The sequence below is a fragment of the Streptomyces sp. NPDC059743 genome (assembly GCF_042732975.1).
Lineage (GTDB): Bacteria > Actinomycetota > Actinomycetes > Streptomycetales > Streptomycetaceae > Streptomyces.
In genome coordinates, this window is sequence record NZ_JBHWGS010000005.1 from 57,672 (window position 1) to 287,818 (window position 230,147).

Annotated in this window: 201 protein-coding genes, 1 tRNA gene, 1 other RNA gene, 4 pseudogenes and 1 riboswitch (2 of these 208 cut by a window edge); of the genes and pseudogenes, 111 read left to right on the forward strand and 96 right to left on the reverse strand. The window is 69.3% G+C overall.

The genetic code is table 11. The features are described 5' to 3' along the window. Positions 1–136: the 5' portion of a hypothetical protein gene (locus ACFV6H_RS10770; protein ID WP_384987149.1), read on the reverse strand. It extends 176 nt beyond the left edge of the window; the window shows 136 of its 312 coding nt (coding positions 1–136); the start codon lies at positions 134–136; its stop codon lies off the left edge, out of view. 52 nt (positions 137–188) lie between these two features. On the opposite strand from ACFV6H_RS10770, the gene ACFV6H_RS10775 reads away from it, so the two are divergent. Beyond that, positions 189–893 carry a TetR/AcrR family transcriptional regulator gene (locus ACFV6H_RS10775; protein WP_384987147.1) on the forward strand — a complete coding sequence of 235 codons (705 nt, stop codon included), beginning with the start codon at positions 189–191 and terminating at the stop codon, positions 891–893. 24 nt (positions 894–917) lie between these two features. Here ACFV6H_RS10775 and ACFV6H_RS10780 read toward each other — a convergent pair whose 3' ends face one another. The 8 genes from ACFV6H_RS10780 to ACFV6H_RS10815 form a co-directional block, all read right to left on the reverse strand. Continuing rightward, complete coding sequence (locus ACFV6H_RS10780) at positions 918–1,589, reverse strand: DUF4230 domain-containing protein (RefSeq protein ID WP_385540505.1); 672 nt, start codon at positions 1,587–1,589, stop codon at positions 918–920. Positions 1,590–1,701: 112 nt separating this feature from the next. Beyond that, positions 1,702–7,092, reverse strand: a complete 5,391-nt coding sequence (gene pulA / locus ACFV6H_RS10785) for a pullulanase-type alpha-1,6-glucosidase (RefSeq protein ID WP_385540507.1) — start codon at positions 7,090–7,092, stop codon at positions 1,702–1,704. Positions 7,093–7,195: 103 nt separating this feature from the next. Further along, positions 7,196–8,905 (reverse strand): carbohydrate-binding module family 20 domain-containing protein, encoded by a 1,710-nt coding sequence (locus ACFV6H_RS10790; protein ID WP_385540509.1) that lies wholly within the window; start codon positions 8,903–8,905, stop codon positions 7,196–7,198. A 117-nt stretch (positions 8,906–9,022) separates the two neighbouring features. After that, the gene (locus ACFV6H_RS10795) at positions 9,023–10,339 is read right to left on the reverse strand and encodes a LacI family DNA-binding transcriptional regulator (RefSeq protein WP_385540511.1); all 1,317 of its coding nucleotides are present in this window, start codon (positions 10,337–10,339) and stop codon (positions 9,023–9,025) included. Beyond that, positions 10,327–12,003, reverse strand: coding sequence for an alpha-amylase family glycosyl hydrolase (locus ACFV6H_RS10800; RefSeq protein ID WP_384787597.1), 1,677 nt, complete (start codon positions 12,001–12,003; stop codon positions 10,327–10,329). Before ACFV6H_RS10800 ends, ACFV6H_RS10795 begins: the two co-directional genes overlap by 13 nt. Before the next feature lie 118 nt (positions 12,004–12,121). Next, positions 12,122–13,024, reverse strand: a complete 903-nt coding sequence (locus ACFV6H_RS10805; RefSeq protein ID WP_385540513.1) for a sugar ABC transporter permease — start codon at positions 13,022–13,024, stop codon at positions 12,122–12,124. After that, positions 13,021–14,034, reverse strand: coding sequence for a carbohydrate ABC transporter permease (locus ACFV6H_RS10810; RefSeq protein WP_384787591.1), 1,014 nt, complete (start codon positions 14,032–14,034; stop codon positions 13,021–13,023). The genes ACFV6H_RS10805 and ACFV6H_RS10810 overlap by 4 nt, the downstream gene beginning before the upstream one ends. Positions 14,035–14,219: 185 nt before the next feature. Then, positions 14,220–15,494, reverse strand: coding sequence for an extracellular solute-binding protein (locus ACFV6H_RS10815; protein ID WP_385540516.1), 1,275 nt, complete (start codon positions 15,492–15,494; stop codon positions 14,220–14,222). Positions 15,495–15,821: 327 nt separating this feature from the next. On the opposite strand from ACFV6H_RS10815, the gene ACFV6H_RS10820 reads away from it, so the two are divergent. Together ACFV6H_RS10820 and ACFV6H_RS10825 are read left to right on the forward strand one after the other, a co-directional pair. After that, on the forward strand, positions 15,822–16,877 hold the full coding sequence (locus ACFV6H_RS10820; RefSeq protein WP_385540518.1) for a LacI family DNA-binding transcriptional regulator: 1,056 nt from the start codon (positions 15,822–15,824) through the stop codon (positions 16,875–16,877). A gap of 153 nt (positions 16,878–17,030) precedes the next feature. After that, on the forward strand, positions 17,031–18,209 hold the full coding sequence (locus ACFV6H_RS10825) for a phosphatase PAP2 family protein (protein WP_385540520.1): 1,179 nt from the start codon (positions 17,031–17,033) through the stop codon (positions 18,207–18,209). Positions 18,210–18,227: 18 nt separating this feature from the next. Here ACFV6H_RS10825 and ACFV6H_RS10830 read toward each other — a convergent pair whose 3' ends face one another. The 4 genes from ACFV6H_RS10830 to ACFV6H_RS10845 all read right to left on the reverse strand — a co-directional run bounded on the left by ACFV6H_RS10830 (position 18,228) and on the right by ACFV6H_RS10845 (position 25,827). After that, a complete protein-coding gene (locus ACFV6H_RS10830; RefSeq protein WP_385540522.1) occupies positions 18,228–21,230 on the reverse strand; it encodes a bifunctional [glutamine synthetase] adenylyltransferase/[glutamine synthetase]-adenylyl-L-tyrosine phosphorylase in 3,003 nt (1,000 codons plus the stop codon). Positions 21,231–21,454: 224 nt separating this feature from the next. Continuing rightward, positions 21,455–23,122: a LamG domain-containing protein gene (locus ACFV6H_RS10835; protein ID WP_385540524.1), complete on the reverse strand. Its 1,668-nt coding sequence runs from the start codon at positions 23,120–23,122 to the stop codon at positions 21,455–21,457. Positions 23,123–23,614: 492 nt separating this feature from the next. Next, positions 23,615–24,976, reverse strand: coding sequence for a type I glutamate--ammonia ligase (gene glnA / locus ACFV6H_RS10840; protein ID WP_384987117.1), 1,362 nt, complete (start codon positions 24,974–24,976; stop codon positions 23,615–23,617). Positions 24,977–25,197: 221 nt separating this feature from the next. Beyond that, the gene (locus ACFV6H_RS10845) at positions 25,198–25,827 is read right to left on the reverse strand and encodes a MarR family winged helix-turn-helix transcriptional regulator (RefSeq protein WP_385540526.1); all 630 of its coding nucleotides are present in this window, start codon (positions 25,825–25,827) and stop codon (positions 25,198–25,200) included. A gap of 186 nt (positions 25,828–26,013) precedes the next feature. Between ACFV6H_RS10845 and ACFV6H_RS10850 the strand changes: the two genes are divergently transcribed. The 5 genes from ACFV6H_RS10850 to ACFV6H_RS10870 all read left to right on the forward strand — a co-directional run bounded on the left by ACFV6H_RS10850 (position 26,014) and on the right by ACFV6H_RS10870 (position 30,568). After that, positions 26,014–26,385 carry a hypothetical protein gene (locus ACFV6H_RS10850; protein WP_385540528.1) on the forward strand — a complete coding sequence of 124 codons (372 nt, stop codon included), beginning with the start codon at positions 26,014–26,016 and terminating at the stop codon, positions 26,383–26,385. A 136-nt stretch (positions 26,386–26,521) separates the two neighbouring features. Further along, entirely contained in the window at positions 26,522–27,169 is a 648-nt protein-coding gene (locus ACFV6H_RS10855) for a DUF3105 domain-containing protein (RefSeq protein ID WP_384787560.1), read from the forward strand. 5 nt (positions 27,170–27,174) lie between these two features. Then, the gene (locus ACFV6H_RS10860; protein ID WP_385541017.1) at positions 27,175–27,909 is read left to right on the forward strand and encodes a DUF305 domain-containing protein; all 735 of its coding nucleotides are present in this window, start codon (positions 27,175–27,177) and stop codon (positions 27,907–27,909) included. Positions 27,910–28,109: 200 nt separating this feature from the next. Next, positions 28,110–28,571 (forward strand): CBS domain-containing protein, encoded by a 462-nt coding sequence (locus ACFV6H_RS10865; RefSeq protein ID WP_093589312.1) that lies wholly within the window; start codon positions 28,110–28,112, stop codon positions 28,569–28,571. Between the two features lie 233 nt (positions 28,572–28,804). Then, entirely contained in the window at positions 28,805–30,568 is a 1,764-nt protein-coding gene (locus ACFV6H_RS10870; RefSeq protein ID WP_385540531.1) for an NAD+ synthase, read from the forward strand. Between the two features lie 30 nt (positions 30,569–30,598). On the opposite strand, the gene ACFV6H_RS10875 is transcribed toward ACFV6H_RS10870, so the two are convergent. From ACFV6H_RS10875 to ACFV6H_RS10890, 4 genes are all read right to left on the reverse strand, one after another. After that, positions 30,599–31,828, reverse strand: coding sequence for an MFS transporter (locus ACFV6H_RS10875; RefSeq protein WP_385540533.1), 1,230 nt, complete (start codon positions 31,826–31,828; stop codon positions 30,599–30,601). A gap of 154 nt (positions 31,829–31,982) precedes the next feature. After that, positions 31,983–33,008, reverse strand: a complete 1,026-nt coding sequence (locus ACFV6H_RS10880) for an endonuclease/exonuclease/phosphatase family protein (protein ID WP_384787547.1) — start codon at positions 33,006–33,008, stop codon at positions 31,983–31,985. 299 nt (positions 33,009–33,307) lie between these two features. Next, positions 33,308–33,946, reverse strand: coding sequence for a TetR/AcrR family transcriptional regulator (locus ACFV6H_RS10885; RefSeq protein WP_385540535.1), 639 nt, complete (start codon positions 33,944–33,946; stop codon positions 33,308–33,310). 213 nt (positions 33,947–34,159) lie between these two features. Further along, complete coding sequence (locus ACFV6H_RS10890; protein WP_385540537.1) at positions 34,160–35,776, reverse strand: MFS transporter; 1,617 nt, start codon at positions 35,774–35,776, stop codon at positions 34,160–34,162. A 249-nt stretch (positions 35,777–36,025) separates the two neighbouring features. On the opposite strand from ACFV6H_RS10890, the gene panB reads away from it, so the two are divergent. The 3 genes from panB to ACFV6H_RS10905 all read left to right on the forward strand — a co-directional run bounded on the left by panB (position 36,026) and on the right by ACFV6H_RS10905 (position 39,167). After that, a complete protein-coding gene (gene panB, locus ACFV6H_RS10895; protein WP_384987101.1) occupies positions 36,026–36,913 on the forward strand; it encodes a 3-methyl-2-oxobutanoate hydroxymethyltransferase in 888 nt (295 codons plus the stop codon). 377 nt (positions 36,914–37,290) lie between these two features. Next, a complete protein-coding gene (locus ACFV6H_RS10900) occupies positions 37,291–38,316 on the forward strand; it encodes an ATP-binding cassette domain-containing protein (RefSeq protein WP_384787493.1) in 1,026 nt (341 codons plus the stop codon). Continuing rightward, entirely contained in the window at positions 38,313–39,167 is an 855-nt protein-coding gene (locus ACFV6H_RS10905) for an ABC transporter permease (RefSeq protein ID WP_093589291.1), read from the forward strand. Before ACFV6H_RS10900 ends, ACFV6H_RS10905 begins: the two co-directional genes overlap by 4 nt. 46 nt (positions 39,168–39,213) lie before the next feature. Here ACFV6H_RS10905 and ACFV6H_RS10910 read toward each other — a convergent pair whose 3' ends face one another. Further along, a complete protein-coding gene (locus tag ACFV6H_RS10910) occupies positions 39,214–42,687 on the reverse strand; it encodes a BTAD domain-containing putative transcriptional regulator (protein ID WP_385541019.1) in 3,474 nt (1,157 codons plus the stop codon). A 224-nt stretch (positions 42,688–42,911) separates the two neighbouring features. Here ACFV6H_RS10910 and ACFV6H_RS10915 point away from each other — a divergent pair, with 224 nt between their 5' ends. Continuing rightward, a complete protein-coding gene (locus tag ACFV6H_RS10915; RefSeq protein WP_385540540.1) occupies positions 42,912–43,718 on the forward strand; it encodes a site-2 protease family protein in 807 nt (268 codons plus the stop codon). 37 nt (positions 43,719–43,755) lie between these two features. Here the strand turns inward: ACFV6H_RS10915 and ACFV6H_RS10920 are convergent, their stop codons facing one another. Both ACFV6H_RS10920 and npdG read right to left on the reverse strand, forming a co-directional pair. Beyond that, positions 43,756–44,010, reverse strand: a complete 255-nt coding sequence (locus ACFV6H_RS10920) for a hypothetical protein (protein ID WP_385540542.1) — start codon at positions 44,008–44,010, stop codon at positions 43,756–43,758. 24 nt (positions 44,011–44,034) lie between these two features. Continuing rightward, positions 44,035–44,793, reverse strand: a complete 759-nt coding sequence (gene npdG, locus ACFV6H_RS10925) for an NADPH-dependent F420 reductase (protein WP_385540544.1) — start codon at positions 44,791–44,793, stop codon at positions 44,035–44,037. 94 nt (positions 44,794–44,887) lie between these two features. On the opposite strand from npdG, the gene ACFV6H_RS10930 reads away from it, so the two are divergent. Together ACFV6H_RS10930 and ACFV6H_RS10935 are read left to right on the forward strand one after the other, a co-directional pair. Further along, on the forward strand, positions 44,888–45,499 hold the full coding sequence (locus ACFV6H_RS10930) for a hypothetical protein (RefSeq protein WP_385540546.1): 612 nt from the start codon (positions 44,888–44,890) through the stop codon (positions 45,497–45,499). A 61-nt stretch (positions 45,500–45,560) separates the two neighbouring features. Next, positions 45,561–46,877 (forward strand): MFS transporter, encoded by a 1,317-nt coding sequence (locus ACFV6H_RS10935; protein WP_385540548.1) that lies wholly within the window; start codon positions 45,561–45,563, stop codon positions 46,875–46,877. Positions 46,878–46,947: 70 nt separating this feature from the next. Here ACFV6H_RS10935 and ACFV6H_RS10940 read toward each other — a convergent pair whose 3' ends face one another. Both ACFV6H_RS10940 and ACFV6H_RS10945 read right to left on the reverse strand, forming a co-directional pair. Beyond that, positions 46,948–47,175, reverse strand: coding sequence for a hypothetical protein (locus ACFV6H_RS10940; RefSeq protein WP_093602886.1), 228 nt, complete (start codon positions 47,173–47,175; stop codon positions 46,948–46,950). 98 nt (positions 47,176–47,273) lie between these two features. After that, entirely contained in the window at positions 47,274–48,431 is a 1,158-nt protein-coding gene (locus ACFV6H_RS10945) for an RNA-guided endonuclease InsQ/TnpB family protein (RefSeq protein ID WP_385540551.1), read from the reverse strand. A gap of 51 nt (positions 48,432–48,482) precedes the next feature. On the opposite strand from ACFV6H_RS10945, the pseudogene ACFV6H_RS10950 reads away from it, so the two are divergent. The 3 genes and pseudogenes from ACFV6H_RS10950 to ACFV6H_RS10960 all read left to right on the forward strand — a co-directional run. Continuing rightward, positions 48,483–48,587: pseudogene (locus tag ACFV6H_RS10950) on the forward strand (IS200/IS605 family transposase); the annotation flags it as partial. 78 nt (positions 48,588–48,665) lie between these two features. Beyond that, on the forward strand, positions 48,666–49,523 hold the full coding sequence (gene map, locus ACFV6H_RS10955) for a type I methionyl aminopeptidase (RefSeq protein WP_093602884.1): 858 nt from the start codon (positions 48,666–48,668) through the stop codon (positions 49,521–49,523). A 160-nt stretch (positions 49,524–49,683) separates the two neighbouring features. Continuing rightward, positions 49,684–50,349, forward strand: a complete 666-nt coding sequence (locus ACFV6H_RS10960) for a heme oxygenase (biliverdin-producing) (RefSeq protein ID WP_385540553.1) — start codon at positions 49,684–49,686, stop codon at positions 50,347–50,349. A gap of 26 nt (positions 50,350–50,375) precedes the next feature. Here the strand turns inward: ACFV6H_RS10960 and ACFV6H_RS10965 are convergent, their stop codons facing one another. The 3 genes from ACFV6H_RS10965 to ACFV6H_RS10975 all read right to left on the reverse strand — a co-directional run bounded on the left by ACFV6H_RS10965 (position 50,376) and on the right by ACFV6H_RS10975 (position 54,299). Further along, positions 50,376–51,029 carry a PhzF family phenazine biosynthesis protein gene (locus ACFV6H_RS10965; protein ID WP_385540555.1) on the reverse strand — a complete coding sequence of 218 codons (654 nt, stop codon included), beginning with the start codon at positions 51,027–51,029 and terminating at the stop codon, positions 50,376–50,378. 86 nt (positions 51,030–51,115) lie between these two features. Further along, positions 51,116–52,723: an HtaA domain-containing protein gene (locus tag ACFV6H_RS10970; RefSeq protein WP_385540557.1), complete on the reverse strand. Its 1,608-nt coding sequence runs from the start codon at positions 52,721–52,723 to the stop codon at positions 51,116–51,118. A gap of 100 nt (positions 52,724–52,823) precedes the next feature. Next, positions 52,824–54,299 (reverse strand): HtaA domain-containing protein, encoded by a 1,476-nt coding sequence (locus ACFV6H_RS10975; RefSeq protein ID WP_385540559.1) that lies wholly within the window; start codon positions 54,297–54,299, stop codon positions 52,824–52,826. Positions 54,300–54,477: 178 nt separating this feature from the next. Here ACFV6H_RS10975 and ACFV6H_RS10980 point away from each other — a divergent pair, with 178 nt between their 5' ends. The 7 genes from ACFV6H_RS10980 to ACFV6H_RS11010 all read left to right on the forward strand — a co-directional run bounded on the left by ACFV6H_RS10980 (position 54,478) and on the right by ACFV6H_RS11010 (position 62,047). Further along, on the forward strand, positions 54,478–55,503 hold the full coding sequence (locus ACFV6H_RS10980) for a hemin ABC transporter substrate-binding protein (protein ID WP_385540561.1): 1,026 nt from the start codon (positions 54,478–54,480) through the stop codon (positions 55,501–55,503). 70 nt (positions 55,504–55,573) lie between these two features. Then, positions 55,574–56,620, forward strand: coding sequence for a FecCD family ABC transporter permease (locus ACFV6H_RS10985; protein WP_385540563.1), 1,047 nt, complete (start codon positions 55,574–55,576; stop codon positions 56,618–56,620). Continuing rightward, entirely contained in the window at positions 56,617–57,498 is an 882-nt protein-coding gene (locus ACFV6H_RS10990; RefSeq protein WP_385540565.1) for a heme ABC transporter ATP-binding protein, read from the forward strand. The genes ACFV6H_RS10985 and ACFV6H_RS10990 overlap by 4 nt, the downstream gene beginning before the upstream one ends. 203 nt (positions 57,499–57,701) lie before the next feature. Beyond that, positions 57,702–58,847 (forward strand): iron uptake system protein EfeO, encoded by a 1,146-nt coding sequence (gene efeO / locus ACFV6H_RS10995; protein ID WP_385540566.1) that lies wholly within the window; start codon positions 57,702–57,704, stop codon positions 58,845–58,847. A 10-nt stretch (positions 58,848–58,857) separates the two neighbouring features. Next, entirely contained in the window at positions 58,858–60,186 is a 1,329-nt protein-coding gene (efeB, locus tag ACFV6H_RS11000) for an iron uptake transporter deferrochelatase/peroxidase subunit (protein ID WP_385540568.1), read from the forward strand. Positions 60,187–60,207: 21 nt separating this feature from the next. Beyond that, positions 60,208–61,182 (forward strand): iron uptake transporter permease EfeU, encoded by a 975-nt coding sequence (efeU, locus tag ACFV6H_RS11005; RefSeq protein ID WP_384787439.1) that lies wholly within the window; start codon positions 60,208–60,210, stop codon positions 61,180–61,182. Next, entirely contained in the window at positions 61,103–62,047 is a 945-nt protein-coding gene (locus tag ACFV6H_RS11010; RefSeq protein ID WP_385541021.1) for a hypothetical protein, read from the forward strand. The genes efeU and ACFV6H_RS11010 overlap by 80 nt, the downstream gene beginning before the upstream one ends. A 79-nt stretch (positions 62,048–62,126) precedes the next feature. On the opposite strand, the gene ACFV6H_RS11015 is transcribed toward ACFV6H_RS11010, so the two are convergent. Continuing rightward, positions 62,127–62,882 carry a bifunctional DNA primase/polymerase gene (locus ACFV6H_RS11015; protein ID WP_385540570.1) on the reverse strand — a complete coding sequence of 252 codons (756 nt, stop codon included), beginning with the start codon at positions 62,880–62,882 and terminating at the stop codon, positions 62,127–62,129. Positions 62,883–63,321: 439 nt separating this feature from the next. On the opposite strand from ACFV6H_RS11015, the gene ddaH reads away from it, so the two are divergent. Further along, entirely contained in the window at positions 63,322–64,137 is an 816-nt protein-coding gene (ddaH, locus tag ACFV6H_RS11020) for a dimethylargininase (RefSeq protein WP_385541023.1), read from the forward strand. On the opposite strand, the gene ACFV6H_RS11025 is transcribed toward ddaH, so the two are convergent. Continuing rightward, positions 64,126–65,262 carry a small ribosomal subunit Rsm22 family protein gene (locus ACFV6H_RS11025; RefSeq protein WP_385540572.1) on the reverse strand — a complete coding sequence of 379 codons (1,137 nt, stop codon included), beginning with the start codon at positions 65,260–65,262 and terminating at the stop codon, positions 64,126–64,128. The two genes, ddaH and ACFV6H_RS11025, sit on opposite strands and share 12 nt — an antisense overlap. A 194-nt stretch (positions 65,263–65,456) precedes the next feature. Here ACFV6H_RS11025 and ACFV6H_RS11030 point away from each other — a divergent pair, with 194 nt between their 5' ends. After that, the gene (locus ACFV6H_RS11030; RefSeq protein ID WP_385540574.1) at positions 65,457–66,773 is read left to right on the forward strand and encodes a hypothetical protein; all 1,317 of its coding nucleotides are present in this window, start codon (positions 65,457–65,459) and stop codon (positions 66,771–66,773) included. Between the two features lie 26 nt (positions 66,774–66,799). Here ACFV6H_RS11030 and ACFV6H_RS11035 read toward each other — a convergent pair whose 3' ends face one another. Continuing rightward, the gene (locus ACFV6H_RS11035) at positions 66,800–68,173 is read right to left on the reverse strand and encodes a Bcr/CflA family multidrug efflux MFS transporter (protein WP_385540576.1); all 1,374 of its coding nucleotides are present in this window, start codon (positions 68,171–68,173) and stop codon (positions 66,800–66,802) included. A gap of 154 nt (positions 68,174–68,327) precedes the next feature. Between ACFV6H_RS11035 and ACFV6H_RS11040 the strand changes: the two genes are divergently transcribed. Further along, positions 68,328–69,314, forward strand: a complete 987-nt coding sequence (locus ACFV6H_RS11040; RefSeq protein WP_385540578.1) for a Gfo/Idh/MocA family protein — start codon at positions 68,328–68,330, stop codon at positions 69,312–69,314. Between the two features lie 79 nt (positions 69,315–69,393). Here the strand turns inward: ACFV6H_RS11040 and ACFV6H_RS11045 are convergent, their stop codons facing one another. The 4 genes from ACFV6H_RS11045 to ACFV6H_RS11060 all read right to left on the reverse strand — a co-directional run bounded on the left by ACFV6H_RS11045 (position 69,394) and on the right by ACFV6H_RS11060 (position 73,457). After that, complete coding sequence (locus tag ACFV6H_RS11045; protein ID WP_385540580.1) at positions 69,394–70,191, reverse strand: SDR family NAD(P)-dependent oxidoreductase; 798 nt, start codon at positions 70,189–70,191, stop codon at positions 69,394–69,396. Between the two features lie 143 nt (positions 70,192–70,334). Then, complete coding sequence (locus ACFV6H_RS11050; protein ID WP_385540582.1) at positions 70,335–71,477, reverse strand: hypothetical protein; 1,143 nt, start codon at positions 71,475–71,477, stop codon at positions 70,335–70,337. 9 nt (positions 71,478–71,486) lie between these two features. Next, positions 71,487–71,897, reverse strand: coding sequence for a hypothetical protein (locus tag ACFV6H_RS11055; protein ID WP_385540584.1), 411 nt, complete (start codon positions 71,895–71,897; stop codon positions 71,487–71,489). Positions 71,898–72,173: 276 nt separating this feature from the next. Further along, complete coding sequence (locus tag ACFV6H_RS11060; protein WP_385540586.1) at positions 72,174–73,457, reverse strand: phosphotransferase; 1,284 nt, start codon at positions 73,455–73,457, stop codon at positions 72,174–72,176. A gap of 270 nt (positions 73,458–73,727) precedes the next feature. Here ACFV6H_RS11060 and ACFV6H_RS11065 point away from each other — a divergent pair, with 270 nt between their 5' ends. The 7 genes from ACFV6H_RS11065 (at position 73,728) to ACFV6H_RS11095 (ending at position 81,378) form a co-directional block, all read left to right on the forward strand. Beyond that, positions 73,728–75,059, forward strand: coding sequence for a hypothetical protein (locus ACFV6H_RS11065; RefSeq protein ID WP_385540588.1), 1,332 nt, complete (start codon positions 73,728–73,730; stop codon positions 75,057–75,059). A 23-nt stretch (positions 75,060–75,082) separates the two neighbouring features. Next, positions 75,083–75,634: a GNAT family N-acetyltransferase gene (locus ACFV6H_RS11070; RefSeq protein WP_385540590.1), complete on the forward strand. Its 552-nt coding sequence runs from the start codon at positions 75,083–75,085 to the stop codon at positions 75,632–75,634. Between the two features lie 89 nt (positions 75,635–75,723). Then, a complete protein-coding gene (locus tag ACFV6H_RS11075; protein WP_385540593.1) occupies positions 75,724–76,404 on the forward strand; it encodes a peptidase dimerization domain-containing protein in 681 nt (226 codons plus the stop codon). A gap of 165 nt (positions 76,405–76,569) precedes the next feature. Next, entirely contained in the window at positions 76,570–76,719 is a 150-nt protein-coding gene (locus tag ACFV6H_RS11080) for a hypothetical protein (protein WP_385540595.1), read from the forward strand. 176 nt (positions 76,720–76,895) lie between these two features. Next, complete coding sequence (locus tag ACFV6H_RS11085; protein WP_385541025.1) at positions 76,896–79,139, forward strand: MMPL family transporter; 2,244 nt, start codon at positions 76,896–76,898, stop codon at positions 79,137–79,139. Positions 79,140–79,501: 362 nt separating this feature from the next. Next, complete coding sequence (locus tag ACFV6H_RS11090; RefSeq protein ID WP_385540597.1) at positions 79,502–80,701, forward strand: sensor histidine kinase; 1,200 nt, start codon at positions 79,502–79,504, stop codon at positions 80,699–80,701. Next, complete coding sequence (locus tag ACFV6H_RS11095) at positions 80,698–81,378, forward strand: response regulator (RefSeq protein ID WP_385540599.1); 681 nt, start codon at positions 80,698–80,700, stop codon at positions 81,376–81,378. The genes ACFV6H_RS11090 and ACFV6H_RS11095 overlap by 4 nt, the downstream gene beginning before the upstream one ends. Positions 81,379–81,531: 153 nt before the next feature. Here ACFV6H_RS11095 and ACFV6H_RS11100 read toward each other — a convergent pair whose 3' ends face one another. Continuing rightward, entirely contained in the window at positions 81,532–83,292 is a 1,761-nt protein-coding gene (locus ACFV6H_RS11100; protein WP_385540601.1) for an alkaline phosphatase D family protein, read from the reverse strand. A gap of 150 nt (positions 83,293–83,442) precedes the next feature. On the opposite strand from ACFV6H_RS11100, the gene ACFV6H_RS11105 reads away from it, so the two are divergent. From ACFV6H_RS11105 to ACFV6H_RS11130, 6 genes and pseudogenes are all read left to right on the forward strand, one after another. Beyond that, the gene (locus ACFV6H_RS11105) at positions 83,443–84,282 is read left to right on the forward strand and encodes an SDR family oxidoreductase (RefSeq protein WP_385540604.1); all 840 of its coding nucleotides are present in this window, start codon (positions 83,443–83,445) and stop codon (positions 84,280–84,282) included. Positions 84,283–84,415: 133 nt separating this feature from the next. Further along, a pseudogene (locus ACFV6H_RS11110) lies at positions 84,416–85,334 on the forward strand (PhzF family phenazine biosynthesis protein). 185 nt (positions 85,335–85,519) lie between these two features. After that, positions 85,520–86,371 carry a helix-turn-helix domain-containing protein gene (locus tag ACFV6H_RS11115; RefSeq protein ID WP_385540606.1) on the forward strand — a complete coding sequence of 284 codons (852 nt, stop codon included), beginning with the start codon at positions 85,520–85,522 and terminating at the stop codon, positions 86,369–86,371. After that, the gene (locus ACFV6H_RS11120; RefSeq protein ID WP_385540608.1) at positions 86,331–86,687 is read left to right on the forward strand and encodes a DUF397 domain-containing protein; all 357 of its coding nucleotides are present in this window, start codon (positions 86,331–86,333) and stop codon (positions 86,685–86,687) included. Before ACFV6H_RS11115 ends, ACFV6H_RS11120 begins: the two co-directional genes overlap by 41 nt. Before the next feature lie 199 nt (positions 86,688–86,886). Next, a complete protein-coding gene (locus ACFV6H_RS11125; protein ID WP_385540610.1) occupies positions 86,887–87,474 on the forward strand; it encodes a protein kinase in 588 nt (195 codons plus the stop codon). Between the two features lie 115 nt (positions 87,475–87,589). Then, positions 87,590–88,204 (forward strand): dihydrofolate reductase family protein, encoded by a 615-nt coding sequence (locus ACFV6H_RS11130; RefSeq protein ID WP_385540612.1) that lies wholly within the window; start codon positions 87,590–87,592, stop codon positions 88,202–88,204. A gap of 109 nt (positions 88,205–88,313) precedes the next feature. Here ACFV6H_RS11130 and ACFV6H_RS11135 read toward each other — a convergent pair whose 3' ends face one another. Beyond that, positions 88,314–89,069, reverse strand: a complete 756-nt coding sequence (locus ACFV6H_RS11135) for a hypothetical protein (RefSeq protein ID WP_385540614.1) — start codon at positions 89,067–89,069, stop codon at positions 88,314–88,316. Between the two features lie 65 nt (positions 89,070–89,134). On the opposite strand from ACFV6H_RS11135, the gene ACFV6H_RS11140 reads away from it, so the two are divergent. The 3 genes from ACFV6H_RS11140 to ACFV6H_RS11150 are packed head-to-tail and all read left to right on the forward strand — an operon-like array spanning position 89,135 to position 90,681. Beyond that, positions 89,135–89,494 carry an ArsR/SmtB family transcription factor gene (locus ACFV6H_RS11140; protein ID WP_384980864.1) on the forward strand — a complete coding sequence of 120 codons (360 nt, stop codon included), beginning with the start codon at positions 89,135–89,137 and terminating at the stop codon, positions 89,492–89,494. Between the two features lie 3 nt (positions 89,495–89,497). Continuing rightward, complete coding sequence (locus ACFV6H_RS11145; RefSeq protein WP_385540616.1) at positions 89,498–90,013, forward strand: SRPBCC family protein; 516 nt, start codon at positions 89,498–89,500, stop codon at positions 90,011–90,013. Beyond that, positions 90,013–90,681 (forward strand): dihydrofolate reductase family protein, encoded by a 669-nt coding sequence (locus ACFV6H_RS11150; protein ID WP_385540618.1) that lies wholly within the window; start codon positions 90,013–90,015, stop codon positions 90,679–90,681. Before ACFV6H_RS11145 ends, ACFV6H_RS11150 begins: the two co-directional genes overlap by 1 nt. Before the next feature lie 83 nt (positions 90,682–90,764). On the opposite strand, the gene ACFV6H_RS11155 is transcribed toward ACFV6H_RS11150, so the two are convergent. Next, entirely contained in the window at positions 90,765–91,361 is a 597-nt protein-coding gene (locus ACFV6H_RS11155) for a TetR/AcrR family transcriptional regulator (RefSeq protein ID WP_384980855.1), read from the reverse strand. A 160-nt stretch (positions 91,362–91,521) separates the two neighbouring features. Here ACFV6H_RS11155 and ACFV6H_RS11160 point away from each other — a divergent pair, with 160 nt between their 5' ends. Together ACFV6H_RS11160 and ACFV6H_RS11165 are read left to right on the forward strand one after the other, a co-directional pair. Then, positions 91,522–92,541, forward strand: a complete 1,020-nt coding sequence (locus tag ACFV6H_RS11160; protein WP_385540621.1) for an aldo/keto reductase — start codon at positions 91,522–91,524, stop codon at positions 92,539–92,541. A 70-nt stretch (positions 92,542–92,611) separates the two neighbouring features. Next, complete coding sequence (locus ACFV6H_RS11165) at positions 92,612–93,016, forward strand: hypothetical protein (RefSeq protein WP_385540623.1); 405 nt, start codon at positions 92,612–92,614, stop codon at positions 93,014–93,016. Positions 93,017–93,223: 207 nt separating this feature from the next. On the opposite strand, the gene ACFV6H_RS11170 is transcribed toward ACFV6H_RS11165, so the two are convergent. Next, positions 93,224–93,802, reverse strand: coding sequence for a GNAT family N-acetyltransferase (locus ACFV6H_RS11170; protein ID WP_385540625.1), 579 nt, complete (start codon positions 93,800–93,802; stop codon positions 93,224–93,226). Between the two features lie 47 nt (positions 93,803–93,849). Between ACFV6H_RS11170 and ACFV6H_RS11175 the strand changes: the two are divergent. Next, a pseudogene (locus tag ACFV6H_RS11175) lies at positions 93,850–94,678 on the forward strand (IS5 family transposase). A 508-nt stretch (positions 94,679–95,186) separates the two neighbouring features. On the opposite strand, the gene ACFV6H_RS11180 reads toward ACFV6H_RS11175, so the two are convergent. The 6 genes from ACFV6H_RS11180 to ACFV6H_RS11205 form a co-directional block, all read right to left on the reverse strand. After that, positions 95,187–95,630, reverse strand: coding sequence for a hypothetical protein (locus ACFV6H_RS11180; RefSeq protein ID WP_385540627.1), 444 nt, complete (start codon positions 95,628–95,630; stop codon positions 95,187–95,189). 5 nt (positions 95,631–95,635) lie between these two features. After that, a complete protein-coding gene (locus ACFV6H_RS11185) occupies positions 95,636–96,067 on the reverse strand; it encodes a hypothetical protein (protein WP_385540629.1) in 432 nt (143 codons plus the stop codon). A gap of 423 nt (positions 96,068–96,490) precedes the next feature. Continuing rightward, a complete protein-coding gene (locus tag ACFV6H_RS11190) occupies positions 96,491–96,991 on the reverse strand; it encodes an Imm1 family immunity protein (protein WP_385540631.1) in 501 nt (166 codons plus the stop codon). Between the two features lie 114 nt (positions 96,992–97,105). After that, positions 97,106–97,597 carry an Imm1 family immunity protein gene (locus tag ACFV6H_RS11195; protein WP_385540633.1) on the reverse strand — a complete coding sequence of 164 codons (492 nt, stop codon included), beginning with the start codon at positions 97,595–97,597 and terminating at the stop codon, positions 97,106–97,108. Positions 97,598–97,721: 124 nt separating this feature from the next. Continuing rightward, positions 97,722–98,048 carry a DddA-like double-stranded DNA deaminase toxin gene (locus tag ACFV6H_RS11200; protein ID WP_385540635.1) on the reverse strand — a complete coding sequence of 109 codons (327 nt, stop codon included), beginning with the start codon at positions 98,046–98,048 and terminating at the stop codon, positions 97,722–97,724. A 568-nt stretch (positions 98,049–98,616) separates the two neighbouring features. Continuing rightward, positions 98,617–99,621, reverse strand: a complete 1,005-nt coding sequence (locus ACFV6H_RS11205; protein ID WP_385540637.1) for an aldo/keto reductase — start codon at positions 99,619–99,621, stop codon at positions 98,617–98,619. A gap of 209 nt (positions 99,622–99,830) precedes the next feature. Between ACFV6H_RS11205 and ACFV6H_RS11210 the strand changes: the two genes are divergently transcribed. Continuing rightward, positions 99,831–101,687: a lysyl oxidase family protein gene (locus ACFV6H_RS11210; protein WP_385540639.1), complete on the forward strand. Its 1,857-nt coding sequence runs from the start codon at positions 99,831–99,833 to the stop codon at positions 101,685–101,687. A 107-nt stretch (positions 101,688–101,794) separates the two neighbouring features. Here ACFV6H_RS11210 and ACFV6H_RS11215 read toward each other — a convergent pair whose 3' ends face one another. Both ACFV6H_RS11215 and ACFV6H_RS11220 read right to left on the reverse strand, forming a co-directional pair. After that, entirely contained in the window at positions 101,795–102,241 is a 447-nt protein-coding gene (locus ACFV6H_RS11215) for an SRPBCC family protein (RefSeq protein WP_385540641.1), read from the reverse strand. Positions 102,242–102,391: 150 nt separating this feature from the next. Continuing rightward, on the reverse strand, positions 102,392–103,159 hold the full coding sequence (locus tag ACFV6H_RS11220; RefSeq protein WP_385540643.1) for a DeoR/GlpR family DNA-binding transcription regulator: 768 nt from the start codon (positions 103,157–103,159) through the stop codon (positions 102,392–102,394). Between the two features lie 82 nt (positions 103,160–103,241). Here ACFV6H_RS11220 and ACFV6H_RS11225 point away from each other — a divergent pair, with 82 nt between their 5' ends. Beyond that, positions 103,242–104,483 carry an MFS transporter gene (locus ACFV6H_RS11225; RefSeq protein WP_385540645.1) on the forward strand — a complete coding sequence of 414 codons (1,242 nt, stop codon included), beginning with the start codon at positions 103,242–103,244 and terminating at the stop codon, positions 104,481–104,483. Between the two features lie 31 nt (positions 104,484–104,514). Here the strand turns inward: ACFV6H_RS11225 and ACFV6H_RS11230 are convergent, their stop codons facing one another. After that, positions 104,515–104,829, reverse strand: coding sequence for an ArsR/SmtB family transcription factor (locus ACFV6H_RS11230; RefSeq protein WP_384793747.1), 315 nt, complete (start codon positions 104,827–104,829; stop codon positions 104,515–104,517). A 185-nt stretch (positions 104,830–105,014) separates the two neighbouring features. Beyond that, positions 105,015–105,668: a nitroreductase family protein gene (locus ACFV6H_RS11235; RefSeq protein ID WP_093594370.1), complete on the reverse strand. Its 654-nt coding sequence runs from the start codon at positions 105,666–105,668 to the stop codon at positions 105,015–105,017. Between the two features lie 149 nt (positions 105,669–105,817). Here ACFV6H_RS11235 and ACFV6H_RS11240 point away from each other — a divergent pair, with 149 nt between their 5' ends. From ACFV6H_RS11240 to ACFV6H_RS11260, 5 genes are all read left to right on the forward strand, one after another. Continuing rightward, positions 105,818–107,053: a serine hydrolase domain-containing protein gene (locus ACFV6H_RS11240; RefSeq protein ID WP_385540647.1), complete on the forward strand. Its 1,236-nt coding sequence runs from the start codon at positions 105,818–105,820 to the stop codon at positions 107,051–107,053. A gap of 14 nt (positions 107,054–107,067) precedes the next feature. Next, on the forward strand, positions 107,068–107,931 hold the full coding sequence (locus tag ACFV6H_RS11245; RefSeq protein WP_385540649.1) for a cyclase family protein: 864 nt from the start codon (positions 107,068–107,070) through the stop codon (positions 107,929–107,931). Between the two features lie 77 nt (positions 107,932–108,008). Beyond that, positions 108,009–108,863, forward strand: a complete 855-nt coding sequence (locus ACFV6H_RS11250; protein ID WP_385540651.1) for a class I SAM-dependent methyltransferase — start codon at positions 108,009–108,011, stop codon at positions 108,861–108,863. Between the two features lie 231 nt (positions 108,864–109,094). Beyond that, positions 109,095–110,585 carry an MFS transporter gene (locus ACFV6H_RS11255; protein ID WP_385540653.1) on the forward strand — a complete coding sequence of 497 codons (1,491 nt, stop codon included), beginning with the start codon at positions 109,095–109,097 and terminating at the stop codon, positions 110,583–110,585. Positions 110,586–110,587: 2 nt separating this feature from the next. Further along, entirely contained in the window at positions 110,588–111,658 is a 1,071-nt protein-coding gene (locus ACFV6H_RS11260) for an SGNH/GDSL hydrolase family protein (protein WP_385541027.1), read from the forward strand. 137 nt (positions 111,659–111,795) lie between these two features. Here ACFV6H_RS11260 and ACFV6H_RS11265 read toward each other — a convergent pair whose 3' ends face one another. Beyond that, positions 111,796–112,206, reverse strand: coding sequence for a hypothetical protein (locus ACFV6H_RS11265; protein ID WP_385540655.1), 411 nt, complete (start codon positions 112,204–112,206; stop codon positions 111,796–111,798). A 42-nt stretch (positions 112,207–112,248) separates the two neighbouring features. On the opposite strand from ACFV6H_RS11265, the gene ACFV6H_RS11270 reads away from it, so the two are divergent. Both ACFV6H_RS11270 and ACFV6H_RS11275 read left to right on the forward strand, forming a co-directional pair. Further along, on the forward strand, positions 112,249–112,806 hold the full coding sequence (locus ACFV6H_RS11270; protein WP_385540656.1) for a shikimate kinase: 558 nt from the start codon (positions 112,249–112,251) through the stop codon (positions 112,804–112,806). Then, entirely contained in the window at positions 112,803–113,672 is an 870-nt protein-coding gene (locus ACFV6H_RS11275) for an alpha/beta fold hydrolase (RefSeq protein WP_385540658.1), read from the forward strand. The genes ACFV6H_RS11270 and ACFV6H_RS11275 overlap by 4 nt, the downstream gene beginning before the upstream one ends. On the opposite strand, the gene ACFV6H_RS11280 is transcribed toward ACFV6H_RS11275, so the two are convergent. Genes ACFV6H_RS11280 through ACFV6H_RS11320 form a run of 9 tightly spaced genes read right to left on the reverse strand, consistent with a single transcriptional unit; the run spans position 113,629 to position 122,430 of the window. Then, entirely contained in the window at positions 113,629–114,612 is a 984-nt protein-coding gene (locus tag ACFV6H_RS11280) for a methyltransferase domain-containing protein (RefSeq protein ID WP_385540660.1), read from the reverse strand. The two genes, ACFV6H_RS11275 and ACFV6H_RS11280, sit on opposite strands and share 44 nt — an antisense overlap. 2 nt (positions 114,613–114,614) lie before the next feature. Next, positions 114,615–115,418 (reverse strand): alpha/beta fold hydrolase, encoded by an 804-nt coding sequence (locus ACFV6H_RS11285; RefSeq protein ID WP_385540662.1) that lies wholly within the window; start codon positions 115,416–115,418, stop codon positions 114,615–114,617. Then, entirely contained in the window at positions 115,415–116,074 is a 660-nt protein-coding gene (locus ACFV6H_RS11290; RefSeq protein WP_385540664.1) for a LysR substrate-binding domain-containing protein, read from the reverse strand. Before ACFV6H_RS11290 ends, ACFV6H_RS11285 begins: the two co-directional genes overlap by 4 nt. Before the next feature lies 1 nt (position 116,075). Further along, the gene (locus tag ACFV6H_RS11295; RefSeq protein WP_385540666.1) at positions 116,076–116,864 is read right to left on the reverse strand and encodes a DUF6182 family protein; all 789 of its coding nucleotides are present in this window, start codon (positions 116,862–116,864) and stop codon (positions 116,076–116,078) included. After that, positions 116,861–118,075 (reverse strand): hypothetical protein, encoded by a 1,215-nt coding sequence (locus tag ACFV6H_RS11300; protein WP_385540668.1) that lies wholly within the window; start codon positions 118,073–118,075, stop codon positions 116,861–116,863. The genes ACFV6H_RS11295 and ACFV6H_RS11300 overlap by 4 nt, the downstream gene beginning before the upstream one ends. Beyond that, a complete protein-coding gene (locus ACFV6H_RS11305) occupies positions 118,072–119,580 on the reverse strand; it encodes an NAD(P)/FAD-dependent oxidoreductase (protein WP_385540670.1) in 1,509 nt (502 codons plus the stop codon). Before ACFV6H_RS11305 ends, ACFV6H_RS11300 begins: the two co-directional genes overlap by 4 nt. Beyond that, positions 119,577–120,443 (reverse strand): class I SAM-dependent methyltransferase, encoded by an 867-nt coding sequence (locus ACFV6H_RS11310; protein WP_385540672.1) that lies wholly within the window; start codon positions 120,441–120,443, stop codon positions 119,577–119,579. The genes ACFV6H_RS11305 and ACFV6H_RS11310 overlap by 4 nt, the downstream gene beginning before the upstream one ends. Beyond that, on the reverse strand, positions 120,440–122,197 hold the full coding sequence (locus ACFV6H_RS11315; RefSeq protein WP_385540674.1) for a GH3 auxin-responsive promoter family protein: 1,758 nt from the start codon (positions 122,195–122,197) through the stop codon (positions 120,440–120,442). The genes ACFV6H_RS11310 and ACFV6H_RS11315 overlap by 4 nt, the downstream gene beginning before the upstream one ends. After that, positions 122,194–122,430, reverse strand: a complete 237-nt coding sequence (locus ACFV6H_RS11320; RefSeq protein WP_385540676.1) for a hypothetical protein — start codon at positions 122,428–122,430, stop codon at positions 122,194–122,196. The genes ACFV6H_RS11315 and ACFV6H_RS11320 overlap by 4 nt, the downstream gene beginning before the upstream one ends. Before the next feature lie 42 nt (positions 122,431–122,472). Here ACFV6H_RS11320 and ACFV6H_RS11325 point away from each other — a divergent pair, with 42 nt between their 5' ends. After that, entirely contained in the window at positions 122,473–123,507 is a 1,035-nt protein-coding gene (locus ACFV6H_RS11325; RefSeq protein WP_385540678.1) for a cytochrome P450, read from the forward strand. Between the two features lie 267 nt (positions 123,508–123,774). Beyond that, positions 123,775–124,269 (forward strand): MarR family winged helix-turn-helix transcriptional regulator, encoded by a 495-nt coding sequence (locus ACFV6H_RS11330; protein WP_385540680.1) that lies wholly within the window; start codon positions 123,775–123,777, stop codon positions 124,267–124,269. A gap of 49 nt (positions 124,270–124,318) precedes the next feature. Here ACFV6H_RS11330 and ACFV6H_RS11335 read toward each other — a convergent pair whose 3' ends face one another. Together ACFV6H_RS11335 and rnpB are read right to left on the reverse strand one after the other, a co-directional pair. Continuing rightward, complete coding sequence (locus tag ACFV6H_RS11335; RefSeq protein WP_385540682.1) at positions 124,319–125,299, reverse strand: LLM class F420-dependent oxidoreductase; 981 nt, start codon at positions 125,297–125,299, stop codon at positions 124,319–124,321. A 263-nt stretch (positions 125,300–125,562) separates the two neighbouring features. Continuing rightward, positions 125,563–125,966, reverse strand: an RNA gene (gene rnpB, locus ACFV6H_RS11340) — RNase P RNA component class A. Between the two features lie 132 nt (positions 125,967–126,098). Here rnpB and yaaA point away from each other — a divergent pair. Together yaaA and eda are read left to right on the forward strand one after the other, a co-directional pair. Next, entirely contained in the window at positions 126,099–126,905 is an 807-nt protein-coding gene (gene yaaA / locus ACFV6H_RS11345) for a peroxide stress protein YaaA (protein ID WP_385540684.1), read from the forward strand. 55 nt (positions 126,906–126,960) lie between these two features. Beyond that, positions 126,961–127,611 (forward strand): bifunctional 4-hydroxy-2-oxoglutarate aldolase/2-dehydro-3-deoxy-phosphogluconate aldolase, encoded by a 651-nt coding sequence (gene eda, locus ACFV6H_RS11350; RefSeq protein WP_385540685.1) that lies wholly within the window; start codon positions 126,961–126,963, stop codon positions 127,609–127,611. 48 nt (positions 127,612–127,659) lie between these two features. Here eda and ACFV6H_RS11355 read toward each other — a convergent pair whose 3' ends face one another. From ACFV6H_RS11355 to ACFV6H_RS11370, 4 genes are all read right to left on the reverse strand, one after another. Further along, positions 127,660–129,054: a bifunctional RNase H/acid phosphatase gene (locus tag ACFV6H_RS11355; RefSeq protein ID WP_385540687.1), complete on the reverse strand. Its 1,395-nt coding sequence runs from the start codon at positions 129,052–129,054 to the stop codon at positions 127,660–127,662. After that, entirely contained in the window at positions 129,054–129,797 is a 744-nt protein-coding gene (locus tag ACFV6H_RS11360; protein WP_385541029.1) for a zinc ribbon domain-containing protein, read from the reverse strand. The genes ACFV6H_RS11355 and ACFV6H_RS11360 overlap by 1 nt, the downstream gene beginning before the upstream one ends. Then, a complete protein-coding gene (locus tag ACFV6H_RS11365; RefSeq protein ID WP_385541031.1) occupies positions 129,794–130,732 on the reverse strand; it encodes a Nif3-like dinuclear metal center hexameric protein in 939 nt (312 codons plus the stop codon). The genes ACFV6H_RS11360 and ACFV6H_RS11365 overlap by 4 nt, the downstream gene beginning before the upstream one ends. 164 nt (positions 130,733–130,896) lie before the next feature. Next, positions 130,897–131,934 carry an ABC transporter substrate-binding protein gene (locus tag ACFV6H_RS11370; RefSeq protein ID WP_385540689.1) on the reverse strand — a complete coding sequence of 346 codons (1,038 nt, stop codon included), beginning with the start codon at positions 131,932–131,934 and terminating at the stop codon, positions 130,897–130,899. 330 nt (positions 131,935–132,264) lie between these two features. Here ACFV6H_RS11370 and ACFV6H_RS11375 point away from each other — a divergent pair, with 330 nt between their 5' ends. From ACFV6H_RS11375 to ACFV6H_RS11390, 4 genes are all read left to right on the forward strand, one after another. Next, complete coding sequence (locus tag ACFV6H_RS11375; protein WP_385540691.1) at positions 132,265–133,698, forward strand: hypothetical protein; 1,434 nt, start codon at positions 132,265–132,267, stop codon at positions 133,696–133,698. Between the two features lie 149 nt (positions 133,699–133,847). Further along, a complete protein-coding gene (locus ACFV6H_RS11380; protein ID WP_093597625.1) occupies positions 133,848–134,027 on the forward strand; it encodes a hypothetical protein in 180 nt (59 codons plus the stop codon). Positions 134,028–134,395: 368 nt separating this feature from the next. Beyond that, entirely contained in the window at positions 134,396–135,610 is a 1,215-nt protein-coding gene (locus tag ACFV6H_RS11385; RefSeq protein ID WP_385540693.1) for a sensor histidine kinase, read from the forward strand. 108 nt (positions 135,611–135,718) lie between these two features. Further along, positions 135,719–136,090 (forward strand): hypothetical protein, encoded by a 372-nt coding sequence (locus tag ACFV6H_RS11390; RefSeq protein WP_385540695.1) that lies wholly within the window; start codon positions 135,719–135,721, stop codon positions 136,088–136,090. Between the two features lie 67 nt (positions 136,091–136,157). Here the strand turns inward: ACFV6H_RS11390 and ACFV6H_RS11395 are convergent, their stop codons facing one another. The 3 genes from ACFV6H_RS11395 to ACFV6H_RS11405 form a co-directional block, all read right to left on the reverse strand. Further along, positions 136,158–136,895, reverse strand: a complete 738-nt coding sequence (locus ACFV6H_RS11395; protein WP_385540697.1) for a 5-formyltetrahydrofolate cyclo-ligase — start codon at positions 136,893–136,895, stop codon at positions 136,158–136,160. Positions 136,896–136,935: 40 nt separating this feature from the next. Continuing rightward, positions 136,936–137,166 (reverse strand): hypothetical protein, encoded by a 231-nt coding sequence (locus tag ACFV6H_RS11400; RefSeq protein ID WP_385540699.1) that lies wholly within the window; start codon positions 137,164–137,166, stop codon positions 136,936–136,938. A gap of 184 nt (positions 137,167–137,350) precedes the next feature. After that, entirely contained in the window at positions 137,351–137,998 is a 648-nt protein-coding gene (locus tag ACFV6H_RS11405; protein ID WP_385540701.1) for a hypothetical protein, read from the reverse strand. A 184-nt stretch (positions 137,999–138,182) separates the two neighbouring features. Between ACFV6H_RS11405 and tgmA the strand changes: the two genes are divergently transcribed. The 4 genes from tgmA (at position 138,183) to ACFV6H_RS11425 (ending at position 140,987) form a co-directional block, all read left to right on the forward strand. After that, entirely contained in the window at positions 138,183–138,476 is a 294-nt protein-coding gene (tgmA, locus tag ACFV6H_RS11410; protein WP_385540703.1) for a putative ATP-grasp-modified RiPP, read from the forward strand. A gap of 23 nt (positions 138,477–138,499) precedes the next feature. Next, positions 138,500–139,117 (forward strand): MvdC/MvdD family ATP grasp protein, encoded by a 618-nt coding sequence (locus ACFV6H_RS11415; protein ID WP_385540705.1) that lies wholly within the window; start codon positions 138,500–138,502, stop codon positions 139,115–139,117. Beyond that, a complete protein-coding gene (locus ACFV6H_RS11420) occupies positions 139,114–140,262 on the forward strand; it encodes a methyltransferase domain-containing protein (protein WP_385540707.1) in 1,149 nt (382 codons plus the stop codon). The genes ACFV6H_RS11415 and ACFV6H_RS11420 overlap by 4 nt, the downstream gene beginning before the upstream one ends. A 92-nt stretch (positions 140,263–140,354) precedes the next feature. Next, complete coding sequence (locus ACFV6H_RS11425; RefSeq protein WP_385541033.1) at positions 140,355–140,987, forward strand: response regulator; 633 nt, start codon at positions 140,355–140,357, stop codon at positions 140,985–140,987. A gap of 50 nt (positions 140,988–141,037) precedes the next feature. Here the strand turns inward: ACFV6H_RS11425 and ACFV6H_RS11430 are convergent, their stop codons facing one another. After that, positions 141,038–142,519, reverse strand: a complete 1,482-nt coding sequence (locus tag ACFV6H_RS11430; RefSeq protein WP_385541035.1) for an MFS transporter — start codon at positions 142,517–142,519, stop codon at positions 141,038–141,040. Between the two features lie 199 nt (positions 142,520–142,718). Between ACFV6H_RS11430 and ACFV6H_RS11435 the strand changes: the two genes are divergently transcribed. The 4 genes from ACFV6H_RS11435 (at position 142,719) to ACFV6H_RS11450 (ending at position 147,556) form a co-directional block, all read left to right on the forward strand. Continuing rightward, the gene (locus ACFV6H_RS11435) at positions 142,719–144,602 is read left to right on the forward strand and encodes an MFS transporter (RefSeq protein WP_385540709.1); all 1,884 of its coding nucleotides are present in this window, start codon (positions 142,719–142,721) and stop codon (positions 144,600–144,602) included. A gap of 116 nt (positions 144,603–144,718) precedes the next feature. Beyond that, positions 144,719–145,369 (forward strand): class I SAM-dependent methyltransferase, encoded by a 651-nt coding sequence (locus ACFV6H_RS11440; RefSeq protein WP_385540711.1) that lies wholly within the window; start codon positions 144,719–144,721, stop codon positions 145,367–145,369. Positions 145,370–145,391: 22 nt separating this feature from the next. Then, the gene (locus ACFV6H_RS11445) at positions 145,392–146,402 is read left to right on the forward strand and encodes an N-acetylmuramoyl-L-alanine amidase (protein ID WP_385540713.1); all 1,011 of its coding nucleotides are present in this window, start codon (positions 145,392–145,394) and stop codon (positions 146,400–146,402) included. 281 nt (positions 146,403–146,683) lie between these two features. Beyond that, on the forward strand, positions 146,684–147,556 hold the full coding sequence (locus tag ACFV6H_RS11450) for a hypothetical protein (RefSeq protein WP_384980714.1): 873 nt from the start codon (positions 146,684–146,686) through the stop codon (positions 147,554–147,556). Between the two features lie 282 nt (positions 147,557–147,838). Here ACFV6H_RS11450 and ACFV6H_RS11455 read toward each other — a convergent pair whose 3' ends face one another. The 4 genes from ACFV6H_RS11455 to ACFV6H_RS11470 all read right to left on the reverse strand — a co-directional run bounded on the left by ACFV6H_RS11455 (position 147,839) and on the right by ACFV6H_RS11470 (position 151,984). Then, positions 147,839–148,420, reverse strand: a complete 582-nt coding sequence (locus ACFV6H_RS11455; RefSeq protein ID WP_385540715.1) for a hypothetical protein — start codon at positions 148,418–148,420, stop codon at positions 147,839–147,841. 101 nt (positions 148,421–148,521) lie between these two features. Beyond that, positions 148,522–149,676 (reverse strand): prenyltransferase, encoded by a 1,155-nt coding sequence (locus ACFV6H_RS11460; protein ID WP_385541037.1) that lies wholly within the window; start codon positions 149,674–149,676, stop codon positions 148,522–148,524. Between the two features lie 2 nt (positions 149,677–149,678). Next, complete coding sequence (locus ACFV6H_RS11465; protein ID WP_385540717.1) at positions 149,679–150,497, reverse strand: class I SAM-dependent methyltransferase; 819 nt, start codon at positions 150,495–150,497, stop codon at positions 149,679–149,681. A gap of 92 nt (positions 150,498–150,589) precedes the next feature. After that, the gene (locus ACFV6H_RS11470; protein WP_385541039.1) at positions 150,590–151,984 is read right to left on the reverse strand and encodes a glycosyltransferase family 4 protein; all 1,395 of its coding nucleotides are present in this window, start codon (positions 151,982–151,984) and stop codon (positions 150,590–150,592) included. A 232-nt stretch (positions 151,985–152,216) separates the two neighbouring features. Here ACFV6H_RS11470 and ACFV6H_RS11475 point away from each other — a divergent pair, with 232 nt between their 5' ends. After that, positions 152,217–152,840, forward strand: a complete 624-nt coding sequence (locus tag ACFV6H_RS11475; RefSeq protein ID WP_385540719.1) for a TetR family transcriptional regulator — start codon at positions 152,217–152,219, stop codon at positions 152,838–152,840. 16 nt (positions 152,841–152,856) lie between these two features. Here ACFV6H_RS11475 and ACFV6H_RS11480 read toward each other — a convergent pair whose 3' ends face one another. Beyond that, on the reverse strand, positions 152,857–153,486 hold the full coding sequence (locus ACFV6H_RS11480) for a DUF308 domain-containing protein (protein WP_385540721.1): 630 nt from the start codon (positions 153,484–153,486) through the stop codon (positions 152,857–152,859). A gap of 184 nt (positions 153,487–153,670) precedes the next feature. On the opposite strand from ACFV6H_RS11480, the gene ACFV6H_RS11485 reads away from it, so the two are divergent. Both ACFV6H_RS11485 and ACFV6H_RS11490 read left to right on the forward strand, forming a co-directional pair. Beyond that, positions 153,671–154,900: a sensor histidine kinase gene (locus ACFV6H_RS11485; protein ID WP_385540723.1), complete on the forward strand. Its 1,230-nt coding sequence runs from the start codon at positions 153,671–153,673 to the stop codon at positions 154,898–154,900. Then, entirely contained in the window at positions 154,897–155,556 is a 660-nt protein-coding gene (locus tag ACFV6H_RS11490) for a response regulator (RefSeq protein ID WP_385540725.1), read from the forward strand. The genes ACFV6H_RS11485 and ACFV6H_RS11490 overlap by 4 nt, the downstream gene beginning before the upstream one ends. Positions 155,557–155,688: 132 nt before the next feature. Here the strand turns inward: ACFV6H_RS11490 and ACFV6H_RS11495 are convergent, their stop codons facing one another. Next, positions 155,689–158,145: an endonuclease/exonuclease/phosphatase family protein gene (locus tag ACFV6H_RS11495; protein ID WP_385540727.1), complete on the reverse strand. Its 2,457-nt coding sequence runs from the start codon at positions 158,143–158,145 to the stop codon at positions 155,689–155,691. 398 nt (positions 158,146–158,543) lie between these two features. Continuing rightward, positions 158,544–158,606: riboswitch (cobalamin riboswitch) on the forward strand. Between the two features lie 193 nt (positions 158,607–158,799). Here ACFV6H_RS11495 and ACFV6H_RS11500 point away from each other — a divergent pair. The 5 genes from ACFV6H_RS11500 to ACFV6H_RS11520 are packed head-to-tail and all read left to right on the forward strand — an operon-like array spanning position 158,800 to position 164,791. Continuing rightward, entirely contained in the window at positions 158,800–160,206 is a 1,407-nt protein-coding gene (locus ACFV6H_RS11500; protein ID WP_385540729.1) for a prenyltransferase/squalene oxidase repeat-containing protein, read from the forward strand. Further along, on the forward strand, positions 160,206–160,907 hold the full coding sequence (locus ACFV6H_RS11505) for an SCO2322 family protein (protein WP_385540730.1): 702 nt from the start codon (positions 160,206–160,208) through the stop codon (positions 160,905–160,907). The genes ACFV6H_RS11500 and ACFV6H_RS11505 overlap by 1 nt, the downstream gene beginning before the upstream one ends. Positions 160,908–160,917: 10 nt before the next feature. Then, positions 160,918–162,138: an energy-coupling factor transporter transmembrane component T gene (locus tag ACFV6H_RS11510; RefSeq protein ID WP_385540732.1), complete on the forward strand. Its 1,221-nt coding sequence runs from the start codon at positions 160,918–160,920 to the stop codon at positions 162,136–162,138. Beyond that, positions 162,135–163,943, forward strand: a complete 1,809-nt coding sequence (locus tag ACFV6H_RS11515) for an ABC transporter ATP-binding protein (protein WP_385540734.1) — start codon at positions 162,135–162,137, stop codon at positions 163,941–163,943. Before ACFV6H_RS11510 ends, ACFV6H_RS11515 begins: the two co-directional genes overlap by 4 nt. Next, positions 163,940–164,791: an ECF transporter S component gene (locus ACFV6H_RS11520; protein WP_385540736.1), complete on the forward strand. Its 852-nt coding sequence runs from the start codon at positions 163,940–163,942 to the stop codon at positions 164,789–164,791. The genes ACFV6H_RS11515 and ACFV6H_RS11520 overlap by 4 nt, the downstream gene beginning before the upstream one ends. On the opposite strand, the gene ACFV6H_RS11525 is transcribed toward ACFV6H_RS11520, so the two are convergent. Further along, the gene (locus tag ACFV6H_RS11525) at positions 164,792–166,891 is read right to left on the reverse strand and encodes a bifunctional glycosyltransferase 87/phosphatase PAP2 family protein (protein WP_385540738.1); all 2,100 of its coding nucleotides are present in this window, start codon (positions 166,889–166,891) and stop codon (positions 164,792–164,794) included. It lies immediately after the preceding gene. A gap of 307 nt (positions 166,892–167,198) precedes the next feature. On the opposite strand from ACFV6H_RS11525, the gene ACFV6H_RS11530 reads away from it, so the two are divergent. Together ACFV6H_RS11530 and ACFV6H_RS11535 are read left to right on the forward strand one after the other, a co-directional pair. Further along, entirely contained in the window at positions 167,199–167,867 is a 669-nt protein-coding gene (locus tag ACFV6H_RS11530; protein ID WP_385540740.1) for an O-methyltransferase, read from the forward strand. Between the two features lie 133 nt (positions 167,868–168,000). After that, complete coding sequence (locus ACFV6H_RS11535; RefSeq protein WP_384781583.1) at positions 168,001–168,522, forward strand: GNAT family N-acetyltransferase; 522 nt, start codon at positions 168,001–168,003, stop codon at positions 168,520–168,522. A 67-nt stretch (positions 168,523–168,589) separates the two neighbouring features. Here ACFV6H_RS11535 and ACFV6H_RS11540 read toward each other — a convergent pair whose 3' ends face one another. Beyond that, positions 168,590–170,638, reverse strand: a complete 2,049-nt coding sequence (locus ACFV6H_RS11540; RefSeq protein ID WP_385540742.1) for a DHA2 family efflux MFS transporter permease subunit — start codon at positions 170,636–170,638, stop codon at positions 168,590–168,592. A 171-nt stretch (positions 170,639–170,809) separates the two neighbouring features. Between ACFV6H_RS11540 and ACFV6H_RS11545 the strand changes: the two genes are divergently transcribed. Both ACFV6H_RS11545 and ACFV6H_RS11550 read left to right on the forward strand, forming a co-directional pair. Then, positions 170,810–172,018, forward strand: coding sequence for a peptidoglycan-binding protein (locus ACFV6H_RS11545; protein WP_385540744.1), 1,209 nt, complete (start codon positions 170,810–170,812; stop codon positions 172,016–172,018). A 158-nt stretch (positions 172,019–172,176) separates the two neighbouring features. After that, a complete protein-coding gene (locus ACFV6H_RS11550) occupies positions 172,177–172,860 on the forward strand; it encodes an HAD-IA family hydrolase (protein WP_384980670.1) in 684 nt (227 codons plus the stop codon). A 150-nt stretch (positions 172,861–173,010) separates the two neighbouring features. Here ACFV6H_RS11550 and ACFV6H_RS11555 read toward each other — a convergent pair whose 3' ends face one another. Continuing rightward, positions 173,011–173,748 (reverse strand): ABC transporter permease, encoded by a 738-nt coding sequence (locus ACFV6H_RS11555; RefSeq protein WP_384980668.1) that lies wholly within the window; start codon positions 173,746–173,748, stop codon positions 173,011–173,013. Positions 173,749–174,213: 465 nt separating this feature from the next. Between ACFV6H_RS11555 and ACFV6H_RS11560 the strand changes: the two genes are divergently transcribed. Beyond that, positions 174,214–174,867: an HNH endonuclease family protein gene (locus tag ACFV6H_RS11560; protein WP_385540747.1), complete on the forward strand. Its 654-nt coding sequence runs from the start codon at positions 174,214–174,216 to the stop codon at positions 174,865–174,867. A 251-nt stretch (positions 174,868–175,118) separates the two neighbouring features. Then, the gene (locus ACFV6H_RS11565) at positions 175,119–176,876 is read left to right on the forward strand and encodes an alkaline phosphatase D family protein (protein ID WP_385540749.1); all 1,758 of its coding nucleotides are present in this window, start codon (positions 175,119–175,121) and stop codon (positions 176,874–176,876) included. A gap of 54 nt (positions 176,877–176,930) precedes the next feature. Here the strand turns inward: ACFV6H_RS11565 and ACFV6H_RS11570 are convergent, their stop codons facing one another. Continuing rightward, positions 176,931–177,308: a VOC family protein gene (locus ACFV6H_RS11570; RefSeq protein ID WP_385540751.1), complete on the reverse strand. Its 378-nt coding sequence runs from the start codon at positions 177,306–177,308 to the stop codon at positions 176,931–176,933. A 145-nt stretch (positions 177,309–177,453) separates the two neighbouring features. Next, positions 177,454–178,464 carry an NADP-dependent oxidoreductase gene (locus tag ACFV6H_RS11575; protein WP_385540753.1) on the reverse strand — a complete coding sequence of 337 codons (1,011 nt, stop codon included), beginning with the start codon at positions 178,462–178,464 and terminating at the stop codon, positions 177,454–177,456. Positions 178,465–178,591: 127 nt separating this feature from the next. On the opposite strand from ACFV6H_RS11575, the gene ACFV6H_RS11580 reads away from it, so the two are divergent. Beyond that, positions 178,592–179,155 carry a TetR/AcrR family transcriptional regulator gene (locus ACFV6H_RS11580; RefSeq protein WP_385540755.1) on the forward strand — a complete coding sequence of 188 codons (564 nt, stop codon included), beginning with the start codon at positions 178,592–178,594 and terminating at the stop codon, positions 179,153–179,155. Between the two features lie 243 nt (positions 179,156–179,398). Here ACFV6H_RS11580 and ACFV6H_RS11585 read toward each other — a convergent pair whose 3' ends face one another. After that, on the reverse strand, positions 179,399–180,133 hold the full coding sequence (locus tag ACFV6H_RS11585; protein ID WP_385540757.1) for a TetR/AcrR family transcriptional regulator: 735 nt from the start codon (positions 180,131–180,133) through the stop codon (positions 179,399–179,401). Between the two features lie 78 nt (positions 180,134–180,211). Between ACFV6H_RS11585 and ACFV6H_RS11590 the strand changes: the two genes are divergently transcribed. Further along, positions 180,212–180,526: a DUF1330 domain-containing protein gene (locus tag ACFV6H_RS11590; protein WP_385540759.1), complete on the forward strand. Its 315-nt coding sequence runs from the start codon at positions 180,212–180,214 to the stop codon at positions 180,524–180,526. 39 nt (positions 180,527–180,565) lie between these two features. Further along, a complete protein-coding gene (locus tag ACFV6H_RS11595) occupies positions 180,566–180,943 on the forward strand; it encodes a hypothetical protein (RefSeq protein WP_385540761.1) in 378 nt (125 codons plus the stop codon). A 9-nt stretch (positions 180,944–180,952) separates the two neighbouring features. Here ACFV6H_RS11595 and ACFV6H_RS11600 read toward each other — a convergent pair. Next, positions 180,953–181,417: pseudogene (locus ACFV6H_RS11600) on the reverse strand (IS5 family transposase); the annotation flags it as partial. A 441-nt stretch (positions 181,418–181,858) separates the two neighbouring features. On the opposite strand from ACFV6H_RS11600, the gene ACFV6H_RS11605 reads away from it, so the two are divergent. Both ACFV6H_RS11605 and ACFV6H_RS11610 read left to right on the forward strand, forming a co-directional pair. Continuing rightward, positions 181,859–182,968 (forward strand): helix-turn-helix domain-containing protein, encoded by a 1,110-nt coding sequence (locus ACFV6H_RS11605; RefSeq protein ID WP_385540763.1) that lies wholly within the window; start codon positions 181,859–181,861, stop codon positions 182,966–182,968. A gap of 1,044 nt (positions 182,969–184,012) precedes the next feature. Beyond that, a complete protein-coding gene (locus tag ACFV6H_RS11610) occupies positions 184,013–185,347 on the forward strand; it encodes a tol-pal system YbgF family protein (RefSeq protein ID WP_385540765.1) in 1,335 nt (444 codons plus the stop codon). A gap of 57 nt (positions 185,348–185,404) precedes the next feature. Here the strand turns inward: ACFV6H_RS11610 and ACFV6H_RS11615 are convergent, their stop codons facing one another. Continuing rightward, a complete protein-coding gene (locus ACFV6H_RS11615) occupies positions 185,405–185,812 on the reverse strand; it encodes a nuclear transport factor 2 family protein (RefSeq protein ID WP_385540767.1) in 408 nt (135 codons plus the stop codon). Positions 185,813–186,206: 394 nt separating this feature from the next. Here ACFV6H_RS11615 and ACFV6H_RS11620 point away from each other — a divergent pair, with 394 nt between their 5' ends. From ACFV6H_RS11620 to ACFV6H_RS11630, 3 genes are all read left to right on the forward strand, one after another. Next, positions 186,207–188,294: an FAD/NAD(P)-binding protein gene (locus ACFV6H_RS11620; protein WP_385540769.1), complete on the forward strand. Its 2,088-nt coding sequence runs from the start codon at positions 186,207–186,209 to the stop codon at positions 188,292–188,294. A gap of 66 nt (positions 188,295–188,360) precedes the next feature. Then, a complete protein-coding gene (locus tag ACFV6H_RS11625; RefSeq protein WP_385540771.1) occupies positions 188,361–188,816 on the forward strand; it encodes a DoxX family protein in 456 nt (151 codons plus the stop codon). Between the two features lie 207 nt (positions 188,817–189,023). Further along, the gene (locus ACFV6H_RS11630) at positions 189,024–189,680 is read left to right on the forward strand and encodes a DedA family protein (protein WP_093591992.1); all 657 of its coding nucleotides are present in this window, start codon (positions 189,024–189,026) and stop codon (positions 189,678–189,680) included. Positions 189,681–189,735: 55 nt separating this feature from the next. On the opposite strand, the gene ACFV6H_RS11635 is transcribed toward ACFV6H_RS11630, so the two are convergent. Next, entirely contained in the window at positions 189,736–190,026 is a 291-nt protein-coding gene (locus tag ACFV6H_RS11635) for a DUF2277 domain-containing protein (protein WP_385540773.1), read from the reverse strand. 65 nt (positions 190,027–190,091) lie between these two features. Continuing rightward, entirely contained in the window at positions 190,092–191,123 is a 1,032-nt protein-coding gene (locus ACFV6H_RS11640) for a LacI family DNA-binding transcriptional regulator (protein WP_385540775.1), read from the reverse strand. Between the two features lie 159 nt (positions 191,124–191,282). Here ACFV6H_RS11640 and ACFV6H_RS11645 point away from each other — a divergent pair, with 159 nt between their 5' ends. From ACFV6H_RS11645 to ACFV6H_RS11665, 5 genes are all read left to right on the forward strand, one after another. Then, a complete protein-coding gene (locus ACFV6H_RS11645) occupies positions 191,283–192,626 on the forward strand; it encodes an ABC transporter substrate-binding protein (protein WP_385540777.1) in 1,344 nt (447 codons plus the stop codon). Positions 192,627–192,647: 21 nt separating this feature from the next. Continuing rightward, positions 192,648–193,619, forward strand: coding sequence for a carbohydrate ABC transporter permease (locus ACFV6H_RS11650; RefSeq protein ID WP_385540779.1), 972 nt, complete (start codon positions 192,648–192,650; stop codon positions 193,617–193,619). A gap of 17 nt (positions 193,620–193,636) precedes the next feature. Next, positions 193,637–194,512 (forward strand): carbohydrate ABC transporter permease, encoded by an 876-nt coding sequence (locus ACFV6H_RS11655; RefSeq protein WP_385541041.1) that lies wholly within the window; start codon positions 193,637–193,639, stop codon positions 194,510–194,512. Positions 194,513–194,706: 194 nt separating this feature from the next. Next, positions 194,707–197,091, forward strand: a complete 2,385-nt coding sequence (locus tag ACFV6H_RS11660) for a beta-glucosidase (protein ID WP_385541043.1) — start codon at positions 194,707–194,709, stop codon at positions 197,089–197,091. A 299-nt stretch (positions 197,092–197,390) separates the two neighbouring features. Beyond that, the gene (locus ACFV6H_RS11665; RefSeq protein ID WP_385540781.1) at positions 197,391–200,003 is read left to right on the forward strand and encodes a SpoIIE family protein phosphatase; all 2,613 of its coding nucleotides are present in this window, start codon (positions 197,391–197,393) and stop codon (positions 200,001–200,003) included. Between the two features lie 45 nt (positions 200,004–200,048). On the opposite strand, the gene ACFV6H_RS11670 is transcribed toward ACFV6H_RS11665, so the two are convergent. Further along, positions 200,049–201,005 carry a phosphotransferase family protein gene (locus ACFV6H_RS11670; RefSeq protein ID WP_385540783.1) on the reverse strand — a complete coding sequence of 319 codons (957 nt, stop codon included), beginning with the start codon at positions 201,003–201,005 and terminating at the stop codon, positions 200,049–200,051. Positions 201,006–201,058: 53 nt separating this feature from the next. Next, positions 201,059–201,130 (reverse strand) — tRNA-Val (locus ACFV6H_RS11675). 211 nt (positions 201,131–201,341) lie between these two features. Here ACFV6H_RS11675 and ACFV6H_RS11680 point away from each other — a divergent pair. From ACFV6H_RS11680 to ACFV6H_RS11695, 4 genes are all read left to right on the forward strand, one after another. Further along, the gene (locus ACFV6H_RS11680) at positions 201,342–202,115 is read left to right on the forward strand and encodes a DUF4097 family beta strand repeat-containing protein (RefSeq protein ID WP_385540785.1); all 774 of its coding nucleotides are present in this window, start codon (positions 201,342–201,344) and stop codon (positions 202,113–202,115) included. A 127-nt stretch (positions 202,116–202,242) separates the two neighbouring features. Then, on the forward strand, positions 202,243–203,628 hold the full coding sequence (locus ACFV6H_RS11685; RefSeq protein WP_385540787.1) for a hypothetical protein: 1,386 nt from the start codon (positions 202,243–202,245) through the stop codon (positions 203,626–203,628). Between the two features lie 80 nt (positions 203,629–203,708). Then, positions 203,709–204,380, forward strand: coding sequence for a DUF4383 domain-containing protein (locus ACFV6H_RS11690; RefSeq protein ID WP_385540789.1), 672 nt, complete (start codon positions 203,709–203,711; stop codon positions 204,378–204,380). A gap of 53 nt (positions 204,381–204,433) precedes the next feature. Beyond that, positions 204,434–204,661 (forward strand): zinc ribbon domain-containing protein, encoded by a 228-nt coding sequence (locus tag ACFV6H_RS11695; protein WP_384781532.1) that lies wholly within the window; start codon positions 204,434–204,436, stop codon positions 204,659–204,661. 70 nt (positions 204,662–204,731) lie between these two features. Here ACFV6H_RS11695 and ACFV6H_RS11700 read toward each other — a convergent pair whose 3' ends face one another. The 3 genes from ACFV6H_RS11700 to ACFV6H_RS11710 form a co-directional block, all read right to left on the reverse strand. Then, positions 204,732–205,592 carry an HAD family hydrolase gene (locus ACFV6H_RS11700; RefSeq protein ID WP_385540791.1) on the reverse strand — a complete coding sequence of 287 codons (861 nt, stop codon included), beginning with the start codon at positions 205,590–205,592 and terminating at the stop codon, positions 204,732–204,734. After that, positions 205,589–208,135: a phosphoribosyltransferase gene (locus ACFV6H_RS11705; protein ID WP_385540793.1), complete on the reverse strand. Its 2,547-nt coding sequence runs from the start codon at positions 208,133–208,135 to the stop codon at positions 205,589–205,591. Before ACFV6H_RS11705 ends, ACFV6H_RS11700 begins: the two co-directional genes overlap by 4 nt. A gap of 86 nt (positions 208,136–208,221) precedes the next feature. Further along, positions 208,222–209,385 carry an HpcH/HpaI aldolase/citrate lyase family protein gene (locus ACFV6H_RS11710; protein WP_384781528.1) on the reverse strand — a complete coding sequence of 388 codons (1,164 nt, stop codon included), beginning with the start codon at positions 209,383–209,385 and terminating at the stop codon, positions 208,222–208,224. Positions 209,386–209,572: 187 nt separating this feature from the next. Here ACFV6H_RS11710 and ACFV6H_RS11715 point away from each other — a divergent pair, with 187 nt between their 5' ends. Next, positions 209,573–210,436, forward strand: a complete 864-nt coding sequence (locus ACFV6H_RS11715; protein WP_385540795.1) for a TerD family protein — start codon at positions 209,573–209,575, stop codon at positions 210,434–210,436. A 16-nt stretch (positions 210,437–210,452) separates the two neighbouring features. On the opposite strand, the gene ACFV6H_RS11720 is transcribed toward ACFV6H_RS11715, so the two are convergent. The 6 genes from ACFV6H_RS11720 to ACFV6H_RS11745 form a co-directional block, all read right to left on the reverse strand. After that, positions 210,453–211,190 (reverse strand): Tellurium resistance, encoded by a 738-nt coding sequence (locus ACFV6H_RS11720; protein ID WP_385540797.1) that lies wholly within the window; start codon positions 211,188–211,190, stop codon positions 210,453–210,455. Between the two features lie 194 nt (positions 211,191–211,384). Continuing rightward, positions 211,385–212,524: a DUF475 domain-containing protein gene (locus ACFV6H_RS11725; RefSeq protein WP_093594040.1), complete on the reverse strand. Its 1,140-nt coding sequence runs from the start codon at positions 212,522–212,524 to the stop codon at positions 211,385–211,387. Positions 212,525–212,575: 51 nt separating this feature from the next. Next, the gene (locus ACFV6H_RS11730; RefSeq protein WP_385540799.1) at positions 212,576–213,151 is read right to left on the reverse strand and encodes a TerD family protein; all 576 of its coding nucleotides are present in this window, start codon (positions 213,149–213,151) and stop codon (positions 212,576–212,578) included. 203 nt (positions 213,152–213,354) lie between these two features. Continuing rightward, complete coding sequence (locus tag ACFV6H_RS11735) at positions 213,355–213,930, reverse strand: TerD family protein (RefSeq protein ID WP_066944470.1); 576 nt, start codon at positions 213,928–213,930, stop codon at positions 213,355–213,357. A gap of 128 nt (positions 213,931–214,058) precedes the next feature. Then, positions 214,059–214,559 carry a peroxiredoxin gene (locus tag ACFV6H_RS11740; protein WP_385540801.1) on the reverse strand — a complete coding sequence of 167 codons (501 nt, stop codon included), beginning with the start codon at positions 214,557–214,559 and terminating at the stop codon, positions 214,059–214,061. 184 nt (positions 214,560–214,743) lie between these two features. Next, complete coding sequence (locus tag ACFV6H_RS11745; RefSeq protein ID WP_066944466.1) at positions 214,744–215,181, reverse strand: DUF3052 domain-containing protein; 438 nt, start codon at positions 215,179–215,181, stop codon at positions 214,744–214,746. Between the two features lie 540 nt (positions 215,182–215,721). On the opposite strand from ACFV6H_RS11745, the gene aceE reads away from it, so the two are divergent. Then, positions 215,722–218,454, forward strand: a complete 2,733-nt coding sequence (aceE, locus tag ACFV6H_RS11750; protein WP_385540804.1) for a pyruvate dehydrogenase (acetyl-transferring), homodimeric type — start codon at positions 215,722–215,724, stop codon at positions 218,452–218,454. 296 nt (positions 218,455–218,750) lie between these two features. On the opposite strand, the gene ACFV6H_RS11755 is transcribed toward aceE, so the two are convergent. Then, positions 218,751–219,134 (reverse strand): peptidase inhibitor family I36 protein, encoded by a 384-nt coding sequence (locus tag ACFV6H_RS11755; RefSeq protein ID WP_093594049.1) that lies wholly within the window; start codon positions 219,132–219,134, stop codon positions 218,751–218,753. A 173-nt stretch (positions 219,135–219,307) separates the two neighbouring features. Then, the gene (locus ACFV6H_RS11760; protein ID WP_385540807.1) at positions 219,308–220,915 is read right to left on the reverse strand and encodes an MFS transporter; all 1,608 of its coding nucleotides are present in this window, start codon (positions 220,913–220,915) and stop codon (positions 219,308–219,310) included. 148 nt (positions 220,916–221,063) lie between these two features. Here ACFV6H_RS11760 and ACFV6H_RS11765 point away from each other — a divergent pair, with 148 nt between their 5' ends. The 7 genes from ACFV6H_RS11765 (at position 221,064) to ACFV6H_RS11795 (ending at position 229,301) form a co-directional block, all read left to right on the forward strand. Further along, entirely contained in the window at positions 221,064–221,795 is a 732-nt protein-coding gene (locus ACFV6H_RS11765; RefSeq protein ID WP_385540809.1) for a TetR/AcrR family transcriptional regulator, read from the forward strand. Positions 221,796–222,062: 267 nt separating this feature from the next. Further along, positions 222,063–223,289, forward strand: a complete 1,227-nt coding sequence (locus ACFV6H_RS11770; protein ID WP_385540811.1) for an alpha/beta hydrolase — start codon at positions 222,063–222,065, stop codon at positions 223,287–223,289. A 165-nt stretch (positions 223,290–223,454) separates the two neighbouring features. After that, positions 223,455–224,342, forward strand: coding sequence for a DUF4429 domain-containing protein (locus tag ACFV6H_RS11775; protein WP_385540813.1), 888 nt, complete (start codon positions 223,455–223,457; stop codon positions 224,340–224,342). Positions 224,343–224,625: 283 nt separating this feature from the next. Continuing rightward, positions 224,626–226,017, forward strand: coding sequence for a sensor histidine kinase (locus tag ACFV6H_RS11780; RefSeq protein ID WP_385540815.1), 1,392 nt, complete (start codon positions 224,626–224,628; stop codon positions 226,015–226,017). Continuing rightward, positions 226,014–226,697, forward strand: a complete 684-nt coding sequence (locus tag ACFV6H_RS11785; RefSeq protein ID WP_384980571.1) for a response regulator — start codon at positions 226,014–226,016, stop codon at positions 226,695–226,697. Before ACFV6H_RS11780 ends, ACFV6H_RS11785 begins: the two co-directional genes overlap by 4 nt. A gap of 202 nt (positions 226,698–226,899) precedes the next feature. Next, positions 226,900–228,078 (forward strand): alpha/beta hydrolase, encoded by a 1,179-nt coding sequence (locus ACFV6H_RS11790; RefSeq protein WP_385540818.1) that lies wholly within the window; start codon positions 226,900–226,902, stop codon positions 228,076–228,078. Continuing rightward, the gene (locus ACFV6H_RS11795; protein WP_385540820.1) at positions 228,075–229,301 is read left to right on the forward strand and encodes an acyltransferase; all 1,227 of its coding nucleotides are present in this window, start codon (positions 228,075–228,077) and stop codon (positions 229,299–229,301) included. The genes ACFV6H_RS11790 and ACFV6H_RS11795 overlap by 4 nt, the downstream gene beginning before the upstream one ends. A 102-nt stretch (positions 229,302–229,403) precedes the next feature. Here ACFV6H_RS11795 and ACFV6H_RS11800 read toward each other — a convergent pair whose 3' ends face one another. Further along, positions 229,404–230,147, reverse strand: partial view of an aldo/keto reductase gene (locus ACFV6H_RS11800; protein ID WP_385540822.1) — the 3' portion only. The gene runs 273 nt beyond the window's last position; only the last 744 of its 1,017 coding nucleotides appear in the window; its start codon lies beyond the right edge, outside the window; its stop codon occupies positions 229,404–229,406.

A 230,147-nucleotide genomic window follows, 5' to 3' on the forward strand; every position in this document is an offset into this window, starting at 1 on the left:
GCAGTACCGCCAGCGCCGCGAGCAGGAATGAGGCCAGGGCGATTCCGGTGCGCCTTGCCTGACGAGGTGTCAGGCCGTCGCGCTCGGGCTCCGGCATCGGCGTGTGCACGGCCTCGTCCTGGTCAGATGCGCTCATGGACCGCGAGCGTAACGGACATCCCAGAAGGTCCGCCCGTTAGGCTGTTCATATGACGACCGTAGCGCGCCGCAGGATGGGCGTCGAAGAGCGGAAGCAACAGCTCATCGGCGTGGCGCTGGAGCTGTTCAGCCACCGCTCCCCCGACGACGTCTCGATCGACGAGATCGCGGCGGCGGCCGGTATCTCACGGCCGCTCGTCTACCACTACTTTCCCGGCAAGCAGAGCCTGTACGAGGCCGCCCTGCGCCGTGCCGCCGACGATCTGGCGGACCGGTTCGTGGAGCCGCGCGAAGGGCCGCTCGGAGCGCGGCTGCTCCGGGTGATGGGACGTTTCTTCGACTTCGTCGAGCAGCACGGCCCCGGTTTCTCCGCGCTGATGCGCGGCGGTCCCGCCATCGGCTCGTCCACCGCGACCGCGATGGTCAGCGAGGTACGGCAGGCCGCCTACGAGCAGATCGTGGCCCATCTCGGCGTCGGCCGCCCGCCCGCGCGGCTGGAGCTGGTCGTACGGTCCTGGGTGTCGCTGGCCGAGACGACGGCGCTGCTCTGGCTGGACGGCCGGCGCATTCCGCGCGCCGAGCTGGAGTTGCAGCTCGTGCACGACTTCGCCGCGCTGGCCGCGGTCAGCGCCGCGTACGACGAGGAGATGGCCGCGATCCTGCTCCGTATCGTCGCGGACGAGCCGGCCGACGGCGCCTTCGGCGATCTCGTCGGCCGGCTCACCCGGCTGGGCGGCGTCCAGCCTCAGCCGTAGACCACCGTCACCGGTGGCCCGCCGTCAGCCGTAGACCACCGTCACCTCGGTGAAGCCCAGCGAGCGCAGCAGGCCCTTGAGCATGCTGGTGGTGTTCTTCTCGGCTCGCTCGGTCAGTTCGCTCTCCTTGGCCGCGTCCGAGATATGCCGGGCCGCCAGCCGGTTCACGGCCCGCTCGTCGGCCGGGTTGTCGGAGAAGAGGTCTCCGAGCCGGTCGAGCAGTCCGCGCTGTTTGGACACGGCGTACGAACGGTCCGGGTCCAGGGCCGCTTCGCCCAGGCGTGCGTGCGGCAGCCGGATCGTCGCGGAGGTGCGCGCCTCGTCCGTCGTGACACTGCCCGCGCCGAGGCCGCCGAAGTCGACGTACGAACTGACTGTGCCGGCGCCCACATAGAGCGTCCGGGTGCCGCGGATCGCGTCCGGCAGATACTTGGCGTCCTTCTCCAGATCCACCACGACCTGGAAATTGCCAGAAGCCGCCTCGTAGCGGTCAAGGTCTTGAATGGATTCGAGCAGAGTCGGTCCCGTACGGTCGTGAGTCTCCTCGCCGAACAGATTGCCGAATCCGGGCAGCAGATCGAGCCGGCTGCCGAGGAAGAGCAGCGCGGCCACGACGACCAGAGTGAGCGGGATCCTGCTCCAGCGCGGCGGCCGGGCGGTGCGCGGCTTCGCGTCTTTCACGTCGGTGGACGTCATACCTAACGGATGTCCCGCGCGAGCCGGTTCACACGGCGCTCACGCACCGGGTTCCAGAAGCGTCCTGTGCGGTCGGTCCGGCCCGCGGCGGGACGGACCGACCGCACAGTCCTTAGCGAACCGCCTCCCCCGCCCTGAACACCGCGACCGTCCGCGCCGGCACCATGAACGTGCCCGAGCTCACCTCGTACGCGGCCTCCCTCACCGTACGGTCCGCTCCTTCGGCCTGCACCGGGTGCAGGGCGTACGGCCGTCCGGCCAGGGCCGCCACCCGCTCGCTCCGCGCCCTCGGTGTCGCGTTGAAGACCACCACGAGATCGCCGAGGCGCATGGTGATCGTTCCCGGTGTCTCGTCCGGTCCGGAGAGCGGGAAGGACAGCGCGGAGCGGACCGCGTCCGTGGACGCCAAGCTGAAGACCGGCTCCGTGGTGCGGATGCGCAGCAGGTCCCGGTACGCGGCCGAGGCGCCGTCGATCTCCGGACAGCCCTGCGTGAGCGCCGGATTGACCAACAAGGGCTTGGCATAAGGCCACTTGGCCTCGTTGTCGGCCGCCGGCGGCAGCCCTCGCCCGAAGCCGTTGCCATTGCCGTTGCCGTCCCCGCAGTCCCAGTGGATCGCGTTGAACCAGTCCCCGCTGTCGTACGAGTTGCGGTCCAGCGACTTGGAGCGCAGCAGATCCGTACCGGCCTGGGAGAGGGCCGGGCCCTGCGAGAGCGCGGCGGTCGCCAGGGCCAACACCTGCATACGGGCGCGGTCCGCCGCCGAAGTCGCCGCGGGCAGTTTGAAGGCCAGGGCGTCGTACAGCGACTCGTTGTCATGCGCGTCCGCGTAGGCGAGCGCGTCGCCCGGAGCCTGCGCGTAACCGGCCGGCGCTCCGTTGTAGTCGACCTGCGCGCCCGTGACCGTACGTCCCGAGGTGTCGGTGAAGGAGTATCCGGCGAGGTTGCCGGTCAGCCCCACCTTGATCAGATCCTGGTAGTGCAGCAGCCGGGCCTTCTGCTCGGCCGAAGTGCCGTTGGCAGCCGAGGAGTTGGGATCGGTGTAGAGGCCGGAGGCGAAGCCCTGGATCCCGGGATCCTCGTCGAAGGGTCCTCCGCCGCGCACCGCGTCCCGCGCCCGGTCGGAGAAGGTCGCGACACCGGTCCCGGCCATGTGCTTCTGCGTGGCCTGGACGAAGCGCGCGTCGTCGGCGATCTCGCCGAAGTTCCAGCCCTCGCCGTAGAGGACGATCCGCTTGCCGTCGACACCGTCCTTCGCCACGGTCAGCGCGTCCAGCGCCTCCCGTACGGCGAGGATATTGGCCTTCGGATGATGGCCCATCAGATCGAAGCGGAAGCCGTCGACCTTGTACTCCTTCGCCCAGGTGACGACCGAGTCGACCACGAGCTTGCCCATCATGGCGTTCTCGGGCGCGGTGTTGGCACAGCAGGTGGAGGTGGCGACAGTGCCGTCGGCCAGCAGCCGCTGGTAGTAGCCGGGCACGATCCTGTCGAGGATCGACTTGTCGTCCTGGCCGCTCGCCACGGTGTGGTTGTAGACGACGTCCATGACCGTGCGCAGTCCGGCGCCGTTGAGCGACTGGACCATCCGCCGGAACTCGACCGTACGCGCCGGCCCTTCCGGATCGGAGGCGTACGAGCCCTCGGGCACGGTGTAGTGCAGCGGATCGTAGCCCCAGTTGTACGCGTCCTTCGCGGCGCTCGCCGCGACACAGGCCTGCTGCTCGGCCGAGTCGGGCGCATACACCTTCAAGTCGCAGGCTGGAGTGGTCTGTTCGGAGGCGCGCTCCGGGATGGTGCCGATGTCGAAGGCCGGCAGGAGATGGATGTACGACGTGCCGGACGCGGCCAGCGCGCGCAAGTGCCTCATCCCGTCCGAGCCGCTGTCCGTGAAGGCCAGATACCGGCCCGGGTGCTTCGACGTACGGTCCGCGACCGAGAAGTCACGGATGTGCAGCTCCTGGATCTGCGCGTCCCGCAGCGGAACGGCCGCGGGCTTACGGAGAGTTGACCAGCCCTGCGGCGCGAGCGCCGGATCGGCCAGATCCACGACCAGACTGCGGGCCGAGTCGGTGGTGAGCGCGGTCGAGTAGGGATCGGTGACCTTGTTGGTGACGACCTTCTGGACACTCGGCGCCCAGACCCGTACGGCATAGCGGTACGGCTTGCCCGCCCAGCTCTTCTCACCGGCCGCCGACCAGACGCCGGAGGCCGCATCGCGCCTCATCGGGACGGTACGGCCGTCGAGTTCGAGATCGACACGCTGGGCGGTCGGCGCCCAGAGCGAGAGAGTCGGCCGCCCGTGGTGGAACACCGGACCGAGGGCGGCTCCGACCGCGCGGGCGCTGTACAGATCGTCGAGAATGCCCTGTGTCTGTACGCCGGTCGCCGCGAGCAGCGCGCCGTTCGCGGCCCGCTGGGTGGCGATGAGCTGCCCGGACAGCGACTCGCGGACCCTGTCCCGGTCGCGGCGGTCCACCGTGAAGGCCGGCAGGTCCTTGAGATGCGGGAAGGCGGCCCGCTGCGAGTCGGTCAGGGCCGACGGAGTGAGCCGGAGCCACTGTCCCTCGTCGGAGAGCGCGCCGTCCTCGACCGTGATCCCGCCGTCACGCGCGTATACGAGCTGCTGACTGGTGGCGGCGGTCGCCTTCACATCCCAGACGACGGTGTCCGCGTCGATCCACTGCGCCTCGGCCTTGGTGAGGTCCAGGCTCGGACCGGATCCGATCTGCGGCAGGAGATACGCGGGCTGCCCGGCCAGCAGCCACACCTCATGGCCGTAGGTCGCGAGATCGAGCGACTGGTCGGACGGGAGGTCCTTCTCGTCGCCCTTGTGGAGGATATAGCTGAGCGAGGTGGCGCCCTCGGCGAGCGGGACCTCGAAGGTCACGCCGTACGCGTCGCTCCGCACCGGCTGGAGCGGCTTCGACCAGTCGGTGGGCGTCGCGGCGCCGGTCCAGGTGTGCAGTCCCCAGCCGTCGTACGCGCCGTCCGCGCGCTGGTAGTGGAGGATCGCCTTCGTCCTGTCCTGCGGCGGACGGGCGCCGTCGGGCGGTGTTTCGGACTGGCCGTCCTCGCCCTGCGCGATCCACACCTCACCGGTACGGGCGAGCTCGACGGTGCGCTGCGGGCCGTCGGCCGGGCCGCCGCCCTGCTTCTCGACGGTGTACGGGACGCTCGATGCGCCCTCGGGCACCTTGATCCAGGCGAAGGCGCCGTACGCGTCCCGGCCGGTGAACGCGGCCGACGCGTCGCCGTCGCCGGAGGTGAGCCGCCAGCCGTCGTAGTCGCCCGCGGGCCGCTTGTAGTGGACGATCGCGTAGTCGCGCTCGACGGCCGACGGCTTGTCGGGCGCAGGCGCCTGCCCGGCGGCCGACGCGGCGGTCGCGCTCGCGGTGCGGCCCGCGCTGTCGACGGCAACCGCCTTGTAGCGCAAGGGCGTTCCTGCGGCGGTGTCCGCGCCGATGTGCTGCCTGACCTTGTACGGTGCGTGGTCGGCGGTGCCGAGCGTCCGCCACGTGCCGTTACCGGTCTGGGCGGCGAAGACGACACGGTTGAGCCCGCCGCCCGTGACCTGCGCGGACAGCTCGACGGTGCCGGTGGCGCCGGGCGCCGGGGCCTTCAGGGCGATCGTGGGCCGCTCGGCGGGCGCGGGCAGCGGCTCGGTCGCCTTCAGCACCAGGGAGGACAGCGCGGGCACGGTCACGGTGAGGCTGCCGCCGGCTGCGGCACGTACCGTACCCGTGCCAGTAGCCGTACCCGTACCTGAACCGCCGTACAGCGTACGGAAAGTGGTGCCCGCAGCCGAGCCGACAGGGATCTCGACGGCCCGGTCACCGGTGGCGTTGTTCACGGCGACGAGATATTCGGTGCGGGCGCTGACGTCCGTGCGGGAGAAGGCGTACACCGAGTCCTTCGCGTGCCGCTCCGTCTGCACACCGTCCCGCAGCGCCGGATGCTCCTTGGTGAGCTTCGCGAGGGCGGCGATCGAGCGGTACAGCGGATGCACGGGATCGTACGCGTCGGAGGCGTGCGTACGGTCCGTGCCGAGCTGGTCGTCGTCCAGATAGTCGGCGGTCTTCGAGGCGAAGAGCGTCTGCCGGGCGTCCTTGTCGCCGCCCGCGCCGGTGAAGCCCTGCTCGTCGCCGTAGTAGACCACCGGATTGCCCCGGGACAGGAACATCAGCTCATTGGCGAGCCTGGCCCGTCCCAGCAGCTCGCTCTCACCGGCCTGCGGATTGTCCTGCCGCAGGAAGGTGCCGATCCGGCCCATGTCGTGGTTGCCGAGGAAGGTCACCTGCTCATAGGCGTTGGCCTTGTCGGTGGTGTACCGGTAGTCGTCGGCGAAGACCTGGGCGAGCCGGTCGGCGGACGCACCCTGCGAGGCGTACGCGCGTGCCGCGTCCTGGAACGGGAAGTCGAGCGTCGCGTCGAGCCGCCCTTGTGTCACATAGGGCGAGGTGATCGCCGTGTCCGCCGAGTAGACCTCGCCGAACATGAAGAAGTCGTCCCGGCCCCGCTTCGCCGCGTACGCGTCGAGCGCCGTCGCCCACTGCGTCCAGAAGTCCAGGTCGACATGTTTGACGGTGTCGACACGGAAGCCGTCGATGTCGAAGTCGCGGACCCACTTCTCGTAGATCTTCTCCATGCCGGCGACGACCTCGGGACGCTCGGTCCACAGATCGTCCAGACCGGAGAAGTCGCCGTACTCGCTGCTCTCGCCCGCGAAGGTGGAGTCGCCGCGATTGTGGTACATGGCCGGGTCGTTGAGCCAGCCCGGGACCTTCCGCTCGCCGGTGCGTACGACCGGTGTGTACGGGAAGGAGTCGGCGTCGGCCCTCGCTGCTTTCAGGTCGGAGGTCCGGTCGTCGAAGGGACGGCCGTCCTTGTCGAGATACGGATAGGCGCCCTTGGGCCGGTAGCCGTAGGCCTTCTCCGCATAGTCGACGGTGTCGGCGGTGTGATTGGTGATGACGTCGAAGAAGACCTTCATGCCCTTGTCATGGGCCTTGTCGATCAGTGTCGCCAGCTCGGCGTTGGTGCCGAAGTGCGGATCGACCTGGGTGAAGTCCGTGATCCAGTAGCCGTGGTAGCCGGCCGAGGCGTCCTTGCCCTCGCCCTGCACCGGCTTGTTCCTGAAGATCGGCGCGAGCCAGATCGCGGTGGTGCCGAGTCCCTTGATGTAGTCGAGCTTGCCGGTCAGGCCCTTGAGATCGCCACCCTGGTAGAAGCCCTTGTCGGTCGGGTCATAACCGGTCTCCAGCCGTGAACCGGTCAGCCCGCCACGGTCGTTGGCCGGATCGCCGTTGGCGAAGCGGTCGGGCAGGACGAAGTAGAACTGCTCACGGGTCAGATCGTGGCGTACGGGCTCGGCGGCGAGCCGGGCGTCCGACGGCGGCGCGGGCGGCCTTGCGGCGGCGGCCGGCAGCGCGGGCACCAGCGCCGCGCAGAGGGCGGCGGCGAGAACGGCGGGCACCGTTCTTCGCAGAGGCGGGCGTGTCACTCGGGATCTCCTCGGAGGTACGGGTGCGGGATTGGTCTCCGGTAGCCGGACGGGCAAAAACCAGCCCGTCCGGCGATTGAGGACAAAACAGCGGCGGCAAAAGCTAGTTGCGCCAGGTGTCGTTCAGCGTGACCTTGCCGGACGCGGGCACCGTCGCCGTCCGATTGGCGCCGCTCTCCCAGGTCACCGCGCCGGCCGCGTCCTTGCGGAGGTACTTGTACTCGAAGGACGTACCGGCCGGCAGCGCCACATCGAGCTTCCACACCGGATAACTCGCCGGATCGAGCTTCAGCGCGCTGCCGGTGTTCCAGTTGCCCAGCGCCGCCTGGTTGCCGATGACATAGATGTTCTGGCCGAGCTGAGTCGTCGCGTTGACACCGAAGGACGCGCCCGACGTACCGGGCCCCGGATCCGTACCACCGCCACCGCCCGTGCAGGTACGGGCGCCGGTGTGCAGGGCGACCGCCGTGTTCGGGCCGAGCGTCGCCGTGAACTGTCCCGAGCCGTTGACCGTGACCGCCCTGCCGCTCTGCACATCGCAGTACGTGCCGCCCGCCAGCGAGGTCTGGAACGTACGGGTCAGCGAGGAGCCCTCATGGTTGATCGCGACATAGCCCGCGGAGCCCCGGCCGAAGGCGATCTGGTCGCCTCCGTTGTCCCACCAGTTGGTGACGGCCTGCCCGCGCGTGGTGTTGCGGAAGCCGACCATGGACGAGATCTCGCGCCACGCGTGCTGGCACTTCCATCCGTCGCTGTAACAGGCGTTGACCGTACCGCCGTTGGGCGGGCCCGCGTCATTGCTGCCGAACTCGTATCCGGAGTGCACATCGGGCGAGCCGTACGGCCAGGCCAGCATGAACACATTGGCCAGCGTGTAGTTCGCGCCGTCCTTGTAGCTGAGTGTGTCGCCGCCGCGCTCGGTGTCGTGGTTGTCCACGAAGACCGCCGACCGGCCGGACTCCATATAGCCCCAGCCCTCGCCGTAGTTCTTCAGATAGGCGAGGTTCTCGTTGTTGAAGACCTGCTTGAGACCGCGCGCGTACCGGAACTCCTGCACATCGCCGTTGCCGAGGTACTCGCTCGGCGAGACCGCCTCGCCCGCGCCGTAGATGGCCTCCTGCTTCCAGTAGACGCCCGGATTGCTCAGCCTGCTCTTGATGTTGGCGAGATCGGCGGCGGGCATGTGCTTGGCCGCGTCGATCCGGAAGCCGTCGACGCCGAGCGAGAGCAGATCGTTCATGTACGACGCGATCCGGCCGCGTACGTAGTCCTCACCGGTGTCCAGATCGGCCAGGCCGACGAGTTCGCAGTTCTGTACGTTGCCGCGGTCGCCGTAGTTGTTGATCTGCGACCGGCAGTCGTCCATGTCGGCGCCCGAGTAGATGCCCGGGTAGTTGTACTTGGTGTACGAGGAGCCACCGGTGCCGGTGCCGTCGCCGGCCGCCATATGGTTGATGACGGTGTCGGCGACGACCTTGACGCCCGCCGCGTGACAGGTGTTCACCATGTTCGAGAAGGCGGCGCGGTCACCGAGCCGTCCGGCGATCTTGTAACTCACGGGCTGGTACGAGGTCCACCACTGGCCGCCCTGGATGTGCTCCTGCGGCGGTGAGACCTGGACATAGCCGTAGCCGGCCGGGCCGAGGCTGTCCGTGCACGCCCTGGCTATGGAGTCGAACTTCCACTCGAACAGTACGGCGGTGACGTCCTTGGTGCCCGGCGGTGCCGCCTGGGCGGTCCCGGCCGGGACCGCGAGAGCGGCTGCGGCGCCGGCCACGAGGGCGAGCGCGGCGGCCAGGGATCTGCGAGCCATGGTTCCTCCTGCACTGGTGAAGGGAGGTGCGGGTGACGGGAGGTGCGGGTATCGAGAGGTGCGGGTAACGGTGACGGTTGGTGCGTACGGCCTCGTGCGGCGACGCGCTCGTGCCCCTCAAGGCCCTGTGCGGATGGTGCCGGTGGTACGGCTGGAGCGGTCGGTACGGATGGCTCCGACGGGACGGTCCCGGTGGCGGCCGGTACGCACCGCGGCGGTGGAGCCGCGTACGACCAGCTCGGGCTGGAAGACATACTCGATGCGCTGTACGGCACCGCCGCCGATCTCCTCCAGCAGCGCGCCGACCGCGGCGGCGGCCATGGCGTGCACGGGCTGGCGGACCGTGGTCAGCGGAGGATCGGTGAAGGCGATCAGCCGCGAGTCGTCATATCCCACGACCGAGAGATCGCCCGGTACGTCGAGTCCGCGCTCCCTGGCCGCCCGTACGACTCCGAGCGCCATCAGATCGCTGCCGCAGACGATGCCCGTACAGCCGAGGCCGAGCAGCGCGCCGGCCGCGACCTGGCCGCCCTCGACTCCGTACAGCGTGGTGCACACCAGCTCCTCCGCCTCGCGCCAGGCCAGCCCGAGCAGCCCGACCGCCGCGTCGAGGAAGCCCTCGCGCTTGCGCCGGGAGGGCACATACCGCTGCGGTCCGGTGGCCAGTCCGATCCGCCGGTGGCCCAGCTCGGCGAGATGGCCGACGGCCATCCGTACGGCGGCGTGGTCGTCGGCCGAGACGAAGGGCGCGCTGACGCGTTCGTTGTAGCCGTTGATCAGGACGTACGGCACACCGCGCGCGGCGAGCGCGGCGTAGCGGGCGGGATCGGTGGAGGTGTCGGCGTGCAGTCCGGAGAGGAAGACGATGCCGTCGACCTCGCGCTCCACGAGCTGCTCGACCAGTTCGTCCTCGGTCGCGCCGCCCGGTAACTGGGTGCAGAGGAGCGGTGTGTAGCCGTGTCCGGCGAGGAGTTGCTCAACGGCCTGGGCGAAGGCCGGGAAGACGGGATTGGTGAGTTCGGGTGTCACCAGCCCGATCAGTCCGGGAGGCCGCGCGGGCGGGATCTGCCGGGCGGATTCCGCCGGAGCGCCGCTCGGCGGGACAGGTCCATGAGACGCGGTGGGTCCATGAGGCGCGGGCGGATCATGGGACCGGCCGGAACGTTCCTGCCCGAGGACGCCCAGCGCCGCGATCACACGCTCGCGTGTGCTGTCCGCGACACCGGGCCGGCCGTTCAGCACCCGGCTGACGGTGGCCTCGCTGACCCGGGCCCGGCCGGCGATGTCCACCAGCCGGAGCCCGTCGGTGCCTCGTGCCGCCGCTGACGGTCTTGTCGCGACCGGTCCCGGCCGCCCGCCCGCCGCAGGGCCCGGTGCGGCGCCGCCAGGCCGCCGTGCCGTGCCCCGCGGCGGGAGTTGGCTCACACCGTCCACCACCCCGTCGTGTTCGCGGGCAGCTCGGTCTCGGGACCGTCCGCCGAAATCGGGTGGCTGGACAGCAGCAGGCTGCCGCGGACCGGGATCCGTACCGCCCTGTCCGTCGTGTTGACCGTGCACAGGAAGCCGGGCCGGGCGAAGACCAGGACGCCCTCGGGCGCGTCCAGCCACTCCACCGACGCGCCGGCGCCCAGGCCCGGGTGTTCCTTGCGCACCGCCAGCGCCGAGCGGTACAGCTCCAGCGTGGAGTCCGGATCGCCGGTCTGGGCCTCGATGCTCAGCGGGCCCCAGTCGTCCGGCTGCGGCAGCCAGCTCCCGCCCGCGCCGAAACCGTACGAACTGCCCTCCCGCGTCCAGGGAATGGGCACCCGGCATCCGTCACGGAAGCCGTCCTGACCGTCCGCGCGGAAGTACGAGGGATCCTGTCGCGCCTCGTCGGGCAGATCGGTGACATCGGGCAGCCCGAGCTCCTCGCCCTGGTAGATGTACGCGGAGCCGGGCAGCGCCAGCATCAGCAGCGTCGCCGCGCGGGCCCGGCGCAGTCCGAGCGTACGGTCGCCCGCCTCCCTGGTCTGCGTACCGCCGCCGGGCGGGCCCGCGAACCTGGTGGCGTGCCGGGTCACATCGTGGTTGGAGAGCACCCAGGTGGCGGGCGCGCCCACCGGCCGCATCGCCGCCAGCGAGACATCGATGACCTCGCGCAGCGCGGGCCCGTCCCACGAGGTGCTCAGATACTGGAAGTTGAACGCCTGGTGCAGCTCGTCGGGACGTACATAGTTCGCGGTGCGTTCGACCGTGGGCGTCCAGGCCTCCGCGACGGCGATCCGGTCGCCGGGATACTCGTCCAGGATCCTGCGCCACTGCCGGTAGATCTCGTGCACTCCGTCCTGGTCGAAGAACGGCATGACGTCGTTGCCGAGCAGCCTGAGCTGGCCCGAGCCGCCGATGTCCGGCAGTCCGTCGGCCTTCACCAGTCCATGGGCGACATCGACGCGGAAGCCGTCGACGCCCATGTCCAGCCAGAACCGCAGGATCGAGCGGAACTCGTCGGCGACCGCCGGATGGTCCCAGTTGAAGTCGGGCTGCTCCGGCGCGAAGAGGTGCAGATACCAGTCGCCGGGAGTGCCGTCCGGATCGGTCGTCCTGGTCCAGGCGGGCCCGCCGAAGATGGACTCCCAGTCGTTGGGCGGGAGTTCGCCGCTCGCGCCCTTGCCGGGACGGAAGTGGTAGCGCTCGCGCAGCGCCGAGCCCGGCCCTTCCCGCAGCGCCCGCTTGAACCAGTCGTGCTCCTGCGAGGAGTGGTTGGGCACAAGGTCTACGACGACGCGCAGGTGGAGCTCATGGGCGTCACGAATCAGCGCGTCCGCGTCCAGCAGCGTGCCGAACATCGGGTCGATGGCGCGGTAGTCGGCGACGTCATAGCCCGCGTCGGCCTGCGGCGACGCGTAGAAGGGACTGAGCCAGACGGCGTCGACGCCCAGCTCCCTGAGATACGGCAGCCGGCGGCGTACCCCGTCGAGATCGCCCATGCCGTCGCCGTTGCCGTCGGCGAAACTGCGTGGGTAGACCTGGTAGATCACCGCGTCCTGCCACCAGCCGTGGCGGTGGCCCGGGGCGTCGTCGGACGTGCCGGTCAGAGGGGCAGCGAGGTGCTGGGTCATGTCATCCCTGGAGTGTCTGGGGGGAAGGGAGCGGCACGCCGGGCCTGGCCGGCCGCGCGCCGCCGTCGTCGTACGAACACGGTGGTGCGGGCAGAACACGGTGTACGGCCAAGGGAGTTCAGCCCTTGACGGCACCGGCGGACATACCTGTGACGAGATGGCGCTGGGCGAAGAGGAAGACGAGCGCGGCGGGAACGGCGATGAGCACGGAAGCGGCGGTCATCGGGCCCCACTGGGCGCCGTACTGGTTGACGAACTTCTGGAGGCCGCCGGCGAGCGTGAGATTCTCGTCGCCGACCATGAAGGCGGAGGCGTACGCCACTTCGCCCCAGGCGGTGATGAAGGAGTAGAACGCGGTCACCGCGAGCCCGGGCTTGGCGAGCGGCAGCACCAGCCGGAAGAACGTACCGAACGGAGTCAGTCCGTCGACCTGGCCGGATTCGTCGATCTCCCGGGGAATGGTGTCGAAGAAGCCCTTCATCATCCAGGCGCAAAACGGCACGGCGATGGTGAGATAGGTGATCACCAGACCTGCCGACCGGTTGAGCAGTCCCAGTCCCGACATGATGTTGTAGATCGGCACGATGAGGACGGCGACCGGGAACATCTGGGTGATCAGCAGTGTCCACATCAGCCCGCGCTTGCCGGGAAAGCGGAAGCGGCTGACGGCGTAGCCGGTGGTGGCGGCGGTGAAGACACCGAGCACCGTGGTGAATCCGGCGACGAGCAGCGAGTTGCCGAACCAGGTGAGGAACGGAGTATCGCGCAGCAGGTTGGTGTAGTTCTCGAACGTCGTCTCTTTGAAGAAGTCCGTGGTGGTCGCGTAGCTCGCGGGCTTGAGCGAGGTCAGCAGGACCCAGAGCACCGGAAAGACGGCGATCACGGACGCCACGATCAGGGTGGTGTGCAGGGCGACGGAGGCCAGCGGTGAACGCCTGCCCCGGCGCGGTGTGTTGGCGCCGGCCGTGGTGGTGGACGGCGCGTCGGCCGGAGTGGTCCTGGGGACGGCTGCGGTGGTCACCACGTATCTCCCTGCGTACGGAGGACTCGCCGGTAGACCGCGGCGAAGGCCATCAGGAGGACGAGGATCAGCACGCCCCAGGTGGAGGACTGCGCGAAGTCGCGCGGGCTGATCTCGAAGGAGAACTTGAACGCCTGCGTGACCAGGATCTGTGTCGCCTCGCCGGGACCGCCGCGGGTCAGCAGGAAGATCACCGGGAACATGTTGAACGTCCAGATGGTGGAGAGCAGGATCACGGTCGTACTGACCGAGCGCAGCCCCGGCATGGTGATGTGACGGAAACGCTGCCAGGCATTGGCGCCGTCCATCTCGGCCGCCTCGTACATCTCGCCGGGGATGGACTGGAGTCCGCCGAGCAGCGCGACCATCATGAAGGGCACTCCGAGCCAGATGTTCACGGCGATGACCGAGAACTTGGCCCAGGTCGGATCGTTGAGCCAGGGCACAGCGTCGATACCGCCGCCCGCCAGCAGCTTGTTGAGGAAGCCGCGGTCCTCGTTGTAGAGGAAGCGCCAGGCGAAGACGGAGACGAAGCCGGGCACGGCCCAGGGCAGGATCAGCAGCATCCGGTAGAAGGAGCGGCCCGCGATCCGGCGGTTGAGGATGTTCGCCAGGGCCAGCCCGAGACCGAAGGTGACAGTGACGCAGGAGACCGTCCACACCAGCGTCCAGCCGAGTGTGGACAGGAACTGATCGCCCGTCAGCGCATCGGCGTAGTTGTCGAGTCCGACGAACTCATAGGTGGCGGGCAGATGGTTGACGCCGATGCTGCGCTCGACATTGCGCTCGTTGGCGTCGGTGAGCGACAGATAGACGCCGCGGACCAGCGGATAGCCAATGATCACGCCGATCACGGCCACCACCGGCGCGACCATGGCCCAGGCGTACCAGTGGGTCGCGAGGCCACGCCTGAGCCTCACCGGAGCCGGGAGCCCGCCGGAGCGCCGGAGCCCGCCGGGCGGTGTGCCGCCCGCGGCCTTCGGCACCGACTGGCTGGTGTGGAGAGCCATCCGGCCCGCCTTTCCTTTTCCTTCGGTCTGCTTCTTTGCTACGGCCCACCGGCCGGGACCGGTCAGGACCGGTGTGGACCGACCGGGGCCGACCGGCACCGGCCGGGACCAACCGGGACCGACCGGCCGGTCGGCCCGCTTCCGGCTTCTTAGGCCCGCTTCCCGCCGCTTCCTGTCGCTTCGGGCTACTTCCAGCCCTTGAGCAGCTCGCGATAGGCGTCACCGGTGGTGCCGACGCCCTTCTCCGGTGTGGTCTGCCCGGTGAGGACCTTGGTGTACTCGGTCACCAGCGGCGCGAACAGGCTGCCGGTCTCCGGGATCCACGGGCGCTCGACGGCCTTGTCCACGACGGGCTTGAAGAATCCGACGATCTCGTTGTCCGCGACGCCCGGCATCGCGTAGGCCGACGTACGCGTCGGGAGCAGGCTCAGCTCCTCGGCGACCTTGGCCTGGCTCTCGGCGGAGGTCATGTACTCGGTGAAGGCGTAGGAGGCGTCCAGGTTCTTGGAGCCCGCGTACACCGCGAGGTTGTGGCCGCCCTGCGGAGAGCCCTGCGCGACGGAGCCCGCCGGTACGGGCGCGATGCCCAGATTGGCCTTGTCCTTGAACTCGGCGCCGCCGTAGGTGTCGGTGACGGCCCAGGGACCATTGATCATCATCGCGACCTTGCCGTCCTTGAAGGACGCCTGCATGTTCTCCCAGCCGTCGGTGGCGTCGGTCTTGGCCGCTCCCGAGTCCACGAGATCCTTGACGACGGTCATGGCCTTGACGCCGGCCGCGTTGTCGACGGTGACGGTCTTGGACTCGGCGTCGACCAGATTGCCGCCCTCGCCGTACAGGAACGACAGGAACCAGTAGGCGTCGTCACCGCGCAGATACAGCCCGGTCTTCCCGGTCTTGTCCTTGACGGTCTTGGACACGGTCTTCAACTCGGCGATGGTCGTGGGCACTTCGACACCCGCGTCCTTGAAGATCTTCTTGTTGTAGAAGATGCCCATGGAGTCGATGACCTGCGGCACGGCATACGTCTTGTCGTTGTACTCGGTGGAGGCGGCGGCCTGCGCCAGGAAGTCCGTCTCATTCTTGAGCGCCGGAGTGCCGTCCAGCGGCGCGAGATAGCCGAGATCGGCGAACTCGGGAGTCCACGCGACCTCGGAACGGATCACATCGGGCGCGCCGGAGCCGGACTGCGCCGCGTTCTTGAACTTGTTCTGGGCCTCGCCGAAGGGCACGTTCACATACTTGACGTCGACCTTCGGGTGCTTCTTCTCGAAGTCCTCGGCGAGCTGCTTGAAGACCTTGTCCTCGCTGCCGACGGTGGAGGTGTCCCACCAGGTCACCGTGCCCGAAAGCTCGCCGCCCGCGCTCTTGCCGCTCGCCGGCTCGTCGTCGCTCCCGCAGGCGGTCGCCGCGAGGGCCAGGGTCGCGGCCAGGGCGGTGGCCGTTATGCCACGTCGCATCCGAACTCCTTCAACTGCCGTACCGCTCCGTCGCGGCGCCGGGTCGGACGTGAAGGTAACAGCGATGCAAGAAGGCCGAAAGACCTTGCGGAAGATTTCTGCAAGGACCGTTGATCGTTACTGCGGCGTGTCCCGCCGATTGCGGCCGTACCTCTTGACGCGGGCCCTGGAGGCCTGACAGGGACGGATCGCGCAGGTCCACGGCGTATGCCCGGGATGGCAGCACTGCCGCAGGAAGGTTTCGCAAGATCTTGCAAGGGCGGGCCGGGATGGCCGGTTCCCGCGTGCGGTGGGCAATCCGACAGACGCCCGGTACAGTCCACTCACATGACCGCACGGCTTGCCGATATCGCAACTCAGGCGGGGGTCAGCGAAGCGACGGTCAGCCGCGTACTGAACGGCAAACCCGGGGTTGCCGCGGCCACCCGCGAATCCGTACTCGCCGCGCTCGACGTCCTCGGCTACGAACGTCCGGTGCGGCTGCGCCGCCGCAGCGCGGGACTCGTCGGCCTGATCACACCCGAGCTGGAGAATCCGATCTTCCCGGCCCTGGCGCAGGTCATCGGCCAGGCGCTGACCAGGCAGGGCTACACACCGGTGCTCGCGACCCAGACTCCCGGCGGATCCACCGAGGACGAGCTGACGGAGATGCTGGTCGAACGGGACGTCTCCGGCATCATCTTCGTCTCCGGACTGCACGCCGACACCTCCGCCGACATGCGGCGGTACGAGAAGCTGCGCGCCCAGGGCGTGCCCTTCGTCCTTGTCGACGGTTTCTCGCCGAAGGTCCAGGCGCCGTTCATCTCTCCCGACGACCGGGCGGCGATGCGGCTGGCGGTGACGCATCTCGTCTCGCTCGGCCATCAGCGCATCGGTCTGGCCGTCGGCCCGCGCCGCTTCGTGCCCGTACTGCGCAAGATCGAGGGCTTCCGCGCCACGGTCCAGGAGTTGCTGGGACTCTCCTCGGACGAGACGGACGAGCTGATCCAGCAGTCGCTGTTCACGCTGGAGGGCGGTCAGGCCGCGGCCTCCGCACTGATAGACCGCGGCTGTACGGCGGTGGTGTGCGCGAGCGACATGATGGCGCTGGGCGCGATCCGCGCGGCGCGGCGGCTCGGCCTCGATGTGCCGCGCGATCTGTCGGTGGTCGGTTTTGACGATTCGCCGCTCATAGCCTTCACCGATCCGCCACTGACGACGATCCGCAAGCCGGTGCCGTCCATGGGCCAGGCGGCGGTCCGTACGCTCCTGGAGGAGATCGGCGGCACTCCCGCGCCGCACAGCGAGTTCGTCTTCATGCCCGAGCTGGTGGTTCGCGGTTCAACCGCTTCCGGACCGGCTCCGGGAGCGCAGGGAATGCCGGGGTCGCGGACGCGTCCGTAGTCCCGTCCATAGTTCCGTGCGTAGTCCCGTCCGTCCCGTCCGTAATGAGGAGAAGCCTGCGGGCGGAGTCGTCCCACGGTAGTAGCGCATGCGAGGCGAACCCGACCGGGGGATGATCGGTCGGAGGACGAGAATCTGGCAGACTCTCTCGCTATGGGTGAACCAACAGTGAAGACAGAGGAAGGCCGAGGGGTCAGCCCGTCACCCATCACACACGAGGAGGCGGACGCGAATCACGTGGCGACCGGCGCGAAACGCGACGCGACCGCACAGCCGGTGGACACCATGGATCCGGTGCTCGACGGCGCGTCGTCAAAACCGGCGGACGACCGCACGCTGCCGCGGCGCGACCACCTGTGGCTGCGGCGCGCGAGATCTCCTCGCCGTCCTCGTCTCTGGTTCGAAATCCTCCTGATCGCGGTGAGTTACTGGACGTACTCACTGATCCGTAACGCGGTTCCGGAGCGTCGGGCGAAGGCTCTGGAGAACGCGAACTGGATCTGGGACACCGAACAGCATCTTGGCATCGCCGTGGAGCGGTCAATCAACCACGCGGTGAATTCTGTGACGTGGCTGATCGTAGGAATGAACTACTACTACGCGACTCTCCACTTCATCGTCACGATAGGTGTGCTGGTCTGGCTCTTCCGCCGCCATCCCGGCCGTTACGCGGCCGGTCGGCTGGTGCTCTTCGCGACCACGGCCGTGGCCCTGCTCGGCTATTACCTGTATCCGCTGGCACCGCCGCGGCTGATGGCCGGGAACAGCTTCATCGACACGGTCGTGCACCATGAGACCTGGGGCTCGATGGCCTCGGGCAATCTCAAGAACATGTCGAACCAGTACGCGGCCATGCCGTCGATGCATATCGGCTGGTCGCTCTGGTGCGGTCTGACGATCTTCGCGCTGGCCAGGGCGCCCTGGACCAAGATTCTCGGTCTGCTCTATCCCACGCTGACGCTGGTGGTCATCGTCGCCACCGCGAACCACTTCTGGCTGGACGCGGTGGGCGGCATGATCTGTCTGTCCTTCGGCTTCGCGGTCTCGTACCTCTGGTACGGCTCGCTTCCCGCCCGGCTCCCGCGCGATGTGGACGAGGGCGCGGAGGACGCGGCGGGCGGTCCGGTGCGGCGGCTGCGTATGTTCAGGCCGTTGGCGCGTACGGTACGTACGGCTCGTACGACCCGTACGGCGGCTGCGCCGACGGCGCGAGGCGCTTCGACGGCGCAGGGCGGTACGGCGGCGGTACGGAACGGCACGGCGGTACGGGACACCTCGGCCGGTGGCAGGCCGGAGGCCGCCTCCTCGCGCGGCGCTCACACCGCGTCGTAGTGCACACCGCGTTGTGGCTCACACCGCGTCGTAGAACAGCCGCTCGACCACCGCGCGCGCCCGGCGCGTAATCCGGCGGTAGTCGTCCAGCATGTCTCCCACATGGCCCGGCCCGTACCCGAGGTAACGACCCATCGCCGCCAGTTCCCGGCCGTCCGACGGGAAGGTGTCGCCCGGCCTGCCTCGGACCAGCATCACGCCGTTGCGCACCCGGGAGGCCAGCACCCACGCGTCGTCCAGGATCTGCGCGTCCTCCGTCGAGAGCAGTCCGGCCGCCTGGGCCGCCGCGAGTGCCTCGCGCGTACGGGTCGTCCGCAGTCCCGGTTCCGCCCAGCCGTGCCGTAGCTGGAGAAGCTGGACCGTCCACTCGACATCCGAGAGCCCGCCACGGCCCAGCTTGGTGTGGAGCGTCGGATCGGCGGCCCTGGGCAGCCGTTCCCGCTCCATCCGTGCCTTGAGGCGGCGGATCTCCCGTACCGCGTCCTCGCCGAGCCCTTCCGCCGGATACCGCAGTGTGTCGATCAGCTCGATGAAGCGGCTGCCCAGACCGGCGTCGCCCGCCATCGGCTCCGCGCGCAGCAGCGCCTGGCTCTCCCAGACCAGCGACCAGCGCCGGTAGTAGGCCGCGTAGGAGGCGAGCGTACGGACCATCGGGCCGCTCTTGCCCTCCGGGCGCAGATCCGCGTCGATCAGCAACGGCGGGTCCGCGGTCGGGACCTGGAGCAGCCGACGCATCTCGGTGACCACCGCGTTCGCGGCGCGGCCCGCCTCCTGCTCGTCCACGCCCTCGCGCGGCTCGTGCACGAAGAGCACATCGGCGTCCGAGCCGTAGCTCAGCTCGTGGCCGCCGAATCTGCCCATGCCGATGACCGCGAATCTGGTCGGCAGCGTGTCGCCCCACTCCGCGCGCACGGCGGCGCGCAGGGCGCCCGCGAGCGTCGCCGCGTTGAGGTCGGTGACCGCGCTCCCGACGCGGTCCACCAGCGCTCCGGGATCCTCCTCGGCCGGGCTCTCCTCCGTACCGTACGAGCCGATCAGATCCGCCGCGGCCGTACGGAACAGCTCCCGTCTGCGCACTCCGCGCGCGGAGGCGACGGCGCCCTCCGCGGTGTCCGCGCGCCCGACCGCCGCCAGGATCTCCTGTTCGAGATGGTCACGGCCGCGCGGTGCCAGGCCCTCCGGATCGCCGAGGATCGCGACCGCCTCGGGCGCGCGCAGCAGCAGATCCGGCGCGAGCCGGCCGGCCGAGAGCACGCGCGCCAGATTCTCCGCCGCGGCTCCTTCGTCCCGCAGCAGCCGCAGATACCACGGCGTCTTGCCGAGCGCGTCGGACACCTTACGGAAGCCGAGCAGCCCGGCGTCGGGATCGGCCGAGTCCGCGAACCAGCCCAGCAGTACCGGCAGCAGCGTCCGCTGGATCGCCGCCTTGCGGCTCACTCCGGACGACAGCGCCTCCAGATGGCGCAGCGCGGAGCCCGGATCGGCGTATCCGAGCGCTTCGAGCCGCTGGCGCGCGGCCTTCGGACTGAGCCTGGTCTCGCCGGGCGTGAGCTGGGCGACCGCGTCGAGCAGCGGCCGGTAGAAGAGCTTCTCGTGCAGCCGCCGGACCACCGCGGCATGGCGTTTCCACGCCTTGTTCAGCTCGGCGACCGGATCGCCGCGCATCCCGAGCGAGCGCCCGAGCCGACGCAGATCGGCCTCTCCGTCCGGTACGAGATGCGTACGGCGCAGCCGGTAGAGCTGGATGTGGTGCTCCATGGCGCGCAGGAGGCGGTACGCCTCGTCGAGCTGCCGCGCGTCCGTACGGCCCACATAGCCGCCTGCCGCCAGCGCGCCCAGCGCTTCGAGGGTGGAGCTGCTGCGCAGCGAGGCGTCGCTGCGGCCGTGGACCAGTTGGAGGAGCTGTACGGCGAACTCGACGTCCCGCAGCCCGCCGGGCCCGAGCTTCAGCTCGCGCTCGGCCTGTCCCGCGGGCAGGTTCTCGATGACGCGGCGGCGCATCTTCTGCACGTCGGAGACGAAGTGCTCGCGCTCGGCGGCCTGCCAGACCAGCGGCGAGACGCCGTCGATGTACTCCGCGCCGAGCAGCGGATCGCCGGCCACCACCCGGGCCTTGAGCAGCGCCTGGAACTCCCAGGTCTTGGCCCAGCGCTGGTAGTACGCGAGATGGCTGCTCAGCGTCCGTACGAGCGGCCCGTTGCGGCCCTCGGGCCGCAGATTGGCGTCGACGGGCCAGATGGTCCCTTCGATGTTCGACTCGGAGCAGATCCGCATGAGATGGGAGGCCAGCCGGGTCGCGGCCCGGATCGCGGCGCCCTCGTCGGCCTCGCCGTCGGCGCCTTCCGGCAGTGCTCCGACGAAGATCACATCCACATCGGAGACATAGTTCAGCTCATGGCCGCCGCACTTGCCCATCGCGATGACGGCGAGCCGGCACGCGGCGGCGTCCTCGGGCGCGGCGGCCCGGGCGATCGCGAGGGCCGCGCGCAGCGTCGCGGTGGCCAGATCGGCCAGTTCGGCGGCGGTCTCGGCGACATCCGTCGTACCGCAGACGTCCCTGGCGGCGATGGCCAGCAGACAGCGGCGGTAGGCGATCCGCAGCGACACCGGATCGTCGGCACCGGCGAGACCGAGTTCGAACTCCTCGACGCCGGGATGCAGATCGGCCAGTTCATAGGTGACCAGCGCATGCCAGTCGCCCGGGTGTCTGGCGAGATGATCACCGAGCGCCTCGGACGCGCCGAGCACGCCGAGCAGCCGGTCGCGCAGCGGCTTGGCCGTCACCAGCGTGTCCAGCAGCATCGCCCGCACGTCGGGCTTCTGCGCCTCGGCCAGCCGGACGAAGCCACGCAGCGCGAGATCGGGATCAGCGGTCGCGCCGAACGCGTCGAGCAGCAGCGGATCGGACCGTACGATCGCCATCTCGGGCTCGTCGAGCAGCCGCTCGGCGGCGGAGGGATCGATAAAGCCGTGCCGCAGCAGGCGGATGAACGTACTGCTCCTGCGACCCGGCACTGTCATACGCCGTCTCCTGTCCGCGACCCTGTCCAACCGGCTCTGCCCGACAGACTCTGCCCGACCGACCCCAGGATTCGAGCCTAGGCCCTGACCGCCGAGAGGGCGGCGCGCGGGAGGGATGAGTCCCTGGCCGGTCGAGGCCCGGGAGCGTAAGAGACCGGGCCCTGTGATGGGCGGCGCGGGTGGGCGCCGCCCATCACTGTGGCCGGGGAGCCGGTGAACGGCGGTTACGGTGTGGTCGCCGGCAGCACTTGGTGAAGGACCTGATTGGCAGTCATGGCACCCACCCATACCCGCAGTTGCTGAAGATCGCCCGGGAAGTAGTGACCGGTCGTGCCGCCCGTGGCTCCTCGCCCGATGCCGAGTTCACCGCTGCCCTGCTGCACAGCGCCGAATCCCGCGCGGGGGCCGGAAAGCACCTCGGATACTCCGATGAACAGATGCAGTTTGCCGATGCCCTGTTCGGTCTGTGCCGGATCCAGAGGGTCAATCTGCTTCCAGGCCTCCTGGGCGTCGAACACGCCTGTCACATCGACCCATGTGTCGACCTCGGCGAGATCACCGGCAGGGGAGATTGCGGCGTTGCGCGTCACGTTGCCGGCCGCATCGGTCGCGGTGCGGGTGAACTGCCAGGTGTAGAGGCCGTCCGCCCACTTGACGACCCACAGCGCCCACGACGACTCAAGGCCGCTGCTCTGCCCGGCCACCTGGCCCCGGTAGCCGACCGGCTTCCCCGCCAGTGCCTGCCCGTTCAACCGCACCCGCGCCGAGACGGTGAAGGAGCCGGACTCGTCCACGACCGGGCCCTGTGCGGCGGCGTATCCGGAGGTGCCGTCAAGGATCAGGCCATTGCCGGCGTCATCGAGCACCGCGCCCGTGGCCGACAGCTTCATGGCCGGGACCGGGTAGGGCGTGCCCTGAGCGATCTCCGTGCCCGTGGCGGTGGTCGCGTCCCACTGCGCCACGAGTTCATTGGCCGGCGCGTCATCCTGCGCCAGCTGGACCTCACCCCGGATTTCCCCCGGCGTGAGGGATCGCTGCCACACCGCGCTCTCGTCAATCAGGCCCCGGAAGTACTGGCCGCCTTCGCCCTGGATGACGGACCGTCCGAACTGAAGACCGCCGGTGGCCGTCCAGGGCTGGTACGTGGCGTTCTGGGACGCGGCCGAAGCGGCGAGCTTCACCGGCGTGCCCTGGGGACGGCCGTTGACATAGAGCTGAATGGTGTCGTTGGCCGTATCGGTGTCACCGTGGGTGTCGAAAGCGGCGGCGAGGTGGGTCCAGACGTTGAGCGTCGGATCCGTCCCTTCCGCCTCCGACCTGACGACCGCCGCCGTAGCGGAGTCGTCAACGGCGTGGCTGAACACCCAGCGCCTGTCGGCAGCGGAGTAGTACAGGGCGAACGCCTGCGCCTGGCTGCCCGGGATGGACAGCACCGTACGGCTGGACGACGCATCGGTCAGATTCACCCAGGTGGACAGAGTGAACGAGTCCTTGGTGTTGAGTACCGGCTCGCCGGTCGCGGCGTAAGCCGTCTGCTCGGCGGGAGTGGCACCGTCCAGCCACAAGGACCGGTCCTCCTCTCCTCGCCGCGCCATCGCCGACCAGTCGGCTCCGGCCGTGTACAGAGTGGCGTCGTGGCGGATCCCCTCGGTGGCCGTGTCCTTCGCCACCGTGACTCCGGAGCCGGGCGCACCGTCGTCGAAGCGCCAGCGCCCAGTGGCCCCTTGGGGCGGCGTGACCTTGAAGGTGAACTCCGCCGGAGGGCCCAGCCGTCCGCGGTCGTCCCTGGCCTCAACCACCAGTACCTGGGTTCCCGCCTGCGACGGAATCACATGGTGCTCCGTGTACGGAGAACCGTCGACCACATGGGTTTCCGCGGCGGACGACGTCACCAGCCTCCACCGGAAGCCCGTGATGTCTCCATCGGCGGGATTCGGCTTGAAAGTGAACGAACCCGGCACGCCCGGACCACCCGCTCCCTCGCACGCGTCGGCCACGCACTCCGTGTACGGGCCATTCGCCGTGATCTGCGGGGCTCCGGGTACCGCCGAGCCGATCCGCTTACCGCCGGCAGCCGCAGCGGCCGAGGTCGGCAGGATGAAAGCGGGAATTCCGCCCAGAACCGCCAACGCCACAACACCCGACACCACACGACGTGTACGTGTACGTCTTCGACTCGCACGACCCATAATCCCCACCCCACACTCACGAAATCACCACTGACCCGGCCGACCTTAAACGATCAGTGTTGGCCTTCAAGGTCATTTAACTGAGGCCATCGAAGAGGTGAATTCGAAGCTAACGTGAAAAGAGTGCGGGCCGACGGTGAGAAACCGTCGGCCCGTGGCGGGAAAGGGAGAAGGGAAAGGGAATACAGAAGCGGATCAGAGCACCGGGAGGTTTTTGCGGAGTTCGAAGGCCGTGACCTCGCTGCGGTATTCCTCCCATTCCTGCTTCTTGTTGCGGAGGAAGAAGTCGAAAACATGCTCGCCCAGGGTCTGGGCGACCAGTTCGCTGCGTTCCATCAGGGAGATCGCCTCGCCGAGGTTCTGCGGGAGAGGTTCGATGCCCATGGCGCGGCGTTCGGCGTCGGAGAGGGCCCAGACGTCGTCGTCGGCGCCCGCCGGGAGTTCGTAGCCCTCTTCGATGCCCTTGAGGCCGGCGGCGAGGAGGACTGCGTAGGTGAGGTACGGATTGGCGCCGGAGTCGATCGAGCGGACCTCGACCCGGGCTGAGCCCGTTTTGCCGGGCTTGTACATCGGGACGCGGATCAGCGCCGAGCGGTTGTTGTGGCCCCAGCAGATGTACGAGGGAGCCTCGCCGCCCGAGCCCGCGGTGCGGCTGGAGCCGCCCCAGATGCGCTTGTACGAGTTGACCCACTGGTTGGTGACCGCCGAGATCTCCGCCGCGTGCTTCAGCAGACCGGCGATGAAGGAGCGGCCGACCTTGGAGAGCTGATATTCGGCGCCCGACTCGTAGAACGCGTTCCGGTCTCCCTCGAACAGGGAGAGATGCGTGTGCATGCCCGAGCCCGGATACTCCGAGAACGGCTTCGGCATGAACGTCGCCTGTACGCCCTGCTCCAGCGCGACCTGCTTCATCACCAGGCGGAACGTCATGATGTTGTCGGCCGTCGACAGCGCGTCCGCGTACCGCAGATCGATCTCCTGCTGGCCGGGCGCGCCCTCGTGGTGGCTGAACTCCACCGAGATGCCCATCGACTCCAGCATCGTGATCGCCTGGCGCCGGAAGTCCATACCGACATTCTGCGGAGTGTGGTCGAAATAGCCCGAGCTGTCGGCCGGAGTGGGCCGGGTGCCGTCGTCCGGCTTCTCCTTCAGGAGAAAGAACTCGATCTCCGGGTGCGTGTAGAAGGTGAATCCCAGATCCGAGGTCCTGGCGAGCATCCGCTTGAGCACGAAACGCGGGTCTGCGAAGGACGGCGAGCCGTCGGGCATCAGGATGTCGCAGAACATACGGGCGGTGCCGGGGGCCTCGGCGCGCCAGGGCAGGATCTGGAAAGTGCCCGGATCGGGCTTGGCGATCATGTCGGATTCGTACACACGAGCGAAGCCCTCGATCGCAGAGCCGTCGAATCCCATGCCCTCGTCGAAGGCCTGCTCCAGCTCGGCGGGCGCGACGGCGACCGACTTCAGAAAGCCGAGCACATCGGTGAACCACAGGCGTACGAAGCGGATGTCGCGCTCCTCGAGCGTGCGGAGCACGAATTCCTGCTGCTTGTCCATATTAGCTGTCCTACCCATCCTTGCTGGTCAGGCCACCTGCTCCCATGCCGCGGGGCACGTTGGGGCACACGAGCATCCCACCACACGATTTCGGGCACGTTGCGAACCCCCGTCCAACGCCCTACATCGCGCGCGTGTACGGACACCCTGCCCATAGTGCCTGTACGAGTGCTGCCCAGGTAATAGGTGTCCGCAACTTATGGTGCTGAAGTGCCGAAGGTTCAGTGCCGGGCGTGGGTGTCCGACCAGCCCAGTGGGTACGGCTCCGAATCGTCGCCCGGGACCGCCGGCTCTCCGCCCGCCCGGATGAACGCGGTCAGCGCGCCGACCAGGGCGGTGCGCTGCCCGGGAGTCAGCCGCTCCACGATCGCCGAGATCTCGCGGTGCCGCGCGTCCATGACCTGCTCGACCAGTCTGCGGCCTTCCGGGGTCAGCCGCAGCATCGTCTGACGGCGGTTGTCCGGGTTGCTCTGCCGGGTCGCCAGACCGACGGCGATGAGGCGGTCGAGCATCCGCATGGCGGTCGAGGGATTCACTCCGAGCCGCTCGGCCACCTCGACCAGTTTCGCGTCGCCGTGCGTCGCGAGGACCGCGAGGAGGCGGTACTGAGGCAGAGTGACGCGTTCGACCTGTTCCGCCACGGTGGCCAGGGAGCGGGCGGACACGGTGACCAGCAGCCGGGACGCGGCCAGCACGGCGTGGGTCACGGCGTCGACGTCAGCGTCGACGCCGGCCTCGACATCGACGCCGGCCTCGACATCGACGTCCGCCTCGGCATCGACGTCCACGTCGGCTCCCACGCCGGCGTCCGTCCCGTCCACGTCGGCGTTCATCTCCCGGTGGTCGGCCATAAACCCTTTGTATCGCGGTATCGCACCTGATGGCCGATTCGGAACGGATCGCGCCACCGCCGGGCCGCCCTCGGGCCGCCCTCAGGCCGCCGAAGGGCTCCTCACTGCTGCTGACCGGTGACGTACGCACTACGATCTGCGCCCATGGGGGGACCGCGGCGCAGCCACATACGCAGCACGCGTCCCATGGCACTGGCGAGTGCCATGGCGACGCTGTTCGCCGCGCTCTTCATATGTCTGGGCCCTGAATCCGCGACCGGTTCCGGCTCCGGTTCCGATTTCGGCGCCGGGCCCGGCGACAGACACGCAGGGAACCGTTCTTTCACCACCGTGAGCCAGGCCGAGGCCCGCTTCAGCTGTCCGTACGACAACGGCGACTGCGGGCTCTTCACACATCTCAGCCCGGCCGTGCTCACCGTACCGCCGCCGGCCGCGCCACTCGCCGCCGACGTACAGCTTCCGCACCGCGAACCGCCGTACCCCACCGGCCAGGTGCCCCGCTCCGGCGCGCTCGCCCGCGCGCCGGACCTCCACGTCCTTCAAGTACTGCGGACGTAGGGCCTCTCGTTCGGACCTAGCCGGGCCCGCACCCCGCACCGGGATCCCGATCCTCTCCATCCGCCCGTATTCCGCGGTCATCGCCCGTAATCCGGAGCTGTCCGCGTTCCGTAGTCATCTCAGAAGGACATACATCATGGCTTCCAAGTCCCAGTCCGCCGAGCGCAAGGCCCGAATAGAGGAGATGCGCCGCGCCGAGCGTGCCCGCGAGCGGCGCAGTCGCATCATCACGATCACGGCGAGCGCCGTCGTGGTCGCCGCCCTTGTCGCTTTCGGCGCCTACATCCTCAACAAGGAGTCCGACAAGAAGGAGGAGCAGCAGGCGGCGGCCAAGGCGCCCATCAAGGACGAGAAGTCCTGGGATGCCAAGAAGCTCGGGCGCAACCATGTCACCGAGGCGGTCAAGTACCCGATGACGCCGCCGGTGGGCGGTGACCACAATCAGGTGTGGATGAACTGCCAGGGTGACGTCTACAAGGAGCCGATCGCGGACGTCAACGCCGTTCACTCGCTGGAGCACGGCGCGGTCTGGGTCACCTACAACGACAAGGCCTCCGAGGCCGATGTGAAGACGCTCGGCGAGAAGGTCGAGAAGACTCCGTACTCGATGATGAGCCCGCTGAAGGAACAGGCCGGCGCGATCATGCTGAGCGCCTGGGGCAAGCAGGTCACGGTGGACAGCGCGAGCGACCCGCGCGTGGACCAGTTCTTCACCAAGTACGTACAGGGCTCGCAGACGCCCGAGCCGGGCGCGGCCTGCACGGGCGGAATGGGCGCGCAGTGAGCGCGGTGAGCTCCGCCGCCCGCTCGGTCACCCGCACCCAGTGGGCGGCGATCACGGCGGTCGTCCTGGCGCTGCTCTTCGCCGGTACGGCGACGGTGGCGTCCGCCGGGCGTGACAGCGGTACGGGTACGGAGTCGGCTCCCGCGCCGTCGGCCGACTCCGCGGACGCGGGCTTCGCCCGTGACATGGCCGTCCACCATCAGCAGGCGGTGGAGATGTCCTTCATCGTGCGGGACAGCACGGACGACGAAGAGGTGCGCCGGCTGGCGTACGACATCGCCAACACCCAGGCGAACCAGCGCGGGATGCTGCTGGGCTGGCTGGACCTGTGGGGACTGCCGAAGGTGCAGTCGGGCCAGGAGCCGATGGCCTGGATGGAGAAGTCCGGCTCCGGCGATCACAGCGATATGGGCAATATGGGCGACATGAGCGGGATGGATCACGGGAGCGGGAGCTCGGGACACGAGGCCCATGACGGCTCGCTGATGCCCGGCATGGCCACGAAGACCGAGCTGGACCAGCTCCGCCAGGCGCGCGGCAAGCAGGCCGAGATCCTCTATCTCCAGCTCATGACCGACCACCACATGGGCGGTGTGTCCATGGCGCAGGGCTGTGTCGAGCTGTGCGAGGTCGGTACGGAGAAGGACCTCGCCGCAGGGATGGTCGCGGCCCAGCAGTCGGAGATGGGCCTGATGGCGGACCTGCTCAAGGCCCGCGGCGCGAAGCCCCGTACCGGCTGACGAGGGCGGACGGGTTTACGGGGTTTACGCGCACAGGGGCGCCGGTTCGAGCGGAACCGGCGCCCCTGACGCGTTCAGCGGTCGCGGCGCCCGAACGGCTGCAAGATGATGGATTTGACTCGGGATGGACGGGATGGAACGGAACGTCCCCATCCGTGTCCCCACGCAGGCCGTATCCCCACGCAGGAGGCATGATTCCCATGACCACCGCCAAAGACATCATGCACCCGGGAGCCCAGTGGATCCCGGCCCACGAGACCCTTGACCGCGCCGCACAGCTGATGCGTCAGCTCAATGTGGGCGCACTCCCCATAGCCGACGAGAACGAACGGCTGGCAGGCATACTCACGGACCGTGACATCGTCGTCGGCTGTGTGGCCATGGGCCATGACCCGGCACAGACCACGGCCGGCGAGATGGCGCACGGCACACCGCGCTGGATCGATTCGAGCGCGGATGTGGACGATGTGCTGTTCGAGATGCAGGGCCACCAGATCCGCCGGCTTCCGGTGATCGAGAACAAGCGTCTGGTCGGGATGATCAGTGAGGCCGATCTGGCCCAGCACCTCAGCGGCGAGCAGATCGGCCAGTGGTGCGAGCAGGTCTACGCGACCACCAGCGGCTCGGGCAGCTCAGGCCGCTCAAGCAGTTCAATGCGCTGAAGGAGCTGAGGCAGCACTCAAGGAGCTGAGACGGCTCAAGGAGCTCACCGGAGCTCAAGGGCTCAAGCGGCTGAGGCCGGCCTCACCGGCCTGGCCCAGCCCGTACCCGTCCGGCCCAGCCCGTACTCGTACCCGCAGGCCCCCCGCCCGGCCGTCCCGGCTCCCGTGCGAGTGGGACGGCCCACACCTCGCACCCCGGGACATCGCGTCAGACAGACGATTACACTGGGCCCGTGCCTCAACTACGCCTCGCTCTGAATCAGATCGACTCGACCGTCGGCGATCTCGCCGCGAACGCCGAGGCGATCGTGCACTGGACCCGGCACTCCGCCGAGCAGGGCGCGCATGTCGTCGCCTTCCCCGAGATGATGCTGACCGGCTATCCCGTCGAGGACCTCGCCCTCCGTTCGTCCTTCGTGGAGGCCTCCCGCGCCGCCCTGCGCGCGCTCGCGGTCCGGCTGGACGAGGAGGGCTTCGGCGAGCTGCCGGTCATCGTCGGCTATCTCGACCGTTCCGAGAAGGCCCAGCCGCGGTACGGCCAGCCCGCGGGCGCCCCGCAGAACGCCGGCGCCGTGCTGCACCGCGGCGCGGTCGTGCTGACCTTCGCCAAGCACCATCTGCCCAACTACGGCGTCTTCGACGAGTTCCGCTACTTCGTACCGGGCGACACCATGCCCGTCGTCCGGGTCCATGGCATCGACATCGCGCTCGCGATCTGCGAGGACCTCTGGCAGGACGGCGGCCGGGTGCCGGCCGCCCGGTCCGCCGAGGCCGGGCTGCTGGTCTCCATCAACGCCTCGCCGTACGAGCGCGAGAAGGACGACACCCGTCTTGAGCTGGTGCGCAAGCGCGCCCAGGAGGCCGGCTGCACCACCGCGTATCTCGCCATGATCGGCGGCCAGGACGAGCTGGTCTTCGACGGTGACTCGATCGTGGTCGACAAGGACGGCGAAGTCGTGGCGCGCGCGCCGCAGTTCGCCGAGGGCTGTGTGGTCCTGGACCTCGATCTGCCGGCCGCCTCGCCCGAACCGCCCACGGGTGTGGCGGACGACGAGCTGCGGATCGACCGGGTGATCCTCTCCGAGGAGCCTCTCCCGGCCTACGAACCCGAGCTGTCCGGAGGCTACGCCGACCGGCTGGAGGACGACGAGGAGGTGTACTCGGCACTGGTCGTGGGCCTGCGCGCGTACGTCGCCAAGAACGGCTTCCGTTCCGTGCTGATCGGGCTCTCCGGCGGTATCGACTCCGCGCTCGTCGCCGCCCTCGCGTGCGACGCGGTGGGCGCGCAGAACGTGTACGGGGTGGCCATGCCGTCCAAGTACTCCTCGGACCACTCCAAGGGCGACGCGGCCGAGCTGGCCCGCCGTACCGGGCTCAACTTCCGTACGATCCCGATCGAGCCGATGTTCGACGCGTACATGGGCTCGCTCGCGCTCACCGGACTCGCGGAGGAGAACCTCCAGTCGCGGCTGCGCGGCACGATGCTGATGGCCCTCTCCAACCAGGAGGGCCAGATCGTGCTCGCACCGGGCAACAAGTCCGAGCTGGCGGTGGGCTACTCGACGCTGTACGGCGACTCCGTCGGCGCGTACGGCCCGATCAAGGACGTCTACAAGACATCCGTCTTCCGGCTCGCCCGCTGGCGCAACCGCGCCGCCGAGGAGCGCGGCCAGACGCCGCCGATCCCGGAGAACTCGATCTCCAAGCCGCCGAGCGCCGAGCTGCGTCCCGGCCAGGTAGACACGGACTCGCTGCCGGACTACGACGTACTGGACCGGATCCTGGAGCTGTACGTCGACCGCGACCAGGGCAAGGACGCGATCGTCACGGCCGGTTTCGACGCCGAACTGGTCGCGCGGACGCTGCGGATGGTGGACACGGCGGAGTACAAGCGGCGCCAGTACCCGCCGGGCACCAAGATCTCGGCGAAGGGCTTCGGCAAGGACCGCCGCCTCCCGATCACCAACCGCTGGCGGGAGTCGCCCCACCAGGGCTAGAGAGGTCTGACAGGTCAGTCACCAGACACGTCAGTCACCGGACGGGCTCAGAATCGTCGTCGTCGCCTCGGTCGGGACGCTGCCCGAGGCGACGATCCGGGACTCGCTGCGTGTCCTGTCCGTACGGTCCAGCAGGCCGGCCGTGACCGCGATCGCCAGGCCTACCACCGCGAGTGCCGCGCCGACCAGGGTCGGGGACATCCAGCCCCAGCCCGCCGCGATCGCCGCGCCGCCGGCCCAGGCGCCGCCCGCGTTGGCGAGGTTGAAGGCCGAGTGGTTCGAGGCGGAGGCGAGCGTCGGGGCGTCCTTGGCCTTGTTCATGACGAGTATCTGGAGCGGTGTGGTCGTCAGGAAGCCGATCCCGCCCAGCAGCACGACCGTCACCAGCGCCGCCCACTGCACATGCACCGTGAAGCGGAAGGCCACCAGCACCAGCGCGAGCGCGGCAAGCGACACATAGAGCGTGGGCCGCAGCGCCCGGTCGGTCAGCGGCCCCGCCGCCAGCGCGCCCAGCGTCATACCGATACCGAACAGCGCGAGGACGAGTGTGACGGACGACTCGCCGAGGCCCATGACCTCGGTCGTCATCGAGGCGAGATACGAGTAGACGGCGAAGACTCCGGCGAAACCGAGGACCGCGGTGGCGAGTCCGAGCAGCACCTGACGGTTGCCGAGAGCACGCACCTCCCGGCCCAGGCTCTGGTGCGCGTCGACCGGTACGTACGGTACGAGCCGGGCCAGCGCCACCAGCGAGAGCAGACCGATCACGGTGACCACCAGGAAGGTGGCCCGCCAGCCGAGATGCTGGCCGAGCAGAGTGGCGGCGGGAACGCCGACGATATTGGCGACGGTCAGTCCGAGGAACATCGTCGCCACGGCCCGCGCCTGCCGTCCCTCACGCACCATCCGGGCGGCGACGACCGCGCCCACTCCGAAGAACGCGCCGTGCGGCAGTCCGGCGAGCACCCGGCCCGCGAGCAGCCAGCCGAAGCCCGGCGCGAGCGCGGAGGCGAGATTGCCGACGACAAAGAGCGCCATCAGCAGCAGGAGCATCCGCTTGCGCGGGATACGGGAGCCGACGGCGGTGAGCAGCGGCGCGCCTATGACGACGCCGAGCGCGTAGGCCGAGACCAGGTAACCGGCGGTGGGCACGGACGTTCCCAGATCGTCCGCGACATTGGGCAGCAGGCCCATCATCACAAACTCGGTGGTACCGATGCCGAAGGCGCTCACAGCGAGGGCGAGCAGGGCCAGGGGCATGAAAAACGACCTCTCCGTAGTAAGTACCTCTACGGAACAAAGCCTCTCAGCCCGTTTGTTCCGGCAAGTGAACACCGGATTGCGCCGGGCGTCCTGCCGAAGCGAAAGGCAACCGGTCCCGGGCCGCGACCGGCCTGTCAGGACAGCCGGCCCGTCAGGACAGCTGCACCCGGGCCGCGATCGGCAGATGGTCGCTGTCGGTCCTGGGAAGAGTCCATGACGAGGTCGGCTCGACGCCCTTCACCATGATCTGGTCGATCCGGGCCAGCGGGAACGACGCCGGCCAGCTGAAGCCGTAACCGTCGCCCGCCGCGCCCTGGGTGGAGCGCATCTGGGACGTGACGGCGTTGAGGGAACGGTCGTTCATCGTGCCGTTGAGGTCACCGAGCAGAATCACCCGGCCGATCTGTTCCGCCGCGATGGCCTCGCCCAGCGCGTCCGCGCTGTTGTCCCGCTGGTTGGCGGTGAAGCCCGCGTGCAGTTTGACCCGTACGGACGGCAGATGGGCCACATAGACGGCGACCGGGCCGTGCGGTGTGGTGACCGTCGAGCGCATCGCGCGGACCCAGCCGAGCCGGATGTCGACGGGCTCGGTGCCGGTCAGCGGGTACTTGCTCCACAGCCCGACCGTGCCCTGCACGGAGTGGTACTTGTACGTGCCGGCCAGCGCCTTCTCGTACGCCGGTACATCACTGGCCTGCAACTCCTCCAGCGCGATGACATCCGCGCCCGACTCCGCGAGGCTGCTCGCGGTGCCCTCCGGATCCGGGTTTCCCGCGTTGACGTTGTGCGTGGCGACGGTGAGATCGCCGCCGACGCCCGACTTCCCGACGAGAAGTCCGCCGAAGAGGTTGAGCCAGATCACGGCGGGAAGCAGCAGGGCGATCAGCGCGGTGGCCGAGCGGCGCACCAGGGCCAGTACGAGAAGCACCGGAACGGTCAGCCCGAGCCAGGGCAGGAAGGTCTCGGTGAGACTGCCCAGATTGCCGATCCGGTTGGGGATCTGCGCGTGAAAGATCATCAGAAGAGCGACCAGCACGGCGATGATCGCGAGAATGATGCCGCGCCGCCAGACGCCGGAATCCCGGCGCCAGCGGCCCAGCAGGGTTCTGACGCGGGATCCGGTGCGGGGCTCGTGCCCGTCCGCCGTCACCGAGTGCGCTGTGTACTCCTGCGTCATGTCCGCTGCCCTCACTGCCTTGCCTGTGCACGCCCGCCTCTGACCCTAGGGGATGTACGGGCGCTTCTCCGCCGTCTGTGGACGGCCGTACTGTCACGGAGACGATGGCCGCGGGGCGGCGGGTTCCGATCAAGGACGGATAGCCGACGGCTGTGACGGAACACGCACGGGACGCGTCCGGCCGGTGCCGTCCGGAATCTCCCCGTACGGTACGGGGAATCGGCCTCCGGCGCTCCCCAGGCCAAGCGCCTTCGGAGGTGCACCTCCGGCACCTCCGCAGTAAGGCACGCGGCGTGCGGTCAGACAGGCGGCGTACGGTCAGGCGCAGGCGGCGTGCGCCGGCTCAGGCCCTGGAGCGCCGTGCAGACGATCCGCTCGGCGAGATCCTCGTCCAGCGGCGCGCCGGGCCGGTGCAGCGTACGGACCAGCATGGGTCCGAGGAACATGTCGTGCAGCAGATCGACGTCGATGTCGTCACGCAGCTCGCCCGAGGCGACTCCGCGCTCGATCACGGCCAGCGTGATCCGCCGCCGTGGTTCCACCACCGTCCTGTAGTACTCCTCCCACAGCCGGGGCTGGCTCTTCATCTGTACGACGACGTTGTGCAGCAGCGCCGAGGAGCGCTGGGCCAGCCCGCGTCTGCGGATCGACTCCAGCATGACGCGGAGATCGTCGAGGGCGGAGGTGCCGGGCAGTTCGGCGTCGGGCGGCTCGATCTCGCGCAGGACGTCCACGAAGAGCTCTTCCTTGCCCTGCCAGCGCCGGTAGATGGTGGACTTGCCGACGCCGGCCGTTCGGGCGATGCGCTCGATGGAGAGGCTGGCCAGTGGCACGCCGTCCTCCAGCAGTTTCACGACGGCTTCCAGGATCGCCCGCTCGGCCGCCTCGCTGCGTGGCCTGCCGCGCCGGTGTTCCTTCGCGTGATCCTGCTCCAGCACGCTGTTCCGCCTCTCGCCGGCCCGTCGGCCGTTCCCGTTCCGTCCGCCGTCCCGCCGTAGCCTTGTACGGCCGTACTCGCGCCGCCCTGATTCTCGTACATGACGGCAGTGCGCCCGCCGTTCCCGGCCACCCGGCCACCCGTACGCCACGCCCTGCCCGTACGTCCGTCCCGGAAGCGGCCGGGCGGACGGGCGGCCGGGACGGACCGTCGGTCAGCTCCGGGTGGTGGAGGCAGCGGCGGCGGGCTCGGGTGTCTCCTCGCTCCCGGCGAGTTTCCGCGCCGGCGGCCGTCCCGGCAGGAAGAGCGCGACGACCGCCGCACCGATCAGCGCGACCACAGCCGAGCCGATCGCCGTGACATGCATGGCGTGCAGGAACGCGTCGTACGCCGAGCCGATCAGCGGCCTGCCGGCCGGGCCCAGCTTCTCCGCGACTCCGAGCGTCGCCTCGATCGACTCGCCCGCCGCGTCCCGCGCCGCGGCCGGGACCGCGCCGAGGTGTCCCTCGATCCCGCCGCGGTAGGTCGCGGAGAGCACGGAACCGAGGACGGCGACGCCGAGGGCTCCGCCGACCTGACGGAAGGTGTTGTTGATCGCGGAGCCCGAACCGGCCTTCTCCCTGGGCAGCGCCTGCATCACCGCGACGGTCACCGGCGGCATGATGTGCGCCATTCCGGTGCCCTGGACGAAGAACACCACGCACAGCACCCAGACCGGCGTGCCCGCACCGAAGAACGCGAACGCCGCGAGACCGCCCGCGACCAGCAGCATGCCGCCCGTACAGACCGCGCGGGCGCCGAACCGGTCCACGATCAGCCGGGCCCGTGGCGCGAAGATCATCTGGGCCGCTGCCAGCGGCACGATCAGCAGTCCCGACTGGAGCGCGCTGTAGCCGCGCACGCTCTGGAGATAGAAGGCGGAGAAGAACGTCACACCCATCAGCGCGAAGAAGACCAGCGCGATCGCGGCGACGGCGGCGGCGAAGGCCGGCTTCTTGAAGTACGAGATGTCGATGGCCGGATGGCTGCTGCGCTTCTCGTGCCAGACGAACGCGGCCAGTACGGCGACACCGCCGAGCAGCGGCAGTAGTACGGAGGCGGCCGTGAAGTCGGCCAGTTCGCCGCCGCGGATGATGCCGTAGACGAGCAGGACCAGTCCGACGATGGAGAGCGCGACACCGAGCGGGTCGACCCGGCCGGGATTGGGATCCCTGGAGTCCGGTACGAGGAGCACCATCGCGATCAGCGCGACGACGGCCACGGGCACATTGACCAGGAAGATGGAGCCCCACCAGAAGTGTTCGAGCAGCAGTCCGCCGGTGATCGGGCCGATGGCGATCCCGAGGCCCACGCTGCCCGCCCAGATACCGATGGCCTTGGGCTGCTCGTCGCGCTCGAAGACATTCATCAGAACGGCGAGAGTGGCAGGCATCACAAAGGCGGCACCGAAGCCCATCAGGGCGCGGTAGCCGATGAGTTCGGCGGGCGATCCGGACAGGGCGGCGAGCGCCGAACCGGCGCCGAAGACGAAGATGCCGAAGAGCAGTACCTTCTTACGGCCGATACGGTCGCCGAGCAGGCCCGAGGTGAAGAGCAGTCCGGCGAAGACGAGCGTGTAGGAGTTGATCGCCCACTCCAGCTCGCTCTGGGTGGCGCCGATGCCGGTGGGTTCGGGAGCGGCGATCGTCTTGACCGCCACGTTCAGGATCGAGTTGTCCAGAACGACAATAAGCAGGCTGAACATGAGCACGCCCAGGATCGCCCAGCGGCGGCGGTGGACGGCTTCGGGTATGCGAGGTGCGGCGACCGGGGCGCCGGACGGTGTGGACATGACGCACAGGCTAGACCGATTTCGATACGAGACCGTCTCGTATTGGAGAATCTTTACCGGCAGCCGGTGAGGTGCGAGGCATCTCGGAGCCCGTGTACGTGAGGTGCGTGGGATGCGCATGGGGCATGTGGGGCCGGTGTGAGGGCCGGTACGAGGACCCACTTCCCGAGTGTGGCCTCGGGATGCCACCATGGTTGCGGTCCGGGGACACCGTCAGGGTGCCTCGAGATGACGAAAGGGCCATCGGCCATGACTCTTCAGGCTGCGCAGAAGCCGCCCGCGGAAAGCGGGAGCGGCGCGAAGGCGGAGAACACCAAGGCGCTGTACGGCGGCACAAGCTCCCGGCGCATCACGGTCCATGACATCGCGGCGGCCAAGGAGCGCGGCGAGAAGTGGCCGATGCTCACCGCCTATGACGCGATGACGGCCTCCGTCTTCGACGAGGCTGGCATTCCCGTACTGCTCGTCGGCGACTCCATGGGCAACGTCCACCTCGGCTACGAGACCACGGTGCCCGTCACGCTGGACGAGATGACGATGCTCTCCGCCGCGGTCGTACGGGGCACCAGGCGCGCCCTGATCGTCGGCGACCTCCCGTTCGGCTCGTACCAGGAAGGGCCGGTCCAGGCCCTGCGCAGCGCCACCCGGCTGGTGAAGGACGCGGGTGTCGGCGCGATCAAGCTGGAGGGCGGCGAGCGCTCGCACACCCAGATCGAGCTGCTGGTGCAGGCCGGTATCCCGGTGATGGGACACATCGGGCTGACTCCGCAGTCGGTCAACACCCTGGGCTACCGGGTGCAGGGCCGTGGCGAGGAGGCCGCCCAGCAGCTCCTGCGCGACGCCAAGGCGGTGCAGGACGCGGGCGCCTTCGCGGTCGTGCTCGAACTGGTGCCGGCCGAGCTGGCCGCCGAGGTCACTCGGATTCTGCACATCCCGACCATCGGTATCGGCGCGGGAGTCGAGACGGATGCGCAGGTGCTCGTGTACACGGACATGGTCGGGCTGACGGGCGGCAAGGTGCCGCGCTTCACCAAGCAGTACGTGAATCTGCGCCGGACACTCGGCGATGCGGCGAAGGAGTTTGCGGACGAGGTCATTGGCGGAACGTTCCCTCAGGAGGAGCACACCTTCCACTAGCCGGAGCGCGTGGGAACGCGTGGGAGAGCGGGCACCCGCGGCGGCAAGCCGGGCGCACAACAGCGCACTCGGCAGAAGCGCACGGGGCTCGACTCACAACACACGCTTCCGCGCGCCGCTCCGGGCGCGAGCGCCGTCCGTACGTATGCGCATCAGCACATCCGTACGACGGGTACTCCCGGAGCACAGCACACGCGCGAAGCACAGCACGCCTTGAAGCCACTGCCCGCACGAGCGACAGCCCGCCGATCATCCCCCGTCGGCGGGCTGTCGCATGCGGCTCTCGCACGCGGTTGTCCACAGGCGGTCGGCCGGCTGACAGCCACTTGTCGGCGGACTGTCGGTGGATTGTCGGTGGCGGATGGTCCACTGTTGTCATGACGCGAATCGACAAGAACCCCAACGGCAGCCGCACGGGCAACGCCGTCGAGGTGCGGGGGCTGGTCAAGCAGTACGGCGGACCACAGGGCACCCGGGCACTCGACGGAGTCGACCTCGATGTGCGCGAGGGCACCGTCCTCGGTGTGCTCGGACCCAATGGCGCCGGCAAGACGACGCTCGTCCGTATTCTCTCCACGCTCGTCCAGCCGGACGCCGGGACCGCCATGGTCGCCGGGTACGACGTGCTGCGCCAGCCCCGCCAGCTCCGCCGCACGATAGGCCTCACCGGTCAGTACGCCTCGGTCGACGAGAAGCTCTCCGGCTGGGAGAACCTCTATATGATCGGCCGGCTCCTCGATCTCTCCCGCCAGGACGCCCGCCGCCGCTCCGACGAACTGCTGGAGCGCTTCTCCCTCACCGACGCGGCGAAGAAGCCCGCCATGCAGTACTCGGGCGGTATGCGCCGCCGGCTCGACCTGGCCGCCTCGATGATCGGCCGGCCTTCGGTGCTCTATCTGGACGAGCCGACGACCGGGCTCGATCCCCGTACACGTAACGAGGTCTGGGACGAGGTGCAGCGGATGGTCGCCGAGGGCGCCACCGTCCTGCTCACCACGCAGTACATGGAGGAGGCCGAGCAGCTCGCGAGCGAACTGACGGTCATCGACCGCGGCCGGGTCATCGCCAGCGGCGGAGTGAACGAGCTGAAGGCGAAGGTCGGCGGTCGCACGCTCCAGATCCGGCCGACGGATCCCGCGCAACTCCCGGCGATGGCAAGGGCGATCGCCGAGACCGGCCTCGACGGGGTCTCCGGCACCCAGGCCGTCCCGGACGAAGGACTGCTGTACGTACCGATCCTGAGCGACGAGCAGCTCACCGCGGTCGTCGGCCTGCTGGGCGAGCGCGGCTTCGGCATCGCCCATATCGGCACCCATCTGCCCAGCCTGGACGAGGTGTTCCTGGCGATCACCGGCCAGAAGACCTCCGTGTCCGACATCGCACCCGAGGAGATCGCGGTATGAGCACGACCACACTGCCCACCTCCGCGCCCGGGCGGACGCCCGTGCCGTCGCCGGTCCGGGCCGACGAGGGCCGGATCGGCCTGCGCGCCAATCTCCGGCACATCGGCGCGCTGGTGCGCCGTAACGCCCTTCAGATCAAGCAGGATCCGGAGTCGATGTTCGACGTCCTGCTGATGCCGGTCATCTTCACGCTGCTGTTCGTGTATGTCTTCGGCGGCTCGGTCGGCGCGAGCCTCGGCGGCAGCCGGGACGCCTATGTGAACTATGTGATTCCCGGTCTGATGGCGATGATGGGCATGAACATCGCGATGGCCGTCGGCACGGGAATGAACGACGACTTCCGCAAGGGAGTCATGGACCGGTTCCGTACGATGCCGATAGCCCGGTCCTCCGTACTGATCGCGAAGATCGTCGTGGAGATCGGCCGGATGCTGGTCGCCACCGCCATTCTGCTCGGCATGGGCTTTCTGCTCGGGCTGGAGATCAAGACCTCCGTGCTGGAGCTGGCCGGAGCCGTCGGACTCTCCCTGGCGTTCGGTGCCTCACTGATGTGGATCTTCATCCTGCTGGGACTGACGATGAAGACGGCGCAGGCGGTCCAGGGCGTGGCCATGCTCGTACTGATGCCCTTGCAGTTCGGCTCGTCCATCTTCGCGCCGCCGTCCACGATGCCCGGCTGGCTCCAGACCTTCACCGACTACAACCCGCTCTCCAACCTCGCGGACGCGGCGCGGGGTCTGATAAACGGCGGTCCGGTCGCGCACTCGGTGTGGGTGACGCTGGCGTGGGCGGCGGGAATCACGGTGGTGACGGCTCCGCTGGCGGTGGCGAAGTTCCGCAAGAAGTCCTGAGCCAGGAGAAGTCCTGAGGGCCGGTTGGTCGGACGGACCGTACGGGTCAGACGGACCGTACGAGGGCGGCGGCTTCCTTCAGAGTGAGGGTGCCGCCCTCGGCGTGGGCCGTCTCGAATGCGGTGTCGCCGAGGGCGGCCGTTGCGGCCGCGCGCGCGTGCGTCAGCAGTTCCCGCTCCGTGGAGACTCTGAAGTGCCCGGGAGGCAGGAGCCCTTCGTACGCGCCGATGAGCCGGCCCGCGTCGCGTGCCCGCGCGTAGGCCTGGTCGTCGGCCGCCTGGTCGTTGGCCGCCTGGTCGTCGGCGCCGGGGCCGACCGGACCGGCCAGGGCCCAGGCGGCGGTGAGCATATGGACCGCGGCCATCTCGGGCGCGACCATCTGCGAGAGCGGCGAGAGCGCGGTCTCCACGGCCTCCCGGGATGCCTCCAGCGCCTCGGCCCAGCGGCCTTCGGCGCAGTCCAGCCAGGCGAGGGCGCCCTTCACAAAGCCTTCGAAGATCGCCAGGGTGCCGGAGTGGAACACGTCGAGGAGCAGTTCCAGTTCCTCCCGTGCCTCCGCCAGGCGTCCGGTACGGCCCAGCCACATCGCGAGGAAGAGCCGGGCGGCCGGCATCACCTCGTGCGCCACCTCGGGCCCCAGGGCGAGTACGTCACGGAGGATGCGTTCGCCCTCCTCGCCCTGGCCCATCTCCAGCATGGTCTGCGCGAGCCGGGAGCGCAGCAGGGCGACCTGGCTCTGTGCGCCGAGGCCCTCGGCATGGCGGATGGCGGCCCTGTAGTCCTCGGCGGCGAGTGCGTACTCACCGCGCTTGTCCCTGGCCTCGCCCCGGGCCGAGAGCGCCTCCGCGGCGCCCCAGGTGTCGCCGAGCCGGTCGTAGATCGCCAGGCTGCGGTCGGCGTCACGGCTCGCGTCGCCCGCCCGGGCGCTGCGGTTGGCCAGGACGTTGGCCCGCAGATGGAGTGTGCCGGCCAGCTCCCATTCGTAACCGAACTCCTCGCAGGTCCGTATGGTCTCGTCGAGGACCATGCGCAGCCGCTCCGGATCACCGCTGAGCATGACGGCGAAGACGGCCAGAGTGCCCGGGAAGCGGCAGGTCTGCGGCAGGCCGGTGCCGTAGACGGAGGTGACGCGGCTCAGCCAGGCGAGGCGTTCGGGACTGGTCCAGTCCTCGGCCACGTGTTCCACGCTGGCCGCTTCGATCAGCCGTACCTCGCGTCTGGCCTCCTGGAGGAGTTCGGCGGTCATGGGCGGTGGCGTGTCCGTGCAGCGCTGCGGGATCGGCGGCGCGGGGACGACGGGCGGCGCGAACGGATCGGGCCCGAGGCCGGCGGCGGCCCGCGACCACTGCCGGGCGTCGGCGCGCAGATCGAGCATCTGCCAGAACCAGCCGAGGGAGAGGACGAGACAGAGCATCTCGTGCTCGTCGCGCGCGGCGTGGGCGCGGCGGAGCGCGGTGCGCAGATTCTCGTACTCCAGTTGCAACAGGGCCATCCCGGCGCGCTGACCGCGCCCGCGCAGCAGAGGATCGGTGACGCGGGCGAGTTCCCGGTAGTGAACGAGGTGCCGCCGCTCGGCCTCCGCCCGCTCCCGGGCTTGATCGAGCCGCTCGGCGGCGTACTCGGCGACGGTCTCCAGCAGCCGGTAACGCATATCGCCGTCCGGCGAGGGCGCGGCAACGACGAGGGACTTGTCGATAAGGGACCCGAGAATCCCGGCGACGTCACGGGAGGAGACGGCGGGAGCGGCGTGCGCCTGCGGCTCGGGGTCCGCGCAGACACGTTCCGCGGCCGTCAGTGCGCAGCCGCCGGTGAAGACGGACAGGCGGCGGAGTACGGCGCGTTCCGGGGTGGTGAGGAGGTCCCAGGACCAGTCGACCACGGCGCGCAAGGTCTGCTGGCGCGGCAGTACGGTCCTGCTCCCACTCGTCAGCAGCCGGAAACGGTCGTCCAGACGATCCGCGATCTGACGCGGCGTCAGCATCCGCAGCCGCGCCGCCGCCAGCTCGATCGCCAACGGCAACCCGTCCAGCCGACGGCAGATCTCCGCCACCGCCACCGGATCACTCTCCGGATCGAACCCAGAACGCACCGCACGACCACGCTCACCGAACAACCGATACGCCGGATCCGGCGGCAACGGCTCCACCGGACGCACCACCTCACCCGGCACACCCAACGGCTCACGGCTGGTCGCCAGAACCGTCAGCTCCGGGCAGCGGACGAGCAAGGTCTCGGCCAAGGTCGCGGCGGCCTCCACGACGTGTTCGCAGTTGTCGAGCAGGAGCAGCATGCGCCGCCGTCCGCAGTGCTCGGCCAGCCGTACGAGCGGCTCGCCGGCCTGTCTGTCCGCCGCCCGCAGCTCCTCGCCGCCGGCCCCGCGCAGCACGGTCTCGCGCGCTCCGAGCGCGGTCAGGACGGCCTCGGGAACGGTCTCCGGATCGTCCACGGGCGCCAGTTCGGCGAACCACACGCCGTCCGGCCAGTCCTCGGCCACCCGCTCGGCGGCCTCCTGCGAGAGCCGTGTCTTCCCGGCGCCGCCCGGCCCCAGCAGCGTCACCAGCCGGGCCCGCCCGAGGTCCTCACGGATCGCCTCGATGTCGCCTTCCCGGCCCACGAAACTGGTCAGCCGCGCCCGCAGGTTGCCCTGCACCGGTCCACCGCGCGCCTGCGCCGGTCCACCGCGCGGACCTGACGCCCGGCCCTCGCCGACCACGGCCGTTCCGCCCGCTCCCGTACCGCCCACTCCCGTACCGCCCACTCCCGTACGGCCCGCTCCTCCCCCGGTCCCGCCGTCGGAACCGTCCGCGTGCAGCAACTCCTCGTGCAGCGCCCGGAGTTCCGGGCCCGGGCCCGTACCCAGCCGGTTCACGAGTGCGCGGCGTACACCGTCGTACGCCGCCAGCGCCTCCGCCGGGCGCGAGGCGTCACGCAGGGCCTGGATACGGAGGGCCTGGAGAGGTTCGTCCAGCGGGAACTCACCGCAGAGCGCGGCCAGTTCGGGCAGTGTCTCCTCCGCGCGGCCCAGGGCGAGCAGGGCCGTGAGCCGGGCCCTGCGGGCCTCCAGCCGACTGGTCTCCCAGCGGGCCGCCTCGGATCCGCGGTCCGGAAGGTCGGCCAGCGCCGGACCGCGCCAGAGCGCGAGCGCGTCGTCGAGCAGGCCCGCCGCCTTGGCCGCGTCGCCCTCGCCCAGGGCCCGCGTCCCTTCCGCCGCGAGCCGGCCGAAGCGGTGCAGGTCGACGTCGTCCTCGTCCGCGCACAGCCGGTATCCGCCGTCCGCCGACAGGACCGCCGCGGGCCCGAGCGCCCGCCGCAACCGCCCGACGAGCGCCTGGAGCGCGCCCATCGCGTCGGCGGGCGGATCGCCGTCCCAGACCTCGGCGACGAGCGTTCCGACCGGCACCGTACGTCCGGGCCGCAGCGCGAGGACCGTCAGCAGCGCACGAAGCCGCGCGCCACCGAGGGCGACGGCCGTGCCGTCGTCGTGCAGTGCCCGAGTGGTGCCGAGAACGCGGTAGCGCATCCGCCCATTGTCCGTGACGCCACCGGGCCGGTCGTCCCACGCCCCGGTTCGCGTGCCCATGTGGCGATTCGTACGTCCCGTGCCTCCGGTCCGGAACTCAGACCGGTCGGCGAGACGTTTCCGATGCGGCAGCCATGGCGACCCGGCAGCCACCACAAAGCCGTACGAGCGGTACGGTCGGGCAGGCCCGACCGCCGACACCACCCTCCCGGGGAGCCTCGCCCATGACCACCGCCACCTCACGCCACAGCGACCGGCGGATCTCCCCGGTCTTCCTGGGCATCGCCGCCGTCACGGCCGTCGCGGCCTGGGCCGTCTGGACGGACTTCGCGGCGGACGTCCGGATCGCCGTTTTCCTGTTCGTCACGGGCGCCTGGGTCGTCTCGCTCTGTCTGCACGAGTACGCGCACGCCCGCACCGCGCTGCACGGTGGCGACATCACGATCGGTGCGAAGGGATATTTGACGCTCAATCCACTCAAATACACCCATGGCATGCTGAGCATCGTCCTGCCGGTGATCTTTGTGATCATGGGCGGCATCGGTCTGCCGGGCGGCGCGGTCTTCATCGAGCGGAACCGTATCCAGGGCCGCTGGAAGCACAGCCTGATCTCCGCGGCGGGCCCGCTCACGAACGTACTGTTCGCGGTCGTCTGCACCGCGCCGTTCTGGTTCGACGGCCTCTCCGGGATGCCGGACGGCTTCCGCTACGCGCTCGGCTTCCTCGCGCTGCTCCAGGTCACCGCGGCGATCCTGAACTTCCTGCCGGTGCCCGGGCTGGACGGTTACGGCGTGATCGAGCCCTGGCTGTCGTACCGGATCCGCCGCCAGGTCGAGCCGTACGCGCCGTTCGGGCTGCTCGCCGTCTTCGTGATCATCCTGATCCCGGGCGTGAACGCGGTCTTCTTCGACGCGATCGACGCGATCCTGCGCGGTCTCGGCGTGAGCAATCTGGACACGTACTGCGGCCGGAACCTCTTCACCTTCTGGGAGTCCCGGAACGAGTTCGTCTGCGGCCCGGCCGGCTCGTAACGCTCAGCCCGGCCCGTAACGCTCAACTCGCGGCGTCCTACGAAGCCTCCGTGGCCGAGGCCGCCCGCTCGAACTTCGCCCTGCGCAGGTAGTACCAGCCCATGTTGGACGAGAGTCCGGCGAGCAGCACCCAGACGATGCCGAGCCAGTTTCCCTGGACGAACGAGACCACGGCCGCGACGACGGCCAGGACGCAGACGACAAGGGCGTAGAGAGCGAGGCGGGGCATGGAGGTCGGCTCCTGTCTGGGGTTTCTGTACGAGCTGGCGGTACGCGCTCCAGTGTCCCCCATGCCCGGCAAGGGCCGGACGACCGGTCAGACGTCCGTCACACGCAGCCCGGCGTGTGCCTTGTAACGGCGGTTGACCGAGATCAGATTGGCCACCAGCGACTCCACCTGGTGCGCGTTGCGCAGCCGGCCCGCGAAGACTCCGCGCATGCCCGGGATACGGCCCGCCAGCGCCTGCACGACATCCGTGTCCGCGCGCGCCTCGCCCAGCACCATCACATCGGTGTCGATCCGCTCGACGTCCGGGTCCTGGAGCAGCACGGCGGAGAGATGGTGGAACGCCGCCGTCACCCGGGACTCCGGCAGCAGGGCGGCGGCCTGCTCGGCCGCGCTGCCCTCCTCGGGAGTGATGGCGTACGCGCCCTTCTTGTCGAAGCCGAGCGGATTGACGCAGTCGACAACAAGCTTGCCCGCCAACTCGTCCTTGAGGCCCTCCAGCGTCTTCGCGTGCCCTTCCCACGGCACGGCGACGATCACCACATCGCTGCGCCGCGCGCACTCGGCGTTGTCGGCTCCCTCGATCCCTTCGGCACCGACGGCGACGAGTCCGGCCGCCGCCGACTCCGCGCGCTCGGCCACCCGGGATCCGATGATCACTTTCTGTCCGGCCCTCGCCAGCCGGTAGGCGAGCCCACGGCCCTGGTCCCCGGTGCCGCCGAGCACTCCGACGACGAGCCCGGTGACGTCCGGGAGGTCCCAGGGATCCTTGGCGGGCGCGGGCGCGGGCACGGGGACTGTGGGCTTGGGAGTGTCGGAGGAGGTGTTGCCGCTGTCCGTTGAAGTCATGTCGCCGACCCTACTGGGCGGTAAAAGGTCACGTTCGGGTGAGCTGCCGGCTATCGGCCGCGCCGCCCGCCGGACTCCGGCAGGATGCGGGCCCATGGATGCCGTACGCGTCGCACTGCTGCGTGAGGTCCTCGCGGGTACGGAGTGGCCGGCCGCGGCCCGCCGGTTCGCGGGAGCCCTGCGCTCCTCCGTCGTACCACAGGGCGGCGGGCTGCTGCTGGTCGGGACGGAGGAGTACGAGCCCTGGCATCTCGCGGCGCATCTCGTGGACGAGGCGGCGTGGTCCGGACAGCCGGAGCTGAATCCCACGCTGGTACGGCACCGGGTACGGCCGGAGGATCCGGCGCATCTCGCCGTCGGACTGGGACGGCTCGAAGCAGCGGGCCGTGGCGAGACACTGCTCGTCGTGGCACCGCGCCGGCCGGACGACGGACTGCTGGAACGGGTGCACGACGCGCGGCGGGCCGGAGCGACGGTGCTCTCGCTGGACGGCGGTGACGCGGAGGTGCACGGGCTGGCCCACGACGCGCTGACCGTGGGCGGGCCGGACGCGGCGCAGGGCGTGGACCTCGACACCGTGCAGCACCTGGTGAGCGCGGCGGCCGGCGAGAACAGCCTGCCGACCGTACGCGGCCGGCGCCGCTTCCGGGACCGGCTGTCCTGGCTGGCGGACCAGCTCACGGCGCCGCCGCCGGCGCGGTGGTAAGAGCCCGGAGTCGTAAAATCCGCTTGCCGTCTCCCTCCACCGGCACGGAACATGGCCGCTCGTGACCAAAAAGCTCGGCGCGATCCTGCCGGATCTCTCTCCTCTGCGTTCCTCCCGCGATTTCCGGCTGCTCTGGGTGCAAGGGCTGGTGACGACCGTCGGCAGCTTCATGGCGATGATCGCGCTGCCGCTCCAGATCAAGGATCTGACCGGCTCACCTCTCGCCGTCGGCGCGATGGGCCTGGTGGAACTCGTCCCACTGATCGTCTTCGGGCTGTACGGAGGCGCCCTCGCCGACGCCGTCGACCGGCGCAAGGTCATCCTGCTCACCGAGGCGGGACTCGGGCTGCTGGCCGCCGTGCTGCTGCTGAACGCGCTGCTGCCGCGGCCGATGCTCTGGCCGCTGTATGTCGTCGCCGGCGGAGTGTCCGCGCTGGCCGGGCTCCAGCGTCCGGCGCTGGACTCGATGATGGCCAGGATCGTGCCGCACGACCAGCTCACCGCCGCCGCGGCGCTCAACGCCGTGCGCTGGCAGGTCGGCTCGATCGCGGGCCCTTCGCTGGCCGGGCTCGTCGTCGCGTACGCCGGTCACGCGACGGCGTACGGGCTCACGATCGTGACGTTCGCCGTCTCCGTACTGCTCTGTACGCGGCTGTCGGCGGCGCCCGCCGCGCACGACGCGGAGAAGCCGTCCCTGCGTGGCATAGCGGAGGGCGCGCGGTACGCGTGGAGCAGACCGGTGCTGCTGGGGACGTACGCGATCGATCTGGCCGCGATGTTCTTCGCCTTCCCGAACACGATCTTCCCGTTCCTCGCGGACGAGCTGCACGCGGAGTGGTCGCTCGGGCTGATGTACGCGGCGGGCTCGGTCGGTTCGGCACTGCTCGCCCTGACCAGCGGCTGGACCTCACGGGTGCGGCGGCACGGGCTCTTCGTGGTGTTCGGCGCGGCGGGCTGGGGGCTGGCGATCACGGCCGCGGGATGGTTCGCGAACATCTGGCTGGTGCTGGTGTGCCTGGCGTTCGCGGGCGCGGGCGACATGCTCAGCGGACTGGGCCGCTCGACCATCTGGAACCAGACGATCCCGGAGGAGCTGCGCGGCCGGCTCGCCGGGATCGAGGTGCTCTCGTACAGCGTCGGGCCCCAGCTGGGCCAGGTACGCGCGGGCGCGATGGCGGGCTGGACGGGCACCCGCCCGGCGATCTGGGGCGGCGGGCTGGCGTGTGTGGCCTCGGTGGGCCTGCTGGCGGTGGTCCTGCCGAAGCTGGTGACGTACGACGCGACGACGGACGAGGACGCGCAACGCCGCCGAGCGGCGAAGGAGCCACTACAGGAACCGGCCTCGACGTCGACGTCGGCCCCGACCTCGCCGAGCTGATGCCCAGGCGCCGCGACCGCCCTGCCATGCCGTGTCGGCGGCGGGAACGGTCGCGGCGTCACCGCTCGGCTCAGTCCTCCGCCGGAGTGTCCGGTTTGTCGTGCCACTTCGGGTCGGTCTCCCACTCCAGATTCCGCTCCCGCGCGGTGTCCATCGCGTGCGCCGCCTCCTCCGGACTCGCGTACGGGCCGAAACGGTCCGCCGCGCGGCACTGCGGGCCCTCCTCGACCTTCTGGTGGCGCAGGCAGTAGTACCACTCGCCGGGTTTGCCGACCGTACGCTTCTTGAACAGGGCCATCGTCGGCTCCTTCCTGTCAACTTGGCCCGGCTGTAAACGGCCGGGTTTGGAGGTAGCGCCCAACTGGATGCCGGGTGGGCTCCTCCGTCCAGACATCCCTATGGGGTGGCAGGGGCGCGTGACTCACGCCCCGCAGTCCACACGGTCTCGCCTTTGCGGCCGATGTTGTGGGACGCGTTGTCGTCCGCGTGCATGAGGGCCCCGCAGGACCGGCAGGCGAACGTCGCTTGTGACTGGCGGTTGCGCCGGTCGATGTGACCGCACTCGGAGCATTGCCGACTGGTGTACGCCGGATCGACGTACACCAGCGGCACCCCAGCCCGCTTGGCCTTGTACTCGATGTACTGGCCAAGCTGGAGAAAGCTCCACGAATGCAGGGCAGTCCGCTGGTCCTTACGGAGCCGTACCCGGCTTCGGATGCCTGTGAGGTCTTCCAGGGCGATACCGGAGCCGGTGCGTTCAGCGGTGGTGACGATGGTCTTGGAGACGATGTGGTTGACGTTGGCGGTGTGCCGGGCTTCCTTGCGGGAGCGCTTCTTGATGAGGCGCTTCGCGGACTTGGTGCCCTTGGCCTGGAGCTTCTTCCGCAGATCGAGCTGTCGTTTCCGGTGCCGGTTCAGGCCGCGCCCGGCAGCCCGGTAGCCGGTGGAGGTGGTAGCGATGTTGGTGATCCCGAGGTCGACACCGATGAACCCGCTGGGCTCGTACTGCTCGTCCTCGGGGACATCGCAGACGGCGATCAGGTAGAACACGCCGTCGCGTTCGATCAGGTCGGACTCGCCCTTGCGGTGCTCGCGGAGCATCTTGAGCGCGTCCGGGAAGCAGGCGAAGCGGACGTTCTTGAGCCGTCCGGCCGTCGTCCAGATCGACACCGTTCGGACGTCGTACTGCCAGGACAGGCACCGGTCGTCATACGGCTGCGCGGCCTCGGGCCGGAACGTGATCGGCTTCGACTCCGCCTTGACCCTGCGCTTCGACCCCGGCTTGCCCAGGTTCCCGGCGCGGATGTTCGCCTTCAACGTGGCGTAGGCGTCACGCGTCTTCTTGATGACGTGCTGGGCGGCCTGCGCCCCCAGCCCGCGCGCCTTCAACTCGGCGTAGGTGTGCTTCCGCAGCTCATACTCACGCGGGACACCGCGCTCGAACGCCACACCGGATACCCAGCACGCGGCCTTATTGACCGTACGCAGGGTCGCCGACAGCGCGGCGGCCTGGCCGGCCTCCGGCATCAACTTCACCTGCGTCACGATCTTCACACCCGCAATCGTAGCATTACCCTATGTCACCACACTGGGTCAAACCCCAACATCCGCAGGGGTCGTACGGTCGTCCACACCCTCCATGCCCACTTGGTCTTCACACCCAAGTACCGGCGCGGTCCGTTCACCGACGAGATCCTTCGACGCTGCAAGGGCATGAACGCCCAGGGTCCCGCGCTAGATCATGCTGAACACCATGCTGCCCCACACACGCTCGTTAGACTCGCTGGCATGTCTGGCCAGTCACTGCTCATCCCCGGGGAGATCTCTCCCCTCCGTTCCGTACCCGGAAAGATCCGGCGCCCCGAGTACGTCGGGAAGCCCGCGCCCGCGCCGTACACCGGGCCCGAGGTGCAGACCGCCGAGACGGTCGAGCTGATGCGGATCGCCGGGCGGATCGCCGCGCAGGCGATGGAGGAAGCCGCCAAGCACATCTCGCCGGGCGTCACCACCGACGAGCTGGACCGGGTCGCGCACGAGTTCATGTGCGACCACGGCGCCTATCCGTCGACGCTCGGCTACCGCGGCTTCCCCAAGTCGCTCTGCACCTCGGTCAATGAGGTGATCTGCCACGGGATCCCGGACTCCACGGTGCTCCGCGACGGCGACATCGTGAACCTGGACGTCACGGCGTACATCAACGGCGTCCACGGCGACAACAACGCCACCTATCTCTGCGGCGATGTCGACGAGGAGTCGAGGCTGCTGGTGGAGCGGACCCGCGAGTCGCTGAACCGCGCCATCAAGACCGTGCGGCCCGGACGGCAGATCAATGTGATCGGGCGGGTGATCGAGTCGTACGCCAAGCGGTTCGGCTACGGCGTCGTCAGGGACTTCACCGGCCACGGGATCAACTCGTCCTTCCACTCCGGGCTGATCGTCCCGCACTACGACAGCCCGCACGCCACCACCGTCATGCGGACGGGCATGACCTTCACCATCGAGCCGATGCTGACGCTCGGCACCTACGAGCACGACATGTGGGACGACGGCTGGACCGTGGTCACCAAGGACCGGAAGCGGACGGCGCAGTTCGAACACACGCTGGTGGTGACGGACACGGGCGCGGAGATCCTCACTCTTCCGTGAGGTTGCCGTACCGCCGATGCGGGGTAGCGTTTTTACCGACAGGACGTCGGGAACCAGTTGACTTAGGTAAGCCTAAGTAAGAGTATCGCTTGTGGCGGCAGCGCGTGCCGCCACACGGCATTCGCCCGTTCCCGTCCCCTTTGGTCTCCGGAGGCCCGCCTTGGACGCAACCGCCAGCGCCACGCCCTTCTCCACACTCATCCGTGTCGCCTCGCACGAACAGCACACCGAGGCGGAGACCTCGACCTTCATGAGCGATCTGCTGGGCGGCCGGCTCGGTGTGGACGCCTTTACGCGCTACACGGAGCAGCTCTGGTTCGTGTACGGCGCACTGGAGAGCGCCATGGACACGCTGAGACGGGATCCGGTCGCCGGGCCCTTCATCCGGCCGGAGCTGGCCCGTACGCCCGAGCTGGAGCGCGATCTCGCGCATCTGCGCGGTCCGAGGTGGCGCGAGGGCCTCGACCCACTGCCCGCCACCGCCGCGTACGCCGCCCGGATCGAGGAGTGCGCGCGCACCTGGCCCGGCGGATATGTGGCGCACCACTACACCCGCTATCTCGGCGATCTCTCCGGCGGCCAGATCATCCGCGACAAGGCGGAGAAGACCTGGGGCTTCTCCCGCAAGGGCGACGGCGTCCGCTTCTATGTCTTCGAGGAGATCCCCAACCCGGCCGCGTTCAAGCGGAGTTACCGCGAGCTGCTGGACCGCCTGGCGGCGGACGACCTGGAGAAGCAGCGGATCGTCGACGAGTGCAAGCGCGCGTTCGACTTCAACGGCGCGGTCTTCCGCGACCTGGGAACGCAGTTCCCGCTGAGCGCGTAGGGCGCGTAGGAGCCTGCCGGACGGTCTCAGTGGGCCGTCAGGAGGCGTACTCGGCCGCCTATTTCGATGGTGCCGTCGGGGCCCGGGGCCGTGATCAGTTGGGAGCCGCGGCCCTGGGTGATGTTCAGGGCCCGGCCCAGTTGTGCGGTGAGGAGGAGGGCCGCCGCGCCGGTCGCCTCGTCCTCCGGGATGCCGTCGTCACGGCGAGGGAAGGCGCGGGCTCTGACGCGGCCCGCCGCCTCGTCCTGCCAGGCCCAGGCGTAGAGCCAGCCGTCGCCGGGCGGTGGCGCGGGCAGGGCGTCGACCTCGGCGGTGGTGGCGTACTGGCGGAGCGTGCGCGGCGGCGCCCACTCCGGGCGGGCCGTGATCCAGGTGAACTCGCCGTCCTGGCGGACCCATACCTCGCCCGCCGGCGGATTCACGGTCTCCAGATCGAGCAGCCAGGCCGCGCCGACGAGCGGATGTCCGGCGAACGGGAGGCGCAGGCCCGGTGTGTAGATGTCGACCACACCGCGCTCGGGATCGTCGACGAACACGGTCTCGCTGTAGCCGAGCCGGGCGGCGAGCGCCTGCCGCGCCGCCCGGTCCGGGTGGTGCCGCCCTTCGCGGACGACGCCGAGCGTATTGCCGTGTCGGCCGTCGGCACCGCAGAAGACGCTCAGTACGTCGATGTCTGTCACCCGGGCATTCAAGCATCACGGAAACAGGTCCGTACCGCCGCCCGTTCTCCTCCTCGGCGGTACGGACCTGCCCGTACGCGATCTCCCTACGCGATCTCCTCCTGCGCCATGCCTCGGCGCCTGGCCACGAAGACCGCCGCCGCGCCCGCCACCGCGATCGCGCCCGCCGTACCGAGCAGAGCGCCCGTCGGGATGTCGGAGCCGGTGGAGGCGAGGGCGGTGGAGCCGCCGACCGTACCGCCGCCGGCCGTGCCCGAGCCGCCGACGGTGCCGGAGCCGCCTGTGCCGCCGGATGTGCCGCCGGTACCGCCCGTGCCACCCGAGGCACCGTCCGTACCGCCCGTGCCGTCCGGCAGGTTGGCGTTGTCGTTCAGCGAGACCGCGAGCGTCAGCTTGTCGAGGTCGGTGCCCGCCGGGTACATCCCGCCGAAGGCCTTCGTACCGTCGGCCGTGAGAGTCGCCGGGACCGCGCTCAAGGTCACGACACCGTCCTCGGCGGCCAGTTCACCGTCCGGGAGGTCCAGCGTGGCGAAGCTCAGGTCCTCGTACGTGGCGACCTCGTGCGTCTCGCGGTCCTTGGTGGCCACATCGGCGACGAGCGTGCCCTTGCCGTCCGCCACCTCCACCCGCAGACCGCCGAGCTTGAGGTCCAGGACATACGTGCCGTCCTCCTCATGGCCGAGAAAACGGACCGTACCGCCGAAGGACGCGGAGAGAGTCTGCGCGTCGGCGTCGAAGGAGCCGGTGCCCTCCGGGAAGCGGTAGGCCGCCCCGGACTGCGTCGCGCCGTCGCCGAGTTCGACCTTGCCGTTGGCGATCGGGCCCGTGACATACGAGCGGAAGGACTCCTTGACGCCCCAGTCGAGATTGCCGTCGACGATCGCGCCGTCCTCGGCCACCGGAGGTGTCTCGGAGGCGGTGGTGGTCGGCGAGGGAGTGGGCTCACCGGTCGGCGGCTCGGTGGGCGGCGTCACCGAAGGCGTCGGAGTGGGCGTGGGCGTCGGGGTAGGCGTGGGCGTCGGACTCGGCGACGGCGTGGAGTACGCGACGGCGAGCGTCGCCTTGTCCAGCTCCGTGCCCTCCGCGTACATCCCGTTGAAGGCCTTGGCGCCGTCGGCGGTCAGCTTGGCCGGGATGTCCCTGAAGACCATCGAGCCGTTCGCGGTCTCCGGGCGGATGCCCGCGAGATCGATCGAGGCGAGCTCGATGTCGTCCTGCGTGGCGCCGTTGAGAGTGACATCCGCCTCGATCGCTCCTGCCGTGCCCTCCGTGACCAGCTTGACGTCGGCGAGCTTGATGTCGAAGCCATGGGCCGTGGAGGTGAACCGGACGGTACCGTCGAAGTCCGTGGTCACGTTGTGCGTCGCCGGATCGTACGTACCGGTGCCGTTGGAGAAGGTGAACGGGCCGTTGCCCGCGGCCTGGGTAGCACCGTCGGTGGCCGCGATGGTGCCGCCTGCGATGCCCGTCACATATCTGCGGAACGACTCCTTCAGCCCCCAGTCCAAGGTGCCGTCCTTCAGATCCAGTTGCGGGGCCGCGCCTGGGGCCGCACCGGGCGCGGCAAGCGGCGCGGTGGGCGCGACGGCCGGCGCGCCCGCCGCGAGCGCCGGGATCGCGAAGGCGGAGGCGCCGAGGGCTGCCGCCGTCGCTATGGCGGCGGCGAGTGTGCTGGGGCGGCGTATGGCTGCCATGGTCGGTGGTCTCCTCGATGGTGTGGTGCGGTGAAGTGGTGCACGGGGTACGGGGTACGGGGTACGGGGTACGGGGTACGGGGTACGGGATGTACGCAGGTCAGCTCTCGTCCGCGGCGGCGGCGCCGCTGCGCCTGCGGACCGTGCGTACGGCGAGTCCCGCGAGGCCAGCCGCGACGAGCGCGCCCGCGCCGATCGCCGCATACGTCCCGGCTCCGACGGATGACGAGGACGCGGCTTCGGCGGCGGGCCCGGCGGGACTCGGGGCCGGGCTCGGAGTCGTGGTGGCGGACGCCGTCGGCTCCGCGGCGGCCGAGGCGTCGCTGCCCAGATCAGGCAGCGCGGGCAACCGCGCCTTGTCGTCCACGGCGACGGCGAGCGAGACGGGATCCATCGCCGTGCCCGCCTTGTAGAGGGAGCCGAAGGTCTCGGCGCCCGGTGCCGTCAGCGTGGCGGGCACCTCGGTGAGCGAGGCGAGGCTCTTCTTCGGAGTGAAGTCCTCGGCCGGGAAGGTGATCAGAGGCACGGCCTTCCGAGGCGGGCTGCCCTCGGCCGCGTCGGTGACATCGGCGAAGAGCGTGCCCTTGCCGTCCTTCACCCGGACAGCGACCTCGGTCAGCGTCAGATCGAGTCCAGTGCCGGCGCCAGTCCCAGTTCCGGTGAAGCGGACGGTGCCCGCGAAGTGTGCGTCGAGCGTGCCCTTCCCCGCGTCGTACGAGCCCGTACCGCGTGGGAAGCGGAAGAGCGCGCCGCCGTCCTGGGCGCCGTCGCTCAAGGTCCATTCGCCCTTGGCGACAGGGCCGGTGACGTACTCGCGGTAGGTACGGCGTACGCCCCAGTCGACGGCAGCGGTCCTGAACCGTCCCGTCGCCCGCTCCCCCGCGGGTTCCCCCTGCGCCTTCCCTGTCGGCTCGCCCGCGGGCCTGCTCGTGGACGGGCTCACGGGCTTCTTCGCCGCCGCGACATCCACGGAGAGACTGACCGGATCGAGAGGCGTCCCCGCCGTGTAGTAGCCCGCGAAGGCGTTGGCGCCCTGCGAAGTGAGCGTCGCGGGGACGTTGTTGAGAGCGACCGGGCTGCCGCCGCCCACCATGCTGATCCCGGAGAGATCGAGCGCGGCGAGCGGGACCTGCTCGGCCGTGGTGAGCCTGCCCGAGCCCTTGGCCTTGCTCGTCATATCGGCGTAGAGCGTGCCGCCGCCACCGGATATCCGTACGGTGGGCCGGCTGATCGTGAGATCGAGTTCATACGTTCCGTCGGCCTTCTGATGGCCGGTGAACCGGACGCCGCCGGAGAAGCTCGCCCGGAAGGCCCCGCTGTCCGGATCGTACGAGCCGGTGGCCGAGTGGAAGCGGAACCGGCTGCCCACCGTCGCCGTGCCTCCGGTGAGCGCCCAACTGCCCTGCGCGATCGGCCCGGTGATGTAGCTCAGGAACGAGGACTTGATGCCCCAGTCGAGCCTGCCGCCCCGCACCGTACGGTCCGCCGCCTGTGCGCCGGCGAACGGCAGCAGGGCCACCGGCAGCGCCAGCAGAAGCGCGACGGCGAACGCGCGCACCGGTCTGAAGGACAGCATCGAGTGACTCCCACAAGTGAACGGACCAGAGGTGAACGGACCGAGATACATATGCCCTGGGATCTGGCAAGCGAGGTAAGGCTAACCTAAGCTACATCCAGCCCGAACCGGAACCCCTGCGTCGGCGGAAACCACAACAAAAAGAATGATCAGGACAACGAACAGGACGGTGCACTCCGTGCGCAGATCACGCCTGACGAGTGCGCTCCTCTCCGCGCTCGTCCTCGCCCTGGCCGCGACCGCCACCGGCTGCGGTGGCGGTGGCGGTGGCGGCAGCGCCGCCCGTAGCAACAGCGACGGCGCCGACACGAAGACGGCCGACCGCGTCCAGCCCTTGGCGGGCATACCGGCGCCGCGACTGCCCGTCACGGTGGACTCGGCGGACGGCCGCGAGGTGACGGTCACCTCAACCGACCGGATCGTGCCGCTGACCGGTTCGCTGAGCGAGATCGTCTTCACGCTCGGCCTCGGCGAACGCGTGGTGGCACGCGACATCACCGCCACCTTTGAACAGGCCGCGAAACTGCCGGTGGTGACACGGGCGCACGATGTCTCGGCCGAGGGCGTGCTCTCGCTCAAGCCGACCGTCGTCATCGCCGACACCGCCACCGGCCCGGCCGAGGCCATCGGCCAGATACGGGACGCGGGCATTCCGCTGGTGGTCGTCGCACCGGCGAAGAGCCTCGCCGATGTCGGCGCCCGGATCGACACGGTGGCCGGCGCGCTGGGCGTCGAGTCGGCGGGCACCGAGCTGAAGGAGCGTACGGACGCGCGGATCGCCGCCGTACAGAAGGACATTCCGGCGCACGAGGGCGAACGGAAGCCGCGCGTCGCGTTCCTCTATCTGCGTGGCTTGGCCTCCGTCTATCTGCTCGGCGGCGCCGACTCCGGAGCGAGTTCGCTGCTGGAGGCGGCCGGCGCGGTCGACGCGGGCAAGGAGTCGGGACTGCGGAAGGACTTCACCGCGATCACGAGCGAGGCACTGGCGAAGGCCGCGCCCGACGCGATCCTGGTGATGACCAAGGGCCTCGAATCCGTGGGCGGGCCGGACGGTCTGGTGAAGATCCCGGGAGTCGCGGAGACTCCGGCCGGGATGGACCGCAAGGTCGTCTCGATCGAGGACGGCGTACTGCTGAACTACGGTCCGCGCACCGACGAGGTGCTGAAGTCGATCGTCAAGCAGCTCTACGCGAACGGGAGTTGAGGTGGCGACGACACCGATCGCACGGAAGCCGCCGCCGCCAGCCGAAACCGATACCGGAAGCGGCAGGAGTATGAGCAGGAGGAAGCAACTGCCCGGAGGCACCGCCCCGCTGACCGCCGGGCTGCTCGCCGCGCTGGTCCTGCTCTGTCTGCTCTCCGCCGGGATCGGCGCCTACGACATCCCTCTCGGCGATGTCCTCTCCTCCGTCCTGCACCGCACCGGGCTCGGCGGCGCCGCACTCGACCGCGTGGGCGAGAGCGTCCTGTGGAACGTCCGGCTGCCCCGCGTCGTGCTCGCGCTGCTCGTCGGCGCCTCGCTCGGCTGCGCGGGCGCGCTGATGCAGGGCGTGTTCGGCAATCCGCTCGCCGAACCGGGAGTCATCGGGATCTCGTCGGGCGCGGCGGTCGGCGCGGTGGCCTCGATCGCGCTGGGACTGAGCTTCTTCGGCAACTGGACGGTGACGGTCTGCGCGTTCGTCGCCGGACTGGCGACCGTACTGCTGGTGTACGCGCTGTCCCGCTCGGGCGGCCGTACGGAAGTGGTCACGCTGATCCTCACCGGCATCGCGGTCAACGCGTTCGCCGGAGCGCTGATCGGGCTCTTCATCTTCTTCGCGGACAACGCGCAGATCACCCAGATCACCTTCTGGCAGCTCGGTTCGCTGGCGCAGGCGACCTGGCCGAAGGTGCTCGCCGTACTGCCGTGCGCGCTGGCCGGTCTCGCCGTGGCGCCTTTCCACGCACGGAAGTTGGACCTTCTCGCGCTCGGTGAGCGGCCGGCCCGTCACCTCGGCGTGGATGTCGAGCGGCTGCGTCTCGTGCTGGTGCTGGTCGTGGCGCTGCTCACGGCGGCGGCGGTCGCGGTGGCCGGGATCATCACGTTCGTGGGCCTGCTCGTACCGCATCTGCTGCGCATGGCGAACGGTCCCGGCCACCGCTTCCTGGTCCCGGGCAGCGCGCTCGGCGGCGCGCTGGTCCTGGTCGCGGGCGATCTCGCGGCCCGTACGGTCGCCGCGCCGGCGGAACTCCCTCTGGGCGTCCTGACCGCGCTCTTCGGCAGCCCTTTCTTCTTCTGGCTGTTGCGGAGAACCCGCCGCAGGCAAGGAGGTTGGGCGTGAGCCTCAAGGCCCTTTTCTCCGCACGCCGACGCGCCCTGCCCGCGCCCGCCGCGCCCGGCGCGCCACTCGCCGAGGTCCGCGGGCTCCATGTCCGGCTCGGGCAGCGCGAGGTGCTGGCCGGTGTCGGTCTGGTCGCGCGCGCCGGTGAGGTGCTCGCGCTCGTCGGGCCCAACGGCGCCGGGAAGTCCACGCTGCTCGCCGCGCTCGCCGCCGATCTGCCGCCCGGCCAGGGCGAGGTACGGATCGACGGGCGCCCCGCGCACGAGTGGTCCGCGCCCGAACTCGCCCTGCGCCGGGCCGTACTGCCCCAGGCCGCCGCGCTCGCCTTCCCGTTCCCGGTCGAGGAGGTCGTACGGATGGGCCGGGCGCCCTGGGCCGGAACACCGCTGGAGGACGAGGACGAGAGCGCCGTCGCGGCGGCGATGGCGGCCACCGAGGTCACCGCGTTCGCCGGACGGCCCTTCTCCGCGCTCTCGGGCGGCGAACGGGCCCGCGTCGCGCTCGCCCGGGTCCTCGCCCAGCGCGCGCCGCTGCTCCTGCTCGACGAGCCGACCGCCGCGCTCGATCTGCGCCACCAGGAACTGGTCCTGCGGATCTGCCGGGAGCGCGCGGCGGCGGGTGACGCCGTCGTGGTCGTACTGCACGATCTGGGACTCGCGGCGGCCCACGCGGACCGCGTCGCCGTACTGCACGACGGCGAAGTCGCGGCCGAGGGACCGCCCGCCGAGGTCTTCCGCGACGGGCTGCTGAGCCGCGTCTACCGACAGCCCGTCGAGGTGTTCCCGCATCCGCGTACGGGCGTTCCGCTGGTGATCCCAAAACGCGATCCCCAAACGGAACAGGAACGGACCGAGAGAGACCTCTTGACCAATACATGACCCAACCATGGCCCACCCAAAAGATACCCGTGACCTCTCCGTATCCCAAGGAAAACCCGCGCGGAGAGTGAGAGCTGAATCACTGGACGAACAGCCATCGCCAAGGTAAGCCTCAGTTAAGTTAGGCCCGCCTCACCTCGTACTACCAGCACCTCGTACTCAGCCGCAGATCCCATCTCATCCCAGCCATCGTGGAGCCCCGCATGCGACCTGTCCGTCTCTCCGTTGTCACCGCAGCCACCGCCGTGGCTGCCCTGACTGCCGTCACGGGCTGCGCCGAGAAGAGCGACGCCAAGGCCGGCGACGGTGCCGGCGCCGTCCAGGTCACCGCGAAGGACGACGCCTGCGAGCTCTCCAAGAACGAGTTCCCGGCGGGACATGTGGAGCTGGCCGTCGAGAACAAGGGCTCGAAGGTCACCGAGGTCTATGTCCTCTTCCCGGACGACCGCATCGTCACCGAGCGCGAGAACATCGGCCCGGGCACCAAGGCGACAGTCACGGCCGAGGTGAAGGCCGGTTCGTACGAGATCGTCTGCAAGCCCGGCATGAAGGGCGACGGCATCCGCCAGAAGGTGACCGTCATCGGCGGTACGGCCGTCAAGCGCAGCCCGGAGATGGACGCCGCGGTCGCCGGATACCGCAAGTACGTCCAGGCGCAGGCCGACGAGACGCTGCCGAAGGTCAAGGTCTTCACCGACGCCGTGCGCGCGGGCGATCTGGAGGCCGCGAAGAAGGCGTACGCGCCCTCGCGGATCGGCTGGGAGCGCACGGAGCCGGTCGCCGAGTCCTTCGGTGACATCGACCCGAAGGTCGACGTGCGCGCCGACGGTCTGGAGCCCGGCCAGGACTGGACCGGCTGGCACCGGCTGGAGAAGGCGCTCTGGGCGGACAAGAAGCTCGGCCCGGAGACCACGGCGCTCGCCGACACGCTCGACAAGGACCTGGCCGACTGGCAGAAGCGCGTCGGCAAGGCGGAGATCACACCGACCTCCATGGCCAACGGTGCCAAGGAACTCCTCGACGAGGTCGCCGCGGGCAAGGTCACCGGCGAGGAGGAGCGCTACAGCCACACCGACCTGGTCGACTTCAAGGCCAATGTCGAGGGCGCGCAGCAGTCGTACGAGTTGCTCAAGCCGGTCGCCTCGAAGAACGATCCGGCGCTGGTGACGGAGCTGGACAAGCAGTTCTCCGCGCTGAGCGCGCTGCTCGACAAGTACCGGGACGCTCCCGACTCCTACGAGTTCACCTCGTACGAGAAGGTCGGCAAGGCGCAGCGCAAGGAGCTGTCGGACGGTGTCAACGCACTGGCCGAGCCGCTCTCCAAGCTCGCCGCCGCCGTCGTCAAGTAGGGCTCGGGCCATGACGACCGACGACGCCCGGAGCACGCAGGGTACGGAAAACAAGCAAGGCACGCAGGACAAGCAGGGCACGCGGGAGAAACAGAGTCCCTCCCGTCCCTCCCACAGCCCCTCCCGCCGTTCGCTCCTCGGCTGGGGCGGTGCCGGGCTCGCGCTCGGCGCCGCCGCGGCCGGTGGCGCCGTGGCGGCCGTCCGCGACGGTGACTCCACCGCTCCGGCGGCCGACTCCGGTGCGGCGGTGCCCTTCCACGGCACGCACCAGGCCGGTATCGCCACCGCCGTCCAGGACCGGCTGCACTTCGCCGCGTTCGATGTGACCACCGAGGACCGTGCGGAACTGGCCCAGTTGCTCAAGGACTGGACCCGGGCCGCCGAGCGGATGACGGCAGGGCACGCGGTGGGCGAGGGCGCGTACGGCGGGCTCGCCGAGGCGCCGCCCGACGACACCGGTGAGGCGCTCGGCCTCAAGCCGTCCCGGCTGACTCTGACCATCGGCTTCGGCCCCTCGCTCTTCGCCGAGGACCGCTTCGGTCTCGCGGAGCGGCGCCCGGCCGCGCTGGTCGAGCTGCCGAAGTTCCCCGGCGACAATCTCGATCCGGCGCGCGGCGGCGGCGATCTCTGTGTGCAGGCGTGCGCGGACGATCCGCAGGTCGCCGTGCACGCGATCCGCAATTTGGCCAGGATCGGCTTCGGGAAGGTCGCGGTGCGCTGGTCGCAGCTCGGCTTCGGCAAGACCTCGTCGACCACTCCGCACGCCCAGACGCCACGTAACCTCTTCGGCTTCAAGGACGGCACCAGCAATGTCGACGGCACCGACACGGCCGCTCTGGACAAGCATGTCTGGGTGCCGGAGAAGACCGGTCCCGCCTGGCTGACGGGCGGTTCCTATCTGGTCGCCCGCCGGATCTCCATGCGGATCGAGTCCTGGGACCGTACCTCGCTCCAGGAGCAGGAGGACGTCTTCGGCCGGGACAAGGGCGAGGGCGCGGCGGTCGGCAAGGCGCGCGAGCACGACAAGCCCAGTCTGCAGGCGATGCTGCCGACGTCGCATGTACGGCTGGCGCACCCGGACTCCCATCACGGCGTGCGGATGCTGCGGCGCGGCTACTCCTTCACGGACGGTACGGACGGTCTGGGCCGGCTCGACGCGGGCCTGTTCTTCCTGGCCTACCAGCGTGACGTACGGGACGCGTTCATCCCCGTACAGCGCTCCCTGGCGCGCTCCGACGCGCTCAACGAATACATCCAGCACGTGGGTTCAGCGGTCTTCGCGATCCCGCCGGGCGTCCGGGACAAGGACGACTGGTGGGGCCGGGCCCTGATCTCCTAGTCCACCGAAGGGAGTTCCGGCGTGTTCGGAAACTATCTGATCGGGCTGCGCGAAGGCCTTGAGGCCAGTCTCGTCGTCTGCATCCTCGTCGCGTATCTGGTGAAGACGGAGCGGCGCGACGCGCTGCGTCCGATCTGGATCGGTATCGGCGTCGCGGTGGCCCTCGCGCTCGCCTTCGGCTTCGGGCTCGAATTCGGCTCGCAGGAGCTGACGTTCGAGGCGAAGGAGGCGCTCGGCGGCTCGCTGTCGGTCCTCGCCGTGGTGCTGGTGACCTGGATGGTCTTCTGGATGCGGCGTACGGCCCGGCATCTGCGCTCGGAGCTGCACACCAGGCTGGACGCGGCGCTCCAGATGGGCACGGGCGCGCTGGTGGCGACGGCCTTTCTGGCGGTGGGCCGGGAAGGGCTGGAGACGGCCCTGTTCGTCTGGGCGTCGGTCCGTGCCTCCTCGGACGGTACGCACGCGCCGCTGATCGGTGTGCTGCTCGGTATCGCCAGCGCGGTGGTGCTCGGCTGGCTCTTCTACCGTGGCGCGCTCAGGATCAATCTGGCCAAGTTCTTCACCTGGACCGGCGGGATGCTGGTGATCGTCGCCGCGGGTGTGCTCGCGTACGGTGTCCACGATCTCCAGGAGGCGCGCTTCCTGGGCGGGCTGCCGGACAAGGCGTTCGACATCAGCACGACGATTCCGCCGGACAGCTGGTACGGCACCGTGCTGAAGGGCGTGTTCAACTTCCAGCCGGACCCGACGGTGCTTCAGGTCATTGTCTGGTGCCTGTATCTGATCCCGACGCTCGCCCTGTTCCTGGCCCCGGTAGGGTTCGGACGGTCAGTGAGGTCTCAGGAGCAGAAGCAGAAGGCGACCGATGAGCAGGCTGAGAAGGCCGATTCGGGCAGCGGCGGGGCTCGCGACGGTGATGGTGCTGTCGCTGACGGCGAGCGGGTGCGTGACGGTGCACGGGGAGCTGGCGGTCGTACCGTCGGCGGAGCGAAGTGAGGCCGCGCGGGCGCTCGATGACTTCACCGACGCGTACAACAAGGCGGACAAGGCCTACGATCCGGCGCTCGACGCACCGTATGTGACAGGCGCGCTCGGCACGATCAACCAGGCCGGTCTCAAGGCCCGCAGCATCACGAACCCGGACGGCAACGCCGGCCATCAGCCGCTGGAACTGACCGACGCGAAGTTCACGATCCCGAAGAAGGCCGGCTGGCCGCGCTGGTTCGTCGCGGACACCAAGAGCAACCGCGACGCGGCCGGCGGCCCGTCCTTCCGGTGGCTGGTGGTCTTTCTGCGCGGCGGTCCCGAGAAGCGCTGGGAAGCGGCCTATCTGACGATCCTCTCGCCCGGCCAGGTCCCCGAGTTCAGGACGGACAAGGACGGCTGGGGCGAGGAGGTGAAGCCGGACAGCGCCTCGGTGTCGGTGGCTCCGGGCGAGCTGAGCGAGGAGTACTCCTCGTATCTGTCTAGCGGCAAGCCCGAGCACTTCGCGGCGGGACCGCACACCGACGGATGGCGCAAGGAGCGCGCGGACAAGGCCCGGCTGCCCGGCCTCACCACGCAGTACGTGGACCAGCCTGTGGGCGAGGGCGACTTCGCGCCGCTGGGGCTGCGTACGGCGGACGGCGGTGCGCTGGTGTTCTTCGCCACGCGGTTCTTCGAGCGCCAGACGGCCGCGAAGAGCGTGCGGCTCCAGGTGAACGACGATGTGCGGGCGCTGCTGACCGGTGATGTGAAGGACACGATCACCAAGGAGTGGCTGTCCAGCCAGACGGTGCTGGTGCCGGCGAGCGGGGCCGCGGCCCCGGAGGTGGTGGTGGCGGGCCGCCTCCAGGGAGTCACGGCGGCGAAGGGCTCGTAGCCGGGCGAAGGCTCGTAGGTCCTGGGCCTGAGCCTGATCCTGGGAGCGGGCGGAAGCTTCGGCGTACGTACGAGCCGTCTCAGCGGCCCAGGGGCCAGGCCACCGCGTGGTGGTCCAGTTCCTCGTTCTCGCCCGCGTACCGCGCACACGCGTCGGTCAGGGCCTCCAGCAGCGTCAGCGGATCGGGGAGCGGATGCTCCGGGCCGCGCAGCCACCGTACGGACAGCTCGCCCGGGAGCCGGGCCGGCGGTACGAGGACATAGCTGCCGCGGCAGTGCCAGCGCAGCCCGGGATGCTCGTCCATGGTCTCGGGATGGCAGTCCAGTTCACAGGGCCACCACTCGTCCTCGTCCTCCGGAGTGCCTCGGGTGGCGGTGAAGAAGAGCATCCGGTCCTCGCCGGAGTCGGCCACCGGGCCCACCTCGATGGACTGCTCCAGCAGCCGTTCCAGCGCGCGGCTGCCGGCTTCCATCGGTACGTCCAGCACATCGTGGACCGTGCCGGTCGCGGTGATGAAGTTGGCCTCGGGCTGATTGCGCGCCCAGCGCTCGATCTGGGCCCGGTCGGTCGTGGACTGGGTCTGCCAGGCGAAGGAGAGTGGGTGTCTGGCGGGCGTCGGACAGCCGATCCGCTCGCAGGAACATCGGAAGCCGACCGGATGCGCGGCCGGTGAGATGGGCATACCGGCATCAGCTACGGCGAGGAGCAGCGCCTCCCGGCCCGCCGCGTCACCGACGTCAGGCGCGGAGTCGCCCGCGCCCTTCTTGGGACGCCTGCGCAGCCACTGGGGAATCCTGCTCTCCGTGCCGCGGTAGCGGCCGAAATCGTCGCCCATCTATCCCCTCACACCTCGTGCTCGCCACTGCGGACATTTCCATGGTCCCACCATCCTGCTCCTCGGGTGGACGTGCTTCCCCACCGGGGTATGTGTGCGAGGACCGTGGCACGACCGCGGCACGGGAGTCATTGCCTTGTATGTGCGGGTATGGGACACGTCCGGGACGGCGGATCGGTGAGGCGGAGCCGGTGGAAACCGGACCGCCCGCCCCGTATGCCTCCACGCGCCCCCGCCGCGCCCCCTGATCACTGAGGAGAACCGATACGCCTCACGGAGCGGAACCACCCGAACGGATCACAGCACATGGGCCCCGCGAAGCGGAATATGACTTCTGCACGCATACGTCGTGCACACCGCTGCTTCGCCCGTCGTTCCCGTCGTTCCCGTTCTCGTCGTTCTCGTACTCGTCGTTCTCGTCGCTCGTGAGGAGCCTCCGTTGCCTCGTGATGCCTCACCTCGCCGCTATCTCATGTGCCCGCCGCACCACTTCAGGGTGACGTACTCGATCAATCCCTGGATGGATCCGGCCAAGCCCGTCGATCTGCCGCTGGCCCTCGCCCAGTGGGAGGACCTCCGGGACCGTTATCTCGCGCTCGGCCACACCGTCGCGCTGCTGGATCCGCTGCCCGAGCTGCCCGACATGGTCTTCGCCGCCAACGGCGCCACGGTCATCGACGGCCGGGTGCTCGGCGCGCGCTTCGCCCATCAGGAACGTCACCGTGAGGCCGAGGCACATCTGGAGTGGTTCCGGAGCCACGGTTTCATCGACATCCACGAGCCCGAGCACATCAACGAAGGCGAGGGCGACTTCGCCGTCACGGCCTCCTGGCTGCTGGCCGGGCGCGGCTTCCGGTCCAGTCCGCTCTCCCACGACGAGGCACAGGAGTTCTTCGGCCGTCCGGTGATCGGGCTGGATCTGGTCGATCCGCGCTACTACCACCTGGACACGGCGCTCTGCGTACTGGACGACAGGACCGACGAGATCATGTACTACCCGGGCGCCTTCTCGCCCGGCAGCAGGGCCGTGCTCGCCCGGCTCTTCCCGGACGCGCTCATCGCGGACGGTACGGACGCGGGAGCGTTCGGCCTGAACGCAGTGAGCGACGGCCGTAATGTGCTGCTGCCGCAGGCGGCGGCCGGGCTCTTCGAGCCACTGCGGGAGCGCGGATTCGAGCCGATCGGCCTGGACCTCGGGGAGCTGCTCAAGGGCGGCGGCAGTGTGAAGTGCTGCACGCAGGAGCTACGCCTCTGAGTCGCCGGTGGGGTCGGCGTCGTGAGGCGGCCAGGTGTCGCCCCAGTCCGTGTCCCGTGCGGCCCGGTAGAGCGGGCCGTGCCGCTTGGTGACCGTCTCGCGTCGCAGTCCGTCGTCCTCGGTGCACAGGTCGAGCAGAACCTGTCCCTTACGGATCTGCGGCTTCCGGACGACACGGGCCCGGTCCGTACGGTCAGCACGGTCGGTACGACCCGGGAGCGGCGCCTCGAAGCGCACCGCCGCGACATAGCTGAACTTCTCGTCCTCGTACGGCAGCGAGCCGCCCTTCACCTGCCGATGCAGCGAGGACCGGCTGACACGCGCCGCGAAGTGGCACCAATCCGTACCTCGTTCGATCGGGCACGCGCCGCTGTGCGGACAGGGCGCGGCGATCCGCAGCCCGGCCTCGATCAGCCGGTCGCGGGCCTCGATGATCCGCAGATAACCGTCGGGCGTCCCGGGCTCCACGATCACCACGGCCTGGGCGGCCCGTGCGGCCTCCGCCACGAGCGCGGCCCGGTCCCGCTCGGTGAGTTCCTTCAGTACGTACGAGACCGTCACCAGATCGCTCTCCGGCAGCTTCAGCGCCGTACCGATCCTCGTCCGACGCCAGTCGGCGCCGCGTACCGCGCGGGCGCCGGAGGCGGCGGCCAGTTCACGGCCGAGCGCGAGGGCGGGCTCGGCCCAGTCCAGGACGGTGGTGGCACGGACGGCGGTGGTACCGCCGCCATCCGGCCCGGGGCCGTCCGCCCCGTCCGTCCCTGGGCCACCCGGCCCGGAGCCGTCCGTCCCAGGACCGTCCGCCCAGACCGCCTCCGCCGCCCAGACCGCCGCGCCCGTACCGCCGCCCACATCGACATGGCTGCCCGGCATCCAGTCGGGCACGGTGTCCGCGAGCGCCTCCAGCGCCGCCCGTACGGCCTCGAACGTCGCCGGCATCCTGTACGCGGCGTACGCGGCCACATCGGACCGGTCGCGCAGCACCGGCGCGTCCGTCGGCGTCGCGCCGCGGTAGTTGACGATCAGCCGCTCGACGGCCTGAGCGGCCTGTCTGGGCGGCAGTCCGTCGAGCAGCCCGGCGAGTGCGGCGCGCAGGGCCTCGGCGGTGGGAAGGGTCGCGTTCACCGCCGAATTCTAGGCGCGCGACCGGATCGGGGCGACCGCTGACCGTATCGGGCAGGGCCACTGCCCGTACTGGCGGCGAACGGCGCCCGTATCGATGGCGACCACGACCGCAATGGTGAAGCGAACTGCGAGCCGCCCGGAGTGTGTTGCTACGCTGACGCCCGTTGTCCGGCAGCCGCTCGCACGGGGGGACCATGAGACAGAGGGTCGTACGTCTGACCCTGGTGTCCGGAGTGATCGTGCTGGCGCTGCTGCTCGCGCTCGCCACCTGCGGCGGCAAGCAGAGCTCCAAGGACGACGCACGGCCCGCGAAGCCGCCGAAGAGCACGTCCTTCGCCGCGCACCAGCTCACCGTTCCCGCGACGTACGACACCGCGCGCGGCTGGGAGATCGACGACGCCTCGCCCGACTACGCGGTCGCCGAGGCCACGAGCCGTATCGCCTATCTGGAACGGGTCGGCGACACGCGGTTCCGGATCCGTACGCTCGATCCCGCGACCGGCAGGCACGGCTGGGACGGTGCGCCCTGGCGTCCGCTCTTCGCGCCGGACCGCTTCCCGCGGCTGCTCTCCGTCGCCAAGGACGATGTGGAGTACTTCGTCACCTGGTCGTACGGAAAGCTCGAACCGGAGGCGCTGCGTCCGTCGGACTCCATCGTCTCCCTCGATGTGTACAACGCGGCCGACGGCTCCCGCAGACGCGTCGAGGTCCCGTGGCCGGACGAGCCGACCGTGAGCGCCGCAGGACCGGGCATTCTGATCAGCGACGGCAAGGCGGTCAGCGCGGTCGTCGATCCGGCGAACGGCGACGTGGTCCAGGTCCCGCCGGGATCGCTCGGCTATCCGAAGGGCTGCCCGAACTGCCGCAAGCTGACCGAGGTACGGGCCGTCACCGACCAGGGCCTGCTGGTCAGCGGCGCCAAGGAGTTCTGGGTACGCGGCGGTTGGTTCAGCCGGAAGGTCGCGCCGAAGGACACCGATCCCACGTCCGGCGTGCCGGCCTCCGTGGCGCGCGACTACATCCTCGCCAAGTGGCGCAAGAAGAAGGGCGCCAAGGACGCCGGTACGCATGACGTCTGGGCGGTGCACGAGGCGGCGACCGGTAAGGCCGTGGCCCAGGTGCGGTGCCGCAGACCGGCCATCGCGCCGGTCGAGGATCCGCAGCTCATCGCCTCACCGGACGGCCGCTTCCTGATCGCCGGGCGGCTCGCCTTCGATCTGGACGCGAAGACCGCGTACTGCTTCGAGGAGCCGGACGGTACGCAGCCGCTGACCTTGACCACCGTGGGCGACGACGGCACGGCGTACGGCGCGTCGAGCGCCCGGAACACGACGGACGCGCTCGCGGGCGGCGGCACGCCCGTCGTCGTGGATCTCACCACCGCGACACCGGAGGATCTGGCTCCCAATGTGCGGCTGCCCAGCGGCGAGACGGCCGGAGCCGGTCTCTTCCGCTGGACGGACGGCAAGGACACACCGCATCTGATCGGGTATCCGCACCGCGAGGGCTGACGCGCTTGGCTCTCGCGTTTGTGCTCTCAGACGTCGGCGGCCGGACGCTCGACGGGCGGCTGGTGCTTCCAGGGCCGTACGAGACCCACGAAGCAGCCCAGCGCGCCGACCGCGCACACGAGTTGGACGAGGGCCATCGGCACCGCGGTCTCCTCGCCCGCGATCCCGACGAGCGGCGAGGCGACGGCACCGATCAGGAACGACGACGTACCGATCAGGGCCGAGGCGGAACCGGCCGCGTGCGGAGTGCGCATCAGCGCCGACGCGTTGGTGTTGGGCATCGCCAGACCCATCGCGGACATCAGCACGAACAGCCCTGCCGCGACCGGGAAGAGTCCCACCTTCCCGAACACACCGGACGTCATCAGCAGCAGCGCCACCGCGGCGAAGGTGATGACCACCAGTCCGAAGCCCAGCACGCGGTCCATGCTGACGCGCCCGACCAGCACCTTGCCGTTGATCTGGCCGACGGCGATCAGACCGATGGAGTTGACGCCGAAGAGCAGGCTGAAGGTCTGCGGCGAGGCACCGTAGATCTCCTGCACCACGAACGGCGAGGCCGCGACATACGCGAACAGCGCGGCGAAGGCGAGACCGCCCGCGAGCATGTAGCCGGTGAAGACACGGTCGGCGAGCAGCCCGCGCATCGTACGCAGCGCCGCGCCGACACCGCCGCTGTGCCGCCGCTCCGGTGGCAGCGTCTCGTGCAGCCACTTCCACACGACGAGCGTGAGGACGATGCCGACCACCGTGAGCACGACGAAGATGCCGCGCCAGTCCGTGAGACGCAGCACCTGCCCGCCGATCACGGGCGCGATGATCGGCGCGACTCCGGAGATCAGCATCAGGGTGGAGAAGAAGCGGGCCATCTCCTCGCCGTCGTACAGATCACGTACCACCGCGCGGGCGATCACGATGCCGGCCGCGCCCGCGAGGCCTTGCAGCAGCCGGAAGGCGATGAGGAGTTCGGTGGTCGGCGCCAGGGCGCAGATCGCGGTGGCGAGGACATAGACGACCATGCCGAGCAGCAGCGGCCTGCGCCGTCCCCATTTGTCGCTCATGGGTCCGACGACGATCTGGCCGAGGGCCATGCCCGCCAGACAGGCGGTGAGGGTGATCTGGACGGTCGCGGCGGGTGAGCCGAGCGAGCGGGTGACCTCCGGGAGGGCCGGGAGGTACATGTCCATGGACAGCGGCGGCAGCGCGGTGAGCCCGCCGAGGACCAGGGTGACGAGCAGCCCGGCGCGGCGGGCGGCGGGTACGGATGTGTGGGCGGGTGTGTGAACAATCACCTGTTCTTGTGACGGAACGGCCCGCTGTTCCGGAATCGGAGCCGAGCGACGCTGCTCGGGCGGTATGTGGCCTTTACGTCCTTCGGTGGTCTGACCGCCGTCCGGCATCGTCTCTCCATGTCGTTGAATCCTTACCTATGCTCTCAGCTCAAGCGGAGCGGTCGAGACCTTTTTTGGGGCAGGTATGGCAACGGGACAGACGTCACAGGCGGCACAGACATCACAGGCTTCGCAGGCGGCACAGACATCACCGAGGGACACCGTGCGCTGGGGTGTGCTGGCGACGGGCGGGATCGCCGCGCGGTTCACCGCGGAGGTACAGGAGCTGCCGGACGCCGAGGTCGTCGCGGTGGCCTCGCGCAGTGACGCGTCGGCGAAGGAGTTCGCGGCCCGGTTCGGCATCCCGCGCGCGTACGGCGAGTGGGCCGCGCTCGTCGCCGATCCGGAGGTGGACGTCGTCTACGTGGCGACTCCGCACTCCGCGCACCGGGCTGCGGCCGGACTCGCCCTCGCGGCCGGAAAGCCGGTGCTGTGCGAGAAGCCGTTCACGCTCAACGTCCGGGAGGCCGCCGAACTGGTCTCCCTGGCCCGGGAGCGTGGCGTCTTCCTCATGGAGGCGATGTGGACGTACTGCAACCCGGTGATCCGGCGTCTGGTCGAGCTGGTACGGGACGGCGCGATCGGTGAGATCCAGACCGTCCAGGCCGACTTCGGCTTCCCGGGCCCGGCCGATCCCGGCCACCGGCTGCGCGATCCGGCCCTCGGCGGCGGCGCCCTGCTCGACCTGGGCGTCTATCCGGTCTCCTTCGCCCAGCTCCTGCTGGGCGAGCCCGACCGCGTACAGGCCGACGCGCTGCTCTCGTCCGAGGGCGTCGACCTCAACACCGGGATCCTCCTGGGCTGGGACTCGGGAGCGACGGCGCTGCTGTCCTGCTCACTGACCGGAGGCACGCCGGTGACGGCGACGGTGACCGGTACGACGGGACGCATCGAGCTGCCGTCCGGCTTCTTCCACGCGGAACACTTCGTCCTGCACAGGAACGGCGCCGAGCCCGGCACCGAGCCCGAGGAGTTCACGGCGGACGGCGGACTGTACGGCCTCCAGTACGAGGCGGCCGAGGTGATGCGCTGCCTGCGCGCGGGCGAAACGGAATCCCCGCTGGTACCGCTGGACGGCACGCTCGCGGTGATGCGGACACTTGACGCGGTACGCGACCGTATCGGCGTCCGCTTCCCGGCGGACGACTAGGACGTACGGCGTACGGGAGCCCGCGGCCGGATCGCACCGCAGCCGAAACCGGGACCGGGACCGCAGCCGGAGCCACCGACTACGCGTCGTACCATCCGCCGTCCGCGCGCAAGGTGGTGCCGGTGATGTAGCCGGACAGCGGGCTGGCCAGGAAGGCGACGAGGTCGGCGTAGTCGCGTCGGCGGCCGATGCGGCCGGTGTCGTTGGTGGCCAGCGCGTCGACGGCCTTGGGCTCGATCTCCGCCCAGGTCTCGCCCCAGCCGTTCTGCCGGCCCAGGTCGGTCAGATAGGCCTCCGTGGTGGGAGTGAGGATGCCGCCCGCCGCGACCGAGTTCGACGTGACACCGGTGTGCTTCAGTTCGCGTGCCAGGGAGGCGGCGAGGTTGTTACGGGCGGCGTTGGTCGCGGCGTAGTGCGGCTGGCTTGCCATGGGCCGGTCGCCGAGGACACTGCTGATCTGAATGACACGGCCCCAGCCGCGCTCCCGCATGTCCGGCACGAAACGCTGGATGGTCGGCACGCTGGAGACGACGTTGGTGTTGTAGATGCCGGACCAGTCGGCGGGCAAGATGCTGAACCAGGCCGCCGCCGGATCGTAGACACCGAGGTTGTTGACGAGAATGTCGACCGGCCCGCCGACGACGGAGGCCACCCTCACCGCGTCGGCCCCGGCGTCCGTAGCCAGATCGCCGATCGCGACGCTTGCCTCGCCACCGTCCTCCCGAATGGCCTTGACCACCGCCGCAGCCCGCGCCTCATCCCGCCCATGCACAACAACCGCCGCACCCTCGGCCGCCAGCACCTTGGCAATCTCCTCACCGAGCCCGGTACTCGATCCGGTCACCAGCGCGCGCTTGCCGTTCAGTTGCAGATCCATGGAACTACCTCTTCCGTTCTCGGCGGGCTCCACAGTCGCACCGAGAAATTGGACCAGCAAGTCCAGACTAGCAATACCATGAACCGGACATAACACCCAGCACCCAGGAGAGAACCGGACGCGCACGCAGCGCATCGCGGAGATCAGTCGGTCATGAGCTTGTGCAGGAAGTCGGCGCCGGCTGCGGTGTCGTGGTTGAGGATCACGGAGTGGTGAGGGAGCGCGGCGAGACGGTCGGCCACGGTGGCACGGGCGTCGGTGTGGCCTCCGCCGTCGACGCCGTGGGCCAGGCCGAAGATATCGGGGTAGCGGTCCTCGGTCTTTCCGCTCATGAAGTCGTGCTCGTCGAGCGTGCGGCCTCCGTCGGCGAGGCCCGGTACGGCATCGGGCCGGACCTGAGGAAACAGCAGGACGGCGACCCTTCCGCCGGCCGCCAGCTCGACGTCGAACCAGGCCGGGAACTGGTCGGGAAAGACCTGCACCTTCATTTCGCGCTTCCTCTTCCCGTCCTCCTCCCACAGCGGTTCCCTCCCGCCGGCGAGGAGCGCGTCGGTGACCTGCTGGTTCTGGGTGGGATGCAGGTGTTCTCCGGACCTGAGGCGCTCACGCACCAGGTCGAACCAGCCCAGAGCATCGAGCAGGCCCAGGCCGAGCGCGGCGGCGGAGGGCCAGGGCAGCACGTCGATCCCGTCGCCGGACGGTCGTACGAAGACGCGGTCGTTGGCGAGCAGCGACCATCCGCGCGAGGCGAGCAGGAGTGCCGTGGTGGTCTTGCCCGCGCCCTTGGAGCCGAAGGTGAGAACGGTCGCCCGGTCGCTGGTGCGGACAACGGCGGAGGCGTGCAGTACGGCCCATCCGTCGCGCAGCAGTTGGCCGCGGATGCTCTCGCGCGCGAGCCGGGCCGCGGCGAGTGCCACGGGCTCTGCCCGGCATCCGGCGGTGGCCAGCCGACCGGTCGCCGGGCTGGAGCGGTAGGCCAGTTCCTCGTCGGGCGATACGGCAATCACGTCGTCGCCGTCGCGTGCGACGCGCGTGCGGGCCTTGGCGAAGACGACGTCCTCGTGGTCACGGCCGTCGTTCACCAGCCGCGCGAGGTCGGCGTAAGCGGTCGCATCGACGTCGGCGCGTACGGCCGGTCCCGCGCAGCTGCCCTGGGCGGGTACGTCTGTGGCGTTCCACCACGGGCCGAAGTAGCGGCCGGACCAGTCCGTGACAGCACGGGCGTTGCTCAGGACGGTCACGGTCGCGTCGGCGGCCTGGATGCGGGTGGCGGAGATGGTGTCCACGCGGTCCTTTCATCGGATAGGTCCAGAATCCAAGGGATCTCGAGATGGTGGTGTGGATGGCGGCAGCGCCGCGTAGGCGTCACGGAGTCGGAGGGCGGTGGCGGTCAACTGCCTCTGCTCGTCGGCGTCGAGGCCAGGAAGGGACGGTACGGGCTCACCGGACCGGAACCGGACCGGAATGCCCAGCCAGCTTTCGCCGTACGCGACGGACAGTTCCTCGACGCCGTCGGTGACGCCGAGAGCCTTGCGCAGGGTGGACAGCACCGCTCCGGCCGGACCGGCACGGGTACGGCCCACGCCGGCGCTGATCAGTCCGGGCCTCGTTCTGAGTTCGTCGCGGATGTGCTGGAGAGGAACGGTTACCGGCAGCCCGTTGACGGTGGTCGCCGAGGCGCAGACCGCTGCCGCCCATGCGGACATCGGCCTGGCGGGTGTTGGCGAAGGAGGCACGGAGTGCGATGACCACGGCGGCGCACGCTGAGAGGTCCGCGATGGCGCACGTCTGCGCGCGGACAGGAGATCCGGCGGCCTGGCGCATGTCGTCCAGATCAGCGGCCAAGGCTGCCGCCTGCCCGGCAGTACGCGACGCCAGCAGCAATCGCTCGGGCAGAGCGGAAGTCATCAAGGTGGTCGCCACAGCCTGTCCGACCGCTCCGGCTCCGACGATGCCGACCGGCCCGGCGCAACCCGCCCGACTCATGGCGCCACCGCCGCGACGGCAGCCGCCGCCTCGCTCAATACGCGGTCCAACAGGCGGTCCAAGGCGCAGTCCAAGGCGGCCGTTCCGTCCGTGACACCCGTGGCACCGACCAGCAGGGCACTGATCCGGTCAGCCATCCCGCAGAGCGTCACCGCCTGCCGGACGAGCGCCTCGCCCTGGCCGGGCAGCGGCAGCGCGGCGGGCGCGGACAGATAGGTCGTCAGGATATTGACCGTGTCCATCAGCCACAGGATCAGGAACGCGTACAGCCACTCCGAGCGCTCCGGTCGGGGCAACGGACTCAGCCGCTGATCGATGAATGCCGCGATCCCGTCCAGTACGCGGAGCGAGGCGCTCGGGGACGGCCGAGAAGCTGCCAGAAGCAGCACCGTACGACTGATCAGCTTCGCCGCGTCCGCCTCGGGGCCGGAAGCCCGCAGGAGACCGGGGTCGATGAACACCGGCTCGCTGTCCGGCCCGTCGGGGAAGAACCCGTCGGGGAAGAACACATGCTCCGGCTTGAGATCCCCGTAGACCAGGACCGTCGGCTTCGATGTGCCGGCCGCGGCCCGTAATCGCCGTAACCGTGCCACCACGTGCCGCATGAGCTGAACGATCTCCGGCCGCTCGTGCTCCGCGCATCGCTCGATGCCCAGGAGGTCGAGGTAGAGGGCACCGCTCAGGCCGTTGAACTTCCGCTGGAACGTGTGCGCGATGCCGCGCTCACCGATCGCTCCGACCGGATCGAACGCACGGGAGATACGCGGACTGTGCAGCCGGTGAAGTCCGCCGTAGGCCGCCTCCAGCAGGTCGCCCGCCTCCTGTGGCCGCGCGATCAGAAGGGCCGCCAGGGTCGGCCCGGTCACCGGTTCGGTGAACAGCACCCCGCGACGCAGCCCGGCGACCGCACACACCTTGGGCTGCCCGAAGGCGGCCAAGAGCCTGAGCTGCGCCGCCTCCCTGGTCAGCAGTGCCTCGGGGCAAGCGGTGTACGTCCGCTGAGCCCACCGGACCAGCGCCCAGTCACCGCCGACGCCCCGGAGCAGCGACACCAACGAGACTCCGAGATACGAGTACTTGGCGTACAACTCCCGTCCGTCGAGCCGCAGCAGACGCACATAGCCGGTCACGCTGGGAACGAGAGCACCCAGGATCAGTCCGGCACCGGGCCACAGCTCGGCACCGGCCTTCCGGATCTCCCGCTCCGCGAAGGCGAAAACTTGCTCCGGCTCGGGCAGGCCGCCCGGCTGTGTCGCCGATGTATTCGTTGTGAGCGTCACGAATGCCTCCATCCGGAGATCGAGCGGGCACTCTCCGTCAGGTCTGTAAAGGTCAGGTCCGTAAAGAGCGTGACCCCAGGCCGCCGGTCGTCTCCATCCCCACATCGCCATCGGCTTCTCCTCGGGGAACGGCTGCGGATCGCCCTTCCACATCGCGCTTCCCTCGGCTCCTCACCGATCGCCGTAACTCATGTACGTGATGGGCATGTTGAAGGCGCGAGGGGGTTACCGTCGGCATCAGTGATGTGCGATCCGGCCTGAGGGGGCGCGATGAGGAAGACGCTTTTCCGGCTTCTCGTCGACGAGAAGGAATGGAAGGACCCGGGGGCGTTCATCCACCAGTTCAGTAAGGCCGCGGAGAAATTGGCCGAGGCCGAGAACGCCCCGGCCTTACGGACCTGCACTCCCGCGGCCAGCACCTTCGAGGCCTGGTACTACGGGCAGCGCACTCCCAACCGGGACGCCCGCCGTGTGCTGGTCAGCATGTTCGGACACAGCATCGAACGCCTCTGGGGCGCCGCCGACGGCCCGCTCCCCAGCACATCGCCCGCGAACGACCGCGCCATACCGCACGCGGTCCTGCATGAGATGAGAAAGGGTGCCGAGATGGCAGCACGCCGCGCACGAGAATTCGCTCTGGGAGCCGAACAGGGACAGCTCGGTGACGAGACTCTGGGCTTCCTTCAGGACGAGGTGAAAAGGATTGCCGGGATCTATCAACGCGTACCTCTGTCCAGCGTCTTCGGGGATCTCGTCCGTGCCCAGGAAGACGTGTTCCGGCTGATCGAGGGCGGCAGGCACCGGCCCACTCAGTTGCGGCAGCTCCAGATCATGGCCACTCTGCTCTCCTGGTTCATGGCGAAAGCCGGCCACGACATGGACGATCCGCATACGGCGATGATGCAGGCACGCACCGCGGGAGTCTGCGCCCAGCAGGCCGAGCACCCCGGCCTCATGGCGCTCGTCGACGGCCTCAAGTCGCTGATCACCTACTGGACGGGCCAGGCGGACGACGCCCTCTTCTACGCGCGCAAGGGCGCCGCCGAACACCCCGAGCTGCGAGGCTCCGTATCGGTGTGGCTGCCCAGCCTGGAAGCCCGCGCCGCGGCCCTGCTCGGCAATGCCGAGACCGTACGGAGCGCCAACCTACGAGCCGCGGAATCGCGCGAACACGTCGTCCCCGACGATCTCGACCAGTTGGGCGGACTCCTCACCTTCCCCGAGCCCAAGCAGCTCTACTACACAGCCGAATCCCATGTACTGCTCGGCCAGGGCGATGCCGAGACCGCCGAACAAGCTCAAAGGGCGGCAGCGGCCTTCTCCGACCGCTCGACCGAACACTGGGCCTTCGGCGACGAGGCCGGCGCCTTGTGCAACCTGTCCCTTGTACGGCTGTACGGCGGCGACCTGGACGGCACGGCCGACGCCCTCCGGCCCGTACTGGACCTGCCCACCGACCAGCGCAACCGAGGCATTGTCGTCTCCGCACAACGTGTCCGGACCGCGCTCGCACAAGGCCCTGTCCGTACGGCGGCGGTCGCCCGGGAACTGCGCGAGGAGATCGGCCAGTTCTCCCCCACCAGGCTCGCTCTCCCGCACTGACCTGCGTGAGTAGAGTCCAGACCATGCATCCGATCAGCCGCCACAGCGAACGCCTCGAAGTCCGGGAGCTTCAGACCGCCGACGCCGACGACGTGTTCGCGGTCTACGGCGACGAACGGGCCACCGAACACCTCTCCTTCGACCCGCGCACCCGCGACGAGGTGGCCCAGATCATCGCCCGCTCCATGGCATCCGCCACCACGGACCCTCGCCAGGAGTTCGCACTCGCCGTCACCGAACGCGAGACCGGCCGGCTGATCGGACTCAGCCGCCTCGCCCTCGATCCACACCAGCCCAGTGGCGCCACCCTGGGCTTCGCCCTCCGCCCGGACGCCTGGGGCACCGGCTACGGCACCGAAACCGTACGGCTCCTCCTCGCCGTCGGCTTCACCGACCTGGGCCTCCACCGCATCTGGGGCGCCCGCTCCCCCGTCAACGAAGCATCCGCACGAACCATGCGAGCAGCCGGCATGGTCGAAGAAGGACGCATCCGCGAACACATCAAAAAGCGCGGCCAATGGCGGGACTCCGTCGTCCACGCCATCCTCGACCGCGAATGGACCGCGCGCGGTTGAGGCAGCGAGTCTGCTCAGTATCATCGCCGGGGCGTGCGAGCAGTTGGTCGTCACCGGCAGCCGAAGCCGGCGGGCCGGTGGGACTGCTCGTGGAGATTCCTGGAGGCCGGCCGGGCGCCTGGTGGGCCCTGGACGCCTGCCTGGACACGGCTCCGTACGGCGACGAGACCGCCTGGTCCTCCGGGCACTCGGGATCGAGCCGGGCCGCGGTCGGCTCCGTCTCCCGCGCGGCTCACCTCGTACGGCTCCTCGATGCCGCCGAACTGCCGGAAGCAGAAGGCGGCTCGGAGTTTCCGCTGCCGCCGAAGCTGTCGGTCACCGCCTTCCATGGCGGTCAGGGCTTCTCGGTGACTCCCGACCGGTGCGAGCTGAACGTCGATGTCCGCACCACACCCGCGTTCGACGCCCACGACGCCGAGATGCTGGTACGCAAGGCCGTCGCCGAGCTCGACGCGGAACTGCCCGCGCCGAAACCCACGGCGATCAATCCGGTCGCCACCTGGCCACCCTTCCGTCTGACCGAGAACGAGCAGCCCGCCGCCGCACTCCTGGGCGCCGCCGCCGAGGCGGGACTCACGGTGCGGGCGAAGACGGCCGGGCCGTCGAACATCGGCAACCTTCTTGCCGGGGAAGGCATCCCGGCCACCGCCGGCTTCGGCCTGCCGTACGAAGGGCTGCACGGCATCGACGAACGCGCCCACCTCGCCGAACTCCCCACGGTGTACGCCGTCTACCGGCGCGCCGTCCTCGGCCTTCTCCGGGCGCGCTGACGTCCCAGGCCCGTCCCAGGTTTCTCCCAGATCCGCTCCCGGCAAGTCCCCAACTCCGTCTCTGGGAACGGATCTTGGATCGCGGTGACATAGAGGCAGCACCACCGACTGAGCACCACCAGCTGAGCACCACCTCTGCATCCACCGATGACAAGGGAGGCCGTCATGACCGAGCAGATCACCGTCACCACCGAGCCCGCCGAACACAAGCCCGCCACGGCGCCGAGCACCAGCGGCTTCGCACCGCAGATCAGCGTCCACCAGGTGGCGGCTCTCACCCTGGGCCGCCAGTCGTTCAACGACTCGGACAAGTGACCGGCGGTATCGCCGCCGGGGACGGATTGATGATCGTCACCGCGGGCCGTGATGTGATCCGCGCTCAGTAACTACTGCATACGTAGTAGTGGGCTGTCGGCAGCTGTACGAAGACAGGAAATGGCAGGCCGGACAGGGTGGAAGGGTTCCCCGAGTTCGGATGTGGAGATCCTTCTATGGCTACCTTTCTTGATCGTTTGGGCCGGTTGGCCTTCCGCCGACGCCGGCGCGTCGTAGTGCTGTGGGTGCTGGCTCTGGTCGCCGCGGGCATGGCGTCGGCGCTGGCGCCGGCCGCACCGGATGGCTCCTACTCGATGCCGGGAACGGAGTCGCAGCGGGCGTTCGACCTCATCGAGGAACGCTTCCCCGCCAACAGCACCGGGAGCGCCGGTTCCGAGGGGGCGAGCGCGAAGGTCGTGTTCGTGGCGCCGGCGGGCCAGAAGATCACCGACCAGGCGAACCGGTCGGTCGTGGACGAGGTCGTAGGCCGGGTCGGCGACCTCGGTCAGGTGGTCCGGGCGGCTGACCCGTACGGGACCGACACGGTGAGCGAGGACGGGTCCACGGCGTACGCGTCGGTCACCTTCGAGGTGAAGGCGAAGGACGTCGACGACAAGGTCAAGCAGGACCTGGAGCAGGCTGTCGAGGACGGCCGGGAGGCCGGGCTGACGGTCGAGGTCGGCGGTTCGGTCCTGGCCACCCAGCCGTCGGGCGGTGCGACCGAGTTGGTCGGCGTGGTAGTGGCGGCCGTGGTTCTGCTGATCACGTTCGCTTCGCTGGCCGCCGCGGGCCTGCCGCTGCTGACCGCGCTGATCGGTGTCGGGATCGGCGCCGCGACGATCATGGCCCTGAGCAGTGCGCTGGGCCTGTCCAGTGCCACCAGCACGCTGGCGATGATGCTGGGCCTCGCGGTCGGGATCGACTACGCGATGTTCATCGTCTCCCGCTACCGCGAGGAACGCGCCCGGGGGCTCGCGCCGCAGGACGCGGCAGGGGTGGCCACGGGCACGGCCGGTTCGTCGGTGGTGTTCGCGGGCCTGACCGTGGTGATCGGCCTGGCCGGGCTGTCGGTGGTGGGGATCCCGACGCTGACCCAGATGGGGCTGGCCGCGGCCGGCACCGTGGCACTCTCGGTTCTGGTTGCGGTGACCCTGGTCCCGGCCCTACTCGGGATCTTCCCCCGCACCGTCCTTGCGCGCTCTTTGCGTCGTGCCACCCGCCATGGTGCGCAGGCTGCTGTCGCAGGCGAGGGCAAGCCGAACATGGGCAGTCGGTGGGCCCGCCTGGTAGTCCGTCGGCCGCTGCCCGTGCTGCTGGTGGCAGTGGCGGCCCTGGGTGTGATCGCCCTGCCTGCCGCCAAGCTGCACCTGGGCACGGCGGGAGACGAATCCAAGCCGACCTCGACCACCGAGCGCCGCGCCTACGACGCCCTCGCCGAGGGATTCGGCCCGGGCTTCAACGGCCCGCTGACCATCGTCGTGGACGCCAAGAAGGCCCAGGACCCCAAGGGCGCGGTAGAAGCGAGCGCGCGGGAGATCGGAGCCGTCGACGGGGTCGTGTCCGTCTCGCCCGCGCGCTTCAACACCGCGGCCGACACCGCGATCCTCTCCGTCACACCGGCCACCGATCCGCAGGACGAGCGGACCAGCGAACTGATTCACACCCTGCGTGCCGACCGCCCCGCGATCGAGAAGGCCACGGGCGCCACGTTCATGGTCAGCGGCAGCACGGCCGCCAACATCGACAGCGACCAGAAGGTCCAGGGAGCCCTCGTCCCCTACCTCGGACTCGTGGTGGGCCTGGCCTTCCTCCTGCTCCTGATCGTGTTCCGCTCCGTGCTGGTCCCGCTCAAGGCGGCCCTCGGATTCCTGCTGTCGGTCCTCGCCGCCCTCGGCGCGGTCGTCGCCGTCTTCCAGTGGGGATGGCTCGCCGGCCTGCTGGGCGTGCACCAGACCGGCCCGATCATGAACACCATGCCGATCGTCATGGTCGGCATCGTCTTCGGTCTCGCCATGGACTACGAGGTCTTCCTCGTCACCCGCATCCGCGAAGCCCACCTGAAGGGGCAGCGCCCCGGTCAGGCGATCGTCTCCGGCTTCAGCCACAGCGCCAGGGTGGTCGCCGCCGCGGCCGTCATCATGATCTCGGTGTTCTCCGGATTTATCGGCGTCAGCGAACCCATGATCAAGATGATCGGTTTCGGCCTCGCCACCGCCGTGCTGTTCGATGCGCTCGTCGTGCGGATGACAATCGTGCCCGCCGTCCTCGCACTCCTGGGCGAGCGCGCCTGGACGATGCCCCGCCGGCTGGAGCGGATCGTGCCCCGCGTCGACGTCGAGGGCCACGCCCTGACCCGCGATGCGGACGCCACGGCTGCAACGCCCGGCAAGACGGAGCGACAGGGTCTCCCTGTCCGCTAGGCCGTGTCTGACACATCCCGTCTGGCTCGCGACGCCTGGCACGCACGCTCGCCGCGTTGTCGGAGTCAGCCGAGTACGGCCGGGCCATCAACAACGATGATCCTCCGCCTTGCGATCGCACGCACCACGGTGACATCAGCCGCTCCGCGGCGGGCGCGAGCCCCGCCCTGCGGGCGGACGACGCCATTTGTCAGACACGGCCTAGGGCCTCTCGTTTGGATCTTGCCGGACTCGCGCCAGACCCAAACGAAAGACCCTAGTGGCAGCCTGGAGGTGTCGGCCACCCGGAAACGGGTGGCCGGCACCTCCAGAACGTTCCGCCGACCCGCGTACACCAGATCCCTCCACAGGTGGAAGGCACGATGATCACGACCTGGCAGCGCTACCTGCGCCGTCACCCCCACGGGGTCGACACCACGGTGGCCCTGGTGTTGTTCGTCGTGGCCTTTCCCGGCAGCTTCGCCGGCGTCGACCACCTGGCCGCACCCGCCCACGGGTGGCTCGGCGTACTCCTGGCGGGCATCTCCTGCGCCGCCCTGCTCTGGCATCGCACCCGGCCCAGGCTCGTCACCGCCGTCGCCGTCCTGTGCGCGACGGGTATGGCCCTGGCCGGCTACGTGATGACCGTCCTGCTGCTCGCCCCGCTGATGGCGGCGCTCTACTCACTGGCCGAGCGCACCGACCGCAAGGCGACCAGGAACTTCACCCTCACGGCTGCCGCCCTCACCGTCGGCGCCTCCATGACCGGCGGACCCGCCGGGGAATCGCTGGCTCTCAAGGTGATCGGCCCGATCGCCTACCTGCTGCTGCCGGCCGCCTTCGGCTCCACCGCCCGCTTCCGCACCGCCTACCTGGATTCGGTGCGCGCCCGCGCCGAATACGCTGAACGAACCCGCGAGGAGGAGGCCCGGCACCGCGTCGCCGAAGAGCGCATGCGCATTGCCCGCGAACTGCACGACGTCTCCGCCCACCACCTCGCTCTGGCCAACGCCCAGGCCACCACCGCCGCCCTCCTCATCCGCAGCCACCCCGAGCAGGCCGAGAAAATGGTCACCGCTCTCGGCGAGACCACCGCGACGGCCCTGCGCGAGATGAAAGCAACCGTCGGGCTCCTGCGCCAGCAGGGCGACACTCCCGACGACCCCCTCCAGCCGGCCCCGGGCCTCGCCCGGCTCCCCGCACTTCTCGACACGCACGCCGCCGCCGGGCTCACCGTCGCCCTCACCACCCACGGAGAAGTCCGGTCTCTCACCCCCGGCGTGGACCTCACCGCCTACCGCATCGTGCAGGAAGCACTCACCAACATCGCCAAGCACGCTCACACCAGCACCGCGGACGTCGCCCTCACCTACACCCACGACCGGCTCGCCGTCCGTGTCACCGACCACGGAACGGGACCCGAGACCACCCCCGGCAACGGGTACGGTCTCATCGGAATGCGGGAACGCGCGCTGTCCCTCGGCGGACAACTGCACGCCGGACGCCGCCCCTCCGGCGGCTTCGAAGTCACCGCCGAACTCCCCTTGCACCCCGGCTCATCCGACGAGGACAGCACCCCATGACCATCCGCGTCCTGCTCGCCGACGACCAAGCCCTCCTGCGTGAGACCTTCCGCATCCTCATCGACTCCCGCCCCGACATGGAAGTCGTCGGCGAAGCCGCCGACGGCGACGACGCCGTCACGCTCACCCGCACGCACCGTCCCGACGTCGTCGTCATGGACATCCGCATGCCCGGCACCGACGGCCTCACCGCCACCGCCACCATCTGTGCCGATCCCAGCCTGTCAGCCACCCACATCCTCATCCTCACCACGTTCGACACCGAAGAACACGTCGCCCGAGCACTGCACGCCGGAGCCGGCGGTTTCCTCGGCAAAGACGTCGGCGCCGAAGGACTCCTCCACGGCATCCGCACCGTCGTCGCCGGCGACGCCCTTCTCTCACCCCAGGCCACCCGCAACCTCATCACCCGCTTCCTCGCGACCCCCCAGCCCGGCACCCACCCCGCAGCCCAGAAGGACCTGGCAGGCCTCACCACCCGCGAACGCGAAGTCATGGCCCTGGCCGCCGAAGGACTCGCCAACACCGAGATCGCCGAACGGCTGTACCTCAGCCCCCTGACCGTGCGCACCCACATCCACCACGCCATGACCAAACTCCACGCACGCGACCGCGCCCAACTTGTCGTCATCGCCTACCAGACCGGCCTCGTCCACCCCAACCCACCACGGCACTGATCGGAGGACCGGTAGCCCTCGGCCGGTGCCGACGGCAGTCGGCACCGAGGTAGGGCCCCGTCTGGCGGGACGGGGCCCTGGCTTGGGGGGCGGCGAACAGGCGGGCCTGTTCTGGGGCCGGTCAGGCGCGTTCGGGCGCAAGCAGGCCCGGGCTCAGCTCGGTTTCAGGCCCGGGGCGCCGGCCTCCGTCGTGAAGGAGGCTGCCGTTGTCAGTGGCGCTCCCGGGGTGGTGACCGCGTTGACCGTTTTGAAGTCCGCGCGGGCGCGCTTCGCGGTGAGCGTCACCGTCACATAGCCGCGGCGGCCGTTGTAGAACTTCATGTGCGGGTTGGCCGTCATCAGGGTGGACCAGTTGGACGGGCGGTCCGCGCCGTCCCGGCCGCTGGAGATGGACGTGGTCACGATCTCCGTACCGAGCGTGCGCGACCTCGGGTTGTTCCAGTCCTTCTTGATGTCGTACGCGTAGGCGGTGTGCACATCGCCGGTCAGGACCATGAGGTTCTTGATGCCGGCCGCCTCCACGCCGTTCAGCAGCCGCTGCCGCGACGCCGGATAGCCGTCCCACGAGTCCATCGACAGCTTGAAGTCCGGCGTCGTGAGATTGCGGCGCTGCGAGAAGGTCACCTGCTGCGGTACGACGTTCCAGGTGGCCGCCGACTTCTTCCAGCCGTCCAGCAGCCACCGCTCCTGCGCCTCGCCGGTCAGTGTGTGCGACGGATCCTCCGACTCCGGGCCCGGTGTCTGCCAGCCGTCGCCGTACGCCTGGTCCGAGCGGTACTGCCGGGTGTCCAGGATGTCGAACCGCGCCAGCCGCCCGAAGTCCAGCCGCCGGTAGAGCTTCATGTCGGAGCCCTGAGGCCGCTGCGGCAGGCGCAGCGGCTGGTTCTCCCAGTACGCGCGGTACGCCGACGCCCTGCGCAGCAGGAACTCCTCCGGCGGGACGTCGCTCTCGGGCGTGTCCCCGGCGTAGTTGTTCTCCGTCTCGTGGTCGTCCCACGTCACGACGAACGGATGCGCGGCGTGCGCGGCCCGCAGATCCGGATCCGACTTGTAGAGGCCGTACCGCAGCCGGTAGTCCTCCAGCGTCGTCGTCTCACGGTTGAAGTGCGCGGGCAGCCGCGGCTCCGGATAGTTGCGCGCGCCGCCGACCGCGCTCACGGCGTACTCGTACAGATAGTCACCGAGATGGAAGACCACATCGAGGTCCTCCTCCGCCAGATGCTTGTACGCGGTGAAGTAGCCGTCGTGGTACGCCTGGCAGGAGACGGCCGCGAACTTCAGCTCGCTGATACGGGCGCCGCTCGCGGGCGCGGTACGCGTACGGCCCACCGGGCTGATCCAGTTGCCGACGCGGAAGCGGAAGTAGTACACGCGGTCCGCGCCCAGGCCCGGCACATCGACATGCACGCTGTGATGGAACTCCGGATGCGCGTCGGCCTCTCCGCGCTTGACGATCCGCGTGAAGCGCGCGTCCTGCGCCAACTCCCAGCGTACGGACACCCGGTTGGGCGGCAGTCCGCTGTCGGGCTCGTACGGACGTGGCGCCAGCCGCGTCCAGAGCAGTACGCCGTCGGGACGCGGATCACCGGAGGCGACGCCGAGCGTGAACGGATCCTCGGCGATCTTCCTGGCGTCCAGTTGGGCCGCGCCCGCGATGCCCGCGGTCGGCAGATTGACGGCGAAGGCCAGCGCGGCGGCGGCAGCGGTACCGGTGAGAAAGCGGCGCCGGCCGAGATGCGCGGCAGCGGCCCTCAGTTCGAGTGAGTGCGTGCCCGCTGAGGTTGACGTTCGCGCTGCGATTGACGTTGACGCTCGCTGTACGGGAGTTCCGTGCGCGGGTACGCCCGCTGCGGGTACGACCTGCGCCGGTACGCGCGGTCCCGTTCCCAGTGTCCGGCGGTGAAAAGGTGTCATGTGCCCCTCCCCTGACGGCGGCTGTCACCTGGAATTCCACTCGGGGGCGAAGGCGCCCTGTTGTCGGGTACACAACATGCACATGGCGGAGCCATGGAGATAGTGATCCGTGTGCCTCGCCAAGTTGTACCTCACGTACGCTGCGTGGCCATGGACGCCATGCGGAGGACCGACACCGACCGGAGAACAGCCGTGGTGACCGGAGCCGGTTCCGGCATCGGCCGGGCGGTCGCGGTGGCCCTGAACGCGGCGGGCTGGTCGGTGGCACTGGCCGGACGGCGCGTCGAGACGCTGGAGGAGACGGCGGCGGAGATGAGCGCCACCCCCAGCGGCGCGGGGCCGGGCGACGCACCGGCAGGCGATGCACCGGCCGACGCACCGGCCGACGGCCACGTACTGACCGTACGTACGGACGTGTCCCAACCGGCCGACGTGGACGCCCTGTTCGCCGCCGTGCACGAGCGCTACGGACGGCTCGACCTCCTCTTCAACAACGCGGGCACCTTCGGGCCGGGCGGCATCGCGCTGGAGGATCTGCCGCTGTCGGCCTGGCAGAAGGTCGTGGACACGAACCTCACCGGCGCGTTCCTCTGCGCGCAGGCGGCATTCCGGCTGATGAAGGCTCAGAAACCGCAGGGCGGCCGGATCATCAACAACGGCTCGGTCTCCGCGCACGCGCCACGGCCCGACTCCGTCGCGTACACCGCCACCAAGCACGCCATGACCGGCCTCACCAAGTCGCTCTCCCTGGACGGCCGTCGGTACCGCATCGCCTGCGGCCAGATCGACATCGGCAACGCCGCGACCGATATGACGGAACGGATGCGGCGAGGCGTGAAGCAGGCGAACGGCGAACTCGCCGTGGAGCCGGTGATGAACGTGTCGGATGTGGCCACGACGGTCCTGCACATGGCGGAACTGCCGCTGGAGGCGAACGTCCAGTTCGCGACGGTGATGGCGACGGCGATGCCGTACGTGGGGAGAGGCTGAAGCAGCCCGTCCGGCGGCCCGTCCGGCGATCGAGGACGGACCGGCAGCCGTACGGTACGAACCGGCAGCCGTACGGACCCGCCGAGCCGAGCCCCCGGGAATGCGCCTGGGCGTCCGAGCCGTTGGCGCAGGTATGAGCCAGCACCCAGCCACCACGCCCGACCGCCGCACGGCACCCGCCGAGGTCCTCCGGTACACCGCCTTCTCCGCCGATCCCGACGGCGGCAACCCGGCCGGTGTCGTCCTGGACGCGTCCGGGCTCGCGGATGACGAACTGCTCGCGATCGCCGCGGAGGTGGGCTACAGCGAGACCGCGTTTCTGACCGCGCCGCCGGAAGGGCTCGGCGAGCCGGGCCGCGGCCGTGCCTTCACCGTCCGCTACTTCAGCCCCAAGGCGGAGGTCCCGTTCTGCGGGCACGCCACCATCGCCACCGCCGTCGCCCTGGCCGAGCGCGTGGGCCCGGGTGACCTGGTCTTCGCGACGCGCGCCGGGACCGTACCGGTGACGGTCACGGCCGCCGACGAGAACGGCGCGCCGCGGGCCACGCTCACCAGCGTCGTACCGTACGTCGCCGACGCGGACGAGCCGGACGTACAGGAGGCGCTCGCCGCCCTCGGCTGGCCGGCCGGTGATCTCGACCCGGCCCTGCCGCCTCGTATCGCCTTCGCGGGAGCGCGCCACCTCGTCCTCGCCGCAGCGAGCCGGGAACGGCTGGCTGGACCTCTCGTACGACTTCCAGCGGCTCGAAACGCTGATGCGGCGACGGGATCTGACGACTCTTCAGCTTGTCTGGCGCGAGTCCCCGGCGGTCTTCCATGTCCGTGACCCGTTCCCGGTGGGCGGTGTTGTGGAGGATCCGGCGACGGGCGCCGCAGCGGCGGCGTTCGGCGCGTACGCCCGTGAACTCGGCCTCGTACCTGAGGAGTCGGTGCTCACTCTCCACCAGGGCGACGACATGGGCCGACCCGGCGTTCTGACGGTGGAGCTACGGGCGGGCGAGCCGCGCGTCCGGGTGAGCGGCACGGGCGCACGTATCCCGGACAGGACCTGAATAATCACCGAGAGTAAAGCTCAACCTACAGGCCAGGGTGGGCACTTACGGTCCTGAGTCTCCAACGGCTGGTCGCGTTGCGCGGTTCGCCCGGATTCACGCCCAAGAGCGCAATCGAGCCACTACCGTGGGCTACCAACCAAGAACCCTTCGTGTCGTTGGAGGCTCCCTTGAAGAACACTCGCATGACGACGAACACTCGCGAACTGGATCCGAGCGCTTCACCTCTCGCCTACTACGGCAGCGAGCTACGGCGACTACGTGAAGCGGCCGGCCTCAATCAGAGGCAGCTCGGAGACATCATCTTCTGTACCGGCTCTCTGATCGGCCAGATCGAGACCACGCACAAGCTGCCGACGAGGCAGTTCTCGGAGGCGGTTGACGCGGCGCTGAACACGGGAGGCACGTTCACGCGGCTGCTGCCGCTGGTGCTGAAGAGCCAACTGCCGTCGTGGTTCCAGCCGTACGCGGACATGGAAGCGAGGGCCACTCACATCAGCACGTTCCAGACGCAGGTGGTGTACGGCCTGCTCCAGACCGAGGAGTACGCGCGGGCGGTGCTGGCCACCGAGTGGAGGGACAACCTCGAAGACCTGGTAGCGGCGCGGATGAATCGCAAGCAGGCTCTGAAGCGCAAGAATCCGCCGCTCGTCTGGGTCGTGCTGGACGAGGCGGTGCTGTTGCGGCCGATCGGCGGCCGTGAGGTCATGCGAAACCAACTCGCCCATCTGCTGTCCTTCAAGGACACGGAGTGGGTCCAGGTCCAGATACTGCCTCTCTCGGCCGGAGAGCACGCTGGTCTTCCGGGCGCCTTCAACATCCTTCGCTTCGAGGACGACCCGGACATCGCCTACAGCGAGACCTACGACACCGGGCAGGCAACGGCCGATCCTCAAGCTGTCAGGGCCCGTTCGCTCCGTTACCATCACCTTCAGGCCGCCGCTCTGTCTGTCAAGGACTCGGCGGAACTGATCGCCCGCGTGATGGAGGAGCTTTATGGAGAGCAAGCTGTACCTGACGGGGGCGCAGTGGCGTAAGTCGAGCTACAGCAGCAGCACCGGCGGGGATTGCGTCGAATGCGTACCGGTCGGAACCGCCGCCTGGCGTAAGTCGAGCCACAGCACCGACATCGGCGGCGAGTGCGTCGAGTGCGCCACGGTCGGCGCCACCGCCTGGCACAAGTCCACGCACAGCGGCAGCACCGGCGGCCAGTGCGTCGAGGTCGCCGCCTGCCCTGCCGCCGTAGCCGTACGCGACTCGAAGATTCCCGAAGGCCCGGTCTTCACCATCGCCCCGGCCGCCTTCACCGCCTTCACCACCTACATCAGCACCACCCACGTCACTGCCAACTGACCTCCGGTCGAAGTTCTGGGCCCTGATCCACCCGTACACAGGAGACCTGACCGACTTCCGGCCCACCGCGCGTGGGTTCAGTTCGGATGTCACGGCCCTGGTCGAGTGCGAGAAGGGCCGGTTCTTCGTCAAGGCCGTACGCAACCGTCCCGGAGGCCGGCGCGACTCCATCGTCCGGGAAAGACTGATCAACCCGGCCGTGTGTCCCATCTCCCCAACTCTGCGATGGAACACGGAAGATGACGCATGGATCGCGCTCGGTTTCGATTGGGTCGAAGGCCGGCGTTCCGACTTCGCGCCCGGCTCGCCCGATCTCCCCGCGATCGTTGACACCCTCAACCGGATCGCGGAACTTGATCCGCCCGAGGTGGCCCGCGACTGGCCGGAGACACGCTGGAACCGCTTCGCGGCGGATGAGGCCGACGTCTCTCTCCTCCAGGGCGAGGCCCTGCTCTACACCGACATCAACCCGAGCAACCTGATCATCGGCGATCGGAGCACCTGGGCGGTCGACTGGTCGTGGCCCACTCGCGGCGCGGCGTTCATCGATCCCGCCTGTCTGGTCGTCCAGCTGATCTCGGCGGGACACGACGCCGAGTCCGCCGAGTCCTGGGCGTCCGGTTGCGCGGCCTGGATGGACGCGGACCCGAAAGCGATCGACGCCTTCGCCTCCGCCACGTTGCGTATGCACCGCGCCTTCGCCGAGCGCAAGCCGGATGCGTCGTGGCTCAGGGCCATGGTTGAGGCGTGCCAGTCCTGGACCTCACACCGTGGCGTGGCCGTTTGAACAGCGGTTCCTCGCGCGGTATCACGGCCGAATTCTGTTGGTCCAGCGATGAGTTTCGAGAGGGAGCCGGGTCAACCAGAACAAGAGCACAGGAGAGGCCGACGAGAGGAAGTTCATGGACACCGCGGAGACTCCCCGGAGCCCCGACATCACGTTCACCGCGTCGCTGGCGGACACGGAACGACAGACCGCCGAGGGCAAGGTGCTCTGGCACTTCACCATGTCGCTGGACGGGTTCGTGGCGGGGCCGGACCATGCCATGGACTGGATGACGGGTTTCTCGTCCCGGCCCGGCCTCATCGAGGAGTACGCCGAGACGACCGGCGCCGTGCTGGGCGGTCGGGACGGCTGGGACGCCTACCCTGACGCGGGCAGCATCTACGGCGGCGCGTGGCAAGGTCCGCTCTTCGTCCTGACGCACCATCCCGAAGACGCGCAGCCCGCCGACGGTGTGACGTTCCTGAGCTGCGATGTGGCCGAGGCGGTCCGGATCGGACTGGAGGCCGCCGAGGGCAAGAACCTTGAGGTCTTCTCGCCCACGATCGGCCGGCAGCTCCTTGAGCGCGGACTGATCGACGAGATCGACCTGCACATCGCGCCGATCCTGCTCGGCGATGGCATCCGGCTGTTCGACAACCCCGGGGGCAGCCCCGTCCGCCTTGAGCTGCTCAATGGCAACGATCGCTCAGCGGAGGTGAACCTGCGCTACCACCCGGTCGCGACCAGCTGATGGACTACCAGCTGCCAGACAGCTCGTGGGAGTTGGGACTGGAGGAGCGCGACCACCGCGTGCGCTGACCGGCTGAACGGACCGGGTGCGGATGCCGGGTGAGGTCCGCTCAGTCGTCGAACCAGACGACGAGCCGGACGTTGTCGTCACCATGCCGCGAGGCGAGCGCCTCCATGACAGTCCAGACCGGTTTCCACCCACCGGTTTCCGGAACGGCGTCTCGGCGGCGGATCCTCACGGATCTGTAGAGGGTGTCGCCGATGAGCCATTCGCTTCCCTCGGGCCACTCCTGAGCTTGGCCCCGCGCTTCTTCAGGGAGGCCGACGGCTTGAGCGAACCGAGGGCTCCAGGCGCCCTTCCCCACCAGCCTGAGCCCATGCGCGGTCTGCCGGTATTCATGGAGCCGGCTGTCGGCCTTCTCCGCCGGCTCGTCCCAGTCGACTTCCTTCAGCTCGGCCCAGGTGATCCAGGTGGTGCTGTGGTGGGCGAACCGGTCGAGTTCAGCACGTACAGTCTCGGACGCATCGGCCGGAAGCCCACGATCCGCGGCCAGCGGCCGGAAGTTGGCGTAGTTACGGACTCCGAAGAGACAGCCGAACGCGTCGTAGTCCTTGTCGACGTTGAGAAAGAAGAGGTCGATGGCGGCTCGCCAGACCGAGTCGCTCTCCTCGTGGAAGTGGAATGCCCGGCACTCGATAAATCCGCTGATATCCGTCCCCATGACAGAGATTATGCGGCTACCGTCAATCGGTTTGATGAGGTCGGCGCGGACGTCACCGGGTTCGCGGTCGGGGACGGGATCTTCGGCGCGGTCGACCTGCCGCCGGGTGGCCGGCGTGTGGTGCGAACAGCCTGCAACCGCCATCCGACAAGACTCGCCCGATTCCCAGCCGGCTTGACGTATTCCGATATGGGAATACGATGGCTGCCATGGCACGAGCAGCGACGACGTCGGACGCGTTCAACGCGATCGCCGAGCCGCAGCGCCGGGACATCCTGGTGCTGCTGCGGGCGGGTGAGCGGCCGGTGACCGACCTGGCCCAGGAGCTGGGGATGAGCCAGCCGCAGGCGTCCAAGCATCTGCGGGTGCTCCGGGAGGTGGGGCTGGTGCGGGTCCGCGGGGCGGGCAAGCAGCGCCTCTACGGCCTGGACGCCCACGGGCTGCGGCCGGTCCACGAGTGGGCCGGCGGATTCGAGCGGTTCTGGAACGAGAGTTTCGACCGGCTGGACACCTACGTGCAGGACCTCAAGCAGACACAGCAGCTCAAGCAGACACAGCAGGAGGAATGACCGATGGCAGGGGCAAGGCAAGAAACGAGGGCGGAGTCGGCGACGGCCGACCGGGAGATCGTGATCTCCCGGGTCATCGACGCCCCGCGGGAGCTGGTGTTCGAGGCGTTCACCGAGGTGCGGCACCTGTCGCGGTGGTGGGGTCCGGAGGGGTTCACCACCACCACGCGGTCCTTCGAGTTCCGCGAGGGCGGGGAGTGGGACTTCGTGCTGCACGGGCCGGACGGGACCGACCACTCCGAGTGGATCCGCTGGACCGAGATCGTCCCGCCGGAGCGGATCGCGCTGCTGCACGGTGAGTCCCGCGACGACCCGAACGCCTTCGAGTCGGTCCTGACCTTCGCGCCGGACGGCGCGGCGACCCGGATCGTGATGCGCACGGTGTTCCCCACCAAACAACTGCGCGACGAGGCGGTCGAGAAGTACCACGCGATCGAGGGCGGCGAGCAGACGCTGAACAACCTGGCGGCCTACGTCACCGACCTCGCCGACCTCACACGGAAGGGGGCGGAGGGCTGATGGCCGGGAAGGTGTTCTTCAGCGTGTCGATGTCGCTGGACGGCTTCATCGCGCCCGAGTCCGTGCCCGTTGAGGACGAGCTCTTCGCGCCCGACAAGCAGGACGACCCGGACGTTCAGCGCTGGATGGCGCAGTGGATGGAACTACAGCAGTGGGCCTTCCCGCTGCGGTTCTTCCGGGAGAACCTCAACCTGGGCGACGGCGGCGAGGAAGGGCTCGACAACGACGTAGCGCGGGAGACGTTCGAGCGCACCGGCGCGAGCGTCATGGGCAAGCGGATGTTCGACCTCGGCGAGCAGTCATGGCCGGAGGAGGCGCCGTTCCACACCCCGGTCTTCGTCGTGACGCACGCCAAGCGTGACCCGTGGGAGCGGCCCGGCGGGACCACGTTCCACTTCGTCAACGACGGCATCGAGCACGCCCTCGACCAGGCCCGAGAGGCCGCCGGCGACCGCGACGTCCGCATCGCCGGCGGCGGCGCGACGATCCTGGAGCACCTGAACGCCGGCCTGGTAGACGAGTTCTCGATCACGCTGTCGCCCGTGCTCTTCGGCGTCGGCACCCGCCTGTTCGACGGCGTGGACGCGTCCAGGATCGCGCTGGAGCCGGTCCGTTCGGAGCCGTCGTCGCGGGTGACGCACCTGACCTACGCCGTGCACCCACGGTAGCCGCGCCACCAGCTTCGGACAGGCCGTACTTGTACGTACGCCGTACTTGTACGTACTTGTATCGGACGGCCGCCGTTTGAACATCAGGTCGAGCGCGGTTGACGCAGTCCCGCGACCAGCAGCTCGACCATGCGGCGCGCGTCGTAGCGAGTGTCGCGCTCGGCGCCGATGCAGAGGTTTCCGACGCCGTGCATGAGTACGAGTGCATCCACGTCGGAGCGGATTTCACCGGCGACGACCGCGGCGTCGAGCAGCTGGGCGCACACGGGCACGAGGCGGTCGAGGAAATAGGCGTGCAGCGTGTCGAAGCCGGCGTCGCCGGACTGAAGCACGGCCGCGAGTCCGTGCTTGGTGACCAGGAAATCCACGAAGAGATCGATCCATCGCGCCAGTGCGGCGTGCGGAGTCGCGCTGCTCGCCAGCAGGGCCGGACCGGCCTCGGCGCAGGCTTCGACCTGGTGCCGGTAGACGGCGATGATGAGGTCCGCGCGCGTCGGGAAGTGGCGGTAGATCGTGCCCACGCCGACGCCGGCCTTGGCCGCGATGTCGCGTACCGGCGCTTCCACGCCCGAGGTGACGAAGACCTCGGCAGCCGCGTCGAGCAGAGTCTCCTCGTTACGCCGGGCGTCCGCCCGCCTGGACCGGGCCGCGCGCCCTGCGCCCTCGTCGCTGTCGTTCACCGCGCCGCTCCCTCCGTTGTCGAGCCCGGCCGCACCGGGCTGGCCAAACGGAACAACGTTCCGTATCGTTACCGGAACAAGGTTCCGTTTGCTCATGATGTCAGAGCGGCGGCCCGACGACCAAACCACACGACCAAACCACGCATGGAGGAATACGGTCATGCAGTACCGCACCTTGGGCCGCACCGGTGTGCAGGTCAGCTCACTCTCGCTCGGCGCGATGAACTTCGGCACGATCGGGCGCACCACCCAGGACGAGGCCACCGCCATCGTCGACGCCGCTCTCGAAGGCGGGATCAACGTCATCGACACCGCCGACATGTACAGCGACGGCGAGTCGGAGGAGATGGTCGGCAAAGCCATCGCGGGCCGCCGCGACGACATCGTGCTGGCCACGAAGGCGAACATGCCGATGGGCGACGAGCGCAACCATCAGGGGAGCTCGCGCCGCTGGCTGGTCACCGAGCTGGACAACAGCCTGCGCCGGCTCGGTGTCGACCACGTCGATCTCTACCAGATCCACCGCTGGGACCCGCGTACGAGCGACGAGGAGACGCTGTCGGCGCTGACCGACCTGCAACGCGCGGGAAAGATCCGTTACTTCGGCTCCTCGACGTTCCCGGCGTACCGCATCGTGCAGGCCCAGTGGGCCGCCCGCGAGTATCACCTGAGCCGTTATGTCACCGAACAGCCCAGCTACTCGATCCTGCAACGCGGTATCGAGACCCACGTACTGCCCGTGACCGAGCAGTACGGGCTCGGTGTGCTGGTGTGGAGCCCGCTGGCCTCGGGCTGGCTGTCGGGCGCGATCCGCGAGGGCCGGGAAGTCACCACCAGCCGCTCAAGGATCATGCCACAGCGCTTCGACACCACCGTTCCCGCCAACCGGGCCAGGCTCGACGCCGTCGAGCGGCTGGCCGAGGTCGCCGACGAGGCCGGCCTGACGATGATCCAGCTCGCGCTCGGATTCGTGACCGCCCATCCCGGTGTGACCAGCGCGCTCATCGGCCCTCGCACCCTGGACCATCTGCACTCACAACTCGCCGCCGCGGACACCGTGCTCTCCGCCGACGTACTCGACGCGATCGACACCGTCGTCGCTCCCGGCACCGACCTCGCCGCCGACGAAAAGTTCGACACTCCGCCCGCCCTGCTCAACCCGTCCCTGCGGCGCCGCTGATCGCGTCGGATACGGTCGGTTGTGTCGTTGCGCTGTTGTGTCGTTGTGTCGTTGTGGAGGTGCGCGCGCCGTGTCCTGGCCGTCTGTGATCATTCTTGCCTCCGCGGAGCAGCGTTCCTCGCTTGAGGAGCGGATACGTTCCTTCGAGCTCGTGCCGGATGCCGTGACGGGCGACGACCGTCTGCACTGGCACGGGTACTCGTACTGCCTCGACCTCTCGGGCGGGATCCTGGCGGACTTCGAGCCGGAGGAACTGGAGCAGATCTCGGCCCGGATCGGCACGCCCTATGGCGTCTACGTGTCGGGCCAGTCCATGGAGGCGGTTCGTGCCTTCCTCGCGCATGTCCTGCCCGGCTTCGACGGGCTCGTCGACACCAACCACAACGACATCCTGCCGGCCCACGAGTTCCTCGCCCTACTGGACCGCCACCCGCAATGGGACTGGCGTCGCGTTCCAAGAACGAACCTTCGGTAAAACGTCACGCTCCAGCCGGCTGCCGTCAGTGCCGTCCGGATCTCCGTCAACTGGTGGTCGGCCCTGGGGCCGGTTGCGAAGGTGTTGGACGAGGGCCCCGAGGCCATGCCCCGGGGCGCGCCAGGGTCCGGCCCGCCCGCCGTCCAGGGCCGTGTTGCCCGGCCCCTGGGCCCTGGCGGCTCTCGTTTGCGGGCGTGTCTGTGCGCGTCACCCGGGATCGCTCTGTGCGGGGCAGTAGGGGAGAGCGAAGGGCAGACCGAGGTCGGCGGGCAGGAGGGCGCCGACCCAGGTGTCCCTCAGACTGTTCCTGCTGGTCTGCGCCGCACGCAGGGTGCCTTCCCTGACGAAGCCGGCCTTCTCCGCCACGGCCCAGGAGGCCGTGTTCCCCGCCTCCGCTCTCCACTCCAGGCGCTGGACTCCCCGTTCGGTGAAGGACCACGTGGCCAGGGCGAGTACCGCCTCCGTCGCATAGCCCCGGCCCCGGTGCTCTGCCACGGTCCAGTACCCGATTCCCCATGTGCCAGCGTGGCGGTGCACATTGACGGATGCCACCAGTACTCCGCTTTCCCGGTCCTCCACCGCGAAGTGGTACATCGTTCCGTCGTCCCAGCCACGCGGCACCAGCTCGCGCAAGTAGAAGGCAGCATGCCGACGTTCGTACGGCTCGGGAAAGTCCGTCCACCGCTGAATGCCGGCATCCTGGCAAGCGGCGAAGACCGCGTCCTCGTCGCTGGGATCATGCGGGCGCAGAAGCAGACGCTGTGTCGTCAGCGAGACAGGTTCCATGGCCAGTGATTCTGACGCTCCCTCACACGCTCGGCCACAGATTTGTGATGTACATCGAGCCCGTTGCGCAAGTGGATCTCGACTGCCAGTGGGCCCGGCTGGAGCTGCTCCTGCCCAGAGGGAAGAAGCCCGGGCGACCGCCGATATGGACGCGGCGGCAGCTGGTCAACGGGATACGGTGGCGGACCCGGGCCGGGACGCCGTGGCGCGATGTGCCCGAACGGTACGGTCCGTGGGACCGGGTCTACGATCTGTTCAGGCGGTGGCAGCGGAACGGCACCTGGAAGCGCGTCTTCACCGAACTGCAGGCCCAGGCGGACGCAAAAGGCCTGATCACCTGGGATGTGAGCGTCGACTCCACTGTCTCCCCGGAGGCATCGACGCCGAGCCGGTCGGCCATGAACTGGGACGCTCGCGCGGCGGCCTGACCACCAAGATTCACCTCGCGGTCGAGCAGGGCCGGAAGCCCATGTCCGTCGTGATCACTGCCGGTCGGCGTGGGGACTCACCCCAGTTCGAACCGGTCCCGGAGAACATCCGGGTGCCCCGCCACGGCCTGGGGCGCCCACGCAAGCGCCCGGACAAGGTCCGCGCCGACAAGGCTTACGGCTCCCGGAAGAACCGCGCCTACCTGCGCAGACGCGGGGTCCGCTGCACGACTCCGGAGAAGAAGGACCAGATCCGCAACCGCAGGAAGCCCGGCTCCCGCGGCGGCCGGCCGCCGAAGTTCGACAAGACCGACTACCGCGAGCGCCATGCGGTCCAGTGCGGCATCAATCGCCTCCAGAGACACCGGGCCGCGGCCACGAGATACGACAAACTCGCCGCCGCTACGAAGCCACCGCCCCCGTCGCAGCCATCAACGAGTGGCTGTGACCAGTACTTTCACAACAGGCCCTAGGGCCTCTCGGCGGCCGCCCGGCTCGAAGAACAAGCGCCAGGCCAGGCTTCATGACATCGGCAAGACGGTCAAACGCGCCGAGTCGATCAAGGAACACCGAGCACAACGAGGTTGAACGTCAAGCTAAGGCCAGCTCTCAACGGCAGCCCGGAGCGGGGGCGAACTACCAGTGATGCCAGACCTCTCCCGGAATGATGTCCCAGGCGGTACCCGCGATCTCCCCTGTATTGAAGAACATAGCCCAACTCACGACGGTATCGTCGGCGCGCTGCGCGCCTTGGTCGAACTCGAAACCGGGCCAGCCCAAGTCGCCCGTAGGGCCGTACCAGATGCCCTTCTCCCCGCTTCAGCGCCCACGCCTCCATCTCGGGTATGTCCTTCAGGAGGGTCGACTGCCGTTCAGTTCACCCGGAACCCAGTTTATCCTTCTCGGTCGATCACCCAGTGATTCGCAGTACTCTTCGATCACTTTGCAGACTTCTGCTACGGGCAGCACTCCGCGAGGATCGAAGTACGAGGGGCAATGAGCATCTGAAAGTACTTCTGGGTCAAAAATTCGGCGGATTCTAACTGTCGGAAATCCATGGGTGATCGACCAGGCTGCCTGCTGGGTGCTTTTTGAACCGCACACTTTCTTCCCACCCCAGCAAACCAGACGGCGCCAGCGAGGCCATTCCTCAAATTGGCGCTGACCTCCAACATGCTCATCGGGTACTGACCTTCTTCGCTACTCATGGCCAGCCATGAGGCTTTCACATCAGTGCCCAGCCCTTGGTCAACCGCGAAGACATCGCCGAGAGAAACTGACACGTCCTTAGGGTCTTCGAGGAAACGAAGCTTGCCTCGAAAATGAAGTGCCATAATCATGGCTTTGCCCTCTTCCTTGTGATCGGAAGAATGGGCTTCCGGAGCCTGGACAGCATACATCCAGACTAATAGACGCCCCATTCCCTTTGAGGAATAGAGCCTTCCCAGCTATCTGTGCAAGATTCCGCCCATTCGGGCGCAACAAAAACAGGGCGAGTTCGAACATAGTCGCCATTTTGCTGGCAACGCAAAACAAGACCTAGGCCGGGAAGGCCAACTTCACCATTCAGGCCGATGCGCAGGCCATTCAAGCCCTGAGGCATATCCTTGAGGGATTCTGCGGACTTCTCAACCCATGGATTAAGCTCCGAAGGAAGCCGACTCACCAGACGTACTCCATCATACGAGACCTGAGGTCCACAGAAGGGGTCAATAGCGACCGCAGCCAGCTTCTCATTTTCCCGGGAATAATAGGTATCAACACCCAAAGAAGAAAAAGGAGCCCACTGCGACCCAGGTCCCCATCCACTAATTGGCTTCCCCAAAGCTTCAGCCACCTCGTGGACACTCTGACCGAAGCGCAATGGGCCTACGCTTTCGAGCGGGCACCAGCTCCACTGCAGCCGATTCGAGTCCACTGGAATTTCCTGCTCCCACCACATAAGCAGCCTAACCTCAAAACACTGAAACACTCGGTAAATGAGGCAGCGGTCACCGCTGACGAATCAAGGTTAAACGAAGATGCGGTAGTTCCATGTGGCTGGGCGAGCAGGACTCGAAGACTCTCCTGCCGCTTTCCTCGTTCGATGCTCGGTATGCATACCAGGGCCCCGACGTTCTTTCGGAGTATCTCTTCGCTTACACGCTGCCGTCGGTGGCGGCGTTGGCAGACGACCACGTTAGGATGCGAAGAATGTTATCCAGCCGTGGGGTGAACTGGACGAATCGAAAGAACGACGGGACCCTGGGACGCGTGCCGGTCAGCCCATCAAACTCAAAGACTGGCCGTTTGCAGTACCGGGTTCCCACTCAACAACGGTGGGCCGTTTCCCTTTACTGAGACAGAACTCTTTGAGGGCAGCCTCTACTTCATCCACGGGGATAACATTCTGCTTATCGTACCACAATGGGTATCCGGGGTCGGCAGTTACTCGAGGATCGAAGCTCGGCGGATTATTACTCTTCGTCACCCAACAGAACTGATTAGGGCTTTCCGGGATTTGCTCACCCCGCCAGGTCATCCCCCCATATCCTGTAGTTCGATTCAACCCAACATGCAGAGCATTTTCGGCAGTTCTCGGAACTTCCGAACCCGCAGGGATATCGAAGAAATGGAATGCCGCAATTGATCCAGCATCAAAACCAACGGGAACCGCGCGCTCCGATTCCAGCTCGGCCAGAACGCGACCGATTGCGACCTCCACTTCGCTCCACTCGGAGGTTCGTTTCATTTCGCCGTTGATCCAAAATTCAAGGATCATTGCTTCTCACCTGAGCCTTTGCCGATCAGAATCGTGGGTTATCGCATGGGCAGGGGCGTCGAGAGGCGTCCCGGTGCCGGACTGGAACCCGACCTGGGGTTGAGTGATCTGCTCCTATACCGATTGTTCAAGCAGGAGCCACGAAACGCATTCGGGTCGCGCGCCTGTGCGGGCTCGACAGAATTCTTCGACGGCTTCGCGTACTTGCTTTATCGGGATAGCTGCTTTGCGGGGATAGTAGCTGGGAGTCCCTGGATCCGAGATCAGCCCTGGATCAGCTGCGGGCGGATTTGGACTGCCCGAGGTCCAGACGAATCTGGAAACATCGTCCTTGGGTGCCCCGTCAGACACATTATTGGTCCACCACTTCAGCGCTCCATACTCGCCTTGGGTATTCACCGAGACATACAGGCAATTGTTGGCATGCCTATTATTGGTTCGTTCAGGATAGTCGTCGCCAACGATGCAGAGGACAGCGCGCTCCGGTACGGTTTCATAACCGCTCGGATCTATGACACGCTGTGCGAGGTTATTGATGATGTCATCAATAAGCCCCTCGGCCTCTCCCTCAGTCCGAGCGTACTTTCCGCGACCGTAAACGATCATACTATTTCACCTAGCTCGGGTTTTCCGGGTCCCACTTGGCCGTACCTACGAGAGGTTCAGGCTTTGGGTATCCAGGGTAGCGCACGTAGCTGGTCATCCCCTCGGGAAGGATTGCGGGAACGGTCTACTTGCAGCCCACATCGTTCGGTCCATTCACCCTCGGGCAGACGAAGTTCTTATTGATGGCAACGTGCACCTCTTCGCCCCTTTTACCCATTTTGCGCATCTTCCATGCGAGTTTGGTTTCGACGTGGCCCGCGGGATCTACACATCCCGGCCAGTGTTCAAACTCCGGAAGTCCATTGAGGTACTTGAAGATGTCTTCAGCATCGGCGTCCCTCCCGCTCCGCAGCATGTCGTCTATGTACGGGGTGCCGTCATCAAGATAGGCGAGCCCCGATGTCCCCCCTCCCGGGGGAGAGTGCGGGAGAGCGTCGTAAGCGTTTATCACCCACCCAGGACATTCGTAATCGTTGTTGTGGACGAGGAGATTGGTGGTGCCGGTGGAGGCGTAGTAGGTGTGGAGGTCGTCGACGGTGAGGTAGGCGTCCTGGAGTCCCTGCCAGTCGCGGGTGTGGGCGATGGCGGCCGTGGGCAGTGGGTTTGTCGATGCACGCCTGAATGTCTGCGAGGCCCGAGAGTTCCCAGACGATTGCTTTGTACGTTTCAGGGTCTGTTACCACGTCCTTGACATCGTTGAAGAAGTCGGTGCACCCTCGCAGCCTTATCACGGACCCTCTTGACCCAACACCGTGCGACCCAGCGACCTCGGCCCTACGGCGTCCTTCCGGGCCCATGCTTGTGAAGCCGCCCGCGCCCAGCGCGGTCATCGTCTTCAGCCGAACCCAATCGGCCGCCACCGACGCGGGCAGGCGCGGCGGGCACAGCCTGGGCGGAGACCGGGCCCGCCGCGCTGCAGTCGACTCCACGGTCGTCCGTGCCACCAGCATGCGGCTGGGTCCGTCAGAAGGGGCCTCAGCCGGCAAGATACTTAAGCACGCAATTTCCGGCGCATCACACTAGCCGGCTGCCGTCAGTGCCGTTCGGATCTCCGTCAACTGGTCGGCGCGCAGCGGGCCGTACGCGCGGGCTGCCGCGTTCTCCGTTGCCTGGGCGACCGAGCGGAATCCTGGGATCGGCACCGTGTGCGGGCTGCGGGCCCAGAGCCAGGCGAGGGCGCCCTGTGCCAAGGTCCGGCCGTCGCTGGTGAGGACGGACCGTACGGCCTCCACCCGCGCCGCCCACTCCGGCGTCGGGACGCCGCCCTCGCCGAACCAGCGTAGCCACGCGGGCGGTACGGCCCGGATGTCGCCGGAGGCGCTCCGGCTGCCGGAACCGTGCTTCCCGGTGAGCAGGCCCATCGCGAGCGGGCTGCGGTTGATACTCGCGAGGTCGCGCTCCGCGCAGAGCGCGAGCATCTCCGGCGCGTCCTCCAGCACATTGCAGGCGTGCTGCACGGCCGCGCAGTGCTCGCCCTCCGCGAACAGCGCCGCGCGCTCGGGATCGTCCGTGGACCAGGCGTACGTACAGATCAGGCCCTCGCGTACGAACTCCTCGCAGGCGTCCCGGAGTTCGGCGGCCGACGCGAACGGCGCGTCGGAGAGGTGGAGTTGGTAGAGGTCGATGTACTCCGTGCCGAGGCGGCGCAGTGAGGCGGTCAGCGCCCGCCGGGCGTACGCGGGCGTGGCGTCGGAGCCGGTGAGCGTGCGGGTGGACTCGTCAAAGGTGTTGCCCCACTTGGTCGCGACGACGACCTCGTCCCGCCGCCGCCCGCGCAGCGCCCGGCCCAGGACGCGTTCGCTGTGGCCCGTACCGTACACATCGGCCGTGTCGAAGAAGGTGACACCGAGGTCGAGCGCCCGGTGGAGCGCGGCGACGGATTCCTCGTCGTCCACCTTGCCCCAGCCGAGCGGATTGCCGTCGCGGTCCTGCCACTCACCGCCGATGGCCCAGCAGCCGAAGCCGAGTGCGCCGACGGTGATTCCGCTCCGTCCCAGCGTCCTGCTCTCAAGAGAGTTGCTCATGGGAGGAACGCTAGGAGTTCGAGCGCACTCGAAAACAACCGCCAGGACGACGGGCCGCTGGATCGCCGGACCGCTGGATCGCCGGATCGCCGGTCCAGCGTTCGCTTTTGGCCAACGATCCATGACTTTCGAGACGCCGGACAACCTGAAGTGACCGCCATCGACTCTCACAGGTAGCTCACAGTTCGCCACCAGCAGACGAGGGATCGATGCGGAGAAAGCACCAGAGCCAGAACCAGACGCAGAACCAGCCCCAGCCCCGGAGCTGCTTCCGCCGTTCGGCTGTCGCGGGAGCCGCCGCGCTCTCCGTGATCGCCGGTGTGGCCGGAGCCGCGCCCGTCGCGGGAGCGGCGACCGGCGGCGCGCCCAGGCTCAGCCTGATCGCCGCGTCCAACTCGGTGACGATCGACCGCTGGGACGGAGAAGGAGGGATCTACCTGGACCTCGGTACGTATGTCACCGCCGAGGGCGGACCTCTTGAGTTCCGGGTGACGCGTAAGTCCTACCGGGATCCGGTGGTCGCCGAGCAGATCATCCACAACGGGAACAAGCTGCGGACCAAGGTCCTTCCGGAGGATCTGGTCAAGGACTTCACCGGGCTGCCCGGCTTCCTCCAGGTGACGCTCACGGACGCGACGGGCGCGGAGGTGGTGAACCGCACGGAGACGTTCTGCCCGAACAACGCGTCGGGACGAGTCCGTCCCGACGCTCCGGCCACCTCGAAGTATCCCGAGAGCTGCCCGACGAATCCGTTCACGCTCGGCTCGGTATGGGGCGTGGAGAACGGCTGGGCGACCAACACCAATCTGGGCTACTACTCCGAGCCCGTGGATGTGCCGGTCGGTGAGTACACCGCCACGGTCGGTGTGACGAAACGTTACCGCGAGCTGTTCGGCATGGCGGACGAGCAGCGAACGGTGAAGGTGACCGTACGACAGCGCTCCTGGGACGAGGGAGGAGCCGGCCTAGGAGCCGGAGCCGCGGCGAAGTCGGCGGCGGGATCGGCGCAGGCACAGGCACAGGCACAGCCATCCGCGCACGGAGCGCACGGAGCGCACGGCGCACACGGCACGCACGGAGCACCGGCCGCGCCCGGCGGACACGGCGCGCAGGGCGCGCACGGCACGCACTCCGCGCACTCCGGTGCCGCGCTGCCCGGCTTCACGCTCGGTGCGAAGGGCCATGCCTACCACGAGGGCCGCGGAGCCGACGCTCCCGCGCCGCCCGCTCATCCGTACGCGCTCGACTCCCGCCCCAAGGCCGCGGCAGCCCGGCCGGGCGACGGCCTCGGCCGTACCGACGGCTCCCGGACAGCGCCCGCGCTCACCGCCGAAGCCGCTCGCCCGGCCGGCCGCGCGAGCGTGCCCGACGTACCCAAGCCCGACCTGCGCGCGCTGCCGGCGTGGGACATCTCCATCACGGACGGCGAGGAGGGCGACGTACCGGGCAAGGACTACATGGCGTTCAGCGCCAACGTATGGAACGCCGGTCCCGCGTCACTGGTCGTGGACGGTTTCCGTACGCCCGGCAAGGAGCTGATGGACGCGTACCAGTACTTCTACGACGCGAAGGGCACGCAGGTCGGCTACTCGCCCGCCGGAACCATGGAGTGGGACGCGCGCGTGGGCCACGAGCACTGGCACTTCACCGACTTCGCCAGCTACCGCCTGCTGCGGGCGGACCAGAAGGAGGTCGTGCGCAGCGAGAAGGAGGCCTTCTGTCTGGCCAACACCGACGCCATCGACTACACGGTGAAGAACGCCAACTGGCACCCGTACAACACCGATCTGTCCACCGCCTGCGGGAGCGAGAGCGCCATCTCCGTGCGCGAGGTGCTGGACGTCGGCTCCGGTGACACATACACGCAGTACCGTCCCGGTCAGTCCTTCGATGTGACCGACCTGCCGAACGGTACGTACTACATCGAGGTCATCGCCAACCCGGAACACCGGCTCCACGAGACGTCCCTGACCAACAATGTCGCTCTGCGCGAGGTCGTCCTGTCCGGTACACCCGGCGCCCGTACGGTGACCGTGCCGCCGCACGAGCTGATCGACGCGCCGTGATCCGGATCCCGTGATCGAGGTCATGCCACGAATGGGCCCCGGGCGGCGGTGTCCACTGCCGCCCGGGGCCCACCCGTGGTCCGGGGCCCGTCGTCCGGGAGTTCCGCTCAGGACGCTTCGACGGCCTTCTTGATCCGCTCGCCGAAGGCCGGCGCGTCCTTCCGGGCGGCGCTCAGGGCGATACCGACGAGCAGCTTGCCGATGCCGTGCCCTTCGAGGACGTTGAAGATCCGCACCCGGGTCTGGCCTTCGCCGACGCTCTCCAGGTCGTAACCGCCCTCGGCCGAGGTCACAGAGTTCTTGGACGTCTCGGCCCAGCGGATCTTGCCGGGCGCCTCCAGCTCGGTGATCCGGATCTCGCGCCTGGTGGTCATGCCCGCGTCCTTGACCGTGCTGCGGAAGACCGTGCCGACCTCGGTGGGCCCGTCCGGGACCTTCTCGATCGCCTGCACCCTGGGGCTGAACGTCGGGTCGTTCGTGCCTGCGGCGAGGAAGGCGAACACCTCCTCGACGGGCCGGTCGATCTCCGTGGTTGCCTCGAACTGTCCAGCCATGTCGCTCCTCGATCGGTCAACCGACGGCGGGCATGCGAACAGCCGCCCGCCGTGTATGACGGCCGCCCGGATCGGGCCTGCCGGCACGCACCCATTGTCATGTGTAGGCCCGTCCCGCCACCACCCGAGGAGATCACACCTTGCGAACGGTCACACCTTGCGAACGGACACTCCCGCCGCTGCCATCGCGCCCGTCTCCTCCTCCGGAGCCGCCTCGTCGGTCACGACGGCGTGGAGGGCGGAGACCGGTGCGACGAAGGCGAGCGCGGTACGGGAGAACTTGGCGGCGTCCGCCACGGCGATGACGCGGCGCGCCGAGGCGATCGCGGCGCGTTTGACGGCCGCGTCGGAGAGATCGTACGAGGTCAGCCCGTCCTTGGCGGTCAGTCCGCAGCAGCCGATGACGGCGGTGTCGAAACGCAGCGCGGCGAGTGAGGCCTCCGTGAGCGGACCGGTCAGGGCGAGTTCACCCGAACGCGGTTCACCGCCGGGCAGCAGCAGCTTCAGCCGAGGCGCGCCGGTCAGCGCGTTGGCGGCGTGGAGGGAGAGCGGCATGACGGTGAGCCGACGGTCCTCCAGGGCGCGGGCCACCTCCAGACATGTGGTGCCGCTGTCGATGACGACCGACTCGCCGTCGGCGATCAGTTCGGCGACGGCGGCGGCGATACGGCGCTTGGCTTCCATGCCCTCCTGGGCCCGCAGCGCGAAGGGCGGCTCCTCGCCGCGGAGCAGCAGGCTTCTGGCGCCGCCGCGGTAGCGCTCCAGGACGCCCTGGTCGCTGAGGACCTCCAGATCCCGGCGGACGGTCATCTCCGAGGCGCCGGTCAGCTCCGCCAGCTCGGCCACGCTCAGCTGTCCGCTCCCGCGTACGGCATCGGTGATCCGCCGCAGTCGATCTGTGCTCGCTGTGCTCGCCATGCCTGCCATTGAATCATTGAACACAACAGATGTGCGATAGGCAATCTTCCGAACATCAATCATGTTTGTTATGTTCACCGTCATGGAGAAAACCGGCATCGAGAGATCGCTGCGCGCCGCCCGGCTGGCCACCTTCGGCTTCTTCACCCTGAACGGCTTCGTCCTCGGCATGTGGGTCGTCCATATCCCGGTCGTGGAGCACCGGGCCGGTATCAGCCATGCCGTGCTCGGCTGGCTCCTGCTGCTGCTCGGCGGCGGCGCCTTCGCCGGGATGCAGCTCGTCGGGCCGCTCACCGACCGGTTCGGCGCCCGGAAGGTGGTGCCGGTGAGCGCGGCGCTGTGCAGCGCGGCGGTGGTGCTGCCGGGACTGGCCGCCAACGGCTGGACTCTCGGCGCGGCGCTGCTGATGCTCGGCTTCGGCAACGGCTGTCTGGACGTCAGCATGAACACGCACGCCGTCCAGGTCGAACGCGGCTACCGGCGGCCCGTGATGTCCGCTTTCCATGCCTTCTTCTCGGTGGGCGGAGTGCTCGCGGCGCTGGTCGGCGCGCGGACGCTGAGCTGGGACTGGAGCCCGGCGACGACGCTGGCGCTGGTGAGCGTGTTCGGCGTGGCGGTCACGGCGCTCGCGGCGCCTGCGCTGCTACGGCCGGAGCCGGCGGATGGCCGGGAGGCGGCAGATCAGCAGGTAGCGGGCTCACAGGCCCCGCAGGCCTCACCGGCCCCAACCGCCCGACGCCGCACACCTCCACGTATCTGGGCCCTGGCCGCCCTCGCCTTGATGTTGATGCTCTGCGAAGGAGTCGCCAACGACTGGAGCGTGCTGGCGATGCGTGACGTCCTCGACGCACCCGCCGCCACCGCCGCCTTCGCGTACGGCGCCTTCTCCACGGCCATGACCGTAGGACGTCTGCTCACGGACCGGGTGGCGGCCCGCTTCGGGCCGGTGGCCGTCGTACGGTACGGCGCCGCCCTGGGCGCGATCGGACTGACGACGGTCGCGCTCTCGCCGTGGATCCCGCTGGCCCTGGCCGGCTGGACGGTCTTCGGCATCGGCCTCTCCGGCTGCGTACCTCAGCTCTTCAGCGCCGCGGGCCACGCCGACCAGGACTCCGCCGGAACCAATGTCTCCCGCGTCGCCGGCCTCGGCTATCTCGGCATGCTCGCCGGCCCGGCCATCATCGGACCGCTCACCCACTTCATCCCGCTGAACGTCACGTTCTTCCTGCCCGTGGCCTTCTGCGTCATCGCGGCCGGTACGGCGCGAATCCTCGGAACCACGACCGTCACCCGCGTCAGCGAGCCCGCGAGTCAGTACACCTAAGACACCCAGACACCTAAGGCGCCCAGACCGCCTAAGCCACGGCCACCGGCTCCGTCCGGAGGACCACGTCCAGGAGGCCCGGGAAGCGGGCTTCGAGGTCCTGGCGGCGCAGGGACATCAGGCGGTGGGTGCCTTCGGCGCGGGTGTGGGTGACGCCGGAGTCGCGCAGGACCTTGAGGTGGTGGGAGAGCGTGGACTTGGACAGCGGGATGTTGAGGCTGCTGCACGACTGCTCGGTGACACCGTCCAGGCCGCGGACGATGGCCAGGCGCGTCGGGTCGCTCAGCGCGTGGAACACGTCCGTGAGCTGGATCTCTTCGCGTGTGGGGTGCTTGAGCGTGCGCACGTGAGTACTCCTCTGGTGACGAAGGGAGCGGCGCTGCTTCCCATCAGCTTCGAAGATTTGCACACTATCGAAATTCGGACCAGAGGCGGCGTCGAGCCGCCCCGGCCCAGAGCCCGGCGACGGGCCGCCCCGGCCCAGAGCCCGGCGGCGGGCCGCCCCGGCGCCCGGGGCGGCCCTTCGTCCGGCTACCACCGGTCCCAGTGCGCCACTTCGTCCGCGGGAACGCGCAGGCCCGGCCGGAAATCGGTGCCGATGGTGTACGCGAGCGGGATCAGCGCGGTCTGGATGACCGTGTCGTACGGGATGTCGAGGAGCTTGGCGGCCTCCCGCTCGTAATGCAGATGAGGCGTCGTCCACGCGGTGCCGAGGCCCCGGGAGCGCGCCGCGAGCATGAACTGCCAGACGGCCGGAAGGATCGAGCCGTAGATATTGGCGAGCCGCACCGGATACTCCAGCTCGCGCCGGTCCGTCACGCGTACGCACGGCACCAGCAGCACCGGCACCTCGTGCAGATGCTCGAACAGGTGCTGGGCGCTGTCCGCGATCCTGTCCCAGCCCTCGGCGTCACCGCGGTTGATGGCGTCGGCGCCGCCCAGCAGAGGCTGACGCGGCCGTACGAGTCCCATCCGGTACAGGTCCGCGAGCGCCGCGCGCCGGTCCGGATCGGTCACGAACACAAAGTCCCAGTGCTGCCGGTTGCGTCCGGTGGGCGCCTGGGTGGCGAGAGTGAGACATTCCTCGATCACCTCGCGCTCGACCGGACGCGTCAGGTCAAGTCGCTTGCGTACGGCGCGCGTCGTGGTGAGCAGTTCATCGACGGACAGATCAAGTCGGGACATGGCGCTCCGTGCCTCTATCGCGGGTTGAGGGTGCCGGTCTGGGCAACTCGGCGGCGGGAAGCCCTTGTTGTCCCGGCCGAGTTGTTGTTTCTATGGTTCCATAAGTTGCGAACTTCCGAACCATGGTGCTCAGATCATGAGGAGGCAAGGTGTCCGAGCTCAAGATCGAGGTCGACCCGGCGGAGGCCGGACTGGATCCCGGCCGGTTACGACGGCTCGACCGCTACCTGGCGTCCTATGTCGATGACGGCAGGCTGCCCGGCTGGCAGATCGCCGTAACCCGTGGCGGCAGAGTCGCCCATCTCGCGGAGTACGGCAAGCGCGACATCGAGAACGGTCTGCCCAGCGAGGGCAACGTGATCTACCGGGCCTGGTCGATGACAAAGCCGGTCACCTCCGTCGCCGCGATGACTCTGGTCGAGGACGGCACGATCGGTCTCCAGGATCCGGTCAGCCGCTATATCCCGGCCTTCGAGAACGTACGCGTCTACCAGCGCGGCCCGGCCGCACGGCCCGTCACCGTCCCGGCCGCCGGTCCCGTCCGCGTACAGCATCTCCTCAGCCACACCTCCGGGCTGACCTACGGTTTCCACCGCGCCCATCCCGTGGACGAGATCTATACGGCGAACGGCTTCGAATGGGCCACACCGCCCGGACTCGATCTGGCCGCCTGCTGTGAGCAGTGGGCGAGTTTCCCGCTGCTCTTCGAACCGGGCACCGCCTGGAACTACGGCGTCTCCAGCGATGTGCTGGGCCGTGTCATCGAGGTCGCGTCCGGCAAGAGCCTGGACGAGTTCTTCGCCGAGCGCGTTCTCGGACCGCTCGGGATGACCGACACCTCGTTCCACGTACCGCAGGAGAAGGCGGACCGGCTCGCCGCCTTCTACACCGCGGATCCGGCCACCGGCCGTGCGACCAGGGCCGATCAGCTCGGAGCCGGCGCGCTGCACCGGCCCGCCTGTCTCTCCGGCAGTGCCGGGCTGGTCACCACGCTCGGCGACTACCACCGGTTCTCGCAGATGCTGCTCGGCGAGGGTGTCTTCGAGGGAGAGCGGATCCTCGGCCCGCGCACCGTGCGCCATATGCGGCGCAACCACCTTCCCGGCGGCGGAGATCTGCACTCGGTCGGCAGGCCGGTCTTCTCGGAGATGCCGACCGCGGGCGTCGGTTTCGGGCTGGGATTCGCCGTGGTCGAGGATCCGGCGGCGGCCGGAGTGCCGGCCGGTCCCGGAGAGTACGGCTGGCACAGCGCGGCCGGAACGATCTTCTGGGTGGATCCCGTGGAGCGGCTGACCGTCCTCTTCTTCACGCAGCTCATGCCGTCCAGCGCCCATCCGTTGCACAGCCGTCTGCGCCAGCTGGTCAACCAGGCCCTGGTCGACTGAGGGAGGCATTCACCATGTGCGGTCCAGAAACGATCCTCGGCGCGGCGACGCCGTCGCCGGAGCCGTCACAGCAGAACCAGCCCACGCAGTCCACCGATTCCGATTCGCAGGGGCAGCCGACGAAGGCGGGCGTGGAGGCGGCGGCGGAGACGGCGGTCAAGGCCTCTCCGCTGTACGTTCCCCGAGGCGCTGTCCATGACCTCACGCATGTGCTCGGTGCCGACTGGCCGGTCTTTGAGCTCTATGTGAAACCGATGGAGATCAGGCGTCTCGCCAATCTCGCCGAGCACGAGTACAACGCCTTCGAGCTCACCTACAACGAGCACATCGGCACCCATGTCGACGCTCCCGCCCACTTCGACAACAACGGGCTGTCCGTGGAGCAGATCCCGGCCGAGAGGCTGATCGCGCCGCTCGCCGTGGTGCGCGTCGGCGAACGGGCCGCCAAGGACAACGTCACCGAACTGACGGTGGACGATCTGCTGCGGTGGGAAAGCCGTAACGGCCGTATCCCGGACGACGCGCTGCTCGCCGTCGACAACGGCTGGTCCGACCGGATCGACACTCCCGGTGCTTTCCTCAACTTTGACGAGGCCGACGGCCACTACCGCTATCCCGGTATCTCCGTGGAGGCCGCGCACTTCCTGGTCGAGGAGCGTTCGGTGGTCGGTGTCGGCATCGACACGGCCAGCCTGGAGCCGGGCACCCGGCCCGCCGATCCGTTCACCCACCGGGTGCTGCTGCCCGCGGGCAAGTACGGCATCGAGAACCTGGCGCATCTGGACACCGTCCCGGACGTCGGAGCCACCGTCGTCGTGGGTGCGCCCAAGCACGCCGGAGGCACCGGTGGCCCGGCTCGTGTCTTCGCATTTGTGTGAGCTCCCGCCGCCTGCGTGTGAGCTCCCGCTCCTCTGCCCGAACCAAGCCCAGCTCAGCCCAGCCAAGGAGAACGCAGATGTCCGCATCATCCGGTACGGCGGCCTCCGCCCAGGCCTCCGCCCAGACGTCGAAGGACCCCTGGGAGTGGACCGAGAAGCGTTACAAGGACGGCGTGTTCAGCCACGCCATCGGCACCGAACGGGAGCGGCTGCGGCTCCTGGAATCCGTTCTGGACGACCACACGCGCGGACACTTCCAGCGCCTCGGCCTGACCTCCGGCCACCGCGTCCTGGAAGTGGGCGGAGGCGGCGGTTCGGTGGCCCGCTGGCTGGCCGGGCAGGGCGCCGAGGTCACCGTCACCGATCTCGACACCACCTATCTGGATGAACTCTCCGAGGTGGGCGTACAGGTGCTGCGCCATGACGTCTACACCGACGACTTCCCGGAGGGCACCTTCGACTTCATCCACACCCGCTATGTCGTCATCCATCTGCCGGACCCGGAGAAGGCGGTGGCCCGGCTCGCCCGGTGGCTGAAGCCCGGCGGTGTCCTGCTGCTCGAAGAGCCCTCGTTCTTTCCCATCAAGGACGCTCCGCACCCGGCCTACCGCAAGGTGATGCGGGCCTTCCGTACTCATCTGGAGAGCGCCGTCGGCACGGACACCGAGTGGGCGCGCAATCTGCCGGTGCCCTTGGCGGGCAAGGGACTCGATGACATCGGATACGACGCCCGCTTCCAGCGGATCACGGGCGGCGACAACGAGGCCGCGTGGTGGCAGCTGACGCTGGAACAGACCAGGGCGGCCGTGGTCGCCGAGGGCCTGGCGACGGACGAGGATTTCGAGGCCGCCTACCGCGAGCTGGCCGATCCTGGCTTCCACGATCTCTCCCTCGCGGTCTTCACGGCCTGGGGCCGGAAGCAGGAGAACTGACGCGCGCAGGACGACGGCCGGTGCCGCACCTGGAGCTGTCCGCTCCGTGGCGCGGCACCGGCCGTCTTTCCTTCTTTGCACCCGAAGTTGGTGGCAATATAGTTTGACGACAGATTATTTGACTGCTACGTTTACGGCCACATTGTTGGCGTGCAGACTGATGTCTGCAAGACGAAATGGCAGATGAAGATGGCGGAGCGGCAGTCGGAAGTCTTAGCGGCGACGCCGGGAATGAGTGCGCGCAAGAACCTCGCACTGCTGGTGCTGTGCGCGCAGCTCTTCCTGGATTCCATGGATGTCTCGCTGATGGGTGTCGCTCTGCCCGAGATGCAGGACGACATGGGCCTCAGCAACGAGCAACTGCAATGGATCATCTCGGGCTATGCCGTCGCCTATGGCGGATTCCTGCTGCTGGGCGGCCGGGCGGCCGATCTGTTCGGCCGCCGGCGGATGTTCTTCTGGGCCACCGCGGTGTTCGCCGTCGTCAGCCTCGCCGGAGGCCTGGTGTCGGACGGCTCGCTGCTGATCATCACGCGGGTGATCAAGGGCGTGGCCGCGGCCTTCATCGCGCCCGCCGCGCTGTCGATCATCACGACGACGTTCCCGGAGGGCCCGGAGCGCAACCGGGCGATGAGCATGTTCGGCCTCACCGGCGCCAGCGGTTACGCGGCGGGCCTGGTCTTCTCCGGTCTGCTCACCTCGCTGAACTGGCGGCTCACCTTCTTCGTACCGTTCATCGTGGCCGCGCTCGTCCTCCTGACGGTGCGCAGTGTGGTCGCCGCCGACGAGCGGCGGACCGGAGAGCGGCCCGGCTTCGACGCCTTCGGCGCGCTCACCGCGACCGGCGGTGTCCTGCTGCTGGTCTTCGCGCTGACCAGGGCTCCCGAAGTGGGCTGGGGCTCGTCGGTCACCGTGGTCTGCCTGGTGACATCGGTGCTGCTGCTCATCGCCTTCGTCGTGATCCAGAACCGCCGCAAGGATCCGCTGGTCGAACTCTCCATCTTCCGCTCGCGGACCTTGTCCACCGCCAATGTCGTGGGCGTCGTCTGGGCCTGCGCCACGATCGGCTGGCAGTTCATCGCGCTGCTCTACCTGCAGAATTCGCTCGGCTACAGCGCCCTGAAGGCCGGTATGGCGATCGTGCCGATGGCCGCGGCCATCCTGCTCGCGGTCAATCTCGCTCCTCGTATCATCAGCCGCGTCGGTCTGCGGATCCCGGCCGTGATCGGTCTGCTGCTCCAGGGCCTGGGCATTCTGCTCTTCCTGCGGGCGGGCGAGAACGCCAACTACGCCGCCGTGCTGCTGCCGGCCCTGATCATCCATGGTCTGGGCAACGGCACAAGCTTCCTGAGCTTCAATATCGCGGGCGTGAGCGGAGTGCCCAACGACAAGCAGGGCCTCGCGGCCTCGTTGATCCAGTCGGCCGTACAGCTCGGCGGCGGCCTCGGTGTCGCGGTCGGCGCCGCCGTACTGGCCGCCGCGTCGACCGACGCCGGTGTGGGCGCGTACCACCGCGCGTTCCTCGCGGTCGGGATCTTCTCGCTGGTGGGCGCGCTCGCGTCGGCGGTGGGCCTCGGAGCGTCGGGCTCGTCTGACTCGTCCAACTCTTCTGACTCTTCTGACTCATCTGGGAAGGCCGAGGAGGCAGCGCCGTCACAGCAGGGCGCGTCGCAGCAAGGTGCGTCGCAGCAGGGCGCCGGGCTTGAGAGCGGGCGCGCGTGAGCATGTCTCCCGGGCCCGTGGCGGGCCCGGGCGCCGGCGAGTGGGAGTGGCTGACGCCCGACGACCCGAGACTGTCCTGGGACGGTGTCGCCGAGGGCGGCTGGTCCGAGAACGGCCGGCTGCCCAGGCGGATCTCCGGCGAACGGCTCGCGACCACGCTGTCGCCCAACTTCGCGCGCCTCGCGGCGATGCCCGCCGGTATCCGGTTCGGTGTCCGCACGGATGCCGAGGAACTGTCCCTGAAGGTGGCCGTGGATCCGGGCAGCGCACCGGTGGACATCCGGATCGACGGAGCGCTCGCGCTGCGCGCCGAGACCGCCGACGGGCGCGAGATCGCCGTACCGCTGACCTCGGCCGCCACCGTACAGGGAGGAGGAGATCCCGTACTGCGCGAAGTCGAGGTCTGGTTACCGAACTTGGGCTATGCGCTCGTGTACGGGATCGGCTTCCGCGGGCACCGTACGCTGCTGCCCGCGCAGCGCCCGGGCCCGCGCTGGGTGACCTACGGGAGCTCCATCACCCACAGCATGTTCGCCTCCGGGCCTTCGGAGACCTGGACCGCGCTGATCGCGGCAGCGCAGGGCTGGCGGCTGCACAACCTCGGTTTCGCCGGCGAGGCGCAGCTCGATCCGCTGGTCGCACGGACGATCCGGAACATGCCGGCCGATCTGATCTCACTGGAGCTCGGGATCAATGTCTACACGCGGGAGACGTTCTCCGCCCGGAGCTGGGCTCCGGCGGTGTGCGGCTTCATCGAGACCATCCGTGACGGACATCCCGATCTGCCCGTCGTGGTGATCACCCCGCTGTCCTCACCCGACCGTGAACTCGTCCCGAACCGAGTCGGATTGACACTCGACGCGATCCGGAAACAGACGGCGGAGGCGGTACGGGTACTCGAAGAGCTCGGCGACAAGAACCTCCACACCGTGGACGGTCTGTCCGTCGTCCCGGTCTCCGAGGCGGCCGAGGTCTTCTCCGACGGGCTGCATCCGTCGGCGGCCGGTGAACATGTGCTGGCCGCCAGGATCGGCTCCGCGTTACGGACGGCTCTGTCCGCGCCACGCCCGTAACGACGGAGACGCCACGGCGGGCCGAGACCGGCCCGCGATCGGCCCGCGGTGGCGGGACGGGTAATTCCCCCCGCCCGCACCGCCACCGCGGGTTTCCGTGCGCCCCGATGCCGGTTTCGGGCTCGGTCAGGGCTCGATCAGGCCTCGTAGCCGATCCGGGCCAGCACGCCCCAGCGGCCGTTCTGCCGCGTCACGACATAGATCGAGTCGAAGACACCGAGCAGTTCGCCTTCGGCGTCATGCCGGCCGAACCGTACCTGGGCATGCACCTGGTCGGCGGAGACCTGCGGGAACTCGACCTCGTCCCAGGCGCTGTGGTGCCAGCCGGACGCGAGCAGCGCCTTCAGCTCCGCCTTCGAACTCTCGATGTACTCCTCCGCGTTCTGCCAGACCGTCACAGCGCCTTCATGCACACGGATCTGCGGGAAGTGCAGAGTCGCGGTCCAGATCTCCAGATCATGGCTGTTGAGCCCGTCGAGAAACGCGTCGAGGGCGGCGCGGGCCTCCTTGACGACTGCCGAGCGGTCGATGGGAGAAGAGGCGGTCATGGTGAACCTTTCGTTGACGGTCGACTTGGCGGAGCGGTGCGTATGAACATCGTTGAACGTGCGGCGGCCGGGCGGCCGGTGAACGGGCCGCGGATCGTCCTCGTCGGGCCCATGGGCGTCGGCAAGTCCACGGTGGGCGCGCTGCTGGCGCGGCAGCTGCGCTGTGGATTCCGGGACACCGACGACGACATCGTCGCCGCCCAGGGCCGTCCGATCAGGGACATCTTCATCACCGAGGGCGAGCCGCGCTTCCGCGAGATCGAGAAGCGGGCGGTACGGTTCGCGCTCGCCGAACACGACGGTGTACTCGCGCTCGGCGGTGGCGCGGTCCTCGACGCGTCGACGCGCGCCCTGCTGATCCCGTATCCCGTCGTCCATCTCGACATGGACGGCGAGGAAGCCGTGCGGCGCGCCGGGCTGAACACCGGCCGGCCGCTGCTGGCCGCCGACTCGGGCCCGCGCCGTCGGTGGCATGAGCTGATGGAGGCGCGCCGTCCGCTGTACGCCGAGGTCGCCCGTGCCACCGTGGCCACCGACGGCCTGGGCCCTGATGAGGTGGCTCAAGTGGTCCTCCGAACATTGGAGTTGACGGACGTATGACGGACCGGACGGCGAAGTACGTCCAGAAGCATGTCCAGTTGCCCGGTGTACGCATCGGTATCGACGACGACAACGGCACCGGGCCCCGGCCGCCGGACGTGATCCGGGCCGCCGGTGAACCGATGCTGCTGGTGCACGGCTGGCTGGGCTCCCGGGCAAGCTGGACAGGCCAGTTGCGGCGGCTGCGCACGCATCGGCGCGTGGTCTCGATGGATCTGCGCGGGCACGGCGCCAGCTCCGCGCCCGCGACGGAATCCGCGGGATACTCCGCGGGCGCCATGGCGGCGGACCTCGCCGGAGTGATCGGCGCACTGGGCCTCGCTCCGGCAGTCGTGATGGGCCACTCGCTCGGCGCGTCGGCAGCCACTCATCTCGCCCTCGACCGTCCTGACCTCGTCTCCGCGCTCGTACTGATCGATCCGGACTACGGAGGAGATCCGGCCCAGGGCCGGATGCTGGAGCCGATCGCGGCGCTCCCGGACGACCAGCGGATAAAGGACGCCGTCGCCGAGATGTTCAGAAACCGGATCGACGCCGGCACGCGGTCGGCCGCCCTGCGAGCCGCCCATGCACGGGACCTCGACGCCGTGCCGCCCGCCGTCGTGGCAGCCACGCTGAGAGCGATCATCGACGCGCCGGGCTCGATCCGTTTCCGGGACGCCGCCGAGACCGTCCTTCCTCGGCGGCGACAGCCCGTGCTGTCCTTCCACCGCACTCGGGAGCGCGCCGACTGGGAGCGCGGGCTGATGGCCCATCCGGCCTCACGGGCCGTCGCCGTACCGGGCTGCGGGCACTGGATCCACCAGGAGCGGCCGGACCTGGTCATGGATGAGACCGAGCGTTGGCTCGACCGGATCCGGCCGTGACAGTACCCACCGGAACAGTGCGCACAGGGACGGTGCCCACCGTCACGGTGTTGCCCTCGCTGATGTACGCGTACGGATCGCGCAGCGGATTGTCCGCCCCGTCCGGATCGACAAAGCCCTCCCACGCTCCGCCGAAGCCCGCGGCCACGGCCTGTTCGGCCACCCGGGCGCAGGCCAGCGCGTAGAAGCGCAGGACCGCCGGAGACATCGGCGCGAAGTGCTCGATCAGTACGGTGTGCTGCCGCACGGAGGTCATCCCGGCCTCGCCCAGCCACCGGTAGAGATCTCGCGTACGGAGCAACTGGCGTGCGTATCCCGGGACTTCGGCGCCCTTGCGGAAGAAGTCCATGAACTGGAACCGGTCTCCCGGGCGTACGGTGATCAGACCGGCGTCGAGATCCTTGACGGCGATGGTCCCTCCCGGACGCACCACTCGTCGTAACTCGCGCAGGGCGAGCGGGAGTTCCTCGTCGCTGAGGTACTGCGTGGTGTTCGCGCACCAGACGGCGTCGAAGGTGTCGTCCGGATACGGCAGGCGCAGCAGGTCGCCCTGCCGGATGTCCAGCTCGCACGGTGCGCCACGGGCCGCCATACGCGCGGCGGCGAGCTCCGCGTTCTCCTCGGCGAGGTCGACGGCGGACACTCGGCCCTCGGGCCCGACCGCGTCCACGATCCACGGCAGGAACGCGCCCGTGCCGCAGCCCGCGTCGAGTACATGCCGGCCGGGCCGGAGCTCCGCCGCGTCCAGGGCCGCGCGGTACTGCGGCGCACAGGCTGCGAAATGCGCGTCGACGATCTCCTCGTGTGTGAAGCCGAGCCCGGTGGATGCGGCGTATCCCCAGGAGTCGTGGTCCGAGGAGGCGTGTTCGGAAGAGTTGTGGTCTGAAGAGTTACGGTCCGAGGAGCCGCGTTCGGATGAGCCGTGGTCCTTCGTGAGCATGCTCACCATCCTTCCTTCGCGGCGAGAGCCGTCGCGGCGACGTCGTCCAGCAGCCCGGCGAGGAGCTGTACGGTCCGGTCGGGCGCTTCGAGCGGCGGGAGGTGGCCGACTCCGGGCAGAGTGACGAGCCGGCCGCGCGGCAGGGCGTCGGCCATGGCGCGGACCTCTTCGACCGCGACGAGTTCGTCCTCCTCCCCGACGACGGCCAGCGCGGGCACATCGGTCGCGCGCAGGATGTCCAGGGAGTCCGGGCGCGCGGCGATGGCCTGCTGCGCCCAGGCGACCGACGCCGGATCCGCGGCCCTGGCGACGGCCAGGACCTCGGCCGTGGTCGCCGGGCGGGCGGCCCGCGTGGTGGCGCCGAGCAGGGCGGGCGTGGTGGCTTCTACGACCCGGTCGCGGGTGGCTTCGTCGCCGATCAGACCGGCGAAGGCCCTGCGGCGGGCGGCGGCCTCGGGCGTGTCGGCCTCGGCCCGGGTGGAGAACAGGGCCAGTCCGCTGGTCCGGCCGGGATGGCGGCGCAGGAAGGCCATCGCCGTATAGCCGCCCATGGAGCAGCCCGCGAGGACGGCGCGCTCAATGCCCAGCCGGTCGAGTGTGTCCGCGAGGTCGTCGGCGACGGCATCGAGCGAAGGAGGCGCGGCCGAGGTGCCCAGCGGTGTCCGCCCGAAGCCGCGTTGGTCCACGGCGAGGACGGTGTGGCCGAGTGCGCCGAGCGCACTGGTCTGCGCCCGCCACATCGAGGAGTCCAGCGGCAGCGCGTGCAGCAGGACGACGGGCACGGGCACTCCGTCGATGGCGGTCACCGGGCCGCGCTCCTTTCGGCGGCGGCGATGAACGCGGCGAGCTCCGGCGACGGCGGAGTGTCCCGCAGCCGGGCCAGGGAGACCGGAGCGGCCGGGAGATCCGTCACGGGCACCACCTTGATCCCGGACGGCACGATCCCGTCGAGCGACCGGAACGACAGATGCACGGAGTCCGAACCGGCGAGCGTCTCGGCCAGCTCGGCCAGGCTGCCCATCTCCAGGACCCGGCGTAACCGGCCGCCCAGCGGTGTTACGGGCGGCATCACCAGGTCCCAGACGTAGGGCGGGAAGTCGCCTGGGCAGCGGAAGGCGTCGTACGCGGTGATGTCCTCGACCGATACGGAGGCCAGGCCGGCCAGCGGATGGTCCGCGCGGACGAGGACGGCTCTGGAATCGAAGGCGACGGGCCCGCTGGTGACGATGTCCGGCTCGCGCAGCCCGAACTTGACCAGCATGACGTCCAGTTCACCGGCGCGCAGCAGCCGGAACGGCTCCCGGACGTCGTACGGGACATAGCTGATCCGCTCCTCGGCGTGCCCGGCCGCGGCGACGATCCGCTCGGCCTGACGGGACGATCCGTGGATTCCGACGCGAAGCGGGCGGACGGCGGAGGCGATCTCAGTGGTGACGGCCGTGGCGGGCGGGTTCTTCGGCAACTCAGTTCTCCTGCGTCAGTCCGGCATAGGCCTGGAGTTCGGACGGGCGGTGACGGTCGGTGTCGACGCGCAGGGCCGCGTACGGCGTGGCCAGCCCTGTCAGGCGCGGTACGGAACGCACGGTCAGCCGGTCTCCGGCGCCGACCGTGCCGTCGATCACCGCCTCGGCGAGCAGATGGCCGAGCTGGACGAGCGCGTCGGAGACGGTGACGTACGCCGTGGCGAGATACAGATCGCGGTGGACGGGTCGGCGGCGGTCGTGGCGGCCGGTTGCCGAGGCGCCCGTACGAGGGATCTCGACGGTGGCGGGCCGCCAGGCCGTCAGCGGACGTCGCCCGCTGAAGGTCTTGAGCAGTCTGCGCAGACCGGTCGTGGTCTCGTCGGGCGACGGTCCGGCCCAGGCGGCCGAGCCGTCGTCGGCGATATGCGTGAAGGCGAACCGCTCCCTCAGATTGTCCGGGCGGCCGGCCAGATAGACGGTCCTGGTGAAGGAGCGGCGCCAGACGTCGGCCCGCTCCGGCGGCAGCGACAGGGCGAACGCGCAGGTCTCCCGTATCCATGAGGTGAGCCGGAAGTCTCGGACGACGGCGACGGCCAGTGCCCGGTCGGTACGGCCGGAGGCGGCGTCGGCGAGGATGTGCTCCTTCGCCGCGAGGAGAGCGTGCGGAGTGGAGAGGTTCCAGTGCGCCGGCAGATCCGGGCGGGCGGCCCTGAGCCGCTCCGCGGCGACGGTGAGCAGCAGTTCGGGCGAAAGAGTCACCGGCAGACCACTCATGGGTACACCGCTCATAGGTACACCGTGGTGAGCAGGTCGCGGTCAACGGTGCGGCGGGCCCGGCCCAGCAGGGACGTGGTCAGCCGGTAGGGATCGACATGGATGTGCTCGCGCCGATGCCTGCGCAGATCGTCCAGGAACGCCGGACTGCCTGCCGCGCTGCTCGCCGGACTACCCGCAAAACCGCCCGCCGGACCTTCCGCCGGGCCGTCGGCCACGCGGCGCAGCAGTCGCTCGGCCCGTTCGAGGCTCTTGCGCAGCAGGTCGGCGCGGAACGACTGCGCCTGCCCAGGCCCGAGGACGGCGACGAAGTAGAGCCGTACACCGAGCCTGCGTACATCCGCGTCACCGTCCGTGCCGACGGCCCGCAGCAGGGCGCCCGCCGTATGGGCGTGCCAGCCGCCGTGCCGGGCCGAGGTGATCTTCCCGTCGATGGGCACGCGGCCGATCGGGACACGGTGCACGGCCGGGCCCAGTCGGCTCAGTACACGCTGGAGCAGCAGATAGTCGGGCGTCAGCTCACTGTCGTACAGAAGCACAACCTCGTCGTACGCGGGTGCCAGCGGCAGCAGCTCCCGCAGGGCGCAGGCAAGGTAGTTGGGCCGCCCGTCGGCCGCGACGATCTGCCGCAGCGGCAGACCGTACCGCGTGGCGTCGAGAAACACCGGGCCGCCGCTGGACCGCTGGTCGAGGCCCATGCCCAGGGCGGCAAGACGCTCGATCATCTCCTCCAGACCGATCCCTGGCGGCTGATGCTCCATCAGTCCTGGATCGTGCAGCCCGAGTTGGGCGTAGTGCTCGGTCCATATCCGGAGTACGCGCTCGCTCGCCGGATGGACCCAGCCGTGGTTCTCGGCCGCGTCCGCGTAGGAGCGCAGGGCGTCGGCCGGCGCGGGCGCGCCGTTGCGGAACCGTACGTAGAGTTCGCCGATCTCCTCCTCGGAGAGCGAGGCGTAGGGCAGATCGCCCTGAGTGCGGTCGAGGAACTCCCAGAATCCAAGGGTCTGTTCGGTGAGGTGGTACGTCGTGTGGCTGTAGCGGTAGGTCACATCGGCCAGCGGCGCGGTGGCCCGGAACATGACGTCGGTCCAGAGCAGGCCCTTGAGATGACTGGGCGTCAGTGGCTTGGCGGGTGTGATCGTGACGGGCGCGAGCAGCACCTTGCGACGGCCCGATGCGGTCATGGGCGCCGAGGCGGTCGTAGTTGTACGCGGTGGTGTGGTCATACGCGCTCCTCGGCGCCGATGGCCGCGAGCAGTTCCGCCCGGGACGGCGGACGCGGTCCGTCCGGAGCCGTGGCGGGAGCCGCCCGTACCCGCTCCCGGACTCGCTCCCGGAACGACTCGTCGTCGAAGATCTCCTCGGCGGTGTCCAGTCCCATGAGGACACGGGTGAGGCCGCGCCATACGGATCCGTCGGTGGTGGCCGCCGCCGCGATCGCGGACAGCGGCGGACGGCCGGACTCCGTCGCCGTAGCCGTCGCCGCAGGCGGTGTGCCGCCCGTAACTCTCGAACGCCACAGCCGACCGCGTACCGTGTCCTCACGGACCGACAGCTCGTACCACGGCCGGTACACGCCCTCGGCGAGGTGCCCGGCGAGCTCGGCCTGCCGCTCCCCCACCACCGGTTCGGCGTCCAGGAGTTCGGCGAGCAGGAAAGCGTGCCGCAGGGCCAGTGACATACCGCGTCCGAAGAGCGGATTGGTGACACACGCGGCGTCGCCGACGGCGAACAGGCCCGCGACCGGCCGCACGTCGGCGCCGGGCGGCGCGCCGCGCAGAATGTTGGGAGGCAGAGTGATGGTGCGCACCGGACCGATCGGTTCGCCCGCCTCGGGATCGGCCCAGGCCGCGAGGTGAGGCGACAGACGGGCGGCGGCGGCGAAGGCGGCCGGATCACGGAGGCCGTTCGTCGCCGGATCCGCCGTGGGCACGCCGAGCGTCAGGGCGTAGGTGCCGTTGTCGGCGGGATGCGCGACGGCGGCGTAGTGGTCCCAGATGCCGCCTGCCGCGTTGCCTCGGTTGAGCGGTCCCGGCAGCGCGCCCGGCGACTTCAGCCGGTAGAACCGGGTGAAGCCGCGCACCTGCGTGGGAGCGGTCAGTTCGGGCGGCGACGGCAGGCCGGAGGCGCTCAGCCAGGACCGGGACGCCGCCCTGCGGCCGGTGGCGTCCACCACGGCATGCGCCGGTACGTGCTCTCCGCCGACGGTCACCACACCGGTGACCCGGGCCACACCGGTGACCTGCGCCCGGGCGCCCGACCGGGCCCGCGCACCCGACGACGCCGTGAGCAGGCCTCCGACCGTGGCCTGCCGGCTGATCGTGACATTCGGCAGCGCCCGCAGAATCCGGCGGAGTACGAGCTCGAAGACCGGGCGGCGCACGGCGAGCGCCACCAGTTCGGCGTCGCCCGGCCGGCGGATCCGGTCGTCGGCCCGCTCCGGCAGCGCCGCCATGAGGTCCAGGAGATGTCCTCCGGCGTCGACCACGGCGTCGAGCACCTCCGGCGCGCCCGCGCGCAGTTCCCGTACACCGAGCGAGGTCAGGATGTGGGAGTGGCCGTTCTGCGCGACGGTGGGCCGTTCCCACAGCTCGGCCGCCTTGTCCGGCGGGCCTTCCGGCGGCGCCGGTGCCTGCTCCAGGACTCTGACGCGGAAGCCCCGCCCCGCCAGAGCAAGGCTGGTGGCGAGTCCCGCGACGCTTCCTCCCACCACGACGACGGGCCGTGTCATCGGCGCCGGCCGTGTACGAAGAACACCCGGCGCACATCCCGGACGGCGCGCGCCGGGACCGGATCCGGCCAGCGCCCGAAGTCGGCTCCGGGCTCGCCGGGCTGGACCGCGTCCACGTCGAAGCCGTACCGGCCGAAGAGCGCCTCGGGCTCGTCGCTGCCGAACAGCCAGGGACAGCCCCAGCCCGCGAAGACATCCAGGAGAGCGCGCATATGCGGCAGAGTGAGGGCCGAGGAGTTGACGAGATCGGCGGCGATACGGCTGCCGGGCGCGCAGAGCGCGGCGACACGCTCCAGCATGCGGTGCGCGTCCTGCTCCGGGATGTAGTAGAGCAGCCCTTCGAGCAGCCAGGTGGACGGCCGGCGCGGATCGTAGCCGGACGCGAGGAGCCGCTCCTCCCAGTCGTCCGCCGTGAGATCGACGGCGACGGTGGTGTGGGCGACGCGCGGTGCGACTCCGCGCAGCCGCTCCGCCTTGAAGGCGAGCACCGAGGGCCGGTCGATCTCGAAGTACCGCAGACGGTCCGGCCAGGGCAGCCGGTAGGCACGGGAGTCCATACCGGCCGGAGCCAGTACGAGCTGTGTCATCTCCCGGTCCTGTACGGCCTCCTGGAGAAGGTCGTCGAAGAATCTGGTCCTGATCGCGTTGTAGTCGGGCGTGCTGGGCAGATGGCGCGGCCGGTCCGGCGGGAAGGTCGCCTCACGGATCTCCGCCACCAGACCGGGACCGGCGTCTCCCACGAGCCTGGCCGCGTACGGATCCGTGTAGAGCCGGTCCTCCCGGCGGCTCTCGGCGGCGCGCAGGGCCGCGGTGAGCAGGGCGGTCCGCTCCACCGGATCGACGGGATCCAGGACGTCCGTCATATGCGTGCTCCTCGTCGATCGTCTTGTCGTTCGTCTCGTTGTTCGTCTCGTCGTTCGTCTCGTCGTTCGTCGGACGCGGCGATCAGCCGCCGCCACTGGCTCTCGTCCTGCCGGAACAGCCGGTCCTTGACCTGGGTGGGACGGACACCGTCGGCCACGCGGGCATGCCACTCGCGGTGGAAGGCGTCGGGATGGAGCAGCCGCACCGTCGCGGGCGCGAGCCGCCGCTCGCGCAGGGCCCGCGCGTATCCCGGGGATTCGGCGCCGAGCGCCGTATCGAGCAGGGCGGCGAACCGCTCGGTCTCGGCGGTGAGCCACGGGCTCTCCGGAGCCACCGCGAAGACATACCGAGGCGCCCGACCGGCTCGCTCCTCCGCTTCCTCCACCCGGCACGCCACATTGCGCAGCACGAGCCCGGTGCTCGCGAGGGCCTCCTCCAGCGCCCGTACGACCTGGGCCTCACGCAGCCGCTCGCCCGCCGCGTCCGACCGGGTGGAGCGGCCCGCGTACGCGACGCGCGGCACGCCCGCGACACGGTCCACGACACGGACGATGTCACCGACCGCGTACCGGTACAGGCCTCCGACATGGCTGAAGACCACGTGATAGTCCCGGTGCGGTTCGAGCTGCTCCGGCAGGAGCGTCCCGCTGCCGGGCCCGAGATCCTCGTCGGCGTCCACGAACTCGTACACGGAGGCGGACGGTACGAGGCTGCCGGCCGACGGATGCCGGTCGAGCGGCACACCCACCGGGCCCTCCGACGCGGCCACCGGCGCGGTCAGCACAGCGGTTCCGGCGCCGAACCGCTCACGCAGCGAAGGCATGTAGAGGGATGCCACACCGGTGGTCCAGCCGAACAGCGCGCGGACACGCGGCCAGACGTGGTGCGGGCTCACCTGCCCGAAGTAGTCGGCGAGCGACTCCAGTTGAGCGGCGCGCTCCGGATCCGCGGGACCGTACGGCGCTCCGCCCAGCGTCCCGTCGTGCACATCCTTGACGATCCGCTGCCACCACAGACCGAGCTGGTACGGAACGGCCGCGATCATCGCCGGATTGATGCCGATGAGGGCCCGTACATCGCTCTGCACCGCGAGCCGCAGCCGGAGATACATCTTCTCCAGATGGTCGTCGGGCGCGACATCCACCGGCAGAGTGGCCCAGGGCGCGGCGGTGCCCAGCTCGGCAGAGAGCGGTTCGCCGAACGCCGTGCCGAAGTCGACCTGGCTGGCGCCCACATGCGGACGGCCGTCCGCCGTGACGGGCGGGACCGCGAGCGGATCGTGCTTGAGGTTGAGTACCGCGTCCGGCCGGTCCATGACATCCGGGAAGTGCTCGATCAGCGGCGCCCAGGCCGCGTAGTAGAAGGGAAAGAAGACGGTCTCCATGAAGCGGCGCGTGACCGGGATCTTCTTGTGTGCGCCGGTGCTTCCGCTGCTGGTGAAGTAGACGACCGGCGCGTCCGCGGTGAGCAGATTCGGCTCTCCCTCCGCCATGCGCTCGATCAGCGGCGCGTGCGCCGCGTAGTCCTGGATCGGCACGGCCGCGCGATAGTCCGCCAAGGTGCGGATCCGGGCGAAGCCATGGCGCTGTCCGAACTCGGTACCGGCGTTGAAGTCCAGCAGATCGGCGAGGACACGCTGTTGGCGTGCCGCCATCTCGGCGAGATCCGCTCTCAGCCGCGCCCGCTCGGCGAACACCCGCTCGCGGTAACGGTCGGCGTGGCCGGGCGTGCCCCAGCCCTGGGCCGCGCTCATGCGGTGAGCACCTCCCGTACGGCATCGGCGGTCCGCGCCGTGCCGGCATGCTCCTCGATCACGGTCACGGGCAACTGTCCTGTCTCCTCCAGCAGGAGCTTTCTGAGGTTCTTCTGATAGCTCTCGAAGCCGAACCACTCGGGCCGCCGGCCGAAATACTCCAGCGGATTGAGGCGCGCGCCCTGGCCGGAGCGGCGCCAGGCGGTCTCGGACGAGACATCCAGATAGATCACCGCCCGTGGCTGCGGGAAGGAGCGCCACCAGGCGTACAGCGGATGCCCTTCGAGCCCGGCGAGCCGGCACTTCGCGAGCCGGGAGCGGTCCGTACGGTCAAGGGCGAGGACTTCTCCGACAATCCCTACAACCTGCTCAACCAGGAGGGCTCCGACCACTCCCGGCTGCGCAGGCTCATCTCTCCCGCGTTCACACCGCGCAAGGCGGAGCTCTGGCGGGCCAGGATCGAGGAGATTGCCCATGAGCTGATCGACCAGCTCACGGCCGGACCTCGCCCGGCCGATCTGCACCACGACTTCGCCGCCGTGCTGCCCGTCTGGGTGATCTGCGAGATGGTCGGCGCGCCCGTGGAGGACCGGGCGAAGCTCCAGACATGGACGGACCGGCTGGTCAGCATCACGGCGCACACGCCCGAGGAGCGTCTGGCCGCGCGCTCGGAGTCCGCCGCGTATGTGGCGGGACTGATCGCCCAGCACCGCGAGGAACCGGGTGAGGATCTGCTCAGTACGCTCATCACGGCCCATGACGACGACGACCGGCTGAACGAGCGCGAACTGACCTGGCTCGGCATCAACCTGCTCGTCGCCGGCCATGACACCACTGTGAGCGCCATCTCGCGGGCCCTGTACCAGCTGCTCCGCCATCCCGAGCAGTGGCGTCGGCTCGTCGACGATCCCGATCTGCTCCCGGGCGCCACCGAGGAGCTGCTGCGCTACGCGCCTCCGTCCGAGATCGGCTTCATGCGGATCGCCACGGAGGATCTCGACCTGGCCGGCACGCATGTGGCCAAGGGCGAGGGCGTGATCCCGGTGATGCACGCGGCGGGCCGCGACAGCAGGCGGGTGTCCGAGCCGGAGACACTGGACCTCGCCCGCACGGACGCCGCCCACCTCGCGTTCGGGCACGGTCACCACTACTGCCCGGGCGCCGGTGTCGCCCGGGTGGAACTCCAGGCGGCTTTCGGTACGTTGGCGAAGCGGCTTCCCTCGCTGCGGCTGGCCGTACCGGCGGAGCAGGTGGAATGGCTCGGCGGTCTGCTGACGCTGCGTCCCAGGTCCCTGCCGGTGGAGTGGTGACGGCGTCCGACTGACTGATCACGGACCACAGACCGAAGACCGAGGTGCCGGCCCAGTGGCGCGAGCCCTGGGCCCTGGGCCGGCACCTTCTTGCCAAGGTCCCGGACGGAAAGGGCGGAACCCCGCGAGCCGATTCCGGCCATGCACGCGTTAGAGTAACTTCTAACAAATGTACTTCGAGAGACATTCTTGGCACCTCTTATGGCGAGGTCGCCCATGGCGAGGCCGGGAAGTGCCGCTCAGGATGTGCCGCACAAGGGAGTCCGGATGACCAACCCCCCGCGAACCCGGCGCGCCTCACCGAGCAGAGCCGCGGACGACAGCGCACGTCAGCGGTACTTCGCCACGCTCGCCATGAGCCGTCCGGACATCGCCCTGTGCCGGGCCACCAAGGTCGTGGCGCGCGCCGTCGATGCCGAACTCACCGGTTACAGCATCTCGGCGGGCCAGCATCTGGTCCTCAAGATGCTCAGCGATGTGGGGCCCTGTTCACAGCAGGAGCTGAGCGAGCAGCTGCGCATCGACCGGAGCGTGATGGTCGGCTGCATCGACGGACTGGAGGACTCGGGCCTGGTACGCCGGGAACGGCATCCCAAGGACCGGCGGGCCAACGCCATCACGCTGACGCCCGACGGGCTCCTGTCGCTGGCCGAAGTAGAGAGCGGGGTGCCTCGGCTGCTGGACCGCGCCTTCCAGGCCCTCACTCCGGCGGAGCGCAAGACGCTGGCCCGCCTGGTCACCAAGATCCTGGAAGTGAAGTAGCCGACGAGCGGGCGGGCGAGATCGCCGACGGGCTCGATCGCCAGCAGGTTCAGGAGACAGGCGCCAGAGCCCGCAGCGCGCTCAGCATGCCGTCCGGCCCGGCGCCGAACTCCGGCGCGGGAATCACGGCGAGCAGCGGTGTGACCACGCCCGCCTCGACATAGCGTGCCACGTGCGCACGGCACTCCTCGGGGCTGCCGTGTACGAGGAGTTCGTCCACCAGCCGGTCCGGCACCGCCGCGCCGGCTCCCCGGAAGTCACCGGCCGCCCATGCCCGATGGGACGCCGCCAGCACATCGCTCCGCCCGAGCCAGTCGTGGAACGCGGAGTAGGTCCGGGCGTTGAGGATGGAGCCCAGCATCGCCCGTCCCTGTGCCCGGGCGTAGTCGCGGTCCCTGGTGGGACAAACAAAGATCCGTGCCACCACTTCCTTCGCCTTGCCCTCGGGGCCCATCGCCTCCACCACGCGTGGAACATCGTCGGCGGCGAGAAAGTTGGTGACGAGCCCGTCGGCCTCGCTGCCCGCGAGCCGCAGCATCTGCGGACGCAGCGCGCCGATCATGACCGGCGGCGCGGGACGCGGAACGGACGCGAGCCGGAAGCCGTCGATGCTGAACGAGTCGAAGTCGCCCATCACATACTCGCCCGCCAGCGCTGCCTTGAGAAAGCGCACGGTGTCGCGGACCTTGCGGTAGGGATGCTCGAAGGGAATGCCGTTGATACGCGTGACAAACGGCGGCCCGGACGACCCGACGCCCACCACAACCCGCCCAGGAGCCGCCTCCGCCAACGTCGCCACCGTCATCGCCAACAGCGCCGGCCCACGCGTCTGCACTGGCACCACACCGGTCCCCACCCTGAGCGACCGCGACCACGCGGCGGCCAACGCGAGAGGCGTAAACCCGTCATACCCAGCGGCCTCACCGGTCCAGGCATCCGTATACCCGAGATCCGGCAGCTCCTCGACAATCCGCCGATGCGCGGCCAGCGGAACGGTGTTGAGCGGGATGGTCACTCCGTAGCGGTCCAACCCTCACTCCTCCTCACGGCCCCCACCGACCGGCCAAGTCGCCCGCACCATAGCCGAGTTGACCATCACTTCGATTGTTCGCCAATCACCAAACTAATGACCGCGCTCCAACCATGTCAACACCCACCGCCACTACCGCCACTCTCCGGAGCGAGCGGGAGCGGGAAAGTACTCACGAACGCCCGCGATCCATGTCCCACCAACCGAAAGAAGCCTCTGACCTGGTGTTCTACCAAGTCGGAGGCTTCTGTCCGCTGAGCGGCAGAACGAGTCGGGCTGTACGCCGGATTTTGTCGCCGGACGACCTCGCGGTCGGCCGGGAGACGGCCATCCATCTAGGGCCGGCGTTGCCGTCGGCCTCGTGCGGTCTACCCGCGGACTCGGGCGGGCAGCCCTCGATCGTCCGCGCAGGGCCGCCTTGCGGTGGCCCCTCTTGACCTTGCTCCGGGTGGGGTTTACCTAGCTGCCCAGGTCACCCTGGGCACTGGTGGTCTCTTACACCACCGTTTCACCCTTACCGGGGACCTGGGTCCCCGGCGGTCTGTTTTCTGTGGCACTGTCCCGCGGGTCACCCCGGGTGGGCGTTACCCACCACCCTGCCGTGTGGAGTCCGGACGTTCCTCGGGGAGATCCACAGGGACCTCCACGCGGCCGTCCGCCCGGCTCGTCTGCCGTAAAGGTCATCTTACCCGTCCGTGGAGGGCGGACGGGCGCCTCGTCGGGCGTCGTCGGGCGTCGCCTACTCTGGCGCGAGGGCCGCGCGCCCGTTCCGTATCGACCGTTCCGTAGGAGAAGTCACGTGCTCGTCCTGTTGCCGCCGTCGGAAGGCAAGTCCGCTTCCGGGCGCGGGGCTCCGCTGAAGCTGGAGTCCCTGTCGCTGCCGGGACTCACCGAGGCCCGGGACGCCGTACTGGACGAGCTTGTCGAACTGTGCGCGGCCGACGAGGAGAAAGCCCGCGAGGTGCTCGGTCTGAGCGAAGGGCTGCGCGGCGAGATCGCCAAGAACGCGGTGCTGCGGACCGCCGGCACGCGTCCGGCCGGCGAGATCTACACCGGCGTGCTGTACGACGCGCTGGACCTCGCCACGCTCGACACCGCCGCGCGCCGCAGGGCCGGAAAGTCGCTGCTGGTCTTTTCGGGGCTCTGGGGCGCGGTACGGGTGGGCGACCGTATCCCTCCCTACCGCTGCTCGATGGGAGTCAAACTGCCGGGACTCGGCGCGCTGGGCGCGTACTGGCGCGCGCCGATGGAATCCGTACTGCCGGAGGTGGCCGACGGCGGGACCGTACTGGATCTGCGCTCCTCCGCGTACGCGGCGGCCTGGCAGCCGAAGGGCGAACTGGCGGGCCGTACCGCGCGGGTACGGGTGCTCCACGCGCAGACCGATCCGGTGACAGGAGTGGAGAAGCGGTCGGTGGTCAGCCACTTCAACAAGGCGACCAAGGGCCGGCTCGTACGGGATCTGCTCACCGCGGGCGCCCGGCCGAAGAACCCTGCGGCGCTGGTGGAGACGCTCCGCCAGCTCGGCCATGTCGTGGAGGCGACGGCTCCGGCGCGGGCCGGCCGGCCATGGGCCCTGGATGTGGTGGTCACGGAGATTCACTGACGGCGGTGAGGCTCCGGACGACTCATTGCATGCTGTGCAACGCACGTTGCGGAGAATGACCTACGCACGGCAGGATGACGCCATGACCTCCGTGCTCGACCTCGCGCCCGTCATCCCTGTCGTCGTCATCGACGATGCCGCCGACGCCGTACCTCTCGCCCGCGCGCTGGTCGCGGGCGGGCTGCCCGCGATCGAGGTGACGCTGCGGACACCGGCCGCGAGGGCCGCGATCCGTGCGATCACGGGCGAGGTGCCGGACGCGGTGGTCGGCGCCGGTACGGTCCTGACGGCCGGCGCCGTGACCGACTCGGTGGCGGCGGGCGCGCGCTTCCTGGTCAGCCCTGGCTGGACGGACACGCTGCTGAGCGCGATGCGGGACTCGGGAGTACCGTTCCTGCCCGGTGTCTCGACCGCCTCGGAAGTGGTGGCGCTGCTGGAACGCGGAGTGACCGGGATGAAGTTCTTCCCTGCCGAAGCCGCGGGCGGCACGGCCTATCTCGCCTCACTCGCCGGTCCGCTCCCGCAGGCCCGCTTCTGCCCGACGGGCGGGATCACGGCCGCCAAAGCCGCGTCGTATCTCGCCCTGCCGAACGTGGGCTGCGTCGGCGGTACGTGGATGCTCCCGCCGGACGCGCTCGCGTCGAAGGACTGGGCACGGGTCGAGTCGCTGGCCCGTGAGGCCTCGGCGCTGCGCACGGCGGTCTGAGGTTCCGCGCTCTCTGCCCCGTCCCGACCGGTCGCGGCCCGCAAGCGGTCAGCGCAGATGCGACGTGTCGTTCAGCAGCCGCACCGACGCGTTGCCGTCCGCGTAGTACGCCACCGCCGACAGCGAGGCCGCCGACAGCTCCATCCGGAACAGCGACTCGGGCGGTGCGCCGAGCGCCAGTCTGATCAGCGTCTTCACCGGAGTGACATGGGTGACGAGCAGGACCGTACGCCCGTGGTACCGGTCGAGCAGCCGGTCACGCGCCGCCCTGACCCGGCGGCCGACCGTCGTGAAGCTCTCGCCACCGCCCGTCGGCGCGACGGCCGGTGAGGCGAGCCACGCGCTGAGATCGTCCGGGTAGCGCTCCCGTACCTCGGCGAAGCTCAGCCCTTCCCACGCGCCGAAGTCCGTCTCGCGCAGGCCCTCTTCGACCGTGACGTCCAGCCCGAGCCGGGTGGCCACGGTCTCCGCCGTCTCACGGCAGCGCCGGAGCGGCGAGGAGACGATGTCCTGGACGGTGCCGCGCGCGGCCAGCGCGGTGGCGACGGCCTCGGCCTGACGCCGGCCGATCGCGGAGAGTTCGGGATCGCTGCCGCCACTGCCCGAGAAGCGCTTCTCCGGCGTGAGAGCGGTCTCGCCGTGCCGGAGCAGGACGAAGGTGGCGGGAACACCGAGATCGGCGGAGGCGCCCCAGCCGACCGTCGGGGACTGGAGCTTGGCCGCAGCGGCGGCGGAAACGCCCTCGGAAGTCTTCAGGTCCGCCGTCGTGAGCGGCTCTTCGGCGGGCTCGTCGGCGAGCTCCTCGGGTGCCAGGGCCGCCGCCGATGCGCGCCCGCCCGCGAGCGCCGCCCGCGCCTTCGCCGCGCCCGCCGCCGCATCACCGGTCGGCCTCGAAGGCGCAGCCGTACCGGCCGACGTACCTGCGGCGGTACGAGCCGGCCCACGCCCGCCCGCCCCTGCGCCCGCGCCCGAAGCGTTCCGAGCCGCCCGCGCGTCCAGGTCCGCCGTGGACGCCGACGGCTCCCACTGCTTGCCCTTCTTGCCCGCGTCCATCGCCTCGTTGGCCAGCCGGTCCGCGTGCTTGTTCCGCTCGCGCGGGATCCACTCGTACGTGACCTGGCCCGCCGGGAAGATCCGCCCGGCCTCCGCCGCCAGCGGCTTCATGTCCGGATGCTTGATCTTCCAGCGTCCCGACATCTGCTCGACGACGAGCTTGGAGTCCATACGCACCCGCACCGAAGCGTCCGCGTCCAGCGCCTTCGCCGCCTTCAGGCCCGCGATCAGGCCCTTGTACTCGGCGACATTGTTCGTCGCGACCCCGATGTACTCGGCCGCCTCCGCGAGCGTCTCGCCCGTCACCGGGTCCAGGACGACCGCGCCGTAACCGGCAGGGCCCGGGTTGCCCCGGGAACCGCCGTCGGCCTCCACGACGAACTTCGCCATCACAGACCCGATTCGGACGTACGGACCAGGATCCGGCGGCAGTTCTCGCACCGCAGCACGGCGTCCGGCGCCGCCGCCCTGACCTCGTTGACCTCGGTGATGTTCAGTTCGAGCTGGCAGCCCTCGCAGCGGCGCCGGAAGAGCCGGGCCGCGCCCACGCCGCCCTGCTGGACGCGCAGCTTCTCGTACAGCTTGAGCAGATCGGCCGGCACGGACGCGGCGATGAGCTCGCGCTCCTTGGTCACGGCCGCGACCTGGCCGTCGAACTCCTCCAGCGCGGCATCGCGGCGCGTGGCGGCGTCATCGGCCTTGGCCTCGACGGAGGAGACACGTTCCGTCAGCTCGGCGACCCGCTCCTGCGCGGACTCGCGGCGCTCCATGACTTCGAGGACGACATCCTCCAGATCGCCCTGGCGCTTGGCGAGCGAGACGATCTCGCGCTGGAGGTTCTCCAGGTCCTTGGGCGAAGTGACCGCCCCGGAGTCCAGCCGCTGCTGGTCGCGTACGGCGCGCTGGCGCACCTGGTCGACGTCCTGCTCCGCCTTGGTCTGCTCGCGGGCGGTGTCGCTCTCCTCGGTCGTCGCGGCGACCAGCAGGTCGCGAAGCTGGGCGAGGTCCTTGGTGAGCGACTCGATCTCGTCGTGCTCGGGCAGCGAGCTGCGCTTGTGGGCGAGCTGCGACAGTCGTACGTCCAGGGCCTGGACGTCGAGAAGTCGGATCTGGTCGGCGGGCGCGGCGTTCAGTTGGGGGCTCCTGAAGAATGGTGGTGACCGGAAGAGTGCTGGCCTGAGGAGTGGTGGCCGGACGAGGGGTGGCCGGAAGAGTGGTGGTGGCCTGACGGATCATGGTGGGCCGACGAATCATGGTGGGCCGACCAGGGGTCGGTGACCGTCTTCGAGACATGGACGCGCAGGTCCCAGCCATGGCGGTCGGAGATCTCGTCGAGCTGGGCGGCGGCCTGCTCGCACCAGGGCCACTCGGTGGCCCAGTGCGCGGCGTCGACCAGTCCCAGCGGTGAGTGCTGTGTGGCCTCGGAGGTGGGATGGTGACGCAGGTCCGAGGTGAGGAACGCGTCCACGCCGACCGCCCTGACCTGGTCGAAGAGACCGTCACCGGAGCCGCCGCAGACCGCGACCGTACGGACGAGGGCGTCCGGGTCGCCCGCCAGCCGTACGCCCTGCGCGGTGGCGGGGAGCCGGTGCGCGACGCGCGCGGCGAAGTCACGGAGTGTGGCCGGGTGGTCCAGTTCGCAGATCCGGCCGAGTCCGCGCCGTCCCGTCGGATCCGTCGCGTCCGGTACGAGAGGCGCGACGATCCGCAGGTCCAGCGCGCCGGCGAGGGCGTCGGAAACGCCGGGATCGGCGCTGTCGGCGTTGGTGTGGGCCACGTACAGCGCGATGTCGTGCTTGATGAGCGTGTGCACGACACGGCCCTTGAAGGTAGAGGCCGCGACCGTCGACGTACCGCGCAGATAGAGCGGATGGTGGGTGACGATCAGATCGGCGCCGAGCTTCACCGCCTCTTCGGCGATCTCGTGGACGGGATCGACCGCGAAGAGGACCCGGCTCACTGTGGCATCGGGATCGCCGCAGACCGTACCGACGGCGTCCCACTGTTCGGCCCGCTCAGGGGGCCAGAGGGCGTCGAGCGTGGCGATCACTTCGGACAGGCGGGGCACGGAGGGCACGGTGCAAAGGCTACCTGTCCCACGTGCCCCACCGGCCCTGACCGGAACAGCCCATGACAGCGCATGCGGCCGACCTGCCTCAAGGCTCTCGGTCCGTCCCAAGGCCCTCGGTCCGTCTCGGGATTGCGCTCGCACTACTTGACCAGGTATTCGCGCTACTTGACCAGATAGCCGCGGAGATCGTCCAGAACCAGGTCCGCCGCCGTCACGCCCAGACCCAGGTACCAGGTCTCGTCCTTGACGTCCTTGGCCTGTCCGGCCTTGACCGCCTTCAGGTTCTTCCAGAGCGGATTGGAGCGCGCGGTGTCCCGCTGTGTCTTCGCCGGATCGCCGTACACACCGGTGAAGATCCAGTCGGCGTCGGCGTCGTCGATCTTCTCCGGGCTGATCTCCACGGCGAGATCGTTGATCTGCTGGTTGTCGGGACGCGGCAGACCGATGTCGTCAAGGATCGTGCCGATGAAGGACGCCTTCGCGTACAGCCGCAGCCTGTCCGGCATGTAGCGCACCATCGAGATGGTCGGCTTGTCCTGGCCGAGGTCCGCGCCGAGGGCCGCCGCCTTCTTGTCGTACGCGGCGAGCGCCGCCTCGGCCTCGGCGGTACGGTCCAGCGCCTGGGCGTTGAGGAGGTAGTTCTCCTTCCAGGTGAAGCCGGGCCGGATGGAGAAGACCGTCGGAGCGATCTGCGACAGCTCCTTGTACTTGTCGGCCGCGCGCAACTGGCTGCCGAGGATCAGATCGGGCTTGAGCCCGGCGATCGCCTCCAGATTGAGATTGTTGATCGTGCCGACGTTCTCGGGGCTGCCCGCGCCCTGCTTGAGATAGCTCGGGATGGCCTCGTCGCCCTCGGTCGGCGCGTAGCCGACGGGCTTGACGCCGAGCGACACGACATTGTCGAACTCGCCCACGTCCAGGACCACGACCCGTTCCGGGCGGGCCTTCAGCTCCATCTTGCCCATGGCGTGTGTGATCGTGCGCGGGAACTGGCCCGGCCGGGCGTCGGTCCCGTAGCCGGCCGTCTTCCTGGCCGCGTCGGCGAAGTCCTTGCCGCCCGTGGCGACGGCGGCCTTCCTCCCTCCGTCGTCGGAGGCGGCGGAACCGCTGTCGGAGGAGTCGCCGCTGCCGCAGGCCGCGAGGGAGAGCGCGGCGGCGAGAGCGACGACGGCGGCTGCGCCACGGCGTCGTATGGACATCTGGATGCTCCTGGGAAGTGCTGGGTCTAGGCGGACGTGCTGGGTCAAGACGGATCAAGGCGGACAAGCCCGCTGAAGACGGACGTGCCGGTTCAGGGCGACGTACCGGTTCAAGGCCTGTTAGGTACGGCTTTGAGCCACCGGTCGGATGCCGATCGGACACCGACTTAGGTGTGCCTTACTTTAGGCATCCCGTCTCCCGGCCAGCACACCCACCCCCACACGCTCCGGCAAATCCCGCCATGGCCACCCATATGTGTGAAGTGGCCGACGTCGTGTTGTTCGGCAGGAAGTGCGAAAACTAGCTTCGTCGCCGGAGGTGACGAACCGATGACGGCCTGTGCCATCGAGACGGCTGCGGAGGACGGAGCGCTACGGCGTACGGGGTTCGCGATCACGGCGGACGGGACCTACGCGGCGCGACTGACGCTCGGAAGCGGGAACGGCGGGGACGGAGGCGGGGGCGGCGGAAACGGGAGCCGAGGGAACGGGAGCCGAGGCGGGAACGGAGGCGGAGGCGGAGGCGGAGGCGGCGGAAACGGAGGCAGGCAGGGCGACGGAGGCGGGCGCGGGCGCGGCGACGCCTGGTTCCCGGAGCGGTGGACTCTCGACGGACCCGAGCCCTACGCCGTACCGCTCCCGCTCGACCAGCCCGAGGAGCCCGACTCCGACGTCCTGCCCATGACCGACGGACGGGTGCTCATCCGCCGCCGGGTGGCGGACCGGCACGACTTCTCGCTGCTCTATCCGACCGGTCCCGGTACGGGTCAGCTGCCGCTCGGCGCGCTCGGATGCGACCGGCTGACGCTGCTGCCGCCGTCACCGGACGGCCGGAGCGCGTACGCCCTGGCGCCCGGCGAGCACTCCACCACGGTCTGGCTGGTGGCGGGCGGCGCGTTCGGACCGGAGCGGGTGGCCGAGGTCGCGGGCCACTGCTCGGGCGGCGTCTGGCTCGACCGTACGGGCCGGATACTGGCCCTGGACCGGGAGAGGGACGGCGTGGTGAAGGCCGTCGCCGTCGATCTGGGACGTGGTGGCGAGGTGACGCCACTGCTCCAGATCACCGAGGAGAGCAACGACCGGCTGCTGCTGGCGGACGCCGACAGCGGACTGCTGCTGATCCGCTCGGACGCGCCGGGTCACGACCGGCTGGGCTGGGGCGTACTGGGCAGTCTGCGTCCGGTGCGCTTCCCCGAGTGCCTGCGGCTCGCGGACTGCGCGGTGACGCCGTTCGCCGTACAGCCGGGACAGGTGCTGATGCCGGAGAGCTGCGCGGTGGCACTGCGGATCGACGGCGCGGCGGGCAGCGGGCTCGGAGTGTGGCGTCCGATGGGCCGTCAGCTCCATCGGCTTCCTACGCCGGACGGGTGGTTGGCGGGTGCCGGGCTCTGGACCCGGGACGGTGTGCTGCGGCTCCCGTACGCGACGAGGGAGGTGCCGTGCGGAGTGGCCGGGCTCATGGCGCCGCCGGAACCGGCCGAACCTGTGGAACCGGTCGAACCGGCAGGACAGGCCGAACCGACTGAGCCCACTGCGCCGTTGAAACCTCTGTCGGCGCTGGCGCCGGAGCCACCGGCACGGGTGCTGTCGAAGCCCGGGGCACCGCTGACGTCCGGAACAGCCTCCGGGCCGCCCGGACTCACACAACTCGCACAAGCGGAATCCGTGTCCGGGGAACCGTTCACACCTCCGCGAACTCCTGTGATGTGCAGGCCGGTTCCGTTGCAGCAGGCGCCTCTCACCGGGCGTGGGGTACCTGGATAGACTTTCTTCCGGGGCTGCGCAGCCGTACCGACCGGGCATTGTCGGGGACTGTGATGTGGAACGGTGACCGTCACTTCGCCGGGCGGTACAGGGAAAGCCGGGGCCCCTGCGCCACAACAAGAAGCGATCACGACGGGGTGACTTCCCACATGTTCGAAGCCCGAACCGACACGACCCAGGAGCGCCCGCAGGGGACGGCCGCCGACCAGGGTGACATCAGCCACTTCGGAAAGCACCGAGGTGGCGCGGCCTCCACGGAGGACTCGATGTCTCCGGCCCACGGCCGCCACCGCCGCCCGGCGGAGGGGGAACACAGCAACGCGGCCTGAGACCCGGGCCGGCACACGCACCACAACGCACACCGCGTACCACGCGCGTGACGCACCACGAAGAGGCCGCCGCGGCACAGACGCGGCGGCCTCTTCCCGTTGCGCGGCGGCCTCTTCCCGCCGGAAGTCCCGCACCATGACATTTGTACTGGCCAAGTCCGTACATCCGCATCTGCCGGGCAACGGTCCTGCTCCGTAGCGTCATGGGTATGACACAGACAGCGGACACTTCATCACCCGCCGTGAGCTCCACCGGCGTCGTCAAGAGCTTCGGTGCGGTCCGAGACGACCGGCCTCGTCCTGCTCGGCCGACTGCTCGTGTTCGGTTCGTACGCTGTGGTCTCGTACCGCACACCGGCGAGGACGACATGCCCCAGGACCAAAGCCAGCGCCAAAGCAAGGACCCGAGCCAGGGCCAAGACGGCGGGAGGCCCGGACCGCCCGGTGGATACGCGATGCTGCCCTGGCTGCTGCTCGGCCTGGGCTCCTTCTCCAATCTCGTCCAGGGCAAGACTCCGAACCCGTGGTTCGGCGGTATCGGTCTGCTGGTCTTCAACTCCCTCTATGTCTACGTCGTGTTCACGGCCTTCGACCCGAGGAGGCGGCAGAGCCATGCCACCTGGTGGTCGCTCGCCGGGATGGGACTGATGACCTTCGGGCTCGGCGGTCTCTACGGCGGGAGCTGGCTGCTGTTCTTCCCGCTCTTCGGGCTGGCCTGCGGCACCGTGGTGCGCGGGCGCGGTCTCGCCTGGGTGGGCCTTCCGCTGAGCGCCGCCGCGGGAGCGATCGGCGCGTACCACGACGGCTGGAACGCGATCGCGGTCGCGTACGGCACATTCATCTCGATGATGGTGACCGCCGCGATCCTCACTCTCGCCGAGACGGTGATGGAACTGCGCGCCACACGCCAGGAGTTGGCGCGCTCGGCGGTGGAGCGCGAGCGGCTGCGATTCTCGCGCGATCTGCACGATCTGCTCGGTCACACCCTGTCCGTGATCGTGGTCAAGGCGGAGGCCGCGCGCAGATTGGCACCACGCGATCCGGACGCGGCCCTGACCCAGGTCTCCGACATCGAGTCCGTCGGCCGACAAGCTCTGACCGAGATCCGGGAGGCCGTCACGGGCTACCGCGAGGGCAGCCTCGCCACGGATCTGGACCGGGCGCGCTCGGCACTGACGGCCGCCGGCATCGAACCGGTGATACACCGGTCCGGGCCACCGCTGGAGCCATGGGCCGAGGTGCTGCTGGGCTGGGTGGTACGGGAAGCCGTCACCAACGCCGTACGACACAGCGCCGCGACCCGCTGCAGGATCACGGTGGACGGCTCGGCGGAACAGGTCAGACTGACGGTCACGGACAACGGCGTCGGCATTGAGGGCGACGGCGACAGCCCAAGCACAGATACCGGCGGTACGGGCCTGAAGGGCCTCACCGAACGACTCGCAGCGGCAGGCGGCTCCCTCAAAACAGGCCCGGCGAACGGCGCGTCAAAAGGCATAGCAACCAGCCCCGGACAACAGACACACCAGGGCTTCCGCGTCACCGCCCTCCTACCGGCAGATGCCTCACCGTCGCACATCTGACCGCTTGACTCATCCCCGCCTGTGCCTGGACGTGGCCGTGAACGGACCGTTCTTCCCCGACCGCGAGTTCCACACCCTCATGGGTCTCACCCGGGATCCGGATCGCGGATGGTGCGGTCGCAGGTCTGGCATTCTTCGGGAATGCCTGAACTTCTTGAGCATGCGGGTCGGCACTATGCCGTGCAGTTCCATTACGCCTTGCCCGATGACGCGTGGGCAGTGGAGCTGAGCGAGGCCGTACCGGTGCCTGTGGAGGATGGTGCCGGTCCGGGTCATCTCACGCACATGGCCGGACGGGCCTTCATCGTGGCGTTCGTGCCCGATGAGGATCCGGCTCTGGAGCCGACGGTCCACATCCACAGCCATGATGAGCACGTCGTTCCGTACGACGTCATGCGGTGGTTCATGGAGCACGTGACCGAACAGGTGGAACGATGCCGGGCCGCGCTGGCCATGGAAGGCGCCGGCTCCGACGAGTAGGACCTGCCGTACTTTCCCGCGTTCACCGCCCCCTGTCTTTGAGGTCCTTGCAGCAAATCCGAGGCTTTTATGCGCCCTGTCCGCCAATTGGGTTGCGATTTGCCAGTACAGGGATTGCGGCGATCATTTCCGGCGCAAGGTGCTCCCAGATAATTCCTGAAGGGCGTCGGCATGGCTCACATTCGATGGTTTCATCTGCCGTGATAATAAGATCCACGCGAAAGTCATGGTCGGTTTCCGGTAGCGTCTCGTTCAGGATCTGCAAAGGGTGGACCGTGGTCGCAATAAGCGTATGCGAACCCAGGAGTCCGGCCTCTTGAAGTAGGGCTACCTCAATGTCGGAATAACCGGCACCTTTTCCGAGTCGCACGCCTTCAAGATTGACGGCAACGCTTCCGCAGACAACCAGATCAACGGGCGGTATCTCATCCAGGTCCACCGGCTCCGCGAACTTGGCTGCTGCGCGGTGTGCAGCAGCCTCACGCGGAGGAACTGTAAGGCTTGCCGGATTCAGATAGTAGAACGGATTGTCCGTAGCAAGCTTCGGGGAGGCCATGTACAGAAGTTTTCGCTCTTCCAGCGCCCTGACACGGACAGGAAGTTGGGCCAAATCTGGAACCGCTTTGACTACGCGCGCCGCTTGCCAAGCAGGATGTTCAGCGAGGCGGGTAGCAGCAGCTTCTGCCCCGACAAAATCCGGGATATGACCCGCTACGCCCGAGGGCGCTGCACGTTCACGCTCCAGTAGGTCCCAGACTCTCTCACGGACTGCTTGTTTGGCCTGCTGGATTTGCGCACTGTTCACCGATCCCCCTTTTTACTTCATCCTACTGCAATGAGGTTCATCAGCCGATCGTACAGATCACCTCGGCGCGAGAGGCGTTATTCAAGAACAGGAAGCATGACCCGGCCAGTCGGTCGAACTGACTGGGCGAGAAAAGAGGTGCAGCGGCATCAGCTTCAGACACTTGATCAAAGTGACGTTCGGCGTTGGCCAGCTCCTTTTCACAATCCTTGTGCTGTTGCAGCATGGCATGGGCCTCGGCGGCATGCAGTACGGCCAGACCACCGAGCACATGGCTGGAACCTTGAACCGTGGAGGCCGTACGCTGAGCCAATTCCAGGCCGGCGCGAGGATTTTTCTCCCCATACAGAGCAACAAATGTAGTCCGCAGCAGGGCCTAACCTTCCGCAACCGGGTCGCGCAACTCACGGGCCGCTGCCTCAGCCTGGGCGAAATAGATACGCGCCGTGGCGTGGTCAGTTCTCCCACGCATCCCATACTAATTGACCCATAAGCGTCGATGCCTCGGCCTGTGCGGCATAGAGATCCCGACGAACGATATATGTGGTGGTGTAGGTTTGCCAGTGGGCCAGCTGGCCCAAGTCTTTTCCCGTTTCGGCGATAAGAACTGTCGACGGCTCGCTGACGTAGCGCGCATCCAGGTTTTGCACCCGCTGCCGGAGTCCGGCTACAGTCAACAGGTCAAGGCTTCTCGGGTTATCCTCGGCATATTGCGCCCGCTCCCTGGAATCGGAATCGACCACAGGATCCAGATTAGGGCGTGGATTATCAGCGGTGTCAATATTTCCTGGGGAACCCTCCCATGGCCGTTCAGGCAGGCCGAGCATTTTGCCCGGGATTCCGAATCCATCGGCCACGCGTTCGATGACTTCTTGCCCTCGGATACCGCGAACGCCTCGGATGATGTCGCTCACGCGGGAGCTGGTCATCTTGCCGACGGCCGCCGCCATAGCGGCATGACTTGTCCCGGTGCGCCTGTTGACGAGGCGGAAGATCTCCTGGAAGTTCCGCGAGGCGCATGCGCGACGCATGGCCTCGCTCTGTAACAGCGCCTCGGGGATGGTCAGCGGACAGCCGCTCCGCCGGGCTTCGCGTTGGTCCATGGGCCACCTATCAGGGCTGTAGGGAGAGACTGTCTCAGCGTATCCCCGGGTTCCACGCAGTGGGGTTCCCCAATGTGCGCCTCGGGGAACCCCGTTCGCGGTTCCTCTCGGAGCCCTTTCGGCGGAAGCTCATGGAACAGCACGCACACGTGCCCATCCAAGACAGTCATCCACATGAGGAGAGATGGAATTGACGTTCACGGCGGAAATGTTCCCTCACGTCTCCGATGCCGCTGATTTGCGCGGTGAAAGCGGGACCGTACAACCCTTCGGTCTCACCAAGGCCCTGCCGGTCGACCGGCCGCAGATCGATGACCAGTTGGGCGGGCTGTCGCTGTGCCCGGACCGACAGATCACGGTCACCGAGGCCGGGGAACCGTTCATCCACGCACCTTCGATGAAGTCGGCATTCGAAACGGTCTCGCAGACGCAGGAAGACATGCAACTCGCGACCGACAAGGACAACGACACCGACTGACGGTCTGACACGGAGGCCCATCAATGACGGTCCTGATACTCACCCGCCCAAATCTGGACGCGGTAGCAGACATGGTGATCACGGAACTCAGCCGCCGGAGCGTTCCTCTCGTAAGGATCGACCCGGGGGATTTTCCTGAACGCCTTGCCATGTCGGCCCGATTGGACCCCGGTCGCACTTCATGGCGCGGTATATGGCACGGCGGGCATCGGGACCTGGACCTCAGTTCCGTCCGGGCCGTCTACTACCGGCGGCCCGGACGCTTCCGTCTCTCTCCCGAACTGTCTGCCGACGCGGCCCGGTGGGCGGAAGGCGAAGCCCGCGCGGGTGTGGGCGGCGTCCTTTCCTCGTTACGTTGCACATGGGTGAACCACCCATGGCGAAACGCTATCGCCGGGTTCGCTCCGTATGCCTTGGCCGAAGCTGCCCGCTGCGGGCTGCTCGTACCTCGCACTCTCATCACCTCCAATCCCGAGGAAGCCCGTTCATTCGTGGACGCGCTCCCCGGCAAGACGGCGGCTTACAAGAGTATTGGCACGGCCCCCGCTGGTACCCGCGCAGGGCAACGCCTGGCCTTGCGGACGGCCAGGGTGCGAGCCGACGAGATCACCGAGGCCGCTGCCCTGACCGCTCACACGTGATCAGCCTTGAGGCGGAACGCCGCCGCCTGACCACCGCCATGACCGTTGCCGGAGCGCTTCGCTCACCGCACTGGATCGATGCTTTCCGATCCGTTCCGCGCGAAGTCTTCGTTCCCCGATTCTCCATGCGCACCGGCACGGAATCTCGCGTCTATCAGGAAGGTGACGATGGTTATCCGAGTGCGGTCTACACAGACACTTCCCTGATCACCCGATGGGACACGGCGGGAACCGCCACGAGTTCATCAAGCGAACCATCCCTCATGGCCCGCATGCTGGAAGCATTCAGCCCCGCCGTTGGCCCTGTTCTGGAAATTGGCACCGGGACTGGATACAACGCGGCCCTACTGTGCCACCACTTCGGGGCCGATCAAGTGGTCAGCATGGACGTTGACCCCGAACTCACCGCGAAGGCGCGAGAAAAGCTGGCCGGCCTCGGCCACAAGCCAACAGTGGTGACCGGCGACGGCACCGCCGGATATGCGGAGCGTGCTCCCTACAGCGGCTTACTGGCTACCTGCGGAGTTGAACGCATCCCTGCGTCCTGGCTTGCCCAGATCCGACCTGGTGGCACCATCGTCGTCAACATCGGTATCGGCGTTGCGCAACTCACAGTGGACAACAACCACCATGCATCAGGGGGATTCCTACCGGACACCGCCTCATTCATGCGTGCCCGACCCACTCCTGAACACATTGCAGAACGAGCCCCGAAGTACGCCGGCTTGGTTCTCCACGGTAGCGGCCAAAGCCGAACGTTCAGCGTTCCGGCACCTTCCGATACAATGGAGCTGCTCCTCCATGAGTTGATCCACACCGAATCCCTGGAAATCGCTATGCGCCAGCCAGAGGTGTTGAGCATGTCTCTCGTTGACGACACCGGCACGGCGATTCATGGGCTGGTGCACCCGCGTACAGGCTCCTGGGCACGCATCACCTTGAATGGCGATGACTCCATTCAGGTAGTTCACGAAGGCGCCCTTGATCTGTGGGCCGATCGCCTCTCGCTTCTCAAAGGCTGGATCGAGGCGGGACGGCCGTCCCCTGACGCCTACCGGCTCACGGTCGAATCCAGCGGAGAACATATCCTTCGGCGAGACCGCCCCGAAGAGACCACCTGGAAACTCGGCAAGTCTGCCGAATGAGAGTGACTTCTTGCCCCGCCCACGCGCTGCTCTGCCGCGTCTGGGCGGGGCTTCTCTCTGTGCGCTCGCCCTACCCTGAGTGGGTGACAGAGATGCCCAGGGACCATAGGCCGGCCACGTCCGTACGCGTTCTGCTCGCCGAGGATCAGGGCATGTTGCGTGGGGCTCTGGCGCTGTTGCTCGGGATGGAGCCGGATATCGAGGTGGTCGCGCAGGTGGCCACGGGGGACGCCATTGTGGAGACTGCGCTCGTCTCGCGTCCCGATGTGGCGCTGCTGGACATCGAACTGCCCGGTATCAGTGGGTTGGATGCCGCCGCGCTGTTGCGGGACGAGGTGCCCGACTGCCGGGTGCTGATTCTGACCACGTTCGGCCGGCCCGGTTATCTGCGCCGGGCCATGGAGGCGGGAGCGGCGGGCTTTCTGGTCAAGGACGGGCCGGTGGAGGAGCTCGCCGCGGCGATCCGCCGGGTGCTGACCGGTGAGACCGTCATCGATCCGGCGCTGGCGGCGGCAGCCCTGAGCGCGGGCCCGAATCCGCTCACGGCGCGGGAGCGTGAGGTGCTGAACGCGTCCGTGGACGGCGCGACCGTCGCCGATGTCGCGGCCAGGCTCCAGCTGTCCGAGTCGACCGTACGGAACTATCTCTCGTCGGCGATCGGCAAGACCGGCACCCGCAACCGTATGGAGGCGGTACGCGCCGCTCGCCGCCAGGGCTGGCTCTGATCCGCCGCTGAAGCACAGGCCCAGGTCCAGGCCCTCGGACGGCCTCCCGGTCACTCGCCCGAGGAGCCGCGCGGCAGCCACAGCGCCATCAGCAGCGCTCCCGCCAGCACCACCGCGCCGCCCGTCCTGAACGCCAGCGCGTATCCGTCCGTCAGTTCCTGCGGGCTCATACCGCCCGCCGTACGGGACGCCGCCACTGTGGACAGGACCGCGAGACCGAGCGCTCCACCCATCGTCCGCGAGGTATTGATCAGACCGGAGACCAGACCCGCGTCACCGGGCTCCGCGCCTCCGGTGGCCAGCGCCGCCAGTGTGGTGCCCGTCAGCCCCAGACCGGTCATGATCAGCAGTCCGGGACCGAGGATCGACGAGAGATACGGTCCGTCGGGAGTCAGCATGGACTGCCAGCCGAACCCGGCGACCGCTACCAGCGCGCCGATGACCGCGACATTCCGGGCACCGGCCAACAGCATCAGCCGAGGTGCGAGCTTTGAACCGAACACAATGCTCAGAGAGCTCGGGACAAGCGCGAGACCGGCCTCCAGCGGCCCGTATCCCAGGACGTTCTGCGCATATACCGTCATAAAGAACCAGACGGCGAAGGACGCGGAACCACAGACGAACATCGCCGTGTTGGCCGCCGACACCGCCCGTACGCGGAACAGCCCCAGCGGCATCAGCGGCACCTTCGTCCGTGCCTCCACCGCCACGAACAGTCCCAGCAGCAGCACTCCACCGGCCAGCGGCAGCAGAGTGGCCGCCGCGCTCCAGCCCCGCGCCTCGGTCTGCACAATGCCGTACGCCAGCGCCGCCAGACCGGCCGTGACCAGCACCGCGCCGGGCAGATCGAGGCGCCGTCCCGTATCCGTACGGCTCTCGGTCAGCCATACCGCGGCCCCGGCCAGAACCAGCACTCCGACCGGCACATTGATCAGCAGCACCCATCGCCAGGAGAGCAGATCGGTGATCAGACCGCCGATGAGCCCGCCGGCCGCGCCGCCGCCCGCGCCGACCGCCGTCCAAGTACCTATGGCCCGGGTCCTGGCGGCTCCGGCGGGCACGGCCGAGGTCAGGATGGCGAGCGTCGCGGGCGCCAGTACGGCGGCGCCGAGGCCCTGTACGGCGCGGGCGGCCGGCAACTGCCAGCCTTCCTGGGCGAGTCCGCCCGCGACGGACGCGAGAGTGAACACCGTGAGCCCGGTCAGGAACATCAGCTTGCGGCCGAAGAGATCGGCCGCCCGGCCACCGAGCAGCATAAAACCGGCGAAAGCGATCGAATAGGCGTTGAGCACCCACTGAAGACCAGCGGCGGAGAGCCCGAGGTCCGCGCGCATCGACGGCAGTGCGACATTCACCACGGACACATCAAGGACGACGAGGAACTGTCCCGCGCAGGCAGCGAGGATCACCGCCCAGGTTCGGACACGGGTACGGACACGGGTACGAGCAGGGCCCGTTAACCCAGATTGACCCTTTAACCCGGATATGTCCGCATTATCGGCGGCTTCGGAATCTGCGGCGGCTCGGACCATGCGCGCCATGGTCGCAGCTTGACGGCCCGTCAGAAAGAAGCCCGTCGGCATCGGACTGTGTTCGTACCGCGTTCGCCGGAATAACGCGGCGATGGGGAAGGTTTCACACTGCATGCACTTGGCGGACCGCGCCGTCCGCCCTCCCCCGCCGCCACGCACCTGCCCCGACCTTCTCCTTTCCTGCCCGGAGGACGCACGTATGCCACAGCCGACAACCGATCATCAACACCCGGAGGCTTCCCGGAACCGGCCGCAGCCCCGGACCCGGCCGCGGACCGGGACCCGGCCGCGGACCGGGACCCGTGAGGGCGGCACCATCGTTCCCGTCCTCGCCTTCGCGGGCATCACCGTGGCGGTGATGCAGACCCTGCTCGTTCCCGTGATCAAGGATCTGCCCGCACTTCTGCGCACCTCACCCGCCGACGCCACCTGGGTCATGACGGCGACTCTGCTGGCCGGCGCCATCGCCACCCCGATCATGGGCCGGCTCGGAGATCTCTTCGGCAAGCGCCGGATGCTGCTCGCCAGCCTCGCCGTCATGGTGATCGGCTCGCTGATCTGCGGATTCACCGACGATCTCGTCATCATGATCGTCGGCAGGGCGCTCCAGGGCTTCGCCATGGGCGCGATACCTCTCGGTATCGGCATCATGCGCGACGAGCTGCCGCGCGAGCGCCTCGGCTCCGCGATGGCGCTGATGAGCTCCTCCATCGGCGTGGGCGGCGGGCTCGCCCTGCCCGGCGCGGCCCTGGTCGCGCAGAACGCCGACTGGCACGCGCTGTTCTTCTGCGCGGCCGGGCTCGGCGTACTGTCGATCCTGCTCACGCTCCGCTTCGTACCCGAGTCGTCGGTACGGGCCAGCGGCCGGTTCGACTGGCTCGGCGCGATCGGGCTCTCCGCCGGTCTTGTCGCCCTGCTGCTGCCGATCACCAAGGGCGGCGACTGGGGCTGGGGCTCGACCACCACGATCGGTCTGTTCGTGCTGGCGGTCGTGATCCTGCTGCTCTGGGGCGTCATGGAGCTGAGGAGTTCCGCGCCGCTGGTCGATCTCCGTACCACCGCGCGCCGTGAGGTGCTGCTCACCAATCTCGCCTCGATCATGATCGGTGTCGCCTTCTACGCGATCTCGCTCGTCCTGCCTCAGCTCCTCCAGCTGCCGAAGTCCACCGGATACGGCCTCGGCCAGTCGATGGTGGTGGCCGGACTGTGTGTGGCACCGCTCGGACTGACGATGATGTTCACGGCGCCGCTCTACGCCCGGATCTCCGCGCGGCGCGGCCCCAAGGTCTCGCTGATGCTCGGCATGCTGATCATCGGTATCGGATACGGCGCGGGCCTCGGCCTGATGAGCGCGGCCTGGCAGACCATCGTGATCTCGGTGGTCGTGGGCGCGGGCATCGGTCTCGCGTACTCCTCGCTGCCGGCGCTGATCGTCGCCGCCGTGGATCCCTCGGAGACCGGCGCGGCGAACGGTCTGAACACTCTGATGCGCTCCATCGGTACGTCGGTGTCGAGCGCGGTGATCGGTATGGTGCTGGCCCACACCTCGGCCGTCTCGGGCGGAGTGACATTGCCCACGCTGCACGGCTTCCGTATCTCGTTCCTGATCGCCACGGGCGCGGTGGTCGCCGGTCTGGCGCTGGCGGCGTTCCTGCCGTCGCAGCGGTCGGCGCCGAAGTCCCTGGCGTCGCTGGAGTCCACAACGCCGCAGTCCACAACGCCGGACTCCACAACGCTGGAGTCCACACCGGACGAGGACGGACGAGGGCGGCAGCACACACTGGTCGCCGGTTCCGGCGGTTTCCGAGGACGTGTGCTGGACCCGGACGGTACGCCGGTGGCATGGGCGAATGTCACACTCATCGACGGCGGAGGCCGGCAGGCGGGACTCACCACCACGGACGAGAACGGCGGATACGCGCTGCTGCCGCAGACCGGCGGGCACTACGTACTGGCGGCGACGGCGACGGGATACGCGCCGCACGCGCGCCCGGCGGTGTACGGCGGCGACGGTCTGCCGGTCGATGTCGATCTGGTGCTGGCGCAGAGCGCGCCGGAACGCGCCACCGCGGTTTCTTCCTGAGCGACGGCGCCCCCGGCTCCTGTGCGGCCGGGGGTGTACGGGAGCATGGGCGCGCACGCGCCGTACCCGTCATCGCCACGGTAACCGGGAAACAACACGTCAGACCGAGGAGAGCCATGTCCGCCGGGACCGAGCCCGCACCCGACGTCCTCGCCGCCTTCGAGGCCGCCAAAGGGTTCATGCCCGTACACGAAGGGCTCGCCCTGTACGCGGCGGCGGCCGAGGCCGGCGCGCTCGGGCTGCCGCTCCTGGAGATCGGTACATACTGCGGACGCTCCACCCTGCTGCTGGCCGCCGCCGCGAGAGAGGCGGGGACGGTCGCCGTCACCGTCGACCACCATCGCGGCAGCGAGGAGCAGCAGCCCGGCTGGGAGTACCACGACCCGGCCGTCGTCGATCCGGACCTCGGCGTCATGGACACGCTGCCCACGTTCCGGCGCACACTCCACCGGGCCGGTCTGGAGGACCGGGTGATCGCCGTCGTCGGCCGTTCACCGCAGATCGCGAAGGTCTGGGGCGGGCCGCTCGGACTCGTCTTCATCGACGGCGGCCACACCGAGGAGCACGCCAACGGCGACTACGAGGGCTGGGCGCCGCATCTCGCCGAGGGCGGGCTGCTCGTGATCCACGATGTCTTCCCGGACCCGGCGGACGGCGGCCGACCGCCCTACCACGTATATCTGCGAGCACTCGCCTCCGGCGCCTTCACCGAACTCCCGGACACCGGCTCGCTGCGCGTCCTGCGCCGTACCGGACCGGGACTCTGACCGTTCGCACTAGCATCGCGACGTGCCGTACGACAACGAACGCTCGCAGTCCGATGAGAGCCGACCGACCGTCCGACGCCGTTCCGGCCGGAGCAGTCTCGCTGTCGCGGGCGCCGCGCTGGTGTCGGCCGCGCTGGCGGGCTGGCTCGTCTGGCAGGGCATGAGCGGACCGGACGACGGAATTCCGCCCGCCGCCGCGGCGGCCGGTGCCACCTCCGGCGCGTCTCCCACCGCATCTCCTGGCGCTTCCACCGGCACGTCCACCGCGCCGACGCCGTCCGACTCGGAGAGCAGTGCTCCAAACCCTCCGGACGCTCCGACCAGTCCGGACGCGCCGAATCCTCCGAACGGACTGAACGGGCCGCTCGCGGGAAAGGTCGTCGTGATCGATCCCGGGCACAATCCGCATAACCGCGATCACACCACTGAGATCAATAAACCGGTGAACATCGGAACGAACAGTAAGGAATGCGACACCACCGGCACCGCCACCAACGCCGGTTACGCCGAGGCCGCATTCACGCTGGACGTCTCCCACCGGCTGCGCTCCCTACTGCGGAAACTCGGCGCCACGGTCGTCCTCACCCACGACAACGACCGCCCGTACGGTCCGTGCGTGGATGAGCGGGCCCGAATCGGCAACAAGGCGAAGGCCGATGCCGTGATCTCCGTGCACGCCGACGGTTCGGCGCCGGGAAACCGTGGATTTCATGTCATTCTTCCCGCTTCGGTGAAGGACGGAGCCGCGGACACCACGGCGATCGTCGGTCCGTCACGCCGGCTCGGCGAGCACATCGTCGGCAATTTCGTCCGGGAGACCGGCAGCGCACCCGCCAACTACCTGGGCGGAGGCACCGGGCTGGACGTACGGAAGGACCTCGGCGGACTGAATCTGTCGCAGGTGCCCAAAGTCTTCATCGAATGCGGCAATATGCGCGATTCGCACGATGCCGCCCTGCTCACCGATGCGGATTGGCGGCAGAGCGCGGCACAAGGAATGGCGGACGGAATCATGGGATTTCTCACCAGGTGACCCGGATTGCCCGATCGCCCACCCGATCTTCGCCTCGATCTTCGTCCCGGTCGTCGCCCTGATCGGATCGCGCGCCGGATAATCGTGGCCCGCGTAACAGCTTGCCACCGGGCCCGGTAACAGGCCTGCTACCGCGTCTGATACCGGGCAGACGACCCGATCGGGCAGACGATACATTCATCCGTACGATAGGGAGCCGCCCCCGAGCTTCGCACTGCGCACCGCCGCAATCGGCGACCGCGTCGACCGCCCCGACGAGACGACAACGAAGGACTTTTCACGTGAACATCCGCTCCCTCACTCGAGGCGACGGCGTGGTGATCGGAGCAGCGGTGTTGCTGTTCATCGCCTCGTTCCTCAATCTGTACGAGTCCAGCGTGTTCGGATCGAGCAATGCTCCGAACGCCTGGGACTCACTGGGCACCGTGATGAGCATCCACCTCGCCGGGGTCATCGCCGCGGCACTGATCGTCACCTCCCGCGCGCTGCCGCAGCCGCGCAAGATCGCGGGCCTCGACCTCGGGCAGTTCGGTGTCGCGCTGGCGATCTTCGCGGCGTGGACGGCGCTCTGGTCGCTGATCGGTCTGGACGGTATCAGCGCGGGCAGCGGTCTGATCCTGGGCTTCGTCGGCGCCCTGGTCCTCGCCGGCGCGGCCGTCGCCACTCCGCTCGTACCGCCGCTGAAGGCTCCGCTCCTCGGCGCGCCGAGGCCGCAGGCGCCGCAGCCGTACGGCGGTGGCGGTCAGCCGGGCGTCACCGGGCAGGGTTACGGGTACCCGGGCGGCCAGCAGCCGTACGGTGCGCAGGGCCAGGCCCAGCCGTACGGCGCCCAGGGCGGGCAGCCGGGACAGCAGCCGTCCGGTGCGTTCGGAGGCGGTCCGCTCGGAGGCGGTCAGCCGCAGGCGGGCGCGGGCCGGCCCGGCCAGCCGTCGGCCGGTGGCGCGACGCCCGCCGGAGACTTCGCTCCGTTCTGGTTCGCGGTGCCGGTGGCCCGTCCGCTGTTCGGTGAGGACGGCTCACCGACGCCGATCGCCGAACTGGCGCCCGGCACCTGGTATCTCGCGGTCGAGCAGCGCGGCACCGGTCTGGTGGCCCAGACGCAGGACGGCCGCCGCGGTGTGCTCCAGGACACCTCGGGCATCCAGCGCGGCTGACTCCGTACCCGTATATAGCGCCACAACGATGGCCTCTCGCCTTACGGCGGGAGGCCGTTGTCGTTTCGTCGTCGGCGCCCGGTGGGACTAGGGTCTTTCGTTTGGATCTGGCTGGATCAGGGAGCGGGGGCTGGTGCCGTGGATCGCAAGGCGGAGGAGGGAGGCGACGCGGAGCGTCGTCGACTGACGACAACGCGGCGAGGCGCGGCCCGCCGCGGCAGCGGCTGATGTCACTGCGGGCACGCGAGCCCGGCAAGATCCAAACGAGAGGCCCTAGGACGGTCAGCCGCGGCTGAGCTGTGTCACCGACGGCACCTTGTCCTTCACCACGGCGCCCGCGTCGCTGCCCGCGCCCTTGACGTCATTGATGACCGTCTCGAACATGCCGACCTCGGCGCTTCCCGCCTCGCCCTTGCCGAGCTTGGCGCCGATGCCCTTGAGCGACGCGATCCCGGCGGCGAGCGGGCCCATCGCCTTGGCGAGCAGCGGATCTCCCTTGGCGTTCTCGGCCGCCGCCTTGAGCCGGTTGTAGGCGAAGGCGCCCGCGAGACCGGCCTTGATCAGGGCGAACTTACGGCCGCTCGCGTCCTTCTTGAACTTGCCCGCGCGGTACGGCTTGACGATCCACTGGTATGTGGCGCCCGCCGCGAGACCGGCGTTGGCGACGAAACGTGTCTTGGCGAACTTCTGCGCCTGCGCGGAACTCGTCGTCTCCACCGCCGCGGGTGTGGCCGCGCCCGCTCCGCCGTTGTCGTCACCGCCGCCGCATGCGGCCGTGGGCAGCAGGAGTGCGCAGATCAGGAGCAGCGCCGTCACGGCGCGGCGTATCGGACCGCTGGTGGTGGTGTGAGCCTCGACGGACACGGCGAACCTCCCTGGCGGACTGCCTGAAGCGTCACGCCGTACCCGTACCACCGCCACCCGGGCTGGGCCGTCCGGGTTTCACCACGGCCGGTGCGCCCGCCTCAGCGGCAGCAGTCGGGCTCCAGCCCGCGTGGCAGACGTTCGCCGCTGAACACGGCGGTGGTCGCCTCGTCGCCGCCGAGCGCGGCCACCGCCAGCAGCAGCGAGCCCGCCGTCCAGGTGGTGCGTTCCTCCGGCCAGATGGCGCGGTTGCCCTCGAAGACATAGCCCGTCCAGTACATCCCGCCCTCGGCGCGCAGATGCTGGATGGACTGGAGGATCTCCAGCGCCCGGTCGGACTCGCCCATCACCCACAGGGCCAGGGCCAGTTCACAGCTCTCGCCGCCCGTCACCCAGGGATTGGGCACGACACAGCGCACTCCGAGACCCGGCACCACGAAACGGTCCCAGCCCGCCGCGATCCGTGCCGTGGCCTGCGCTCCGGTCACCGCGCCGCCCAGCACCGGGTAGTACCAGTCCATCGAGTAACGGCTCTTGTCGAGGAACCGTTCGGGATGACGGCGTATCGCGTGCCCGAGCGCGCCCGCCGCCAACTCCCAGTCGGGCTGCGGCTCCTCGCGTTCCTCGGCGATCGCGAGCGCACAGCGCAGCGCCTGGTGTACGGACGAACTCCCGCTCAACAGCGCGTCGTTGACGGGCGTACCGTCCGCCTCGCGCTTCCAGCCGAGCTGCCCGCCGGGCTGCTGGAGTACGAGGACGAACTCGATCGCGGCGTGTACGACGGGCCACATCCGGTCGAGGAACGCGTCGTCGCCGGTGGCCAGATAGTGGTGCCAGATGCCGACGGCGGCGTACGCGACGAAGTTGGTCTCGCGGCCCAGGTCACTGGGCCGGTTGATGGTGTGACCTGAGTCGGCGCCAGTGCCCGCGCCCGCAACTCCGGTTCCGGCGCCCGCGCCCACAGCTCCGGGCCCAGCCGGGTCCTCGTACGCCGCGTACCAGGACCCGTCCTCGTTCTGGTGCCGGGCGAGCCACTCGTACGCCCGTGCCGCCGCTGTGTGTTCGCCCGCCGCGTCCAGCGCCATGGCCGCCTCGACATGGTCCCAAGGATCGAGATGGTGACCGCGGAACCACGGGATCGCACCGTCCCGGTGCTGTACGGCGAGGATGCCGGCGACGGTCTCGGCGGCCTGTTCGGCGGTGAGCACACCGGGCAGGACGAGATGTTCCGTGGCGTCGGGCCCACGGCCGGCCAAGGTCACTTGGCGTCCACCGCAGGAAGGTTGGCGTCCGCGGCAGAAGGGCCAGTCTCCGCGGCAGGAAGGCCGGCCTCCGCCACGGAAAGGCCGGCGTCCGCCGCAGGAAGGCGCGGCTTGGTCGCGTAGACCACGAAGCTCTTGCCGACCACCGGGTTGAGCAACTGCTCGGTGACCCGGGTGACGGCGGGCTTCTTCATGATGTCCCAGACCAGCAGCTTGTGGTACGCGCGGACAGGCAGCACCTTGTCGTTGTCCACGCCGAACGCGCACTTGAGCCACCAGTACGGCGCGTGCAGCGCGTGCGCGTGGTGCGTGCCGTACGGCTTGAGCCCGGCCTCCCGTATCCGGCCCAGCAGTTCACCTGCCTTGTAGATACGGATATGGCCGCCCTCGACCTCGTGGTACGCGTCGGAGAGCGCCCAGCACACCTTCTCCGGGCCGTACCTCGGCACGGTGACCGCGATCCGCCCGCCGGGCCGCAGCACCCGGACCACCTCGGCGAGCAGTCCCTTGTCGTCCGGTATGTGCTCCATCACCTCGGAGACGATGACGACATCGAACGACCCGTCAGGGAAGGGAAGTTGGAGCGCGTCGCCCTCCATCGCGGTGGCGGTGGCGCCCTGCGGCGCCTCTCCGGCCTCCTTCATCGCGGCGAACCACTTGGCGACCTCGCGGATCTCCTCGCCGTTCCGGTCGAGAGCCACGACCTGGGCGCCCCGCCGGTAACACTCGAAGGCGTGCCGGCCCGCGCCGCACCCAAGATCGAGCACACGGTCGCCCGCGGCGAGCGGGAAGCGGGTGAAGTCCACGGTCAGCACAGAGTCGTCCTGCTTTCGCGGTCGGAGGTACGGACGTACGGGTAGGGCACGGGTACGAGTACAGGTACGGCACGGGGGTCACAGCACGGGAGTTACGGCGCCGGCCGGGCGCCGGCCCGCCGGGCGATCGCCGCGCGGTACAACTCGGCGGTGCCACGGGCGGCCTGCGCCCAGGTGAACCGGGACAGCACCCGCGCGCGGCCCGCCGCGCCGAGCCGGGCGCGCAGCTCCGCGTCGCCGAGCAGCCGTACCAGCGCGGCGGCCAACGCGCCCGCGTCACCCGGCGGTACGGCGAGGCAGGTCTCCCCGTCCGCGCCCGCGACCTCGGGAATGGCACCGCCGGTGGTGGCGACGAGCGGCGTACCGGTGGCCATCGTCTCGGCGGCCGGCAGCGAGAAGCCTTCGTACAGGGACGGCACACAGCCGATCTGCGCGCCGCGCACCAGCTCCACCAGCTCGGCGTCGGAGATGCCCTTGACGAACTCGACGGCGCCTTCGAGCCCGTAACGCTCGACGGCCCGCGCGACCGGCCCGGACTCCGGGCGCTTGCCGACGACGACGAGATGCGCGGCCGGGTGTTCGGTGCGGACCTTGGCGAGGGCCTCTATCAGATGCACCAGGCCCTTGAGCGGCACGTCGGCGCTGGAGGTGGTGACGATACGGCCCGGTATCTCCGGCACGGCCGGATCGGGCGAGAACAGTTCCGTGTCGGCGCCGATGTGTACGACGTCGATACGGTCCGCCCGCACTCCGAGCTGTTCGGTGATCTCCTGCTTCGAGGAGCCGGAGACGGTCAGGACGGACGGCAGCCGGCGCGCGACGCGGCCCTGCATCCGGGTGAAGCCGTACCAGCGGCGTACGGAGGCGCGTCTGCGCCAGTCCTCGGCGGCGTCGAGATCCAGCCGGCGGTCGACGGTGATGGGGTGGTGGATGGTGGTGACCAGCGGTGCGCCGAGGTCGCCGAGGAGTCCGTAACCGAGCGTCTGATTGTCGTGCACCACATCGAACTGCCCGGCGCGGGCGGCGAGATGGCGCCGGGCGCGCAGCGAGAAGGTGAGCGGCTCGGGAAAACCGCCGGTCCACATCGTGGCGACTTCGAGGGTGTCGATCCAGTCGCGGAACTCGTCACGCCTCGGCGTACGGAAGGGATCGGGCTGCCGGTAGAGATCGAGACTGGGCAGCTCGGTGAGCGGTATGCCCTCGTCGAGTACGGGGTAGGGCTGGGCGCCGATCACCTCGACGCTGTGCCCGAGACGGGCGAGTTCACGGGAGAGATGGCGGACGTAGACACCCTGTCCGCCGCAGAACGGGTTGCCCTTGTAACTGAGAAGAGCGATACGCAACGGTCGGTCGCCGCCGCCGAGCGGCCCGTCCGGAGCCGTACGATCCGCGCCTTCCGCCGTACGATCCGCCCGCTCCGGCCGGTCGCCGTGAGACCTCCGGGACCTCTGGGGCCTCCGGGACCGTGCTCCGGTGCCCGCCCGCATGGCCTCAGCGGTCACTCTCGGCCCCCTGTCTCACTGCGCTCTCCGCGTTTCGCCGGAGCGTAACCGCCGACGCCGATCTAGAACAAGTTTCAGACTTGTTCGCCCACAGCCTTCGAATTTACCGGCAAGTAGCCTCGCTGTACCGGCCGGATCGGGTGATTCGCGCCACCACGCGCGCCCTGCCATGCTGTGCGGTCCGGAGGCGGTGAAGCGCGATGGAGCGGGGACGGGGATGACAGCGGAAGTCGGAAAGGTGTCAGCGCCTCTGACACAACGCCAGGAGGCCCGCCGCCGCCGGATCCTGGCCGCCACGCACCAACTGGCCTGCGAGGGCGGCTTCGACGCCGTACAGATGCGGGAGGTCGCCGAGGAGGCGGGCGTCGCCCTCGGCACGCTCTACCGCTACTTCCCGTCCAAGATCCATCTGCTGGTCGCCACGATGCAGGACCGGCTGGAGCATCTCCACACCACACTCCGCAGACGCCCGCCCAGCACCGACGATCCCGCCGCCCGGGTCGCCGAGACCTTGATGCGCGCCTTCCGCGCCCTCCAGCGCGACCCGCACCTCGCGGACGCCATGATCCGCGCCCTGACCTTCGCGGACCGCAGCGTCAGCCGCGAGGTGGACGAGGTCTCCCGCCGGACGACGGCGATCATCCTCGACGCCATGACCGCGTCCCCCGCCCCCACCCTCACCCCCACACCTCCGACCCCGGCCCAGCTCTCCGCGGTCCGCGTCATCGAACACACCTGGCACGCGACCCTGATCACCTGGCTCTCGGGCCGCGCCACCACCGCCCAGGTCAGAACAGACATCGAAACAGCCTGCCGCCTCCTGACCCCACCACCGTGGTGATCGGAAGATGCCCGCGTCAGTGGCCGCTTCGGCCGCGGATGCTCAGGGCGACGACGGAGACGAGGAACCAGAAGGCACCGAAGGCCGAGTATCCGGCGATGGTGGACAGGCCGCTCGTCGCCGAGGCGGACATGGCAGCGAAGCCGGCGCCCGCGAGGACGGACAGTCCGCCGCTGATGATCATGGGCCACTGGGCGCCGACGGTGCGCCGGCGTCGGATCGCCACGACGAGCTGGATCGCTCCGGACAGGAGGGCCCAGATGCCGAACACGAGAAGGGCCGTGCCGATGGTGGAGAAGACGGCGATGATCATCCCGATGGTGGCGGCGAGGCCGAGAGCCATGTTGGCGGTACTGACGCGGTTCGTAGAGCCGGTGCCGGAGCCAGAGCCGGAGCCAGAGCCGGAGCCGGAGCCGGTGCCGGCCATGCGACGTTCGAGGAGCGTGGCGATGCCGTCCCACAGGGGGTAGATGACGAGCAGTACGGCCGCGATCACTGTGGGTTTGTCTTTCGACACGAGCGAGGCGGAGGTCGTGTGGACGAGCGCCACCCAGATCAGGGAGAAGACGACTCGGATCAGATAGAGCGATCGGAGCCCGGAGGACGTCGTCGTGGTCGTGGTCGAAGTTATGGTGGTCTGGGTCATTGGGTATCCCTGCGTGATGGTGTGAGGCGGTTGCCTCGCTGAGGAGTCTCGGGCTCCTCGGGCAGGGCCGTGTACTTCGAACGAAGTAGTTCTCCCGCCCGCACCGGTGGAAGCAGGTCCGCAGGTCCGCCGTCTACATCGTTCGAAGTACACGGCCACAACACGCGCGAACGAGAATCAGGTCATGGTCAAGGCACAGAACCATCAGGACGGGCACGATCAGGACGGGCCCGCGGCACCCCTGTGGATCCGCCGCCCCGAGGTGCTGCACCGCGTCGCCTATTCAGTGGCCGCGCTGGTGTTCACCGGTCAGATCGTGGCAGTGGTACTGAGGGGATCGGATTGGCCGACCGTCCTCTCCGTACTGCTCGCCGGTGGCGGTGTCGCCCTCTCATGGTGGAAGCCGTGGGCAGGACTGGTCGTGACGAGCGCGGCGTCCTTCGCCGTCACAGCGGTGGGCCAGGACCCCCTGTCGGTGTGGATGATGGCGGTGCTCGTGCTGTTCTCGGTCACCTTCAGGGGAAAGCAGCCGCTGGCCGGGACCGTCATCGTGGCGGCGTTCTTCCTGGGAGCATTCATGACGTTGGGGGGATTCCGTGGCGGCGCGGTCGTGGCCGCCGCCGCCCTCTTCTCGGCCATAGCGGGAGGTGCGACCGGGGGCGCGCTCCGCATCCATCGGGACCACTGGTGGATTCTGGAGGAACGGGCAGAAAGCGCCATCGCCACCCGCGAGATCGAAGCCACCCGACGAGTGACCGAAGAACGGCTCCGCATCGCCCGGGACCTCCACGACGTCATCGGCCACCAGGTCGCGATGCTGAGCCTGCATCTCGGCGCTGTGGAAATCGGGCTTCCCGAAGGCTCCGAATCGTCCCGGCAGGCCCTCGTCTCAGCCAGGTCCAGGGCCCGCACCGTCGTCGTCGAGACACAGCGGATCCTCGCGCTCCTCCGCCGCGAGGACGACATCTCCGACGACGAGGCGCTCCGGCCGATCCCCGCGCTGAGCGGCCTGGAAGGACTTGTCGCCTCTTTCGAGAGCATCGGCCTCGACGTCCGGCCCTCCATCGACATCCCCGCCGTTTTCGTGGAGCCCAGCGTCGGCGTGACGGTCTACCGGGTCGTTCAAGAAGCGCTGACGAATGCCTACCGGCATGGAGAAGGGACAGCAACGGTGGATGTGCGCGAGCGCGACGGCAGGATATGCGTCACCGTGGAGAACCGCGTCGGTCATTCGCCGCACGGCTCCGGCTCGGGCTCGGGCTCCGGCTCCGGCTCCGGCTCGGGCAGCGGACTCGGACTCGTGGGGATGCGCGAACGCGTCGAGTCCTCCAGTGGGCGGCTGACGATCGACAGTGACGGCGGGCGATTCCGGGTCCGTGCGGAGTTCAGCCCTCTGGGAGCCGTCGTCCGATGACGCGCATTCTGATCGTCGACGACCAGGACGACATAAGGGCCGGCATCCGGGCGATGCTTCTGCTCGACCCGAGTCTCGTCGTCGCGGGTGATCTCTCCGATGGACTCCAGGCCGTCCCCTTCCTCCGGGCCCACCCCGTCGACCTGGTCCTGATGGACATCCGGATGCCCGGCATCGACGGTGTCGAAGCCACCCGCCGGATCCGCGAAGAGCACCCGCCCGAAAAGCTGCGGGTGATCGTGCTGACCACTTTCGACCACGATGACATCGTTCTCGCCGCCCTTCGAGCGGGCGCCAACGGTTTCCTGAGCAAGACCGTGAGCCCTGCTGAACTCGTCGCCGGAATCACCGAGGTCGTCGGCGGTGGTGGTGCGCTGTCCGCCGCCGCGACGGCCGCGCTCATCGGTCATATGACCGACAGTCCGCCCCCGGTGATCGACCAGGAACTGCTGCGACGCTTCGGCGCTCTGACACCCAGGGAGCGGGATGTGGTCGTTCTCGTCGCAAGCGGTCTCGGCAACGACGAGATCGCGGCCCAGTTGCACGTCTCGCCGTTCACCGTGAAGACGCACGCCGTGCGGGCCATGACGAAGGTCGGCGCACGTGATCGGGCGCAACTCGTCTCGTTCACCTTCCGGGCCGGCCTCTACCCCTGAGCCCGAGGGCGCGTGGCGGCGGATATGGCTGTGGCGTGTACGGGCCCGGGGAGGGGCTCGTACACGCCACAGGTCAGCGGTGGTTCAGCAGGTGCCGGTCAGCACGGTCAGCAAGTGCTGGTCACCGGCGGGTTACTTGAAGCGGACGACCTGGGGGTCGTGGTCGCTCGCCTGGTCGGCGAATTCCGCGTTGATGTGGACCACGTCGTACACCGGGTTCTTGATGCCCTTGCTGACCAGGATGTGGTCCAGCGTCTGGGAGTTGCCGTCGTAGACGTAGCTGTAACGCTCGCCCTTCGGCAGCGTGTTGATCAGGTCCTTGAGGACCTTCTTCGTCAGCACGTCGAGCGGCGCCGAGAACTGGTAGTCGTTGATGTCGCCGAGGACGACGACCTTGGCGTCCTTGTCCTTGTCGAGCAGGTCGGCGACGAAGGTGTTGACCTCCTTGGCCTGGGCCACGCGCTGCGTCTCCGAGCTCAGCGTCGGCGGCTGGAAACGGCCGTGGATGGGCTGGTCGCCGCCCTTGGAGTTGAAGTGGTTGCCGACGACGAAGATCTGCTCGCCGCGGAACATGAACTCACCGACCAGCGGCTTGCGGCTGCTCGACCAGGCGCCCGAGGTGGGGTTGATACGGCCCGGGGAGACGGACAGCGAGATGTTCTCGTCCTTCTTGCCGGAGGTGACGACCTTCACCGCGGTGGTGGCGTCGCCGCCCGGGCGGTCCACGAAGGAGACCCGCTGCGGGTTGTAGATGAAGGACGTACGGATGTTGCCGCCGGGCTCGCCGCCGTCCGTCTTGTTCTGCGGGTCGATCGAGCGCCACTCGTACGCCGGGCCGCCCGCCGCCTTGACGGCCGCGATGAACTTGGCGAGGGTCTGGTCGGCCGCGACCGTACCGTCGTCCTTCGCGCCGTTGTTGTCCTGGATCTCCTCCAGGCTCACGATGTCCGGCGAGCCGAGGTGCTTGACGATGCCCTGGGCCAGCCGGTCGAACTTGTCCTGCGGGTCCGTCGGGTCGAGGTTCTCGACGTTGTACGTGGCGACGGACAGCTCGTCGGCGCTGCCCTTCTCCGCCGCCTCCGGCTCGATACCGCCCTTGGTGACCGCGCCGACGGCGGTCGCCTGGATGCTGTAGCCGCCGTAGGTGCCGTAGTCGACCGGACCGGTCGCGCCCTTGAGCGTGTCGCCCACATTGGCCGCCGGCTTGTCGGCGGTCAGCGCGGTGACCAGCAGACGGCCCGCGTTCGGGTCGTCGTAGTCGGTGTAGATCACACCGCCGCGCGGAGTCGGGTTCTTGGTGGGCTTGGTGGTGATCCAGGTCTCGCCGTACGAGTTGGAGGCACCGACCACCCGGCTGTCGCCGATCTGGACGACCATGCCCTCACGGGACTCCAGCCAGTCCAGCGTGTACACGGTGGGCTGGAGCGTGAGCGGCTCGATGTTTCCGCCCGCCGCGTTCGGCGTGTAGTCCTTGGGCAGCGTCTTGGCGTCGACCAGCTCGACCGAGGGCACCGCGTTGCCGGAGGACAGCACGACGGTGGTCGGGCCGCTCAGCTCGGTGAGGGACTGCGCACCGGACGAGGCACCGCCCGGGTAGTACTCCACGACCTTGGCGGAGACCAGGACCGAGTCGCCGACCTTGACCTGCGGAGTGGTCGAGCCGGTGAAGACGAAGACGCCCTCGCTGGTGACCGGGTCGTTGTCGGGCTGCGTGTCCTGGATCCAGAAACCGCGCGAGGAGCCGGTGGCGCGTACGCCGGTGACCACACCGGGGACATTGGTGACGGCCTGGCCGTTGTACGGGGAGACCCGGGTGTTGCCCTGGATGTGATGGATCCGCACCGGGCCCGGCGTCGGGTCGGGCTCCGGCGGGCCGGTGGGGCCCGTGGGCGTCGGTGTGGGCGTGGGGTCGGGACCCGGCTCGCCGCCGCCACCGCCGGTGTTACGAGGACTCGGCGCGGACGCGGACAGGTCGGCCGCGTTGTTGTCCGTGTCGGTGAGGGAGGCGTTCCGGGAGACCGAGGCGGTGTTGCTCGCGCCCGGGACCGGCGAGGTCTCACGGACCGCGGCGGTGCCGAAACCGACCAGGTCCTTGATGCTGCCGTCGGCCGCGCAGTCCGCGGCGGTGATGCAGGCCAGCGGAGTCGTGGAGTGGACGAGGGCGACCGTGCCGCTGGTCCCGGACATGGCGATGGAGCCGGCCGCGTCCGGAGTGGGCAGTTCGGTGGTGCCGCCGGCGCCCTTGCTCTCGGCGACGAGATAGCTGCCGCCCGCCGGGATGGCGCCGGTCAGCTCGGTGACCTGCCACTTGCTGCTGGCGGTCGGAGCGCCGGGCAGATACTGCACGGACCAGCCGGTGAGGTCGAAGGAACCGCTGCCGGCGTTGCCCAGTTCGATGAAGTCGTTGGTGAAGGTGGCGCCGGAGTTACCGCCGCCGCCGTAGACCTCGGCGATCACGGCGTCGGCCGACGGGGCCGCCTGCGCCGTGAACGGGAGCGCGATGAGCGTTCCGACCAGTCCGACGGGGAGCGCCAGGGCGATGCGCTTGGCGCGCCGACCGCGCAGGGCCGGGGGTATGGAAGGGGGCACGTTGGGCTCTTTCTGCTACGAGTTCTCTCGGGTGCTTCCCGCGTGCTCGCCGGTGTGCTCCCGGGGCGCGGGCGCGCGTGACTGTGCGGTGGCGGTGCGGTGGTGACAGTACGGACATGGCATGCGTGAGTGGTACGAGAAGCCTGGAAGTCGGCTCAAGATACGCGCGTAGACACACTGCCAACAAGAGGGTGGGCGGCGCAACGGACAAGTGTTTCCCGACTGTTCGTTGGACTTAACCTGGTTGTCGGATGACATGGCACATTCGTTGCGGAGATGTCGGATTCGCTCCGGATGCAGCGCTCCTCCAGGAACGACGGGAGAGATACGCCCGACGGTGGAGCGAGGTACGCGGCCGATAGAGTAGGCGCGTCGTCATCATGCCCGTACGGAGGAAAGCCGGTGCGAAACCGGCGCTGACCCGCAACCGTGAGCCGCCGTCACCGGCGGCGCAGCCGGAACGCTCCGTACGCGGTCGTGACCGGCTCGTGCCACCGGAAACCGCCGGTGGCCGGCATCGTCGAGGATTACGGGGCCGGAGGCTGGTGCACAGTGCCGCGACCGGCAAGGGAGGCCCACCGCGACATGGGCCGGTCCCGCCGGGAGCGGTGGTGGTGTGCCCGCGCCGGCTCCCGCAGGAGAGGCCCGCCCGCCATGACCACCGTTCGCCGCTGCGCAGCGGCGCTCGCCGCAACCGCCTTGCTCAGTGTGGCCGTCGCTCCGGCCGCCGTGGCGGGAGGCGACGTACCGGCCTCCCAGGGTTCCACGGATTCCCAAGACTCCACGGGCTCTTCGGGATCCTCCACGGGCTCTCCGTCCGGCTCCTCCTCCACGGATCCCGACGCCTCGCCGTCCCCGGCTCCCGCCGCCTCCGCGCCCGCGCCGTCCCCCGCGCCGGTCACGGTCCCGCCCGGCCTGTACGGCGAGAAGGATCCCGCCTACGACGGTGTGTGGCGCCAATCGCTGGCGATGATGGGACAGTTCGCGGCCGGTGTCCGCCCGGCGGACCAGGCCGTCGGCTGGCTGAAGGGCCAGCAGTGCGCCAACGGCGCCTTTCCCGCGTACCGTCCCGATCCCGCCACGCCCTGCGACGCGAAGACGATGATGGACTCCAACGCCACCTCCGCCGCCATTCAGGCGCTCTCCACGCTCGGCGGTCAAGGGCCCGCCATGACAAAGGGCGTGGAGTGGCTCAGGTCCGTCCAGAACAAGGACGGCGGCTGGGGATATCTGCCCGGCACACCGACCGACGCGAACTCCACCTCCCTGGTGATCGGCGCGCTGACCACCTTCGGCGTACGGCCCAGCTCGGTGCGGTCGTCCGAGGGAAAGAACGCCTATGACGCGCTGGTCGCCCTCTCGATCCCGTGCGACGCGGGATCGGGCGCGGACGCCGGCGCGTTCGCGTACCAGCCGGACAAGGCGGGAAAGCTGACCGCCAATGACGACGCCACGGCGGCGGCCGTCATCGGCGGGCTCGGCAAGCGGATGATGGCCTGGCCGGTGCAGGCCGCCGGTCCCGCGCCGTCCTGTGTGCCCACGGCGGATCCGGGCCCGGAGCGGGCCGCCCGTAACGGCGCCGCCTATCTGGCCTCCGCGCTCGCGGCGACCGGGCATCTCGACCTGCCGCCGATGCCCGGCGCCGACGACAGCGCGCCGCTGCCGGACACCGGCAACACGGCGGACGCCGTCGTCGCCCTGACGGCCGCCGGATACGGTCACCAGGCGACGGGCGCGCTGGAGTGGCTGAAGCGGAACTCCGGTGCCTGGGCCCAGGAGAACGGGCCCGCGGCCTACGCCCAGCTCATCTTCGCCGCCCACGCCACGGGCACGGATCCGCGCAACTTCGGCGGGATCGACCTCGTGGAACGGCTGAACGCGACGGGACCGACGCCCAGGCCCAGGGCCTCCGCCACCGCTCCGGCCGCCGCGGTCGTGCACGGGAACAGCGGTCGCGACCAAGGGATGCTGTGGATCCTCGGGATCGGTGCGGTCACCTGTGTCGGTATGGGCTTCCTGCTCAACGGCCGCAAGAAGACACAGCAGAGCCCGCAGTCGTGATGCGTTCCCGGCTTCTGGCGCTCGGCGTCCTTCTTCTGCCCGTGTGTTTCATGGTCGCCCTGGGTACGGGCAACGCCCAGGCGGCGGGCTACCGTTACTGGTCCTTCTGGGAGAGCGACGGCGGCGCTTGGACCTATGCCACCCAAGGTCCGGCCACGGCCCGGCCCGCCGACGGCACCGTCACGGGCTTCCGTTTCTCGGTGAGCGAGGACAGCGGCGACGCGGCCCGGCCGCGCCGCACGCCCGACTTCGCCGCGGTCTGCGGCGACACTCCCGGGCGCGAGGGCCGCAAACGGATCGCCGTGGTCGTCGACTCCGGTACGGCGGCCGACGCGCCGACCGGTGAGCAACCGCCCGCGCTCCGGGCCGAGTGCGCCCTGCTCGGCGAGGACGCGACGGCCGCGGAGGCGCTCGCGGCGGTCGCGAAGCCGCTGCGCTACAACAGCGAGGCGCTGCTCTGCGCGATATCCGGCTATCCGGCGACCGGATGCGGCGAGCAGGTGACGGATACGAGTACGGATACGGACCGCGCCCGGGCCACTCCGTCGGCCGCGACGGATGACACGGCGACCGCCGACACCGCAACTGCCGACGGCACAAGCGGCGGCGGAGGCCCGGCCGTCGGTCTGCTCGGCGGAGCCGCCGCCGTCCTCGCCCTGGTCGTCGCAGGTCGCCGGCAGGCCCGCCGCAGACGCGAATGAGCCACGCCCGATGAGCCGTTCAGCAGGTCGTTCCACAAGCGGTGCCGCACGTCGCCGTAGCGCCGCGCTGCGCCCACGCCGTACCGCCGCGCTGCGCGCGCCCGAGGCCGGCCGCTCCAACGCCCTCCACGCCGGCGCCTGGTGGCTCTGGGCGCTCGGGCTCGCCACCGCCGCGTCCCGTACGGCCAACCCACTGCTGCTCGCCCTGCTGGTCGGCGTCGCGGGATATGTGGTGGCGGCCCGCCGTACGGACGCGCCCTGGGCCCGTTCGTACAGCGCGTTCGTCAGACTCGGTCTGGCCGTGATCGCCGTCCGGCTGCTGTTCTCGGTCTTCCTCGGCTCGCCGATTCCCGGCTCGCACGTCCTGCTCACCCTGCCCGAAGTGCCGCTGCCCGACTGGGCGGCCGGGATACGGCTGGGCGGCCGGGTGACCGCCGAGCAGCTCGTCTTCGCGCTGTACGACGGCGCGAAGCTGGCCACTCTGCTGATCTGCGTCGGCGCGGCGAACGCGCTCGCCAATCCGGCCCGGCTGCTCAAGTCGCTGCCGGGCGCGCTGTACGAGGCCGGAGTCGCGGTCGTCGTGGCCATGACCTTCGCACCGAACATGGTCACCGATGTCGTACGCCTCCGTACCGCCCGCAGACTGCGCGGGCGGCCGACCGGCGGGATCGGCGCGCTCCTCCGGATCGGACTGCCGGTGCTGGAAGGCGCGTTGGAACGGTCGGTCGCCGTCGCGGCCTCGATGGACGCCCGTGGATACGGACGTATGGCCCAGGTACCGCCCGTCGTACGGCACACCACCACCGCCCTCACGCTCGGCGGGCTGCTCGGCGTCTGCGCGGGCTCGTACGGACTGCTCGCCGCGGCGGGCGCGGCGTACGGGCTGCCGCTGCTGGGCGCCGGGCTCGCGGCGGCGGTGGCCGGGCTGTGGCTCGGCGGCCGGCGCTCCGTCCGTACCCGCTACCGGCCCGACCGCTGGGGCGTGCGCGCCTGGCTGGTCGCCGGCTCGGGCGCGGCCGTCGCGGCGGTGATGATCCGGGCGGACGCGGTCGATCCCGCGGCGCTGCATCCCGGCGTGGTACCGCTGGTGACGCCGACGCTGCCGCTGTGGCCTGCGGCGGGCGTGCTGCTCGGACTGCTGCCCGCGCTCGTCGCGCCCGTACCGCCGGGACCATCGCCGTCGACTTCGAAGGCGCCCGTACCGCCCGCACCGAAGGGGAGCGCTCCGTGATCCGATTCGAGCGGGTGTCGGTGACGTACGGCGATGCCTCCGCGCCGCCCGCGATCAGCGGCGTCGACTTCGTCGTACCCGAAGGTGAACTGGCTCTGCTCGTCGGCCCTTCGGGCGTCGGCAAGTCGACTCTGCTCGGTACGGTGTCCGGTCTCGTCCCGCACTTCACCGGCGGCACTCTGCGTGGCCGGGTCACCGTCGACGGCCGCGACACCCGTACGCACCGGCCGCGCGAACTCGCCGATCTCGTCGGGACGGTGGGACAGGATCCGCTCGCCCACTTCGTGACCGACACGGTCGAGGACGAACTCGCCTACGGCATGGAGTCGTTGGGCCTCGCACCCGATGTGATGCGGCGCCGCGTCGAGGAGACGCTCGATCTGCTGGGCCTGGCGGAGCTGCGCGACCGGCCGATCGCCACGCTCTCCGGAGGGCAGCGGCAGCGGGTCGCGATCGGTTCCGTACTGACTCCGCATCCACGGGTGCTGGTGCTCGACGAGCCGACCTCGGCGCTGGATCCCGCGGCGGCCGAGGAGGTGCTCGCGGTGCTGCAACGGCTGGTGCACGACCTCGGTACGACGGTCCTGCTGGCCGAGCACCGGCTGGAGCGCGTGGTGCAGTACGCGGACCGTGTCGTCCTGCTGCCGGGCCCCGGACTGGCGCCGGTCGTCGGCGATCCGGAGCGGATCATGGCGGTGTCACCGGTGTATCCGCCGGTGGTCGCGCTGGGACGGCTGAACGGCTGGGAGCCGCTGCCGCTCTCCGTACGGGACGCGAGGCGCAGGGCGGCCGGGCTCCGGGAGCGGCTGGCGGGCCTTGAACCGGAGCCGTGGAACGGAACGGTTACGGCGGCGGGCGTTCCGAGTGGGCCGCCTCAGCAGCACGCCCGTACCGCCCGTACCTCATTCGGCAGACTGCTGCACCGCCGCGCGGCCACGAAGTCTGCGGCCACGGCGCCCGAGAGCGGCGGCCCGCTCGCCGTCGTCGCAGATCTCGCCGTACGGCACGACCGGACCGAGGCGCTGCGCCAGGTGTCGCTGACCGTCGCGCCCGGCGAGACGATCGCCCTGATGGGCCGGAACGGCGCGGGCAAGTCCACCTTGCTGGCCGCCCTGGTCGGCATGGTCGCGCCGGTCGCCGGCACGGTGCTCGTCGGTGGCCGCACTCCGCACCGTACGCAGCCGCGCGAGCTGATCCGTGAGGTCGGCCTGGTACCGCAGGAGCCACGCGATCTGCTGTACGCCGACACGGTCGCGGCCGAGTGCGCGGCGGCGGACGCCGACGCGGGCGCGGCGCCCGGCAGTTGCCGTGCGCTGGTGCGCGAGCTGCTGCCGGATGTGGCGGACGGGACGCATCCGCGCGATCTGTCCGAGGGCCAGCGGCTGGCGCTGGCCCTCGCCGTCGTCCTGACCGGGCGCCCGCCGCTGGTCCTCCTGGACGAGCCGACGCGCGGTCTGGACTACGCGGCGAAGGCCCGGCTGGTCCGGGCGCTACGGGCGCTCGCGGCCGAGGGACACGCGATCGTCCTGGCCACACACGATGTCGAACTGGCCGCGGAACTGGCCCACCGCGTGATCATCCTGGCCGACGGCGAGATCGTGGCGGACGGTCCGACGGCCCGCGTGGTCGTCTCGTCGCCGGCCTTCGCACCGCAGGTCGCGAAGGTGATGGCACCCAGTGAGTGGCTGACGGTGACACAGGTGCACACGGCGCTTGAGAGGCAGGCCGCGCCGACCCCGACGCCTACGACGACCGCGACGCCTACAACGGCTACGCCAGCCACAACAGCCGAGGGAACGGAATGACACCGCCGGTCCCTCAGGCCCGTGCCGTACGGCTCGGCCCACGCGCGATCTGTGCCCTCGTCCTCATCAGCACGATCGGAGTGGCCGCCTTCGGCTGGCCGCTGCTCGCGGGCCCGTCGTCCGGGCTCGCGCACTCCGGTGACGCGCCGTGGCTCTTCGCCGCGCTGCTCCCGCTCCTCGTGGCCGTCGTGGTCGCGACGATCGCCGATTCGGGCCTGGACGCCAAGGCCGTGGCGATGCTCGGAGTGCTGGCGGCGGTGGGCGCTGCGCTGCGCCCGCTGGGCGCGGGCACGGCGGGACTGGAGCCCATGTTCTTTCTGATGGTGCTGAGCGGACGGGTGCTCGGGCCCGGCTTCGGCTTCGTACTCGGCGCGGTCACCATGTTCGCGTCCGCGCTGCTGACGGGCGGCGTGGGACCGTGGATGCCGTTCCAGATGCTCTCGATGGGCTGGGCCACCATGGGCGCGGGCCTGCTGCCGGGCGCCGACCGGCTGCGCGGGCGCGCCGAACTGCTGATGCTCGCGCTGTACGGGACGTGCGCGTCGTTCGCGTACGGCACGGTCATGAACCTTCAGGGCTGGACCACGATCGGCGGGCTCTCCTCCGGCATCTCCTTCGACGCCGGCGATCCGCTCCGGGAGAATCTCGTCCGCTTCCTCGCGTACTGCGCGGCGACCTCGCTCGGCTGGGACCTGGGCCGGGCCGTGATCACGGTCGTACTGACACTGACCGCCGGCGCGACGGTACTCAAGGCGCTGCGCAGGGCGACACGCAGGGCGGCGTTCGACGCGCAGGCGGTCTTCGAGGAGTACGGGACGGAGGACCGCGAGACGCCCGGACCGCGCTGATCAGCCGCTGCCTGACTCCCGCGCGCCTCCGCCTCCCCCGGCCGCGACCGCCGCACCGCCGTCCACCGCACCGCCGTCCACCGTTTCCGCGCTCCGTCCCTTCGGGAACGGATCCGCCTTCGTCACCGCCCGTGGCAGCAGCTTCCTCGGTCCCGCCAGCAGATAGGTCAGTCCGAAGCCCGCGCCCACGACCGCCGCGCCGCCCGCCGCGTCCAGGACCCAGTGGTTGCCCGTGGCCACGATCGCGCAGACCGTGAAGAGCGGATGCAGCAGCCCGAGCGGTTTCATCCACAGCTTCGGCGCCAGGACGGCGATCACCAGACCGCACCACAGCGACCATCCGAAGTGCAGCGAGGGCATCGCCGCGTACTGGTTGGTGAGCGCGGTCAGCGCGCCGTAGTCCGGATTGGTCAGATCCTGCGGTCCGTGCACCGTGTCGATGAAGCCCATGCCCGGCATCAGCCGTGGCGGTGCCAGCGGATAGAGCCAGAAGCCCAGCAGCGCGAGGACCGTGGCGAAGCCGAGCGAGGAGCGGGCCCAGCGGTAGTCGGCGGGGCGGCGTACGTACAGGACACCGAGGATCGTCAGCGGCACCACGAAGTGGAAGGAGGTGTAGTAGAAGTTGAAGAAGCTCTCGGCCCACTCCGTCCTCGCCGCCGCGCGGTTGATCCAGTGCTCGATGTCGATGCCCAGCGCCCGCTCGACGGAGACGATCTGACGGCCGTGTTCCTCGGCGGCCTCGCGGCCTCCGGTCGCGGCGAGCCGGATATGGGAGTAGACGGAGTAGCCGACGCGGATGACCAGCAGTTCGAGCAGCAGATTCGGGCGGCCGAGCAGCCGCCGCCAGAACGGCAGCAGCGGGACGCGGCTCCAGCGCGCGGGCACGGGCCGGGCGTACTCGGTCGCGACGGGCCGTTCGAAGTACGGCGAGGCGCGCGCCAGGAACGGTACGGCGCAGGCCGCCGCCAGCGCCGCGACCAGCGGTACGTTCTCGCGCAGCGGATGGAGCAGCGTGATGTTCGGCAGCAGCATCTTGCCGGGCAGCGTCATCACCAGCACCACCACGGCCGGCCACACCAGCCGGTCCCTGGCGCGCGTGCCGACGCGGCCGACGAGCGCCAGCAGCACCCACAGGAGCTGGTGCTGCCAGGCGGTCGGCGAGACCGCGATCGCGGCGCAGCCGGTCAGCGCCACGGCGAGCAGCAGCTGCCCGTCGCGCGCGTAGCGGACCGCGCGGCGCAGCCCGACGAGGACGACGGCCACCGCCAGGACGGCGAAGAGCACGATCTCCAGCGGGCCCTCCAGGCCCACCCGGAGCAGCGCGCCGTGCAGCGATTGATTGGCGAGGCTGTCGGCACGTTCGCCGAGGCCCGCGCCCGCCACATGGTGCACCCAGTACGCCCAGGAGTCGCCGGGCATCGCCGCCCATGCCAGCGCGGTGGCGGCGGCGAAGGTGCCCGCCGAGGTCACGGCGGCCTTCTTACGGCCCGTCAGCCACAGCAGAGGCGCGAAGAGCAGTACGGCGGGCTGAAGGGCGGCGCCGATGCCGACGAGCAGCCCGGAGCCGCGTTCACCGCGTACGGCGAAGCAGCCGAGCAGCACCAGCAGGACGGGAATGATGCTGGTCTGGCCGAGATAGAAGCTGTTGCGGACGGGCAGGGACAGCATGAGCAGACTGATCGTGACCGGCGCGGCCAGCAGTCCCGTACGGCGCGAGATCCGGCCCGGGAGGGCTCGGGCGACGACCAGGCCCAGGGCGACGACCAGCAGCAGCGTCCCGAAGGTCCAGACGATGCCGAGGCTCTGCTCGGCCGAGCGTGCCAGCGGTTTGAGCACGAGCCCGGCGAACGGTGTTCCGGTGAACTTGCCGGTGTCGTAGAGCGAACCCGACACATGCAGGACGCCGTTGTCACCGATCCAGGTCTCCAGATCGGTGAGCCGTTCACCGGGCGGCTGTCTCAGTACCGCCGCCGTCTGTCTGACCGCCAGCACGGCGGCGACCAGCCAGAGAACCGCGCGCGCCGCGCCGAATCCTTCTTTCAGCGGGCCCGCTCCGCTCGCCGCCGCACCGCCGTGCACGCTGTGCTCCGCATTCACCACGCCGCGCCGACCCTCCGTCCGTCCGAAACCGCCGTCCTTGGGGCATGAGCCTCGCATTGCCCGGTCGAGAAGACTCAGGCAACCCCCTCTTCGCCTGTCTGTCACCCCTGTTTTGTCTCAATGCCCATGTCTTACGGAAGGTGTCCGGCACGACGGCATCCGGGCGCGGGACGGAGCCGGTGCCGCCGCGGGCCGCCACCGGCCGCCGGACGGCCGCCGCCACCGGCCGTCCGAGGTATGTTCCCACCGGGAACCAACTCAGCACTCCGACAGCACTCCGACACCCGCGCACGGACGAGAGGCCTCCATGTCCCAGGAGCAGTGGACCGCGGTCGACCGCTATTTCACCGACCAGCTCGCACCCGCCGACGAAGCGCTCACGGCGGCACTCGCCGCCGCCGACGCGGCCGGCCTGCCCGCCATCAACGTCGCACCGAACCAGGGCAAGCTGCTCCAGCTTCTCGCCCGCGTCCAGGGCGCCCGTACGGTCCTGGAGATCGGCACGCTCGGCGGCTACAGCACCATCTGGCTGAGTCGCGCGCTGCCCGACGACGGCAGGCTGATCTCCCTGGAGTACGACGCGACCCATGCCGAGGTGGCCCGCGCCAGTCTGGCCCGCGCCGGGCTCGACAAGATCGCCGAGGTCAGAACGGGACCGGCGCTGGAGACGCTTCCCGTGCTGGAGGCCGAGGGCGCGGGCCCGTTCGACTTCGTCTTCATCGACGCGGACAAGCCGAACAACCCGCACTATCTGGAGTGGTCCCTGAAGCTGACACGTCCCGGCAGCCTCATCGTCGTGGACAACGTCGTACGGAACGGAGCCGTCACCGACCCGACGAGCACCAACCCTTCGGTCGTCGGCACACGAGAGATGATCGACCTGATCGCGGCGAACCCACGACTGTCCGCGACGGCCGTCCAGACAGTCGGCGTCAAGGGCTACGACGGCTTCCTCCTGGCCCGCGTCCTGGCCTGAAGCCCTGGCCTGACGCCTTGGCGGCGGGCACGGCGAGAGGTACGACGGCGTACGGGCGAGTACGGCGACGCACGGGCTGCCGGGCCCGTAATCCGCTGGCCGGCCCGGCCCGCCCGCTGGTAGTCAGTCGGCCATGACCTGGTCCGTACGCCCCGAGCCCTTCACCACCCCGGACGCCACCCGGCTCCGCCGCGCCTACTACGCCGAGGTCGCCGGCCGCTACTGGGAACGGCCCGCGACCGACACCGAGATCGACCAGGGGCTCGCCGACGATCCGGCCGATCTGCTCGCGCCGCCCACCGGCGAGTTCCTCGTCGGCCGGTACGGCGGCCGGGCCGCCGCCTGTGGCGGGCTCCGGCTGCTGGACGCGCGTACGGCGGAGCTCACCCGGGTGTATGTGAGCCCCGCCGCGCGCGGCACCGGAGGCGGCGGAGCCTTGCTGGCCGCCCTGGAGGAGGCCGCGCTGCGGCTCGGGGCCGGGCGGCTCGTTCTCGACACCCGGCTCGATCTGGTCGAGGCACGAGGGCTGTACGCGAAGCACGGCTTCCGGGAGATCCCGCCGTACGGCGAGCCAGGCCCGTACAGCGAGATCTGGTACGGCAGGGAACTCACGGTCCGGGCCGGGCGGCAGGACCAGGGCGTACGGCGGCCGTAACCCGGCGAGGCGCGACGAGGCGAGGCGCTGGGCTCAGGTGGGATACGGGGGGGGCGCGGCGCGGGGCTCAGATGGCGTGGTCCCTTGGCGGGGACGGGGCCTGAGGGCGTTCGCTTTCGGCTCCGCACAGTTCGCTGTTGAGGTCCCGTACCAGCTTCACCAGGTCCTTCGGCCGGCCAGGGCCCCACCAGTCGCCGAGCAGCTCCGTCAAGGAGTCCTCGCGCGCCTTCGCCAGTACCTCGGCCGTCTCCACTCCCCGTGGCGTGAGCGTCAGTTCAAGGCCCTCGCGCCGGGCCAGCCCTCGCTCCTCCACCTGCCGGGACGCGTCGGTGACGGACCGTACCGGTACGGACAGGGCCTCCAGGAGCGCGCCCGGCTGGACCGAGCCATGGCGCCGGATACGCAGCAGCAGCCAACTCGCCGCCGGGAGCAGGTCGTACCCCGCCTTCGCGGTGATCCTCTCGTAGATCCGGCGGCGGCCCTCGCGCGTGCCGAGCACCGACAGCGCGCGTGCGACCTCGTCGTGCGAGGAGCGTACGACCGGGTTGCTCGCCAGCGTCTCGCTGATCTCCGGCGCGGTCACCGAGCCGCGCAGCTTGTCCTCCTTGAGGAACCACGCCACGGCGAAGGCGAGCAGCACGGCCGGCGCCGCGTACAGGAAGACATCGGTGATGGAGGTCGAGAACGCGTGCAGTACGGCGGGCCGCAGCTCGGTGGGCAGTTGCTCGATGGCCCGTGGATCGGCGGACAGCTGGCTGGGCCCGACACCGGGCGGCGGCGATTCACGCGCCAGGACGTCGGTCAGCCGGTCGGCCAGCAGATTGCTGAAGACCGTACCGAAGATGGCGACACCGAAGGACGCGCCGATCGAGCGGAAGAAGGTCGCGCCCGAGGTGGCGACGCCGAGGTCCTGGTAGCTGACGGAGTTCTGCACGACCAGCACCAGGACCTGCATGACCAGTCCGAGGCCCGCGCCGAAGACGAAGAAGTAGACGCTCGCCTCCCAGATGCCGCTGGTCGCCGTGAGCCGGTGGAGCAGCAGCAGTCCGACGGCGGTGACGGCGGCGCCCAGGATCGGGCAGGCCTTCCAGCGGCCGGTATGGCTGACGACATGCCCGGAGACGGTCGAGGTGATCAGCAGACCGAGCACCAGAGGCAGCAGATGGACACCGGACATGGTGGGTGTCACGCCCTGGACGACCTGAAGGAACGTCGGCAGATAGGTCATCGCGCCGAACATCGCGAAGCCGACGACAAAGCTGATGACCGCGATGAGCGTGAAGGCCCTGAGCCGGAAGAGCCGCAGCGGCAGTACAGGTTCGGCCGCGCGCCGCTCGGCGTGGACGAAGAGCGCGAGCAGGACGGCGCCGAGGGCGGCGAGTCCGATGATCTCGGCGGAGCTCCAGGGCCAGGTCGTACCGCCGAGCGAGGCGACCAGTACGAGACAGATGGCGACGGACGCGATCAGAAGGGTGCCGAGGTAGTCGATGGTGTGCCTGGTCCGGTGGACCGGTATGTGCAGGAAGGCGGCGATGACCGCGAGCGCGACGCCGCCGACGGGCAGATTGATGTAGAAGACCCAACGCCAGCTCAGTTCCTGGGTGAAGAAACCGCCGAGCAGCGGGCCGAGCACGCTGGTCGCGCCGAAGACGGCGCCGAACAGCCCTTGGTACCTGCCGCGTTCACGCGGCGGGACGAGATCGCCGACTATCGCCATCGACAGCACGATCAGTCCGCCGCCGCCGAGGCCCTGGACCGCGCGGAAGGCGATGAGCTGCGACATGTTCTGGGATATGCCGCAGAGCGCGGAGCCGATGAGGAAGATGACTATCGCGGTCTGGAACAGCCGCTTACGGCCGTACAGGTCACCGAGCTTGCCCCACAAGGGAGTAGCGGCGGTCGACGCCAGCAGATAGGCGGTGACGACCCAGGAGAGATGTTCCAGCCCTCCGAGGTCGCTGACTATGGTCGGCAGTGCGGTGGAGACGATGGTCTGATCGAGCGAGGCGACCAGCAGTCCCATCAGCAGGGCGCATATGGCGACCAGGACGGTACGGGGTTTCTGACTGTCGCCGGGGGCCCGGGTTATGGCCGGGGTACTCACTTCCTGCGTCATGGGACTGCTCCTGGGACTCATCCGCGGATCCGCCGGATTCCATCCTGTCCGCTCTGTCTGGTTATGGCCTGCCGAGAGTCCGCCCGAGCGCCCGGGTAGCACCCGGGTACGCGCACATCCTCCACACACGGCCTGCATAATCGGCGGCAGTTCAAGGGGAGGGAACCCACGTTGACCGGACAGCTCTGTCCCGAGTGCGGTACGCCGCGCGCCGCCGACGACAGACCCGGATGCGCCTGCGCGGAGCGGCCAGGAGCGGTGTCGCCGGAGACGGCCGCGGAGTCGGCCGCCGAGACGACGATGGCGCTGACGAAGATCACCGCAGCCGCCGCGCCGGTACCGCCGGGCGTGTCGCCGGGCACGTCGCGGAACGCTCAACCGGCGGACACCCGGAAAGCGGAGGGAGCGCCGGAGGCGGTGACTCCGGAGGCGGTGGCGCTTGGGGCGGAGGAGGTCGGCGCGCGGGAGTCCGGGCAGCCGACGGAGGATCAGCAAGCCGCTCGGCAAGTCGCTCAGCAAGCCGCCGCGCAGGAGATCGCCGAGGAGCGCGCGGAGGCAAGTGCGCAGGAGATCGCGGAGGCGGAGGACTTCAATCCGCTGCGCGTACGGCCATACGTGACGCTCGACGCGGGCGACGACCGTACGGAACCGCCGCCGCCCTTCCGTACCGCCGGCCCGATGCCACCGCTCACGCCGGCCGCCAACTCCGCCACGCCACCGCCCGCGCGCTTCTATCCGCCACCGCCACCACGCCGCCGGGCGCCGTACCGGGCGCTGGCGATCGGCGCGGCGGCCTTGGCGGTGATCGGTACGGCGGCGTTCGCCGGCGGGCTCTTCTCGTCGGGCGAACCGGGCGAACGGGCGCTGCCGGACGGGACGCGCGACCTGCCGACCGTGGGCGTGACGGAGCCGGATCCGTCGGAGTCGCCGACGACACCGGCACCGTCGGGATCGTCGCTCTCCTCGATCGGCGCGGCCCTCTCCCCCGGTCCCACCGCCAGTACGGTCCCTTCGGCCGCCTCCTCCGCCTCCGCCACCGCCTCGGCCGAATCGCAGCCGTCCGCACCGCCCTCGTCCGTCGCACCCAAGGACTCGCCGTCGCCCACGCGACAACCGTCACGGCAGCCGCCGCCCCCACCGGACGGCACGTCGCTCGGTCCAGGGGATTCCGGTCCCGAGGTCGTGGAACTCCAGAACCGGCTGGAGGAGGTGTGGCTGTTCCGTGGCCCGACCGACGGACAGTACGACCAGCGCGTCGAGGGCGCGGTACGGATCTACCAGTCGTACCGGCACATCGAGGGCGATCCCGAGGGCGTCTACGGACCGAACACCAGACGCGCGCTGGAGGCCGAGACCAAGGGGCACGGGCGACGGCACTGAGCCGCTTTGTATAATGTCGAAACAAAGTGGTTCCGCCCGTACACCCTGACCGGCGGGCGGAGCCGCTTCTGTCTGCTCTGCCTGCCCGCCGCCACCTCGCGCCTACCCCACCTCCGCCTGCTCCCGCTTGTTCCCGCCCCGCGCTCTGGAGTCCGCCGATGACGGCCACCGCTGCCACCACGACATCCACGTCCGTACTGACCACCCGGGCCCTCCTGCTCGACATGGACGGCACTCTCGTCAACTCCGACGCCGCCGTGGAGCGCTGCTGGCGGCGCTGGGCGGTCGAGCAGGAGCTGGATCCGGAGGAGGTGCTCAAGGTCGTCCACGGCCGCCAGGGATACGCCACGATGGCGGCGCTGCTCCCGGACCGGCCCATGGAGCTGAACCTCGCCGACAACCGCAGGATGCTGGCCGAGGAGACGGCGGACACGGAAGGCGTGGTCCCGATCCCGGGCGCGCCCGCCTTCATGGCGGCCATCGCGGCGCTGCCGCACGCCCTGGTCACCTCGGCGGACACGGCCCTGGCCGAGGCGCGGATGACCGCGGCGGCCCTGCCCATGCCGGGAACCCGGGTCACGGCCGAGAACGTCAAGGCGAGCAAGCCGCACCCGGAGGGCTTCCTGCTGGGCGCGGCCCGGCTGGGCTTCGCACCGGAGGACTGCGTGGCGCTGGAGGACTCGGAGGCGGGCATCACGGCGGCCCGGGCGGCGGGCATGCGCGTGGTGGGCGTGGGCCCACGGGCGGCGGTGATGTCTCCGGACGTCCATGTCCACGACCTGACGGAACTGCGAGTGGAAGCGCTGCCGACGGGCGAGATCAGACTGCACGCGAAGGCGTAGGTGTAGGGGCCGGGGGCGCAGGGCGGGGGACGGAGCGGCCGGACGTACAGGCCCGGGACGGAGCGGCCGAGGCGGCCGGGGGCGCGGGCCCGAGACTCCGGCCGCGTCGGGCGGCCCGGCCCGGCCCGGACGTCAATCCGGCCGACAGGCTCAGACGTCCCGGTGGAGATGGCCGCGTGCGACCAGTTCCAGCACCGTACTCACCGCCACGGCCTGCACCGCCAGCAGCGCCACCAGCACGAAGAGCTGTACCGCTCCCGCCTGCACCGGCGACGCGCCGCCCAGCAGCATGCCCACGAACGCGCCCGGCAGCGTGACCAGCCCCACCGTTCTCGTCTGGTCGAGCCCGGGCAGCAGCGCGTCCGCCGCCACGGTCCTGGCCACCTCCATCCGGGCGTCCCGGTCGGGCAGTCCGAGCGCGAGGCCCGCCTCGACCTCGCCGCGCCGCGCGTGCAGCTCGTCGAGCGCCCGCCGTCCGCCCAGCACCGTCGCGGTGAGCGCGCCGCCGATGAGGATGCCGACGACGGGAACCACCGCGATGCCCTTGTGCGGTACGACTCCGGTGAGCAGCAGTACGGCCATGACGGGCGCCACCGCCACACCGATCGGCACGGCGGCCCACCACCAGGTCCGGTTCTGGGTGACCCGCCGCCCGGCGGTCCGTACGGCGACGGCGTACATCAGCACCACAAAACCGAGCAGCGGCGCGACGGCCCCGATCACCCAGCCGATCAGCAGTGAGACCACGGCGAGTTGAACGGCGGCCCGCACGCCCGCGAAGGCGATCTCACGGGCCCGCCCGAGCCGGGCGAACGCGGCAACGGCCACGGCGACGACCAGCAGCAGCCCGAGGACGACCCAGAACGTGACATCGACCCGCAGCAGCACAGCCCCACCCTAAGCCTCGCCGAACGGTCGGCGGGCGCCCGGGCGGACGTACGGCCGACGCGCGAGCCCGGAGTACGGCACGGCCGACAAGACGCGACGAAACGGGACCAGCCGTACAGCTGGTGCCCGGCCAAACAGACACCGCCCAACCGCCACCTCTGCCCCCGCCCGGGCCCGCCCGGCCACGCGCGCCCGCGTTTCGGCCCACGCCCCAGCGCGCCCGACCGCCTCGACCACGTCAACTTTGCCCCGATTGAACCGAGTTGCCCACCCGTCAGGAACTACCCGACGCCCTTACCCTCTTGATGTGACGTGCTCATGTCGCCACCCTGTTACCTGGTGCCCACCCCACGGAAACCAGCCACCGCCACGATGGCGACCGGACCGACGGTCCCGTAGGGCCCGGTCCGAATGTCCCACCCCCGCACGGTCCGGTCAGATTCCCCCCACCCCAAGGGAGTTCGCATGTCAGGTATCTACGCGCGTCGAATGCCCCGTATCGCCGTCCTCGCCGCCACCGCCGCCCTCGCCACCGCCACGACGCTGCTCACCGCGCCCGCCGCCCAGGCGGCCATGCCCACGCCGGTCAGCGCGGCCACCGCCCGTTCCTACCTCGGCCAGCTCACCGTGAAGGCCGCCGGTACCACCAGCGGTTACAGCCGTGACCTCTTCCCGCACTGGATCACCCAGTCCGGCTCCTGCGACACCCGCGAGGTCGTGCTCAAGCGCGACGGCACGAACGTCGTGCAGAACTCCAGCTGCCAGGCCACCAGCGGAAGCTGGTACTCCCAGTACGACGGCGCAACCTGGAGCGCCGCGTCCGACGTGGACATCGACCACATGGTGCCGCTCGCCGAAGCATGGAAGTCGGGCGCCAACACCTGGTCCACCTCCCAGCGCCAGTCCTTCGCCAACGACCTGACCCGCCCGCAGCTCATCGCCGTCACGGACAACGTGAACCAGTCGAAGAGCGACAAGGACCCGGCCGCCTGGCTGCCCCCGCGCACCGCGTACCGCTGCACCTATGTCCGCGCCTGGGTCCAGGTGAAGTACTACTACAACCTCAGCGTCGACTCGGCCGAGAAGAGCGCGCTCACCAGCGCCCTGAACGGCTGCTGACACCGGCTCACCGCTGATCCGACCGGCCGACCACCGACCGACTCACCGCTGACCGGTTCACCGCCGACCGTTCACGACACCTGGTCACAACGTCCGGCACCACATCCGGCACGGCACCCGGTCACGGCATCCAGTCATGGCATTCCGGCCTCCGGCCCGCTCCCGCGGCGCCGTCCCCCACACCGGCCGGGACCGCCTCCCCGCCTTCCTCCGTCGTTCCGTACCCTACGGTGCGACGGAGGAGGGCAACCATGACCGGACTGCGCCTGGGACCACTGCTGCGGTACGTCGATTTCGACGGCGGCGGCACGGCGAGCGTATGGGTCGAGACCGACCGGCCCGCCGCGGCGGAGGTCCGGTGCGCGGACGGCGCGTACGGCATGTCGCGTACGTTCCATGTCGCCGGGCACCACTACGCGGTCGTTCCGGTGACCGGTCTGACGCCCGGCACCACCACCGCGTACGACGTACTGCTCGACGGCCGCCGGGTCTGGCCGCCGGCGGACTCCGCTCTCCCGCCGAGCACGATCCACAGCCCTGCGGCCCCCGGCGACTCCGGCAGCCCCGACGCCTCGGGCGACGAGGCCGCACTGCGCGTCTCCTTCGGCTCCTGCCGCTGGGCCGCGCCCGCGCACGGCGAGCCCGATCCGATCGGTCCCGACGCGCTCGACACCCTCGCCAAGCGCCTGGCGCGCGATCCCGACGCCGTACGGCCCGACGTACTGCTGCTCCTCGGCGACCAGGTGTACGCGGACGAGACCTCGGACGCGACGCGGGCCCGGCTGGCGCGCCGCCGCGATCCGGCGGAACCGCCGGGCGAACAGGTCGCGGACTACGAGGAGTACACCTATCTGTACGACGAGTCCTGGAGCGACCCGGACGTACGGTGGCTGCTCTCCACCGTACCGAGCTGCATGATCTTCGACGACCACGATCTCATCGACGACTGGAACACCAGCGCCGCCTGGCTGGCGGACATGCGGGCGCAGCCCTGGTGGCAGGAGCGGGTGCTGAGCGGGCTGATGTCGTACTGGGTCTATCAGCACCTCGGCAATCTCACGCCGGAGGAGCTGGCGGCGGACGAACTGTACGCGGCCGTACGCGCGGAGCCCGACGGAACGGATCTGCTCCGCCGCTTCGCCACCGAGGCCGACCGCGATCCGGCGTGTGTGCGCTGGAGTTACCGGCGCGACTTCGGCCGTACCAGACTGCTGATGGTCGACTCACGCGGCGCCCGGGTGCTGGAGGAGTCGAAGCGAGCGATGCTGGACGAGGGCGAGGAGCGGTGGCTGCGTGACCAGATGATGGCGGGCCGCAACGCCACTGGGCAGCAAGCAGAACAGCCGACGCGGCAGCCCACAGATCAGCCGACCGAACGCCCCTCCGGGCAGGGCCCGTACGACCACCTCCTGATCGGCACCTCGCTCCCGTGGCTGCTGCCGCCCTTCATCCACGACGTGGAGTCCTGGGACTCCGCGCTCTGCCGTGGCGAACGCGGCCCGCGCTGGGCCCGGTTCGGGGAGAAGCTGCGCCGGGCGGCCGATCTGGAGCACTGGGCCGCCTTCCCGGACTCGTTCGACGGACTGTCCGCGCTGATCGCGGAGGCCGGCAGCGGGCCCGACGCGCCGGCGACGGTGTCTGTACTGTCGGGCGACGTGCACCACGCGTATATCGCGGAGCCCACCTGGTCGGCCGACGGCGCCCCGGACGCCCGTGTCCTCCAGCTGACCTGCTCGCCGGTCCACAACTCCGTACCCGGCTGGATCAAACTGGGCTTCCGCCTCGGCTGGAGCCGAGGCGCCCGCCGCCTGGGCCACGCCCTGACCCGCCATGCAAGAATCCGGCCCTCGGCTGTCAACTGGCGTAAGACGGGCGGCCCTTGGTTCGGCAACCAGCTCATGACCCTCACCCTCCAGGCCCGTTCCGCCAACCTCCAACTGGCCCAGGCCCACGCCCGCTCCGGCAAAGCCGAACTGGTGACGGTGGAAAAGCGCTCCCTGACCCCCTGACGCCCTGAGGGGAAGTGCTGCCGCTCGACTGCCGCTCGACCTTCCCGCCCGCTGTCAGTCCCGAACGAGACAGAACGGGTGACCTGCCGGGTCGGCGTAGATCCGCCAACTGCGCTTGTCACCACCGACGTCGAGCGGCGTGGCGCCCAGCTTGAGAACCTGTTCCTGGGCCTGGTCAAGGTCCGCGACCCCCAGGTCGAGGTGGAACTGCTGTGGCCGAGCAGGGTCCGGCCACCGGGGCGGCCGATGGTCTTCCACACGCTGGAAGGCGAGCACGAGCCCGGTATCGGTGTGGAGGGTCGCCCAGCCGTCGCCGAGCGACCAACGCGGGTCCGGCCGATTCACCACGCCGCCGAGGAGGGACTCGTAGAACCGGGCAAGCTCAAGGGCATCGGCACAGTCCAACACCACACACTGCAACTTGGCGATCATGAAGGCAGCGTAGACCAGCGCCGCACAGGCCGCCCTGCTCCACCGTCAGTACGCCAGACCGCCGCCGTCGGCGACGGTCATGTGCCGGCCGGTCATGTGCCGGCCGGTGATGTACGCGGCGCCGTCGGGCATCGGGAAGCGACCATCAGGAAGCGACCGTGAGCACGATCTTGCCTTGGACATGGCCTCGGGAGGCGCGTTCGTGCGCGGCTCGGACATCCGCGAGCGGAAACGTGCTGTCTATCGCCACGCGAACCGTGCCCGTATCCAGCAGACGTCCCAGTTCAGCGAGCTGCGCGCCGTTCGAGCGGACCTGGGCGCTCGAAACTGTGATGCCCAGCTTCGCAGTCTCTTCTTTGTCGAATTCGCCAGGGAGTACGGGGAACTGGCAGCCGCCGCGCTTGAGCGTGCGCAGGAAGCGACTGCTGTCGCGGCCACCGACGGTGTCGAGAACGACGTCGACGTCGCGCACGAGTTCCTCGGGACGACTCTTGGTGTAGTCGATGAACCGATCGGCGCCGAGCTCGCGCAGGAACGATTCATGCGCGCCCGATGCCACCGCGATGACACGTGCGCCCTTCCATTTCGCCAGCTGTAGTGCGAAGTGCCCCACGCCGCCCGCGGCGCCGTTGATGAGCACCGTCGTGTCGGCGCCGAGTGCCGTCGGGCGATGCCGCGCCGCTTGGAAGGGCGACGGGTGATCGTGTCCGAGCTCGATCAGGAACTGCCACGCCGTCAGCCCGGCCATGGGCGCCCCGGCAGCGTGCACGTGGTCGATGCCGGCCGGCTTGCGTGCGAGATCCGACGCGGGCGCGGCCACGTACTCGGCATATGCGCTGCCGTCGAAGCTGGGAAAACGCAGAAGACCGAAGACCTCATCCCCGACGGAGAGGCCGTCCACATCCGCGGCGACGGCCGCGACGACGCCCGACACGTCCGTCCCCGGAATCACCGGCAGGCTGACCGTCGAATCCGTCCCAGGCATCCTGGTCAGCCCGCCGCGCAGGTACCGGTCCGGAGGATTGACGCCGACCGCGTGAACGCGAACGAGCACCTCACCCCGCCCCGGCCCGGGAGTCGACACCTCGTCGTAACGCAGAACCTCAGGGCCGCCGTGCTCATGCACCCGGATCGCCCTCATCGTGTGTGTCGGCATCATTTTCTCCTGCCCGCACCGCGGGATACGCTGATCGGATCAGTGGTCCATTTATCCGGACCACTGATCCGAATATATGGACCACTGATCCGGATAGTCAAGAGGGCCGGATAGTCAAGAGGGACAGATGCGGGCCGACGCCAGGAAAAACCGTGACCATCTGCTCGCAGTCGCGGGCGCCGTCATCACCGAGCAAGGCGTCGACGCATCCCTGCGCGACATCGCGCGCCGGGCCGACATGGGGCTCGCGACGCTGCTCCGTCACTTCCCGACGCGCGAGGCACTGCTTGAGGCTCTGCTCCACACGAGCTTCAACGAGCTGACGGCGCAGGCAAGGGAGTTCGAGACGTCGAGCTCACCCGAAGACGCTCTCGTTTCGTGGCTACGCGACTGCGTCGCGTGGACAACCGAGTACCGGGGCGTGACCGTGCTGATGGCAGCCGCCATCGAGGACACCGAGTCCGCACTCCACGCTTCGTGCGTCACCCTGCGCGCGGCCGGTGCACGGCTCCTCACCCGCGCCCAGGCCGCGGGCATGGCACGAACCGACATCGACGGCACCGATTTGTTTGCGCTGGTAGCGGCGCTCGCCTGGCTCGGCGATCAACCCTCGCTCGCGCCACGCGCCGACCACCTCTTCGACATTGTCGCGAGCGCGATTCTGACGAGCGCGGCAAGCAGCGGCCCGTAGCCGAAAACGTCACGCGCGGACCGCGGACCGCGGACTCGGCCGCACACGTTCGCCAAGGCGGCCAAGGGCACCGGCACCGAGCCGCGCGCTCCCTGGGACCGGACCGCGACCGCGACCGCGCGAAGCGACTGCCGAAGGCGGCGGCCCGCAAGCTGATCAGGGCTGAGCGTCAGGAGCCTGCCAGGGCGCTACACCGTCATCATCCTCGCCCGGCCCCCTGACACCCCGACGGGTGCCGGCTCCCTACCGGGACAGCTCGGCCAGGCCCAGTGATCTGACCAGGTCGAGCATCTCGGCGCGGTGCAGCGCGGCCGGGTTGCCCGCGACGGGATGGATATGGCCGTCGATCTCCAGGGCCACCAGACCGTGCATCCGGCCCCAGACGCGCAGCGCGAGCGCCGCCGCGGCGGGTGGCACGTCCGGGAGGTCCGCCCGGATCTTCGCGACGTAGTCCGGGTGAAGGTCGGACCAGGAGGTGTCCTCGGGCTGGTGGTGCCGGGCGTAGGGCCACGCGGCGGCCACCAGGCGGGTGAGGTCGCGGCACACCCGGCGTGCCGTCCGGTCCACCGGCCCGTCCTCGGGCGGCTGGTAGCCGGGGACGGGATGGCCGTAGAAGAGCCGGAAGCTCTCCGGGTGAGCCAGCGCCCATTCCCTCAAGGCCTGGCCCCACGCCAGCAGCCGGCCGCCGGGATCGGTGTCGGGCACGGCGTTGCTGGCGGTCTCCACCGCCTCCGCGAGCGAGCCGGCGATCCCGCTGATCAGTGCCGTGATCAGGTCGTCCCGGGTGGGGAAGTAGCTGTAGATCGCGCGGGGAGTCATCCCCATCTCGCGGGCGATGCCACGCAGCGAGATCGCTCCCGGCCCCCCGTCGGCCATCTGCCGCAGCGCGATGGTCTTGATCTCCCGGCTCGTCTCCGCCCGCAGCCGCTCCCGGCGGCTCATCACGGCCGCGACCTGTTCGCCCTCGTCCTTGCTCACCTCGGGCAGGTTACAGGAGTGCATTAGTCTTCGGCGTGCCACAAGTACACACCGTTTCCAAAGGAAGCAGGGAAACCCATGCCCGCTTACGTCATCGTCGGAGTCGACGTGCTCGACGAGGAGGCCGGCCTGGCCTACGCCGCCATCGCCCAGCCGTCCATCCTCAGCCACGGCGGCCGCTACCTGGTGGCGGGCCCCACACCCGAGCCCGTCGAGGGCACCTGGGACTTCTCCCGGTTCCTGGTCATCGAGTTCCCCGACATGGCTCGGATCCAGGAGTGGTACGACTCCCCCGAGTACCGACGGGCCCGTCAGATCCGAAAGGACGCGGCCCAGGTCCGAATGCTCTTCGCCGAAGGCTCACCCCCCGAGGGCTTCTCCCTCCCGGCCTAGGGACTGTCTCTTAGATTTGTCCGTGAGATCGTCGTGCGCATGATCGAGTCCTGGGTGATCGATGACGGCAGCACTGTCCCTGTGAAGTCTGAGGTGGTGCTGGAGACGCTTCGGGCGAGGGTCGCCAGAGGTCTGCTTGAGACGTGGTTGACCAGTTTGTCCGGACGGTCGCTGGCCTTCGTGACGAACACCGAGCGTGCGATGGTGATGCTGCTCGACGGAGATGGTGATCCTGGCGAGCACGCCTTGGACCCAGGAGCCGAAGGGTCGAGCGAGGGGTTCGTTCTATCCAATGGGCAGAACGACGAGTACCCGGACCGCGACACCGTGCCCATCGGTGAGGCGTTCAGGCTCGTGGAGCACATCGTCAGCACGGGATCGTGGCCCTCGGACGCACGTCGGGCCGTCGATCGCTGAGACAGCGGCCTATCGCCGGGCCCAGATGAGAATGGCGCCGAGATGAAGCGCGGCCTGGCAGGCGATGGCGAGCTTGTCCGTTCGCATGGCCAGGCCACTGCTTGAGCCGGTTGACGCAACGTTCGACCGTGTTGCGCTGCTTGTATGCCTCGGCGTCGAAAGCGGGCGGGCGGCCGTTGGCGCGACCTCGCCGCAGACGATGGCCGATCTGGTCGGAGGGCTGAGGAATGACGGCACGGATCCCGCGCCGGCGAAGGTGGCTCCGGATCGCGCGGGACGAATACGCGCGGTCGGCCAGAACGGTATCCGGCCGGGTTCTCGGTCTTCCGGTCCCACTTCTCGGGACGCGGATGCCGGCCATGACCACTTCGAAGGCGGTGCGTCGCCCGCCTGGCCAGCAGTGACGCGGACGGACAGTGGCCGTGCATGGCTGTCGCTGGCCAGGTGGACCTTGGTGCTCAGGTCGCCGCGGGAGCATGGCATCAATGATCACTAACCGGACGGACACATCCGGTCAACTGACCAACCGATCAAAGAGACACGCTCTAGCTCGGCGGCGCCCGACGGGACAGGCCCTAACTGCTCTGTCGGGCGATTCTCCCCGTGCTACTCACGTTGTGAGTACTCCGTCGCTTTGAAGCAGTCTTCGTGCATGTATGCGTCCCATCCGGTACCGGAAAGAGCATCCAATACACCTTGCACCGGTTCCAGGGCGCGCGGCGGGAGCGGATGAACCCGCACGACTCCCGCCGGTTGGCGGTCACTCGGTCCCATGGGCCACCTTCTTCGCCGACTGTGTCCTTGCCGATCCTTCCGTCAGCGAGCCGCGTGGCGTAGTGGCACCCTTAGGGGCAAGTACAAATCGGCGTGCGGCACTTGCGGACCCAGGGGCAGCGCTAGGGGCAAGATGGACACATGGCCATCGGGGCATTGATCAGAGACCTACGCGACGCGCGAGGATGGTCTCAAGGGCGACTGGCGGATGAGATCAACGATGCTTTCGGGATGGGACTCAACCGGGAGTACATCAGCCGCTGGGAGCGTTGCAAGGTGGTGCCGGGTGCCTTTTACCTCCGGTGCCTCTCGGCTGTCCTGGACGTTCCCCTAGCCGTTCTTGAAGGTGAAGTGAAACGTAGAACGTTCCTGTCCGATGTCGCGGCAACGGCCATAGCCCCGATGGTCGCTTCAGATCTGCTCAGTGCCGGTTTTTCCGCGCGCCTTCGTGGCGGGCCGTCGGTGGATGGCTGGGAAGACAAACTGGCCACGTACGGGACCGAGTACATGAGCCTCGGTGCCGCCGATATCCAGCGTCGGGTGTCCGGTGAACTGGTGTTGGTGCAGCAGCAGTTGGAAACCCCACGACTGTGGTCCGTGGCTGCTCGGCTCATGACGTTGTACGCGAAGACTTTTCCGGGCTCGGACGGGTCCAAAGCGGTGAACTGGTACCGGCTCGCCGCAGAGGCCGCCGATCAGTCCGGCGACGATCGCACCCGTGTATGGGTCCGGGGCCGTGCGGCTATCGCGCTCGGTTACGAAGGTGCCTCACTCGGAGTTGCGGACATGCTCGCCGACCAGGCCATGGCGATCAGCGACAAGCCGTCGCTGGGGCTGTTGAACGCCATCATGGGAAAAGCCCACGCGGCAGCCATTCGAGGCGACTTCACCACCGCACGCACGCTCATGAACAACGGCCGCAGGATGTTCGACACCGCCGGATCGTACGAACAGACGTCGGACTACGCCGTTCCCTGGTGGCGGATGAACGTCTTCGTCTCGCTCCTCGCCGCACGACTTGGCGACGAGACGACAGCGGTGGAGGCGCAGGACGCGGCAAGGCGAGAGCTGCCCGACTCCCTGCCTCGGTTTGCGACGCATCTCGAAATGCACAGGGGCCTTATGATCGCCCGGTCCGGCGACAAGCAGGGCGGCGCGGACTACGCCCGCAAGGCGCTGAACGCACTGCCCCCGGAAAAGCACTCCCTCACGCTGCGTCTTCTGATGACGGAAGTAGAACAGTCCCAGTGACTACTCGTGTTGTTCGTGCTCAATCGCTTTGAAGCAGTCTTCGTGCACGTATGCGTCCCATCCGATACTGGAGGGAGCGTCCCAATACACCTTGCGGTGAGGTTCCTCCGGGTCCACGGGCCAGTGGCACGCGTAGCAGCGCGGTGTCATGTGAGAGAAGGTGATGCGTGGGCGAGGATCACGGGACAAGAGGAGTGGTATTCGCTTCCTTGATAGGAGTGGCTTTTCGGCGTCGTTGTCGTCCTGAACCCCAGCCCCGTCATAGCTGCCTGCCAACGAGTGCGAGCTGCTTCCGGCGGTGCTTGGCGAGTGCTCTGAGTTGCCGTTTCTCCCGGTCGGTAGCCGGCCGGACCGAGATCCGTGTGGCGTACCAAGTACGGCCCGACGGACGGACGATACGGACCAACGGACCGTTGAAACCCGCCACCACACCCGGCATATCCGTCCGGGGATCGAACACGGGCGACCCGATGCGGAGTTCTCCCGGCCCCGGAACCGACGCGGCCGGCCGTCGCTTCATCAGGAGCCCCCCGACGGTCGGTGCGGGTGCGCCGCAATCTGTTCGCCGCACTGCTCGACGGACTTCTCACCGATCCCCCGGCGCGCGTTGTCCCGCCGCTTGCCCCACCAGGCACACACCTCACAACCGGCAACCGGTTCCAGGTCGCGCAACGTGAGTGGACGGACCGGCACGAGTCCAGACCGCAGCGGCTCAGTCGGTCCCATGAGCCCACCGCCGTTCAAGTCCGGCAAGCACCGCGGTCAACAGGGGCCGCGTCGGCTCCGCGTACTCGTAGGGCACTCCAAGAGGCAGTAAGCACCAGGAGTCGCCCGCCTCTGCGCGCGCGACCAACTCGGCGTCCTTACTGCCCAGGTGAAAAACTCGGTCCGCCATCGGCTGCCCTTTCGCTGTACGGCTCTCACTGTTGGCGTTGCTCGCACTAGGCAACCGTGCAGTTACACAGAGCGGTACTGTTGGGAAGCACACAAGAGTTAAGAGCGTTAAGCGCTTAGTGCCACCGTGCATGGGGAGTTGAACGAACCGTGAGCACCAGCGAACCGAACAGCGGGTTGGAACGACTGTTCCGCGAGACCGGTTGGAGTCTGCGGCAGTTCGCGCAGGCCGTGAACCGCATCGGGACCGAGCAAGGCACCCCAGTGCAGTACCGCCCCCCGTCCGTACATCAGTGGCTGAAGGGCGGAATGCCTCGCGAATCAGCTCGACCACTGATCCTGGAAGCGCTCGCCCGAAGGCTGGGCCGTCCCGTAGCACCAGCGGAAGCCGGCTTCCCCACGCCGGAAGCGCCAAGCGCATCGGGCACTGTTGACGGGATCGTTGATCTCGGGAGGCAGGACATGGACCCATCTCGCCGCAGCGTCATAGGCTCCGCCCTCTTTTCCGTCGCACTCACCGTGCCCAACTGGCCCGACGTGGTGGGCCGCATGGAGGCAGTGCAGACGGGTGGAATTCAGAAGATCGGCATGGAAGACGTCCACATGGTCATCGCCATGACCGAGCGCGTGTCGGACCTGGACGACCAGTTCGGGGGGCGGACAGCCCGACCGATGGCTGCCGCATTCCTGGTGAATACCGTGGCGCCATATCTACGGGCACAAGGTCCCGAGACTGCCAGAAAAGCCATGATGGCTGCCGCATCGGATTTGTGCTACCTGACTGGCTACATGGCTGTGGACGAAGGCTTGCACGGGCTGGCCCAGCAGTACTACCAAAAGGCCTTGCAGCTTGCCGGTGCGTCCGAGGATCACCTCACATTCTGCACGACGCTGCGCGGCATGAGCGTCCAGGCCGTGGACTTGGGTCACGGTGCTGCGGCGATGCGCCTCGCAGATGCCGCCGCATCGGCTTCACCCCAGGCAGGTCCCCGAATGCGTGCCTTCCTGGCGGGTCAGCAGGCACACGCGGCAGCGCAGACCGGAAATCCGAAACAGGCCTTGATGCATCTACGTGATGCCGAGGTGGCGATGGAGAAAGCCGAGTCCCAGTCCGCCACCTTCGCTTCGTACAATCCGTCATCCCTCACCTATCACATAGGGCAAGTCAGATACGAGCTCGGCGACATTGCCGGCTCCATCCAAGCGCTGCAAGAATCAGACAAGATGCGCCACAGATCCTTCCGTCGCAACCGGATCAGATATCTGTCGATCCTCGCCGAACGGCAACTGGAAATAGGGCACTTGGAGGCGGCATGTGAGACATGGGGGCAGGTGATCGAGATCTACCCGCATGTGCAGTCCGGCCAATGCGACCGCAGCATTTCCCGAATGCATTCCCGGATTCATCCGTACCAGAAAAACGCCACGGCGCGGGCTCTCTTCGAGCGTGCCCGCGCTGTCACCCCGTCCAGTCTCTTGGTGTGACAACCCAGAAGGCACCCCCGTCGCCTCAACAAGACGGACCCAGGTTCGGCAACCGGTTCATGGCGCCCTGGCGATACTCCTGCCCGGCATCGGCTCCGCGAGGGCTGTCCGCCATTCAGGCGCGCCGAAGGTGTCCGCGAAGTACTGCGTCTCGTGTGCCACATGCCCGTGGGCGAATTCCATCATGCTCACCGAGTAGGTGGGCACCCCGTCGTACGTGATGACGCACTCGCTCACCCACAGATCCCCGCCGCCAACGATCCGGTGGACGGTGAAGTGCCGACTGGCAGGGTGTCCGCCACGTTGCGCCGAAATCGTCGCACGGCCCCGGAATCGTTCACCTGACTGGGGGTAGTCGAGGATCGCGTCCTCAGCGTAGATGGCGTGCTCGGCTTCGGTATCACCGCGTTCCGATGCCTGCCAGTGTTCCTCGATTGCGGCCCTGGTGTGGATATCAGGATCCATCGCATTGTCCCTTCTGCAGGCGGCCTGAGCGATCCAAGAGACAAGATGCGCCACAGATCCTTCCGTCGCAACCGGACCGGATATTTATCGATCCTCGCCGAACGGCAACTGGAAATAAGGCACTTGGAGCAAAAGGTTCCGACGTACGACTCAACAAGACGGGCGGGCCGTGGTTCGGCAAGCTCAAGTCCCCGGCCCCGCATCGCCGTTCGGTCGCGCTTACGCAGTGGCACCCCGGGGCGCCACCGTCGGCACCACCGCTCCCGGCGGGCCCTTCGTGATCATTCACACAAGGCGTGATCCTTGGCCCAAGGGTTCGGCTGTCGGTGGACCAACGGCATGATGATGCGGACCATCCGCTTCCCGTACCCCACATGCCCCGGGAGTCACAGTTTTGTCCGATGTACGGCCCCCCAAGCCCCGCTCATTCGCCGTCGTCGGCGCCGGTCCCCGCGGCACCTCGGTCCTCGAAAGACTCTGTGCGTCCGTGCCGGAACTGGCTCCGGACATCCCGCTGACCGTCCATCTGATCGATCCCGCGCCACCCGGCGCGGGACTTGTCTGGCGTACCGATCAGTCGGCCGAACTGCTCATGAACACCGTGGCCTCTCAGGTGACCGTGTTCACCGACGAGAGCGTCGAGTGCGAGGGCCCGATACGTCCGGGCCCGAGTCTGTACGAGTGGGCCGCGGCCCGCCCGGAGGAACGGCTCGGCCCCGACGACTATCCGAGCCGTGCCGCCTACGGCCGCTATCTGGAGTGGGCGTTCCGTACGACGGTGGAGAACGCGCCGGAGAATGTGACCGTCGAGGTCCACCGGGCCCGTGCGATCCGGCTGGACGACGGTGTCGAAGATGGCGCGATCACATCGCCGACAACGCCCGGTTCGTCCACTGCATCCCGGTCGTTCGCTCCCCAGCGGCCCGCCCAGACGCTCACTCTCGACAATGGCACGACGATTTCCGGCCTCTCTGCCGTCGTTCTCGCCCAGGGCCATCTGCCGGTGGTTTCCGGCCAGACCGAGGCGACGCTCGCGCAGTACGCCGAGCGCCATCGGCTCCGCTATCTGCCGCCCGCGAACCCCGCGGATGTCGATCTCTCGGGAGTCGCTCCGGGCGAACCGGTTCTGCTGCGCGGCCTCGGTCTCAACTTCTTCGACCACATGGCGCTCCTGACGGCCGGCCGCGGTGGCATTTTCGCCCGGGGAGCCGACGGCGTTCTCGTATACCACCCGTCCGGGCGCGAGCCGCAGTTGTACGCGGGCTCGCGGCGCGGAGTCCCGTACCAGGCGCGCGGCGACAACGCGAAAGGGCCGTCCGGACGGCATCTGCCGCTGGTCCTGACGCCGGATGTGATCGCGGTCTTCCGCAAGCGCGCGGACGAGGGCGATCCGCCGGACTTCCGCGCGGAGATATGGCCGCTGGTCGCCAAGGAGGTGGAGGCGGTCTTCTACGCCACCACCCTGCTCAACCGCCCGCCTGCCGCCGACACCGACACCCGCACTCAGACCACCACCGCCACCACCACCCGCGCCCACACCCACGCCCAGGCCACTGCCAAAGCAACGACTCGAACCACCCGCACCCGCGAGGACTTCCTCGACCGCTTCCTCGCGACGCCCCACGGCAGCCCGCAGGAATCCGCCGTCCTGGACGCGGCCGGGATCGCTCCGGCCGACCGCTGGTCCTGGGACCGGATCTCGCGCCCGTACGACGGTGAGACCTTCCGCGATCCGGCGGACCACCGCGCCTGGCTGCTGCACCGGCTGCGGCGGGACGCGGCGGAGGCGGCGCTCGGCAATCTCACGGGCCCGGTCAAGTCAGCCCTGGACGTACTGCGCGATCTGCGCAACGAGATACGGCAGATCGTGGACCACGCCGGACTCACCGGCCGCTCCCGGCGCGACCATCTCGACCGCTGGTACACGCCGTTGAACGCGTTCCTCTCCATCGGTCCGCCGCGCCGCCGTATCGAGGAGATGGCCGCGCTGGTCGAGGCCGGAGTGCTCGATGTGATCGGGCCGCGGACGACCGTCAGAACAGCGGACGGCGCGTTCCTCGCCGAGTCGCCCGACGTGCCCGGCTCGGCCGTCCTCGCCACGACCCTCGTGGAGGCGCGGCTGCCGGAACCGGACCTCCGGCGGAGCTGCGATCCCTTGCTCTCACGGCTTCTGAAGACCGGCCAGTGCCGGCCGCACCGCGTCGGTGGTTACGAAACCGGCGGCCTGGATGTAACACGCCGCCCGTACCACCTCATAGACCGCCAGGGCGAATTCCATCCCAGGAGGTTCGCCCTCGGCGTGCCCACGGAAGGCGTTCACTGGGTGACCGCGGCGGGAGCGCGGCCGGGCGTCGACTCGGTGATGCTCTCGGACACCGACTCGGTGGCACGTGCCACCTTGCGCACACCGCCCGCCGGCGAAGCGGAACACGCGGCGCGAAATGATCCTCGGCTGAATGTTGAACTTGCAAGCATCGATTAGGCCTGCCTAACGTGAGGGGAGCTTCTCATCGGTCCAGACCAATCGATCGAAGGAGTACAACCCCCCATGTACACACGTCTGAACCATGCTCAGCCCTACGCCATCGGGCTGTTCCGTATCGTCGTCGGGCTTCTCTTCGCCTGCCACGGAGCGGCCTCGCTCTTCGGCCTCTTCGAGAAGGAGACGGTCGAGGCGGGCACCTGGCCCGGCTGGTTCGCCGCCGTCATCCAGCTCGTCGGCGGCGTACTGGTGCTGCTGGGCCTGGGCACCCGGATAGCGGCACTGATCTCCTCGGGCTCCATGGCGTACGCGTACTTCAATGTGCACCAGCCCGAAGGGCTCTTCCCGATGCAGAACAACGGCGAGCCCGCCGCGATGTTCTGCTGGGCGTTCCTTCTGATCGTCTTCACCGGTCCCGGAGCGCTCTCGCTGGACCGGCTGTTCCCCTCGCGCGGCTCCCGTGGCTCGCACAGCGACAGCGAGGAGGCCAGGCAGGAGCAACGTACGGCGGTGGCCGCCTGATCCGTACGCGCGATCCGTACGCGCCGCCGGGCGTCCGGACCTTCACCGAGGTCCGGGGTCCGGCCGCCGGCATCGCGGCCGCCGGCATCACCCGCCCCGGACGATCTCGTCGTACCGCACAGGCGTACGCTGTACGACGGCAGCCGCCCCTGCCGCTTCCCTGCGACCGCGGCACTGTCACGGGACCGGGCGGGGAGAGTCGAGAAGGTGCTGGAGAGTCTGGGGTCGCTGACCGGCAGCCCGTGGATCTACGCGGTGGTGGGTGTCTCCGTACTGCTCGACGTGTTTCTGCCGGTGCTGCCCAGCGGCGTGCTCATGATCACGGCCGCCACGGCCGCAGCCGCGGGCGCCGGTTCGACCACGGTCGCCGTCGCGGCCGACAAGGTGGCCCAAGTGCCGCGCGAGGTGCCCTCGCTGCTGATACTGATGGCGTGTGCGGCCGGCGCCTCCGTACTGGGCGATCTCTTCGCCTTCCGGCTGGCCAGACGCGGCGGCCGGCTCGGCCGGGCCATCGCGCGCTCACGCCGGCTGACCAACGCACAGGAACGTCTCGGTGGCGCGCTCAGCCGTGGCGGCGGAGTCCTCGTCGTCATCGCGCGGTTCGCTCCGGCGGGACGCTCGATCGTCTCGATCGGCGCGGGCGCGGCCCATCGCAAGGTGATGGAGTTCCTGCCCTGGTCGGCGCTGGCGGGCGTGGCATGGACGGGCTACAGCACGGGCCTCGGCTACTTCGGCGGCCAGTGGCTCGGCGCGAGTTGGGTCGGCACGGCCGTGTCCGTCCTGGCGCTGTTCGCGGCGGGCTCGCTGGCGGCGTATGTCATCCGCCGCCCGGAGCCGGTCCCGGCCACGGCTCCGGCCGCCTGAGCCCGAACCGTACGAGCTAGACCTGACGAGCCGACGAGCTGGCGTCAGGACGTCGTCAGGCGGTACGAGCCGTCGCGGCCGACGCAGGCCCACTCGCGCCCTGGTTCGCACCCGCGTCCGGCTTCGCCCCCGCACTCGCACCCCGTACCTCGATATCCCGGAGCAGCCTCGCGGTCGCCTCGGCTATCTCGTCCACGGCCCGGTCGAAAACCTCGCGGTTGTGCGCCGCGGGCGCGCGGAAGCCGGAGACCTTGCGTACGTACTGGAGCGCGGCGGCCCGGATGTCCTCCTCGGTGGCCTCTTCGGGGAGTACGGGCGGACGGAGAGTCTTGATACTGCGGCACATGCCTCCAGTGTGACCGATGGGTACGACAACGGCCCGGGCCGCCGCCACCGCCACCGCCACCGTCCTCAATTGTCGGACGGGCCCGGAGTCAGCCGCGCCGTACTGTCCCGTACCACCAGCCTGGTGCCGAACTCGATACGGGCGTCCGCCTGGTCGGACTTCCGCAGCCGCAGCAGCATCCGCGAGGCCTCCTCGGCCATCGCCACCAGCGGCTGGTGCACGGTGGTGAGCGCCGGGCTCGACCACTGGGCGAGCGGGATGTCGTCGTATCCGACCACCGACAGATCCGCCGGGATCCGCAGTCCCAGCACCCGCGCCGCCTCCAGCACCCCGAGCGCCTGGAGGTCGCTGCCCGCGAAGACCGCGGTCGGCCGGTCGCCGGCCTGAAGCAGCTCCATCGCGTGCGTACGACCCGACTCGACGTGGAAGTCGCCGAAGCGCACCAGCTCCGGATCGACATCGAGACCGGCCATGCTCATCGCCGAACGGAAGCCGTCCAGCCGGGCGAGCGAGCACATCATGTCCTCGGGCCCGGTGATGACAGCGATCCTGCGGTGGCCCAGCTCGGTGAGATGACGGGTGGCGGCCAGCCCGCCCGCCCAGTTGGCCGATCCCACGGAGGGCACATCGGGCTCCGGATCGCCGGCCGGATCGATGATGACGAACGGGATGGCCCGGGACCACAGCTTCTTCTTGAGATCGTCCGGGAGCGTGGAAAAAACCAGGACCACGCCGAGCGGACGGCGCCGCAGTACGCCCTCGACCCACTCCGCGCCCGGTGAGTGGCGCGTACCGGTCTCGGTGAGCACCACACTCACACCGGTCTCCTTGGCCACGTTCTGCACGCCTCTGATCAGCTCCATCGACCAGGTGCTGTCCAGCTCGTGGAAGACGATCTCGATGAGCGGCGCCTCGGGAGCGCTGGGCGCGGAGCGCCGGTAGCCGTGCTCCTCCAGCAACTCCTCCACCTTCACCCTGGTCGGAGCCGCGACATCAGGCCGCCCGTTGAGGACCTTCGAAACTGTCGAAAGCGAAACCCCGGCTTGCGAAGCCACCTGGGCCAGGGTGACCCGGCCTGCACTCCTGTCATCACGCATGGACCGAAGGATAAGGCACCGACGGGCACCGGCGTCCGGTAACGGTTTGGTCGCGCCGTGACCGCACTGTTGACCGCCTCGGGACAGGGTCCTACGGTCACTCGGCAGAATAGTTTCGGCAATGTGGCCGATACTTTCGAGAGATCGAGAGGTCTATCGATGAAGACAAGCGCAGGGACGTCACGCGTGAGATTCTCGAAAGCAGTCGCCGGCGGTGCGGCACTCGTCCTGGGACTGAGCCTGGCCGCCTGCGGCAGCGGCGGCGGTTCGGCCGACGGCGCCGGGGAGTTCCATGTACTGGTGTACGGGGACGCCGCGAACAAGGTGGAGAAGCAGATCGTCGCGGAGTTCAACAAGACCTCGAAGGTGAAGGCGGTCCTGGACACCGTTCCCGGAGCCGACTACCAGCAGAAGCTCCAGACCGTCATCAACACACCACAGGCCCCGGACGTCTTCTTCAACTGGGGCGGCGGCAGCATCCAGCCCTTCGTCAAGGCGGATCTTCTGCTGCCCATCGACGATCTGATCGCGAAGAGCCCGGGCACGGGCCCGGAGGGCCTCGACGGGCTCAGGTCGAACTTCCTGCCGTCGGTCTACGACACCGCCAAGGTGGACGGCAAGGCGTACGGCATCCCCATGCGCGGCACCCAGCCCGTACTGCTCTTCCACAACCGCAAGGTGCTCGCGGACGCCGGTGTCGCCGAGCCTCCGAAGACCTGGGACGAGCTGCTCGACGCGGTGAAGAAGCTGAAGGCGGACGGTGTCACACCGATCGCGCTCGGCGGCGGCGACCGGTGGCCCACGCTGATGTGGTTCGAGTACCTGTACGACCGCATCGCCGGTCCCGGACTGCTCCAGAAGGCCCTCTCCGGCGACAAGGCCGTCTGGGAGAGCGCCGACAGCAGGAAGGCGCTGAGCATGCTCAAGGAGCTGGTCGACACGGGCGCGTTCGGCACCAACTACGACTCGGTGAAGTTCACCGACGGCGGCTCGGCCGCGCTGCTGGCGAGCGGCAAGGCGGGCTTCGAGCTGATGGGCTCGTGGGAGTTCTCCACGCAGCAGGACGCCAGTCCCGACTTCGCGAAGAACGATCTGGGCTACAGCTCCTTCCCCACCGTCGCGGGCGGCAAGGGCGATCCGGCGGCTGTCGTCGGCAACACCAACAACTTCTACTCGGTGCTGAAGCGGACCGAACACGCCGACGACATAGCCAAGTTTCTGAAGCTGATGTACTCGGACGACTTCGTCGAGGCGCAGTTGGCCATCGGCAATCTGCCCACCACCACGAACACCGGGAAGTTCCTGGACTCGGCGGAGAACGCGGAGTATCTGAAGTACCAGTTCGATCTGGTCGACAAGGCGCCCTCGTTCCAGCTCTCCTGGGACCAGGCGTACGTCCAGACCAATGCCACGCCGCTGCTTCAGGCCGTCCAGCAGTTCTTCAACGGGCAGTTCGACGCCGACGGATTCATCAAGGCCATGCAGGCCCTGACGACCGTCTGACGTCCGAGGATGACACGCCATATGACCGCCGCCACTGTCACCGGTCCCGGAGCCGGAGCCGGTCCCGGCTCAGGCTCTCGCCCAGGCTCCGTGGACGGCGACCCGAAGACCTCTCCCGGTCGCTCGGTCGCCCGTCCCGGTCTGGGCTGGACCCTGCCCGCCGTCCTGTTCTTCGGGCTGTTCGCGATCGTTCCGCTGGTGCTGGTCGCCGTACTCTCCTTCACGAGCTGGAGCGGGCTGGGCTCGCCGGAGTTCGCCGGTCTCGACAACTGGACCGCGCTGTTCCACGACCCGGTGATGATCAAGAGCCTCTGGCTGAGCGTGCTGCTCACCGGGCTCGGCGTACTGGTCCAGACGCCGCTGAGCATCCTGCTGGGCGTCTGGGCCGCCGGGCCCCAGCGCAACAGGGCCGTGCTGTCCGCGGTCTTCTTCGTACCGCTGCTGCTGTCCGCCACGGCGGTCTCCGTGCTCTGGCGGGCGCTGCTCGATCCCAACTTCGGTGTGCCGGCGGAGGCGCGCTGGCTCTTCGGGGACGGCAATCTGCTGGGCTCGCGCACCGGGGCCATCGGTGTGCTGGTACTGGTGAGCGCCTGGCAGTTCACTCCGCTGCACGCGCTGATCTACCAGGGCGCGACCCGGGCGATCCCCGAGGTGCTCTACCAGGCGGCGGCGATCGACGGAGCCGGGACCGTACGGCAGTTCTTCCACATCACGCTGCCGCAGCTCCGCAACTCCATCATCACGTCGGTGATCCTCATGGTGGTCGGCGGGCTCACCACCTTCGACACCGTGCTGATCCTGACCCAGGGCGGGCCGGGCAGCGACACCACCATCACCGCCTACTACATGTACCAAAAGGCCTTCAAGGGCTTCGACTTCGGAGCGGGAGCGGCCATCGCGCTGCTGCTGGTCGTCGTCGCGACGGTCATCTCGCTGGCCGTGGTGCGGATCTCGGGCTACGACAAGATGGCCGGCACGAAGGACGGTCTGTGATGAGCCGACAGTCTGTGATGAGCCGTACCGCAACAGGGCAACGCGGCACCGGGCGACGTACCACGACCGGGCGGCGGCGCAATCGTCCCAACTACGCGGCCGGGCTCGGTGTGCTGCTGTGGCTGTGTCTGGTGGCACTGCCGCTGTACGTGATGCTCGGCGCGAGCGTGCAGTCCCGCGCGCAGTACAGCGCGGGCGGTCCGCTCTCCTTCCCCGAGGCCTTCTCCCTCACCAACTATGTGGAGGACTTCTCCAACGGCTTCGGGCGCTACTTCCTCAACACCATGGTCGTCACGGCCAGCGTCGTGGCGATCGTGCTGCTCCTCGTACCGCCGCTGGCCTTCGCGATCGTACGCAACCGCGGCCGTGCCACCTCGCGGGTCTTCCGGCTCTTCCTGCTGGGTCTCGCGATCCCGGCGCAGGCCGTGATCGTCCCGATGTTCTACGTCATCAGCAACGCGGGACTGTACGACAACCTCATCGGCGTCATCCTGCCCACCGCCGCGTTCTCGCTGCCGGTCTGCGCGCTCATCCTCACCGGCACGATGCGCGACATCACCGACGACCTCTTCGAGGCCATGGCGCTCGACGGCGCGAGCACCCGGCGGGTCTTCTTCCAGCTCGTCGTCCCGCTGTCCAGGAGCGGACTGGCAACCATCGTCGTGTTCTCCGCGCTCCAGGCCTGGAACGGCTTCCTCTTCCCGCTCGTACTGACCCAGTCGGAGGAGACGAAGGTGCTCACCCTCGGGCTCTACAACTTCCAGACCCAGTACGGCATCGACATCCCGGGCCTGCTGGCGGCCGTGGTCCTGTCCACGCTGCCTGTTCTGCTCGTCTACCTGTTCGCCCGTCGTGCCCTGGTCCAAGGGCTGATGGGCGTGGGAGGAAAGTGACCGACCACACCGCGATCGACCGTTCCGCGGCCGATCCCAACGCCATCGATCCCACCGTGATCGATCCCGCTACGCCCGATCCCGGCACGCCCGATCCCAGCGCAAGCAGCAACGCAGCCGCCTCAGCAACCGCCTCCGCAGCCGCCGTCCTTGAGCGGCGCCGCGCCGAGCGCGTCGCGTATCTGATCTCCGCGATGACGACGGAGGAGAAGCTCGCACAGCTCTACGGCCTGTGGGCGGGCGCCTCGGCCGACGGCGCCGAAGTCGCCCCGCACCAGCACGACATGGACCGTCCGCCCTCGCTCGACGAACTCCTCCCGTACGGGCTCGGCCAGTTGACCAGGCCCTTCGGCACGGTTCCCGTCGATCCCGCGCTGGGCGCGCTGTCGCTGATGCGCACCCAGGAACGCATCGTCGCCGCCAACCGCTTCTCCATCCCGGCCATGGCCCATGACGAGTGTCTGGCCGGCTTCGCCGCCTGGGGCGCCACCACCTATCCCGTCCCGCTCTCCTGGGGCGCGTCCTTCGACCCGGAGCTGGTACGGGAGATGGCGGGCGCGATCGGCCACGACATGCGTTCGGTGGGCCTGCACCAAGGGCTGGCACCCGTGCTCGACGTCGTACGCGACGCCCGCTGGGGCCGGGTCGAGGAGACCATCGGCGAGGATCCGTATCTGGTCGGTACGGTCGCCACCGCTTATATCCAGGGCCTGGAGTCCGCCGGGATCGTGGCGACGCTGAAACACTTCGCGGGCTACTCCGCCTCGCGCGGCGGACGCAATCTCGCGCCGGTGAGCATGGGCGCCAGGGAGCGGGCCGATGTGATCCTGCCGCCGTTCGAGATGGCCGTACGGGAGAGCGGCGTACGGTCCGTCATGCACGCGTACACCGACACCGACGGCGTGCCGGGTGCGGCCGACGAGGAGCTGCTGACCGGGCTGCTCAGGAACACCTGGGGCTTCGAGGGCACGGTGGTGGCCGACTACTTCGGCATCGCCTTCCTCAAGACCTTGCACGGAGTGGCCGCCGACTGGAGCGGCGCGGCCGTGGCGGCCCTCACGGCGGGCGTGGATGTCGAACTGCCCACCGTGAAGACGTTCGGCCGGCCGCTACGGGAGGCGATCGCGGCCGGAGAGGTGCCGGAGGAGCTGGAGGAGCTGATCGACCGCGCGCTGCGGCGCGTACTGACACAGAAGGCCGGACTTGGGCTGCTGGACCCGGAGTGGAGCCCGGTGCCTCCTGCCCTGGCCGCGCGCGCGCCGTACGACGACGCGGCTCCGCTGCGCGGCACGGTCGACCTCAACTCCCCGGCGCGGCGCGACATCTCGCGCCGTCTCGCGGAGCGGTCGGTGATCCTGCTGCGCAACGACGGGACGCTGCCGCTGACAGTCCCGGTCACGGTCCCGGTCCCGGAGGCCCGTACGGCGAGCGGCTCGTCCGACAGCCTCCGTATCGCGTCCGACAGCTTCCGGATCGCGCTGATCGGGCCGCAGGGCGAGACTCCCACGGCCGTGCTGGGCTGCTACTCCTTCCCTGTCCATGTCGGCGCCCAGCACCCGGACACACCGGCCGGTATCGAGCTGCCCACGCTCCGGGAGGCCCTCGCCGCAGAGTTCCCCGGCAGCGAGATCGTCGCCGTGCCCGGCGCGGGCATCGACTCGACCGACACCTCCGGTTTCCCGGCGGCGGTACGGGCGGCCCGCGAAGCGGACGTGGTCGTCGTGGCCCTCGGCGACCGGGCAGGACTCTTCGGGCGCGGTACGAGCGGAGAGGGCTGCGACGCCGAGAACCTCGGGCTGCCCGGCGTACAGGGACAGCTCCTCGACGCCCTGCTCGACGCGCTCGACGGCACCGGCACACCGCTGGTGGTGGCGCTGCTGGCCGGGCGGCCGTACGCCCTCGGCCGGGCGGCCGAGGAGGCCGGTGCCGTCGTGCAGGCCTTCTTCCCGGGCCAGGAGGGCACGTCCGCCGTCGCCGGAGTGCTCAGCGGACGGATCAGCCCGTCGGGCCGGCTCCCGGTGAGCGTTCCCAGGCTGCCGGGCGCCCAGCCGTCCACGTATCTGGCGGCGCCGCTGGCCCGCGTCAGCGAGGTCTCCAGCATCGATCCCACTCCGGCGTTCGCGTTCGGGCACGGTCTGACGTACACCTCGTTCGACTGGTCGGACCTGGTGGCGAGCGGCACGGCCGGTACGGACGGCTCCCTGGAGCTGTCCTTCACCGTCCGCAACACCGGCGGCCGGGCGGGCACCGAGGTCGTCCAGCTCTATCTGCACGATCCCGTCGCCTCGGTCGTCCAGCCGGTCCAGCGGCTGATCGGCTATGCCCGGATTCCGCTGGAGCCGGACGAGCGGGCCTCGGTCGCGGTGACCGTACCGGCCGATCTCGCGTCCTTCACCGGCCGCGACGGGCGCCGGATCGTGGAGCCGGGCGCGCTGGAACTGCGGCTGGGAGCGTCCAGCGCCGATGTACGGCTCACCGCCGCCGCCACGCTGACCGGTCCGGTACGGAGAGTCGACCACACCCGTGAGCTGCACGCCCGGTTCACCGTCACTCGGGGAGGCGCCACGGGACCGGCCTGACGTCCGCTTCCCTGTGGAAAACCGACGGCGGCCCAAGGTGCGGCCTGAGCTGACGCTCAGGCCGCACCCGCCGGACCGGTGCCCTTGACCATTCGCCTTGTGAAGACAGGCGGTGTAGATATAGGCACATGGCCCGACATACGGGTCGATCCTGGGCTCGGGTCCTGTCTGCCCGCTCCGACCGGCGCCCACGGGGTCGGCGGCCGGAGGACCCGCGAGAAACCGGCGGGTGGCGAGGAAAGTTCGAGCGCCGGGCCCCGCGGAAGCCGCCGGGGCGGCGTGGTCAGTCGTGGCTGAGCATGCGTACCGTCGCCGGGCAGGTGCTCATCCTGCAACTGGTGATCGTGCTGCTGCTCGTCGGCGCCTCCGTCATCTCGCTCCTTCTGGTGTCGCGGCACGACACCACCAATGAGGCGCGCAACCGTTGTCTCGCCGTCGCCACGTCCTTCGCGAACTCGCCGGGAATGGTGCAGGCTCTGGACTCGCGCAACCCGACCCCGATTCTCCAGCCACGGGCCGAGGCGGTCCGCAAAGCCACCGACGTCGACTTCGTCGTCGTCATCAACACCAAGGGAGTCCGGCTCACCCATCCGAATCCCGAGCGGATCGGCGAGCACTTCATCGGCACCATCGGGCCGTCCCTGAAGGGCCGGACGATCACCGAGACCGTCCCTGGCACCCTCGGTCCCTCGGTGCGTGCGGTGACGCCCGTCAAGGACTCCGTCGGCAGAGTGGTCGGCCTGGTGTCGGCCGGAATCACCATCGAGAAGGTGAACAGCCTCGCCACCCGCGAGGTCCCGATCGTCATGTCGGCCACCGCCGCCTCGCTCCTCCTGGCCACGGGCGGAACGGCGCTGGTGAGCCGTCGGGTACGGCGTCAGACGCATGGGCTGGATCCCATCGAGATGACGCGCATGTACGAGCACCACGACGCGGTCCTGCACGTCGTGCGGGAGGGAGTGCTCATCGTCGACGGCGAGCGCCGGCTCGTACTCGCCAACGACGAGGCGATCCGGCTGCTCGGCCTGCCGCCACGGCCGGAGGGCCGCGCCGTCACGGACCTCGGTCTGGATCCGGGCGTGGCCGACATGCTGGCCACAGGACGTGTCGCGAGCGACGAGGTGGTGGCCACCGGCGACCGGCTGCTCGTGGTCAACAACCGTTCCACGGACCGTGACGGCGGGCCGCCCGGCTGTGTCGCGACGCTGCGCGACTCCACCGAGCTGCGCGTGCTCACGGGCCGGGCGGAGGCGACACGGAAGCGGCTCAAGCTGCTGTACGACGCGAGCGTGGAGATCGGCACCACGCTCGATGTGACCAGGACCGCCGAGGAACTCGGCCGGGTGGCTGTGCCGCGCTTCGCCGACTTCGCCACGGTGGATCTGGCGGAGGCCGTCCTGCGCGGTGAGGAGCCGGCCGGACTGACCAGCGCCTCCGAGGTGCACCGTACGGCCGTCGTCGGTATCCGCGAGGACCATCCCTTCTACGAGCTCGGCACGGACATCGCGTTCCGTTCGAGCACACCGCAGGCCTGGACGCTGGGAAGCGGACGAGGAACGGTGGTGCCCGATCTCCGGCTGGCCGCCGGATGGCAGGCCCAGGATCCGGAGGTGACCGGCCGGGTCCTCGAACACGGTGTGCACTCCCTGGTCACCGCGCCGCTGCGGGCGCGAGGAGTCCTGCTGGGAATGGTCAACTTCTGGCGCTCGGAGAAGCCCGAGCCCTTCGAGGACGAGGACGTGTCGCTCGCGGAGGAACTGGCCAACCACGCGGCGGTCTGCATCGACAACGCACGGCGCTACACGCGCGAGCACACCATGGCGGAGACGCTCCAGCGCAGTCTGCTCCCTCAGGTGCTGCCGGAGCAGAACGCGCTCGATGTCGCCTACCGGTATCTGCCGGCGGAGGCGGGCGTCGGCGGCGACTGGTTCGATGTCATCCCGCTGCCCGGCGCGCGCGTGGCGCTGGTGGTGGGCGATGTCGTCGGCCACGGTCTGCTCGCGGCGGCGACGATGGGCCGGCTGCGTACGGCGGTCCACAACTTCTCCTCGCTCGATCTGCCGCCCGACGAGATCCTCTCCCTGCTGGACGATCTGGTCACCCGTATCGACCACGACGAGGGCCTCGCGGGCGGCGGTGCGATGGTCACGGGAGCGACCTGTCTGTACGCGATCTACGATCCGGTGACCATGCTCTGCTCCATGGCCCGCGCCGGCCATCCGCCGCCCGCGCTGGTCGACACGGACGGGAACGTGGAGTTCCTGGATCTGCCGGCCAGCACTCCGCTGGGCCTCGGCGGGCTGCCGTTCGAGACGGTGGAACTGCGGCTGCCGGAGGCCAGCCATCTGGTGCTGTACACCGACGGGCTCATCGAGGACCGCCACCGGGAGATCGACGCCGGGCTCGCCCTGCTGCGCGCGGCGCTGTCGCATCCGGACAGGGATCCGGAGGAGACCTGCTCGGCGGTGCTCGAAGCGCTGCTGCCGGACCGTCAGAGCGATGACATCGCGCTCATCGTGGCCCGTACGCGCGTACTCCGCCCCGACCGGATCGCCGAGTGGCAGGTGCCCGCGCATCCCTCGGAGGTCTCCCGCGTACGGGCCGACGTGGCCCGGCAGCTCGCGGACTGGGACCTGGACGAGGTGGCGTACACGACGGAGCTGATCCTCAGCGAACTGATCACCAACGCCATCCGCTACGCCCTGGGCCCGATCAGCGTCCGGCTGCTCCGCGACCGCACGCTGATCTGCGAGGTCTCCGACTTCAGCAGCACCTCACCGCATCTGCGCTACGCGGCGGCGACGGACGAGGGCGGCCGGGGCCTGTTCCTGGTGGCCCAGTTCACCGAACGCTGGGGCACCCGCTACACGGCGGACGGCAAGGTGATCTGGGCCGAGCAGTCCCTGCCTTGAGCGGTCACCTGTGCGTACCCGTTACCTGGTGCCCAGCCCTTGTTCCTAGCCCTTGCTCCGCCTGCGCGTGGACAGCCAGCGCAGAGACGCCCGGCCCAGCTCCGTCATCATGCGCACCAGCCTCGGATCCGCGGTGGAATCCACCGAGCAGGCGATGGCCAGAAGGAATCCCGCCTGCGCCGAGATGAGTACGTCGACCGCCTCGGGCTCGACACCGGTCAGCAGCGGATGCCGTACGGCGAAGGGCTCCGGGTCGATTCCGCTGAGCGCGACGCTGCTGAGGAGCATCACCAGGTCGGCGTGGGCCGGCCCGATCCAGGCGTGCGGCCAGTCCACGACGACGACACGGTCCGGCGTGAGCAGAACGTTGAACGGATACAGGTCGCCATGGGTCAGCGTCTCTCCGGCGGTCGCCTCGGCGAGACGCGTCTCCAGCGACAGATGCAGATCCAGTTCCTCGGTGGCACCCGGTGCGACCGTGGTCAGCCTCGCCAAGGCCTTGGGATCGTCCGCCAGCCGTGCCCAGCCGCCCAGCCGTGGCGCGGCGAGCGCCGGTTCGAGCGGTGGCGCCGGCGTGAGCCGTTCCGCCAGGCCGGTGACGGCGTCGAGCACCCGCTCCAGTTCGTCCTCGCGCCACGGCTGCGCGGGCAGCGCGCCGTCGATGTCCTCGAAGACCAGTGCCACCCACTCACCGTCGTCGAAGGACCCGAGCAGCCGCGGTACGGGCACGCCGGAGGGCAGTCCGCCCGTCACTCCGATCTCGCGGCGATGGAACGCGCCGACCGCCGGAGCGGCCACCGCGTCGACGGCCTTGACGAAGGCCCTGCGGCCGTCGGACAGCTCCAGCCGCACCGCGAGACCGTCGGAGAAACCGCCCTGCTGGCTGCTGGCCGCAGTCACCGTGCCCTGGAGCACGTCCTCGATCCCGGCCGACACCGAGCGCGGCAGACCGCGCCACGGAATGCGTCTGCTGCCCGTGTGCGAGGGAAAGGAATCAGGCATATGGCTCCGTACCAAGGTTGTCGGTACGGAGCTCCGTCACTGGTCAAGCACGGTGGGCGCGGACGGTTTCGAACCGCCGACATCTGCTTTGTAAGAGCAGCGCTCTACCCCTGAGCTACGCACCCGTGGATGAGGGAACAGCGTACATGGCACAGGGGGCCCGGCCGCAAACGGGCAAGGGGTGGTACGGGTACGGGGGGTATCCCCACCACCGAAACGGTGGGCGGCCGGATCGGCCCGGGCGCCGCGCGTCCCTACGGTGGGAACACAGCCAAGACGCGCGGTGCACGTGCAGTGCACGCGCGCTGCACGCGCACTATCTGGGGGACGATCACCGTGGCCGCACGCCGTATCCGCACCCGTACGCTTCTCGCCCCGGGCGGGGCCCTTCTCGTCGCGCTCGCCGTCAGCGGATGCGGCAGTGCGGACGCCTCGGACGTGCCCGCCGAGAAGAAGTCGTTCGCGCTGGACGGGAAGACGCTGACGATCGAGGCCGGGAACTCGGTGGTCGATCTGGTGCCCGCCGATGTGAAGAGCGTCGAGGTGACCCGTCGGGTCGACGGCTGGGTGTTCGCCGGAAGCGGGCCCGACGCGAGCTGGAAGATGACCGACGACACGCTCTCGCTCAAGGTGAGGTGCCGGGCGATCGCCAGCGATTGCGAGGCGCTGCACGAGGTGAAGGTGCCGCGCGGAGTGGCCGTGACGGTGCACGGCGACAACGGCGAAATAGTCGCCACCGGCTTCGACACCGGGCTGAAGCTGAGGTCGGACAACGGATCGGTGACCGTCCGGGACTCCAGCGGGCCGGTCGATCTGGAGAGCGACAACGGAAAGATCACGGCAGCGGGCCTCTCCGCCAGGACCGTCGCCGCGAAGTCCAGCAACGGATCCGTACACCTCGGGCTGAGCGCCGTACCCGATACGGTCGACACCGTCAGCGACAACGGCCGGATCGTGATCGATCTGCCGGCCTCGAAGACGTCGTACGCGGTGACGGCGACGAGCGACAACGGCGATGTCGACGTGGACGTACCGACCGACAGGAGCAGCGCCCATGTGGTGAACGCCCGCAGCGACAACGGGAAGGTCACGGTGCGCAGTACGGGCTGAAACGCCGGCCGCGGACCCGACGGACCGCGAAACGCGGACACCGAGCGCGAACTAACCGGCCCGTGTGTTCGTCCTTACCTGGTGGGAGAATGGACCAGGCAGGGCGAACTCGGCACGGGAGAGGGATGTGACGGCGACACACGCACAGCCGCACGCAAGAGCCCAAGCTAAGGCGAGTGCCGTCCGTGATGTCCTCACGCTGATGCTGCTGCCGGTGCCGTTGATCGCCGCCGCGCTGCCGGCCACCTTCGCCGGCGGCGGTACGCGGCGCTGGTTCGGCGGTCGCGGCGAGAGCCAGCGCGCCGACGCCCAGGCCGCGAAGGACGCCGCCGCGGCCTCTTTCTACGAGCTGGACACCGCCCAGCGCGATCTGCGGATCTCGATAGAGACGATCACGGCGGTGGACAGTTCGCCGGGAGCCCGCAAGGCCGTCGCCGACTTCGCGGCGCTGGGGCAGCGTATCGACGAGGTGAGCCACACCTATATCACCGCCGTCGACGCGCACGACCTCGACCGGGACGATCTGGAGCCCTCCGTCGCGTCCAAGGCCCGTGGCGAGCTGGCCAAGGCCAAGGCGGATCTGGACCGGGTCAAGGGCGAGCTGGACCGGTTCGAACAAGGGCTCGGACCGCTGCTCGACAAGGCCGAGACGCAGCTCGCCCGGCTGGCGCCCGCCGTGGAGCGGGCGCGGCAGGCGCTTCTCTCCGCGAGCAACGCGCTCGATGCCGTACGTGCCTCCGGACTGCGCGCGGACGATCTCGCCGCCCGGCTCGCCGCGCTCGGCCCCGAGCTGACCAAGCTCAACCAGGGCGCGGGACAGCACGGCGTGGCCGACACGCTCCAGCGCGCCGACCGCGTGCTGCGCGACGCCGAGGCCGTACGGACCGAGGCGGAGCGGCTGCCCGAGCGCGCCCAGGAGATAGACCGCCGGCTGGTCTCGCTGCGTACGCGCGCCCAGGCCCTGACCACCCGCGCGGGCTCCGTGGAGCCCGTCCTCAGCGAGCTGCGCCGCCGTTTCACCGCCGCGTGCTGGCAGGACCTCCAGCAGGTGCCCGACCATGCCGCGACCAGCGTCCGCCAGGCCGAGGAGAAGCTGAAGGAGGCGGGCAAGGCGCGCGAGGAGCAGCGCTGGGCGGACGCGACCTCACTGCTCAGTACGGCGCGGGCCCTGCTGAACGGCACGGACGAGGCGGTCTCCGCCGCCGGTGACCGGCTGCGGCGGCTGAACGCCGTGTCGAAGGATCCGCAGCAGGAGATCGACCGTACGCGGTTCGCGATCCGCGACGCCCAGCGTCTGGCCATGACCGGACGCCATACGCCCGAGCCGCGCCACGCCCGCCCGCTGGACGACTCGGTGGCCAGGCTGGAGCGCGCGGTGGCCGCGCTGGAGGGCCGCCATCCCGACTACTGGCACTTTCTGACCGAGACCGAGGCCGTAAGGAACACCGTGGCCCGGGTGGTCTCGGACATCCGCGAGGAGCGCGGCGCGGCGGCGCCCGGCCACGGCGGCTGATTTGTCCTCGGCCCTGGCTGGGCGGATGCTGGGTACTACGCCGTACGCCAGTACTACGCCGTACGCCAAAGGAGGCCGCGATGGCCACCCAAGCGCTCCGCCGCCCTCATCGGCGGCATGTCAGACTCGATGAGCAGCTCCCTGTCGACCACCGGCTGAACCAGGTCTACCGGATCGGCGCCGGAGTCATGGGTCTGATCCTGATCGTCTTCGGCATTCTCGGACTGCTCAACAAGGTCGGCTTCTTCGACACCGGCGGCGCCGGTGTCGCGGGTCTGAACACCAATGGCGCGCTGGGCGTGCTGTCCATCTGTGTCGGGCTGCTGCTCCTGGCCGGCATGACGATCGGCGGGAATCTCGCCTCGACGCTGAATATGGTCCTCGGCGTTCTCTTCATCGCCAGCGGATTCGTCAATCTCGCACTGCTGGACACCAGTTACAACTTCCTCGCCTTTCATTTGCCCAATGTGCTGTTCAGCTTTGTGGTGGGACTGCTGCTGATGTTGTTCGGCATGTACGGAAGAGTCAGCGGCGGTCTGCCGCACGACAATCCGTACTGGCGTGCCCGCCATCCCGAACAGGCGGAGCACGAGCAGCGCCTCCGCGCCAAGATCGAACATGTACAGGCCCATGGCCATGGCTATGGCCATCTGCACGATCACAGCTATCAGTACGAGCAGGAGCGGCACGGACAGGAACAGCCGCAACAGCCGCACGAGGAGAGCCGGATGGACAGCGACCCTAACTCCTGAGCCAACTCCTGAGCCGCCGCCCGCGCGCCGCCTCCGCCGGATAGCCTGATGCCATGCCTCGCTATGAGTACCGCTGCCGCTCCTGTGGTGACACCTTCGAGCTCAGCCGCCCGATGTCCGAGTCCGCGGCCCCGGCGTCATGCCCTGCGGGCCACGACGACACCGTGAAGCTCCTCTCCACCGTCGCGGTCGGCGGCACGGCCAAGGCCGGCTCCCCGGGCCCGGCCGCCGCGACCGGCGGTGGCGGCGGAGGATGCTGCGGCGGTGGCTGCTGCGGCTGACCGGACCGTCCGGACCTGACCGTACGCGCACGGCGCGACGACGGTCAGGTCAAACCGTGCCCTGGGACGGTCAGACCGTGCCCTGGGCGGTGGCGGTGGCGGTGGCGGTGGCGGCCAAGGTGAGGCGTCGCAGGATCTCCTCGCCCGCCGCGACGCCCGTCTCCTCCAGGACGTCGACATGCGGCGCGCTCCAGCCCGTGTCGGCGAGTTCGCCATGGCCCGGGCGCCAGGCGCGGTCGGCGGCCAGCAGCAGGTCGGCGTCGAGCAGCGAGTCTCCGGCGGCGAGAGTGAGTTCGGCTCCTGTCCTGCGGGCGACCTCGCGCATCGCCGCGCTCTTGGTGAGCGGCTGCGGTACGGCGTAGATCTTGCGGCCCTGGAGAGAGACCGTCCAGCCACGGCCCTCCGCCCACCCGGAGAGCTCCTTCACCCAGCCCTCGGGCAGCAGAGTGCGGTCGACCACCAGATAGGCGAAGAGGTCCTCCGCGATCCGCTCCTTGAGGAGCCACGCCGGATCGGCGGCGGCGAGCAGATGGGCACGGACCTCGGCGAGCGGCGCGCACTCGTCGGCGAGCCGGTCGGCCACCCGCGCCTGCCAGGCCGGATCCGACACACCGTCGACCAGCAGGTGGCCGCCGTTGGCGCAGATCGCGAACCTCGGCGCGGGGCCCGGCAGATGGACACGGCCGTACTGCTCCCGGGTGCGGGTGGTGGTCGGTACGAAAACGGTCGTACGGGCAAGCCCTTCGAGCAGCCCGGCCGCCGTCTCGGTCAGAAACGACAACGGCTTGCTCCCGTACACCTCGACACAGAGCAGCCGAGGTGCCTCGGCGTCCGGCATCGGGAGCTGGAGCGCGGCGGCCGAGTAGATGAGCGTACGGTCCAGATCGCTCGCGACCAGGACCGGGACCGGGCGCTCGGTGTTCGCGGTCACGGCGCGGTCACCGCCTTGCCGTCCGCTCCGGTCGCGCCACGGGTGTACTTCGGGTGGATCAGCCCGACGCATGTGTACGGCAGACCGTCGACCTCCTCCACCGGCACGCCTCGCTGCCGCGCCAGCAGCCGGACATGGTCGAGGTCCGCGCCCGCGCCGCGCTGGGCGAGGATCTTCCAGGGCACCCGGCGCAGCAGAACACGCGTCGTCTCGCCGACGCCCGGCTTGACGAGGTTCACATCGTGGATGCCGTACTCCTCGCTGATCCGCTCGACCGCCGCCCAGCCCTCCCAGGTCGGGGCGCGGTCCGCCGCGAGCAGCTCCTTGACCTCCGCGTCCACAGCGTCCACCACCTCCTCGAAGTGGGCCGCGACGGTGTCCAGGAAGTGGATCGAGACATCGGCACCGGCCAGTTCGCCGTAGTGCTTGGCACCGTGGAAGTCGTCCGGGCCGACCAGGTCGGACCGCAGGACAGTACGGGAAATCAGCCCGGAGACCGTCGAGTTGAGGCAGGCGGAGGGAATGAGGAAGTCCTCGCGCGTGCCATAGGTCCGTACGCAGCCGCCCGGATCGGCGAGGACGGCGATCTCCGGGTTGAAGCCGCTGGTCCCAGGGTTGGCGTCCTCGAACTCGGCCAGCGCGTCGGCCAGTTCGCGGGTGATCGCGCCCTTGCCGGTCCAGCCGTCGACGAACACGACATCGGAGGGATCGTGGTGGGCGGCGAGCCAGCGCAGGGCGTTGGTGTCGATGCCCCGGCCGCGCACGATGGAGACGGCGTAGTGCGGCAGATCCAGACCGTGCCGCCGCTGGGCCCAGCGGCGCATCAGTACGCCTACGGGCGTGCCGGCGCGGGCCAGGGAGACCAGGACGGGCCGGGACGCGCGCTCGGCGAGCACGGTCTCGGTGACGGTGCCGACGGCGTGCGCGATCCGGGCCGCCGAGGTCTCCAGGGCGGAGAGGAAGAGCTCCTGGTACTCAGCGCTCGGCTGGTACTCGACCGGGAGCGATTCGGCGTAGTGCGCGCCACCGCTCTGGATCGCCTCCTCGCGCTCCTCCGTCGGGGCCTCCAGCTCCACGTCGGAGAGGTCCTGGAGGAGCCAGCCGACGTCGTCGGGCGCGTAGGAGGAGAAGGCGGGCCCGCGAAGGGGTTCGGGCAGCATGGGAGGTTCCTGCCGTTCGGCGTCGTGCGAGGAAGAGTTGGCGTGCGAAGAAGTGCCGGCGTGGGAAGAGGAGCCGTACGAGGAGCCCGGGAGATACGCGGGCACAACCGCCAGGACCACGCGTGGTATGTGCGTGGCGAGTTGGGCCAGCAGACCGTCCGGGCCGTGCAACTCCGGTGAGTCCGCGAGGGAGTCGACCACCGCGACCACCGCGTCGAAGCCGCCGCCCGCGACGTTGTAGGCATACCGGTCGCCGGTGCCGTCGCCGTCCGGGAACGCGGCGGTGTCATGGGCAGGGAAGACAAGTCGGCTGCGTATGGCGTATCCGGGATCGTCCACGGCCAGCACCGGGGACCGGGTGGTGGTGGAGTACCGCACCTCCACGTCGGAGATACGCTCCAGCGCCTCGGCCAGCCGCAGTGGCGCGTACATCAGCTCCTCGAAACCGAGGACGAGGACGCGCTCGGCGCCGGCGAGCCGATCGGCCAGGGTGGTGGCCAGGGCGGGCAGCGCGGACTCCAGCCGGGCCCGGTGGGCCGGAGTGAAGCCATGACGGCCGCCGTCCGGGACTCCGGCCGGCCAGTCCAGCTCCACCCGCAGAACCGTCCCGGCGCCCGTGCCTCCGCCCGCGCCCGCGTCGTACGAACCGTACGAAGCCCCAGCGCCGGCCTCCGCCTCCCGTACCGCGCTCTCGTGCTCCGCGACCAGCGCACGGCCCTTCTCCAGCACGCCGTCCGGCAGATGGACCGTCCCGGAGGCGAGCGTGATCAGATCCACGCGCGCGCCGATCCGTTCGGCGAAGTCCGCCAGCCGGCCCTGATCGGCCGCCGAGCGCATGTCGACCAGGGCGACGATCACATACCAGCCGCGCGGATAGCGCTCATGGAGCGCGAGGATGGTGTTGAGGACGGTGTTCCCGGTGGAGAACTCGTCATCCACGAGGACCAGCGGGCCGTCCGAGGCGAGCAGCGCGGGATCCTCCGGCAGCAGCAGATGCGAGGTGGCGTGCGAGTGCGACTCCTCGAAACCGCCCGCCCGCTCCACGCCCGGCACCGGCCGTCGCGTGGAGTGCAGATACGGCGCGTGCCGCACGCCGTCCGCGACCGCGTGGCCGAGTCCGGTCGCGGTCTCCGCGTAGCCGAGGACGACGGCGCGCGCCACGTCCGCGCCGAGCAGTTCCCGTACCCGCGCGCCCAGTTGGACTCCGGTTCCGTATACGACCTCGGGTCGTTGCGGTACATGTTTGCCCAGCACATTCGAGACAAGGAGATGGGCCCGCTTGGGATTACGGCGCAGGGCCAGTCCCAGCAGATCCCGTAGTCCCTCGCCGCCCGCGAGCCGCACTCCGAGCCGCTCGGCGACCCAGGTGCCCGACCAGACCATCTCGGCGTTCTCTTCCTTCCATCCAGACGTCCCAGCCGGCTCTGCGGAGGCCTCCGCAGAGCTCGCCACAGACCGTTCCGCGCCGCTCACTCGCCGAGACCGGCGGTGAGCAGCTCCACGAACCCGACGTCCTCGCGCGCGACACCGAAGACCTCGGCCCGCTGAATCGTCCGCTCGGCCCAGGCGCGGTGGGGCTTCACCTCGTTCATCTTGTTCGTGTACGCCGAGCGCAGCACTCCGCCTCCGTCGCGCTCCGGCCGCAGGATGTCCTGGGCGTCGCTGAACTCCTCATGGCTGACCACCGACAGCGCGTGGACGGGCGGCACATGGGAGGGATGGATACAGGTCTTGCCCAGCAGCCCGTTGGCCCGGTCGAGCTCGATCTCACGCAGCAGCCCGTCGAGATCGTGCTCGATCAGGGCCGTACGCAGCTCCTCCGCGCGGCCTTCGAGGAACGGGCTGCGTCGCAGCTGGGGCTTGAACATACGTTCCTGCAAGCGGAAGTACTCCCATACCGGACCGGTGATCGTGAAGCCCGAGCCGTCCGCGCGGCCCAGCACATTGACCACATCCGCGATGACACCCGCCACGATGCGTACGTCGTACGCGGTCATATCGGGCGATCTGCGCAGCCCGTACGCGGAGCAGAAGTCGGTGACGCCGAGTCGCAGCGCGAGCACGCGGTCGCGGTACTTGTCGACGACATTGGCGATCCCGGTGAGCGTCTCCGTCCTGGTCTCCAGATGCAGCAGCTCGGGCGATTCCAGCACCGGCATCGCGTAGAGCTGATGGCCGGTGGCACTCTCCGCCTCCGCGAGCGCCTCCAGAAAGGGCGTACCGCGCTCCTCGGTGAACTTCGGCAGTACAAATCCGGACAGCAGCCGGATCGAGGAGCCCATCCGCCGGGCCAGGTCCGGAATCTGTCCCGGCTCACGGACGCGGATGAAGAGCAGCGGTGTGGCCGCGCCACGCTCCTCAAGATCGGCGAACTGCCGGACCAGATTGGCCTCGGCCGACTCGACCTCGGCGTCATGGATGGAATCCTCCAGGCAGAGCACCATGGAGACGACTCCGCGCCCGGTCTGCTTCACCACGTCGTCGGCGAGCCGCGGCCGGGTGGCCGGGCAGTAGAGCGTGGCCCCGAGAGCAGCCGCCAGGAGACGGGCCGGAGAGCCCGCGGTGAACTCGCACGGCTCCTGATGGAACAGTCCCTCCCGGGCAGCGGGCGGGATATGCCCGAAATGACGCATGTGAATCCCCCGTACTGCCGATGTGGCCGGTTGGGCATGTGGCCGGTAATAGTACGTACGGACGGGTGTCAAGAGTTCCCACGGTTCATGAAATCCAGGTAACTCGTCCGCTTCGCGCCCATGTCCTTGGTGTAGTGGATGGATCGGGCCGCCCCCGCGTTGTCCGCACGGGTGACGGGAAGGCAGGATGACTGACATGACGCACGCGATGCTGAAGGGCTCGAACGTCCCCCTCGACGCCATGGCCGTACGAGCCGTGCTGCGGTGGTCCCCGGGTGCCGGGGTCCCTGATGTGGATGCCTCCGCCCTGCTGCTCGGGCCCGGCGGCCGGGTGCGTTCCGACGAGGACTTCGTCTTCTACAACCAGCCCCGGCATCCGTCCGGGCTGGTCCGGCGGCTGCCCAAGAAGCAGGTCGGCGAGGCGTTGACCGATACCGTCGAGGCCGATCTCGCGGCGCTCGACGCCTCCGTCGACCAGGTGGTGCTCGCGGCCTCCTCCGACGGCGCGAGTTTCCAGCATGTCAGCGATCTGCGGATCCTGCTCTACGACGCGGGCTCGGCCGACGGCGAGCCGCTGGCCGTCTTCGACGTACGGCCGGAGACCGGCGAGGAGACCGCGATCATCTGCGGTGAGCTGTACCGGCGCGGGGAAGGCTGGAAATTCCGCGCGGTGGGCCAGGGATATCCGACCGGTCTGGTCGGTCTGGCCACCGCGTTCGGCATCTCGGTGGACGAGACGGAGGAGTCCGCCGACGAGCCGTCGTCCGCTCCCGCTCAGGCCGCCGATGCCGGTGCCACAGTGGCCGCCGAGCCGCCCGTACAGGTGCCGCCGCCTCCGGCCCAGCCGCCCACCCAGCCGATGGCGCCCGCGTACGGCTATCCGCAGCCCGCGCTGCCCGCGGCTCCGCCCACCTACGGCTATCCGCAACCGGTGGCGGCGCCCCGGCCGCAGCCGGCCTACGGCTATCCGCAACCCGCCGCCGCGGCGGCTCCCGCACCCGATCCGAACTTCCGGCTGCCCCCGATGGGACCGCAGTTCATCAGCCAGTGACACCGGGGCCGCCCGCTCAGGTCTTCGTCTTGTAGCCACGCCCCCACTGGAGGCCCCAGCCGTACAGCCGGTCCAGCTCCGCCTGGAAGCCGTAGACGAACTTCACCTCGCGGCGCGCGATCAGCTCGCCCTTGACGTTGTCCACCGAGAACACCGCACATGAACGGGCCTCCGGCGCGTCCTCGTCGAGTGCGATCTCTATCCGCGGACCGCTGCTCGGGTAGAGCGTCACATGGGCATGCGTACGGTCGAAGGCCGGCGTCTGGTCGTAGATGTAGACGAAGAACAGCAGTCGCTTGATCTCCTCCCAGTGATCGAGATTGACATAGATCGTCTCGCCTGAGCCGGAGCCGAACCGGTCGTCACCGCTGAGCTTGACGAACGGCGGATCGTTGAGATCTCCGAGGAAGCCGCCCAGCGGCTGCACCACGCCCTTGCTGCCGTCGGTCAGCTCGTACATACAGCCCAGATCGAGGTCCACATTGACCATGCCCTGGGTATGGGCCTGCACCACATCGGGCTTGAAGAACTTGAACGGGTGCCGCAGCAGCGAACTGTTCTGCCGGGACCGGTCCTCGATGTCCGAAGTGCGCATCCGCCAGGAGAGATTGACCCGCAGATTGCCCGTGGCTGCGCCCTGCTTGGAGAGCGAGACCGAAGGACGTCGCCTGGTCAGCTCGATGGAGTTGGACCCGGCGCTCCCCGAATCAAAATCCGACGCCCTTCCCTGCCACAGATAGTCCCAGAAGGCCATGCCCGCCCACCCCTGTCATCAACTCGCCACCAGCACACGGAACCACCAGCACACGGAACAACGGGGCGGCCGTCAGGCTTCCGCCTCACGGCCGCCCCGTCCAGAGCGTTCCCGAAATCCACTCCAGGTCACACCTCGGAGGACCGGCTCACCGGAGGGCTCACCGGCGCACGGCCCTGCTGCGAGGCGCCACCTCAGACAGTCAGCGTCGCCTTGTCGTCATCGGGATCCTTGTCGCCGCCCGCCGCTTCCAGCGCTCTGTTCCTGCGCACCGATGACCAGAAAGAGGCCGCAATCAGGACAACACCGATCAGACCGGTGATGACTTCATTGATCGAGTGCTCAATGGTGACCAGCAGGATCACGGCCAGCGCACCGATCGCGTAGTGCGCGCCGTGCTCCAGATACACATAGTCGTCCAGGGTGCCCTGGCGGACGAGATAGACAGTGAGGGACCGGACGTACATCGCGCCGATACCGAGGCCCAGCGCCATCCAGAAGATGTGGTTGGTGATGGCGAAGGCGCCGATGACACCGTCGAAGGAGAAGGACGCGTCCAGCACTTCCAGATACAGGAAGAGGAAGAAGGCGGCCTTGCCGGCCAGTCCCACCGCCGAGACGCTCTTGCCCTCGGCCTTGGCCTTCTCCTCCTCTTCCTGTTCGTGCTCCTCCTGCTCCTCCAGCCGGTTCTCGAAGTAGCCCGAGAGACCGCCGACGACGAGATAGGTGATCAGTCCCGCGACACCGGCGAGCAGCACGGTGGAGGACTTGTCCGCGTAGCCCGAGCTGGTGTGGGCATGGGTGGCGAAGGTCAGCGCCGTGACCAGCAGCACGATCAGCGCGATGCAGACCGACAGCATGTCGACCTTGCCGAGCTTGGCCAGGGGCCGCTCCAGCCAGCTCAGCCAGGCGATCTCCCGCTCCTCGAAAATAAAGTCCAGGAAGATCATCAGGAGGAACATCCCGCCGAAGGCGGCGATGGCCGGATGGGCGTCGGTGACCAGGTTCTTGTACCGGTCGGGATCGTCCAGCGCGAGCTGTACGGCGTCGATCGGCCCGACCTTGGCACTGATGGCCACGATCACGACGGGGAACACCAGTCGCATGCCGAACACCGCGATAAGAATGCCGACCGTGAGGAAGATCTTCTGCCAGAAGGCATTCATCTTCTTCAGGACACCGGCGTTGACGACCGCGTTGTCGAACGACAGAGAGATCTCAAGGATCGACAGGATCAGTACGATCCCGAACGCCTCCCACCCCCACTGCCAGGCCGCGAAGGCGAGGCCGACCGCCGTGATGGCGAACGACCAGCCGAAGGTTTTCAGGATCACTGGCTACCCCATCTGGTGATTAACGGGTTTTCCCCCGCGCAGAGTACTGCTTTACGAAACGTTGACCCCGAAGTCTAGAGCGATGCCTCGCAGCCCCGACGCGTACCCCTGTCCCACGGCCCGGAACTTCCACTCGCCGCCATAGCGGTAGAGCTCGCCGAAGATCATCGCCGTTTCCGTGGAGGCGTCCTCACTCAGGTCGTACCGCGCCAGTTCCTGACCGTCGGACTGATTGGCCACTCGGATGAAGGCATTGCTGACCTGGCCGAATGTCTGGCCGCGATTGTCGGCCTCATGGATCGAGACCGGAAAGACGATCTTGTCGCAGCTGGCCGGCACCTTGGAGAGGTCGACAATCAGGGACTCGTCGTCGCCTTCGCCCTCACCCGTCAGATTGTCACCGGTGTGCTCGACGGAGCCGTCCGGGCTCGTCAGATTGTTGTAGAAGATGAACCACTCGTCGCCGAGCACCCGTCCCGACTGGCACAGCAGGGCGCTGGCGTCGAGGTCGAAGGGCGCTCCGGTGGTGGAACGCGCATCCCAGCCGAGCCCGACCAGCACCTGGGTGAGATTGGGTGCGGCCTTGGAGAGGGAGACATTGCCTCCCTTGGCGAGTGTGACGCCCATGATGGTGAGTCCTCCCCGAGGTGATGTGGTGCCGTGCAGCGAGGTCAAGACGCGCCTGACGTCCTGCCCCTTCAAACCTTGTTCATGCCGCTCCCGCCGTACCGATGCGCGTATCGGATCCGTAACCGGATCCGGGAGCGAATCCGATACGCGTACGGCGCCGCACGGAAGTGTGCGGCGCCGGACACGGAAAGACGAGCCGTTCAGACGTTGACGCCGAAGTCCTGCGCGATACCGCGCAGCCCCGAGGCGTAGCCCTGGCCGATGGCGCGGAACTTCCACTCCGCGCCGTTGCGGTACAGCTCGCCGAAGACCATCGCGGTCTCCGTCGAGGCGTCCTCACTCAGGTCGTACCGCGCCAGCTCGTTGTTGTCGGCCTGGTTGACGACGCGGATGAACGCGTTGCGCACCTGGCCGAAGGACTGCTGGCGGCTCTCCGCCTCGTAGATCGAGACGGGGAAGACGATCTTGTCGACATCGGCGGGGACCGCGGCCAGATTGACCTTGATCGCCTCGTCGTCGCCCTCGCCCTCACCGGTGAGGTTGTCACCGGTGTGCTCGACGGAGCCGTCCGGGCTCTTGAGGTTGTTGAAGAAGACGAAATTGCCGTCGACGGCGACCTTGCCCTCGGCATTGGTCAGCAGGGCGCTGGCGTCGAGGTCGAAGTCACTGCCGGTGGTCGTACGGACGTCCCAGCCCAGACCCACGGTGACCGCGGTCAGGTTGGGCGCGGCCTTGGTCAGCGAGACGTTTCCGCCCTTGCTGAGGCTGACTCCCACGAGTCCTCCCTTTGGTTTCTCGGGGCGGCGCTGCCCCTGAAGCGTTGCATCGGATCAACGACTGGATCCTAGTGACCGGTTCCCCACCACTGTGCGATTTCGCGGGGCCGGGTGGCTCACCGTGCGGTTCAGAGCGCGGCGAGCGCCTTGACGTAGTCGCCGAGGTCCCTGGCGTCCGGCAGACCGTTGAGGACGCTCCAGCGCACGATGCCCTCCTTGTCGAGGATGAACGTCCCGCGCAGGGCGCAGCCCTTCTCCTCGTCGAAGACTCCGTACGCGCGCGAGACCTCGCCGTGCGGCCAGAAGTCCGACAGCAGCGGGTACTCCAGGCCCTCCTGCTCGGCGAAAACACGCAGGGTGTGGATGGAGTCGTTCGAGACGGCGAGGAGCTGGGTGTCCTCATTGACGAACGAGGGCAGCTCGTCCCGGAGCGCGCACAGCTCGCCCGTGCAGACTCCGGTGAAGGCGAAGGGATAGAAGAGCAGCACCACATTCTTCCCGCCGCCGTCCGCACCTTCGGCTCCGCCGCCGGCACCGTCGGCCGCGCGGAAGTCGGACAGCCGCACGGTCCGTCCGTGGTTGTCCTTGAGCTCGAAGTCCGGGGCGAGAGCGCCGACCTCGACCGCCATGGGATACGTCCTTTCACGTGGCCGGCCCTGTGCCGTCCGTCACCGTCCAGCCTAGGCCTGTGGTGTCACGGGCGGGCCGGATCGGACCGGATGCGCGAGGCCCCCGCCGACGGAGAGGTCGGCGGGGGCCGTCAAGGCTGCTTGGCAGGTGCTGCCGCGTCTCGCGCCCTTGGGGCGCCCGGGGTCAGCGCTTCGACTTCGCCGCCTTGGGGGTGACGAGCCGGCTGCCGGTCCAGTCCTTGCCGGCGTTGATGCTCTTGGTCTGGGACAGGCCCGCAGTCTGGGCGGCCTCGTTGATGTCGCTCGGTTCGACGTAGCCATCACGGCCGGTCTTGGGCGTCAGCAGCCAGACCGCTCCGCCCTCCTCGATCAGACCGATGGCGTCCACCAGCGCGTCCGTAAGGTCGCCGTCCTCGTCACGGAACCACAGCAGGACGGCGTCGGCCACGTCCTCATAGTCCTCGTCGACGAGCTCCTGGCCGATGACAGCCTCGATGGACTCGCGGAGCTCCTGCTCGACGTCGTCGTCGTAGCCGATCTCCTGGACCACCTGTCCGGGTTCGAACCCCAGCCTTGCGGCAAGGTTGGTCCGTTCCTCCGCGTGGTCCGCGGTCGCGCTCACGGATTGCCTCCTGATCATGTTTCGGAAAATGCTTCAGACCCGCGCGTGCGCGGGGCATTGGCCGTAGTCCACACGGGCGGGACGGATCGCGCAAGTACCCGGCCGCCGAGACCGCCGAAACGGTGACGTTCCCGGCCTCTTCGCCGCATCTCCTGTCACTTCGCCACCGTCTCCTGTAACGCGGGCCATACGTTTCCTCCTCCTTCGCCATGTTATGCCGCTTCAGTACGCCAATCAGGTCCGAACGGCCGAACGAAACACATAGACGGGTTGGGCGTAAGGTTGCGATTTGACCGAACCGAAGACCGGCGCGAGCCCGGGAACGGGGCGGGATTCTCCGGATATACCTGGTTACCCCTCGGTAGAGATGACGTTTCCTCCGCAGCGGTACACGATGGAGGCGGCGTGCGTGCCCACTCCCTGGGGACTCCGGTGAGAATCCCTCGGATCCCCGGGCCCGCGTAGCGAGCAGTATTCCGACGGCGTGCACCGCATCGACCGTGTGCAGGGCACGACACGACCAACCAGCGAAGGACAAGCGTGGCTTCCGGATCCGATCGCACCCCGATCATCATTGGCGGCCTGCCCAGCCAGGTCCCGGACTTCGATCCCGAAGAGACCCAGGAGTGGCTCGACTCGCTCGACGCCGCTGTCGACGAGCGGGGCCGTGAGCGCGCCCGCTATCTGATGCTCCGGCTGATCGAGCGTGCCCGCGAGAAGCGGGTGGCCGTGCCCGAGATGCGCAGCACGGACTACGTCAACACCATCGCCACCAAGGATGAGCCGTTCTTCCCGGGCAACGAGGAGATCGAGCGCAAGATCCTCAACGCGACCCGCTGGAACGCGGCCGTGATGGTCTCGCGCGCACAGCGCCCGGGCATCGGCGTCGGCGGCCATATCGCCACCTTCGCCTCCTCCGCCTCGCTCTACGACGTGGGCTTCAACCACTTCTTCCGGGGCAAGGACCGTGGCGACGGCGGCGACCAGATCTTCTTCCAGGGCCATGCCTCTCCCGGCATCTACGCCCGTGCCTTTCTGCTGGACCGGCTGAGCGAGGCGCAGCTCGACGCGTTCCGCCAGGAGAAGTCGAAGGCGCCGTACGGACTGTCCAGCTATCCGCATCCGCGGCTGATGCCGGACTTCTGGGAGTTCCCGACCGTCTCGATGGGCCTCGGCCCGCTCGGCGCGATCTACCAGGCCAGGATGAACCGCTATATGGAGGCGCGCGGTATCGCCGACACCTCCGCCTCGCATGTCTGGGCGTATCTCGGCGACGGCGAGATGGACGAGCCCGAGTCGCTGGGCCAGCTCTCCATCGCCGCCCGTGAGGGCCTGGACAATCTGACCTTCGTCGTGAACTGCAATCTCCAGCGGCTCGACGGCCCGGTGCGCGGCAACGGCAAGATCATCCAGGAGCTGGAGTCGCAGTTCCGCGGTGCCGGCTGGAATGTCATCAAGCTGGTCTGGGACCGCTCCTGGGACCCGCTGCTCGCACAGGACAGGGACGGTGTCCTGGTCAACCGGCTGAACACCACGCCGGACGGGCAGTTCCAGACGTATGCCACCGAGACCGGCGCGTACATCCGTGAGCACTTCTTCGGCGACGACCAACGGCTGCGCGCCATGGTCGAGCACATGACCGACGACCAGATCCTGCACCTCGGCCGCGGCGGTCACGACCACCGGAAGGTCTACGCGGCGTACGCGGCGGCCAAGGCCCACAAGGGCCAGCCGACGGTGATCCTGGCGCAGACGGTCAAGGGCTGGACGCTCGGCCCGAACTTCGAGGGCCGCAACGCGACCCACCAGATGAAGAAGCTGACGGTCTCCGATCTCAAGGGCTTCCGCGACCGGCTGCACCTCCCGATCACGGACCGGGAGCTGGAGGACGGCCTGCCGCCGTACTACCACCCGGGCCGGGACTCGGAGGAGATCCAGTACATGCACGACCGGCGCAAGTCGCTGGGCGGGTACGTACCGACCCGGGTCGTCCGGGCGAAGCCGCTGAACCTGCCCGAGGACAAGACGTACGCGGCGGTCAAGAAGGGCTCGGGCCAGCAGTCGATCGCCACCACCATGGCGTTCGTCCGGCTGCTCAAGGACCTGATGCGGGACAAGGAGATCGGCAAGCGCTTCGTGCTGATCGCTCCCGACGAGTACCGCACGTTCGGTATGGACTCCTTCTTCCCGAGCGCCAAGATCTACAACCCGCTGGGCCAGCAGTACGAGGCCGTGGACCGCGAGCTGCTGCTCGCGTACAAGGAGTCGCCGACGGGCCAGATGCTGCACGACGGCATCTCCGAGGCGGGCTGTACGGCCTCGCTGATCGCGGCGGGCTCGGCGTACGCCACCCATGGCGAGCCGCTGATCCCGGTCTATGTCTTCTACTCGATGTTCGGTTTCCAGCGGACCGGCGACCAGTTCTGGCAGATGTCCGACCAGCTCGCCCGCGGCTTCGTCCTGGGCGCGACCGCCGGACGTACGACGCTGACCGGTGAAGGCCTCCAGCACGCGGACGGCCATTCGCATCTGCTGGCCTCGACCAATCCGGCCTGTGTCGCCTACGACCCGGCGTACGGCTTCGAGATCGCGCATATCGTCAAGGACGGTCTGCGCCGGATGTACGGTCCCGACAGCGAGGACATCTTCTACTACCTCACCGTCTACAACGAGCCGATCCAGCACCCGGCCGAGCCGGCCGATGTGGACGTGGAGGGCATCCTCAAGGGAATCCATCTCTTCAGGCGCGGCGTGCAGGGCTCGATCCCGGCGCAGATCATGGCCTCCGGTGTGGCCGTGCCCTGGGCGCTGGAGGCTCAGCGGCTGCTCGCCGAGGAGTGGAACGTCAGGGCGGACGTCTGGTCGGCGACCTCCTGGAACGAGCTGCGCCGTGAGGCCGTCGAGGTGGAGCGGCACAATCTGCTCCACCCGGAGGAGGAGCAGCTCGTCCCGTATGTGACGCGGAAGCTGTCCGGCGCGGAGGGCCCGTTCGTGGCGGTCTCCGACTGGATGCGTTCGGTGCCCGACCAGATCGCACGCTGGGTTCCCGGTACGTACCAGTCGCTGGGCGCGGACGGTTTCGGCTTCGCGGACACGCGCGGCGCGGCCCGTCGCTTCTTCCATATCGACGCGCAGTCGGTGGTGCTCGGAGTGCTGACCGAGCTGGCGAGGGAGGGCCGGGTCGACCGTTCGGTGCTGAAGCAGGCCGTGGACCGCTACCGACTGCTGGACGCCTCGGCCGCCGACCCGGGCGCGGCGGGCGGCGACGCCTAGGTCCTGTCCGGTCGGTCTTCGTGGATCAGCCCGGGGCGTCCGGTGGAGGGGGTACCTCCCGTGCCGTTCAGGCTACGGGGGAGCATCGCAAGGCGGAGGATCGGCGTTGTTGATGGCCCGGCCGTACTCGGGCAACTCCGACAACGCGGCGAGGTGCCGTGCCGGGCGTTCCGGGCCCACGAAGATCGACCGGACAGGGCCTAGCGGTTCGCGGATCGGTGTACGAGGGCGGTGGGACCGGTCGGTCCTGCCGCCCTCGGCCCGTTCCACGGCCGCCGGCCGACGCCCGTGGAACGTCAGCGTTCCCACAGCTTGAAGGCCCGTACGCGGTACGGCGAGCCCGGCACCCAGGTGCCCTTGCCCGGATATGTCTCGAACTCCCCGGTCTCCTCGCACTCCACGGACTGATAGGTGGTCACATTCCGTCCGGTGCGGTTGGCCAGTGACTGGGCGGTCGTACCCGGCGCGAGCGGTACACAGCTCCCGATCTCCGTACCGGACAGTTCGCGCGTCTGCCGCGCGCCCTGGAAGTCCGCCTTCGCCCAGAAACACAGCTCGCCCGTGGCGCACGCGCCAAGACGCGGCGGCGGGGCCGCCTCGGCGCCGGCCGGCGGTGTGGTGAGCACAGTGGTGAACATGACTGCGAGCAGAGTGCTGAGCATGAGCATGATCTTGCGCATATGGATCGGTCCCCGTGTGTGACGAAATCGGTCGATGCCACTCTGACCTGCGACGCTCGGCCTCGGAAAGGGCCCACGGCACTCTCCACCCGGATAGGCGACAGCCCCGCCGGAACGTTCCGGCGGGGCTGTCTCAGGCGCTGAGTTGACGCGATGTCACCAGAGGGCTGACGTCAGATGTGCACTCCTCCGCCCGCCGCCTCCGCGTTGTCTCCACGCTTCGTCAGCAGCGCGACAAAGATCGCCACGGTCGCGACACCGGCCGCGACCAGACAGGCCAGGCCCATGCCGGACATGAATGTGTCGTGGGCGACGCCGGTGATCTTCTCGGCGATCTCGGCGGGCGTGCCCGGCGCCACCGGAGGCACACCGACCTGGACCGCCTCGGCCGCCGCTTCCGCCTGCGCGGAGCTGAGCGGCGGCAGACCGGCGTCGGTCCAGTTGCCCGGCAGGTCGTTGGAGACCTTCGAGGCCATGACGGCGCCCAGCACGGCCGTACCGAGGCTGCCGCCGATCTGCATGGCGGACTGCTGGAGCCCGCCGGCCACTCCGGACAGCTCCATCGGCGCATTGCCCACGATGACCTCGGTCGCGCCCACCATCACCGGCGCCAGGCCGAGGCCGAGCAGCGCGAACCAGATCGACATGGCGACGCTGCCGGTGCCGGTCTCCAGCGTGGACATACCGAACATGGCCGCCGCCGTCAGCGCCATACCGCCGGCCAGCGGGATACGCGGGCCGACCTTGGTGATCAGCACACCGGCCAGCGGCGAGCCGACGATCATCATGCCGGTGAGCGGCAGCAGATGCAGACCGCTGTCGACCGCGCTCATGCCATGCACGTTCTGGAGATAGAAGGTGACGAAGAAGAGGCCGCCCAGGAAGGCCACGGCCATCAGCACCATCAGCACCACACCGGCGGAGAGCGGTACGGACTTGAAGAGCCCCAGCGGTACGAGCGGCTCCTTGACCTTGGTCTCCCAGAAGCCGAAGAGGACGAAGCAGGCCACCGAGACACCGATGAAGAGCCAGGTCGTACCGGAGCCCCAGCCCCAGACGGGCGCCTTGATGATCGCCCAGACCAGACAGAACATCGCGGAGGAGAGCAGCAGGATGCCGAGGATGTCGAAGGACTTCGGAGCGTTCTCCGCCCGGTGGTCCCGGAGGATCACGGCGCCGACCACCAGGGCGATCACACCCACCGGCACATTGATGAAGAAGACGGACTGCCAGCTCACATGCTCGACCAGCACACCGCCGAGGATCGGGCCGCCCGCGGTGGAGGCACCGATGACCATGCCCCAGATACCGATGGCCATATTGAGCTTCTCGGCCGGGAAGGTGGCGCGCAGCAGGCCGAGCGCGGCCGGCATCAGCAGTGCGCCGAAGAGGCCCTGGAGCACTCGGAAGACGATGACCAGAGCGATGCTGTCGGACAGGCCGATGGCTCCGGAGGCCGCGGCGAATCCGGTGACTCCGATGAGGAAGGTCTGCCGGTGGCCGAAGCGGTCACCGAGCTTGCCCGCGGTGATCAGCGCCACGGCGAGGGCGAGGAAGTAGCCGTTGGTGATCCACTGCACATCGGCGAAAGTGGCGCCGAGGTCCTTCTGGATGGCAGGGTTCGCGATCGCGACAATGGTGCCGTCGAGCGCCACCATCATGACGCCGATCGCCACGGAGAAGAGGGTCAGCCAGGGATGGCCACGCAGTCCCTTGGTTGGCGCGGGCGCCGGGTATTCCGGGCTCTGTGGCGCCTTGTCGACGGTGGTCTGACTAGTCATACCGGGTACGCTAATGTCAGCCGCTGACAGTTGACAAACCATTTCACAAGTTGGTAACTGTCACGTAGCTCACAGTTCGTCTGAGCCGGTCGATTTTCGACCGATCCGGTCGAATGAAGATGGAAAGCGGTGGAATGAGGACCATTCGGTGACCCTCGGGCCGGACACAGCCGCCGGGCAGGATCAGATATCAGCGGCTGAACAGCCGAGCGGACTGCGCGCCCGCAAGAAGCAGCGCACCCGCGACGCCCTGCTGCGCGAGGCACTCGAACGGTTTACCGCCCAGGGCTACGAGCAGACCACCATTGACGAGATCACCGACGCCGTCGAGGTCTCGCAGCGCACCTTCTTCCGCTACTACGCCAGCAAGGAAGAAGTCGCCTTCGCCGTCGTGGAGATGGTGGAGAACAAGTTTGTCGAGGCACTGCGCGGACGGCCCGCCGCGGAAGGGCCGATGGAGGCGATGCGCAACGCCGTCGCCTCCGCCTGGACCTCGGTCGGCGAGACGATCCAGTCGGTCGTACCGGTCGAGCTGTATATGCGGACGTACCAGATGATCGAGTCGACGCCTGCCCTGCTCGCCGTCCATCTACGCCGCTCCGCCGGTCTTGAGGAAGGGCTCTCCCAACTGCTCGCCGACCGCGAGGGCCTGGACGTGGACACCGATCCGCGGCCCCGGGTGGCCGTCGCCGCGTTCACCGGTGTGATGCGGGTGACGGGCCGGCTCTGGGGCCAGGGCCAGGACACGAGCCTGGAGACACTGCGCGATCTGTCCGAGAGGTATCTCGACCATCTCGGTCCCGCGCTCGCCGAGGACTGGCGGACGGCCGGAGCACGCGGCGGGCCGACGGCCCGCCCGATCCGCCGAACACGCGGCTGATCCCTCGTTCTCCGTATCCGCACGTCTCCGCACGTCTCCGTATACGCACGCCCTTTCTCCATAACACACGCAACACACGCGGCGGATCCGTCCTGCTCCGCCGATCCTCCGTACACCCGTCTGGCCCGCCGTACACCCAAAACGCGCCGGAGCGTGCGCGCCGCCTGAACGGCCGGTGAGGTTACCTTCGGTTCAACCCTCACCCGTCCGTGATCCGTATCACCCGTGTCGCGAGGACTCCCGCGCCCGTCCTAGTCTGGTTGAACAGTGACCTCTTTAGACTCCTCCCCCACTCTCAACGTCTGGCGCGCCCTGCTCGCCCTCGCCGTCGTGTTCGTGATGCTGTCGACCACCGGCTGGACCGCCGTCCAGCGTCAACGCGGCCCGGGCGAGCCGCTGAAAGCCGCGCTCGACGCCTGGGAGCGAGGCCGGACAGGCGTTCGGCAGCTGCCGAATCCCGCTTCGCCGCCGAAGCGCCTCGCCGCGTTCTTCGACTCCCTCACCCAGGAGGAGCAGGAACGGCTCGCCGCCACCTATTCGTTGGTCGTCGGCAATCTCAACGGCGCGCCCGTCGGGCTCCGCTACCGCGCCAACCGGCTTGCCCTGATGCGGGCGCGCGTGGTGGAGGAGCGCCGTATGCACGACAGCAGACTGTCCGAGGACGGCCGCCGGCAGGCGGGCCGCCGTATGCACCGTTACGAGTCGATGCTCGGCGGGGACCGGCAGATCCTCGCGTTCGATCCGTCGGGGAAGGGCCGGGCCGCGGAGGTGTTCGGCGATCTCGAACGCGCCCAGCGTGTCTCGGTCGTCGTGCCCGGCGTCGACACGCACATGCTGACGTTCGAGCGGACGGAGCGCTGGTACACGGCGCCGGTGGGCATGGCCGAGTCGCTGTACTCCGCCGAGCGCTCCGCCGATCCCGACGCGCGGACGGCCGTCATCGCCTGGGCCGACTACACCTCGCCCGCCGGGCTCGGCATGGACGCGGCGATCGGCAAGCTCGCCGAGGAGGGTGCCGTACGGCTCACCGCGCTGACCCGCGCGCTGCCCGGCACGTCCCGGATCTCGCTCTTCTGCCACAGCTACGGCTCCGTGGTGTGCGGAGTGGCCGCACGCGGCCTGCCCGCCCGGGTCAGCGATGTGGCGGTCGCGGGCAGTCCCGGGATGCGGGTGCGGAACGCGGCACAGCTCCGTACGGACGCCCATGTGTGGGCCATGCGGGACCGTGACGACTGGATCGAGGACGTGCCGTACATGGCGGTCGGCGGACTCGGTCATGGCGCGGACCCGATGGCGCGGGCCTTCGGGGCGCGCGTGCTCTCGGCGGCCGGCGCGGCCGGGCACAGCGGCTACTTCGAACCCGGTACCGAGAGCCTCGACAACTTCGCGGACATCGGCGTCGGTTCGTACACCGCGGTGAGCTGTGCGGACGGCGACGGCGGCTGTGTGAACGGAATCCCGGACGACGGCGGGAGCGGAACGGACCAGGCCTGACGTACGCGGTACGCACTCGCTACGCACCCGGCCGGCGCACGGGTCGCGTGTCGGCCGGGCACGGCGTACGCACGGCGCACGGAGCGTCCGAAGAGGGCCCACGCGCGTAGAATTCGTGCGCTGGGGCAGGCGACTCATGGGCGCACGCCGCCTACGATGAAGCACATGGGTGATGTGCTCGCGGGGATTCATGCCACCTGGGAGTTCGAGAGCGACTCCGTGCTCGTCCGCTTCGAACGGGGGATCAGAACGCCGAAGCTGTTCCAGGCGCTCGGTGAACGCCGTATCCCTCATGAGGCGTTGTCATCGGTGACGCTCACTCCCGGAAAGCGCGGGACGGTGGTGCTGCACGCCGTGCCGAGAGCCGGAGCCGATCCGCTCGTGGAGGCGGCGGCCGGACAGCTCAGGGAGAGCGGCGATCCCTACCGGCTGGTGCTGCCCGCCGAGCGCGACACCCTCGCGGAGTACTACGCCGACACACTGCGGGCCGCCCTGGCGCGCGGCCCCCGGGACGCGCAGGAGCCCGCCGAGCGCTATCTGGTGGCCGCGCCCGCGCCTCCGCTGCACTTCAAGGCGTTCGACGGCAAGGCCTTCTTCGACGGGGACCGGGTGTCCTTCCGCTGGTTCTCGACGGGCGCCTCCACCACCAAGTGGAAGGCGGGCGACCAGAATCTGCCGGTCGGGGAGCTGCACGGCGTCGAATGGCGCTCGCCGGAGCTGTTCGACGGCTATCTGCGGCTGCTGCGCCGCGACGGAACCGGTACGGGACTGCCGCAGCCGGCCCGGGCGGACCACGATCCGGCGGCGGTCGTCTTCGGTCTCGGCTACGGCCCGGTGCACGAGTCGCTCCCGTTCGCTGCGGCCGTCCTCGCGGCCGTCCAGGAAGCGTCACCGAGCCGCGCCTCGGTGACGGTCCCAGCGGTGGCGTCGATACGCCGCGACCCGGCGGATGTCGCCGACCGTATCCGCCATCTCGGCGAGCTGCATCAGGCGGGACTGGTGACGGACGAGGAGTTCTCGGCGAAGAAGGCGGAACTGCTGGCGGAGCTGTGAGGCGGGCAGCGGCGTGAGACGGGCAGCGGCCCGGACCGCGGCGCCGCCGCTCGGATGCGCCGCCGCTCGGAGGCCGACCTGTGACGCCCGTCACCGACCCGCGGCCGGACGTCACCGGTCCGCGGCCGGGCGGGCCCTCTTGGCCGGTGGGACCACTGGCGGCGGCCCCCTGGCGGCGGTCCTCTGGCGGCGGGACCGCTGGATCTCATACCTCGGTATGACGTTCCTACCAGCTCCCCGGTATGACGCCCGTGTGCCACCGGCTGCCTAGGCTGGCCGGACCATGTCCCACACCTCGCCATCGCCACCGCCACCGCAGACCGACGGTCTGCTCAGTGCCGCGCGCCGCAACGCGCGCGAGCTGGCACGGGGCCTGGCGCATCCCTCCCATCCGCCGACACCCCTGTTCGCGGACGCGCCGAGGCTCTGGCAGCGGCTGCTGCCGTACGGGATCGTCCTGGCGCTCACCGCCGCGCTCGTCCCGGTCACCATCTCCGTCCTCACCACCCAGTACGGGCTGAACGGCGGCGTCGCGGGAGCGATCGGCGTCGCGCAGGCCGCGCCGCTGCTCATGCTGGCGCACCGGCCGTTGCAGGCCTGGTGGATCATCTTCACCGCGGACATCCTCGGCGCCATGGCCCTGCTGACCGAGCCCCAGCAGAAGGCCGGCATCTGGCCATGGACCGCGCCCGTCATCGTCGGCTATCTCTTCGTGATGCTCGCGCTCGCGCTGCGCGAGACCCGGCGGACCGTGATCGCCGTATGGTGCGCGACCGGCCTGGCGGGACTCGTGCTGTACGCCGAGGCGTCCGACCGCAGTGACGGAAGCGCGCTACTGCTCTTCGTCCTCAGCGGAGTCGTCCTGCTGGTCGGCGTGGTGCTGCGGGAACGCGGCGAGGTGCAGCGGCGGCTCGCCGAGCAGGAGAACATCAGCGAGGCGGAACGCGCCCAGCGCACCTTGCTGGAGGAGCGCACCCGTATCGCCCGTGAACTCCACGATGTGGTCGCACACCATATGTCGGTGATCACCGTGCAGGCCGACTCGGCGCCGTACCGGCTGCCGGACCTGTCGCCGCAGGCCCAGGAGGAGTTCGGATCGATCGCGGCGAGCGCGCGGGAGTCCCTGGCCGAGATGCGGCGGCTGCTGACGGTGCTGCGCCGGGAGGACACAGCCGGGGAGCGGGCGCCCCAGCCCGGTCTCGACCGGGTGCAGCAGCTCGTGGAGGCGACGGTACGGGCCGGAGTGCCGGCCGAACTGTCGCTGCCGGCCGAGCTGGGGCCCGTACCCCCGGCCGTGGATCTGTCCGCGTACCGGATCGTGCAGGAGGCCCTCGCCAATGTGGTGCGGCACGCGTCCGGCGCGCGGACCCGGGTGTCGGTGGCCTCGGACGGCGACTGGCTGACCGTCGTGGTCGTCAACGAGCGGGCCGCCGCGCGTACTTCACCGCTGGAGACCACGGGGACCGGGCACGGTCTGGTGGGTATGCGGGAACGCGTACGGTTGACCGGCGGCACCCTGGACACCGGGCCGCTGCCCGACGGCGGTTTCCGGGTGGCCGCGCGGCTCCCGCTGACCGCCGGTCCCACAGGCCCCACCGGTCCCGTGGGCCCCACAACCGCCACCACCGGTCCCACCGGTCCCACGAGTCCCACCGCTGCGAAGGACGCTCCTTGACCATCCGCGTGATCATCGTCGACGACCAGGCCATGGTGCGCGCGGGGTTCGCCGCGCTGCTGTCCGCGCAGGCCGACATCGATGTGGCGGGCGAGGCGCCGGACGGCCGCCGGGGCGTGGAGCTGAGCCGTTCCGTCCACCCGGATGTGGTCCTGATGGATGTCCGGATGCCCGAGATGGACGGGCTGGCCGCCGCCCGCGAAGTGCTGAACCCGCCCGTCGGGGTGATCCACCGGCCCAGGGTGCTGATGCTCACCACCTTCGACGTGGACGACTATGTGTACGAGGCGCTGCGCGCCGGAGCCTCCGGCTTTCTCCTCAAGGACGCGCCTCCGGCCGATCTGATCGCGGCGGTACGGATCGTCGCCGCCGGAGAGGCCCTGCTCGCGCCGTCGGTGACCCGGCGGCTGATCGCGGACTTCGCCCAGCAGCGGCCCGCGCCCCGCAAGGACCACGCCCTGCGGCTGCGCGGGCTGACGCCCCGGGAGACCGAGGTGCTCGAACTGATCGCCAGGGGCCTGTCCAACCAGGAGATCGCCGGTCGGCTCGTGGTCGCCGAGCAGACGGTGAAGACCCATATCGGCCGGGTCCTGGCCAAGCTCGGACTACGCGACCGCGCGCAGGCGGTGATCTTCGCGTACGAGTCGGGGCTGGTGACCCCGGGCGACGCGACCGCCTGAGCCGCGACCGCCTGAGCACCCCACCCCACCCCACTGCACCGCACCCCACCGCACCGCACCGCACCGAATCAGCCTCGAACCAGCACCACCCCTACTCCGGTATCACCCGCTGGTTGGCACCCCGGTGTGACGCCTCCGCACAGACCGTCTCCTTACCTTCCTGCTCGCCCCATCCGAGGACGAGCAGCAGAAGGAGACACATATGCGGCGCTTCAAGAGGACCCTGGTCGCTGTCGCACTGGCGACGGCCGTGGTCGGAGGGACGGCGGGCTGGGCCTCCGGCGACGCACAGCGGCCGGTGACCGGGCCACCGCCCGGCAGCGCGGCTTGGCGTGCGGACGGCTCGCTCGGACGCCCGCTCCCCGATCCCGCGACCGCCTCCCCCGCCCGGGTGGCCCGCTTCTTCGCCGGACTGACACCCCATGAGCGGCAGCGGCTCCTGCACCGCCATCCGCTGGTCGTCGGCAACCTCGACGGGGTGCCGGTCGCGCTGCGGTACGAGGCCAATTCCCTCGCGGTACGGGCCGAGGGCGACCCCCGGTACGAGCGGCTCGCGGCGCCCGGCCGGCAGATCCTCGCCTTCGATCCGCGCGGGCGCGGCCAGGTCGCCGAGGTGTACGGGGATCTGGCGGGCGCCCGCCATGTGTCGGTCGTCGTACCGGGCTCGGACATCGACGCGGGGACCTTCGACCGTACGAAGGACCGCTACGGCACGCCGGCCGGGATGGCCGCCTCGCTGCGGGCCGCGACGGGAGGCCGTGCCGCCGTGATCGCCTGGGCCGGTTACACGACCCCGGTCGGGGTCGGTCTTGACGCGGCCACCGGTGATCTCGCGGAGGCGGGGGCGGGACGGCTGGCGCGGTTCACCCAGGGGCTCGTAGCGGCGGGGATCGCGAAACCTGTGCTGTTCTGCCACAGCTATGGCTCGGTGGTGTGCGGGCTCGCCGCCCATGAGGTGAGCGCCTCGGACATCGTGGTGTTTGGCTCGCCCGGTATGCGGGTCCGGTCTGTGGTGGATCTCCATACCAGGGCGCGCGTCTGGGTCGCCAAGAACGCCTCCGACTGGATCTCCCGCGTCCCGAATGTCGAGTTCGCAGGCCTGGGACACGGGGCCGACCCGGCCGGTGCCGCCTTCGGCGCCCGCCGGGTGCCGGCCGCCGAAGCCCGGGGCCACACCGGCTACTTCACCCCCGGCACCGACTCGCTCCGCGCCTTCGCCGCGATCGCGGAGGGCCGGGCCACACAGGTCCGCACCACGTGGCGCCAAGCCACATGGCCCCGCACCACACAGGCCCGGCCCGCACATACCGCGAGCACACAGGCCCGCGCCACACAGACCACGGCCGCTCTCGCCCCCGCCTCCTCCGGAGGGACCCGATGACGCTCGCCGGGACCATCGAGAAGATCGAGACACAGACCCCCGCCCACCGCGACCGCGCGATCGACGGCCTGCGCGCGATCGCGCTGCTCGCCGTACCGACCGGGCACTGGCTGCTCGGCGGCTTCACCCTGGACAGCGCGGGCGCCCTGCACAACGCGAGCCCGCTCTCCACCTTCGGCGGCTTCGCCCCCGTGAGCTGGGTGCTCCAGATGCTGGGCATCTTCTTCCTGGTCGGCGGGTACGCCTCCGTCCTCTCGTACCGCAGGCGCACCTCCACCACCGCCGCCTGGCTGCGGCAGCGCGTGGTGCGGCTGGGCAGGCCGGTCCTCGGGGTGACGGCCGTCTGCGCGGCGCTGATCCCGGTGCTGTACGCGCTCGGCGTGCCCGCCACGACCCTGCACACCGGTTCGACGCTGGTGATCCAGCCGCTGTGGTTCGTGGGCGTCTATACGGTGGTCACCGCGCTCACTCCGTACTGTGTGCGCGCCGCACATACGCTGGGTGCGTGGGCCGCAGCCCCTTTGCTGACGACCGTCGCGATCGTCGACTTCCTCCGGTACGGACCGTATGCCGACACCATGCCGTCCTGGCTGAGCATGGTGAACCTCCTGCCGGGCTGGCTCTTCGCCTATCAGCTCGGAGTCTCCTGGGGCGAGGGCAGAATCGGCCGACGCGGGGCGCGTGTCCTGCTCATCGGCGGCACGCTCCTGTTCGCCGCGCTGCTGGTGGTCTTCCACTATCCGGCGTCGATGGTCGGCGTCCCCGGCGTGGCCCGTACCAACTCGCATCCGCCGTCCCTGCTGGTCCTGGCGCTCGCCGCCGCGCAGAGCGGTGCGGCGATCCTGCTCCGGGACCGGATCGGACGGCTGCTGAAGAAGCCCGCGCTCTGGGCGCCGGTCGTCGTCATCAATCTCTCCGCGATGACAATCCTGTGCTGGCACCAGACGGCGATGCTCGCCGCCGCCGTGCCCGGCTCCCTCCTCGGTACGGCGACGGGCCTCGGCACTCTGCCCGGCCTGACGGCCACTCCCGACTCGCTCGCCTGGATCGCGGCCAGGCTCGCGTGGATGCCGCTGTTCGCCGTCCTGCTCGTACTGATCGGGCGGCACGCGCGCCGCTTCGACGGCCCCTGGGCGAGCGGAACCCGTACGACAAAGGCCCGCCGCGCGGCAGCGGGGCTGCTGGCGGCGGGCTTCGCGGTCTTCGCCCTCGGCCTGGCATGAGCCGCCCGCGCCGGCCGAAAGCGCCACAGCCGAGAGCCCCGGCCGAGCCACTCGCCCGGCCGGGGCATCGGACGGCAGACCGCGGACAGCGGCAGCTACCCGCTACTCCCGCCCTGCCGAGGTGAACGCCATGTCCGCGTACCGGCCGCCGGCCACCTGGCCTGCGATCGGCTCCAGCGACCGCAGCTCGTCCTCGCTCAGAACCAGCCGCGTGGCCGCCGTATTCTCTTCGACGCGGGTGCGCTTGCGGGTGCCCGGGATCGGTACGACGGGCAGCCCGTACACCGCCGCTCGCTGCTGCACCCAGGCGAGCGCGATCTGCCCGAGCGTGGCGTTCCGCCCTTCGGCGATCTTGCGCACCGGCTCCAGCAGCGCGGCGTTCACGGCGGCGTTCTCGCCGGTGAAGCGGGGCTGCTGGCGGCGGAAGTCGTCGTCGCCCAGCTCCCGGTCGGCGTTGACGAACGCGCCGGTCAGAAAGCCACGGCCGAGCGGCGAGTACGGCACGAGCGCCACGCCGAGTTCGACGGCGGCCGGGACGACCTTCGCCTCGATGTCCCGGCTGAAGAGCGACCACTCGGACTGCACGGCCGCGATCGGGTGCACCGCCTGGGCCGCGCGCAGCTCACCGCTGGTGACCTCGCTGAGCCCGAGGTGCTTGACCTTGCCCTCGGCCACCAGCTCGGCCATCACTCCGACCGTCTCCTCGATGGGGACGTTCACATCGCGCCGGTGCATGTAATAGAGGTCGATCTCGTCCACGCCGAGGCGTTCGAGGCTTCCCTCGACGCACTGACGGATATACGGCACGTCGTTACGGATGATGCGCTTGGTGCGGTCGGCCGGGTC

Bases quoted from the DNA above. Each gene is read 5' to 3' on its own strand.
- ACFV6H_RS10775 (WP_384987147.1), top strand. From the start codon at position 189: ATGACGACCGTAGCGCGCCGCAGGATGGGCGTCGAAGAGCGGAAGCAA.
- ACFV6H_RS10780 (WP_385540505.1), bottom strand. From the start codon at position 1,589: ATGACGTCCACCGACGTGAAAGACGCGAAGCCGCGCACCGCCCGGCCG.
- ACFV6H_RS10790 (WP_385540509.1), bottom strand. From the start codon at position 8,905: ATGGCTCGCAGATCCCTGGCCGCCGCGCTCGCCCTCGTGGCCGGCGCC.
- ACFV6H_RS10800 (WP_384787597.1), bottom strand. From the start codon at position 12,003: ATGACCCAGCACCTCGCTGCCCCTCTGACCGGCACGTCCGACGACGCC.
- ACFV6H_RS10810 (WP_384787591.1), bottom strand. From the start codon at position 14,034: ATGGCTCTCCACACCAGCCAGTCGGTGCCGAAGGCCGCGGGCGGCACA.
- ACFV6H_RS10815 (WP_385540516.1), bottom strand. From the start codon at position 15,494: ATGCGACGTGGCATAACGGCCACCGCCCTGGCCGCGACCCTGGCCCTC.
- ACFV6H_RS10820 (WP_385540518.1), top strand. From the start codon at position 15,822: ATGACCGCACGGCTTGCCGATATCGCAACTCAGGCGGGGGTCAGCGAA.
- ACFV6H_RS10825 (WP_385540520.1), top strand. From the start codon at position 17,031: ATGGGTGAACCAACAGTGAAGACAGAGGAAGGCCGAGGGGTCAGCCCG.
- ACFV6H_RS10830 (WP_385540522.1), bottom strand. From the start codon at position 21,230: ATGACAGTGCCGGGTCGCAGGAGCAGTACGTTCATCCGCCTGCTGCGG.
- glnA (WP_384987117.1), bottom strand. From the start codon at position 24,976: ATGGACAAGCAGCAGGAATTCGTGCTCCGCACGCTCGAGGAGCGCGAC.
- ACFV6H_RS10845 (WP_385540526.1), bottom strand. From the start codon at position 25,827: ATGGCCGACCACCGGGAGATGAACGCCGACGTGGACGGGACGGACGCC.
- ACFV6H_RS10850 (WP_385540528.1), top strand. From the start codon at position 26,014: ATGGCACTGGCGAGTGCCATGGCGACGCTGTTCGCCGCGCTCTTCATA.
- ACFV6H_RS10855 (WP_384787560.1), top strand. From the start codon at position 26,522: ATGGCTTCCAAGTCCCAGTCCGCCGAGCGCAAGGCCCGAATAGAGGAG.
- ACFV6H_RS10865 (WP_093589312.1), top strand. From the start codon at position 28,110: ATGACCACCGCCAAAGACATCATGCACCCGGGAGCCCAGTGGATCCCG.
- ACFV6H_RS10875 (WP_385540533.1), bottom strand. From the start codon at position 31,828: ATGCCCCTGGCCCTGCTCGCCCTCGCTGTGAGCGCCTTCGGCATCGGT.
- ACFV6H_RS10880 (WP_384787547.1), bottom strand. From the start codon at position 33,008: ATGACGCAGGAGTACACAGCGCACTCGGTGACGGCGGACGGGCACGAG.
- ACFV6H_RS10890 (WP_385540537.1), bottom strand. From the start codon at position 35,776: ATGTCCACACCGTCCGGCGCCCCGGTCGCCGCACCTCGCATACCCGAA.
- panB (WP_384987101.1), top strand. From the start codon at position 36,026: ATGACTCTTCAGGCTGCGCAGAAGCCGCCCGCGGAAAGCGGGAGCGGC.
- ACFV6H_RS10900 (WP_384787493.1), top strand. From the start codon at position 37,291: ATGACGCGAATCGACAAGAACCCCAACGGCAGCCGCACGGGCAACGCC.
- ACFV6H_RS10905 (WP_093589291.1), top strand. From the start codon at position 38,313: ATGAGCACGACCACACTGCCCACCTCCGCGCCCGGGCGGACGCCCGTG.
- ACFV6H_RS10910 (WP_385541019.1), bottom strand. From the start codon at position 42,687: ATGCGCTACCGCGTTCTCGGCACCACTCGGGCACTGCACGACGACGGC.
- ACFV6H_RS10915 (WP_385540540.1), top strand. From the start codon at position 42,912: ATGACCACCGCCACCTCACGCCACAGCGACCGGCGGATCTCCCCGGTC.
- ACFV6H_RS10920 (WP_385540542.1), bottom strand. From the start codon at position 44,010: ATGGGGGACACTGGAGCGCGTACCGCCAGCTCGTACAGAAACCCCAGA.
- npdG (WP_385540544.1), bottom strand. From the start codon at position 44,793: ATGACTTCAACGGACAGCGGCAACACCTCCTCCGACACTCCCAAGCCC.
- ACFV6H_RS10930 (WP_385540546.1), top strand. From the start codon at position 44,888: ATGGATGCCGTACGCGTCGCACTGCTGCGTGAGGTCCTCGCGGGTACG.
- ACFV6H_RS10940 (WP_093602886.1), bottom strand. From the start codon at position 47,175: ATGGCCCTGTTCAAGAAGCGTACGGTCGGCAAACCCGGCGAGTGGTAC.
- map (WP_093602884.1), top strand. From the start codon at position 48,666: ATGTCTGGCCAGTCACTGCTCATCCCCGGGGAGATCTCTCCCCTCCGT.
- ACFV6H_RS10970 (WP_385540557.1), bottom strand. From the start codon at position 52,723: ATGGCAGCCATACGCCGCCCCAGCACACTCGCCGCCGCCATAGCGACG.
- ACFV6H_RS10975 (WP_385540559.1), bottom strand. From the start codon at position 54,299: ATGCTGTCCTTCAGACCGGTGCGCGCGTTCGCCGTCGCGCTTCTGCTG.
- ACFV6H_RS10985 (WP_385540563.1), top strand. From the start codon at position 55,574: ATGAGCAGGAGGAAGCAACTGCCCGGAGGCACCGCCCCGCTGACCGCC.
- efeO (WP_385540566.1), top strand. From the start codon at position 57,702: ATGCGACCTGTCCGTCTCTCCGTTGTCACCGCAGCCACCGCCGTGGCT.
- efeB (WP_385540568.1), top strand. From the start codon at position 58,858: ATGACGACCGACGACGCCCGGAGCACGCAGGGTACGGAAAACAAGCAA.
- ACFV6H_RS11010 (WP_385541021.1), top strand. From the start codon at position 61,103: ATGGTGCTGTCGCTGACGGCGAGCGGGTGCGTGACGGTGCACGGGGAG.
- ACFV6H_RS11015 (WP_385540570.1), bottom strand. From the start codon at position 62,882: ATGGGCGACGATTTCGGCCGCTACCGCGGCACGGAGAGCAGGATTCCC.
- ACFV6H_RS11030 (WP_385540574.1), top strand. From the start codon at position 65,457: ATGAGACAGAGGGTCGTACGTCTGACCCTGGTGTCCGGAGTGATCGTG.
- ACFV6H_RS11035 (WP_385540576.1), bottom strand. From the start codon at position 68,173: ATGCCGGACGGCGGTCAGACCACCGAAGGACGTAAAGGCCACATACCG.
- ACFV6H_RS11045 (WP_385540580.1), bottom strand. From the start codon at position 70,191: ATGGATCTGCAACTGAACGGCAAGCGCGCGCTGGTGACCGGATCGAGT.
- ACFV6H_RS11055 (WP_385540584.1), bottom strand. From the start codon at position 71,897: ATGTCCGCATGGGCGGCAGCGGTCTGCGCCTCGGCGACCACCGTCAAC.
- ACFV6H_RS11065 (WP_385540588.1), top strand. From the start codon at position 73,728: ATGAGGAAGACGCTTTTCCGGCTTCTCGTCGACGAGAAGGAATGGAAG.
- ACFV6H_RS11070 (WP_385540590.1), top strand. From the start codon at position 75,083: ATGCATCCGATCAGCCGCCACAGCGAACGCCTCGAAGTCCGGGAGCTT.
- ACFV6H_RS11080 (WP_385540595.1), top strand. From the start codon at position 76,570: ATGACCGAGCAGATCACCGTCACCACCGAGCCCGCCGAACACAAGCCC.
- ACFV6H_RS11085 (WP_385541025.1), top strand. From the start codon at position 76,896: ATGGCTACCTTTCTTGATCGTTTGGGCCGGTTGGCCTTCCGCCGACGC.
- ACFV6H_RS11090 (WP_385540597.1), top strand. From the start codon at position 79,502: ATGATCACGACCTGGCAGCGCTACCTGCGCCGTCACCCCCACGGGGTC.
- ACFV6H_RS11095 (WP_385540599.1), top strand. From the start codon at position 80,698: ATGACCATCCGCGTCCTGCTCGCCGACGACCAAGCCCTCCTGCGTGAG.
- ACFV6H_RS11100 (WP_385540601.1), bottom strand. From the start codon at position 83,292: ATGACACCTTTTCACCGCCGGACACTGGGAACGGGACCGCGCGTACCG.
- ACFV6H_RS11105 (WP_385540604.1), top strand. From the start codon at position 83,443: ATGGACGCCATGCGGAGGACCGACACCGACCGGAGAACAGCCGTGGTG.
- ACFV6H_RS11115 (WP_385540606.1), top strand. From the start codon at position 85,520: ATGACGACGAACACTCGCGAACTGGATCCGAGCGCTTCACCTCTCGCC.
- ACFV6H_RS11120 (WP_385540608.1), top strand. From the start codon at position 86,331: ATGGAGAGCAAGCTGTACCTGACGGGGGCGCAGTGGCGTAAGTCGAGC.
- ACFV6H_RS11130 (WP_385540612.1), top strand. From the start codon at position 87,590: ATGGACACCGCGGAGACTCCCCGGAGCCCCGACATCACGTTCACCGCG.
- ACFV6H_RS11135 (WP_385540614.1), bottom strand. From the start codon at position 89,069: ATGGCGGTTGCAGGCTGTTCGCACCACACGCCGGCCACCCGGCGGCAG.
- ACFV6H_RS11140 (WP_384980864.1), top strand. From the start codon at position 89,135: ATGGCACGAGCAGCGACGACGTCGGACGCGTTCAACGCGATCGCCGAG.
- ACFV6H_RS11145 (WP_385540616.1), top strand. From the start codon at position 89,498: ATGGCAGGGGCAAGGCAAGAAACGAGGGCGGAGTCGGCGACGGCCGAC.
- ACFV6H_RS11150 (WP_385540618.1), top strand. From the start codon at position 90,013: ATGGCCGGGAAGGTGTTCTTCAGCGTGTCGATGTCGCTGGACGGCTTC.
- ACFV6H_RS11160 (WP_385540621.1), top strand. From the start codon at position 91,522: ATGCAGTACCGCACCTTGGGCCGCACCGGTGTGCAGGTCAGCTCACTC.
- ACFV6H_RS11170 (WP_385540625.1), bottom strand. From the start codon at position 93,802: ATGGAACCTGTCTCGCTGACGACACAGCGTCTGCTTCTGCGCCCGCAT.
- ACFV6H_RS11180 (WP_385540627.1), bottom strand. From the start codon at position 95,630: ATGTATGCTGTCCAGGCTCCGGAAGCCCATTCTTCCGATCACAAGGAA.
- ACFV6H_RS11190 (WP_385540631.1), bottom strand. From the start codon at position 96,991: ATGATCCTTGAATTTTGGATCAACGGCGAAATGAAACGAACCTCCGAG.
- ACFV6H_RS11195 (WP_385540633.1), bottom strand. From the start codon at position 97,597: ATGATCGTTTACGGTCGCGGAAAGTACGCTCGGACTGAGGGAGAGGCC.
- ACFV6H_RS11205 (WP_385540637.1), bottom strand. From the start codon at position 99,621: ATGAGCAACTCTCTTGAGAGCAGGACGCTGGGACGGAGCGGAATCACC.
- ACFV6H_RS11210 (WP_385540639.1), top strand. From the start codon at position 99,831: ATGCGGAGAAAGCACCAGAGCCAGAACCAGACGCAGAACCAGCCCCAG.
- ACFV6H_RS11215 (WP_385540641.1), bottom strand. From the start codon at position 102,241: ATGGCTGGACAGTTCGAGGCAACCACGGAGATCGACCGGCCCGTCGAG.
- ACFV6H_RS11220 (WP_385540643.1), bottom strand. From the start codon at position 103,159: ATGGCGAGCACAGCGAGCACAGATCGACTGCGGCGGATCACCGATGCC.
- ACFV6H_RS11225 (WP_385540645.1), top strand. From the start codon at position 103,242: ATGGAGAAAACCGGCATCGAGAGATCGCTGCGCGCCGCCCGGCTGGCC.
- ACFV6H_RS11235 (WP_093594370.1), bottom strand. From the start codon at position 105,668: ATGTCCCGACTTGATCTGTCCGTCGATGAACTGCTCACCACGACGCGC.
- ACFV6H_RS11245 (WP_385540649.1), top strand. From the start codon at position 107,068: ATGTGCGGTCCAGAAACGATCCTCGGCGCGGCGACGCCGTCGCCGGAG.
- ACFV6H_RS11250 (WP_385540651.1), top strand. From the start codon at position 108,009: ATGTCCGCATCATCCGGTACGGCGGCCTCCGCCCAGGCCTCCGCCCAG.
- ACFV6H_RS11255 (WP_385540653.1), top strand. From the start codon at position 109,095: ATGAGTGCGCGCAAGAACCTCGCACTGCTGGTGCTGTGCGCGCAGCTC.
- ACFV6H_RS11260 (WP_385541027.1), top strand. From the start codon at position 110,588: ATGTCTCCCGGGCCCGTGGCGGGCCCGGGCGCCGGCGAGTGGGAGTGG.
- ACFV6H_RS11265 (WP_385540655.1), bottom strand. From the start codon at position 112,206: ATGACCGCCTCTTCTCCCATCGACCGCTCGGCAGTCGTCAAGGAGGCC.
- ACFV6H_RS11270 (WP_385540656.1), top strand. From the start codon at position 112,249: ATGAACATCGTTGAACGTGCGGCGGCCGGGCGGCCGGTGAACGGGCCG.
- ACFV6H_RS11275 (WP_385540658.1), top strand. From the start codon at position 112,803: ATGACGGACCGGACGGCGAAGTACGTCCAGAAGCATGTCCAGTTGCCC.
- ACFV6H_RS11280 (WP_385540660.1), bottom strand. From the start codon at position 114,612: ATGCTCACGAAGGACCACGGCTCATCCGAACGCGGCTCCTCGGACCGT.
- ACFV6H_RS11295 (WP_385540666.1), bottom strand. From the start codon at position 116,864: ATGAGCGGTGTACCCATGAGTGGTCTGCCGGTGACTCTTTCGCCCGAA.
- ACFV6H_RS11300 (WP_385540668.1), bottom strand. From the start codon at position 118,075: ATGACCACACCACCGCGTACAACTACGACCGCCTCGGCGCCCATGACC.
- ACFV6H_RS11305 (WP_385540670.1), bottom strand. From the start codon at position 119,580: ATGACACGGCCCGTCGTCGTGGTGGGAGGAAGCGTCGCGGGACTCGCC.
- ACFV6H_RS11310 (WP_385540672.1), bottom strand. From the start codon at position 120,443: ATGACGGACGTCCTGGATCCCGTCGATCCGGTGGAGCGGACCGCCCTG.
- ACFV6H_RS11315 (WP_385540674.1), bottom strand. From the start codon at position 122,197: ATGAGCGCGGCCCAGGGCTGGGGCACGCCCGGCCACGCCGACCGTTAC.
- ACFV6H_RS11325 (WP_385540678.1), top strand. From the start codon at position 122,473: ATGCCCTTCGAGCCCGGCGAGCCGGCACTTCGCGAGCCGGGAGCGGTC.
- ACFV6H_RS11330 (WP_385540680.1), top strand. From the start codon at position 123,775: ATGACCAACCCCCCGCGAACCCGGCGCGCCTCACCGAGCAGAGCCGCG.
- eda (WP_385540685.1), top strand. From the start codon at position 126,961: ATGACCTACGCACGGCAGGATGACGCCATGACCTCCGTGCTCGACCTC.
- ACFV6H_RS11355 (WP_385540687.1), bottom strand. From the start codon at position 129,054: ATGGCGAAGTTCGTCGTGGAGGCCGACGGCGGTTCCCGGGGCAACCCG.
- ACFV6H_RS11370 (WP_385540689.1), bottom strand. From the start codon at position 131,934: ATGTCCATACGACGCCGTGGCGCAGCCGCCGTCGTCGCTCTCGCCGCC.
- ACFV6H_RS11375 (WP_385540691.1), top strand. From the start codon at position 132,265: ATGACGGCCTGTGCCATCGAGACGGCTGCGGAGGACGGAGCGCTACGG.
- ACFV6H_RS11380 (WP_093597625.1), top strand. From the start codon at position 133,848: ATGTTCGAAGCCCGAACCGACACGACCCAGGAGCGCCCGCAGGGGACG.
- ACFV6H_RS11385 (WP_385540693.1), top strand. From the start codon at position 134,396: ATGCCCCAGGACCAAAGCCAGCGCCAAAGCAAGGACCCGAGCCAGGGC.
- ACFV6H_RS11390 (WP_385540695.1), top strand. From the start codon at position 135,719: ATGGTGCGGTCGCAGGTCTGGCATTCTTCGGGAATGCCTGAACTTCTT.
- ACFV6H_RS11405 (WP_385540701.1), bottom strand. From the start codon at position 137,998: ATGGACCAACGCGAAGCCCGGCGGAGCGGCTGTCCGCTGACCATCCCC.
- tgmA (WP_385540703.1), top strand. From the start codon at position 138,183: ATGGAATTGACGTTCACGGCGGAAATGTTCCCTCACGTCTCCGATGCC.
- ACFV6H_RS11415 (WP_385540705.1), top strand. From the start codon at position 138,500: ATGACGGTCCTGATACTCACCCGCCCAAATCTGGACGCGGTAGCAGAC.
- ACFV6H_RS11425 (WP_385541033.1), top strand. From the start codon at position 140,355: ATGCCCAGGGACCATAGGCCGGCCACGTCCGTACGCGTTCTGCTCGCC.
- ACFV6H_RS11430 (WP_385541035.1), bottom strand. From the start codon at position 142,519: ATGGTCCGAGCCGCCGCAGATTCCGAAGCCGCCGATAATGCGGACATA.
- ACFV6H_RS11435 (WP_385540709.1), top strand. From the start codon at position 142,719: ATGCCACAGCCGACAACCGATCATCAACACCCGGAGGCTTCCCGGAAC.
- ACFV6H_RS11440 (WP_385540711.1), top strand. From the start codon at position 144,719: ATGTCCGCCGGGACCGAGCCCGCACCCGACGTCCTCGCCGCCTTCGAG.
- ACFV6H_RS11470 (WP_385541039.1), bottom strand. From the start codon at position 151,984: ATGCGGGCGGGCACCGGAGCACGGTCCCGGAGGCCCCAGAGGTCCCGG.
- ACFV6H_RS11475 (WP_385540719.1), top strand. From the start codon at position 152,217: ATGACAGCGGAAGTCGGAAAGGTGTCAGCGCCTCTGACACAACGCCAG.
- ACFV6H_RS11480 (WP_385540721.1), bottom strand. From the start codon at position 153,486: ATGACCCAGACCACCATAACTTCGACCACGACCACGACGACGTCCTCC.
- ACFV6H_RS11485 (WP_385540723.1), top strand. From the start codon at position 153,671: ATGGTCAAGGCACAGAACCATCAGGACGGGCACGATCAGGACGGGCCC.
- ACFV6H_RS11490 (WP_385540725.1), top strand. From the start codon at position 154,897: ATGACGCGCATTCTGATCGTCGACGACCAGGACGACATAAGGGCCGGC.
- ACFV6H_RS11500 (WP_385540729.1), top strand. From the start codon at position 158,800: ATGACCACCGTTCGCCGCTGCGCAGCGGCGCTCGCCGCAACCGCCTTG.
- ACFV6H_RS11505 (WP_385540730.1), top strand. From the start codon at position 160,206: ATGCGTTCCCGGCTTCTGGCGCTCGGCGTCCTTCTTCTGCCCGTGTGT.
- ACFV6H_RS11510 (WP_385540732.1), top strand. From the start codon at position 160,918: ATGAGCCGTTCAGCAGGTCGTTCCACAAGCGGTGCCGCACGTCGCCGT.
- ACFV6H_RS11520 (WP_385540736.1), top strand. From the start codon at position 163,940: ATGACACCGCCGGTCCCTCAGGCCCGTGCCGTACGGCTCGGCCCACGC.
- ACFV6H_RS11530 (WP_385540740.1), top strand. From the start codon at position 167,199: ATGTCCCAGGAGCAGTGGACCGCGGTCGACCGCTATTTCACCGACCAG.
- ACFV6H_RS11535 (WP_384781583.1), top strand. From the start codon at position 168,001: ATGACCTGGTCCGTACGCCCCGAGCCCTTCACCACCCCGGACGCCACC.
- ACFV6H_RS11540 (WP_385540742.1), bottom strand. From the start codon at position 170,638: ATGACGCAGGAAGTGAGTACCCCGGCCATAACCCGGGCCCCCGGCGAC.
- ACFV6H_RS11550 (WP_384980670.1), top strand. From the start codon at position 172,177: ATGACGGCCACCGCTGCCACCACGACATCCACGTCCGTACTGACCACC.
- ACFV6H_RS11560 (WP_385540747.1), top strand. From the start codon at position 174,214: ATGTCAGGTATCTACGCGCGTCGAATGCCCCGTATCGCCGTCCTCGCC.
- ACFV6H_RS11565 (WP_385540749.1), top strand. From the start codon at position 175,119: ATGACCGGACTGCGCCTGGGACCACTGCTGCGGTACGTCGATTTCGAC.
- ACFV6H_RS11570 (WP_385540751.1), bottom strand. From the start codon at position 177,308: ATGATCGCCAAGTTGCAGTGTGTGGTGTTGGACTGTGCCGATGCCCTT.
- ACFV6H_RS11575 (WP_385540753.1), bottom strand. From the start codon at position 178,464: ATGCCGACACACACGATGAGGGCGATCCGGGTGCATGAGCACGGCGGC.
- ACFV6H_RS11580 (WP_385540755.1), top strand. From the start codon at position 178,592: ATGCGGGCCGACGCCAGGAAAAACCGTGACCATCTGCTCGCAGTCGCG.
- ACFV6H_RS11590 (WP_385540759.1), top strand. From the start codon at position 180,212: ATGCCCGCTTACGTCATCGTCGGAGTCGACGTGCTCGACGAGGAGGCC.
- ACFV6H_RS11595 (WP_385540761.1), top strand. From the start codon at position 180,566: ATGATCGAGTCCTGGGTGATCGATGACGGCAGCACTGTCCCTGTGAAG.
- ACFV6H_RS11605 (WP_385540763.1), top strand. From the start codon at position 181,859: ATGGCCATCGGGGCATTGATCAGAGACCTACGCGACGCGCGAGGATGG.
- ACFV6H_RS11615 (WP_385540767.1), bottom strand. From the start codon at position 185,812: ATGGATCCTGATATCCACACCAGGGCCGCAATCGAGGAACACTGGCAG.
- ACFV6H_RS11625 (WP_385540771.1), top strand. From the start codon at position 188,361: ATGTACACACGTCTGAACCATGCTCAGCCCTACGCCATCGGGCTGTTC.
- ACFV6H_RS11635 (WP_385540773.1), bottom strand. From the start codon at position 190,026: ATGTGCCGCAGTATCAAGACTCTCCGTCCGCCCGTACTCCCCGAAGAG.
- ACFV6H_RS11640 (WP_385540775.1), bottom strand. From the start codon at position 191,123: ATGCGTGATGACAGGAGTGCAGGCCGGGTCACCCTGGCCCAGGTGGCT.
- ACFV6H_RS11645 (WP_385540777.1), top strand. From the start codon at position 191,283: ATGAAGACAAGCGCAGGGACGTCACGCGTGAGATTCTCGAAAGCAGTC.
- ACFV6H_RS11650 (WP_385540779.1), top strand. From the start codon at position 192,648: ATGACCGCCGCCACTGTCACCGGTCCCGGAGCCGGAGCCGGTCCCGGC.
- ACFV6H_RS11655 (WP_385541041.1), top strand. From the start codon at position 193,637: ATGAGCCGTACCGCAACAGGGCAACGCGGCACCGGGCGACGTACCACG.
- ACFV6H_RS11660 (WP_385541043.1), top strand. From the start codon at position 194,707: ATGACGACGGAGGAGAAGCTCGCACAGCTCTACGGCCTGTGGGCGGGC.
- ACFV6H_RS11665 (WP_385540781.1), top strand. From the start codon at position 197,391: ATGCGTACCGTCGCCGGGCAGGTGCTCATCCTGCAACTGGTGATCGTG.
- ACFV6H_RS11670 (WP_385540783.1), bottom strand. From the start codon at position 201,005: ATGCCTGATTCCTTTCCCTCGCACACGGGCAGCAGACGCATTCCGTGG.
- ACFV6H_RS11690 (WP_385540789.1), top strand. From the start codon at position 203,709: ATGGCCACCCAAGCGCTCCGCCGCCCTCATCGGCGGCATGTCAGACTC.
- ACFV6H_RS11695 (WP_384781532.1), top strand. From the start codon at position 204,434: ATGCCTCGCTATGAGTACCGCTGCCGCTCCTGTGGTGACACCTTCGAG.
- ACFV6H_RS11705 (WP_385540793.1), bottom strand. From the start codon at position 208,135: ATGGTCTGGTCGGGCACCTGGGTCGCCGAGCGGCTCGGAGTGCGGCTC.
- ACFV6H_RS11710 (WP_384781528.1), bottom strand. From the start codon at position 209,385: ATGCGTCATTTCGGGCATATCCCGCCCGCTGCCCGGGAGGGACTGTTC.
- ACFV6H_RS11715 (WP_385540795.1), top strand. From the start codon at position 209,573: ATGACTGACATGACGCACGCGATGCTGAAGGGCTCGAACGTCCCCCTC.
- ACFV6H_RS11720 (WP_385540797.1), bottom strand. From the start codon at position 211,190: ATGGCCTTCTGGGACTATCTGTGGCAGGGAAGGGCGTCGGATTTTGAT.
- ACFV6H_RS11730 (WP_385540799.1), bottom strand. From the start codon at position 213,151: ATGGGCGTCACACTCGCCAAGGGAGGCAATGTCTCCCTCTCCAAGGCC.
- ACFV6H_RS11740 (WP_385540801.1), bottom strand. From the start codon at position 214,559: ATGGCGGTCGAGGTCGGCGCTCTCGCCCCGGACTTCGAGCTCAAGGAC.
- ACFV6H_RS11755 (WP_093594049.1), bottom strand. From the start codon at position 219,134: ATGCGCAAGATCATGCTCATGCTCAGCACTCTGCTCGCAGTCATGTTC.
- ACFV6H_RS11760 (WP_385540807.1), bottom strand. From the start codon at position 220,915: ATGACTAGTCAGACCACCGTCGACAAGGCGCCACAGAGCCCGGAATAC.
- ACFV6H_RS11775 (WP_385540813.1), top strand. From the start codon at position 223,455: ATGGGTGATGTGCTCGCGGGGATTCATGCCACCTGGGAGTTCGAGAGC.
- ACFV6H_RS11780 (WP_385540815.1), top strand. From the start codon at position 224,626: ATGTCCCACACCTCGCCATCGCCACCGCCACCGCAGACCGACGGTCTG.
- ACFV6H_RS11790 (WP_385540818.1), top strand. From the start codon at position 226,900: ATGCGGCGCTTCAAGAGGACCCTGGTCGCTGTCGCACTGGCGACGGCC.
- ACFV6H_RS11795 (WP_385540820.1), top strand. From the start codon at position 228,075: ATGACGCTCGCCGGGACCATCGAGAAGATCGAGACACAGACCCCCGCC.